This window comes from Halobacterium hubeiense, assembly GCF_001488575.1.
GTDB classification, from domain to species: Archaea; Halobacteriota; Halobacteria; order Halobacteriales; family Halobacteriaceae; genus Halobacterium; species Halobacterium hubeiense.
Map to the genome: position 1 here is coordinate 1,040,377 of NZ_LN831302.1, position 217,705 is coordinate 1,258,081.

240 protein-coding genes, 3 tRNA genes and 6 pseudogenes (2 of these 249 running past the window's edge) are annotated in these 217,705 nt (G+C 66.0%); 122 read left to right on the plus strand and 127 right to left on the minus strand.

The window, feature by feature from the left end; genetic code table 11:
• Nucleotides 1-437, minus strand: partial view of an NADH:flavin oxidoreductase/NADH oxidase gene (locus tag HHUB_RS05325; protein WP_059056553.1) — the beginning only. Its footprint begins 661 nt before the window's first position; 437 of the gene's 1,098 nt are visible here — the first part of the coding sequence; it begins with the start codon at nt 435-437; its stop codon lies beyond the left edge, outside the window.
• A 136-nt stretch (nt 438-573) separates the two neighbouring features.
• Here HHUB_RS05325 and HHUB_RS05330 point away from each other — a divergent pair, with 136 nt between their 5' ends.
• Nucleotides 574-1,251, plus strand: coding sequence for a DUF7504 family protein (locus HHUB_RS05330; RefSeq protein WP_059056554.1), 678 nt, complete (start codon nt 574-576; stop codon nt 1,249-1,251).
• Here HHUB_RS05330 and HHUB_RS05335 read toward each other — a convergent pair.
• Nucleotides 1,248-1,499, minus strand: a complete 252-nt coding sequence (locus HHUB_RS05335) for a hypothetical protein (RefSeq protein WP_059056555.1) — start codon at nt 1,497-1,499, stop codon at nt 1,248-1,250. The genes HHUB_RS05330 and HHUB_RS05335 overlap by 4 nt on opposite strands.
• 85 nt (nt 1,500-1,584) lie before the next feature.
• Entirely contained in the window at nt 1,585-2,226 is a 642-nt protein-coding gene (locus tag HHUB_RS05340) for a nitroreductase family protein (protein ID WP_059056556.1), read from the minus strand.
• 136 nt (nt 2,227-2,362) lie between these two features.
• Here HHUB_RS05340 and HHUB_RS05345 point away from each other — a divergent pair, with 136 nt between their 5' ends.
• The 3 genes from HHUB_RS05345 to HHUB_RS05355 all read left to right on the plus strand — a co-directional run bounded on the left by HHUB_RS05345 (nt 2,363) and on the right by HHUB_RS05355 (nt 4,680).
• Complete coding sequence (locus tag HHUB_RS05345) at nt 2,363-2,968, plus strand: TetR/AcrR family transcriptional regulator (RefSeq protein ID WP_059056557.1); 606 nt, start codon at nt 2,363-2,365, stop codon at nt 2,966-2,968.
• An 87-nt stretch (nt 2,969-3,055) separates the two neighbouring features.
• Nucleotides 3,056-3,739 carry a haloacid dehalogenase type II gene (locus HHUB_RS05350; RefSeq protein ID WP_059056558.1) on the plus strand — a complete coding sequence of 228 codons (684 nt, stop codon included), beginning with the start codon at nt 3,056-3,058 and terminating at the stop codon, nt 3,737-3,739.
• Between the two features lie 71 nt (nt 3,740-3,810).
• Nucleotides 3,811-4,680 (plus strand): transcription initiation factor IIB family protein, encoded by an 870-nt coding sequence (locus tag HHUB_RS05355; RefSeq protein WP_059056559.1) that lies wholly within the window; start codon nt 3,811-3,813, stop codon nt 4,678-4,680.
• A 4-nt stretch (nt 4,681-4,684) separates the two neighbouring features.
• Here HHUB_RS05355 and HHUB_RS05360 read toward each other — a convergent pair whose 3' ends face one another.
• A complete protein-coding gene (locus HHUB_RS05360; RefSeq protein ID WP_059056560.1) occupies nt 4,685-5,458 on the minus strand; it encodes a carbon-nitrogen hydrolase family protein in 774 nt (257 codons plus the stop codon).
• A 95-nt stretch (nt 5,459-5,553) separates the two neighbouring features.
• Between HHUB_RS05360 and HHUB_RS05365 the strand changes: the two genes are divergently transcribed.
• Complete coding sequence (locus HHUB_RS05365) at nt 5,554-6,999, plus strand: aldehyde dehydrogenase family protein (RefSeq protein ID WP_059056561.1); 1,446 nt, start codon at nt 5,554-5,556, stop codon at nt 6,997-6,999.
• On the opposite strand, the gene HHUB_RS05370 is transcribed toward HHUB_RS05365, so the two are convergent.
• Both HHUB_RS05370 and HHUB_RS05375 read right to left on the minus strand, forming a co-directional pair.
• Complete coding sequence (locus tag HHUB_RS05370; RefSeq protein WP_059056562.1) at nt 6,989-8,278, minus strand: MFS transporter; 1,290 nt, start codon at nt 8,276-8,278, stop codon at nt 6,989-6,991. The two genes, HHUB_RS05365 and HHUB_RS05370, sit on opposite strands and share 11 nt — an antisense overlap.
• 32 nt (nt 8,279-8,310) lie before the next feature.
• Nucleotides 8,311-9,108, minus strand: coding sequence for a ZIP family metal transporter (locus HHUB_RS05375; protein WP_059056563.1), 798 nt, complete (start codon nt 9,106-9,108; stop codon nt 8,311-8,313).
• Nucleotides 9,109-9,215: 107 nt separating this feature from the next.
• Between HHUB_RS05375 and HHUB_RS05380 the strand changes: the two genes are divergently transcribed.
• The 3 genes from HHUB_RS05380 to HHUB_RS05390 all read left to right on the plus strand — a co-directional run bounded on the left by HHUB_RS05380 (nt 9,216) and on the right by HHUB_RS05390 (nt 12,737).
• Nucleotides 9,216-9,518, plus strand: coding sequence for a MazG nucleotide pyrophosphohydrolase domain-containing protein (locus HHUB_RS05380; RefSeq protein ID WP_059056564.1), 303 nt, complete (start codon nt 9,216-9,218; stop codon nt 9,516-9,518).
• Between the two features lie 64 nt (nt 9,519-9,582).
• The gene (locus tag HHUB_RS05385; RefSeq protein WP_059056565.1) at nt 9,583-11,679 is read left to right on the plus strand and encodes an acetate--CoA ligase family protein; all 2,097 of its coding nucleotides are present in this window, start codon (nt 9,583-9,585) and stop codon (nt 11,677-11,679) included.
• Nucleotides 11,676-12,737, plus strand: a complete 1,062-nt coding sequence (locus HHUB_RS05390) for a phosphotransacetylase family protein (protein ID WP_059056566.1) — start codon at nt 11,676-11,678, stop codon at nt 12,735-12,737. Before HHUB_RS05385 ends, HHUB_RS05390 begins: the two co-directional genes overlap by 4 nt.
• On the opposite strand, the gene HHUB_RS05395 is transcribed toward HHUB_RS05390, so the two are convergent.
• On the minus strand, nt 12,729-13,124 hold the full coding sequence (locus tag HHUB_RS05395) for a chemotaxis protein CheW (protein WP_059056567.1): 396 nt from the start codon (nt 13,122-13,124) through the stop codon (nt 12,729-12,731). The two genes, HHUB_RS05390 and HHUB_RS05395, sit on opposite strands and share 9 nt — an antisense overlap.
• Nucleotides 13,125-13,281: 157 nt before the next feature.
• On the opposite strand from HHUB_RS05395, the gene HHUB_RS05400 reads away from it, so the two are divergent.
• Together HHUB_RS05400 and HHUB_RS05405 are read left to right on the plus strand one after the other, a co-directional pair.
• Nucleotides 13,282-13,623 (plus strand): ArsR/SmtB family transcription factor, encoded by a 342-nt coding sequence (locus tag HHUB_RS05400; RefSeq protein WP_059056568.1) that lies wholly within the window; start codon nt 13,282-13,284, stop codon nt 13,621-13,623.
• A 79-nt stretch (nt 13,624-13,702) separates the two neighbouring features.
• On the plus strand, nt 13,703-13,987 hold the full coding sequence (locus HHUB_RS05405; protein ID WP_059058210.1) for a DUF7521 family protein: 285 nt from the start codon (nt 13,703-13,705) through the stop codon (nt 13,985-13,987).
• A 6-nt stretch (nt 13,988-13,993) separates the two neighbouring features.
• Here HHUB_RS05405 and minD read toward each other — a convergent pair whose 3' ends face one another.
• From minD to HHUB_RS05455, 10 genes are all read right to left on the minus strand, one after another.
• A complete protein-coding gene (minD, locus tag HHUB_RS05410; protein ID WP_059056569.1) occupies nt 13,994-14,929 on the minus strand; it encodes a MinD/ParA family ATP-binding protein in 936 nt (311 codons plus the stop codon).
• 44 nt (nt 14,930-14,973) lie between these two features.
• Nucleotides 14,974-16,713 carry an archaellar assembly protein FlaJ gene (gene flaJ, locus HHUB_RS05415; RefSeq protein WP_059056570.1) on the minus strand — a complete coding sequence of 580 codons (1,740 nt, stop codon included), beginning with the start codon at nt 16,711-16,713 and terminating at the stop codon, nt 14,974-14,976.
• A gap of 1 nt (nt 16,714) precedes the next feature.
• Entirely contained in the window at nt 16,715-18,604 is a 1,890-nt protein-coding gene (locus tag HHUB_RS05420; protein ID WP_059056571.1) for a type II/IV secretion system ATPase subunit, read from the minus strand.
• 15 nt (nt 18,605-18,619) lie between these two features.
• Nucleotides 18,620-19,378 carry an ATPase domain-containing protein gene (locus HHUB_RS05425; RefSeq protein WP_059056572.1) on the minus strand — a complete coding sequence of 253 codons (759 nt, stop codon included), beginning with the start codon at nt 19,376-19,378 and terminating at the stop codon, nt 18,620-18,622.
• Nucleotides 19,375-19,833, minus strand: coding sequence for a flagellar protein G (locus HHUB_RS05430; RefSeq protein WP_059056573.1), 459 nt, complete (start codon nt 19,831-19,833; stop codon nt 19,375-19,377). The genes HHUB_RS05425 and HHUB_RS05430 overlap by 4 nt, the downstream gene beginning before the upstream one ends.
• Nucleotides 19,834-20,277: a fla cluster protein FlaF gene (locus HHUB_RS05435; protein ID WP_059056574.1), complete on the minus strand. Its 444-nt coding sequence runs from the start codon at nt 20,275-20,277 to the stop codon at nt 19,834-19,836. It lies immediately after the preceding gene.
• A complete protein-coding gene (locus HHUB_RS05440) occupies nt 20,261-21,691 on the minus strand; it encodes a FlaD/FlaE family flagellar protein (RefSeq protein WP_059056575.1) in 1,431 nt (476 codons plus the stop codon). The genes HHUB_RS05435 and HHUB_RS05440 overlap by 17 nt, the downstream gene beginning before the upstream one ends.
• Before the next feature lie 161 nt (nt 21,692-21,852).
• Nucleotides 21,853-22,323, minus strand: coding sequence for a FlaD/FlaE family flagellar protein (locus HHUB_RS05445; RefSeq protein WP_059056576.1), 471 nt, complete (start codon nt 22,321-22,323; stop codon nt 21,853-21,855).
• Entirely contained in the window at nt 22,320-24,218 is a 1,899-nt protein-coding gene (locus HHUB_RS05450) for a methyl-accepting chemotaxis protein (protein WP_059056577.1), read from the minus strand. Before HHUB_RS05450 ends, HHUB_RS05445 begins: the two co-directional genes overlap by 4 nt.
• A 72-nt stretch (nt 24,219-24,290) precedes the next feature.
• On the minus strand, nt 24,291-24,524 hold the full coding sequence (locus HHUB_RS05455; protein ID WP_059056578.1) for a DUF7385 family protein: 234 nt from the start codon (nt 24,522-24,524) through the stop codon (nt 24,291-24,293).
• Nucleotides 24,525-24,679: 155 nt separating this feature from the next.
• On the opposite strand from HHUB_RS05455, the gene HHUB_RS05460 reads away from it, so the two are divergent.
• The 3 genes from HHUB_RS05460 to HHUB_RS05470 are packed head-to-tail and all read left to right on the plus strand — an operon-like array spanning nt 24,680 to nt 27,112.
• A complete protein-coding gene (locus HHUB_RS05460; protein WP_059056579.1) occupies nt 24,680-25,453 on the plus strand; it encodes an archaellin/type IV pilin N-terminal domain-containing protein in 774 nt (257 codons plus the stop codon).
• A gap of 9 nt (nt 25,454-25,462) precedes the next feature.
• Nucleotides 25,463-26,293 carry an archaellin/type IV pilin N-terminal domain-containing protein gene (locus HHUB_RS05465; RefSeq protein ID WP_059056580.1) on the plus strand — a complete coding sequence of 277 codons (831 nt, stop codon included), beginning with the start codon at nt 25,463-25,465 and terminating at the stop codon, nt 26,291-26,293.
• 9 nt (nt 26,294-26,302) lie between these two features.
• A complete protein-coding gene (locus HHUB_RS05470; protein ID WP_059056581.1) occupies nt 26,303-27,112 on the plus strand; it encodes an archaellin/type IV pilin N-terminal domain-containing protein in 810 nt (269 codons plus the stop codon).
• 76 nt (nt 27,113-27,188) lie between these two features.
• Here the strand turns inward: HHUB_RS05470 and HHUB_RS05475 are convergent, their stop codons facing one another.
• Nucleotides 27,189-27,854 carry a hypothetical protein gene (locus HHUB_RS05475; RefSeq protein WP_059056582.1) on the minus strand — a complete coding sequence of 222 codons (666 nt, stop codon included), beginning with the start codon at nt 27,852-27,854 and terminating at the stop codon, nt 27,189-27,191.
• A 144-nt stretch (nt 27,855-27,998) separates the two neighbouring features.
• Between HHUB_RS05475 and HHUB_RS05480 the strand changes: the two genes are divergently transcribed.
• Together HHUB_RS05480 and cheF1 are read left to right on the plus strand one after the other, a co-directional pair.
• Nucleotides 27,999-29,219 carry a HEAT repeat domain-containing protein gene (locus HHUB_RS05480; RefSeq protein WP_059056583.1) on the plus strand — a complete coding sequence of 407 codons (1,221 nt, stop codon included), beginning with the start codon at nt 27,999-28,001 and terminating at the stop codon, nt 29,217-29,219.
• A 174-nt stretch (nt 29,220-29,393) separates the two neighbouring features.
• Nucleotides 29,394-30,263, plus strand: coding sequence for a chemotaxis protein CheF1 (cheF1, locus tag HHUB_RS05485; protein WP_059056584.1), 870 nt, complete (start codon nt 29,394-29,396; stop codon nt 30,261-30,263).
• 43 nt (nt 30,264-30,306) lie between these two features.
• Here the strand turns inward: cheF1 and HHUB_RS05490 are convergent, their stop codons facing one another.
• The 10 genes from HHUB_RS05490 to HHUB_RS05535 form a co-directional block, all read right to left on the minus strand.
• Entirely contained in the window at nt 30,307-31,170 is an 864-nt protein-coding gene (locus tag HHUB_RS05490) for a CheF family chemotaxis protein (protein ID WP_059056585.1), read from the minus strand.
• 63 nt (nt 31,171-31,233) lie between these two features.
• The gene (locus HHUB_RS05495; protein WP_059056586.1) at nt 31,234-32,037 is read right to left on the minus strand and encodes a CheR family methyltransferase; all 804 of its coding nucleotides are present in this window, start codon (nt 32,035-32,037) and stop codon (nt 31,234-31,236) included.
• The gene (locus tag HHUB_RS05500; protein ID WP_059056587.1) at nt 32,034-32,510 is read right to left on the minus strand and encodes a chemotaxis protein CheD; all 477 of its coding nucleotides are present in this window, start codon (nt 32,508-32,510) and stop codon (nt 32,034-32,036) included. Before HHUB_RS05500 ends, HHUB_RS05495 begins: the two co-directional genes overlap by 4 nt.
• Nucleotides 32,507-33,670 (minus strand): chemotaxis protein CheC, encoded by a 1,164-nt coding sequence (locus HHUB_RS05505; protein ID WP_059056588.1) that lies wholly within the window; start codon nt 33,668-33,670, stop codon nt 32,507-32,509. Before HHUB_RS05505 ends, HHUB_RS05500 begins: the two co-directional genes overlap by 4 nt.
• Nucleotides 33,670-34,257, minus strand: a complete 588-nt coding sequence (locus HHUB_RS05510) for a chemotaxis protein CheC (RefSeq protein WP_059056589.1) — start codon at nt 34,255-34,257, stop codon at nt 33,670-33,672. Before HHUB_RS05510 ends, HHUB_RS05505 begins: the two co-directional genes overlap by 1 nt.
• A gap of 2 nt (nt 34,258-34,259) precedes the next feature.
• Nucleotides 34,260-36,308, minus strand: coding sequence for a chemotaxis protein CheA (gene cheA, locus HHUB_RS05515; protein ID WP_059056590.1), 2,049 nt, complete (start codon nt 36,306-36,308; stop codon nt 34,260-34,262).
• Nucleotides 36,309-37,355 carry a chemotaxis protein CheB gene (cheB, locus tag HHUB_RS05520; RefSeq protein ID WP_059056591.1) on the minus strand — a complete coding sequence of 349 codons (1,047 nt, stop codon included), beginning with the start codon at nt 37,353-37,355 and terminating at the stop codon, nt 36,309-36,311. It abuts the gene before it with no gap.
• Nucleotides 37,352-37,714: a chemotaxis protein CheY gene (gene cheY / locus HHUB_RS05525; RefSeq protein WP_059056592.1), complete on the minus strand. Its 363-nt coding sequence runs from the start codon at nt 37,712-37,714 to the stop codon at nt 37,352-37,354. Before cheY ends, cheB begins: the two co-directional genes overlap by 4 nt.
• A gap of 47 nt (nt 37,715-37,761) precedes the next feature.
• Entirely contained in the window at nt 37,762-38,304 is a 543-nt protein-coding gene (locus tag HHUB_RS05530) for a chemotaxis protein CheW (protein WP_238324017.1), read from the minus strand.
• A gap of 67 nt (nt 38,305-38,371) precedes the next feature.
• The gene (locus tag HHUB_RS05535; protein WP_059056593.1) at nt 38,372-39,019 is read right to left on the minus strand and encodes a DUF7500 family protein; all 648 of its coding nucleotides are present in this window, start codon (nt 39,017-39,019) and stop codon (nt 38,372-38,374) included.
• A 160-nt stretch (nt 39,020-39,179) separates the two neighbouring features.
• On the opposite strand from HHUB_RS05535, the gene HHUB_RS17325 reads away from it, so the two are divergent.
• Entirely contained in the window at nt 39,180-39,389 is a 210-nt protein-coding gene (locus HHUB_RS17325; protein ID WP_059056594.1) for a S8 family serine peptidase, read from the plus strand.
• 58 nt (nt 39,390-39,447) lie between these two features.
• A pseudogene (locus tag HHUB_RS05545) lies at nt 39,448-40,349 on the plus strand (DUF7544 domain-containing protein).
• Nucleotides 40,350-40,378: 29 nt separating this feature from the next.
• Here HHUB_RS05545 and HHUB_RS17335 read toward each other — a convergent pair.
• From HHUB_RS17335 to HHUB_RS05555, 3 genes are all read right to left on the minus strand, one after another.
• Nucleotides 40,379-40,582 carry a type II toxin-antitoxin system RelE family toxin gene (locus HHUB_RS17335; protein ID WP_370683884.1) on the minus strand — a complete coding sequence of 68 codons (204 nt, stop codon included), beginning with the start codon at nt 40,580-40,582 and terminating at the stop codon, nt 40,379-40,381.
• A 77-nt stretch (nt 40,583-40,659) separates the two neighbouring features.
• A complete protein-coding gene (locus HHUB_RS05550; protein ID WP_059056595.1) occupies nt 40,660-40,929 on the minus strand; it encodes a ribbon-helix-helix domain-containing protein in 270 nt (89 codons plus the stop codon).
• A gap of 118 nt (nt 40,930-41,047) precedes the next feature.
• Nucleotides 41,048-43,342, minus strand: a complete 2,295-nt coding sequence (locus HHUB_RS05555; RefSeq protein WP_059056596.1) for a DEAD/DEAH box helicase — start codon at nt 43,340-43,342, stop codon at nt 41,048-41,050.
• A 109-nt stretch (nt 43,343-43,451) separates the two neighbouring features.
• On the opposite strand from HHUB_RS05555, the gene HHUB_RS05560 reads away from it, so the two are divergent.
• The 3 genes from HHUB_RS05560 (at nt 43,452) to HHUB_RS05570 (ending at nt 45,898) form a co-directional block, all read left to right on the plus strand.
• Nucleotides 43,452-44,549 carry a pyridoxal phosphate-dependent aminotransferase gene (locus tag HHUB_RS05560; protein ID WP_059056597.1) on the plus strand — a complete coding sequence of 366 codons (1,098 nt, stop codon included), beginning with the start codon at nt 43,452-43,454 and terminating at the stop codon, nt 44,547-44,549.
• Between the two features lie 66 nt (nt 44,550-44,615).
• On the plus strand, nt 44,616-44,906 hold the full coding sequence (locus tag HHUB_RS05565; RefSeq protein WP_059056598.1) for a PRC-barrel domain-containing protein: 291 nt from the start codon (nt 44,616-44,618) through the stop codon (nt 44,904-44,906).
• A gap of 83 nt (nt 44,907-44,989) precedes the next feature.
• Entirely contained in the window at nt 44,990-45,898 is a 909-nt protein-coding gene (locus HHUB_RS05570; protein WP_059056599.1) for an AEC family transporter, read from the plus strand.
• 11 nt (nt 45,899-45,909) lie between these two features.
• Here HHUB_RS05570 and HHUB_RS05575 read toward each other — a convergent pair whose 3' ends face one another.
• On the minus strand, nt 45,910-47,367 hold the full coding sequence (locus HHUB_RS05575) for a DHH family phosphoesterase (RefSeq protein WP_059056600.1): 1,458 nt from the start codon (nt 47,365-47,367) through the stop codon (nt 45,910-45,912).
• Nucleotides 47,368-47,586: 219 nt separating this feature from the next.
• On the opposite strand from HHUB_RS05575, the gene HHUB_RS05580 reads away from it, so the two are divergent.
• The 3 genes from HHUB_RS05580 to HHUB_RS16545 all read left to right on the plus strand — a co-directional run bounded on the left by HHUB_RS05580 (nt 47,587) and on the right by HHUB_RS16545 (nt 51,053).
• Nucleotides 47,587-47,660, plus strand: a tRNA-Lys gene (locus HHUB_RS05580).
• A 567-nt stretch (nt 47,661-48,227) separates the two neighbouring features.
• Nucleotides 48,228-49,874 carry a hypothetical protein gene (locus HHUB_RS05585; protein WP_197570635.1) on the plus strand — a complete coding sequence of 549 codons (1,647 nt, stop codon included), beginning with the start codon at nt 48,228-48,230 and terminating at the stop codon, nt 49,872-49,874.
• A 549-nt stretch (nt 49,875-50,423) separates the two neighbouring features.
• On the plus strand, nt 50,424-51,053 hold the full coding sequence (locus tag HHUB_RS16545; RefSeq protein ID WP_157533980.1) for a hypothetical protein: 630 nt from the start codon (nt 50,424-50,426) through the stop codon (nt 51,051-51,053).
• Nucleotides 51,054-51,208: 155 nt separating this feature from the next.
• On the opposite strand, the gene HHUB_RS16050 is transcribed toward HHUB_RS16545, so the two are convergent.
• The gene (locus HHUB_RS16050; RefSeq protein ID WP_082687179.1) at nt 51,209-51,460 is read right to left on the minus strand and encodes a hypothetical protein; all 252 of its coding nucleotides are present in this window, start codon (nt 51,458-51,460) and stop codon (nt 51,209-51,211) included.
• A 250-nt stretch (nt 51,461-51,710) separates the two neighbouring features.
• Here HHUB_RS16050 and HHUB_RS05590 point away from each other — a divergent pair, with 250 nt between their 5' ends.
• A complete protein-coding gene (locus HHUB_RS05590; protein WP_238324022.1) occupies nt 51,711-52,166 on the plus strand; it encodes an SWIM zinc finger family protein in 456 nt (151 codons plus the stop codon).
• Between the two features lie 173 nt (nt 52,167-52,339).
• Here the strand turns inward: HHUB_RS05590 and HHUB_RS05595 are convergent, their stop codons facing one another.
• Complete coding sequence (locus HHUB_RS05595; protein ID WP_059056602.1) at nt 52,340-52,756, minus strand: hypothetical protein; 417 nt, start codon at nt 52,754-52,756, stop codon at nt 52,340-52,342.
• A gap of 268 nt (nt 52,757-53,024) precedes the next feature.
• A complete protein-coding gene (locus HHUB_RS05600) occupies nt 53,025-54,047 on the minus strand; it encodes a tyrosine-type recombinase/integrase (protein WP_059056603.1) in 1,023 nt (340 codons plus the stop codon).
• Nucleotides 54,048-54,353: 306 nt separating this feature from the next.
• Here HHUB_RS05600 and HHUB_RS05605 point away from each other — a divergent pair, with 306 nt between their 5' ends.
• The 4 genes and pseudogenes from HHUB_RS05605 to HHUB_RS05620 all read left to right on the plus strand — a co-directional run bounded on the left by HHUB_RS05605 (nt 54,354) and on the right by HHUB_RS05620 (nt 58,345).
• Nucleotides 54,354-54,977, plus strand: coding sequence for a response regulator (locus HHUB_RS05605; RefSeq protein WP_059056604.1), 624 nt, complete (start codon nt 54,354-54,356; stop codon nt 54,975-54,977).
• Nucleotides 54,974-56,436: pseudogene (locus tag HHUB_RS17625) on the plus strand (ATPase domain-containing protein). The gene HHUB_RS05605 and the pseudogene HHUB_RS17625 overlap by 4 nt, the downstream one beginning before the upstream one ends.
• Nucleotides 56,437-56,442: 6 nt before the next feature.
• The gene (locus HHUB_RS05615) at nt 56,443-57,894 is read left to right on the plus strand and encodes a sensor histidine kinase (RefSeq protein ID WP_059056605.1); all 1,452 of its coding nucleotides are present in this window, start codon (nt 56,443-56,445) and stop codon (nt 57,892-57,894) included.
• A gap of 31 nt (nt 57,895-57,925) precedes the next feature.
• Nucleotides 57,926-58,345: a universal stress protein gene (locus HHUB_RS05620; protein WP_059056606.1), complete on the plus strand. Its 420-nt coding sequence runs from the start codon at nt 57,926-57,928 to the stop codon at nt 58,343-58,345.
• A 214-nt stretch (nt 58,346-58,559) separates the two neighbouring features.
• On the opposite strand, the gene guaB is transcribed toward HHUB_RS05620, so the two are convergent.
• On the minus strand, nt 58,560-60,059 hold the full coding sequence (gene guaB, locus HHUB_RS05625; RefSeq protein ID WP_059056607.1) for an IMP dehydrogenase: 1,500 nt from the start codon (nt 60,057-60,059) through the stop codon (nt 58,560-58,562).
• 514 nt (nt 60,060-60,573) lie between these two features.
• On the opposite strand from guaB, the gene HHUB_RS05630 reads away from it, so the two are divergent.
• Nucleotides 60,574-61,464, plus strand: coding sequence for a DUF5794 domain-containing protein (locus tag HHUB_RS05630; RefSeq protein WP_059056608.1), 891 nt, complete (start codon nt 60,574-60,576; stop codon nt 61,462-61,464).
• 45 nt (nt 61,465-61,509) lie between these two features.
• On the plus strand, nt 61,510-61,734 hold the full coding sequence (locus HHUB_RS05635; RefSeq protein WP_059056609.1) for a DUF5795 family protein: 225 nt from the start codon (nt 61,510-61,512) through the stop codon (nt 61,732-61,734).
• Here the strand turns inward: HHUB_RS05635 and HHUB_RS05640 are convergent.
• Together HHUB_RS05640 and HHUB_RS05645 are read right to left on the minus strand one after the other, a co-directional pair.
• Nucleotides 61,731-61,937, minus strand: coding sequence for a hypothetical protein (locus HHUB_RS05640; protein ID WP_059056610.1), 207 nt, complete (start codon nt 61,935-61,937; stop codon nt 61,731-61,733). The genes HHUB_RS05635 and HHUB_RS05640 overlap by 4 nt on opposite strands.
• A 37-nt stretch (nt 61,938-61,974) precedes the next feature.
• Entirely contained in the window at nt 61,975-62,277 is a 303-nt protein-coding gene (locus tag HHUB_RS05645; protein WP_059056611.1) for a hypothetical protein, read from the minus strand.
• Between the two features lie 94 nt (nt 62,278-62,371).
• Between HHUB_RS05645 and HHUB_RS16550 the strand changes: the two genes are divergently transcribed.
• The 6 genes from HHUB_RS16550 (at nt 62,372) to HHUB_RS05665 (ending at nt 65,934) form a co-directional block, all read left to right on the plus strand.
• Nucleotides 62,372-62,548 (plus strand) — tRNA-Trp (locus HHUB_RS16550).
• Between the two features lie 93 nt (nt 62,549-62,641).
• On the plus strand, nt 62,642-62,881 hold the full coding sequence (locus HHUB_RS05650) for a hypothetical protein (protein ID WP_157533981.1): 240 nt from the start codon (nt 62,642-62,644) through the stop codon (nt 62,879-62,881).
• Nucleotides 62,871-63,002: a hypothetical protein gene (locus tag HHUB_RS17500; RefSeq protein WP_272948282.1), complete on the plus strand. Its 132-nt coding sequence runs from the start codon at nt 62,871-62,873 to the stop codon at nt 63,000-63,002. Before HHUB_RS05650 ends, HHUB_RS17500 begins: the two co-directional genes overlap by 11 nt.
• Entirely contained in the window at nt 62,999-64,666 is a 1,668-nt protein-coding gene (locus HHUB_RS05655) for a DUF7845 domain-containing protein (protein ID WP_059056613.1), read from the plus strand. The genes HHUB_RS17500 and HHUB_RS05655 overlap by 4 nt, the downstream gene beginning before the upstream one ends.
• A 349-nt stretch (nt 64,667-65,015) precedes the next feature.
• Nucleotides 65,016-65,423, plus strand: coding sequence for a hypothetical protein (locus HHUB_RS05660; protein ID WP_059056614.1), 408 nt, complete (start codon nt 65,016-65,018; stop codon nt 65,421-65,423).
• Between the two features lie 265 nt (nt 65,424-65,688).
• Complete coding sequence (locus HHUB_RS05665; RefSeq protein WP_238324024.1) at nt 65,689-65,934, plus strand: DUF7692 domain-containing protein; 246 nt, start codon at nt 65,689-65,691, stop codon at nt 65,932-65,934.
• 43 nt (nt 65,935-65,977) lie between these two features.
• On the opposite strand, the gene HHUB_RS05670 is transcribed toward HHUB_RS05665, so the two are convergent.
• The 4 genes from HHUB_RS05670 to HHUB_RS05685 form a co-directional block, all read right to left on the minus strand.
• The gene (locus tag HHUB_RS05670) at nt 65,978-66,208 is read right to left on the minus strand and encodes a hypothetical protein (protein WP_059056615.1); all 231 of its coding nucleotides are present in this window, start codon (nt 66,206-66,208) and stop codon (nt 65,978-65,980) included.
• The gene (locus HHUB_RS05675) at nt 66,205-66,966 is read right to left on the minus strand and encodes a hypothetical protein (protein WP_059056616.1); all 762 of its coding nucleotides are present in this window, start codon (nt 66,964-66,966) and stop codon (nt 66,205-66,207) included. Before HHUB_RS05675 ends, HHUB_RS05670 begins: the two co-directional genes overlap by 4 nt.
• On the minus strand, nt 66,963-67,274 hold the full coding sequence (locus tag HHUB_RS05680) for a helix-turn-helix domain-containing protein (RefSeq protein WP_082687180.1): 312 nt from the start codon (nt 67,272-67,274) through the stop codon (nt 66,963-66,965). Before HHUB_RS05680 ends, HHUB_RS05675 begins: the two co-directional genes overlap by 4 nt.
• Before the next feature lie 74 nt (nt 67,275-67,348).
• Nucleotides 67,349-67,513, minus strand: a complete 165-nt coding sequence (locus tag HHUB_RS05685) for an AbrB/MazE/SpoVT family DNA-binding domain-containing protein (protein WP_169793393.1) — start codon at nt 67,511-67,513, stop codon at nt 67,349-67,351.
• 136 nt (nt 67,514-67,649) lie between these two features.
• Between HHUB_RS05685 and HHUB_RS17665 the strand changes: the two are divergent.
• The 3 genes and pseudogenes from HHUB_RS17665 to HHUB_RS05690 form a co-directional block, all read left to right on the plus strand.
• Nucleotides 67,650-67,763, plus strand: a pseudogene (locus HHUB_RS17665) (DUF7563 family protein); the annotation flags it as partial.
• A gap of 54 nt (nt 67,764-67,817) precedes the next feature.
• The gene (locus HHUB_RS16555) at nt 67,818-68,003 is read left to right on the plus strand and encodes a hypothetical protein (protein ID WP_157533982.1); all 186 of its coding nucleotides are present in this window, start codon (nt 67,818-67,820) and stop codon (nt 68,001-68,003) included.
• A 299-nt stretch (nt 68,004-68,302) separates the two neighbouring features.
• Nucleotides 68,303-68,989 carry a hypothetical protein gene (locus HHUB_RS05690; RefSeq protein ID WP_059056618.1) on the plus strand — a complete coding sequence of 229 codons (687 nt, stop codon included), beginning with the start codon at nt 68,303-68,305 and terminating at the stop codon, nt 68,987-68,989.
• A 57-nt stretch (nt 68,990-69,046) separates the two neighbouring features.
• Here the strand turns inward: HHUB_RS05690 and HHUB_RS05695 are convergent, their stop codons facing one another.
• Entirely contained in the window at nt 69,047-69,769 is a 723-nt protein-coding gene (locus HHUB_RS05695) for a hypothetical protein (protein ID WP_059056619.1), read from the minus strand.
• Between the two features lie 227 nt (nt 69,770-69,996).
• On the opposite strand from HHUB_RS05695, the gene HHUB_RS05700 reads away from it, so the two are divergent.
• Nucleotides 69,997-70,275, plus strand: a complete 279-nt coding sequence (locus tag HHUB_RS05700; RefSeq protein WP_059056620.1) for a hypothetical protein — start codon at nt 69,997-69,999, stop codon at nt 70,273-70,275.
• 189 nt (nt 70,276-70,464) lie between these two features.
• Here HHUB_RS05700 and HHUB_RS05705 read toward each other — a convergent pair whose 3' ends face one another.
• The 10 genes from HHUB_RS05705 to HHUB_RS05740 form a co-directional block, all read right to left on the minus strand.
• Nucleotides 70,465-70,992, minus strand: coding sequence for a hypothetical protein (locus HHUB_RS05705; RefSeq protein WP_059056621.1), 528 nt, complete (start codon nt 70,990-70,992; stop codon nt 70,465-70,467).
• Nucleotides 70,993-71,084: 92 nt separating this feature from the next.
• Entirely contained in the window at nt 71,085-72,440 is a 1,356-nt protein-coding gene (locus HHUB_RS05710; protein WP_059056622.1) for a hypothetical protein, read from the minus strand.
• Nucleotides 72,433-72,891, minus strand: coding sequence for a hypothetical protein (locus HHUB_RS05715; RefSeq protein ID WP_059058215.1), 459 nt, complete (start codon nt 72,889-72,891; stop codon nt 72,433-72,435). Before HHUB_RS05715 ends, HHUB_RS05710 begins: the two co-directional genes overlap by 8 nt.
• A complete protein-coding gene (locus tag HHUB_RS05720; protein ID WP_059056623.1) occupies nt 72,891-73,400 on the minus strand; it encodes a hypothetical protein in 510 nt (169 codons plus the stop codon). The genes HHUB_RS05715 and HHUB_RS05720 overlap by 1 nt, the downstream gene beginning before the upstream one ends.
• A gap of 68 nt (nt 73,401-73,468) precedes the next feature.
• On the minus strand, nt 73,469-74,713 hold the full coding sequence (locus HHUB_RS16560; protein ID WP_157533983.1) for a hypothetical protein: 1,245 nt from the start codon (nt 74,711-74,713) through the stop codon (nt 73,469-73,471).
• Nucleotides 74,703-75,494 carry a hypothetical protein gene (locus HHUB_RS16565; protein WP_157533984.1) on the minus strand — a complete coding sequence of 264 codons (792 nt, stop codon included), beginning with the start codon at nt 75,492-75,494 and terminating at the stop codon, nt 74,703-74,705. The genes HHUB_RS16560 and HHUB_RS16565 overlap by 11 nt, the downstream gene beginning before the upstream one ends.
• The gene (locus tag HHUB_RS05730) at nt 75,487-76,122 is read right to left on the minus strand and encodes a hypothetical protein (protein ID WP_157533985.1); all 636 of its coding nucleotides are present in this window, start codon (nt 76,120-76,122) and stop codon (nt 75,487-75,489) included. Before HHUB_RS05730 ends, HHUB_RS16565 begins: the two co-directional genes overlap by 8 nt.
• Nucleotides 76,123-76,162: 40 nt before the next feature.
• Nucleotides 76,163-76,516 (minus strand): hypothetical protein, encoded by a 354-nt coding sequence (locus HHUB_RS16570; protein WP_157533986.1) that lies wholly within the window; start codon nt 76,514-76,516, stop codon nt 76,163-76,165.
• A 109-nt stretch (nt 76,517-76,625) separates the two neighbouring features.
• Nucleotides 76,626-76,799, minus strand: a complete 174-nt coding sequence (locus HHUB_RS05735; protein WP_157533987.1) for a hypothetical protein — start codon at nt 76,797-76,799, stop codon at nt 76,626-76,628.
• 82 nt (nt 76,800-76,881) lie between these two features.
• Complete coding sequence (locus HHUB_RS05740) at nt 76,882-77,499, minus strand: hypothetical protein (RefSeq protein WP_157533988.1); 618 nt, start codon at nt 77,497-77,499, stop codon at nt 76,882-76,884.
• 156 nt (nt 77,500-77,655) lie between these two features.
• Here HHUB_RS05740 and HHUB_RS16575 point away from each other — a divergent pair, with 156 nt between their 5' ends.
• The 3 genes from HHUB_RS16575 to HHUB_RS05750 all read left to right on the plus strand — a co-directional run bounded on the left by HHUB_RS16575 (nt 77,656) and on the right by HHUB_RS05750 (nt 80,160).
• Nucleotides 77,656-77,799, plus strand: a complete 144-nt coding sequence (locus HHUB_RS16575) for a hypothetical protein (protein ID WP_157533989.1) — start codon at nt 77,656-77,658, stop codon at nt 77,797-77,799.
• A gap of 183 nt (nt 77,800-77,982) precedes the next feature.
• Nucleotides 77,983-79,083 carry a hypothetical protein gene (locus HHUB_RS05745; RefSeq protein WP_059056628.1) on the plus strand — a complete coding sequence of 367 codons (1,101 nt, stop codon included), beginning with the start codon at nt 77,983-77,985 and terminating at the stop codon, nt 79,081-79,083.
• Nucleotides 79,084-80,160, plus strand: coding sequence for a hypothetical protein (locus tag HHUB_RS05750; protein ID WP_059056629.1), 1,077 nt, complete (start codon nt 79,084-79,086; stop codon nt 80,158-80,160).
• A gap of 250 nt (nt 80,161-80,410) precedes the next feature.
• Here the strand turns inward: HHUB_RS05750 and HHUB_RS05755 are convergent, their stop codons facing one another.
• Nucleotides 80,411-81,301: a hypothetical protein gene (locus HHUB_RS05755; protein WP_059056630.1), complete on the minus strand. Its 891-nt coding sequence runs from the start codon at nt 81,299-81,301 to the stop codon at nt 80,411-80,413.
• A 151-nt stretch (nt 81,302-81,452) separates the two neighbouring features.
• Between HHUB_RS05755 and HHUB_RS05760 the strand changes: the two genes are divergently transcribed.
• Together HHUB_RS05760 and HHUB_RS16580 are read left to right on the plus strand one after the other, a co-directional pair.
• Nucleotides 81,453-82,127, plus strand: a complete 675-nt coding sequence (locus tag HHUB_RS05760) for a recombinase family protein (protein ID WP_238324026.1) — start codon at nt 81,453-81,455, stop codon at nt 82,125-82,127.
• 660 nt (nt 82,128-82,787) lie between these two features.
• Nucleotides 82,788-83,183 (plus strand): helix-turn-helix domain-containing protein, encoded by a 396-nt coding sequence (locus tag HHUB_RS16580; protein WP_157533990.1) that lies wholly within the window; start codon nt 82,788-82,790, stop codon nt 83,181-83,183.
• A gap of 906 nt (nt 83,184-84,089) precedes the next feature.
• Here the strand turns inward: HHUB_RS16580 and HHUB_RS05765 are convergent.
• A complete protein-coding gene (locus tag HHUB_RS05765) occupies nt 84,090-84,278 on the minus strand; it encodes a hypothetical protein (protein ID WP_059056631.1) in 189 nt (62 codons plus the stop codon).
• A 173-nt stretch (nt 84,279-84,451) separates the two neighbouring features.
• On the opposite strand from HHUB_RS05765, the gene HHUB_RS05770 reads away from it, so the two are divergent.
• Both HHUB_RS05770 and HHUB_RS05775 read left to right on the plus strand, forming a co-directional pair.
• The gene (locus HHUB_RS05770) at nt 84,452-85,915 is read left to right on the plus strand and encodes a lamin tail domain-containing protein (RefSeq protein ID WP_059056632.1); all 1,464 of its coding nucleotides are present in this window, start codon (nt 84,452-84,454) and stop codon (nt 85,913-85,915) included.
• On the plus strand, nt 85,915-86,205 hold the full coding sequence (locus tag HHUB_RS05775) for a DUF3006 domain-containing protein (protein WP_059056633.1): 291 nt from the start codon (nt 85,915-85,917) through the stop codon (nt 86,203-86,205). Before HHUB_RS05770 ends, HHUB_RS05775 begins: the two co-directional genes overlap by 1 nt.
• 6 nt (nt 86,206-86,211) lie before the next feature.
• Here the strand turns inward: HHUB_RS05775 and HHUB_RS05780 are convergent, their stop codons facing one another.
• From HHUB_RS05780 to HHUB_RS05800, 5 genes are all read right to left on the minus strand, one after another.
• Nucleotides 86,212-86,754, minus strand: a complete 543-nt coding sequence (locus HHUB_RS05780) for a SprT-like domain-containing protein (RefSeq protein WP_059056634.1) — start codon at nt 86,752-86,754, stop codon at nt 86,212-86,214.
• A gap of 55 nt (nt 86,755-86,809) precedes the next feature.
• Entirely contained in the window at nt 86,810-87,445 is a 636-nt protein-coding gene (locus tag HHUB_RS05785; RefSeq protein ID WP_059056635.1) for a hypothetical protein, read from the minus strand.
• Between the two features lie 92 nt (nt 87,446-87,537).
• On the minus strand, nt 87,538-88,467 hold the full coding sequence (locus tag HHUB_RS05790; protein ID WP_059056636.1) for an HNH endonuclease signature motif containing protein: 930 nt from the start codon (nt 88,465-88,467) through the stop codon (nt 87,538-87,540).
• A gap of 129 nt (nt 88,468-88,596) precedes the next feature.
• Complete coding sequence (locus HHUB_RS05795) at nt 88,597-88,974, minus strand: Hsp20/alpha crystallin family protein (protein WP_059056637.1); 378 nt, start codon at nt 88,972-88,974, stop codon at nt 88,597-88,599.
• Between the two features lie 144 nt (nt 88,975-89,118).
• Nucleotides 89,119-90,054: a hypothetical protein gene (locus HHUB_RS05800; protein WP_370683882.1), complete on the minus strand. Its 936-nt coding sequence runs from the start codon at nt 90,052-90,054 to the stop codon at nt 89,119-89,121.
• A 144-nt stretch (nt 90,055-90,198) separates the two neighbouring features.
• On the opposite strand from HHUB_RS05800, the gene HHUB_RS05805 reads away from it, so the two are divergent.
• From HHUB_RS05805 to HHUB_RS05820, 4 genes are all read left to right on the plus strand, one after another.
• The gene (locus tag HHUB_RS05805) at nt 90,199-90,966 is read left to right on the plus strand and encodes a GTP cyclohydrolase III (RefSeq protein ID WP_059056639.1); all 768 of its coding nucleotides are present in this window, start codon (nt 90,199-90,201) and stop codon (nt 90,964-90,966) included.
• A gap of 43 nt (nt 90,967-91,009) precedes the next feature.
• Nucleotides 91,010-92,251, plus strand: a complete 1,242-nt coding sequence (dinB, locus tag HHUB_RS05810; protein ID WP_059056640.1) for a DNA polymerase IV — start codon at nt 91,010-91,012, stop codon at nt 92,249-92,251.
• Nucleotides 92,252-92,368: 117 nt separating this feature from the next.
• Nucleotides 92,369-93,763, plus strand: a complete 1,395-nt coding sequence (locus tag HHUB_RS05815; protein ID WP_059056641.1) for a GntP family permease — start codon at nt 92,369-92,371, stop codon at nt 93,761-93,763.
• Nucleotides 93,764-93,818: 55 nt separating this feature from the next.
• The gene (locus HHUB_RS05820; RefSeq protein WP_059056642.1) at nt 93,819-94,265 is read left to right on the plus strand and encodes a universal stress protein; all 447 of its coding nucleotides are present in this window, start codon (nt 93,819-93,821) and stop codon (nt 94,263-94,265) included.
• A gap of 83 nt (nt 94,266-94,348) precedes the next feature.
• Here the strand turns inward: HHUB_RS05820 and tpiA are convergent, their stop codons facing one another.
• From tpiA to hisC, 5 genes are all read right to left on the minus strand, one after another.
• Nucleotides 94,349-94,996, minus strand: a complete 648-nt coding sequence (tpiA, locus tag HHUB_RS05825; protein WP_059056643.1) for a triose-phosphate isomerase — start codon at nt 94,994-94,996, stop codon at nt 94,349-94,351.
• Nucleotides 94,997-95,112: 116 nt separating this feature from the next.
• Nucleotides 95,113-95,649 carry a multiprotein bridging factor aMBF1 gene (locus HHUB_RS05830; protein ID WP_059056644.1) on the minus strand — a complete coding sequence of 179 codons (537 nt, stop codon included), beginning with the start codon at nt 95,647-95,649 and terminating at the stop codon, nt 95,113-95,115.
• Between the two features lie 48 nt (nt 95,650-95,697).
• Nucleotides 95,698-96,297, minus strand: coding sequence for a CDP-alcohol phosphatidyltransferase family protein (locus tag HHUB_RS05835; protein WP_059056645.1), 600 nt, complete (start codon nt 96,295-96,297; stop codon nt 95,698-95,700).
• On the minus strand, nt 96,294-96,800 hold the full coding sequence (locus HHUB_RS05840; protein WP_059056646.1) for an adenylate kinase family protein: 507 nt from the start codon (nt 96,798-96,800) through the stop codon (nt 96,294-96,296). The genes HHUB_RS05835 and HHUB_RS05840 overlap by 4 nt, the downstream gene beginning before the upstream one ends.
• On the minus strand, nt 96,797-97,870 hold the full coding sequence (hisC, locus tag HHUB_RS05845) for a histidinol-phosphate transaminase (protein ID WP_059056647.1): 1,074 nt from the start codon (nt 97,868-97,870) through the stop codon (nt 96,797-96,799). The genes HHUB_RS05840 and hisC overlap by 4 nt, the downstream gene beginning before the upstream one ends.
• Nucleotides 97,871-97,967: 97 nt before the next feature.
• On the opposite strand from hisC, the gene HHUB_RS05850 reads away from it, so the two are divergent.
• The gene (locus HHUB_RS05850; RefSeq protein WP_059056648.1) at nt 97,968-98,393 is read left to right on the plus strand and encodes a hypothetical protein; all 426 of its coding nucleotides are present in this window, start codon (nt 97,968-97,970) and stop codon (nt 98,391-98,393) included.
• Nucleotides 98,394-98,469: 76 nt separating this feature from the next.
• Nucleotides 98,470-98,889 carry a Rieske (2Fe-2S) protein gene (locus HHUB_RS05855; RefSeq protein ID WP_059056649.1) on the plus strand — a complete coding sequence of 140 codons (420 nt, stop codon included), beginning with the start codon at nt 98,470-98,472 and terminating at the stop codon, nt 98,887-98,889.
• Between the two features lie 14 nt (nt 98,890-98,903).
• On the opposite strand, the gene HHUB_RS05860 is transcribed toward HHUB_RS05855, so the two are convergent.
• Nucleotides 98,904-99,725 (minus strand): hypothetical protein, encoded by an 822-nt coding sequence (locus HHUB_RS05860; protein ID WP_143416418.1) that lies wholly within the window; start codon nt 99,723-99,725, stop codon nt 98,904-98,906.
• 173 nt (nt 99,726-99,898) lie between these two features.
• The gene (locus HHUB_RS05865; RefSeq protein ID WP_059056651.1) at nt 99,899-100,291 is read right to left on the minus strand and encodes a DoxX family protein; all 393 of its coding nucleotides are present in this window, start codon (nt 100,289-100,291) and stop codon (nt 99,899-99,901) included.
• Between the two features lie 102 nt (nt 100,292-100,393).
• Between HHUB_RS05865 and proC the strand changes: the two genes are divergently transcribed.
• The 5 genes from proC (at nt 100,394) to HHUB_RS05890 (ending at nt 104,120) form a co-directional block, all read left to right on the plus strand.
• Nucleotides 100,394-101,170 carry a pyrroline-5-carboxylate reductase gene (gene proC, locus HHUB_RS05870; protein WP_082687181.1) on the plus strand — a complete coding sequence of 259 codons (777 nt, stop codon included), beginning with the start codon at nt 100,394-100,396 and terminating at the stop codon, nt 101,168-101,170.
• The gene (proB, locus tag HHUB_RS05875; protein ID WP_059056652.1) at nt 101,163-102,011 is read left to right on the plus strand and encodes a glutamate 5-kinase; all 849 of its coding nucleotides are present in this window, start codon (nt 101,163-101,165) and stop codon (nt 102,009-102,011) included. The genes proC and proB overlap by 8 nt, the downstream gene beginning before the upstream one ends.
• Nucleotides 102,004-103,335, plus strand: a complete 1,332-nt coding sequence (locus HHUB_RS05880; protein ID WP_059056653.1) for a glutamate-5-semialdehyde dehydrogenase — start codon at nt 102,004-102,006, stop codon at nt 103,333-103,335. Before proB ends, HHUB_RS05880 begins: the two co-directional genes overlap by 8 nt.
• Nucleotides 103,336-103,561: 226 nt before the next feature.
• Entirely contained in the window at nt 103,562-103,843 is a 282-nt protein-coding gene (locus tag HHUB_RS05885; RefSeq protein WP_059056654.1) for a ribbon-helix-helix domain-containing protein, read from the plus strand.
• Nucleotides 103,836-104,120 carry a type II toxin-antitoxin system RelE family toxin gene (locus tag HHUB_RS05890; RefSeq protein WP_059056655.1) on the plus strand — a complete coding sequence of 95 codons (285 nt, stop codon included), beginning with the start codon at nt 103,836-103,838 and terminating at the stop codon, nt 104,118-104,120. The genes HHUB_RS05885 and HHUB_RS05890 overlap by 8 nt, the downstream gene beginning before the upstream one ends.
• Nucleotides 104,121-104,375: 255 nt before the next feature.
• On the opposite strand, the gene HHUB_RS05895 is transcribed toward HHUB_RS05890, so the two are convergent.
• The 6 genes from HHUB_RS05895 to HHUB_RS05920 are packed head-to-tail and all read right to left on the minus strand — an operon-like array spanning nt 104,376 to nt 109,446.
• A complete protein-coding gene (locus HHUB_RS05895; protein WP_059056656.1) occupies nt 104,376-105,971 on the minus strand; it encodes a GMC family oxidoreductase in 1,596 nt (531 codons plus the stop codon).
• Complete coding sequence (locus HHUB_RS05900) at nt 105,971-106,501, minus strand: gluconate 2-dehydrogenase subunit 3 family protein (protein WP_059056657.1); 531 nt, start codon at nt 106,499-106,501, stop codon at nt 105,971-105,973. Before HHUB_RS05900 ends, HHUB_RS05895 begins: the two co-directional genes overlap by 1 nt.
• A gap of 47 nt (nt 106,502-106,548) precedes the next feature.
• Nucleotides 106,549-107,277, minus strand: a complete 729-nt coding sequence (locus tag HHUB_RS05905; RefSeq protein ID WP_059056658.1) for a fumarylacetoacetate hydrolase family protein — start codon at nt 107,275-107,277, stop codon at nt 106,549-106,551.
• 56 nt (nt 107,278-107,333) lie between these two features.
• Nucleotides 107,334-108,164 carry a hypothetical protein gene (locus tag HHUB_RS05910; RefSeq protein ID WP_059056659.1) on the minus strand — a complete coding sequence of 277 codons (831 nt, stop codon included), beginning with the start codon at nt 108,162-108,164 and terminating at the stop codon, nt 107,334-107,336.
• 46 nt (nt 108,165-108,210) lie between these two features.
• Nucleotides 108,211-109,194 carry an aldo/keto reductase gene (locus tag HHUB_RS05915; protein ID WP_059056660.1) on the minus strand — a complete coding sequence of 328 codons (984 nt, stop codon included), beginning with the start codon at nt 109,192-109,194 and terminating at the stop codon, nt 108,211-108,213.
• Nucleotides 109,195-109,251: 57 nt separating this feature from the next.
• Nucleotides 109,252-109,446: a hypothetical protein gene (locus HHUB_RS05920; RefSeq protein WP_059056661.1), complete on the minus strand. Its 195-nt coding sequence runs from the start codon at nt 109,444-109,446 to the stop codon at nt 109,252-109,254.
• 81 nt (nt 109,447-109,527) lie between these two features.
• Between HHUB_RS05920 and HHUB_RS05925 the strand changes: the two genes are divergently transcribed.
• From HHUB_RS05925 to HHUB_RS05935, 3 genes are all read left to right on the plus strand, one after another.
• The gene (locus HHUB_RS05925; RefSeq protein WP_059056662.1) at nt 109,528-110,250 is read left to right on the plus strand and encodes a metal-dependent hydrolase; all 723 of its coding nucleotides are present in this window, start codon (nt 109,528-109,530) and stop codon (nt 110,248-110,250) included.
• Nucleotides 110,251-110,327: 77 nt separating this feature from the next.
• Complete coding sequence (locus HHUB_RS05930) at nt 110,328-110,726, plus strand: OsmC family protein (RefSeq protein WP_059056663.1); 399 nt, start codon at nt 110,328-110,330, stop codon at nt 110,724-110,726.
• 60 nt (nt 110,727-110,786) lie between these two features.
• The gene (locus tag HHUB_RS05935) at nt 110,787-111,236 is read left to right on the plus strand and encodes a DUF5799 family protein (RefSeq protein WP_059056664.1); all 450 of its coding nucleotides are present in this window, start codon (nt 110,787-110,789) and stop codon (nt 111,234-111,236) included.
• Here HHUB_RS05935 and HHUB_RS17045 read toward each other — a convergent pair.
• On the minus strand, nt 111,233-111,379 hold the full coding sequence (locus HHUB_RS17045) for a DUF7557 family protein (protein WP_169793394.1): 147 nt from the start codon (nt 111,377-111,379) through the stop codon (nt 111,233-111,235). The genes HHUB_RS05935 and HHUB_RS17045 overlap by 4 nt on opposite strands.
• Before the next feature lie 72 nt (nt 111,380-111,451).
• Here HHUB_RS17045 and HHUB_RS05940 point away from each other — a divergent pair, with 72 nt between their 5' ends.
• Nucleotides 111,452-111,745: a DUF5779 family protein gene (locus HHUB_RS05940; RefSeq protein WP_059056665.1), complete on the plus strand. Its 294-nt coding sequence runs from the start codon at nt 111,452-111,454 to the stop codon at nt 111,743-111,745.
• Between the two features lie 24 nt (nt 111,746-111,769).
• Here HHUB_RS05940 and aglM read toward each other — a convergent pair whose 3' ends face one another.
• Together aglM and HHUB_RS05950 are read right to left on the minus strand one after the other, a co-directional pair.
• Nucleotides 111,770-113,053: a UDP-glucose 6-dehydrogenase AglM gene (aglM, locus tag HHUB_RS05945; RefSeq protein WP_059058218.1), complete on the minus strand. Its 1,284-nt coding sequence runs from the start codon at nt 113,051-113,053 to the stop codon at nt 111,770-111,772.
• 72 nt (nt 113,054-113,125) lie between these two features.
• Nucleotides 113,126-113,476 carry a TRAM domain-containing protein gene (locus HHUB_RS05950; RefSeq protein ID WP_059056666.1) on the minus strand — a complete coding sequence of 117 codons (351 nt, stop codon included), beginning with the start codon at nt 113,474-113,476 and terminating at the stop codon, nt 113,126-113,128.
• Between the two features lie 136 nt (nt 113,477-113,612).
• On the opposite strand from HHUB_RS05950, the gene HHUB_RS05955 reads away from it, so the two are divergent.
• The 4 genes from HHUB_RS05955 (at nt 113,613) to HHUB_RS05970 (ending at nt 116,815) form a co-directional block, all read left to right on the plus strand.
• The gene (locus tag HHUB_RS05955) at nt 113,613-114,326 is read left to right on the plus strand and encodes a hypothetical protein (RefSeq protein WP_059056667.1); all 714 of its coding nucleotides are present in this window, start codon (nt 113,613-113,615) and stop codon (nt 114,324-114,326) included.
• Between the two features lie 296 nt (nt 114,327-114,622).
• Nucleotides 114,623-115,000 carry a MarR family transcriptional regulator gene (locus HHUB_RS05960; RefSeq protein ID WP_059056668.1) on the plus strand — a complete coding sequence of 126 codons (378 nt, stop codon included), beginning with the start codon at nt 114,623-114,625 and terminating at the stop codon, nt 114,998-115,000.
• 3 nt (nt 115,001-115,003) lie between these two features.
• Complete coding sequence (locus HHUB_RS05965) at nt 115,004-115,339, plus strand: type II toxin-antitoxin system PemK/MazF family toxin (protein ID WP_179204588.1); 336 nt, start codon at nt 115,004-115,006, stop codon at nt 115,337-115,339.
• An 840-nt stretch (nt 115,340-116,179) separates the two neighbouring features.
• Nucleotides 116,180-116,815: an SDR family oxidoreductase gene (locus HHUB_RS05970; RefSeq protein WP_059056670.1), complete on the plus strand. Its 636-nt coding sequence runs from the start codon at nt 116,180-116,182 to the stop codon at nt 116,813-116,815.
• 13 nt (nt 116,816-116,828) lie between these two features.
• Here the strand turns inward: HHUB_RS05970 and aglJ are convergent, their stop codons facing one another.
• Nucleotides 116,829-117,746 carry an S-layer glycoprotein N-glycosyltransferase AglJ gene (aglJ, locus tag HHUB_RS05975; protein WP_059056671.1) on the minus strand — a complete coding sequence of 306 codons (918 nt, stop codon included), beginning with the start codon at nt 117,744-117,746 and terminating at the stop codon, nt 116,829-116,831.
• 88 nt (nt 117,747-117,834) lie between these two features.
• Between aglJ and HHUB_RS05980 the strand changes: the two genes are divergently transcribed.
• Together HHUB_RS05980 and HHUB_RS05985 are read left to right on the plus strand one after the other, a co-directional pair.
• Nucleotides 117,835-118,977 carry a glycosyltransferase gene (locus HHUB_RS05980; RefSeq protein ID WP_059056672.1) on the plus strand — a complete coding sequence of 381 codons (1,143 nt, stop codon included), beginning with the start codon at nt 117,835-117,837 and terminating at the stop codon, nt 118,975-118,977.
• Between the two features lie 37 nt (nt 118,978-119,014).
• Nucleotides 119,015-120,139, plus strand: a complete 1,125-nt coding sequence (locus HHUB_RS05985; protein ID WP_059056673.1) for a glycosyltransferase — start codon at nt 119,015-119,017, stop codon at nt 120,137-120,139.
• Between the two features lie 13 nt (nt 120,140-120,152).
• Here the strand turns inward: HHUB_RS05985 and HHUB_RS05990 are convergent, their stop codons facing one another.
• From HHUB_RS05990 to HHUB_RS06000, 3 genes are read right to left on the minus strand one after another with little or no spacing between them, the layout of a single operon-like run.
• Nucleotides 120,153-121,598 carry a lipopolysaccharide biosynthesis protein gene (locus HHUB_RS05990; protein ID WP_059056674.1) on the minus strand — a complete coding sequence of 482 codons (1,446 nt, stop codon included), beginning with the start codon at nt 121,596-121,598 and terminating at the stop codon, nt 120,153-120,155.
• A gap of 27 nt (nt 121,599-121,625) precedes the next feature.
• On the minus strand, nt 121,626-122,528 hold the full coding sequence (locus HHUB_RS05995; protein WP_143416419.1) for a hypothetical protein: 903 nt from the start codon (nt 122,526-122,528) through the stop codon (nt 121,626-121,628).
• A complete protein-coding gene (locus HHUB_RS06000) occupies nt 122,525-123,655 on the minus strand; it encodes a sulfatase-like hydrolase/transferase (protein WP_059056676.1) in 1,131 nt (376 codons plus the stop codon). Before HHUB_RS06000 ends, HHUB_RS05995 begins: the two co-directional genes overlap by 4 nt.
• Nucleotides 123,656-123,899: 244 nt before the next feature.
• Here HHUB_RS06000 and HHUB_RS06005 point away from each other — a divergent pair, with 244 nt between their 5' ends.
• Nucleotides 123,900-124,496, plus strand: a complete 597-nt coding sequence (locus tag HHUB_RS06005; protein ID WP_169793395.1) for an FkbM family methyltransferase — start codon at nt 123,900-123,902, stop codon at nt 124,494-124,496.
• Between the two features lie 860 nt (nt 124,497-125,356).
• Here HHUB_RS06005 and HHUB_RS06010 read toward each other — a convergent pair.
• A complete protein-coding gene (locus HHUB_RS06010; protein WP_059056678.1) occupies nt 125,357-126,781 on the minus strand; it encodes a sulfatase-like hydrolase/transferase in 1,425 nt (474 codons plus the stop codon).
• Nucleotides 126,774-127,775 (minus strand): glycosyltransferase family 4 protein, encoded by a 1,002-nt coding sequence (locus HHUB_RS06015; protein ID WP_169793396.1) that lies wholly within the window; start codon nt 127,773-127,775, stop codon nt 126,774-126,776. The genes HHUB_RS06010 and HHUB_RS06015 overlap by 8 nt, the downstream gene beginning before the upstream one ends.
• Nucleotides 127,776-128,061: 286 nt before the next feature.
• On the opposite strand from HHUB_RS06015, the gene HHUB_RS06020 reads away from it, so the two are divergent.
• Nucleotides 128,062-129,270, plus strand: a complete 1,209-nt coding sequence (locus tag HHUB_RS06020; RefSeq protein ID WP_059056680.1) for a glycosyltransferase family 87 protein — start codon at nt 128,062-128,064, stop codon at nt 129,268-129,270.
• A gap of 12 nt (nt 129,271-129,282) precedes the next feature.
• Here HHUB_RS06020 and HHUB_RS06025 read toward each other — a convergent pair whose 3' ends face one another.
• On the minus strand, nt 129,283-130,593 hold the full coding sequence (locus HHUB_RS06025; protein WP_082687183.1) for a glycosyltransferase family 87 protein: 1,311 nt from the start codon (nt 130,591-130,593) through the stop codon (nt 129,283-129,285).
• Nucleotides 130,594-130,807: 214 nt separating this feature from the next.
• Here HHUB_RS06025 and HHUB_RS06030 point away from each other — a divergent pair, with 214 nt between their 5' ends.
• The 3 genes from HHUB_RS06030 to HHUB_RS06040 are packed head-to-tail and all read left to right on the plus strand — an operon-like array spanning nt 130,808 to nt 135,380.
• A complete protein-coding gene (locus tag HHUB_RS06030) occupies nt 130,808-134,023 on the plus strand; it encodes an oligosaccharyl transferase, archaeosortase A system-associated (protein ID WP_059056682.1) in 3,216 nt (1,071 codons plus the stop codon).
• A complete protein-coding gene (locus HHUB_RS06035; protein WP_059056683.1) occupies nt 134,023-134,958 on the plus strand; it encodes a DUF368 domain-containing protein in 936 nt (311 codons plus the stop codon). Before HHUB_RS06030 ends, HHUB_RS06035 begins: the two co-directional genes overlap by 1 nt.
• A 59-nt stretch (nt 134,959-135,017) precedes the next feature.
• Nucleotides 135,018-135,380, plus strand: coding sequence for a hypothetical protein (locus HHUB_RS06040; RefSeq protein WP_059056684.1), 363 nt, complete (start codon nt 135,018-135,020; stop codon nt 135,378-135,380).
• Nucleotides 135,381-135,490: 110 nt separating this feature from the next.
• Here the strand turns inward: HHUB_RS06040 and HHUB_RS06045 are convergent.
• The 7 genes and pseudogenes from HHUB_RS06045 to HHUB_RS06075 form a co-directional block, all read right to left on the minus strand.
• Nucleotides 135,491-135,844, minus strand: a pseudogene (locus HHUB_RS06045) (helix-turn-helix transcriptional regulator); the annotation flags it as partial.
• A 125-nt stretch (nt 135,845-135,969) separates the two neighbouring features.
• Complete coding sequence (locus HHUB_RS06050) at nt 135,970-136,659, minus strand: NRDE family protein (RefSeq protein ID WP_059056685.1); 690 nt, start codon at nt 136,657-136,659, stop codon at nt 135,970-135,972.
• A 58-nt stretch (nt 136,660-136,717) separates the two neighbouring features.
• Nucleotides 136,718-137,173, minus strand: coding sequence for a hypothetical protein (locus tag HHUB_RS06055; RefSeq protein ID WP_143416420.1), 456 nt, complete (start codon nt 137,171-137,173; stop codon nt 136,718-136,720).
• A gap of 6 nt (nt 137,174-137,179) precedes the next feature.
• On the minus strand, nt 137,180-137,677 hold the full coding sequence (locus tag HHUB_RS06060; RefSeq protein ID WP_197570636.1) for a DUF7342 family protein: 498 nt from the start codon (nt 137,675-137,677) through the stop codon (nt 137,180-137,182).
• 161 nt (nt 137,678-137,838) lie between these two features.
• Nucleotides 137,839-139,302, minus strand: a complete 1,464-nt coding sequence (menE, locus tag HHUB_RS06065; protein ID WP_059056688.1) for an o-succinylbenzoate--CoA ligase — start codon at nt 139,300-139,302, stop codon at nt 137,839-137,841.
• Entirely contained in the window at nt 139,295-140,296 is a 1,002-nt protein-coding gene (locus HHUB_RS06070; protein WP_059056689.1) for a mandelate racemase/muconate lactonizing enzyme family protein, read from the minus strand. The genes menE and HHUB_RS06070 overlap by 8 nt, the downstream gene beginning before the upstream one ends.
• A complete protein-coding gene (locus HHUB_RS06075; RefSeq protein ID WP_059056690.1) occupies nt 140,293-141,225 on the minus strand; it encodes a 1,4-dihydroxy-2-naphthoate polyprenyltransferase in 933 nt (310 codons plus the stop codon). The genes HHUB_RS06070 and HHUB_RS06075 overlap by 4 nt, the downstream gene beginning before the upstream one ends.
• A gap of 115 nt (nt 141,226-141,340) precedes the next feature.
• Here HHUB_RS06075 and HHUB_RS06080 point away from each other — a divergent pair, with 115 nt between their 5' ends.
• A complete protein-coding gene (locus HHUB_RS06080) occupies nt 141,341-142,999 on the plus strand; it encodes a histidine kinase N-terminal 7TM domain-containing protein (RefSeq protein WP_082687184.1) in 1,659 nt (552 codons plus the stop codon).
• Here HHUB_RS06080 and HHUB_RS06085 read toward each other — a convergent pair.
• Nucleotides 142,996-144,600: a BCCT family transporter gene (locus HHUB_RS06085; RefSeq protein ID WP_059056691.1), complete on the minus strand. Its 1,605-nt coding sequence runs from the start codon at nt 144,598-144,600 to the stop codon at nt 142,996-142,998. The genes HHUB_RS06080 and HHUB_RS06085 overlap by 4 nt on opposite strands.
• Before the next feature lie 860 nt (nt 144,601-145,460).
• Here HHUB_RS06085 and HHUB_RS17350 point away from each other — a divergent pair.
• Nucleotides 145,461-145,928 (plus strand): annotated as a pseudogene (locus HHUB_RS17350) (sensor histidine kinase); the annotation flags it as partial.
• A gap of 105 nt (nt 145,929-146,033) precedes the next feature.
• Here HHUB_RS17350 and HHUB_RS06090 read toward each other — a convergent pair.
• Genes HHUB_RS06090 through HHUB_RS06110 form a run of 5 tightly spaced genes read right to left on the minus strand, consistent with a single transcriptional unit; the run spans nt 146,034 to nt 151,133 of the window.
• Nucleotides 146,034-146,948 (minus strand): 1,4-dihydroxy-2-naphthoyl-CoA synthase, encoded by a 915-nt coding sequence (locus tag HHUB_RS06090; protein ID WP_059056692.1) that lies wholly within the window; start codon nt 146,946-146,948, stop codon nt 146,034-146,036.
• Between the two features lie 36 nt (nt 146,949-146,984).
• Nucleotides 146,985-147,371: a hypothetical protein gene (locus HHUB_RS06095; RefSeq protein ID WP_059056693.1), complete on the minus strand. Its 387-nt coding sequence runs from the start codon at nt 147,369-147,371 to the stop codon at nt 146,985-146,987.
• A gap of 26 nt (nt 147,372-147,397) precedes the next feature.
• Nucleotides 147,398-149,155, minus strand: a complete 1,758-nt coding sequence (gene menD, locus HHUB_RS06100) for a 2-succinyl-5-enolpyruvyl-6-hydroxy-3-cyclohexene-1-carboxylic-acid synthase (protein ID WP_059056694.1) — start codon at nt 149,153-149,155, stop codon at nt 147,398-147,400.
• Nucleotides 149,152-150,480: an isochorismate synthase gene (locus HHUB_RS06105; protein WP_059056695.1), complete on the minus strand. Its 1,329-nt coding sequence runs from the start codon at nt 150,478-150,480 to the stop codon at nt 149,152-149,154. The genes menD and HHUB_RS06105 overlap by 4 nt, the downstream gene beginning before the upstream one ends.
• Nucleotides 150,481-150,536: 56 nt before the next feature.
• On the minus strand, nt 150,537-151,133 hold the full coding sequence (locus HHUB_RS06110) for a sulfite oxidase-like oxidoreductase (RefSeq protein ID WP_059056696.1): 597 nt from the start codon (nt 151,131-151,133) through the stop codon (nt 150,537-150,539).
• Nucleotides 151,134-151,291: 158 nt separating this feature from the next.
• On the opposite strand from HHUB_RS06110, the gene HHUB_RS06115 reads away from it, so the two are divergent.
• The 3 genes from HHUB_RS06115 (at nt 151,292) to HHUB_RS06125 (ending at nt 154,037) form a co-directional block, all read left to right on the plus strand.
• Nucleotides 151,292-151,510 carry a DUF7120 family protein gene (locus HHUB_RS06115; RefSeq protein WP_059056697.1) on the plus strand — a complete coding sequence of 73 codons (219 nt, stop codon included), beginning with the start codon at nt 151,292-151,294 and terminating at the stop codon, nt 151,508-151,510.
• A gap of 107 nt (nt 151,511-151,617) precedes the next feature.
• Nucleotides 151,618-151,896 (plus strand): UPF0058 family protein, encoded by a 279-nt coding sequence (locus HHUB_RS06120; RefSeq protein ID WP_059056698.1) that lies wholly within the window; start codon nt 151,618-151,620, stop codon nt 151,894-151,896.
• Between the two features lie 92 nt (nt 151,897-151,988).
• Entirely contained in the window at nt 151,989-154,037 is a 2,049-nt protein-coding gene (locus tag HHUB_RS06125; RefSeq protein ID WP_059056699.1) for a DUF7527 domain-containing protein, read from the plus strand.
• A gap of 10 nt (nt 154,038-154,047) precedes the next feature.
• On the opposite strand, the gene HHUB_RS06130 is transcribed toward HHUB_RS06125, so the two are convergent.
• A complete protein-coding gene (locus tag HHUB_RS06130; protein WP_059056700.1) occupies nt 154,048-154,350 on the minus strand; it encodes a hypothetical protein in 303 nt (100 codons plus the stop codon).
• Between the two features lie 238 nt (nt 154,351-154,588).
• Between HHUB_RS06130 and HHUB_RS06135 the strand changes: the two genes are divergently transcribed.
• From HHUB_RS06135 to HHUB_RS06155, 5 genes are all read left to right on the plus strand, one after another.
• Nucleotides 154,589-155,914, plus strand: a complete 1,326-nt coding sequence (locus HHUB_RS06135; protein ID WP_059056701.1) for an adenylosuccinate synthase — start codon at nt 154,589-154,591, stop codon at nt 155,912-155,914.
• Between the two features lie 49 nt (nt 155,915-155,963).
• Nucleotides 155,964-156,158: a methytransferase partner Trm112 gene (locus tag HHUB_RS06140; RefSeq protein ID WP_059056702.1), complete on the plus strand. Its 195-nt coding sequence runs from the start codon at nt 155,964-155,966 to the stop codon at nt 156,156-156,158.
• A gap of 42 nt (nt 156,159-156,200) precedes the next feature.
• Nucleotides 156,201-156,761, plus strand: coding sequence for a DUF7524 family protein (locus tag HHUB_RS06145; RefSeq protein WP_059056703.1), 561 nt, complete (start codon nt 156,201-156,203; stop codon nt 156,759-156,761).
• Nucleotides 156,762-156,854: 93 nt separating this feature from the next.
• The gene (locus HHUB_RS06150) at nt 156,855-157,172 is read left to right on the plus strand and encodes a hypothetical protein (protein ID WP_059056704.1); all 318 of its coding nucleotides are present in this window, start codon (nt 156,855-156,857) and stop codon (nt 157,170-157,172) included.
• 35 nt (nt 157,173-157,207) lie between these two features.
• Nucleotides 157,208-157,885: a hypothetical protein gene (locus HHUB_RS06155; RefSeq protein WP_059056705.1), complete on the plus strand. Its 678-nt coding sequence runs from the start codon at nt 157,208-157,210 to the stop codon at nt 157,883-157,885.
• Between the two features lie 25 nt (nt 157,886-157,910).
• Here HHUB_RS06155 and HHUB_RS06160 read toward each other — a convergent pair whose 3' ends face one another.
• Together HHUB_RS06160 and HHUB_RS06165 are read right to left on the minus strand one after the other, a co-directional pair.
• Nucleotides 157,911-158,990, minus strand: coding sequence for a DR2241 family protein (locus HHUB_RS06160; RefSeq protein ID WP_059056706.1), 1,080 nt, complete (start codon nt 158,988-158,990; stop codon nt 157,911-157,913).
• 4 nt (nt 158,991-158,994) lie between these two features.
• Nucleotides 158,995-159,876 (minus strand): CbiX/SirB N-terminal domain-containing protein, encoded by an 882-nt coding sequence (locus tag HHUB_RS06165; protein WP_059056707.1) that lies wholly within the window; start codon nt 159,874-159,876, stop codon nt 158,995-158,997.
• 113 nt (nt 159,877-159,989) lie between these two features.
• Between HHUB_RS06165 and HHUB_RS06170 the strand changes: the two genes are divergently transcribed.
• Entirely contained in the window at nt 159,990-161,156 is a 1,167-nt protein-coding gene (locus HHUB_RS06170) for a LolA family protein (RefSeq protein ID WP_059056708.1), read from the plus strand.
• Here the strand turns inward: HHUB_RS06170 and HHUB_RS06175 are convergent, their stop codons facing one another.
• Entirely contained in the window at nt 161,157-161,459 is a 303-nt protein-coding gene (locus tag HHUB_RS06175) for a DUF7521 family protein (protein ID WP_059056709.1), read from the minus strand.
• Complete coding sequence (locus HHUB_RS06180; protein ID WP_059056710.1) at nt 161,459-161,803, minus strand: ArsR/SmtB family transcription factor; 345 nt, start codon at nt 161,801-161,803, stop codon at nt 161,459-161,461. Before HHUB_RS06180 ends, HHUB_RS06175 begins: the two co-directional genes overlap by 1 nt.
• Nucleotides 161,804-161,890: 87 nt before the next feature.
• Between HHUB_RS06180 and HHUB_RS06185 the strand changes: the two genes are divergently transcribed.
• The 6 genes from HHUB_RS06185 to HHUB_RS06205 all read left to right on the plus strand — a co-directional run bounded on the left by HHUB_RS06185 (nt 161,891) and on the right by HHUB_RS06205 (nt 166,973).
• Complete coding sequence (locus tag HHUB_RS06185; RefSeq protein ID WP_059056711.1) at nt 161,891-162,367, plus strand: DUF7523 family protein; 477 nt, start codon at nt 161,891-161,893, stop codon at nt 162,365-162,367.
• Between the two features lie 60 nt (nt 162,368-162,427).
• The gene (gene cysS / locus HHUB_RS06190; protein ID WP_059056712.1) at nt 162,428-163,909 is read left to right on the plus strand and encodes a cysteine--tRNA ligase; all 1,482 of its coding nucleotides are present in this window, start codon (nt 162,428-162,430) and stop codon (nt 163,907-163,909) included.
• A gap of 76 nt (nt 163,910-163,985) precedes the next feature.
• Nucleotides 163,986-164,618 (plus strand): DUF6517 family protein, encoded by a 633-nt coding sequence (locus HHUB_RS06195; RefSeq protein WP_059056713.1) that lies wholly within the window; start codon nt 163,986-163,988, stop codon nt 164,616-164,618.
• A 221-nt stretch (nt 164,619-164,839) separates the two neighbouring features.
• Nucleotides 164,840-164,986 (plus strand): rubrerythrin-like domain-containing protein, encoded by a 147-nt coding sequence (locus tag HHUB_RS16585; RefSeq protein ID WP_143416421.1) that lies wholly within the window; start codon nt 164,840-164,842, stop codon nt 164,984-164,986.
• A 79-nt stretch (nt 164,987-165,065) separates the two neighbouring features.
• Nucleotides 165,066-166,568, plus strand: coding sequence for an HVO_2922 family protein (locus HHUB_RS06200; protein WP_059056714.1), 1,503 nt, complete (start codon nt 165,066-165,068; stop codon nt 166,566-166,568).
• Nucleotides 166,569-166,646: 78 nt separating this feature from the next.
• Nucleotides 166,647-166,973, plus strand: a complete 327-nt coding sequence (locus HHUB_RS06205) for a cupin domain-containing protein (protein ID WP_059056715.1) — start codon at nt 166,647-166,649, stop codon at nt 166,971-166,973.
• Here the strand turns inward: HHUB_RS06205 and HHUB_RS06210 are convergent.
• From HHUB_RS06210 to HHUB_RS06235, 6 genes and pseudogenes are all read right to left on the minus strand, one after another.
• Nucleotides 166,965-168,190 (minus strand): annotated as a pseudogene (locus HHUB_RS06210) (tripartite tricarboxylate transporter permease). The gene HHUB_RS06205 and the pseudogene HHUB_RS06210 sit on opposite strands and share 9 nt — an antisense overlap.
• 113 nt (nt 168,191-168,303) lie before the next feature.
• On the minus strand, nt 168,304-168,642 hold the full coding sequence (rpl12p, locus tag HHUB_RS06215) for a 50S ribosomal protein P1 (RefSeq protein WP_059056716.1): 339 nt from the start codon (nt 168,640-168,642) through the stop codon (nt 168,304-168,306).
• Between the two features lie 2 nt (nt 168,643-168,644).
• The gene (locus HHUB_RS06220) at nt 168,645-169,688 is read right to left on the minus strand and encodes a 50S ribosomal protein L10 (protein WP_059056717.1); all 1,044 of its coding nucleotides are present in this window, start codon (nt 169,686-169,688) and stop codon (nt 168,645-168,647) included.
• On the minus strand, nt 169,689-170,327 hold the full coding sequence (locus HHUB_RS06225; protein WP_059056718.1) for a 50S ribosomal protein L1: 639 nt from the start codon (nt 170,325-170,327) through the stop codon (nt 169,689-169,691).
• A 270-nt stretch (nt 170,328-170,597) separates the two neighbouring features.
• The gene (locus HHUB_RS06230) at nt 170,598-171,089 is read right to left on the minus strand and encodes a 50S ribosomal protein L11 (protein WP_059056719.1); all 492 of its coding nucleotides are present in this window, start codon (nt 171,087-171,089) and stop codon (nt 170,598-170,600) included.
• A 71-nt stretch (nt 171,090-171,160) separates the two neighbouring features.
• Nucleotides 171,161-171,361 (minus strand): VNG_1110C family protein, encoded by a 201-nt coding sequence (locus HHUB_RS06235; protein WP_059056720.1) that lies wholly within the window; start codon nt 171,359-171,361, stop codon nt 171,161-171,163.
• Nucleotides 171,362-171,462: 101 nt separating this feature from the next.
• Here HHUB_RS06235 and HHUB_RS06240 point away from each other — a divergent pair, with 101 nt between their 5' ends.
• Genes HHUB_RS06240 through tsaA form a run of 4 tightly spaced genes read left to right on the plus strand, consistent with a single transcriptional unit; the run spans nt 171,463 to nt 174,310 of the window.
• Nucleotides 171,463-172,575, plus strand: a complete 1,113-nt coding sequence (locus tag HHUB_RS06240) for an OBG GTPase family GTP-binding protein (protein WP_059056721.1) — start codon at nt 171,463-171,465, stop codon at nt 172,573-172,575.
• A gap of 1 nt (nt 172,576) precedes the next feature.
• Complete coding sequence (locus HHUB_RS06245; protein WP_059056722.1) at nt 172,577-172,999, plus strand: hypothetical protein; 423 nt, start codon at nt 172,577-172,579, stop codon at nt 172,997-172,999.
• 60 nt (nt 173,000-173,059) lie between these two features.
• Nucleotides 173,060-173,845: a VOC family protein gene (locus HHUB_RS06250; protein WP_059056723.1), complete on the plus strand. Its 786-nt coding sequence runs from the start codon at nt 173,060-173,062 to the stop codon at nt 173,843-173,845.
• 60 nt (nt 173,846-173,905) lie between these two features.
• On the plus strand, nt 173,906-174,310 hold the full coding sequence (tsaA, locus tag HHUB_RS06255) for a tRNA (N6-threonylcarbamoyladenosine(37)-N6)-methyltransferase TrmO (RefSeq protein ID WP_059056724.1): 405 nt from the start codon (nt 173,906-173,908) through the stop codon (nt 174,308-174,310).
• Here the strand turns inward: tsaA and dph5 are convergent.
• Nucleotides 174,307-175,104, minus strand: a complete 798-nt coding sequence (dph5, locus tag HHUB_RS06260; RefSeq protein WP_059056725.1) for a diphthine synthase — start codon at nt 175,102-175,104, stop codon at nt 174,307-174,309. The two genes, tsaA and dph5, sit on opposite strands and share 4 nt — an antisense overlap.
• Nucleotides 175,105-175,186: 82 nt before the next feature.
• Here dph5 and HHUB_RS06265 point away from each other — a divergent pair, with 82 nt between their 5' ends.
• From HHUB_RS06265 to HHUB_RS06275, 3 genes are all read left to right on the plus strand, one after another.
• Entirely contained in the window at nt 175,187-176,284 is a 1,098-nt protein-coding gene (locus HHUB_RS06265) for a class I SAM-dependent methyltransferase (protein ID WP_059056726.1), read from the plus strand.
• Nucleotides 176,285-176,334: 50 nt separating this feature from the next.
• Nucleotides 176,335-176,408, plus strand: a tRNA-Thr gene (locus HHUB_RS06270).
• 193 nt (nt 176,409-176,601) lie between these two features.
• Entirely contained in the window at nt 176,602-177,006 is a 405-nt protein-coding gene (locus HHUB_RS06275; protein ID WP_059056727.1) for a hypothetical protein, read from the plus strand.
• A gap of 35 nt (nt 177,007-177,041) precedes the next feature.
• On the opposite strand, the gene HHUB_RS06280 is transcribed toward HHUB_RS06275, so the two are convergent.
• Nucleotides 177,042-177,809 carry an MOSC domain-containing protein gene (locus tag HHUB_RS06280; RefSeq protein WP_059056728.1) on the minus strand — a complete coding sequence of 256 codons (768 nt, stop codon included), beginning with the start codon at nt 177,807-177,809 and terminating at the stop codon, nt 177,042-177,044.
• 214 nt (nt 177,810-178,023) lie between these two features.
• Here HHUB_RS06280 and HHUB_RS06285 point away from each other — a divergent pair, with 214 nt between their 5' ends.
• Complete coding sequence (locus HHUB_RS06285; RefSeq protein WP_059056729.1) at nt 178,024-179,445, plus strand: short-chain fatty acid transporter; 1,422 nt, start codon at nt 178,024-178,026, stop codon at nt 179,443-179,445.
• Here HHUB_RS06285 and HHUB_RS06290 read toward each other — a convergent pair.
• The 3 genes from HHUB_RS06290 to HHUB_RS06300 all read right to left on the minus strand — a co-directional run bounded on the left by HHUB_RS06290 (nt 179,442) and on the right by HHUB_RS06300 (nt 182,681).
• Entirely contained in the window at nt 179,442-180,905 is a 1,464-nt protein-coding gene (locus tag HHUB_RS06290; RefSeq protein ID WP_059056730.1) for an HTTM domain-containing protein, read from the minus strand. The genes HHUB_RS06285 and HHUB_RS06290 overlap by 4 nt on opposite strands.
• A 36-nt stretch (nt 180,906-180,941) precedes the next feature.
• On the minus strand, nt 180,942-181,487 hold the full coding sequence (locus tag HHUB_RS06295) for a thermonuclease family protein (RefSeq protein ID WP_059056731.1): 546 nt from the start codon (nt 181,485-181,487) through the stop codon (nt 180,942-180,944).
• 63 nt (nt 181,488-181,550) lie between these two features.
• Complete coding sequence (locus HHUB_RS06300) at nt 181,551-182,681, minus strand: PGF-CTERM-anchored ABC transporter substrate-binding protein (RefSeq protein WP_082687186.1); 1,131 nt, start codon at nt 182,679-182,681, stop codon at nt 181,551-181,553.
• A 58-nt stretch (nt 182,682-182,739) separates the two neighbouring features.
• Between HHUB_RS06300 and btuC the strand changes: the two genes are divergently transcribed.
• The 6 genes from btuC (at nt 182,740) to HHUB_RS06330 (ending at nt 188,911) form a co-directional block, all read left to right on the plus strand.
• Nucleotides 182,740-183,843: a vitamin B12 ABC transporter permease BtuC gene (gene btuC / locus HHUB_RS06305; protein ID WP_059056733.1), complete on the plus strand. Its 1,104-nt coding sequence runs from the start codon at nt 182,740-182,742 to the stop codon at nt 183,841-183,843.
• Entirely contained in the window at nt 183,840-185,057 is a 1,218-nt protein-coding gene (locus HHUB_RS06310; protein ID WP_059056734.1) for an ATP-binding cassette domain-containing protein, read from the plus strand. The genes btuC and HHUB_RS06310 overlap by 4 nt, the downstream gene beginning before the upstream one ends.
• Nucleotides 185,058-185,103: 46 nt before the next feature.
• Nucleotides 185,104-187,104, plus strand: a complete 2,001-nt coding sequence (locus HHUB_RS06315; RefSeq protein ID WP_059056735.1) for a CARDB domain-containing protein — start codon at nt 185,104-185,106, stop codon at nt 187,102-187,104.
• 252 nt (nt 187,105-187,356) lie between these two features.
• Nucleotides 187,357-187,638 carry a signal recognition particle subunit SRP19 gene (gene srp19 / locus HHUB_RS06320; RefSeq protein WP_059056736.1) on the plus strand — a complete coding sequence of 94 codons (282 nt, stop codon included), beginning with the start codon at nt 187,357-187,359 and terminating at the stop codon, nt 187,636-187,638.
• Nucleotides 187,638-187,865: an H/ACA ribonucleoprotein complex subunit GAR1 gene (locus HHUB_RS06325; RefSeq protein ID WP_059056737.1), complete on the plus strand. Its 228-nt coding sequence runs from the start codon at nt 187,638-187,640 to the stop codon at nt 187,863-187,865. Before srp19 ends, HHUB_RS06325 begins: the two co-directional genes overlap by 1 nt.
• A 47-nt stretch (nt 187,866-187,912) precedes the next feature.
• Nucleotides 187,913-188,911: a presenilin family intramembrane aspartyl protease PSH gene (locus HHUB_RS06330; protein WP_059056738.1), complete on the plus strand. Its 999-nt coding sequence runs from the start codon at nt 187,913-187,915 to the stop codon at nt 188,909-188,911.
• A gap of 139 nt (nt 188,912-189,050) precedes the next feature.
• Here the strand turns inward: HHUB_RS06330 and HHUB_RS06335 are convergent, their stop codons facing one another.
• The gene (locus tag HHUB_RS06335) at nt 189,051-190,049 is read right to left on the minus strand and encodes an ornithine cyclodeaminase family protein (protein WP_059056739.1); all 999 of its coding nucleotides are present in this window, start codon (nt 190,047-190,049) and stop codon (nt 189,051-189,053) included.
• Between the two features lie 40 nt (nt 190,050-190,089).
• Entirely contained in the window at nt 190,090-190,293 is a 204-nt protein-coding gene (locus HHUB_RS06340) for a hypothetical protein (RefSeq protein WP_059056740.1), read from the minus strand.
• Nucleotides 190,294-190,428: 135 nt separating this feature from the next.
• Here HHUB_RS06340 and HHUB_RS06345 point away from each other — a divergent pair, with 135 nt between their 5' ends.
• Nucleotides 190,429-191,646, plus strand: coding sequence for an MFS transporter (locus tag HHUB_RS06345; RefSeq protein WP_059056741.1), 1,218 nt, complete (start codon nt 190,429-190,431; stop codon nt 191,644-191,646).
• 9 nt (nt 191,647-191,655) lie between these two features.
• Here HHUB_RS06345 and HHUB_RS06350 read toward each other — a convergent pair whose 3' ends face one another.
• Together HHUB_RS06350 and HHUB_RS06355 are read right to left on the minus strand one after the other, a co-directional pair.
• The gene (locus HHUB_RS06350; protein WP_059056742.1) at nt 191,656-192,054 is read right to left on the minus strand and encodes a DUF3054 domain-containing protein; all 399 of its coding nucleotides are present in this window, start codon (nt 192,052-192,054) and stop codon (nt 191,656-191,658) included.
• 23 nt (nt 192,055-192,077) lie between these two features.
• Nucleotides 192,078-192,671, minus strand: a complete 594-nt coding sequence (locus HHUB_RS06355) for a class I SAM-dependent methyltransferase (protein ID WP_059056743.1) — start codon at nt 192,669-192,671, stop codon at nt 192,078-192,080.
• Nucleotides 192,672-192,730: 59 nt separating this feature from the next.
• Between HHUB_RS06355 and HHUB_RS06360 the strand changes: the two genes are divergently transcribed.
• Genes HHUB_RS06360 through HHUB_RS06375 form a run of 4 tightly spaced genes read left to right on the plus strand, consistent with a single transcriptional unit; the run spans nt 192,731 to nt 194,864 of the window.
• The gene (locus HHUB_RS06360) at nt 192,731-193,309 is read left to right on the plus strand and encodes a GNAT family N-acetyltransferase (RefSeq protein WP_059056744.1); all 579 of its coding nucleotides are present in this window, start codon (nt 192,731-192,733) and stop codon (nt 193,307-193,309) included.
• Nucleotides 193,310-193,340: 31 nt separating this feature from the next.
• Nucleotides 193,341-193,538, plus strand: coding sequence for a hypothetical protein (locus HHUB_RS06365; RefSeq protein WP_059056745.1), 198 nt, complete (start codon nt 193,341-193,343; stop codon nt 193,536-193,538).
• A 38-nt stretch (nt 193,539-193,576) separates the two neighbouring features.
• Nucleotides 193,577-194,560 carry a flap endonuclease-1 gene (gene fen, locus HHUB_RS06370; protein WP_059056746.1) on the plus strand — a complete coding sequence of 328 codons (984 nt, stop codon included), beginning with the start codon at nt 193,577-193,579 and terminating at the stop codon, nt 194,558-194,560.
• A 46-nt stretch (nt 194,561-194,606) separates the two neighbouring features.
• Nucleotides 194,607-194,864 (plus strand): BolA/IbaG family iron-sulfur metabolism protein, encoded by a 258-nt coding sequence (locus HHUB_RS06375; protein ID WP_059056747.1) that lies wholly within the window; start codon nt 194,607-194,609, stop codon nt 194,862-194,864.
• A 40-nt stretch (nt 194,865-194,904) separates the two neighbouring features.
• Here the strand turns inward: HHUB_RS06375 and HHUB_RS06380 are convergent, their stop codons facing one another.
• From HHUB_RS06380 to HHUB_RS06395, 4 genes are read right to left on the minus strand one after another with little or no spacing between them, the layout of a single operon-like run.
• Complete coding sequence (locus tag HHUB_RS06380) at nt 194,905-196,044, minus strand: ABC transporter ATP-binding protein (RefSeq protein ID WP_059056748.1); 1,140 nt, start codon at nt 196,042-196,044, stop codon at nt 194,905-194,907.
• Between the two features lie 16 nt (nt 196,045-196,060).
• Complete coding sequence (locus HHUB_RS06385) at nt 196,061-196,921, minus strand: carbohydrate ABC transporter permease (RefSeq protein ID WP_059056749.1); 861 nt, start codon at nt 196,919-196,921, stop codon at nt 196,061-196,063.
• Nucleotides 196,918-197,943: a carbohydrate ABC transporter permease gene (locus HHUB_RS06390; RefSeq protein WP_059056750.1), complete on the minus strand. Its 1,026-nt coding sequence runs from the start codon at nt 197,941-197,943 to the stop codon at nt 196,918-196,920. The genes HHUB_RS06385 and HHUB_RS06390 overlap by 4 nt, the downstream gene beginning before the upstream one ends.
• Before the next feature lie 24 nt (nt 197,944-197,967).
• Nucleotides 197,968-199,254, minus strand: a complete 1,287-nt coding sequence (locus HHUB_RS06395; protein WP_059056751.1) for an ABC transporter substrate-binding protein — start codon at nt 199,252-199,254, stop codon at nt 197,968-197,970.
• A 306-nt stretch (nt 199,255-199,560) separates the two neighbouring features.
• Here HHUB_RS06395 and HHUB_RS06400 point away from each other — a divergent pair, with 306 nt between their 5' ends.
• The 4 genes from HHUB_RS06400 to gatE all read left to right on the plus strand — a co-directional run bounded on the left by HHUB_RS06400 (nt 199,561) and on the right by gatE (nt 204,903).
• Nucleotides 199,561-200,970, plus strand: a complete 1,410-nt coding sequence (locus HHUB_RS06400; protein WP_059056752.1) for a class II fumarate hydratase — start codon at nt 199,561-199,563, stop codon at nt 200,968-200,970.
• A 61-nt stretch (nt 200,971-201,031) separates the two neighbouring features.
• Nucleotides 201,032-201,517: a PH domain-containing protein gene (locus tag HHUB_RS06405; protein ID WP_059056753.1), complete on the plus strand. Its 486-nt coding sequence runs from the start codon at nt 201,032-201,034 to the stop codon at nt 201,515-201,517.
• Nucleotides 201,514-202,998, plus strand: coding sequence for a PH domain-containing protein (locus HHUB_RS06410; protein WP_059056754.1), 1,485 nt, complete (start codon nt 201,514-201,516; stop codon nt 202,996-202,998). The genes HHUB_RS06405 and HHUB_RS06410 overlap by 4 nt, the downstream gene beginning before the upstream one ends.
• A 36-nt stretch (nt 202,999-203,034) precedes the next feature.
• Nucleotides 203,035-204,903: a Glu-tRNA(Gln) amidotransferase subunit GatE gene (gene gatE / locus HHUB_RS06415; RefSeq protein ID WP_059056755.1), complete on the plus strand. Its 1,869-nt coding sequence runs from the start codon at nt 203,035-203,037 to the stop codon at nt 204,901-204,903.
• Here the strand turns inward: gatE and HHUB_RS06420 are convergent, their stop codons facing one another.
• Complete coding sequence (locus tag HHUB_RS06420) at nt 204,904-205,389, minus strand: Lrp/AsnC family transcriptional regulator (protein ID WP_059056756.1); 486 nt, start codon at nt 205,387-205,389, stop codon at nt 204,904-204,906.
• 169 nt (nt 205,390-205,558) lie between these two features.
• On the opposite strand from HHUB_RS06420, the gene HHUB_RS06425 reads away from it, so the two are divergent.
• From HHUB_RS06425 to HHUB_RS17230, 3 genes are all read left to right on the plus strand, one after another.
• Nucleotides 205,559-206,491 (plus strand): DMT family transporter, encoded by a 933-nt coding sequence (locus HHUB_RS06425; RefSeq protein WP_059056757.1) that lies wholly within the window; start codon nt 205,559-205,561, stop codon nt 206,489-206,491.
• A 49-nt stretch (nt 206,492-206,540) separates the two neighbouring features.
• A complete protein-coding gene (locus HHUB_RS06430) occupies nt 206,541-206,993 on the plus strand; it encodes a MaoC family dehydratase (RefSeq protein WP_059056758.1) in 453 nt (150 codons plus the stop codon).
• Nucleotides 206,994-207,195: 202 nt separating this feature from the next.
• Complete coding sequence (locus tag HHUB_RS17230) at nt 207,196-207,882, plus strand: hypothetical protein (RefSeq protein ID WP_238324029.1); 687 nt, start codon at nt 207,196-207,198, stop codon at nt 207,880-207,882.
• A gap of 6 nt (nt 207,883-207,888) precedes the next feature.
• Here HHUB_RS17230 and HHUB_RS06440 read toward each other — a convergent pair whose 3' ends face one another.
• A complete protein-coding gene (locus tag HHUB_RS06440) occupies nt 207,889-208,605 on the minus strand; it encodes an RNA methyltransferase (protein WP_059056760.1) in 717 nt (238 codons plus the stop codon).
• A complete protein-coding gene (locus HHUB_RS06445) occupies nt 208,598-209,155 on the minus strand; it encodes a hypothetical protein (RefSeq protein ID WP_059056761.1) in 558 nt (185 codons plus the stop codon). The genes HHUB_RS06440 and HHUB_RS06445 overlap by 8 nt, the downstream gene beginning before the upstream one ends.
• A 116-nt stretch (nt 209,156-209,271) precedes the next feature.
• Here HHUB_RS06445 and folP point away from each other — a divergent pair, with 116 nt between their 5' ends.
• Nucleotides 209,272-210,384, plus strand: a complete 1,113-nt coding sequence (gene folP, locus HHUB_RS06450; protein ID WP_059056762.1) for a dihydropteroate synthase — start codon at nt 209,272-209,274, stop codon at nt 210,382-210,384.
• A gap of 131 nt (nt 210,385-210,515) precedes the next feature.
• Nucleotides 210,516-211,193 carry a 6-hydroxymethylpterin diphosphokinase MptE-like protein gene (locus tag HHUB_RS06455; protein WP_059056763.1) on the plus strand — a complete coding sequence of 226 codons (678 nt, stop codon included), beginning with the start codon at nt 210,516-210,518 and terminating at the stop codon, nt 211,191-211,193.
• Here HHUB_RS06455 and HHUB_RS06460 read toward each other — a convergent pair whose 3' ends face one another.
• The 3 genes from HHUB_RS06460 to HHUB_RS06470 form a co-directional block, all read right to left on the minus strand.
• Nucleotides 211,194-211,559: a hypothetical protein gene (locus HHUB_RS06460; RefSeq protein WP_059056764.1), complete on the minus strand. Its 366-nt coding sequence runs from the start codon at nt 211,557-211,559 to the stop codon at nt 211,194-211,196.
• A 62-nt stretch (nt 211,560-211,621) separates the two neighbouring features.
• Entirely contained in the window at nt 211,622-212,623 is a 1,002-nt protein-coding gene (locus tag HHUB_RS06465; protein WP_059056765.1) for a TIGR04024 family LLM class F420-dependent oxidoreductase, read from the minus strand.
• Nucleotides 212,624-212,693: 70 nt separating this feature from the next.
• Nucleotides 212,694-214,250 (minus strand): long-chain-fatty-acid--CoA ligase, encoded by a 1,557-nt coding sequence (locus tag HHUB_RS06470; protein ID WP_059056766.1) that lies wholly within the window; start codon nt 214,248-214,250, stop codon nt 212,694-212,696.
• A gap of 99 nt (nt 214,251-214,349) precedes the next feature.
• On the opposite strand from HHUB_RS06470, the gene HHUB_RS06475 reads away from it, so the two are divergent.
• Nucleotides 214,350-214,793: a PaaI family thioesterase gene (locus HHUB_RS06475; RefSeq protein ID WP_059056767.1), complete on the plus strand. Its 444-nt coding sequence runs from the start codon at nt 214,350-214,352 to the stop codon at nt 214,791-214,793.
• Here HHUB_RS06475 and HHUB_RS06480 read toward each other — a convergent pair whose 3' ends face one another.
• Nucleotides 214,794-215,594: an SDR family NAD(P)-dependent oxidoreductase gene (locus HHUB_RS06480; protein WP_059056768.1), complete on the minus strand. Its 801-nt coding sequence runs from the start codon at nt 215,592-215,594 to the stop codon at nt 214,794-214,796. It lies immediately after the preceding gene.
• A 128-nt stretch (nt 215,595-215,722) separates the two neighbouring features.
• On the opposite strand from HHUB_RS06480, the gene HHUB_RS06485 reads away from it, so the two are divergent.
• The 3 genes from HHUB_RS06485 to HHUB_RS06495 all read left to right on the plus strand — a co-directional run.
• Nucleotides 215,723-217,123 (plus strand): cryptochrome/photolyase family protein, encoded by a 1,401-nt coding sequence (locus HHUB_RS06485; RefSeq protein WP_059056769.1) that lies wholly within the window; start codon nt 215,723-215,725, stop codon nt 217,121-217,123.
• A gap of 179 nt (nt 217,124-217,302) precedes the next feature.
• A complete protein-coding gene (locus HHUB_RS06490; protein WP_059056770.1) occupies nt 217,303-217,527 on the plus strand; it encodes an antitoxin VapB family protein in 225 nt (74 codons plus the stop codon).
• Nucleotides 217,528-217,705 carry the 5' end (the start) of a PIN domain-containing protein gene (locus tag HHUB_RS06495; RefSeq protein WP_059056771.1) on the plus strand. Its footprint extends 206 nt past the window's final position, so only the first 178 of its 384 coding nucleotides appear in the window; the start codon lies at nt 217,528-217,530; the stop codon falls past the right edge of the window.

A 217,705-nucleotide genomic window follows, 5' to 3' on the forward strand; every position in this document is an offset into this window, starting at 1 on the left:
GGCGGCTCCTCGTCGTAGGGCCACGGCTCGTCGGAGGGGCCGACGACCGTCCAGCCGCCGTCCTCAGGGTGGACGGGCTCGCTGCCCTCCCACGGTCGGGACTTGGAGGCTTTCCGGCCGGCGTGCGCGAGCTGGATGCCGGGCGTCGCGCCCTGCTGTTTCACGAAGTCGACGATGGGCTCGATGGCGTCGCGGTGCTCGTCGCTCCAGATGCCGAGGTCCTCGGGGGTGATGCGGCCGCGGGGCTCGACGGCGGTGGCTTCGGTCATCACGATGCCGGCGCCGCCGACGGCCCGCGACCCGAGGTGGACGCGGTGCCAGTCCGTGGCGAGGCCGTCGCGGTCCTCGACGGAGTACTGGCACATCGGGGACACGACGAACCGGTTCCGGGCGGTCACGTCTCGCAGTTCCAGCGGCGAGAACACGTCGTCTGTCATCGCGGGAACGTAGCGTCGCCGGGGGTTTATCCGCGGTGGACGAGGGGGTGCTTGCCGGCTTCGCGCTGCCGCGGATTTTATCGCCGGCAGAACACCCAAAATATTTATCGGTTCAGTCGGCGTCCGTACACGTACAATGTCAGACGGTTCCACGGCGCGTGGGTGGGTCGACGACCCGGCCACCTTCGCGGCGGCCCACGACGACCTCAAGTCCACGGGGTGTCTCCTCCTCGTCCTCGAAGCCGGCGGCAGCGACGCGGGCGGCGACGGCTGTCGGCGGCTCCTCGGCGACGACGGCGGGGAGCGAAAGCGCCTGCTCGTTCGCAGCGAGAACGAGACGCAGACGACCAGCTCCGCGCCGAGCCGCGACGACCCCGACGAGCGCACCGTCGTCTATCGGTCGCCCGCTCGCGACCCGGCCGCCGCGTCCCCGCCGGAGCCGTCGCTGCCCGCGACGACGACTGCCCCCGACGTGGACGCGCTCGGCGACGCCGTCGAGGAGCAAGCCGACGCGCTCGCGCCGCTGGGCGGCTACGAGCCCGGCCAGCTCCGGGTCTGCATGGACGCGCTCGGCACGCTCCTGGAGGACGACGACCTCCTCAGCGTGCTGGAGTTCACGAAGACGCTCGGCGACGTCGCCCGCGAGCGCGACGGCATCGCGCACGTCCACGTCGGCCAGCACGTCCCCGGCATCGCGGTCGAGGGGCTGCTCGGGCAGTTCGACGCCGTCGTCGAAGTCACCGGCGACGACGACCCGCGGCAGCGCTGGCACCTCCCCGACGAGTCGCTGTCCACGCGCTGGCTGGAACTCTAAGCCTCGTCGTCGCCGTCCAGCTCCATCCCCTCGGATTCCGGCGAGTAGTACTCGTCTTCGCCCTCCTCGGCTTCTCCGCCTTCTCCGGGCTCGCTCTCGCCGGCGACCTCGATTTCGGCTTCGACCTCGATGGAGACGCCCGGGGCGTCCAACTCGGCTTCGAACGCCTCCTCGTCGCCGGCCTCGACTTCCAGTTCGGTCGAATCGACCTCGACTTCGACTTCCGTGTCGACGTACGTATCAGACATACTCGGAACCACACCGCGACGACTGGTAAACGGTGCGGCCGGTCGCGCCGCTCGTGGTCGTGAAAATACGGCGGGAAAAGTGCCGTTAGAACGTCTCGTAGTGGAGGACTTCCTCGACGTCGCGGCGCGGCAGGCGCTCGGGCTCGTCGCCGCCGCTCGGGCCGACCGCGATGAGGACGACCGGAATCGCGTCGTCGGGGAGGTCCACGAACTCGGCGGCGGCCTCGAAGTCGAAGCCGGTCATCGGCGTCGCGGTGAGGCCGCGGGCGTGCGCGGACAGCAGGATGTTCTCCGCCGCGAGGGAGGCGTTGCGAATCGCGTAGTCGCGGCCCGCGCGGTCGGACTCGTAGCCGGCGACGGTCTGCTCTCGCATCGCGTCGCCGGTCTCGGCGTCGACGCGGCCGGCCTCGACCCACTCGTCGAAGACGCGGTCGGCGGTCTTCGGCGTGGTGTGGCCGGCGACGAGAATCGCGGTGCCGGCCTCCGCGATGTGCTCTTGCCCGTTGGCAATCTCGACGAGTTCGTCGAGGCGGTCGTCGTTGCGGACGGCGACGAACTCCCACGGCTGGAGGTTGAACGACGAGGGCGCGAGCGTCGCGTCCTCGACGATGGCTTCCAGCGTCTCCTCGTCGATGTCCTCACTGGCGTCGAAGTTGTGCCCCGAGCGGCGGCTTCGCAGAACTTCGATGGCGGCGTCCGTTCGCGACTGCTGGCTGGCTTCTGACATACAGTTACGGTACGTTACCCCCACGTAGGGGGTTGGCGGTCCCAGCGCGTTCCGCCGATTGGCGTGCGTGAGCGACCGGCACGCCGGCCGCGACCATCGACATCACTATCCCGCTCGGTTAACTATCCGTTCACCGATGGCGGACGCTCACCCGTTCAGCGGCGAGCCGGCGACCACGCGGGAGGCGATAATGCAGGCGACGTTCCACGCGCTCCGCGAGCACGGCTACGCGGGGCTGACGATTCAGCGCATCGGCGACCACTTCGAGAAGAGCAAGTCGCTCTTGTACCACCACTACGACAGCAAGGACGAGCTCCTGCTGGACTTCTTGGAGTTCATGCTCGCGGAGTTCGAGCAGGCCGCGCCCGACGACGACCTGCCGCCCCGCGAGCACCTCGACGCGGTTCTCGACCACGCGCTCGCCGCGAAACTCCCCGACGACCAGCGGGAGTTCACGGAGGCGATGGTGGAGCTGCGCGCGCAGGCGGCTCACGACGACCGCTACCGCGACCACTTCACGCGCAGCGACGAGACGTTCCGCGAGGAGGTCGCGAGCATCGTCCGCGACGGAGTCAACGCGGGCGTATTCCGCGACGTCGACCCCGACGACGTGGCATCGTTCCTGTTGACGCTCGTCAACGGCGCGATGAACCAACGCGTGACCGCCGAGGAGACGCAGACGGGGGACGTCCGCGAGGAAGTCGAGGCCTACGTCCAGTCGCGGCTGCTCGCCGACGAGTAGCGCGTTCGCAAGCGGCGCGCAGAACGGCACCCCGAGCGGCGCCGGTCGGCCCGAGAGTTTTCCGCGTCCCGGCTGAAGGTGACGGCGATGAGTTTCGACCCGGAGCGCGTCAGGACAGTCACGTTCGACTCGTACAGCACGCTCGTGGACGTGGACGCCGCCGAGCGCGCGCTCGCCGACCGCGTCGCCGACCCCGAACCAGTCTCCCGGCTGTGGCGCTCGCGGTCGCTCGCGTACACGTTCGTCGCCAACCAAGTCGACGCCTACCAGCCGTTCTACGAGATGAACCGCGACGCCCTCCAGTACGCCTTAGACGCGTACGGCGCCGACGTCACCACCGCGGAGCGCGACGAGATTCTCGCGGTCTACCACGAACTCGACGTCTTCGACGACGTGCGTAGCGGCCTCGAAGCGCTGACCGAGGCGAGCTACGACTGCTACGTCGTCTCGAACGGCAACCCCGAGATGCTGGATTCGATGGTCGAACACGCCGACATCGGCGACCTCATCGAGGACACGGTGAGCGCCGACGAGGTGGAGACGTTCAAGCCCGCCGCCGAACTGTACCGCCACGCCGCCGCCCGAACCGGGACGCCTATCGACGAAATCGTCCACGTCACGGCGGGCTGGTTCGACGTGCTCGGCGCGAGCCACGCGGGGATGCAGGCCGCGTGGGTGGACCGGAAGGGCTCGCCGTGGGAGCCGTTCGCGGGCGACCCCGACCTCACGATTTCGGACTTCCACGACCTCGTCGCGACGCTGTCGGACTGATTGGCCGGCGCGTGGTATCCGCCTCAACCCCGAGTTATTTGTCCCCACACGACACACTCCGGGACGATTAGATGACGACCGACGAGACGAGCGCCGAGCCGCAGGTGGTCGGCGACGCGCTCGACCGAATCCAGTCCGCCGCGACCGTCCTCGGCGTCCCCGCGGAGACGACCGAGACCGCGGTCGCGGTGTTCCGACGGCACCGCGACCAGCGCGCCGCCCACGCCCACAACGTCGCGACGACCGCTGCGGCGTGCCTCTACGTCGCGTGCAAGGTCGAGCGTGTCCCGCGCACCGTCGACGAGTTCGTGGACGCGACCGAGGCCGACCGCACGCAGCTCCTGCGGCGCGCGAAGGCGGTGACCAGCGAACTCAGCATCGACCTCTCGGGGTTTGCGGACGCCTCCCAGTACGTCGACCGGTACGCCGACGAACTCGCGCTCCCCGAGGGCGTCGCGGACCGCGCCCGCGAAATCGTCGACCACTGCGAGAACGCCGGCATCGCGGGCGGGAAGTCCCCGAGCGGGTGGGCGGCGGCCGCCATCTACAACGCCTGCGTCGAGGCCGACATGGACGTCCGACAGGACACGCTCACGGAGCTGGCGGACGTCACGCACGTCACCATCCGGAACCGCTACAAGGAACAGCGCGAGGTGCTGCGCGAGCGGAACCCGCCGCCCGCGACCGCGGCGGCCGCCATCGACTGGTACCGCGAGTACCTGCCCGCCTCGGAGTACGTCGCGGACACCGCCCGGGAGTTGCTCGCGACGGCGGCCGACTACCACCCGGTGGACGACGAGGCGGCCGCGTGGGCCGCCGCCTCGCTGCGCGTCGCCGGGGAACGCGCGGGCGCCCCCATCGGCATGAAGGCGCTGAAGACGCCCGCGGGCTGTTCTTCCTCGGACATCCACGAGCGCGCCAACGACCTCGAATCGCTGTAGCCGGCTACTCGTCGCCGAAGACGCCGACGAACTCGCGTTGCTCCGCCAGTATCTCCGGGTCGAGGTCCGCGACAAGCGTGCGCTCGTCGCGGTTGAGTGCGGCGCTGACGGCGCCGTCCGGCCGCACGACGGCGGACTTGCCGGCGTAGTCGACGCCGCGGGCGTCCGGGAGGTCGCGCCGTCCGGTGCGCCCACAGCCCACGACCCAGCGCACGCCGTCGAGAGCGCGGGCGCGCAGGAGGAGCCGCCAGTTCTCGCTGTGCGGACCCGGCCACGCGCCGACGACGAACAGCGCATCGACGCGCTCGCGGGCGAACTCGGCGCTGACGTCCACGAAGTTGAGGTCGTAGCAGGTGACGATGCCGGTCTTCCCGACGGGTGTCTCCACGGAGACCGCTTTGTCGCCGGCCGTGAGCACGTCGGCTTCGCCGCCCCAGAGGTTCCGTTTCCGGTAGAACGTGCGGTCGCCGTCGGGCGTGACGTAGGCGACGGTGTTGTAGTAGTCGTCGCCCGCGTCCTCGACGAAGCCCGCGAGCACGCGCACGTCGTAGTCCGCGGCGGAGGCGGCGAGGCGGTCGAGGGCGTCGCCGTCACGGGCGAGCGCGGCGTCGCGGATTCGCTCGTCGCCGACAAAGCCGGTGAGCGCGTACTCGGGGAACAGCGCGACGTCCACGCGGTCGTCGAGCGCGGCGAGGCGCTCCCCGACGGTGGCGAGGTTGGCGGGCGGGTCGAGGTCCGCGAGGTCGGTCTGACAGGCGGCGACGGTCGGTGTCGGCACGCCGCGGAGTCGGCGCGCAGCGGGCAAAAAGCCGACGGACACCGTTAATACGAATTTGAGTAAAGTCTTTACCCGGGGCGTGCCAACCTCGGTGTATGGAACGAGAGGCCATCCGTCGCCGGGAGCAGCTGTACGTGGGCGGCGAGTGGGTCACGGGGCCGGACACCTTCCCCGTCACCGACCTCGCCGACGGCGGCACGTTCGCCGAAGTCGCGGCGGCCGACGAGGGCGCCGCCGACGACGCGCTCGCCGCCGCCGAGGAAGCGAAGGCGACGCTCCGGGACACCACGATTCCGCAGCGCTGCGAGTGGCTGCAGGCCATCGCGGACGGCCTGCGCGACCGCAAGACCGAACTCGCGGAGGTCATCGTCCGCGAGGCCGGCAAGCCCATCTCCTCGGCGCGCGGCGAGGTCGACTCCGCCGCCGAGCGCTTCGAGCGCGCGAAAGAGGAGATTCGCCACCTCAAGGGCGAGTACCGCGAGGGCACCACGAGCGGCCACGAGGGCTGGGAGGCCATCGTGAAGCACGAGCCGGTCGGCGCGGTGCTGTGTATCACGCCGTACAACTACCCGCTGGCGACGACGGCGCTGCAGGTCGCGCCCGCGCTCGCCGCCGGGAACGCTGTCGTCGTCAAGCCCGCAAGCAAGACGCCGGTCAGCGCCGCCATCCTCGCGGAAATCGTGGACGAGGCCGACCTCCCCGACGGCGCGTTCAACTTCGTCCCCGGGAAGGCCAGCGCCATCGGCGACACGCTCGCCGGCGACGACCGCGTGAACGCCATCGCGATGACCGGCTCGTCGGGCGCCGGCAAGCACGTCGCCTACGAGTCCGGGATGGTGAACCTCCACATGGAACTCGGCGGGAACGCGCCCGCCGTCGTCTTCGAGGACGCTGACCTCGACGAGGCCGCCGCGGCGGCCGCGAAGGGGTCGCTGAAGTACGCCGGCCAGCGGTGTTCGGCCGTCTCGCGCGTGCTCGCTCACGAGTCCGTCCACGACGACCTCGTCGAGCGCATCGACGCCGGGATGGACGACTGGGTGCAGGGCGACCTCTTCGACGAGGACACCGACCTCGGCCCGCTCATCAGCGAGGAACAGGCCGACTGGGTGGAGGAACTGGTCGAGGACGCCGTCGAGCGCGGCGCGACCGTCGTCCGCGGCGGCGACCGCCACGAGCAGGCCGAGGGCGTCCACGTCTTCGAGCCGACGCTGCTCGCGGACGTCCCGCAGGACGCCCGCATCATCGACGAGGAGCAGTTCGGTCCGGTGTGCGCGGTGACGACGTTCGAGGACGACGACGAAGCCCTCGACGTCGCGAACCGCTCGGACCTCGCACTGGACGCGTGCGTGTTCACCAGCGACTACGACCGCGCGATGCGGATGGCCGAGTACATCGACGCGGGCGCGGTCCGCATCAACGGCGCGCCCTCGCACGGCCTCGGCGACATCCCGTTCGGCGGGAACGAGGACTCGGGCATCGGCCGCGAGGGCCTCGATTCGACCATCCACGAGTTCGTCCGCAAGAAGTCGATTATTCTGTAGTCCGGCGGGTCACCGCCGCGACCACCGCTCCCGCGAGCACGAGTCCGCCGGCGACGCCGAACGCGCCGACGTAACTGAGTTCTGTCGCGAGCAGACCGCCGACGACGCTGCCGACCGCAGTGCCGAGACCGCCCAGCGCCGTGTACGCGCCCAGCGCGTCCCCGCGGACCGCGGGCGGCGCGAGCCGCGCGACGATGGTCGTACCGGTGACGGCGACGACCGCCCACGTCAGACCGACCGCGACGAACAGCACGACCAGCCCCGGGAGCGCGAGCGCACCGAGTACGGCCGCGAACGCGACCGCGGGGAAGAGGAGGACGCGCGCGGCGAGCGCGGTTGTCTGGACGGCTTCGGCGCTGCGGACCGCGGCGAGCGCGCCGACGCGCTCGTAGGCGACCGCGGAGGCCGCGCTGGAGACGAGGAACAGCGCGAACACGCTCCCCGAGGAGAGCCCGAGGTCCGTGGCGAGATAGGAGGGGAGCGGGCCGAAGAACACCGCGAACCCCGTGAAGAACAGCGTCGCGGCCGCGAGGTAGCCCGAGAGCCCGGGCGTCAGCCGGGCGGCGAGCGCGCGCGGGTGGAGCCGGCGCAGCGCCCAGAACGACCGCACGCCGGAGAACGGCGCGAGGCGCGCGGCCCGACCCGCGCCGCGCTGGAGGCTCTCGATGGAGACGGTCGCCCGCCCGAAGCGGGCCGTCGAGACGTCCGGCCGGCCGGGGAGCCAGCGCCACGCGAGCGCGGTAGCGAGCGCACACGCGACCGCGGAGGCGTAGAAGAACCACCGCTGGGCGGTGACTGCGGCGACGTACCGGCCGGCGACGGCGGTCCACGCGGCGCCGGCGAGCAGGCCGGCGAGCCAGCCGTAGCCCTGCCACGCGTTCAGCACGCCGATGCGGCGGTCCCACTCCGGGTCGGGGTGGCCGGAGACGACCAGCAGCGCGAGCACGGGCGCGGCCGCGGCGACGGCGAACTGGAGCGCGGCGTTCGCGGCGACGACCGCGGGCAGCGACTCGGCGAGCGGGAGCGCGACGAACGAGACTGCCGAGAGCCCGAGGCTCACGAGGAGGAACGGCCGGTAGCGGCCGGTGCGGGTGGCGAGTCGGCCCCACGCGAGCGCGCCGGGGATGCCGGCGAACGCGGCGGTCGCGGCGACGACGGCGACGACGAACGCGTCCGCGCCGAGCGCGATGGCGTACAGCGGCACGAGCACGGACGACGCGCCGACGGCGGCGTAGCCGACGCTCCACGCGACCAGCCAGCGGTCCCCGATGTCGAACACGCCCGAACCGTCGCGGGGCGGGGACAAATCGCTTACGCGACCAGCAGCGGGAGCATCGCGACGACGCCGACGACCAGCCCGGCGAGCAGTTCGCGGCGGCCGCCGTTCGGGAGGCGGCGGCCGACCTCGCGGGCCTCGGGGAGGAACTCGGTGAGCACGAGGTAGACCATCGCGCCGCCCGCGAACCCGTAGCCGGCGGGCAGGAGGGTGCGCGCGAACTGGACGAACGCGAACGCTATCACCGCGCCGATGGGCTGGGGGATGCTCGTGAAGACGGCGACGCCGACGAGCTGCCAGCGGCGCGCGCCGTGCTCGTGGAGCGGAATCGACACCGCCAGCCCCTCCGGGACGTTGTGGATGGAGATGGCGATGGTCATGAACACCGCGAGCAGCGGCACCGAGAACCCCAAGATCGGGTAGCCGCCCTCCAGCCCCATGTCCGCGAAGGAGACGCCGACGGCGACGCCCTCGGGGAACGAGTGGACGGTGAGCACGCCCGCGATGAGCACCAGCTTCTCGAAGTCCGCTTGCGCGATGTCCCGGGGTTCGAACTCGTGGTCGTCGATGAGCCGGCGGGCGGCGACGACGAGCGCGACGCCGACGAGCGCGCCCGCGCCGACCTCCAGCGGCGTGCCGTAGTTGAGGCCCTCGCGGAACAGCCCGAAGCCGGACGCGGAGAGCATGATGCCGGAGGCCAGTCCCCAGAGGCCGACGCGCCAGCGGTCGTCGACGTCGTCCACGAAGAAGAACGGGAGCGCGCCCAGTCCCGTGGCGAGGTCCGTCAGCAGGCCCGCGAAGAAGACGAACGCGAGCGCACCCGTCAGTTCCATGTCCGAGGCTACGAACGTCCGCGGAATAGTCTTTACCGTTCCAGAAAGAAAATTTTGGGAAACCTAAAACCGTCCGAGTGAAGGGGATTCGGTTTCACCCACGGCGCATGGACGAGCAAGCCCGCGTTGCCGCGTTCCTCGACGACAACGACATGCGCGTCCCGCCCGCCAACCGCGTGCTCGACCTCGCCAGCGAGGTCGGCGAACTCGCGAAGAACGTCAACGAGTCCACCGACTACGGCGCCGGCGCGGGCGCCGACGTGGAACGCGACGAACTCGGCGACGCCCTGTTCTGCCTGCTCGCGCTCGCCGACGAACTCGACTACGACGCCGGCGCCGCCCTCGACGAGGCGCTGGCGAAGTACGAGGACCGGCTCGCCGAGTCGGGCTCTGCGGGCTCGGGCGAGTAGGGTTCTCGTCTGGCGGGAGCCGCGGACGCTTTTATCCCCCTGCCAGCCGTCGGTTCACACGAAGATGGAAGACGACGCAAGCGGGCTGTTCGCGCCCGACCGTGTCGCCGTCGTCGGTGCGACCGACAGGGAGGGAGCCGTCGGTCGCGCCATCGTGACGAACCTCGCTGACTTCGACGGGGACGTCGTCGCCGTCAATCCCGGCCGCGAGGAAGTGCTGGGCTACGACTGCTATCCGGACCTCCAGACCGCGCCCGACGCCGACCTCGCGGTCGTCGTCGTCCCGCCGTCGGTGGTGGTCGACGCCGTCCGCGACGCGGGCGAAGCGGGCGTCCGGAACGTCGTGGTCATCACCGCGGGGTTCAGCGAGACCGGCAGCGAGGGCGCCGACCGCGAGCGCGACCTCGCGGCGGTCGCCGACGACTACGACCTCAACCTCGTCGGCCCGAACAGCCTCGGCGTGCTCTCCACGCCGTCGGGACTGAACGCGACGTTCGGCCCCTCGAACGCGCTCCCCGGCTCGCTGTCGTTCATGAGTCAGTCGGGCGCGTTCATCACGGCCGTGCTGGACTGGGCGAACGACCAGGGAATCGGCTTCAAGGACGTCGTTAGCCTCGGGAACAAGGCCGTCATGGACGAGACGGACTTCCTCCGGCAGTGGCACGACGACGCCGAGACGAACGTCGTGCTCGGCTACCTCGAAGGCATCGAGGACGGCCGCGAGTTCATCGACACCGCCCGCGAGGTCACCGAGGACACGCCCGCGGTCGTCGTGAAGTCCGGCCGCACGGAGGCCGGCGCGCAGGCCGCGTCCTCGCACACGGGCACCATCGCGGGCAGCGAGGCCGCCTACGAGGCGGGCTTCGAGCAGGCGGGCGTCGTCCGCGCGGAGAACGTCCAGGAGTTGTTCGACTTCGCGCGCGCCCTCGACGGCCTCCCGCTGCCGGACTCGGAGGAGGTCGCGGTCGTCACGAACGCGGGCGGCCCGGGCGTGATGGCGACGGACGCTGTCGGCGACGCCCGGCTCTCGATGGCGTCGTTCGGCGACGACACCATCGACGCGCTCTCGGAGATGCTGCCCGCGGAGGGGAACGTCTACAATCCCGTGGACGTGCTCGGGGACGCGGGCGTCGAGCGATTCGCCGACGCGCTCGACACCGTCCTCGGCTCCGAGGACGTCGGCTGTGCGGTGGTCGTCGCCGCGCCCACCGCCGTCCTCGACTTCGCGGAGCTCGCGGAGGTGCTCGCGGAGCGGCAGGCCGAGCACGGCAAGCCCGTGGTCGCGTGCCTGATGGGCGGCGAGCGCACGGAACGCGCGGCGGACGCGCTCTCGGCGGCGGGCATCCCGAACTACTTCGACCCGGCGCGGGCGGTGGACAGCCTCGACGCGCTCGCCGTCCAGCGCGCCGTCGAGGCCCGCGAGTACGAGGAGCCCGCCGAGTTCGACGTGGACCGCGAGCGCGCCCGCGAGATTCTGACCGACGCCGCCGACCGGGGCTCCCGCCGGCTCGGCGTCGAAGCGATGGACCTGCTGGACGCCTACGGCATCCCCACGCCGGAGGGCGAAGTCGTGGACGACCCCGCGGACGCCGTCTGGGTCGCCAACGACATCGACGGCGACGTCGTGATGAAAATCGTCAGCCCGGACATCCTCCACAAGTCCGACATCGGCGGCGTCAAAGTCGGTGTCCCCGACGACGAGGTCCGGGACGCCTACGAGGACCTCGTGACGCGCGCGAAGAACTACCAGCCCGACGCCACCATCCTCGGCGTCCAGGTCCAGGAGATGGTGGACACCGACGCGGGCACGGAGACGATTCTCGGCGTGAACCGCGACCCCCAGTTCGGGCCGCTCGTGCTGTTCGGGCTGGGCGGCATCTTCGTGGAAGTGCTGGAGGACACGAGCGTCCGCGTCGCGCCCGTCTCCGGGCGCGAGGCCGACGAGATGATAGACGACCTCGACTCCGCGCCGCTTTTGCGCGGCGCGCGCGGCCGCGAGCCGGCCGACGAGGAAGCGATTACGGACGCCGTCCAGCGGCTCAGCCAGTTGGTCACGGACTTCCCCGCGATACTGGAGTTGGACGTGAACCCGCTGCTGGCGACCGCAGACGGCGTGCAGGCACTGGACGTGCGGCTCACCATCGACCCCGAACAGCTATGAACACGCTACTGGTCACATCGACGGAAGCAGGCACCGGCAAGACCGCGGTCGCGCTCGCGCTGGCGCGGCTGGCGACCGAACGCGGCGCGGACGTCGGCTACATGAAGCCCAAGGGCACCCGTCTGGAGAGCAACGTCGGGAAGACGCTGGACGCCGACCCGATGCTCGCCCGGGAGCTGCTCGGGCTCGACGCCGAGATGCACGAACTCGAACCGGTCGTCTACTCGCCGACGTTCGTCGAGGGCGCGATTCGCGGCCGCGAGGACCCCGCGGAACTCCGGTCGCGCGTGCAGGAGGCCTTCGACGGGCTCGCCGAGGACAAGGACCTGATGGTCGTAGAGGGCGCCGACGACCTCGCGACCGGCGGCATCGTCGACCTCACGGACCCCGAGGTCGCGGAGCTACTGGACGCAGAGGTCGTCGTGCTCTCGAAGTACGGCGAACCCAGCGACGTCGACGACGTCCTCGCGGCCGCCGACAACCTCGGCGACCGGTGTGCGGGCGTCGTCTTCAACGCCGTACAGGACGCCGTCTACGACGACGTGGAGACCGACGTCGCGCCATTCCTCGACGGCCGCGACGTGCCCGTGCTCGGCGTGCTCCCGCAAGACGCCGACCTCGCCGGCGTCACGGTTGCGGACCTCGCGACGGAACTCGGCGCGGACGTGCTCACCGAGGACGGCGCGGGGACCGGCGAGCGCGTCGAGCGGTTCCTCGTCGGCGCGATGAGCGGCGAGGCCGCGCTGAGTCACTTCCGGCGCACGAAAGACGCCGCGGTCATCACGGGCGGCGACCGCGCGGACGTCCAGACCGCCGCCCTCGACGCGCCCGGCGTGACGTGTCTCGTGCTCACCGGCGGCCACCGGCCCTCGGGCGCGGTACTCGGGAAAGCAGCCGAGAACGACGTCCCCGTCCTCTCGGTGCAGTCGGACACGCTGACGACCGTCGAGCGCGCCGAAGAACTAGTGCGGGGTGGGCGCGTCCGCGACGAGCGCACCGTCGACCGGATGCAGGAACTGCTCTACGACCACGCGGACGTCGACGCGCTCCTAGACTAGGGCGTCCGGGTCCACCCAGACGACGAAGCGGTCGTCGCGGCGGACGACGCCACGGGTCGTCTCGGAGGCAGCGGAGTCGTCGATTTCGTCGGGATCGACTGACTCGACCTCGTGGACGTCGTCGACCAGCAGCCCCGTGCTCTCGTGCTCGGAGAGGACGACAATGCGGCTGCCGTCCGGCGACCCCTTGATTCCAAGCCGGACGCGCGGGTCCACGACGGTCGTCGTCTCCCCGCGGAGGTCGACGACGCCGACCACGTTCGCGTCGGCGTTCGGAATCGGCGTGACGTCCTCGGTGGCGTCCACGATTTCGTCGACGTGCGCGATGTCGATGCAGTAGCGGTCCTCGCCGAGAGAGAACTCCAGCACGTCCGTCTCCGATGTCATAGCGGCGAATCTGGGGCCGACCGAATTAAGCGTTGGGTCTACGCCGCGATACCTATCAGATGGTTGTCCTCTCCGGCGTCCGTCCGGCGGATTCGGCCGCTGGACTGACGCGCCGACGACGACACTCTTTTTTCCCTCCGAACTCATCATCAGTTCGATGGACCCGGTGGACGTGTTGCGGGTACTCGGCAACAAGTACAACGCCGAGATTCTCGAAGCCACCCACTCCCCGAAGTCGGCCCAAGAGCTCAGCGAGGAGCTCGACATCCCGATTGCGACGAGCTACCGGCGCATCGAGGAGCTCAACGAACACGACCTCCTCAAGCTCGAGGGCAAAGAGCTCTCCGACGAGGGCCGCCGCACCAAGGTCTACCGCCGGCAAGTCGACGAGATATCCGTGAAGTTCGGCGTCGACGAGACCGAAATCGAGACCAAGGAGCGCACCGAAGCGAAGAACGCGCTCGTGGACGTGTGGAGCGACCTCCGCTCCGAGCAGTGACGGTGTGATTCTCCGAGATAATAATCGCGGGGACATCTTTATACGGAGTCTGGGGGACGTGCGTACGAGCCACGCGACCATGCGCCCCATCGAAGCAATCTACCTCGTCTTCAGCGCGACCCTCGCCGCCGCCGGCCTCAGCATGGTGGCGTTCGCGGTTCGCGCGTACCTCGACACCGGCCGACACTCCATGATGCACCTCTCGGCCGGCTTCGCGCTGGTCGTCACCGCCGCCATCGGCACGACCGTCGTGGCGTTCGTCACCGACTTCGAGCACACCCGGACGCTGCTGACGGCGAACTACGTGCTCACGACCGGGGGGTACCTCTTCGTCATGTACAGCATCGTCACGCCCCAGCAGTGACGGCGGCTACGAGAACTTCGACTTCACGCGGTCGTACAGTTTCACGCGGCGCTTCGACGTCTCCTCGTCGGCGTCCAGCCCGGCTTCCTCGATGAGGTCTTCGAGCGGAATCTCGTAGACCGGCCCGTCGTCGTCGGGCTCGGCGGCCTCCTCGGTCTCGCCCGTGTCGGGGTCCACCCACTCGAAGCCCGACGACTCCGGCTCCGTCGGTTCCATGCCGACGCTGTCCGCGAGCTTCGCGGCGAGGCGGTCGTACGCGCGCGCCGCCGGGCTCTCCGGCTTCAACGAGACGACCGGCGTGCCCTTCCGCACCGCGAGCTTCACTGCGTCGTCGTGGGGGACGCTGGCGGTCACCGCGTCGGTCGTCCCGAGCGCCGCCGCGATGCCCTCAACGTCGTCGAAGCCGCCGTCGCCCGTGCGCGTGAACACCGCGCCGACGACCGGCTTGTCGAGTTTCCCGACGAGCTTGCCGGTCTTCGTCGCGTCCGTCAGCGAGTTCAGCTCCGCGGTCGTCACGAGCAACACGCCGTCCGCGACGCTCATCGCCATCGCGATGTCGTAACTCAGCCCCGCGCCCGCGTCCAGCAACACGACGTCGTTGTCCTCGCGGAGGTACTCGACGACCCGGTGGAGGGACTTGGCGTCCGCTCGCGCGAACTGGTCTAAGTCCGTCGAACCGGGGATGAGCGTGAGGCCGTTCGTCTCGTAGGTGGCGTCGGCGGGCGACGCCTCACCGCCGAGCACGTCGTGCAGCGTCACGTCCGGGTCGACGCCGAGCAGGCCGGCGAGATTCGCCATCCCGAGGTCGACGTCCACGACGGCCACGTCGAAGCCGTCGTCGGCGAGCGCCACGCCGAGGTTCGCCGTGGTCGTCGACTTCCCGACGCCACCCTTCCCGCTGGCGACGGCGAACACGTACCCGTCGCCTCCGGCCTCGTTCATCGTGGGAGAGATAGCGGACTACGATACATAAGTGTGGCTCCCCGCTACACCGACAGCAGCGACTCGACGAGCCGAAGCGTCATCGAGCCGATGATTGAGGAGATCCACGTCAACACCACGAAGTGGATGTACGCGTTCACCTTGTGGCCGCCGTCGACGACGCGAATCATCAGCGACGACAACACCGCGTTCACCAGCACGGTCACGACCAGCAGGTACTCGATGAGCTGGATGTCGTACATCGCCGTGTTGATGAGGTCGTCGACCGGCACCGCGGAGTTCGAGAAGTCGAGTCCCAGCCCGGAGATGACGTCGACGATGCCGAGCCCGATGAAGAACGCGAACGTCGCCGCCGCCGTGATGCCGTACAGCACGCCGACCATCGTCGACGCCGCCTGATTGCGGCGCTGGCGGAGCTGCTGGACCTCGCCCATGTTCCCGGAGATGAGGTCGCCGAGGTGTTTGGGGTCGCCCCCCATCTGGCGGCCGATGAGGTACATCTCGCTGAACTTCTGAATCAGGTACGAGTGGGCGTCGGCGGTGAAGTACCGCCACGCCTTCTCCGCGTTCAGCCGGAGGTTCAGCCGCTTGTAGAGGTCGTCGATGAGCTCGGTGAGCGCGCCGAAGTTCTTGTTCCGCAGCGTCTCCAGCACGCGCGTGGTCGTCGTCTGCCGGGCCGTCTCGCTGGCGCCCAGCGCGCGGATGAAGTTCGTGAACGCGTCGTCGCGGTCCTTCACGCGCTTCTCCTCGGCGCGCGCGACCAGCCCCGGAATGATGAGCGGGGTCGTCGGCACCGCCGCGTACATCGGGAGCGGCACGCTGTGGGGGTCGATGCGCGTCCACCCGAGGAACACCGCCAGCGTCGCGCCGACCAACAGCACCGACAGCCCGACGCCGAACCCGGTCGCGATGCGGAGCCGCCACTCGGCCCACGTCGTCCGGTTCTCCGGGAAGTACCACAGCGGGTCGCTGGGCGCGACCGTGTAGATGGCGTACAGGAACCCGATCTGGATGAACGAGTACAGCACGACGACCGCCGACACCGTCATCGTCGGGTCCGTCCCCGAGAGGATGGGCAGGACGGTCGCGAACACGAGCGCGAACGTCACGGACAACACCATCGACAGGTAGAGGTCCTTCATCACCTGGAGGTTCTCCAGTTGGCCCTCGTAGACGGTCGCGTAGTTCCGGATGATGGCGTCCTGCTCGGAGGTCAGGTACGCCTCCAGGCTCTCCCCGGAGTTGATGGTGTACGCCAGCCGGTCGAGGAAGTCAGCCACGAGGTCGCTGGGGACGGCGTTCGCGCGCATCCGGCAGGCGTCGTCGAGGCTCTGGTTCCACGCGTCGATAAGCTGGACGATGCGCCGGGACTCCTCGGCGAGCGGCCCGTACTCGTACTCGTCGCCCATCCGCCGGAACACCTCCACGCGGTCGATGTTCGTCGTCGACAGGATGGTCATGTGCGTGACGAACAGGTGGAAGCGGTTCTCCATGCGTGTGCGGCGCTGGTCGCGCTTGATTTTCGGGTACAGCACCGCCGTCACGAGCCCGAGCGCGCCGAGCATCGGAATCGGGACGGCGACGAACATCGGCAGGTCCACGACGAAGATGGCCGCGATGGACGCCAGCAGGAACACCACCGACGGCACGATGACGACCAGCGCGTACGTGTACGCCGGCATCGACATCTGCCGGTAGGACTCGACGACGGAGTCGACGAGGTCGCCGAACTCGATGTCTTCGAGCGTGCCAGTCGGCTCGGCTTCGACGTCCTCCGCGGCCATACTAGAACCCGCGCGTGATGGTGAACGGTAGGCCCTCGATGCCGTCCCGCTGGAACGACTCGATGGTCTCGTTGAACTCGTGGTACCCCGTCAGGTCCTCCTGGATGATGCGCTCGATGATGTCCGCGCGGAAGTCCAGTTCGTCGTAGATTTCGCGGGTGTCGGCGTACCCCAGGAGGGTCGCAATCTGCTCTTCGAGGACGTAGGAGTTGTTCCGGCCCTGGAAGACGATCTCGTCCTCGACGGGGTCCCAGTAGAACGCCTGCCGGGTGACGACGCCACCCATCTCCTTGGAGTACCCCTCGATCTCCTGCACGGAGGTGACGCGGCGCAGGACGTCGTCGCCCTGCTTGACGCGGTTCTGGAACAGCGCCACGTCGGCGTTGTCCATGAACGTCTCCGGGACGTTGATGGGTTCGCCCGTGAAGCGCTGAATCATCGAGACGATGTCGCTGGCGTGGAACGTCAGCATCACGGGGTGGCCGGTCTGGGCGGCCTGGAACGCCATCCGACCCTCCTCGCCACGCACCTCACCGACGATGATGTAGTCGGGGCGGGAACGCAGCGCGGCCGCGACGAGGTCGAACATGTCCACGTCCGCGGAGTTCTCGCCCTGCCCCTCGCGGGTGAGCAGCTGCTGCCACGTGTCGTGGGGCGGCAGCACCTCGGCGGTGTCCTCTGCGGTGTAAATCTTGGAGTCCCGAGGGATGAACGACATGATGGCGTTCAGCGTCGTGGTCTTCCCGGACGCCGTCTCCCCGACCACGAAGACGGTCTGCTCGTTCTCCAAGCACAGCCAGAGGTACGCTGCAAGCTCCGGGGACAGCGTCCCCCAGTTCGTAATCTGGCCGACGGACAGCGGCACCTCGTCGCCCTGACGGATGGTCAGCGACGGCCCCTTCAGGGAGACGTCGTCGCTGTAGATGATGTTCACACGGGAGCCGTCCGGGAGCGTCGAGTCCACGATGGGGTCGGAGTCGGACACCGGGTCACCGATGCGCTCGCCCATGTTCCGCAGCCAGCCGTCGAACTCGTCGGGCGTCCCGAAGTCCACGGTCGTCTCCAGCATCCCGAACGTGCCGTGGTCGACGTAACAGTGGCTCGGGCCGATGACGTGAATGTCCTCGTTGTACGGGTCGCGCATCACCGGCTCCAGCGGCCCGAACCCGACGATGTCGCGGTTCAGCTGGTAGCGGATGTTCTCGTAGGTGGACTGCGTGACCGGAATCCGGCCGAACCCGAACGCCTCCTCGAGGGCGTCACGGACCAGCGGCGCCGCCGCGCGGAACTGCCGGGCGGCCTGCTTGGGGGCGGTCGCGACGCGGCGCGCGCCCGCTCTCACCTGCTTGCCGGAGAGGTCGCCGGTGTCCATCGACATCTGGCCGCGCTCGTCGCTGACCATCCGGTCGGCGACCGACGACGCGTCGAAGTTCCGCACCAGCGTCCCGAGGTTCTGCGGGAGCGTGCGCATCCGCTGGAAGACGCCGCCCTCGTCGTCGTCGTTGATGCGGACCGTCTCCTCTAAGAGCTCCTCGATACGGTCGTCGTACTCGGCTTCCTGCTCGGGCGCCGGCTTGTTCACGGACTTCTCCAGGATGCGCTCGCGCACCTGGTCGAAGACCGCCGCCTCCGGACCGGAGAGCTCCGGCTCGATGGTGTAGTACTTCGTGTCCTTCCCGAGGTCGCCGTAGACGTGGCAGTAAATCGGGCCGCCGACGGGGTAGAGGACGTTCGGCTTGTCCGCCTCCCACTCGTCTTCGGGCTCGTCGATGAACTCCGGGAACTCCCCCGTGAACTGCTTGAACCGCTGGAGGTACTCGCGCAGATGGGTGTTCCGACTCGCGGTCTCCCGCAGCTCGTGCCCGATCTGACGGCTCCCGTGGTCTGCCATGGTGGTGTGCTCGTGCTACGCTACGCTCCGACTCTCGATGACTATACCGGTTCCGGACCGCACGGAGTACCCGATGGTGTCACCGACCTGCTCGCCCATCCCGGCGAAGCGCCGCACCGCGATCGAACGGCGGACGTCATTGCCAACCTCCGCCATCTGTAGTTCGAAGTACACGTCCGCGATGGAGCGGAACGGACCGATCGCTTCCTCGTCTACAGTACTGGGGTCCACGGTCAAAACGATGACCTTTCCTTTCGAGACCAAGTCCCTGAAGAAGGAAATGATTTCCAGCGCGGCCTGACGCTCGTCGTTCTGACGGACCAGCGCCTCGAACTTCGGGTCGTTTCGGAGGATGGCGTCGAACGTGTCGATGATGACGACGTCGGCTTCCCACATCTTCTCGGCCTCCATCAGCCGCTTGAGCAGCTGCATCCGGTTGCTCTCGTCTGTGTCCCCCCGCAGCGTGCTGCCGCCGGAGTCGACGTCGGCCTGGAAGAACAGGAGGTTCTCGTTGAGGAGGTGCTCCTCGACGTCGTAGCTCAGCGAGTGCATCTGGTCGATGAACCCGCGTACGGTGAGTTCCGTCGACACCAGCGTCACGGCGTGATCCTCCTCGCAGAGCCCGTACGTGAGGCGCTGGCTCAGCGCGGACTTCCCCGCGCCGTAGTCGCCCTCCACGAGGACAATGCTGCCGCCCGGGATGCCGCCCCCGAGCTCGTTATTCAGTCGGTCGTGTTCGTCTAGTCCGAGCGAGTAGAGGTTTCGCGTGCTCATGATGTTCTGAACTCCAGCAGTTCCTCGTCGCCGTTGACCGTCACGACGATACGGTGGTCGTCCGCGGAGAGATCGCGTTCCAGCGTCACCCGTGCGACATCGCCCGTCTGCCACTGCCCGCCACCGATGACCGTGACGTTCACGTTCGACGGCGAGACGTACCGGCCGTTCACGAGGATGTCGAACGTCCCCGGCCTCGCTGGCAGCGTCTTTGACCCCGTATTCTTCACGAGTAACGTGATGGTGTCGTCGCTGCTGTCGTAGATGGACGACGGCGACCCCGGGTCGCTGATGAGTTCGACGTCCGTCCGAATCTGTTCGCTGACGTCTACGCTCCGGTCACCGAGCGCGCCGCTCAGTCGCTGGACGCCGTTGGTCATCGTTCCCGCGACCGACGCCGCCACGAGGATGCTCGCGATGAAGATGATGAGCGTCGACGAGGAGACGCTCGCCATTCAGGCCACCTCCGCTGTCACCGTGACGCCGCCCGCCGTCACGACCTTCACGCGGGACCCGTTCGTACCCGCGTCGACCGTGATGTTGTACGTCTCCCCGGGCAGCCACAGCGTCGTGTTCGTCTGTCCCTCCACGTCCCAGTCAATGTAGCTGTCCCGCGACTGGAACTCGCCGTCGACGAGGAGGTCGGTCTCCCCGATGGACAGCGACGTAGACCCTTCGTTGGTCACGTTCACGGTCACGTGCTCGCTGCCGGTGGCGTTGTACGTTGCGTTCGTGACGTTCACGGCGGTGTTGCGCTGTTCGAGCATCCGGTCGTCGTAACTGCCGTCGGCGTCCTGGACGCGCTCGTAGCCGTTGTACGCCGCCGAGTAGAGGATGCCGACGCTGACGAACGCGGCAATGAACAGGATTGCCGCGGACCCACTAACGCTGAATCCCATTCCTGTGGAGGTCGTCGAAGCGGTCGACGATGGCGCGCTCGATGTTCTCGCTCGCCAGCTCGTCGATGTAGTCGAGACTCTGTAAGTGGTCGTCCATCGTGAGGTCCGTCGTCCCGAACTCCTCGCGGTAGAGGTAGTCCGAATCAGTGAGCCCCTCGAGGTAGTCGAAGAGGTGTTCCCGGACCGGCTCGCCGATCCAGCCGATGCGCTCGTAGTAGTTCAGCGTGCGCACCGTGTTCTTCGGCCCGAACTCCGAGAGCAGGTAGTCGAGCCACTCCAGCGCGACGACGTCCGCGAGGTAGCCCGTCGGCGGCTCCGAGAGATGCGGCTCGTCGCCGTTCGACGCGAACCCGAGGCCGGGTGCGGCCGGCGCCGCGCCGGCGGCTTCGTCGACGCCCGACTCCTCGGGCTCATCCTCGAACTCGAAGCCGTCCTCCGGCTTGTCGTCCGTCGCGTCTGCTGGCTCGTCCGCGGGTTCGTCGTCGGCTTCGAGGTCGGAGTCGTCGAACCCGAGTTCCGAGTCCTCGGTCTCGACGGTCGCGGTCTCGTCTGCGTCCGCCTCCACGTCCGCCGGCGGCTCCTCGCCCTCCTCGGCCCAGTCGGCGTCGCCGGACTCGTACTCCTCTTTCAGCTCGGCGAAGGAAGTGCCGTCGCCGCCGACCTCTTCGTCGCCGTCGTCCTCGCCGAACTCGTCCATCCCGTCGTCTTCCTCCTTGAACTCCCCGAACTCGTCCATCTCGTCGTCGCCCTCGTCGTCGAACTCCTCGTCGAACCCGCCGACGTCGTCGTCGAGGTCCTCCATCTCGTCGTCCATTCCCTCATCCATCTCCTCGCCCTCCTCGAAGGCGTCGTCCTCGAAGAAGTCGTCGGCGTCGGCGTCCGTGATGTCCGCGTCGAGGTCGTCGTCTGCGGCGTCGTCGCCGCCGCCCTCGTCGTCGTCGAACAGGCCGAAGCTCTCGCCACCCCCACCGCCCATCGCGTCGGCGTTGACGTCGTCGACGAACGGGTTGACCCCGCGAGTCACCATCTCGTAGATCTCCAGGAGCTTGCGGACGTTCTCCTCGACGTCCTCGACGCTCTCGCTGATCTGTTCGTTCTCGCTGCGGACGGTGTTGGCCTTCGACGCGACGTTCGACACTTCGGTTTCGAGCTCCTCGATGCGGTGTTCGAGCTCGTTGACGGACGCGTCCTGGGCGCCCGCACCACCGCCCCCGCCGCCATCCATGTCGTCGAACGAACCGAACTCGTCATCGAAGTCGTCGTCGAACTCCTCGTCATCGCCGCCGAACTCGTCGCCGCCGCCGGAGTCCCCCGACCCCTCCTCGTCGTCGTCGAGCCAACTGGCCATCCCGACGGCCAGTGCCCCGAGCTGGACGAAGACGAGCGCAGCCGGGGTGAGGTGGATAAACTTCATTCGGAGTGATACAGGTGCTCCGGACGTAATTAATGTTCTCCCCCAGTTCTCAAAACGAACAATTGGTATCGCGGCGCCTGAGTCAGGCTACGACGGGGCGAGCGGAGTCGAGAGCGCGCGAGCGGACTGTACGAACGCTGAAAGGAGAGCCTACTGACCGACTACTCCATCGAGGAGAGCCGCGCGATGAACACGAGACTGAGCACGTGGTCGGTCATCTCGAAGTCCGAGTGCGCCTCCTCGTCGGCCGGCCCCGCGAACCCGCGGACGTGGTCGCGCAGCTCCTCCGCGGCGTTCTCACCGACCCACCCGATGGACTCGTAGTAGTCGATGGCGTCAAGCGAGCGCTTCACGCCGCCGCGCTCCAGCAGGAACTCCAGCCACTCGAACAGCGTGATTTCGGCGGCGTACTTCCCGGGCATCGTCTCCAGGTACGGCCGCTGGAGATTCTCCTCGCTCGCGCTCGAGTGCATGAACAACAGCTGCTTGAGCTGGCTCGACCGGATCGCCTCGTCGGCGGTCTGCTCGTGCTCGGTGAGCCGCTCTTTGAGCTCGCGGATGTTCTGGCCGTCGCTCTGTCGGGCCGCACTGCGCAACTCCTCGGGGTCGTACTCTCGTGGGTTCAGGGTCATCGTTGGGTCTCCTCGGTGAGCTGCTCGTCGCTCGACGTCAACTGGTCGACGGTGTCGTCGAGGTCGCGCACGGCCTCGGACTGCTCGTCGGTCGCCTCGACGATGCGTTGGGACGCGTCCGCAGCCTGTTCGGCCTGGCTTTGGACTTCCTCGATGGTAACAATGACGTCCTCGACGGTGTTAGCTTGTTCGTCGTTCGCGCGCGCGACCTCCGTAATTCCCGTGGCCGCCTCGTCGACCGCGTCCGCAATCTCTTCGAGCGCGGTCAGCGCGTCGTCGATTTCGTCGCCCGCGCGGTAAATCTGCTCGTGGGACTCCTCGACGGCTAGCACCGTCTCGTTGGCCTGCTGCTGGACGTCGTCGATGCTGCCCGCGATACGCTCGGTGTGCTCGCGAGTCTCGTTGGCAAGCTGCTTGACCTCGTCGGCGACGACCTCGAACCCGCTGCCGGCCTCGCCGGCGCGCGCGGCCTCGATGTTCGCGTTCAACGCCAGCAGGTTCGTCTGGTCGGCGACCTCCGCGATGACGTCGACGACGTCCTCGATCTCATCCATCTTCTCCTCGAGCTCGGAGACGCTGTCCACGAGGTCGTCGCTGATTTCGATGACCTCGTCGGTCGCCTGACTCGCGCCCTCGCTGGCGTCCAGCCCGTTCTCCGCGGCAGTCTGGGCCTGCTCGGCGGCCGCCGCCACCTGGTCGGAGCTGGCCGCGACCTCCTGCATGCTCGCGGAGAAGTTCTGCATCTCGCTGGCGGCGTCCGACAGCATCTCGTTTTGCTCGTCGACCGTCTCCGCGATCTCGTTGGCGTCCTCGGTCGCGCGTCGAATCGACGTCGCCAGCTCCTGCGTCCGCCCGTCGACCTGTCCGACGAGGCGTTCGAACTCGTCGGCCATCCCGTTCAGGTCGTCGACGACGCCGAGCAGGCGCTCGTCGATGACGCCGTCGCGCTCGAAGGACGCGCGCTGCTCTAGGTGGCCCGCTGACAGCGCGTCGATGGTCGAACTGAGTTCCGCAACGAGGTCCTCGACGGCTTCCGTGCGACGGACGTCCTCGGTGCGGTCTTCGACTGTCTCGACGACGGCAACCAGTTCACCGTCGTCGAATATCGGCGTCGCTGTGAACCGGATTTCGCGCTCCTTGCCGTCCGCGGTCACCATCGTACTGGAGTCCACGTAGCCGCCGTCGGTGGCGTCGGCGGGGTCGACGCCGAACTCGCGGTCCGCGGTCTCGGGCACTTCGATGACCTTGTCGGCGAGCGTCTGCACGCGACGCCCGTCAGGGTAGAACCCCTCGCTGGCGTTGCTCATGCCGATGGCCTCCTCGGCAGGACACTGCGTGAGCTCCGCGAGCGCGTCGTTCCACGCGACGACCTCCCCCTCGGCGTCCAGCATGAACACCGGCACGCCGACGCCGTCAAGCAGCTCGTCGTCCTCCACGTTCAGTTCGTCTCCGCTCTCGCCGCCGAACGCCTCGACGCCCGCCGCGGCGTCCTCCACGACGGCGTCCAGTCCCGTCCGCAACTCGGCTTCCGCGCGATCGAGGGACTGCTCGTCGAGTCCCTCATCGCGGAGCCGGTCGAACACCGAACGCACGACGCCGTCGACGGCGGCCTCGTGTGCGGCGACGAACTCCGCGGCGTCGACGCCCGCCGCCTCGTAGGCGGGGACGTACGTCGCGGCCTCCGGGCCGGTCTCGTCGAGCAGTCCCCCGAGGTGGTCGTGGGCTTCGTCGGGGAGCCTCGGGTCGAGGCGAGCCCCCTCGACCTCGTAGCCGTCCCGCACCGCCGCCGCGTGCCTGTCCTGATCGCCGAAGGAGAACTGGCCAGTGTCGGTGCCGCCGTCCGTCGCCGGCTGCTCCGACCCCCGGCCGAGTAGTTTTCGAAGCGTACCCAGCATTCGTGGCCGAAGACGTGCCAAGTAGCTATAAAAGGTTTCCCCCACGGTTACCAATTCGTATAATCGCGCCCGCTACGCGTGCGTGAGAACGACTGTACGATTCGACTCCCGAACGATGCAGACGTCCACCGACGGCCCCGCCGACAACTGACACGTCCGCCGCGTGGTCTCCATGGCTTCCGTGAACGCGTCTCCACAGACCGGACACGCCACGTCACCTCGGTTCTCGAAGATGCGTTCGTCGCCGGCGTCCCGCACCAGCTTCAGGCGGTGCCTGACCGCCTCGAAGTCGAGTCCTTCGCTCATGTGTGCGAACACGACCCCCGGCCGTTTAGCTGTTAGCGGACTGCTACTGCGTTTTTCACGGCTGATAACCGGGGGCGTACCTTTTAGTATAGGTCCGGGTTCGTTGAGGGTGAGCCCCATGTACCCGTCTCGGGAACGGGGCAGAGACAACAACAATGTTCGAATTCATCAACGACGAGGAAGCCCGCGGTCAGGTGGGGATCGGGACGCTCATCGTGTTCATCGCGATGGTCCTGGTCGCCGCCATTGCTGCTGGCGTCCTCATCAACACCGCTGGTGTTCTCCAAACGCAGGCCGAGGACACCGGCCAAGACAGTACCGACCAGGTCGCAAACAACATCAACGTCATCGGCGCAGTCGGTGAAGTGAACGACGCCGATGCCGATAACGTCGACGTTACCGAGACGAGTATCTACGAGATCCGCACGACGGTCCAGAAGTCGCCGGGTGCCGGTGACATTGACCTCTCGGGACTGAGCATCCAGTACGTCGGCCCGAACGGATTCGGGAACCTCGTCCACATCAGCGAGAAGAACGACACTGCTGAGAACGGAAACGTCTCCAACGTCTACTTCGTGCAGGCTATCACCGCTGAAACCGAGGAAGACACGGTGATGACCTCCGAGAGCGACCGCTACGAGATTGTCATCCCGACCGGAACCTACTGGAACAACAGCACTGACAGTGACGTGAGCGAGATTCAGGCTAGTTACAAGGGTGAAAAAGTCACCACAGCGACATATGGGACAGGCGCGGACATCGAGGAGAACCTTTCCAATATGGATGTCGACAACACGGACCTCGATCTCCTCCAAGAGAGTGACCGCGTCGAGCTGACCGTCACGACTGACTCGGGTTCGCAGCGCTACGTGAATCTCCGCGTCCCGTCCTCGCTCGTCGGTGACGAGGGTGGCACGGTCACGCTGTAATCCAGAATAATGTTTGAATTCATCAACGACGAGGAAGCCCGCGGTCAGGTGGGGATCGGGACGCTCATCGTGTTCATCGCGATGGTCCTGGTCGCCGCGATCGCCGCTGGCGTCCTCATCAACACCGCAGGTGTCCTCCAGACTCAAGCCGAGGACACCGGCCAAGACAGTACCGACCAAGTCGCAAACAACGTTAACATCATCGGCGCAGTCGGTGATGTTGCGAACGCGAGTGCAACTGATACTGCGATCGTCAACGCTAGCAACAATATCTCCGACTTCAACACAGAACTTAGTGACTCGGAGGTCCACACGCTCCGCTTGACGGTCCAGAAGTCGCCGGGCGCCGGTGACATCGATCTCTCCGGGCTGAGCATCCAGTACGTCGGCGGGGATTCCTTCGCGAACCTAATCCACCATACCCAGGCGAAAGCCCCTGCGATCAACGCATCCGATAGCTTAACTGATGGTCCGTGGGTGAAGGGTGAAGGTACGTCTGCGTACTTCGTGCAAGCGATCACGGCTGACACGGAGACGGACACCGTGATGACAAGCGAGAGCGATCGCTACGAAATCGTCATCCCGCTCCAGCAGGTCTACAACTCGAGTGCCACCACCAGTTCTGATCCTGAATCAGCGGGCCAGCCTATTGAAAGCGTCGAGCCGATTAGTGACTCGGACTCGAATTACCAGGGTTACGATAACAGTGACCTTGGCCTCCTTGAGGAGAGCGAAAACGTCGAACTCACGATTACAACGGAATCCGGTTCGCAGCGGTACGCGAACCTGCAGGTTCCTGACTCCCTCATCGGTGAGGGCGGCAGCTCGGTGCAACTCTAATCCAGAAGAATGTTTGAATTCATCAACGACGAGGAAGCACGCGGTCAGGTGGGGATCGGGACGCTCATCGTGTTCATCGCGATGGTCCTGGTCGCCGCGATCGCCGCTGGCGTCCTCATCAACACCGCAGGTGTCCTCCAAACGCAGGCCGAGGACACGGGACAGGACAGTACCGACCAGGTCGCAAACAACATCAACGTCATCGGCGCGGTCGGTGACATCGCCAATACGTCCGGAACAACGCAAATCGTCGCGAACACGACTGACCAGTCTGGCCTCCAGAACTTCACGGACTTCAACAACACGACAGACGTGCCGAAAGCTCATACCATTAAGCTCGCCGTCCAGAAGTCGCCGGGCGCCAGCGATATTGACCTCTCGGGACTGAGCATCCAGTACGTCGGCGGGGATTCCTTCGCGAACCTCGTTCACGCATCCGAAGCGGATGCACCAGAGGTGCAGACTACTGACGACGGTACGGACCAAATTGTTGCTGATGGGAACGGTGAACCCGGTTACTTCGTCGGGAAGATTACTGCGGAGAGCGACGACACGGTGATGACCAGCGAGAGCGACCGCTACGAAATTATCATCCCGCTCCAGCAGGCCTACAATAACTCTCACAACGATGGAGTGGGCCAGCCTGTCGACGCTGCCCTCAATGCCAGTGGGACGTACGACAACAGCCAGCTCGGCCTCCTCAGTGAGAGCGCAAACGTCGAACTCACGATTACGACGGAATCCGGTTCGCAGCGGTACGCGAACCTGCAGGTTCCTGACTCGCTCGTCGGTGACGAGGGCAGCACGGTTCAGCTGTAATCGGTTCCGCTCGACTTTCCGTTCCACTTTTTGCGCGCGTCAGTGACAGTCGAACAGCGACAGCAGAACGGAGAGGCTACTCGGAAGTGTTCGCCGGGGCGGCGGTCGTGGCGTTGTCCGCGGTCTCGTTCTCGAGCGCTTCGTCCGTGTACGAGCTGCCGAATACGGTGTTCAGCGTCTCGTTGCCGTCCCACTCGCCGCTGTTGTACTTCTCGACCCACTCGCGGCGCACGAGGTAGCCGTCGGGCTGTTCGGCGGGTTCGCTGGGGTTCTCGATGTGGGCGTGGACGACGTCGGCTTCGTCGCCGTCTTGCGCGACGTACTCGGCGTACATGCGAACCATCTGCCCGACTTCGCGGACGTGCTGGCGCTGTGGCGGGACGTCCTCGACTTCGTCCGCGCGGGTTCGGTACGAGATTCTAACTGAGGCGTCGTCGGGGAAGTAGACGAACTCCGTGACGTCGAGGCGTCCGCTCTCCGAGCCGCTGTTCTCGAGGATGTAGTGGAGTTCCGCCAGCGACGCCGTTCCGTCCTCGTTCGGTTGTTCGGGTTCGACGGTCCGCGTCTGCTGGTTGCCGTCGTTCGAGCCACCAAGCACGGCATAACCGACGCCGAGTACCGACCCGAGACCGATGCCGGCGGCACCGACAACGACCGTCCGCCGGGAGAAGCCGAGCGTCGAGTCGTCCCCGTCGTCGCTCCCTGGGGAGTCGTTCGGCACCGAACCGTCGTCTTCACTCATGCGCCCGGGTAGGCGACTGCGGGTATATGTTCCTTGGGACAGCACTCCGCCGACCGGTCGCCGGTGACCGCGTGAGCCAGCGCACCCGACCGCGCTGGCGCCCACCAACACCGACTTATACGTTCTCACCGTACCTGTGTGGTAGTGCCATCGCTGTACGGGCTCGAACGCTCCGGGGACGTCGAGAAGCTCGTCGAACTGCTGCGGGAGAGCGAGAAGGAGACGGTTCGGCGACGCGCAGCCGAGATTCTCGGGAACCTCGACGAGCCGGAGTCGGAGGGGTTGGACGCGCTCGTGGAGGCAATGAGCGACGAGGACCCGACGGTCCGTGCGGCGGCTATCGACGCGCTCACGCAACAAGAGGCCGTCGAGGCCCTGATGGAGGGGCTAGGCCAGTCCGTCCCGGAGTCGGGGGCGACGTGGGCGCAGGCGGAGGCGTTCGTGGAGAGCCTGGACGCCGACACCGTGGAGCTGCGGATGGCGTCGGCGAACGTGCTGGGGTTGCTCGGCGTCGAGGACGCAGCGAAGCCGCTCGCCCAGCGACTGCAGGCCGAACAGCATCCAGAGGTGCGTGCGCGGATTGCGCGCGCGCTCGGTCGTATCGAGGACCCATCTGTCGCGGGCGTCCTCGTGGAACATCTGGAGGGGCAGCCCCTCGGCGTGCGCCGGGAGGCCGCGGAGGCGCTCGGCCGGCTGAACGGGCCGGCCGCCCTCCAAGGACTGTTGTCGGTCGTCGACGACGACAGCGAGGAGATGCGGCGGACTGCGGTGAGCTCGCTGGGGCAGTTCGAGAACGCCAAGCCCGTGGACGCGCTGGTCGAACGGCTGGGCGACGAGAGCGACCTCGTGCGGCGGGCGGCAGTCTTCTCGCTCATCGAGATTCTGTCGAATGTGCCGCCGGACCGCAGCCACGAACTCCGCGAGACCATCGTCGACCGGATGGCCGCACGCAGCGACGCCTCCATCGTGGCGTCGCTCGTGGAGATCATCGAGGAGGGCACCCAGATTCACCAGCGCCGGAACGCGGTGTGGATGCTCGGCCGCGTCGCGGGCGACAAGTCCACGAAGATGGACGCCGTGGAGGCCCTGCGGGACGTGCTCGGCGAGGATGACGACCTCATCTCGCAGTTCGCGGCGACGGGGCTGGCGGAAATTGGCGGGCGGATGGTCGAGACCGCGCTGCTGGAGGTCATCGAGACCGACGAGTACGGCGCGGACGCAGTCGCGATGGCGGCCTTCGCGCTCGGGAAGGTCGGCGGCGAGCGCTCGCGCAAGCGACTGGAGAAACTCGTCGACGAAACCGAGAACGCGGAGGTGCGGCGGCGGGCGTTCTCCGCGATTTCGAAGCTCGGCGGCCACTCGTGACGAACGGGTGACGCGACTGGGGCGTTCCCGTGTCTCGATTTCAAATCCGAGAATCGCACGCAAAACGTTATATGCGCCAGCAGAATAAGTTCCGCAAGTAATGAGTACGGACGCGTCGGGCCGGCACGCAAACGACGGGGTTGGGACGCCCGCACGTCCGCATGGGGAGGCGGAATGAGCGAGTCCGAGCACAAGATTGCGGACGGCGCGGGGAAGTTCCTGCAGGCAGTCAAGGACGGCCGTCGGATGAAGGACGCGGAGTGGACGAACGGCCGCATCCTCCTGTCGAACAAGCGCGTCGTCCTCGCGGGCAACGACGGGAAGCGCAGCCTCCCGCTGTCGGAGGTGTCGGGGCTCAGCGGCCGCCACGACGTCAACCAGACGGTCGCGCAGGTCAGCAACTACGTGAGCATCCGGATGAGCTCCGAGAGCGTGGTGCTGGTCTCGATGGGGGAGAACACCGAGCAGTTCGAGACCAAGCTCTACGGCGCGCTGCTCGACCAGACGGAGCTGCTCGTGAAACACCCCGCGGTGAAAGGCGGGGTCGTGCAGGACGAGTCCTTCCAGCGCGCGCGCATCAAGGTCGACGAGGACCAGTTGAGCGTCGCGATGCAGAGCGGGTCGTTCGTTTCCGTGGACTTAGACGACGTCGGCTCCGCGGAAGCCGCCTCGCTGGACGTGCAGGGCGAGAAGAGCCCCGTGCTGAAAGTCGAGCACACCGTCGAGGACACGAGCGTGCAGACGTACTTCTCCAGCGACTCGCACACCTGCTCGATTCTGGAGTCGCTGCTGACGAAGGAAGCCGAGAAGAGCCAGGGTGCCGTCGACCTCTCGGAGACCGAGAAGCGCGTGCTGATGGCGCTGTACTCGGGGGTGTCGTCGTTCGAGATTCCAGACTTCCTCGGGATGGACGTCGACGAGGTCGAGTCCATCTTCGAGCGCCTCATCGAGGTGGACGTCCTCGAAGAGGTGCGCAAGCGCCGCGAGGTGACGATGAAGACCCGCGGCCGGAACATCGCCAGCGAAGCAATCAACGAGGAGTAGCGGTCAGTTCTGCGGCGGGTCGAGTGAGCGAGTCGGGCCGGCGCTACATGTTGACGTCTTCGATGTGTTCGCTGACGGCGGCGCGGCCCATCGACGTGAGGTGGACGCCGTCGTCGTCGCGGACGAGGTCCTTGTCGATGAGGTCGTTGAGGAACATCGTGAGCCGGCTGGCGTCGACGCCGAGGACGGTCGCGAGATTAGCGTTCGGGCCGCTGGAGTAGATGGCGACCAGCGCCTCGATTTCCTCGCTGGTGAGTTCGACGTCCGCCAGCTCCTGCTTGAGGTGCGTGTACCGCAGGCGGATGAACCGCCCGAGGAGGTTCATCTTCCGGCCGGAGTCCAGCGCGAGTTCGGTCGTCACGGCGCCGGTCGCCCCCATGTGGCGCACGGAGAGCAGCGGGCGCGTGGTCCCGCCGAGTTCGCGCTCGACGCGCTCGAAGTGCGTGACCGTGGAGACGTCGATTTCCGCGTCGGCGGCCCCGCGGAACTCGACGGTCCCGGGGGAGACGAACAGTTTCGCCGACTCGAAGGGCTGGTCGGTGACGCAGCCGCCGCGTCGCGCGGGGTGTTTGACGTGGACCTTCGAGCCGTTCAGCAGGCCCTTGAACACGAGGATGACGAACCGCTCGACAGTGTCACCGGCGCCCTCGATGACGGCGACGTGGCGGTCGCCGTCGCGCTCGTAGGCGACGGTGACGGTGTCGTCGAAGAACTCCGCGAGGTCGCCCGGGGCGGCTTCGTGCTGGACGTCGAAGACGCCTTCGAGGGGGATGGTGACGCGGTCGCTGTCCGTGGCGAGCACGATGCGACGCTTGCTCATCACGACGCGCCCGCGCACGGGTTCGGCGTGCGTGGCCGTGTCGGGGATGAACGATGTGACGAAGTCCGCGATGGCTGATTCCGACATGACCCCCTCGTGGTTACCAGTAGTTGGTCAGTCAGGTAGAATAAGCGTTACTCCTCGCCGGAGTCACGCCTCGGGGAGCCGCCGGTAGATGCGGATGCGGGGGTCGGCGGCCTCGAAGCGCTCCTTGACGCCGCTGGGGAGCGTCTCCGTTTGGCCGAGCACGAGGTGGCCACCCGGGCGCAGCGAGGCGCTGACGGTGTCGAGGATGGGGCGCTTGTACTGCTTGTCGATGTAGATGCAGACGTTCCGACAGCACACCAAGTCGAAGCCCGACTTGGGGTCGTCGGTGATGAGGTCGTGGCGCTCGAACGTCACGAGGTCCTTGACGTGGTCGGCGACGACGAACCCGCCGTCGCCGCGCTGCTCGACGTACGCCATTGGGTCGTCGAGGAAGCCCAACTGCTCGCGGATGTCCGCGGTGCGCGTGCTCTGGTAGAAGCCTTGCCGCGCGCGGTCGAGGGCGTCCTCGTCGATGTCGGTCGCGAGGATGTCCACGTCCCGCGGCGGGAGGCCGGCGTCGAGCGCGAGCATCGCCAGCGAGTACGGCTCGCGGCCGTCCGCGCACGCGGCCGACCAGATGGAGACCGACGACTGGTCGTCGGCGGTCTCCACGAGCACGTCTTCGAGCGCGGCCCACACTTTCCGGTCGCGGAAGAACTGCGTGACGTTGACGCTGAGCGTGTCCAGCAGTTCTGCGCGCTCGTCGGGGTCCTCGCGGAGCACGTCCAGGTACTCGGCGTAGGTGTCGGCGTCCCGGCGGCGCATCCGCGCGGAGACGCGGCGGTCGAGGTAGGCGTCGTCGTAGTAGCTGGTCGCGAACGTCGTCTCGCGCTCCACGAACGCTAGGAGGTCTTCGAAGTCTGTCAAATCACGTCCACCCCGTCCACGCGGTCTATCCGTACGTCACCGCTCGCCGGGGAAAAGGTCACCGACCGTCCCGTGCTGCCGCCGGTCTCGCTGGCGAGCAGCGGCACGTCCGCGGCCTCCAGCGCGCGCTCGGCGGCCTCGACGTTCCGGTCGCCGATGGCTTCCCCGACCGAGATGTCCAGCATCGCGGACCCGCCGACCAGTTTCGCGGCGACGTTCTCGGGGTCGGCGCCGCGGCGGTACATCGCCGCGAGCATCTCGTCGAGCCCGGAGTCGACGTACTTCGCGGGCGTCTCCGCGGGCGACGGCGCGGCGGGCAACATCGCGTGCAGCAGCCCGCCGACCGCGGCGTCGTCGTCGTAGACGGCGACCGCGACGCAGGAGCCGAGGCCGCTGGTGACGAGGGTGTCCTCGCCGTCGGTCACGCGCCAGTCGGCGACGCTCACGCGGGCCTTCCGCGGCTCGCTGCTCACGCCCCGTCACCCCCGTACTCGGGCGGGAAGTCGGGGTCGGTGTCGCCCGCGGAGAGCGTCCCCGCGATTTCGGCGACCGTGTCGGCGTCCTCCGGACTGGGGAACGCGCAGACGCGACACGTGAGGTCGTCGCTGAGCGCGACCGTGGCGTCCACGACGGCCACGGTGTCGGCGTGGCGGCCGTACGCCGCGGCGACCGTGTCCAGCACCGCGCGCCCGTCGTCGTGGACGTGCGACGGCGTGGAGATGTCGATGGTGGTGTCGAGGGCGTTCGCCCAGCCGTCGAGGACGCCGCTGGCCGTGACATTCCCGAGTTCGGCGATTGCGCTCTCCGCGAGGTCGGCGTCGGGGTCCCCGCCGGGGACGAGCGCGTCCGCGACGGCGCCGGCCTCACTCTCGTCGAACAGCACCGCAAGCACCGTGCTCACGGGGCCGTCGGTCTCGAAGACCGCGCCCTCGTAGGCGGCGTCGTCGAGCAGCGACGGCACGTCCTCGACGGGCACGAAGTCGAAGTGCGACTCCACGGCGTTGGGGTCGATTCCCGTCATCGCGCCGAGGTGGTCCGCGACCGCGTCCGCACTCTGCGCGGTCAACTGCGCGTACGATGCGAGCGCGTCCGGTGAGAGGGCATCGTTGTCCCCGAGGTAGTCGACGAACTCCTCGGGCGCGGGCAGCACCGCGAACCGGCAGACGCCATCGACGCCCGCGAGGCCGATGCGGCTTTCGAAGACGAACGCGGCGCCGTCGGCGACCGCCACGTCACCGACCAGCGACTCGTCGTCGGCGGGCTCGGGCGGCTGGATGTCGATGGTGTCGTCCGCTTCCTCCGCCCAGCCGTCCACGAACCCGCTGGTGAGGATGTTCGCGACCTCGGGGAGCGCGCCGCCGCCCATCCCGGTCTCCTCGGCGACCCGTGCGGCGAACGGCTCGTCGAAGGAGACGAGCGCGCGGCCCGCGAGCACGCCGTCGAACGGCACCGCGATGCGGGTCGACGCGTCCCCGAGGAACGCCGACAGGCCGTCGGCGTCCACGAGCGTCGTCCGCGAGAGCTCGCAGTGCGCGGGGACGCCGGTCAGCGTTTCGAGCGCGTCGGCGGCGCGCCGGCCGCCCTCCGCGCCCGTGTGGCTGAACGACGCCAGCGAGTCGAGGTCGACGCGCATCAGATGCTGTTTATCATCGAGACGAACTCCTCGATGTCCGGGAACGAGTAAATCTTGGCCTCGATGTCCGCGTCGGGCGCCGACAGCGTGGCGTCGAACACCATCGCAATCTCGTGCTCGCCGGGGTCCACGCAGTGCGCGACGATGTCGTCGCCGGAGGCCCGGAAGAGGTTCGGCGTGGAGATGTCGATGGTGCGCCCGAGCACGTTCGCCCAGCCGTCGATGAACCCGCTGGTCATGATGTTGCCGACTTCCTGAATCGCGGAGCGCTCCATGTCGCTGTACGCGCCGCCGTCGCTGTCGATGCCGCCCATCATCGTGGAAGCGACGCGGCGCGCGCTCGCGTCGTCGAACAGCACGAGCACGGAGCCGTAGGGCTTCTCGGTCAGCGGGACGTTGACGCCGACCTGCTTCTGGTTGCCGAGGTGGGCGCCGAGGTCCTCGACGTCGAGGACGTTGATCTTCGTGATCTCCATCTCCGTCTCGACGCCGGTGAGCTGGCTGAGGTTGTCCGCGACCGTCGAGGCGCCCTCGCGGGCGAGTTCGTTCACCGTCTGTAACCGCCGGATGTCTATCATCGTGCTCATGGTTAGAGAGTCGACACGTCGAGGATGGTCACCACGTCGCCCTCGCCGAGGACGGCCGCGCCCGACAGGCCCGGAATCCCCGAGAGGATGCCCTCGAAGGGCTTGACGACGACCTCCTCCTGGCCGCGGACGTCGTCGCAGTGGACCGCGACCTGCCGTTCCGTGTCGCGGATGCGGACGAGCATCCCGTCGTCGTCGCGGGTGTCGCCCGGGACGTTCAGCGCGTCGCCGAGCCGCACGAGCGGGTAGACGGTCTCGTCGTACGTGATGACTTCCTCGCCGTCGACGGTCTTCACCTGCTTCATCCGCGATATCTCGTCGACGGTCTTGATGGGGATGCCGTACTCCTCGCCGCCGCTCTCCACGAACAGCACCTTCACGATGGCGACCGTCACCGGCAGCGTCATCGTGAACGTCGTCCCCTCGCCGGGGACGCTGGAGACCGACACCGAACCGTCGAGCCGCGAGACCGTGTCTCGGACGACGTCCATCCCGACGCCGCGCCCGGAGACATCGGTCACCTCGTCGTTCGTGGAGAACCCGGGGTGGAAGACGAGGTCCTCGACCTCCGCGTCGGTGAGCTCGTCGGCCTCCTCGCGGCTCATGATGTCCTTCTCGACGGCCTTCTCGCGGACGCGCTCGCGGTCGATGCCGCCGCCGTCGTCGCGCACCTGGATGATGACCTGGTCGCGGTTGCGCTCCGCGGACAGCGTCACCGTCCCCTCGGGGTCTTTGCCGTTCGCCTCGCGCACCTCCGGCGGCTCGATGCCGTGGTCGACGGCGTTGCGCAGCAGGTGCATCAGCGGGTCGCTGATCTCAGTGAGGATGGTGCGGTCGAGTTCCACGTCGTCGCCCTCCACGACGAACTCGATGTCCTTGTCCTGCTCGCGGGCGAGGTCCCGGACCAGCCGCGGGAACTTCCCGACAATCTTCTTCATCGGGACCAGCCGCATGTCCATCACGGTGTCCTGGAGGCTCCCGGAGATCTTGTCCAGCTCGTCGAGCTCGTCGTCGACCTGCCGGTCGCTGCCCTCCATCCCGCGGCGGAGCTTGATGCGCGTGGTCACGAGCTGTTCGACGAGCCCATGGAGCTCGTCCAGCTGGTCGACGTCCACGCGCACGGACTGAATCTCGGTGTCTGTGGACGCCATCGCGGAGTCGCCGTCGTCGTCCGCTTCGTCCTCCGACTCGTCGTCGGCGTCGTCGGCGTCGTCGGCGCTGGCCGCGTCTGCGGCTTCCTCGTCGCTCTCCGCGGGTTCCGGCTCGACGCTGTCGTCGGCGTCGTCGCCCGCTTTCTCGTCCGCCTCAGCCGCGGCGTCGTCGGTGAGCTCCGTGACCGTGGCGTCGTTCAGTTTCGGGAACGAGTGGACGGTCGCGGCGACGTCCGCGACGTCGCTGGCGACGACGAGCTCGAAGCCGTCGTCGTAGTCGCCGTCGTTGATGGCGTCCGGGCTCGGGTCCGTGCCGAGGAGGTCAAACTCCTCTTGAGCAGCCTCCAGCACGAACATTCCGTCGACGCCCTTCATCTGGGAGTCGCTCATGTCCACGTGGACGTGGAAGACGCGCCGGTCAACGTTCGCGACCGTCTCGCGGTCCACGATTGCGAACGGGTCGGCGTCGGGGGTCGAGGCGGCGTCCTCGGCGGCGTCCTCGGTCGCTTCCGCGGGCTCGTCGCCCGCTTCGTCGAGCACCGCGCGGACGGACTCGACGGTGTCCGAGACGTCGCGCTCGACCTCGCCGTTGGCCTCGATTTCGTCCAGACACGCCTCGATTTCGTCGACGCCCTCGAAGATGCGGTCCATCCGGTTGCCGGTCACTTCGAGGTCGCCCTGTCGCATCGCGTCCAGCAGGTCCTCGACCGCGTGGGCGAGGTTGCTGGCTTCCTCGAAGCCCATCGCGCCGAAGTTCCCCTTCAGCGTGTGGGCGGTCCGGAAGATGGCGTCCATCGCCTCCTCGTTGCCGGGGTCGGACTCCAGTTCCAGCAGCGCGTTGTTCAGATTCGTTACGTGTTCTTCGCCCTCGCGCACGAAGGCTTCCAAGTAGTCGTCCATTCAGGTACTCCTCCGTATCGAGTCGGTGATTGCTTCGGTGAGTCGGTCCGCCGGCAGCACCTCGTCCACGCAGCCGGTCTCGATGGCGCGCTCGGGGATGCCGAACACCGCGCTAGTCGCCTCGTCCTGTGCGAACGTCGAGCCGCCGGCGTCCTTGACCGCACGGATGCCGTCGGCGCCGTCCGTGCCCATCCCCGTCAGCACGACGGCGACGAGCGGGTCCATGATGTGTTCGGCCGCGGACTCCATCGTCACGTCGATGGCGGGCCGCACGCTGTGGCGGCGCTCGCTCTGGTCGAGGCGCACCCGCAGGCGGCCGTTCGAGTATCCGGACACCTGCATGTGGTAGTCGCCGCGCGCGACCAGTCCCTCGCCGCCGCTGATGCGGTCGCCGTCAGCGGCCTCCTTGATGTCGTACTCGCTGGTCTGGTCGAGGCGGTTGGCGAACCGCGACGTGAACTGGTCGGGCATGTGCTGGACTATCAGCACCCGGAATTTCGCCTCCCCGGGGAGCGCGCTCAGAATCGACTCCACGACGTTCGGGCCGCCCGTGGACGCGCCGATGAGCAGCGTCGGGTTCTCAACGTAGTCGGCGTCGGCGGCCGGCGTACTGGTCGTCGGCGCCGACTGCTGGACGTCGTGGCCTGCGGTCGGGTCCGCGGCGGCGACGTCTTCGACGGCCGCGACCAGCTCCTCGCTGTGGCCCGAGAGCTCCGTGGAGATGGTGCCGCCGGGCTTCGCGAACGTGTCTACGGCGCCTTTCTCCATCGCTTCCAGCGTCGCGTCGGCGTCTTCGGTGGTCAGCGCGGACAGCATCAGAATCGGCGTCGGGTGGCGCTCCGTGATGGCTTCGACCGCCTCGATGCCGTTCATCTCCGGCATCTCGACGTCCATCGTCACCACGTCCGGGTCGAGCTCCTCGACCTTCTTGACGGCCTGCTTGCCGTTGGCCGCGGTGTCGATGACCTCGACGCCGCCGTTCTCCAAGATGTCGCTGATGACCGTCCGCATGAAGTGCGAGTCGTCGACCACCAGCGCCTTCGTCATGCCGCTAAGACGTCGGAGATGGCGTCCATGACGCTGGGCTTCTGGAACGGCTTCGTGATGTAGCCGTCGGCGCCGGCCTTGACGGCCTTCTTCATCTTCTCCTCCTGCCCGATGCTCGTGCACATGATGATGTGCGCGCTCGGGTCGTGGTTCTTGATTTCTGAGGTCGCCTCGATGCCGTCGCGAATCGGCATCACGATGTCCATCATCACGAGGTCGGGGTCGTACTCCTTGTACATCTCGACGGCCTCGACCCCGTTCTCGGCCTCGTCCGCGATTTCGAACTCCTCTTCGAGAATCTCGCGGAGCAAGTTCCGCATAAACTCCGAGTCGTCCACCAGTAGGACCTGCTTCGCCATGCTTCCCTCGTTTGGGGAAGGGGCTAATAAACCCTCCTCACCGATTATCAGCGCTGATTGTCGCCGTTTTCGGTGTCCGCGACCGCGTCGATGAGCTGGTCGATGTCCAGCCACAGCACGAGGTCGACGTCGGCGTCCTCGATATCGTCGTCCTCGTCCAGTTCCTCGGTGAGCTTCCGGATGACGCCCTTCACGAGGTCGCGCTCGACGGCCGCCGTCCCGATGCGGCTCACGTCGTCGCCCGTGTCGACCTGCAGCTCGGGGTAGTCCGAAACCTCCGTGACTTCCGCGACCCGTAGTCCGATCTTCTGCTTGTCGTCGGCGCGGTCGAGCACGAGGATGTTGTCGGAAGCGAGGTCGCCCTCGATGGCGAGGAACTCCCGCGGGTCCACGATGGCCGTGGTCTCCCCGCGAAGATCCATCACGCCCTCGACGGCGTCGGGGGCGCGCGGGACGCGCGTGACTTGCTTGGATTCGACGATGCTGTCGACGGCGTCGATGTCGATGGCACAGACCTCGTTGCCGAGTTCGAACTCGACGACGTGAGCGGCCGTGTCGGCCTGCCGCTCGCCACTCTCCAGATTCATCATGCCCGTGAGACGGACGACCACCGATAAAACCCTTTCGTGGCCGTTATCAGCGCGGAAAACCGGGCGACTACCGGCGCTTCGGGAAGACGAGGCCGTCGTGCTCTGAGACCGTCTCCACGAGGTCCGCGATGGAGTCGTCGGGGCCGAGGTCGTGGGCTTCGAGGTACGCGACCAGCCGCGAGGTCGGGTAGCGCGCCTGTACGCTGGACTCGGAGAGCAGGATGCCCAGCGCCTCGTCCACGGGCGTGCCGGCAGCGACCTGCTGGGCGTACCAGACGAGCAGGCCGTCGAACGCCGCGCCGATGTCGTCGGTCGCGAGCTGCTGGTGGTTGACGGAGTCGCCGGACTTGGCGGCGATGCGGTAGGCGTACTCGCTGTCGTGCTCGTCGAGTTCGTCGACGAGCCACCGCTTCACGTCCCTGCCGGTAATCTCTTCGACGGCGTCCGTGTCGTCGGAGGTCGCCGACTGTTCGGGCGTTTCGTCGGCGTCCTCGATGTCTGACTGGTCGGGTTCGGTGGCGGTGTCGTCGCCGTCGCTGGTCGCGTCGTCGGTGCTGTCCCCGTTGTCGTCGGTCTCTGGGGTGTCTGGTGGACCGTCGGGGCCGATGACGTACCGATCCTCCCCAATCGAGGCGACCTCCTCGCGGGCTTCGATGTCGAGCTCGTCCGGGGAGAGGACGGTTTCGTCGGCGTCCGGGTCGCCGGATGGGGCCATACCCCGAAGTTGGCCGCGGGCGGTCTAAAGTCTATCGCGGGTTCGCATCGGGAAGACGCGCGGTCGGCGGCAACGCCGACCAGGAGGAACTCGCCGCGGGCAACGACGCCGCCTACAACAACCTCGTCTACTCGACGGTGTACGAGACGACGGCGAGACCGTGCCCGCGTACGGCTGGAAGACCTGCACGTCGATGGCCGCCCCGCAGGTCGCGGGCGCGGTCGTGCTCGTGCGGTCGCAGCGCCCGGACGCCAGCGCCGAGGAGGTCGAGGCGCTCATCCAGGAGACGGCCAGCCAGCCCGAGGAGGGCGAACTGTACCACGGCGCCGGCCACCTCGACCTCGACGCGTTCGTGAAGGCCGCCGAGTAGCCGACATCGCGCCCGAGCGCCACCTAGCTTTTTCGCGGCCCGCGTCGAACAGCCGCGCATGTCGTGGGACGCGGCCGAGTCGCTAGACGAGGCGCTCGGCGAGACGAAGTCGCTGCTGGTGCCGTTCGACGCGGGCGTGTGGGCGCGCCTCGCGGTCGTCGCGATGTTCGCGGGATTGACGCCGCCCCAGACGCCGATGGTCTCCGTGGAGGTGCCGCCACAGACGGTCGTCGAGTACGGGGACGCCGTCACGCGACCCGCGTTCCTCGCGGCCGCGGTCTCCGTGCTCGCGATAGCGGTCGTCGTCGCGCTGGCGCTGGCCGTCGTCGGCTCCGTGATGGAGTTCGTGCTCGTGGACGCGCTCCGCTCCCGGAACGTCCGCGTCCTCGCGCCATTCCGCCGGCACCTCGGCGCGGGGCTGCGGCTGTTCGGCTTCCGGCTGCTCGTGCTCGCCGCTGTCGCGCTCGCGGTCGCCGGCGTCGTCGCGCCCGCGGCGCTGGCGGCGACCACGGGTGCGGTCCTCTGGCTGCTCGCGCTCGTCGTGACCGTCCCGCTGTTGCTCGTCGTCGGCGCGGGCGCGGCGCTCGTCTCGGAGTTCACGACCGCGTTCGTCGTGCCGCTGATGGCCGAACGCGGCGGCAGCGTCCTCGACGGGTGGCGGCACCTCTGGCCGACGCTGCGCGCGGAGTGGCGGAGTTCGGCGTGTACGTGCTCGTGAAAGCCGTCCTGCTGGTCGGCGCCGGCGTCGTGTTCAGTCTCGCGGGCGCGGTCGTCGCCGTGCCACTCGGCCTCGCCGTCTTCGGCGCCGCGCTCGCGCCGGTCGCGCTCGCCGCGGTCGCGGTCGCGGCGCTGGTCGGCTTCCTCCTGCTCGCCGCGGTCAGCGTCCCCGTCGTCACCGCGCTGCGCTACCACTCGCTGTCCATGCTGGCAGCGTCTGACGCCGAGTTCACGCTCCGGTGAACTTCTCGTCGGGACCGCGTCGACGCGCGCTAATCGTCGTCGCTGCGGTAGGCGTCGCCGACACGTTTGCGGATTCGGAGCACGTACAGCGTGTTCGAGTCTCGGTCGGCGCGACAGCCGAGGCGGAACGGACCGACGCGGAGCTTCTGGTGGGGTGCGCCTTGCAGTGGTTCGAGGTAGTCGAAGGGGTCACGCCACGGGTCCTCGACTACCTCGTCGAGCTTCGAAGCGATTCGCTCCTGTGCGTACGCTTCGAGGGATGCGAACTGTCAGTCGGTAGTCTCGGTGAGTTCCCAGTCCTAGTCGTCGCTCATCCGTCGTCGAGGTCGTACTCGTCCTTGATAGCGTCACTGCTACGGGTGCGGTCTTCCTGAATGTCAGTTTCGCCGGCGAGCATCGCCTTGAGGTCCGCGCGGTTGAAGTCGGGGTGTTTCACGGCGTCACGGAGAACGTCGCGGATGAACTCGCTGCGGCTGTTGTACCCTTCCTCTTGCCACGTCGCGTCGACGTCGTCGAGGAAGGTTTCGGTGATGCGGATGTTCACGGTTGTCTTCTCCGGGGGGTTCTCGGCTTCGGCCATTATGTGTTGAATTTGTGTACCAAAAGCACTTACAGCTATCGGTGGTCCTGGAGACAGTTCGAAGCACGAGCGACAGCAGACGCACCGAACAGCGTTCGTCGCGAGTGAGTAGGGTAACTTACGTAATCGCGTCGAGCAACTCGATTGCCAACTGCTTGTCGAGCGGGTCGTTGGCGTTCCCGCACTGCGGGGACTGCACGCACGCCGGGCAGCCGTCCGCGCAGTCGCAGGCTTCCAGCATCGCGAGCGTGCGCTCGGCCAGCTCTGCCACCGAGTCGAAGCCCGCGCGCGCCAGCCCGACGCCGCCCGGGTAGCCGTCGTAGATGAAGATAGTCGGGCGGCCGGTGTGCGGGTGGACGGGCGTGGAGAGCCCGCCGATGTCCCCGCGGTCGCAGAGCAACTCCGTGGGGAACATCGAAATCATCGCGTGCTCGGCGGCGTGAATCGCGCCCGGGAGGTCGCCCGCCGCACGCAACTCGGCCTCGACGTCCGACGGCACCGTGTAGTAGAGCGCACGCGTCTCTAGCGTCTGCTCGGGGAGGTCGAGGCTCACCGTCGCCTCCGACTCGCCGCGCTTGGCGTTCCGACGCTCGTAGCCAGTCACCTGCTCGGTGAGCGTGACGTCCGCGAACCGTACGGGCACGTCCTCGCGGGCGAACGGCGCGCGCTCCTCGCGGTCCTCGCGGACCTCCATGTCCTTGTCCGTGAGCACGCGCGTGTAGTGGTCGGCGTACGTCGGCTGGAGGTCCGCCACGTCGTTGGCGAGGTCGAGGTCCACGACCTCGTAGCGCTGGCCCTGGTGGTGGTAGATGGCGCCGGGGTGGGCGTCCCGGAGCGCGTCCGAGAACTCCATCGTCGCAATCGTGTCGCCCGAAGGGTCCAGCAGTCGCACCTCGCGGTCGTCGATGGAGCGCAGGCTCATCTCGTGCTGGGGGCTGCCGTCGCCGGCGTACGTCCAGCGCGTGCCGTGCTCCGTCTCGCGGCGTTCGATCACGCCCCGGCTTTCGAGTGTTCGCACGCGCTCGGCGAACCGCGGGAAGTACCGCTCGTCCTCGGGCGAGAGCCAGTTCTCGCGGGCCGCGGACGCGACGTGCGGGTCCAGCAGGTGTTCGTTCGCGGGGTCCACGATGGCGTCCTCGGGGTCCCCGTCGAACAGCTCCTCGGGGTGGTTCATCACGTACTGGTCGAGCTGGTCCTCGCCAGCGACGAGCGCGACGGCGGCGGGGTCGGTGCCCCGACCGGCGCGGCCCGCGCGCTGGAACGTGTTCATCTGCGTGCCCGGGTAGCCGTCGAGGAGGACGGCGTCGAGGCCGCCGACGTCTACGCCGAGTTCGAGCGCGCTCGTGCTCCAGACGCCGCGGAGGCTACCGTCATGGAGGCCGGCTTCGAGGCTTCGCCGGCGGTCGTCCGTGAGTGCGGCTTGGTAGGCCGCAATCTCGCCGGCGAGGTCGTGTTCGCCGCGGTCGCGGAGGTCGTCGGCAGTGCCGGTGGCGTTGCGCTCGGCCCCCTGCCGGGAGCGCGTGAACGCCAGCGTCTGGTGGCCGCGCATCACGAGGTCGGCCATCAGGTGCCGCGTCTCGACGTGCGAGGAGCGGCGCCGGCCCTCGCCGCCGGCTTCCTCGGGCGGATTCCACAAGAGCCAGTGCCGCGGGCCGCGCTCGCTCGTGTCCTCGTCGACGAGCGCGAACCCCGACTCGGGCTTGCCGGTCACGCGGGCCGCGTGCTCGACGGGGTTGCCGATGGTCGCCGAACAACAGACGAAGTCCGGGTCGGCGTCGAATCGCTCGCAGACCCGCCGGAGTCGGCGCAGGACGTGGGCGACGTGGCCGCCGAAGACGCCGCGGTACTCGTGGACCTCGTCGAGCACCACGGTTTCCAGCCCAGAGAAGAACCACTCCCAGAGCCGGTGGCCGTGGGGCAACAGCGCGTAGTGCAGCATCTCGGGGTTCGTCAGCAGGACCGTCGGCCGGCGGTCCCGCACGGCCTGTTTCTCCGAGCGGGAGAGTCGGCCCGTGTACGTGTCCACTTGCACGCGGCTCCCGAACCCGAGGTCGCTGGCGAGCTCGGAGAACGTCTCCTGCTGGTCGGCGACGAGCGCGTTCTGCGGCGCGACGTAGAGCGTGCGGCCGCCGTGGTCCATCGCGCGCTCGAACGCCGGCACCGTGTACGCGAGACTCTTCCCGCTCGCGGTCGGCGTCGCGACCACCACGTCGTCGCCATCCCTGACCGCGCTGATAGCGTCGGCTTGGTGCTCGTAGAGCGCGTCAATACCGCGCTCCGCGAGCGCCGATTCGAGGCGGGATTCGAGGTCGACGTCCCGCGTGCTCGCGTCGCGGCCGGGGAGCGTGCGCTCGTCGACGAGCTGGCCGTCGTAGTGCGGTCGGTCCCGGAGCCAGTCGGCGAGGTCGTCCACACCAGTAGGTCGGAACTTGGCGACTTAACGGCTTCCGGTCGTGGCACTCGCTTCGGCCGGCTGCGCCGGAGCGACAACTTCTTTCCCACCGCGGGACCGAGAACGGGACATGTTCCCGCGGCTGGAGTACCTCGAATGGATTTCCGGGCGGCCGGAGGTCGCGCTGTACGACCTCGCGTCCAGCGACCTGCGCGGTGACCGCGACCACGAGCCCGAGGCGGTCCCCGAGCCGCTGGATGGGCTCTCGGACCCGCCGAGGGGCGCGACCCTCGAAACCCAGATTGCCGGCGAGTACGGCGTCGAACCCGAGCAGGTGCTGGTGACGCCGGGCGCGACGATGGCGAACGTCGTCGCCGCCGCGACCGCGCTCGGCCTCGGCCCCGACGAGGAGCCCGAGGAGAAACAGCGCGTACTCGTCGAGAAGCCCAGCTACGAGCCGCTCGTGAAGACGCCGGCGGCGCTCGGCGCCGAAGTCGACCGGTTCCTGCGCGGCGAGGTCTACCGGCTGGACGTCGAGCGCGCGGAGAAGGCGCTCACCGACCACACGGAACTCGTCACGGTAACCAACCGCCACAACCCCAGCGGCTCGCTGGCCGAGCGCGACACGCTCGCGGACCTTGCGACCGTCGCCAGCGACGCTGGCGCGCGCCTGCTCGTCGACGAGGTGTACGCGCCGTACGTCACCGAGCCCCGCGACGGACCGTTCGGCGGGCCGACCGCAGCCGGGCTCGACGACACCGTGGTCACGAGTTCGCTGACGAAGTTCTTCGGGCTCGACGACCTCCGCATTGGGTGGCTGGTCGCGGACCGCGAGTTCGTCGAGCGCGCGCACTCGGTGTCGATGCACTTCCTCGGCGTCGCGGACACCAGCCGGGCGCTCGGCCGGCGCGCGCTCCACAACAAGGACCACCTCGCCGAGCGCGCGCGGACGTTGCTCGCGGAGAACACCGAGTTGTTCGAGGCGTTCCTCGCGGAGCGCGACGATGTCGAGGGGTTCCTCGCGGAGGGGTCGACGTTCGCGTTCCTCGACCCCGACAACGTCGACGGCAACGAGCTCGCGGCCGCCGCGTGGGACGAGGGCGTCCTCGTCGTCCCCGGCCGCTTCTTCGGGGCGGACGAGCGCATTCGCGTGAGTCTCGGACGCAACCCCAGCGAGGTCGCGCCCGCGCTCGACGCGCTCGGCGCGGTCCTCGACCGCTTCGAGTAGCCGCGTCGGACGCCTGTGGGACGCGAGCCTCGAACACTTATGGGGCACCGCGACAATCACCACGACATGGACTCCGAAGCAGACGAAATCACCTCGCTTGTCGGCCGCGAGGTGTACTCGAACAACGGCGTCTTCGTCGGGGAAGTCGAAGACGTCCGCCTGGACCTCGACGCGGAAGTGGTGAACGGCCTCGCGCTCAGCGAACTCAACGCCCAGCTGTTCGCGGACACCGAGACCGGGAAGAAAGGCGTCATCATCCCGTATCGGTGGGTGCGTGCAGTCGGCGACGTGGTCCTCATCAACGACGTTATCGAGCGCTACGAAAGCCCTGACGAAGATACCGAACTCGCCGTTTAGCCGTTCTAGCGACTGACTTCCGCCCGCTCGCAGAGGCGTCCTGAGGCGAACCGCGTAAGGCCCCGCATCCGTTCAGCGGAGATATGGAAGTCGTCGGCCGGTTGCTCGCGCTGCTCGTTTTGCTGCTCGTCGGGACAGGGCTGCGCGTCGCCGGCGTGCTCGACGCTACCCGCACCGAGTGGCTCAACGACGCCGCGTACTACGTCGCGCTGCCCGCGCTCGTGTTCGTGTCGACGTACGACCGCGACGTCGCCGAGCTCGTCTCTCCCGCCCTGTTCGGCGGCCTCCTGTTCGTGCTGTTCGCGACCGCCACGGTCGCGTGGGTCGTCCACCGGAATCAGGCCGAGCGCCGCCGCCGCAGCGTCGCGGTCACGCAGTCCTACCACTCGAATCTGGGCTACCTCGGGCTGCCGCTGGTCGCCGCGACGTTCAGCGACGACGTGACCGCGGTCGCGAGCGTCGTGCTCGGCGTCGTCTCGCTCGTGCAGGTGCCGCTGACGGTGTTCGTCCTCACGACCGTCAGCGACGCCGACGCCTCGCTCGCCGAGGAAGTCGCGAAACTCGGGCGCAACCCCGTGTTGCTCGCGCTGGTCGCGGGGCTGGTCGTCGGGTCTGCCGGCATCGGGCTCCCCGGCCCGGCGACTGCGGGGTTGGACCTGCTGGGGACGCTCGCGCTCCCCATTGCGTTGCTGTGCGTGGGGGCGTCGCTGGAGGTCGACCTGCCGAACGTCGACGTCGGTGCCACGGGCGCGGTCGTCGCGCTCAAAATCGTGTTGATGCCCGCGATAGCGTGGACGACGTTCTCGCTCCTGAGCGTGGACGCCGCGACGTTTACCGCCGCCGTCGTGATGCTCGGCACGCCGACCGCGGTGTCGACGTACGTGTTCGCGAACGAACTCGGCGGCGACGAAGCGTTCGCGTCCCTGAACGTCTTCGTCACGACGCTGGCGTCGATCGGGACGCTGTTCGTCCTCATCAGAGCCGTCGGCTGAACGCCACAGAACTAGTTGCCGTTCGACCCGCTGGAACTCTCGGACTCGACGCCCATCGCGTCGAAGAGCTTCTGCGTGACCGCCTCCTCGGTCAGCGACAGGAGGGTCTCGCGGTTCTCCTCGGTCGCCTCGATGCCCGTGAAGATGCCGAGCGGAATCTCCGCGGACGCCTGCGTGGAGTGGCCGGCGGCCTCGCCGATGTTCTCGAAGGCGTCGCTGAGCACGCGCCCGATGTTCAGGCGGATGTCCTTCGAGCGCGCCGCCAGATAGATGGTGTCCTCGACGATGCCGAAGACGGCAGTCGTCGTGATGCCCTCCAGATTCAACAGCTGGGAGGCGGCCTGCGCGAGCGCGTCCCGGTCGCTGATGAACCCCGCGTTCGAGACAAGGTGGCTGCCTTGGACCTCGCGGTTCGCGATGGCTTCCGCGAGCACGTCCAGCGTCTCCGGGCTCATGTTCGGCGACTCCACCTGTTCGAGGGTGTCGTGGTCCGCGAACGGGTAGAGGTACGCCGCCGCGGTGAGGTCCGCCGGCGTCGTATCCCGGCGGAAGTCCAGGGTTTCGGCGCGAATCCCGTACAACAGCGCTGTGGCGACCTCCTGGCTCACCGAGAGGTCGAACTCCTGAATGTACTTCGTGAGGATGGTGGAGGTCGCGGAGACGTTCGGGCGGATGTCCGCGAACTCCGCGTCGAACTCCTCGTCGACCTCGTAGTGGTCGAGGAAGATGTCGACCTCGCGGTCCAGCGACACCTCTCCGGCCTTCGCCGGGTCGACGAGCGCGACCGTGTCGTAGTCGTCGATGTCGACGTCCTCGTACGGCGTCAACTCGATGTCCAGCAGGTTCACGAACGCGCGGTTCTCCTGGTGGCCGATGTCCCCGAAGTAGAGGATGTCCGCCTCCACGCCGAGGTGGGCCGCGATGGCGTTCAGCGCGGCCGCCGCGGCGATGGAGTCCGGGTCGGGGTTGTCGTGCGTGACGATCGCCAGCCGGCCATCAGTGCCCTCGATGACATCCGCGAGCTGGCGGGCTTTGTACTCCAGTTCGCCGGACTCGAGCGCGCGCAACGCCGCGTCCGCGATGACCGACGACGGATTGATGACGACGTCCGCGCCCAGCTCTGTGAGTTCGTCGCTGGTCACGGGGTCGCTGGCGCGCACGACGACGAACTGCTCGTCGTTCCGCCCGCGGATGTTTGTCACCGCAGCTTCGTTCGCTTCGACGTCCGAGGCCATGATGAGGACGACGTCGCGGTCCGCGACCAGTCCTGCGACCTCCTCGTCGCGGATGTCCGCGACCTGCGCGTTCAAGTCCTGGTCGCGCAACGCCTCTACGCGGGCCTCGTCACGGTCCACAATGAGGACGTCTTTACCTCGTTCGACCAACTCCTCGGCGACGGCGTGGCCGACGCTCCCGCAGCCAAGGATGGCGTACGTGGACATCGAGGAGATGGTTGCCCGGCTGCTCATGATGTCTACGGTTACCGGCGGCCGTCACTTAACCTTCCCGACCTGCCGCCAGCCCACCGGGGATTCCGGCCGCGGAGTGGCTCACCGCCGTGTTTTCCGCGGTCGGTTTCGCGGCGCGACGCGGACCCCGGTCGACCGGTCGAATCCGGATGCAGTCGCGGGACTGTCGTCGCGAATCAGAACGTATTTGAGTCACAGCGTCGAACGATAGGATGCGTTGGGCCGGTAGCTCAGTTTGGCAGAGCGACGGACTCTTAATCCGTCGGTCGCGTGTTCAAATCGCGCCCGGCCCGCTTTCTCGAAGACGGATACTGAGTCAGACTGTTAGCGGCTGAACTGTTACTTCGTAGGGTTTCCGGCCATTAGAAGGTTCGGATACACCCACCGTTTCGACGTTAGTTCGTTTCGAGTCTGATGCGCGTGCGTGCCATCCAGCGTTTTTCCAATAGCCGAGAGTTGATTCAGTACATCTTGCCGTGTTCCACTCCATCGAGTCGTTGGTTCACGATGTTCGTGGGCTGAGGATGCGCCACTACGCTGGAAGTAGGCGAGAAGCGGGAACTTCGCCGCGAGGAGTTCGGGATGGCGTAGCGAACACGGTTTCGACCCATCCTTGGACGTGACTCCCCGGGTTTGACCGTCCAAAACCACCTTGAATCTCTTTAATTTCTCTCGCAGGTATCTCGACGCTTTCCACGGGTTTTCGGTATCTTTTTGGCGCTGGCTCCCCTTTGTTTGAGTGAAGGCTTTTCGCGGAAGACTACATCGAGCAGTCACGACTATCGCAGTCTGTTCCACGGTTCTCCGCATAGAGCGCGAGGATTGTCGTTCCGCTGAGAGTCTTCTCCATCCTTCGACCTATGAGTACAGATACATCTCCGCCGTCAACAGCGACCAGTACAGCGACAACATCCAGCAATAGTGACCTCCCGTGCGTACAGTACGGCTTTCCCGAGGGCGCGCATCGAGCGCCGAAACTCCAGACAATTTACGAGCCAATCCCCGATAACGCCGCGACCGCCAGCCCCATCTACAAAGTGCCGAGAGAACAGTACGAACGCCAAGCCGAGTTCGAGACAGGCTACGAAGTAAAGGGAGGTTCCTCAATAGCAACCGAGATTCAGGACGAGTGTGAGGACGATGACCGCGTCCTCTACCCCATCCACATCGAATCCGACGCATACCACGAGGAGGGGCCGGACACGCTTCTCTCGTGGTTCCGGGAGTTCGTAGAGGACTACCTCGGAGTCCCGTTCAGCACGTGTAGGTTGTACTTCTCAGGGCGACGTTCCATCCACGTTCACGTTCCTCGGTTCGTGTCCGGTGAAGCCGAACGAAAGCGGCTGAAGGAATTGGCTGAGTCGTACTGCGAGGAGGGCGGGGCAGACCTCGACTTGGGACTGTATTCGCGGAAACGCCTCTTTCGGCTTCCCGGCGTCGCACACGCGGATACCGGCATCCCGAAGGTCGAAATCGAACCAGAGTGGGACAGAACCCGCATCTTCCGTGAGGCGAACGGAGCGAACCCAAGCACGCCTGCAACGTACGCGGATGTACTGTGGGATGTGTTTGGACAGGAACGCCTGACAGTAGGGACAAGCGTCTTTGACGTGGACACCTCGCAGAGTCTGTTTCGGGTGCTTGACCCCGAGAAGACGCTCTTGGAGTTCACGCGCGACGAGGCGGAGGACGAAATCGAGACTCCCCTCATCGAGCAGGTGGCGTATCCCGACGACCCTGCTGATGTTCCAGAGTGGTCGATGTACAACACGCAGGAGTTCTCCCCGTATGCCCACGCATCCGGGAATCCTCGTAGTGTCGCGGCGCTTCGCGTGAAAGGCGGGGCGTTCGCCCGAGAGGGCAAGCGTGGTGGTGCGACGATGGTGCCAGCGTACTTCTACGGTGCGGTCGGGTGTAACGGCGAGTTCACGAAAGCAGACGTTCACGCGCCGCTCCAGTTGTCGAAGAAGGATTACCGGAAGTGGGACTACGCACCGGGGGAAAAGGTCGTCATCATCGGCGGGAAAAGCGGAAGTTCCCGAATCTTCAACGTCTCGTCGTGGGATGCCACCGTGGTCGGCCACGCGCTCAGAAGCGATAAGGGCCGGCGAGATACCGCGCTCAACCATCTCTCCGAGCGGGGATACGATGTTGGAGCGTCCGGTTCTACGGTGTCCGGCTCGGAGCGTACGACCGCATCGAGGGCGGCGACTTCCGACGATAAACCACGGACAATCTGGCCTGCTCGTAAGAATCCCCAATCGAAAGCGGAAGCACTCCAGCGGAAAGCCGAACAGGATGGTATTGGTACGCTGTCACATAACGAACGAATTCGTGTTGCGTGCCGCCATCTCAGGTACGGCTGGCAACCGACGTGGGAGTGGTTCAAGGAGCAGTACGGCTCCACGTTCAAGCCAGAGGTCACGTGGCAGTTCCTCAAGGGGATAGTCGAAGAACCCGATTTCGAGAAGTATGACGACGTAGATGTACCCCCGAAACCCACGTGACACCTCTGACGCTCGTGGACAACTGCATAGACGGCGTTCCCTATCCACGAGACAACCCCATCTATGAATGGTTGCACCTCTTGTTCTTTACTCCCCATACAACAACACAACACACCCACTAAGTTATGGTGCGAGAACGCTGTACGGCGAAGGGGTAACACTGACCATCGAGGACGCCACTTATAAATGGGGCTACAGGCTTTCCGCAACCAACTTCTCCACAGAGAATGACGCAGTCCATAAACGCCAACAACAGGCTGGTCACGCCGTCCAAACGCTCTGTGGTGATTCCCCGGTGGTACAGTATGGAAGACCGTGAGAGGAATGAGGAGCGCTACTACGACCGTCCATACTTCCCGTTTCGTTATTCCCAACTCCCCTGAATTTCGCCGTCTCACGCGAGTCGTTGACGGCGGCTAATAGATAGTCAAATGATGGGTATGGGGGAGCGTAGTATCAGTCAGTCTTGAAGTGAGTTTATTGTGTGTTTCGGCGTCCCACAAAACACTTTATTGCTGGTCGGGAACTAACAGTATGCGCCGTGAATTGATGGTCGTCCTTCTCGTTCTGCTGGCTGGCTGTAGTGGGCTGAACGGAGGCGCTCCCTCCACGCAACCAACAGAGACTACGTCCGTAGTCCCAACAACTACATCCAGCCCGTCAAATACGACGCCGACTGGTGCGACGCCGAGTAATACCGTTATCTACACCGCGCTCTCAGACACCGAGCAACAAGCGTTCGATGCCGCCAAGCAACGAGCAACTGGGTTCGCACCCGACTCTGTCCGTGAGTCACCGTACGTCAATCGAACGTACTTCCCCACTGACGCCAAGGCGGTTTTCCAGAACCACGAGTTCGTCCAGAAAAATGGGTCGTACTATCAACTCTCGTGGGACGCTGGGCCGACGTTAGCCACCTATGATATTCAGGTAACCGAACAACAGCCGTCGGAAAATGCGTCCGTCGTTGCTCTCGAAAATCTTTCGTCGGAGGTAAGAGAGCCAGTCCAGAAGGCAATCGAGAATGGCTCATACGATACGCCGTTCGGCAAGTGGGACTCACTCCCGGAGAGTTTGAGTAACGCTGATTTCGTCCGAGCGAACGGAACGCACTACAAACTCGATGTCATCGCGGGTGATTTCTGGGCCGATGAAATGCGCGCAGAACCGGTCGAATAGGCGGAGCGCTACTTGATAAAGACGCAGACCTACTGAACCGGCGTTTCACACCGAAATAGGTTGCCGAAAACTCTGACTCTCAGCCAGAAATTTCGCAGACGAGGTTACTTAAATACGCGCTCGCGTGCGCTCGTTGATGTTCTAACTGGTGGGGGTTACTGCATCGAGTCGCTTGTCCCTTCCCCCTCGCTCGATGTGCTGGTACTCTCTGGTTCACACACTACTTCGTGGAGTTCCGCGTAGAGGTCGGGGTGGTTCTCTCGGAGTACCTCCACGTCGGTCGTGAGTTCGTTCTCAATCTTACGTCGGACTCGGGAGATGGCTTGATAGCGGAGGTCTTCATCGACGCTGTCTCCGCCCTTGATGAGTTCGCGTTCTCGGTCGGTTAGCAGGGCGCGTCTCGCCATACGCCAACCTACGTGCGTGCGTCACTTAGTGGTGTCCGTATTAGGGAACGTTCCCGTATGTGGGAAGTATTAAGTTGGTGGCGGATAGACTACTGGGTACGAAGCGTGGTGATGCCATCGCAGAATGGCCGTGTGCTGGTACACACGACCGCGCTTCGCTGGACACGAAGCGATGAAATCTAACACCGCTACGGAAGAAAAGCGTACCGCTGTCGAACAGTTGAATTTCGGTGCGAAGACTGCGAAGCGTGTGGGATGGGAGTCCTACGAGTTCACGGTCGTCGGCCCGCATCAAGTCGAAGTCACGAACGCATCGTGGGGACACGAGAAAGCCGACCACTCCTACGTCGTCGGCATCGAGGAGCGCGACGGCGTCCCTGTCCCGACTGAATGTGGCTGTAAGGCCGACCAGTACCGCGAGGACTACGACTGCAAGCACAAGGTTGCACTCGCGTCAGTCGGCGGCCCCGTCGTTCTACAAGCCGCTGTTGAGTACGCGACCCCCACGGTGGACGCCGACGAAACCACCACGCAAACGCTGGAAGACAAACTCCGCGCTGACGGTGGTATGATTGCCGAGGAAAGACACGAGGATGGCGCGGGCGTCATCGAAGCGAAACCTGCCGAGTGTGACTGCGACGACCTCCGCGACGACTTCCCCTGCTGGCCGTGTGTGAGAACCGGACGGCGAGAACTACCCGAGTAGCGCCACGGAGTGAATTACTGCATCGAGTCCGGGTTATTCTTTCCCCGCTCGATGAACTGAGACCCTACGATAGGTACAGTATAGAAGTGTATCAACGGGAACTCGAAAATAGCGCTATTCTTCTCCGCCTTCCGGTGACGTTTGACGGCGATTGTTGATGTTGCGTGGTTCGCTTAGTTCGTGGAGAATCTTTCGTAGACGAGTGCGAGGCCGATAGAGAGAATAGTGATTGGAACGGCGAACAGCAGGGTTAACGGTACGGCTTCGACGACTGCTTCCCTGAGGGGGCTGGGTGCAATGTTCCCAAGTTCAACGAGTCGAATGAAAACTGCGTAGATGGGAGCGAAGACGATGAGGAAGGCGACCAGAACCCCTCGATTCTCGTGATAGTAGTATGCAGCGGCCAGTAGGAGCAACACTACAACTCCGCCTTGAGTAGTGTTCACGAGGAGGGGGACAATATCTGTGTCATATAGGGACGAAATGTAAACTACTGAGAATACTGCTACTGAGAGGAGGACTGCTATCGCAGTTCTATCGACCTCTTGACCGAAGCAGTATTCCACAATATTTGTCTTCGACACTTTCATTGACGGTAGAATGGCCGAGTAGTAGAAAACTCTTTTCCGGTAGGTCTGGTGTCCGAAACGCAATTCACACACCTACCTAACGGGTGTTCCATAAACGAGGATGTGAAACGAACCTATCTATAGACTCCCTTGATGACTTCTACTACACACACACACACCAACACTAAGTTATGGTGTGAGAATCACGGTAAGGCGGAGTGGTAGTAACACCATCAGCGAAATCGACTATTTAAAAAGATTAGCCGGGTATCCCTTCCAGCACTTCGACTTAGATGTTATCGAAGTATCCTCGCCGGTTCTTCATCTCCTGTTTCTTCGTACGTTTGTCGTAGTGTTTCTTCAGCACATCCGCGCTTACATCCATCCGCTCGGATACGGCTTCAATCGGGACTTCACTCCGCCGGGCGTGCGTGATTGCTCCTTTTCGCAGAGAGTGGGACGCGTGTGAGGATGGACACTTTGAGGCCGCGTGATAGGAGTTTGCCGCGTCGCAGTCCTCGGGGTCGCGGTCGTGGGGGCAGTCAAGTCCGTACTCACAGGGACGGGTAGCGCGGTAGCAGTTACTTCGGATAGAGGTCTTCGAGATACGGCCCTGTCGCGTCGTCATTAGTGGTTTTCGACCGGTGTCGTCGGTTTTGGTAAACCGATGATGGTCGATGTAGTCCTGTACGATTTGGTTGACCTTCGGTTTCAGGGAGACGACGCGCTGGCCTTCTTTTCCGTTCTTTAGCGGAGTTCCATCGTCCGGTCGGTGATGGACTTCAAGCGTGCGTTCGTTGTTGTCGTAGTCATCGAGGTCGATAGCACGGAGTGCACCGTTTCGCATTCCCGTGTGCCACAGTAACTCGAAGATGACGTGTTCGCGCTGAGAGTAGTTGAAGTTCCGCTGATACTCGATGATGGCCTGCGCGGTATCAGCATCCACGAAGTCGTCGTTCACGTCCTCCTTGTTCTTCATCGTCGGCGGGTCGATGTAGTCCGACAGACCGGGCTGGACGGCGTCGATGCTCTCGCAGAAGTCGATGAAGACTTTGAGCGTACTCAATTGGGTAGCCATCGTGACCTTGTTGCAGTCGCCTTTCTCCCGCCGCCACTTCTTGTACTGATGGAAGTGCCGCCCGCTGAGGTCGTTCATATTGGTCACGCCGCCCTCGGTATCGCACCATTCAACGAACGGGGAGAGTCGATACTTGTGCGCTCGATAGGTAGCGTCGGCCAGTTCGCCGCGTCGGTTTTCGAGATACCATTCCTTCGCTTCCTGCGGGTCGATTGGCTTGAGGTCGGGTGTCATTAGTGGGCCTCGCGCTCAGCACACAAACAGCGACACCCCGGTATCCGTCGATTGCCGAACGCCCGCGTGCGGTGCGTAGAGGGCGTGAGGCGTTCAAATCGCGCCCGGCCCGCTTTCTCGAAGACGGATACTGAGTTAGGTTGTTAGCGGGTGAACTGTTATTTTACACCACACGATTTCCACCTGTTCGTTACCTCCGTCCCTCGAAATAGATAGAAATCTGAAATAGTTGTTGTTTGGCTGAGCACTTGTCGAAACGACTTAAGGTAACCCGGTCCTCTAAAGAATCAGATTACGGTGCCGCAAATGGACCGAGAAACCTCCCCGGTGGTCCTCGTCGTCGACGACGAGCGAGACCTCGCCGACCTGTTCACCGCGTGGCTGTCCGACGATTACACCGTCAGGACCGCGTACAGCGGGCAGGAGGCACTGGACTCGCTGGACGACGCAATCGACGTCGTGCTGTTGGACCGCCGGATGCCGGACCTCTCCGGAGACGCCGTACTCTCGGAGGTCCGGGAGCGCGACCTCGACTGCCGGGTGGCGATGGTGACCGCCGTCGACCCCGACTTCGACATCGTGGAGATGGGGTTCGACGCGTACCTCACTAAGCCCGTGACCAACGACGACCTCCACGACGTCGTGGAGACGCTGCTGACGCGCAAGCACCACGACACGGCGGTCCAGCAGTACTTCCAGCTCGTGACGAAGCGCGCCGCGCTGGACGCCCAGTACGGCGACGATGCTGCTGACGACCCGCAGTACGAGGCGCTGCAGGCAGAAATCGACTCACTGGAACGCGAAGTCGAGACACTCGCCAGCGAGTTCGACGAGGACGACTTCGAGGTCGAACTCCATCGCATCGAGCAGGACGGCGTTGACGCCGGCCGCGAGGCCGACGCTGACGTCGACGGGGGAACGGACAGATGACGGGCATCGAGGGGCGCGTCTCGACTGGCATCGACGGCCTGGACGCGGTGCTGAACGGTGGGTTCGTTCCGGGGCGGGCGTACCTCGCGCGCGGCGAACCCGGCACGGGGAAGACCATCTTCGGCTACCACTACCTCTCGGCAGGCGTGGAGAACGACGAGACGGTGCTGTACGTCAACCTCGAGGAGTCCGTCGAGGACTGAAGGCGAACGCGGCTGCGGTTGGGTTCGACCTCGACAGCGTGGAGTTCCTGAGTCTCACGCCCGACAGCGAGGTGTTCACGGAGAGCCAGTCGTACAGCGTCTTCGCCGCCGACGAAGTCGAGGCGGACGCGTTCAACGAGGCCATCGTCGAGCGCATCCAACAGCTGGACCCGGACCGCATCTTCATCGACCCCATCACGCAGCTGCGGTACCTTTCCGGGGACGACTATCAGTTCCGCAAGCAGGTGCTGGCGCTCCAGCAGTTCCTCGGCGAGCAGGACGCGACCGTCCTGTTCACCTCGCAGGCGACCCCGAGCAACCCGGACGACGACATTCAGTTCATCGCGGACGGGACGCTGGACCTCGAACGGACACACGAGACGCGCACGGTCTCCGTGCCGAAGTTCCGCGGGTCCGCGACCCAGAGCGGCGAGCACACGTTCCGCATCACCGACGACGGCGTTCGGGTGTTCCCCGAACTCCAGCCCGGCGAATTCGAGCAGGCGTTCGTCGCCGAGTCCATCTCCGCAGGCGTCCCGGAACTGGATGACCTGCTCCACGGCGGGCTCGAACGCGGCACGGTCAGCGTCCTCAGCGGGCCAAGCGGCGCTGGCAAGACCACTACCGGCACGCAGTTCATGAAGGAAGCCGCGGAGCGCGGCGAGCGCTCGGTCATTTACCTCTTCGAGGAGAGCCGGGCGACGTTCCTGAAGCGCTCGGAAGCCGTCAACATCCCCGTCGAGGAGATGGTTGAGCGCGGCACGCTCGCCATCGAGGAGATGGACCCGCTGGACTTGACGCCACAGGAGTTCGCGAGCATGGTGCGCGAGGAGGTCGAGCAGCGCGACACCGAGATCGTGATGATAGATGGCATCAAGGGGTACAAGCTCGCGCTCGCGGGCGACGACGACACGCTCGTGCGCCGGCTGCACGCGCTCGGCCGCTACCTCAAGAACATGGGCGTCACCGTCGTCTTCGTCGACGAGGTCGGCCACGTCACGGGCGACTTCCAGCCGACCGAGGTCGGCATCAGCTACCTCGCGGACAACATCGTCTTCCTGCGCCACATCGAGGTCGGCGGGGAGCTTCAGAAGGTCATCGGCGTGCTCAAGAAGCGCACCAGCGACTTCGAGCGGACGCTGCGGCGCCTCCAGATCACCGAACACGGCATCGAGGTCGGCGAACCGCTCACGAACCTCCGCGGCCTACTGACGGGAACACCGGAGTTCGTCGACGACGGGGCGTCAAACCGGTAAGCACCGATGTCCGAGTACGGTGACGAACGGCAGCCGGAGACGGTCTCTGCCGGCGACGAGCGGCTGTGCGTCGGCGTGGTGCTAGGACACGACCAGAACCGCGCGCTCCTCACGGAATGGCTCGACGATACCTACGACGTGCTCACGCCCGGGGCCGACGGCGTCACGCTGGCGGAGTTGGCGGAGCGCGCGGACCTCCTGTTGCTGGACGAGCGCGCCTACGAACGCCACGATGAGTGGGTTGCCGACTACCGCGAGCGCGGGGCGTCGCTGTTCTCGCCCGTGTTGTTGCTCGCGTCCAGCGACGAACTACGGGCCGCCGCAGACGTCTGGTCGAACGTCGACGACGTCGTCGCCGTCCCCGTCCAGAAGGCGGTGCTGCACGCTCGCATCGACGGGCTGTTGTCGCGACGCAGCCTCTCCCGGAAGCTCGCCGCCAGCGAGGACCGCTTCCGCACGCTGTTCGAGACGAGTCCCGACCCCGCGATAGTCGTCGACGGCGACGGACTGGTCGTGGACAGCAACGTCGCGTTCCGCGACCTCGTCGGCGTCACCGAGTCGTGTCATGGGCGGTCGCTGGACGCCTTCGACGCGTTCACGCCCGAGGCCGTCGAGGCGATGTGTGCGACCGCCGACGACGACGGGGACGCGCGGTCGAGTTCGGCTGTCGTTTCCGTGCAGACGGTGACCGAGCGCCGGCACGTAGAGTGCAACGCCGACGACCTCGCGACCGCTCCCGGGCACCGCATCCTCATCCTGCGGGACGTCACCGAGCGCGTCCACCACGAGCAGGAACTCCAGCGGCAGGTTGACCGCCTCGACGAGTTCGCGGGCGTGCTCGCCCACGAGATTCGGAACCCGCTGGGCATCGCCAGCGGGTGGCTCGACCAGGCCAAGCGCACGGGTGACCCGGAGGCGTTCGCCCGCGTCGAGGCCGCCCACGAGCGTATGGGCGACCTCATCGGCGACCTGCTCGAACTCGCTCGACAGGGCAGCGTCATCGGGGAGCGAACGTCGGTCCCGCTGGCTGACTTGGTCACGGACTCGTGGGCGAGCGTGACGACGAAGAACGCGACCCTCGACGTGGCTCCGGAGCTGGCCGGTCGGACGGCGACTGGCGACCCCGACCGCATCCACGAGGTGTTCGCGAACCTGTTCCGGAACGCCATCGAGCACGGCGGGCCGGACGTCACCGTCGAAGTCGGCGTGACCGAGGACGGCCGCGGCGTCTACGTGGCCGACGACGGGGCCGGATTCGGCGGCACGGACCCCGACCAACTGTTCGAGTCCGGGTACACGACCGCCAAGAACGGCACCGGGTTCGGGCTCGCCATCGTCGAGCAGATTGCGGACGCCCACGGCTGGACGGTCACCGCGACCGACGCCGAGGGCGGCGGCGCGCGCTTCGAACCCGGGGGCGTGCTGGACGGCGACGACCCGACCGCCGAACGCGCGTAGTTTTAAGCCCCTGTCGGGCGTCGTGGTGACCATGTACCGCGTGCTGGTACCGGTCGACGACGATGTAGACCGAGCGCTCGCGCAGGCCCGCTACGTGGCGAACCTGCCCGACGCCGCCGAAAACGTCGAAGCTATCGTACTGTTCGTGTTCACCGGCGACGCCGAGGACCTCCCGGAGGACGTCCAGCAGTTCAAGTCCGCGAGCCGCATCCAGTCGGTGCGGCGCGCACAGGAGTTCCTGGAGAACGCGGGCGTCGACGTCCAAGTCCGGGACGACTCCGGGGACACGGTCGACGACATCATCGCGGACGCCGACGAGTACGACGTCGACGCCATCGTGCTCGGCGGGCGCAAGCGCTCGCCCGCGGGGAAGGCCATCTTCGGCAGCGTCACGCAGTCGGTCATCCTGAACGCCGACCGCCCGGTCGTCGTCACCGGCGAAGACGCCTGAAACCACCCGACTGCGCGGACCCACGCGTACCGTAACAAATTTTTCCGACGCGTCGCATCCCCCGCACATGGCGTTCGAAACGTACGAATGCCAGGCGTGTGGCGACGAGTTCAAAGCGTTCGAGGACTCCGAAGCCGCGGCGAACGGCTACTGTAGTCCGCGCTGCGAAGTCGACGGCAAAGGACTCTGAGCGGCCAGCGCCGCGCTGGCTACGCTACTCGTTCTGCGGGCTGTAGTTGGGCGCTTCGTCCGTAATCATCACGTCGTGAGGGTGGCCTTCGGTCTGGCCCGCGGCGGAGACGCGGACGAACTCCGCGTCTTCTTTGAACTCGGGGATGGTCTCGGCGCCGACGTAGCCCATGCCGGACTGGATGCCGCCGACGAGCTGGTGGAGCTCCTGGGCGAGCGGGCCCTTGTACGGCGTGGCGGCCTCGACGCCCTCGGGGACGAACTCCTCGTCCTCGTCTTCCTCCTTGAGGTAGCGGTCGCCGCCGCCCGACTGCATCGCGCCGACCGACCCCATGCCGCGGTACTGCTTGTACTTCTTGCCGTTCATCGTGATGACCCGGCCGGGGGCCTCGTCGGTGCCGGCGAAGTACGAGCCCAGCATGACGGCGTCGGCGCCCGCGGCGATGGCCTTCGCGGCGTCGCCGGAGTACCGGATGCCGCCGTCCGCGATGACGGGAACGTCCTCGGGGTGGGCGACGTCGGCGACCTGCGAGACGGCCGTAATCTGGGGCATGCCCGCGCCCGTGACGACGCGCGTCGTGCAGATGGAGCCCGGGCCGATACCGACCTTGATGCCGTCCGCGAAGTCCACGACGGCCTCGGCGGCCTCGCGGGTACCGACGTTCCCGACGACGACGTCCGCGTCCACGGACGCCTTGATGTCGCGGGCGGAGTCGATGACGTTCAGGTTGTGGGCGTGCGCGCAGTCGATGAAGATGACGTCGGCGCCGGCGTCGTCGACGGCGGTCGCGCGCTCGGTCTCGAACGGGCCGACGGCGACGCCGACGCGGAGGCGGCCGTCGTCGTCGCGGGCGGCGTCGCCGTGTTCGCGGCGCGCGAGGATACCCTGCATCGTGACGAGGCCGACGAGGTGGTCGTCGCCGTCCACGATGGGGACGCGCTCGATCTTGTGCTCGTACATGAGCTCGAGCGCGTCGCGGGCGTCGACGTCCTCGTCGGCGGTGATGACCTCGTCGGTCATCGCCTCGCGGACCGTGTCGGACTCGCCGACTTCGAGGTAGGGGCGGATGTCGGTGCCGGAGATGATGCCGAGGACGGTGTCGTCGTCGTCGACGACGGGCGCGCCGGAGACGCCCTCAGAGTTCATCATCGCGTCGACCTCCTCGACCGTCTGGTCGGGGTTGGCGGTGACAACGTTCTCGCGGTCGATGACGAGCTCGTCGGCGCGCTTGACGCGCTCAACCTCGGTGACGACAGTCTCTGTGTCCATGTTCTGGTGGAGGACGCCGAGGCCGCCCTCGTGGGCCATCGCGATGGCGAGGTCGGATTCGGTGACGGTGTCCATCGCCGCGGAGAGAATCGGGGTATTGAGTTCGACGTTCTTCGAGACGCGTGTGGAGACGTCGGCGTCGTCGGGTTCGACGCGGCTCTCGGCGGGCCGCAGGAGCACGTCGTCGAAGGTCAGCGCTTCTGGTACGCGGAGTTTCTCGGAGAATCGGCCGTCAGTCGAAGGGTCGTGCGCCATGTAAACCGTCGCGTCGCCGGTGGCAAAAACGTTCCGAGATTGGGCGAACGTGCGCTAACCACTCCCGTAGACGGCTCGCTGTCGACACGTCCGTGCAACGGCTCCCTGCGGTGGACCCAACAAACGGCCATCAGCTGCCGGATCCATCGACGAACGATAGAATTTCCGCTCGCCGACCGGCGATTTCTCGACTATCGTCCACGCACCCCGACGGACAGTAGCTCGGTACTTAAAGACAGGTTTTGGTCCCCCATCACGTGGTGGCGTCTCTCACGCAATCTTTATGCGTGCGACCCTAATGGTTGTGCATATGGACTCCATCAGTCCCGAGGCAGTGCGTACCGCCGGCAACCACACCGTTGACTCCGCCGCACGCACATTTTTCGGTAAACTGATGGACACATTCTGGCTCGGAACGCCGGCGCTTGCGCGACACACCGCCGAACGTTCGGCGTCGCGCACGTCACCGTATCACCGGGCCGACCAACGTCCGTCTAGGGTAGCCCCGTAGTTCATGAGTAGTTCACGCCACCCCGTCGCCCTTCGCCTAGAGCAGCGTGTGGGCGGCGACACCCGGCTACTCGCGACGGTCATGCTGCTCCCGCTCGTGGACGGCATCTTCGCCGCCCTCGTGCTCGCGGGCGAACTCAATACGTACATCGGCATCGCCCAGATCGGGCTGCTGGTCTTCGGTGGGAGCGCGACGCTCGCGGTGATCCTCGCAGAGATGGACGAGGACCCCCGCTCGCAGGCTGTTACCGTCCTCGTCGTTGGGACGCCGCTGATACTCATCGCCGCCGCCGAAGCCGCGCTGGCGCCCACCATCGCGACCGTCGTCGACATCCCGACGTTCGAACGCTTCGCCGCCATCGTCATCCTCGCCATCGCCGCGAAGACCGCCAGCTCCACCATCGGCGACTACCTCCCCTCCCCCGGTATCATCATCGGACTTGGATTCGTCGCAAGCGTCCAGCCCGCGGGCGCCCAACTCAAGTTCGCGGCCGACCCCGGGCTAATGTTGCGCGCCGCGGCTGCCGGCGGCGTCGCCGTCGGCTTCGCACTCGCGGTCGTCGCGCTCCAGCCGTACCTCCGGCAGGTCGTCGACATCGACCGCTTCCGGTTCGGGAGTGCCGTCGCGCTCGGCACGCTCGCGCTCTCCGTGTTCGGGCTCGTCCCCTCGCAGGCGCCGCTGGTCGTGTTCGCGGTCGCCGGCCTGCTCGCGTTCGACCCCGAGGAAGCCGACGTCGACACCCCGGACGTGCCCCCGGCCGTCGACGACGGCCCTGACGGCGCCGCGGCGCCGGCCGCAACGCCTGACGGCGGCAGCGACCCCGACGAGGACGACGAAGCCGCCTACGGCTACCCCGGCGAAGACGGCGCCGAAGAACGCGCCCCCTGGCTGTGAGTTAGCGAGGAGAAGTCTTTAGCCGCCCGCGGCCGTCCCGCCGGTATGTCCGACAACCGCGTCGTCGAAGGCCGCATGGTCACCCCGAAGAAGCTCGCGGAGCTCGTGGAAGGCGAGTCTGTGATGGACGCCGAACCCATCGAGGACGCCGACCGCGACTGCCCCGAGTGCGGCGGCGACGTCATCTCCGTCGGCTACATGCCCTCCGTAACGGAGTTCGTCACCGGCTACAAGTGCCAGGACTGCGAGTGGAGCGCCCGCGAAGACTAACGGCTCCAGCGCACGTCCTCTATTTCGTCGCCGCTCGCGATTACGTACCCGACCACTTCGCCGTCCCCGCAGTCCTGCACGTCCACGCGGTCGTAGGCGTCCGCGACGACCTCGCGGAGGTCCGCATCGAGTGCCTCTGCTTCCTCGACGCCGAGTCGCATCTTCCCGCCGATTTCCCGGACTACGATGGGGTACTCGGTCATGTCTCGGCGTTCGCTCTCGGCCCGGAAAGGCCAATCGCTACGAGCGAACCTCGTAGTGTGCGACCGTCTCCTCGTAGCGCGCGAGTAGTTCCTCCGCGCGGTCGGGCACGTGGGCGGTCTCGTGGTCCTCGCCTGCGAACGCCTCCACGCCGTCCCACGACGCGAACCGCGCGATCGTCACGAACTCCACCTCGCCGCCCGCATCGCGGCGCAACACCTCGAAACTCTCCAGGTCCGCTATCTCGTGTTTCGCGTCCGGGAACACCGTCTCGGTCACGAACGCCTCGTACTCGTCGGCGTCGGCGGGCTCGGTCCACCCGCGCCACACGCGCGCTATCATGGTTTCAGGTACGGGCGGGTGGCCCTTGTCGGTGGTGAACTGAGACGCAGAATCGAAACGCACTTAGGACAAATCACCGTACGGAGGAACGCGAGGGGCTGTGGCCAAGCCAGGCATGGCGACTGACTCCAGAGGCCACGCGCCCGGGACGAAATTCCAGACTGGTATACCGAGCGGCCGACTGATCATCGGTCCGCGACGACGACCCTCTGGAGTTCCGAGGCGCACCGGAGATATCAGTCGATCGGGGGTTCAAATCCCTCCGGCCCCATACTGCAAAAAAGTACTTCGGAAGCTCTTGCCGGCTTCCACTTACCTCACGTAAACTCGACCAGCCCTCGGTCCGTTCTTCGAGGTGGTCGCCTTGACTGGCAGCCGCGAGTTCGTTCCTGCATCCCAACTACGGACTGACGGCGGCCCGCAGGTCCGCCGGCACGACTACTGGGAGACTGTCGCCGACGACGCGCCCGAAGCCGACGAGTGCCGCGTCTGCGGCGCCGACGGCCCTGACTGCCGGCGCGTCCGCCTTCCCGACCGCGACCGCGAGAAAACCGCTCTCTGCGCCGCCTGCCGCTCCCTATGGGGTGAGTCCGATGCCGAGTGACGGTGAGCACGACCTCTCTGGACCCGACTGCTCCAACTGCGGCTCCCCACACGCCGGCGCGATCGTCGACGGGAAAGTCCTCTGCGGGAACTGTGCTCGCGAACTGGAGGGGGCGCAGTGAGGACGCTCGACCTCGCTCCCCACGAGTTCGACGCGAACCTCCACTTCGCCGAGAACGGTCTTGATCCGTGGTTCGGCGCCGACGTCCTCGTGAAGGACGCGGGTGGCAGCCGTAGCGCGGAGTTCACGCACGCGGGCGAGCAGTGGGTCGCGCGGCTGTCGTACCGTGACGAGGGCGGGCTGCTCCCGCCAACCGGCAGCGTCACCGACGGCGGCACGCACGTCGAGCACGACACGATTCGCGAATTCCAGTTCAAGATTGCCCGCCACCCCGACGAGGACCCCGTCGGCAAACAGGACTTCATCGTACACATGAGCCCGCGCTGGGGCGGCCTCCACGCCGAGAAGGACTCCGGCGAGGTCGTTGAGATTCCCGTCCCGCCAACTCTCAAGAACGACGGCCTGAACCTCCGCATCCAGGGGAGTAATATCGCGTTCACGCGGTATCTCGACCTCTTCCAGACCGCTGCTCGTGTCCTCGGGTTCAACGCGAACTACTTCCAGACGCCCGCGGCGACGAGCAACATTCAGGACGCCGAGAAGTACGCCCGCGTGCATCGAGACGCCAGCGGCCCCGTCCACGGTCGCGACGGCCCGATAGCCTCGATGGCGCACCTCCTGGAAGACGACCGCTCCGGGTACCGCAAACTCGTCCAGAACGACGACGACGAGAAAGGCGAGAACCTGCCGGGCTACTACCACACGGTGACGTTGGACACGCAGCGGCTCGCTGAAGCGTTCCCCGGCCACCGCTACCCGAAGGAGGTCAAACACTACTACGCTCGCGAAGCCGCTCGCCTCGACACGTCGGAAGCGCTCGCGCATCCGAAGGTCGGCGCGAGTCTTCAGCACTCGCTGCTCGACCGTGGCGAGACGATGTACTATGACGACCTCGTAGAACTGGAACGCGAGCTCGACCAGACCGTGCTGTCTGTGCTCGCCGACGCCGGCCTCGACGTCGCCCCGGAGAATATCGGCCGGAGCCCGTACGTTGAGAATGATGCGTACTGGGAGCCGTCGACGAGTGAGCGCGGCCCCGACCCCATTCAGTTGGACCTCACCCGCATCCGGCAGGAACAGGAAAGCGTCGTTGTCCGCCACCTCACGGACGGCCTCAGTCCCGTCCAGTGGGAAGCACTGGATACGCTCGTCACGGACGGTGGGGAAGTTTCCCCACAGGACATCGCAGAGGCGAACGAGCGCCACGTCGGGAGCGTGCGGCGGGCGCTGCGCTCGATGGAAGAACTCGTCTCTAGGAAGTACGGCGAGGTTGGTCTGCGCTCGGACTACGTCGCCGAAATGATTCACGACGCCGTTCAAGACGCGCGCGACGCGACACGCACCGCCATCGAGACCTCCGCGAAAGCCATCGAAGCCGCCGAGCGCGGCGTGTCGGACGCGATGGCCGAGTGGGTCGCGTGGTGCAACCGCTACGGCATCGATATCCGCAACCGCGCTGACGCTCTCGAGGTCGACATGGGCGAGTTCGACGCGGTCAACTACAACCACAAGGGTGTCCCGAAGATTATCTCCTCCCGCATCCGGTCCGCCTTCGAGGTGTGGACGGCGGCTGGACAAGATCCCGAGCGGTTCCGGCAGGCAATCGTGAAGTTCAGAGTCGACGGCATCGACCACAAGCGCCGCGCGTGGAAGGCCCTCCGATAGCGCTGCTACGAGTAGTGGCAACACCGTCTCGAAGCCGCTCTCTTGCAACCAAATTTGCCGTGAACCAGCTCGATAGTGAAATCTCAGTTGCCGTGGATACTCTTGACGCGAGCAGCCGGCGCCGTCGCCCCGACGCACCCACGCGGAGAACCTCACGGGGGCCGTTCGGTTCTCCGTTAGGGGTGTGGCTAAGGCCACCAATCCAAAACACTCCCCACCCCTCAGCACAGCGCAGCAAAGAAGACGTTACTCAACTCCTTGAACACCGAATCTCTGTTTTGAACACCGACCCCACACCGGAGATAGTGGAATAACAAAGAGTTTCACATAACCGTCTGAAGTGTGCGGCATGCCTCAGCCACTCACGAAAGACGAAGTGAAAATTTTCGAAGAAAAAGAGGAGAAGAACGAGTATTGGACTGAGTGCGAGAGCGAAGAAAAACCGTTTATTGCGGTTGTTCCAGTCGATCAAGGGTATATGGCGAAGTACGATATGTACACTATCGGTTCGGATTTATCAAATGTTGCAGCTGACGAGGCGAGAAATCTAATTGAAGAGTGGGTGGAGATATACGTCGAAGAGATTACTGACGACCAATTTAAGCGCGAAGAGATAACCCGACATGCTGGAACAACAAGTGGCGCGATTTGGCCTCTCGACAAACCAGAGGCTCGGGAAGTTGCTGCAGACCTTTCTGAGATTGTCTATGACGAATCCAACTGGGAGAGTATTGACCCCAGAGATGCTTGGGAGTAAGTAAGAAAGACGATATATTCGTCTGTTGTTCACCACAGTATCAGACTCGGTCATCACCTCCCCCGTGGGGTTACGCGTCCAGAGAATCGATTTCCCGAATATGCACACGAGCTCGCGAACCTCGTGTGCATATCTCCCCGCCAATCCTCTGACCGAACACTCCTGAGCGTACGGACCTCCTCGAATTTCGCGAAAACCCGGTGAAATCACCCCTCCAGTCACTCCAGAATAATAGGTTAAGCAGGGTCGTGTGTACGAGCCCACTATGCGAATCCGTACCGACGGCGACTACGCCCACCGCCTCGACGCCATCGAATCAGCTATGGACGCGCTCGGCGAGAATACGAAAACCGCCGCGGTCATCGCCGCCTGCGAACACGCCCGACAAGACCGGAACGCGAAGCAGAAAGCGCTCGCTCATCCCGACATGACACCCGAGCTCGCCGAGGTCCTCAGCACTCCCGCGATGGGACTGCGCTACGAAATCGAGACTTCCCTCGACGTCGACTAACTGAATTCGTCTCCCCCCGTCTCAAAACAAGAGCACGCTCAACTTAGACAGCGGATTCTTCAGGGGAGTCCGGGACGTCGCCCCAGAGCCCGCCACCAGCATCGTCCGGAATTGTGCCGAGCGGTGTCAGCCCGGCATCTTCCGGGGTGTGGTCGTCGAAGAAGTGCTCCCACCGCGGCTCACGCGGCGAAAACTTATACCCGCACAGCGGGCACTCGACGATTCGGTTCTGAACTCGCCCGCATTCCTCGTACTCGTAGTACTCCAGGGTCACGCCACACCACCCTCCGGCCCGCCGTCACTGTCTGAGGACACCGTAGGGAGATCGACCAACCCCGTAAACGAGCAGTCTGACTCGGGGCACTCCACACGGAGGCCGGTAACTCCCTGCACACGTGGGCCCTGAAACAGCCCGGAGGCGATGTTTCGCTCGCAGTCCGGACAGGCGACCGTCTCCAGCTCCCGGGGGCGCTGGCGACGCGCGCAGTCCCGGCATATCTGGGGACCCGGCGTAATCACTGTCCGGGAAACAAGTCGGTACTCCTCGGGGTCGACGTCACCCGGCCGGCCACCGCATGCCGGTAGAGCATCGCCGCGAGCTGCCGGGACCGGCGCCGGCAAGTGGAACGCATCCGTGGTGCCCGCGCGTTGGACGACCACCCAGGTCGGCTCCGGGTCCAGAATCTCGACGTGATCGACCGCGTAGACGCTATCTTCTTCCAGGCGGTTCGCGGCGTCCAGGACGTGGACGGCGGCCTCCTTGTGGCCGGGATACGAGACGAGAACGAGTGCCACCGTCGCGGCATCGGGTTCTGTCCCGCGGTGGCTCTGCATCCGCACCGCGCGTTTCTCCCGGCGGTCGGTATCGTCATCAGCGACGGAGACCTCGGCAACGTCGGTGACCAGCCACGTCCGCCCGTCGCGGTTGATTACGACGACGTCGCCCTCCCCGATTTCGCGGACTGTCTTCGCGACGTCCGCGCTGACCTGTTTCGTCGACGCGTTGTTGAGGCGGCGGGTCGGCGACATCATGCTGATTCACCCGGGACAGCGTCCGCGTCCAGCTCCCAGAGGAGGCGAGCCGGTCCCGTCGACGGTGGCTGTTGCAGTTCGATGTCGTGGGTGGCGGCCGCCCGGTAGATCGACCGACGCGAAACACCGTGCGCAGTCGCGAGGTCCGCAGGTGTGAAGCCAGCTGCCAGCGCATCGCGCAAGTAGTCTGGGTTACGGTACCCCTCCAGAGGGAACACGTCGAGGGCGAGCGTGTCAGTAATCGCAGTCTGGAGTTCCTGAGCGGTGACCTCCTCACCGGCCGGTGACTGTGAATCTGGTTGCAACATCGGACAACCAAAGACAGGAACGCCCCTAGGAAACCCATTCCTACCATACACCTACCAGCGCCGCCATTGAGCGTTCACGCGGGAGTTGAGGGAGTCGGGCGAACAATGACTTTCTTTGTGTCGCGGTCGTACTCCATCTCGACGCTATCCCCGCCGTCGACGTCCATCGCCTCGAGGACGTCCGGCGGGATGGTGACCATCTTCGAGTTGCCACTCTCGATGACCGTGCGAGACCCCACGAGAACGCGTGTCGGCCGATTGCCCATGCGTAGAGGGGCTTGCCGACTCCTGTAAAGGGTAAGCCCGTATTGACGGTGTTTATACTCGCGTCGACCCGCCCCACCCTCGTTGATAGTGTCCGCCAATAGTTGTCATATGCCCGTGCATGTCGAGTGCGGTGCGTGTGGAACCGTCGTCAGTACAGCGTTCGGCCGTGTTTTCGGCGATGCCAGTGACACACCCCACGCCTGCCTGTCCTGTAGTACGTCATCGGCAATTCAGCACGGTGCTGCCAGCTCCCCCAGCCACGACGGCACGCCGTTAGTGCATCGCCCCGGCTACGACGACCCCCAGCCGGTCGTCACCGATAGCCCGCCGGAAGCAGCTGGCGACCCCGACCCCATCTATCTCGAAGAGGTTCGCAATCGCGAGCACGCCCGCACGAACGACACCTCCGAGGATGGATTCACGCACAGCGACGACGACTTCCAGGCACTCGTTGCCGAATAAGAGCTGTTCCTCGACGCTATTTCTGGGGGAGAAGTTGGTCGCCCGGAGTGAGGAGACGAGGCTAGCTTGCGGCGAGGTTTAGCGCAGTCGTCTCGATATCCCGAACTCACTGTTTTACCCACCTACGGCCCGGGTAGTCGGCGAATCAGCGAGTTCGTCGAAAACTGCGCCCCATACACGCGCGCGTTGATTTGCGATTCAGCCCCACCCCAGCCACCGACCACTTCATGCGACGAGAATATGCCGCCAAACTCTCCCTCCGATAGACACTTTGCGCGACACCGAGCAGGTTTTACGAGATGGACGAGGACTCCGTGACGAAACGCGAGGTCTGGGACGACTGGGTCTCGAAGTACGTCGACATTAGTGACCCAGTTCCACTGTTCGAGACGGACGACGAGGGCGTCGTCCAGGTGAAGGCCCACGGGCAGGACGACCGGCCGATTCTCGAGCGCAGTCAGGAGATGGAGGAGTTGCTCGCGACGGAAGGGCGGAAGGTCGTCGAGGACTGGCAGCACGACGACGACACCTACGAGGGCGTCATCTACCTCATGTACACGCTCGACGGCGAGACCGTTGTCCCGCGGTACGTGGGGAAAGCGGGCAAGTACGGGCGCGACGACGAGCGGCTGAGCGCGAACCTGAAGAACGTCCGGACGAACCGGTCGAAGTTCGCGCGCTGGGGCGACGGCTACGCCTACCACCTCGGCGAACTGAGCGCCGCTCTCCTCGACCACCACGATGACCCCAGTGTCAACCGCGACGACGACCCGCGTGGGAAGTACCAGGCGTGGGCGAACGCGCTCTTCGAGGACGACTCGCGGAGGCTACGAGAACCCGTGTACTTCTGGGCGCGAGCGTGGCGAGAAGACGACACCGGCCCGTTCTACGGTTTCGAGACCTCGCTGGACGCGCTCGAATACTACCTCATCGACCTCGCCTCCGACCTCCACCCCGAGCACGTGCTGAATACTGAGGGCGTGTGAGTCGCGGTTCCTATGCCGCGTAAACTGCTTCTACTCGCCTGATTCCTCGACTCGGGTTTAGGAGCCTGTTCTATTCTGATCTGGTACGTCCAACTCGATATGGAGATCGTTGAAGAATGCCTGTGACTTCTTGTCTGTGAACTTCACGTGCTGTCGTAGGAGAAGGAGATTCAAGAGGAGCAAGACAGCGACAATCGCGAAGACGGCAACAGAACCAACCTGAACTGAATAATACGCGGGAACGACGAAAAGAGATAGAACAGAAACGAGCCACAAACTTCGGTAAAACGTAGTCAGCATCTCGTACTTCCGATACAGCGTGTTCCGTCCGTACAGGAAGGCTTCTCCGAAGCGACGGAGGGGCTCGATATCATCTGGTTTTCCCTCGGTCTGGGTTCCACTCATGCGCTTCTCTAACTTCGCTACGACCTCAATCACAACCTCATCGTCTACGCTACCAGCTCGCTCAAGCCCACTATCGTCGTTATTCCCCTCGAACGCGGCTTTGATACGAGATCTGACGAATCGTACCTTACCCTTCCCGTCAACGTCGTCGCCATAGATGACGGCCAGCACGGCGGCAATCAGTTTTGCAGGCCTCAAAAGCGAACCTATAGCGTGGAGAATCCGCCCAGCGACGTAGCCAGCGACAAGTAAGAACAGACCACTAATCGTGGTCAAATTGCCCGGGCCGAATAGAAGGACTCCTATCCCGACTGCGAACGTCCCGGGTATGAGGTCCACCAGAACATCATACAGATTCAGGTTGCTGACTGGCACGTCGGACGATTGTGTAGGCGGGAAATCAACTTTGGCATCGGTTCGAAGATCCGCCGAAGGTCTGCCGGAGAAACTATCTAGAGCAACGAAGCGAAGAGGGCGTACAGGAATCACCGGCCCAACGGGACACCTATGCCGAGATTGGGTTTCTCACACGACGGCGCGTATGTCGTACTGCGAATTGACCTGGAGGTAGCTATAAACGGGTAGGTTTTTTGACTGCAACTATGGGAAGTCACCGCCAAGCCTTCGAACGGAGTGGCGCGGTCAAAGAGTTCGTCGACGACGAAGGACGGCACTACTACGTCGTCCAGTTCGGCGACGGAAGCGGGCAAATTCTACAGAAGAAGCAGAGCGAAGAAGACAACTCAGTTGCCGAGTACGTCCCTCGCGACGAATCTACCAAGGAGTCGATGCGGATGATCGCAGCGTCTTCCGACTTCGAGGTTCGGGAAGACAGGAATACGCAGCAGAACCTCCAGAACCTCCTCGACGGCGGCTGGTAGTCAGAACGGAGTGGCGACGACGAAGTCAGTCTGTCACTCCTTGACTCGCGAGACGATTCTCGGCGTGAAGATGACCCCGTCCCCTTCTACGACTTCGAGACCTTACTCCAAGCGCTCGAATACTACCTCATCGACCTCGCCTCCGACCTCTACCCCGAGCACGTGCTGAATACTGAGGGCGTGTGACGGCTACAAAAGCAGACGCCAGAACGAACCCTGAAATTGAGGACCGAATACGAGCAGGAGAGCCCCGATTAGATGCGGCCACTCGTTCACCAATTTCCAATTATCGACCAACGCGTGGACGTAGTACAACAGGAGAGCGATGTCCAGTCCAAGGACTTGTACGCCCGGATAGCTCAAGCGCGACACGAATTCGGGAATAACGATGTCTACTGCACTCCCGACGATCAGCATCGCTCCAACAACGATAATCATCGCCCGTTCCTTGGTCTGCATCGAGCTGGCAATCTGGAAGGAGGTCGAGGTCACATTATAGAGGAAGTGTGTCACCATCGCAGCCACCAACCCTTGCAGCGATAGTGACGAAATCGTATCTACGAACGGGAGATTCACGACGTAGATCAGTAAGTCGATTAGCGGTCGAACGTCGAGGACGAACGTCACGAAAACCACGAATCCAGGAGCGAGCGTCAAGAGGTGTTCCTCGTCGATGTAACGGCTCCGTCTTGCTCTCCGGCGAATATCTGAAATCATTCTATCCCTACGATGTGATGACCGACTTCAGCAGTTGCTTAAATCACTGACGACATAAATAGAAGCGATTGGTAAGATGAATCTCAGCCAGATTAGAGTCCAGTCCTAAAGTCATCCAGAGTATCGTAGGCGAGCTGGTCCATCTCCTTAGCAGCGTGAACCCACCGCATCATATAGTCTAAATCGCGATCGTCGTTGATTTGGAAGGACTGGCTGAACGGTGTGACCGTGCTTTGGTGGTCGTCTTTCAACTCGGCGATGAGGTCGTCAAAAGATTCGGACTGGACAGTCAAGGTGTGATCCCACCGTTTCGCGAGGTAATGCTTCTGTAAGACCGTTTTGAGGTTCTCTACCGAGGAGTTATCCTCAACTTTTTCGAACGACTGAGGTTCGTCGTCATCGATGTCGTCCTCGTCTTCCTCCTCCTGAACCTTCTCTGCCATATCCTGCCAGCTATCGAATTTTCGACTGCAAACGGGGCAGTCACACAAATCGAAGTCCGTGTTGAGCCCAAGGTCGGCTGCGGAGGCAGGGTTGACGAAGTCCTTGATTGGGTCGAAGTAGTAGCGATTGGGGAAATTTCCCCCGTCCGTGGCCTTCAGTTCCTCAGTGTGCTCTTCAGCGTAGAGCGTTCCGTACGTCGTTCCTCCGAGACCGAAATACGCCAGAAGGTGAGAGAAGAAGTCTCCGTACAGGAAGTGGGGAACGATACCTCTGTCACGGATATCGTAGACGAACTTGATCACGTTTTCATAGACGGATTGGCCAGTCTCACGCTTGTCTAGACCCTCTATGATGAGGAAACACTCCGAGACATCCAACTCGTCGACGAGGTCGATGAGATTGCTCCGCGTCCCAGCGTCGCTTATCATACTCTTCGTCGTGTAGACGCAGGGCTTGAGCGGAATCGTAGCGGCGTCTTGGGACGCATTCAGAATTGTTTTCGCGGTGGATATCTTCGATTCGTCGTCGATCTTGTTGTACCAGGGTATGATCTTCTTCGGCTCAGCAGGCGGAGAACCGATGTCGGCGAAGTTACTGAGGTCTACGTTCACAGCGTCGGTAGCGAACGTCTCCTGAAATCGGACGACAGATGCGGCGATTTCGGAGATGTCCTGCTCTGTCATCTTCTCGGGATTCGCATTCCCACGCTCCTCGAGAATCGACGAGAGGGGGTCGCCAAGATGGCGGAGATACGCCCTCGTCCAGTCGGTGATGTCCCCGTTCTCTTTCCGGAAGTTCCGACCGCGCTCGAATTCGGCTAGTCCGGGGTCGATGTAGTAATCGATGCCCTCGCTCCCCGTGATGTCGTAGATTTTCTCCTTGGTCGCGTCGCTGTTGAACGCTACCAGGTGAGGCTCGAAGAGAATCGAGTCGTAGAATTCCGGCTGAGTCTCGACAGGATGCTTGTTGTTATTGTTGTTGTAGCGAACAGTCGTCTCAAACATCACCTTTCACTAGCTCGATAACCTTCCCGCGCCGACATAACTGTTGGGCGGTTTTGTCCGGTGAAGAGACGATTTCTACGTCCGCGCCCACCGCGAGAAGGCCAATCGGCAGGTCCGATACACGCTCAAGGAGCCGGTCAGTCACGTCCTTCTCCCACACCGCGAGGAAGGAGAAGTCGACGTAGTCGGAGTTCCGAAGGGCCTGCTGGATGCCTTTCCCGACGTTTCGAGACTTCAGTTCGATGGCAATCGTCTCGTCGCCGTTCGCGCACAGCACGTCGATTGGGTAGGAGAAGATCGACTGCTCGGTCGCGTGGTCGATCCCGAGAGTTTCCAGGAAGTCGACGACGATTCCGAGCTGGTACTTCTCGGGAACGTACTGTTCCTCGGTTTCGTCCTGATCCGCGGTCCACCGTTCGTTGTAGTGTTTGACAATCTCAGTCTGTGACATCACTTCGCCTCCGAGAACACGTCATCTCGAATCTCTGACTCGACTGCGAAATCTGGATACGTAGAGTACACGTATTGCAGCAACTCCGTCAGGGACATCGAATTGTACTCTGTAACCAGATTCTCTAGTTCATCCCTGTACTCGGGCTCAAGTTGTCCCACGAGTTCGCTCGCGATCTTCTCGCCTTTCGGCGTGATGCTGAACTTCTTGTTCCCCAGGTCCGACTGGCTCTCGTCACCGAGGTGTGGCGAGTCGAGGGGCTCAGACTCGATGGCGGATAGCTGCAGTAAGAACTCAAGTTCCGAGTACACCGCCTCCGAGAACGGCCCCATCTTGTACGGCGCGAATTCGAACGCAACGTCGTCCTCGTACTCCTCGAAGAACTCCGTCTCCTGCTCGATGAGGAAGAGCAGCTTCTGGAGTTTCGTCACTCCGCGGACCTGCTCCGCGAAGTAGAACAGGATGAAGACGACATCCGTTCGTCTATCGATTTCGTCGATTCGCGCCATTCACGAACTTCCTCTCTGGCCCGGTATATGAAACTACGGTGGAAGTAGGTTGTTGTTTAAATCACCCGTCAATCGGTACTCCTAATCGAGAGGTTTGATACCCTGCTTCGAATATCATTTAGAAGACCGGATCGAGTAGAGGGATTAATCTCCCAGTTGTACTCTCTTATCCTCCTTGCTGGATAGATGACCAGGAAAAAGATTGAGAGAAATGCTATAATCGCGAATGCGAACAGACCAATCAAAATGTACAATTGTTTCTGCTTACCGAGCCCTAATTGAACCACGTTTATAAACTGGATAAATGGAATACTAGCGATTAGCGTGACCAGAACACCTATTGATTTCGCAGACGGCTGCAAAGTATCACTACCAGAATAAAGTTGGTTAAAATCAGAGACCTTGTCGCGCATCTCCTCTCTAGCGGTTGTAGCAACCTCGGACTGATTCACATCTACTAACCCGTCTTCACTATATCTGTGAAAGTGTAGGCCCCCATCACCAAACTCACAAGAACAGACGAGCACCGCTGAACCGTCACTAGGGTGTTCCCCGACTACTTTCACAGAACTGATTTCTAAATATTCATCGACTTGAGGGAGAGAATAGCTGGGTTGTTCTGAAACAGAGTACCCATTTTTGTCGAGATAGTTCCGAATAGAATCAACGATAGCCTCTCTGTTCGTCTCGGCAGCTGGTGACGATTCCCTACAGATTGGTAGTGAGATTGGTTTCTGCAGTCTTATCAGCTCATCCCGTGTATTTCCCCAGAATGAAGGGTCTAACAAATCCGACCACGAGAAAATATACTCCTGTGGATTTGCATGGCTAGTGTTTACAAAACCAACAGGGAAGCGTAGCTTAGTTGTATCTGGCTCATAGCTTTCAAATCTCTTACCGTCAAAGAACACTCTAAACGTGACTTCACCCAAGCTATCCGAGTCTGCAAGCAATTTCCAATGCAGGTCGCGAACTTTTTCTACGGTGACCGAGGCAAACCAATCGCGTTCGGAGATGTTCTTAGACCACTCTTCAATAATGGTCTCTGGGTTAAGTTTGTAGCAGATATCAACCACGTTTTGATTAGGACAAGAGCATTCATCTTCAGATGACTTACAATTTGAACACAAACGATTTCTATACGAGATGAAAAAGTCCTTCCAATCTTGTCCGATATCGTCTGGGTCAATCCCCGCCTCGACAATGAATGAATCTATCTCTGGTTTGGTGAATTCATAATTAACAATCTCTCCATGGTCCGGAATTTGGTATAAGCAACGAGCTAAGAAGCTAATATCGTCGTCAGAGAGCATATTCTCTCTCTGCAGTTTCAATTATCTCAATTGGTGAATCGTAGTCTCCACTCATTAGATAGACTAAGTGGTTCCAAAGGATATCAAAGTCAACCGAGGTCATCTCGTCGTCCCATTTTGCGTATTTTTCAAAGAACATCTTGACGCGTCCTTCAGGAGTGGGGCGACTCTGGTCCGCAGGCGGGTCTGGATACTGGCTGGAATCCAGATCCAGTTGGGAGAGTTTAATACCTATATTTGATATGAGTGACTCGAAGATTTTAATTTCCTCATCCTGATAGTCTTCCTCATCGAAGTAATTAGAAACCATATTTTCAAATGAATCCTCTATTCGTTCTGCTACGGAGCGAGGATCCTCCATCGATCTCCCCCCGAACTCTTTGAAAACCCAATCACGGAGAAGTAGTTCAAGAGAATCCAGATATTCTCGATTGTCTAATACAGTCGTTACTGTTTCTTCAACCCAATCTAGAAGATCTGTTCCAGTAGGGACTTCGGAAGTCGAAATGTGGCCGTCTTCGTACGCCCTAATTTGCACCCGTTTATCCTTTACATCACCTGTATAAGAAACGTGGAATCGAATCTGGATGACCCTTCCACCATCCTGTGCAGGATTTAATACTTCAGATTGGTACAGGTGTTCGCCCCGATTACCTCGATACCTCGCCGTGTTTATTCGTACATCATCGAAACCCCCATAGTCAATCCCAGTATTTTGGCCATCCATCAAATTCTGGAGGAGGAGCAATTCCGAACTGCGGAAAGTTATTTCATCACTCATCGTCCTTCCCCCATCTCTTTATTGCTGCCAGAACATCGTCCTCTACGCTTGACTTCATTTCTGAATTGGACATTGTAACAATCTCATCACCGGCGTAAACTCTTACTTCCACTCGGAGCTTGTTCTCTGTAACAATGGCCTCCATCCCTTCAACGCCTAAATCCTCGACATCGATGTAATCCCCAGATTCGTCCCTAATTTTCGTCGCATCTTCAACATCCATGTTCTCAGGATGGCCAACGACCTCAAACCGTAGATCGAGAACTTCTTCGGAATCTTTCGCCCGGACATCTTTAAGAGAAGTGGGAAGACTAAATTGGTTCTCTTCGGTTTCTTCTAGTGCTCCGTGTGCTTCATTCGCATTTTGCTTGAGGTCGCCATAGTTAATCCCATCAATTTGATAGAACTGTAGGTTGAACGAGTCTCCCTTCTCACCATATTCCTCAAATAATTCATGGATATATTCTCCGTATTGTTCATCACCCAGATCTACTCGGAGTGTTTCACAGAACGATTCCGGCTTGTTGTCGACTAAAAAGTGGAAGTCCCTCCCCGCCTCTTCAAGCATGTCTTGAATAGTCTCGTCATCCTCTGTTCGATATGATGCAGCGGGGATTCTACTAGCCATTTGATCAACCGAAAGCTGATCTTGAAAGATGTACCTGTTCCTACTCATCGATATCAACCTCAAGTTCATCAGCGAAAAGCGGCGCTTCTTCGGATATCTCTCTCAGCTTTCTATAGGTTTCTTCTGTTTCATCAACAGCCCGTTTTAATTGATAGCTGGGCTCCAACAATCGTTTAAATCCGGAATCAATGTCCGTAGGTTGGACGCGAGCAGATCCCCTTTCAGCAGCGGATTGTGCAGAAAGATACCAGGCGACTTCAATCATCTTCTCCATTCGGGCTTTGAAATAGTCATCTGTACCGTCCCCCACATTTTGCTCGTGCATATCCCTCATTAAACCCCTAAGCGGGGTAACTTTGATTGGGTCGTGTTCATCAAAAGGGTCCTCAGACATATATCCCCATCTGAAACTTCATTGTATAAAATCTTCTCATTAGATAGAATATCAACTGGAGCGATTAGAGAAGCCCTGGATATAGTATAGAGGCACGCCGATGAGCGTTCTATTTGACTCGACTTGGTCTTGGTCGCGGCTGATTCTGCGCGTCAACTTCGCCTCGAAGGTACAGCCGCCCCCACGTCGTGATCTCGTAGATGTCCTCGTGCTGCCGGTCCACGAGACCAGCATCAGCGAGCATCTGACACCGCGCCCGAATCTGTCCGCGCGAAATGTTCATCTCTTCGAAGCGGGGATGCTGGACATACAGCTCGTATTCTGAAACCAGACTGCCGCTCATAGAGAATAGAAGCGATCTCGTCTTACTGCGCGGCCTGACGTTTGTAGTCCCGCAGTCGCTTTTGCACGTCTTCCATGCAGTCCTCTGGCTTGCGGTCGGAAGGCCAGCTACGGCCGTGGCCGTCCGCGAGGTTTACCCAGAACTGCCGCTCGTCGCTGTCGTAGTTCACTGACGCGATAGAGTCGAAGTAGAACTCTTCCGTCGAATCACCAATCTCTTCGTTCAGCGAGGGCATCTCGAGTTCTGCGTCGTCGTGGATGATGAGGGAGTGGTCGGTGACGACGAGCGTGTGCGTTTCGTACACCTTCGACGGCTTCCGGAGGATTTTGCTCCCGCGTTCGTAGTGCGTCCGATACGTTTCCGCGTTGTCCTCCGGACGAGTCGAGAGTGCTTCCTCGACGACGCGGTCGACTCGCTCGTGGAACCGGTTGAGGACACTCTCGTAGTTGTTGTTGACGTGACGGACCCCACCAAAGTACCAGATGAACGGCGACGCGAAGAACGCGAGTGCCCCCAACAGGAATGGCATATCCATCCCCTGACCGATGACACCGCCAACAACGGTGATCGCTGCGATACTGACCTTTCCATTCCACCCCATAACCCACTGCGGTTTGTTGATTTGGTCCCCTACGGACATGGCCCACGCTGGAAATTACAGGAACTTAATGCTATCTGCTTGATTATAGACGCCGATAATTCGGTACAAGTACACGGACGAAACTACGCGTCTAATTCCCCGACGTCGGGGTCTCCAGCCAGTTGTCGCTCTTGCAGTCGATGATTCCCCATCAGGATGTGGGCGGTCTACCCGTGGTACTGGCGCGGCGTCGCGCTCGTGGGCGGCCTCGTTGCCCTCGACGACGCCGTTAGCCACGCCTTCGGCATCTGGACGCCCCTCGACGCCGGCTGGGGGCAGGTCTGGCACCTCGTCCCCTGAGCGCTGTCAACGAATACCGGATTATTCGACGATTTTACTGCTCAAAATGTCCGGTAAGCAGGAGTGCAAACTCCTCATTAGCAACCTCAACCGGCACTAGCCCCAAGAGAACCTTTATCCATCAGCCAACCACAAGGAAGGATAATAGTCGACCGTGACGCATCACAAGAGAGGGATACGGATATGCAGATAGAGCAGGGTAATTACACGCTTGAGCAGCTCTGTCAAGAGGTCATAGACCACACTGAAAGCGCGTTTGAGCAGTACCACGTCAAGCATCTCAAGTTCTACTTCTACATCGCAGACGAGGACTGGAATCCGAACTTCCCAGACAGGTACGAAACACAGGATTACGGGGAGATGACGAAGGTTTCTGCCGGATATACGAATCGGTTCGGAGCGGAAGATCGCGCGGACTTCTTCATCGGTCCATACGGCGACGAGAGCGAAATCATCACAATCCTGACTGCAGAGACGCAGGAGGCTATTGATCAAGCTCTTCTCCCCATGCTAGGCCGGAGGGACGACATCTCCCTTATGCCAATCATGCTGGAAGACTTCCAGCGGATGAACGAACTTGTTCTAGAGCACAACGACATCCGAATTACCGAATTCAAGTCCGAGCGAGTCCCCGACCTGGCAGAGGCCGATATCCGACCTAGCGTACAGCGTTCTATTGAGTACAAAGGTCGGGACGGGAAGGAAGCAATCGAGGAACTCCGAAGCGGGTACGGTGTCGTACCCGTCCGAATCCAGTACGAGCATCAGAACCTCTCCCTGAAAATCGACTCCCGCGGGAAGTTTACGCTGAAGAAGATGAACTCGGAGAACTTCGATCTCCTCTTCGAGCTTGTTGAGGAAGTCATCGAGAACGTTCTGGAGCTGAAGGACATCACTCAAGAGATCCGATTTACCGAGGAGGAGGTAGAATCGGGAAATTTGTCGATTACGGTGCCCAAAGTTGAAGCGGGTGAAATTACCTTCGACCGTGAATTCACTCGCGTACTAGCGGAGGATTTTGTCGAGGGCACCAGAAACCGCGACCGGGTCGACTTCAGTTTCACAGATGTAACGATGCAGGCCGGTTCACTCGACTTCTCCGCTCAGGTAGTCGACGAGAATCGGAACTCGTTCTTCAACATCAGCGCCACTGCGGACGAGATGCGGATTGTTCCCGAGACGAACTGCTCGTTTCCCTCCCTGATCGAGTTCTACTTCTGTGTGTTGCAACTTGTCGACGGGAGCGCCGAGCTGGACCTGCACAATTCTCAGACTGCTTCATAGATGGTCAATATCGAACCTCCCTCCGACCTACCTGACCATCACACGAGCGAATTCAGAAGTGCATATCGAGAGTGCATAATACCCAAGAACAGGGATTTCGATCGCGAAGGCTACAAGGATGACCTTGAGAACTTCATTGACCAAGAGCGAGAGCACCGGAGACTGGTCAATTTCTGTGTCTTCCCGTTCGTCCAGTCTGATTCGGAGGGATACCAGTTCGTCCGTGCGGATCCGCTAGAGGAATGTGGAGTCAAGAATTTCGACTTTCTACTTCACGACTTAGAGGGGAAGGTCATCTTTGGAGAAGCAAAGGCCACCCTCCCAACGAACGTTGACAGCGAGATTAACGATCTCCTTGAGCAGCGAGAGACGGTCGAGGAGTGGCAAGACTATATCGAGGAGCACTACCTCGGAAAAGAGATGGTGTTCGCAGAGTATGTGCTAGCGACGTACGATAACTACGCCACTACCGCATCTCGGAAAATGTTGGCGAGAGGCGAGGATGTGAAGGTCTGGGGAGTGAACAGAACGGAGAAGGAACTCAATCTCAAGAAGAGTCTGCCGGACGAAACCCCCGATAATCTCCCGGGTGACGACCCCATCGCCGAACTCTCTAAGCTAGCCAAACACTCGATTGGTCCACTCAACTCAGTACTAGAGAATTGTAGGACTGCGACGGGAGCAGTTAGCGTTCTACCCGAATCGGCAGATATTGACCAGCTCCGGGTAATCACTCGCGCCTATTCCTCAAGAGGGAGAGACACATTCATCAATCGCTCAGACATCAGGCGTGAGATCAAGGCGGGTGCGCGGAACTACGGATCTGAGCGGATTGATGAGATCACCGACGAATTGATCGAACTGGGACAGGAAATCGGATTACTCAGGAGTTGGGAAGACGGTCCTGCAGATTACCGAGTTGTCTCTCAGTACACTTCTAGAAAGGGGATTGAGAAGACGCTGAAGAAGAAGTGGAAAGACCACAAGGTCAAAGAGAAGTACAGCAAGATGCAGGAGGCATGCCGCGAGTACGCCCGAGAAGAGGTGGGTAAGCAGACGCAGCTGAGTGAGTTCTGAGACTTTACAACTACTTCACACTCCTGCTCTCCTTCGCTTATGCCTTCACAAACAAATCGCCGCGGTAGTGGTTTAGGAACGTGTCGACTCTTTGGTCATCGTCGACTCGCTTGATCACGGAGCAGTAAGCTCGGGATTTGTACTACCCTATTCCGATGTCGGAGAAGACTGGAATCTGCGACAAACACCCGTCGTAGTACTCCTTGCTTCCACGACACCACAGATTCAGGCTACTTGATGGGGTGAATAGTCAACTTTGGAGTTGAATACTACCCGCAATATCTGCTTCATCTAATTCACGCTGAGATATTCCGTATTCACGACGGAGACTGACTTTTCGGTCCCTCAGTGCTTCAAGTAGATCTTTAGAACGATTAACTAGATTCTCTTCGCCTCGTTCAATCTTTTCAAGTTCAATCCCGGCTTCTTCGCGAGCAGTTTGGCAGAACTCGTCCCCATAAGATTCCCAGACCTCGTACAGCTCGCTGTTTTCACCGAACTCGTTGGAACGCTTTACTGCCCCATAGACGAGAGTGTCAATATCAGGGTATTCGCCACGGGGATCCTTGATTTCCTCCTCCTCAACGAACTCCTTAATTCGTGGCCGAATCTTCTCGGCAGCTTCGTCCCCAAGATCGGCTAAGTTCTCGATGAGTTCCTCGTACTCCACTAGCTCATTCCAGAGGTTTTCATCTGCGTTTTTGAGCCTGTATAGTGCGGCTGAGTCGGGTGATTGGTTGATTACTCCAGACACTCTCCCAGCTGTGTAATGGTTTTGCGGACCGTCAATTAACACCCAGTTCCACTGCAAGTCTTCTTTTTCATATGCCCTTATGTTGTCCTCACATCCCTCAATAGCATAGTCTAAGACCTGAACAATCTCGTCGATGACCAGTGGCTTCTCGCGCTCGCGCTGAATTTTCTCGACGGTAGCTGTTTGCTGGCGAATAGAAATTAATGTCGCGCCGGCCAAAATCAGCGTTCCCGTGGCCCCTAGGCTACTGGCAACCAACATCGCCCTACTCTGATTTGGCAATCTACCCCAAAACCACCAGACCGTCAGAGAAATCCCAAAGCCCAGTACTATGATGGCAATCCCTGCCGCGTAATATTCCCGGTCCTGAACTTTCATCTGTGTCATTTTGGGGAACCGATTGCTTCCTCCCTAAAAGCCGGGGACTACACTGACAATCTGGATACTGCGACAATTCTGTGGTTTTGTTGGTGGTGTATGCAAACGGTCGTTCTCGTACAGGCTGTACGTTTCTCCCGCTTTTATTAGGTAAGTCCCCGTGTACGGGAACATAGGCGACGACCAGGTAGCTTGCTACTGTCGAGTCAGTACCGACGACCAGAGCCTCGACCGCCAGCTCACCGCGACCCAAGAGTACGCCGAGCGCGAGTTCGGTGCGGACCTCGCGGACCTCTCGATCTACCGCGACAAGTCCACGGGGACGAACACCGAGCGCTCCGGCTACCAAGAGATGATGGCCGACGCCGAGGACGACGAACTTCGCGCTGTCGTCGTCCACAGCATTTCCCGGATTTGTCGGTCCATCTCTGACTTGGAGCGGACTACCTTGCGGCTCGAAGACGCCGGCACGGAGCTACACATCGTCTCCGAGGGACTGACGCTGCGGCCCGACGAGGAAGACCCCTACCAGACGGCGCTGTTCCAGCTACTGGGCGTGTTCGCCGAACTGGAAGCGAATATGGCCCAGCAGCGCACGAAGGAAGGCATCGCGGCGCGACAGGCCAACGAGGACTACCATCACGGCCCCGCGCCGCTGGGCTTCGAGAAGGACGACGGGCGGCTCGTCGAGGCCGACGACTACCACGACGTCGTCTCCGTGCTCGACATGGTCCAGAAAGACGAACTCTCGAAGCGCAAGGCAGCCGAGCGGTTGGACAGTTCGCGGCCGACGATTAATCGAGCGCTGGAGCGAGCAGAGCTATACGGGCTCTAGGTCGTAGAATTCGTGCCACCTCGATCCTCTGAGAGCATGAGAGTTAGTGCAGACTTGTGATGAACTACGGCGGCTTGGAAGTCTGGGACACCTTCCGCGAACACTACCTCGGGCAGTACAGGGTGACAGCACAACAGCGGGCAAGAGAGAAAGTTCCGTGGTTATAGCTTCTTGGTCGTCAGAAAGACAACCTGTTACCGACTTTTACGCTTACAGCGTTTGTAAGTGGTACTGGCAAAGGTTTATGCACTCTGCCCATTCAATCCTACATGGGGACGTGCAGGTGTCCGGGTTAGTTGACCCGGGCCAGCACGTTGTTCTAGACCAATAGAGAGTGTCCTAGAGCCCCGGTTATCACCAGAATCAACAGCACGACGCGTAGTGATAACCGAAGCACTTCGAGACAGTCTCTAATGCGGTCAAGTAGGTCTATTTTGTCCTCGTCCTGTTTGTGTTCTAGGTCGGACGACATGCGTTGCTATCGGGCCATAGAAGCCGTGACACCCGGAACGTGGGGACGTGCAGGTGTCCGGCCGGCCCGCATAGACAAACATACGGACGGACATAAAAAGCTCCGCGGTCACTATACAAATTGTATACTGGCTCGGCTGGGGGTACTCCAACGGTAGGATGATTACATTCGTTGCCTAAAGTCCAAACGTGGCTATCGAACGAGTAGAGGGCTCCCTCGAGTTAGGGGAAGAGAAACTGATAAAGAAAGAGGAGGGAGTCGTCAAAATGCTTGACGACGAAGACGACCCTGCTGAGATATACTGGGTCGTAGATTTGAGAGACCGGACTGATAGGGAAGCGTACTGTGCTCGGGGGTGGCTCGCACCGGACCTCTGTTATGAACTGATTAGCCGAGGTGGTTCTGTAAAGGAAGGCGAAGATGGTTTCATCCCGACAGCAACGGCTGTATTAGGGAAACCAGCGATTACAGCTTACCTCCGGATTGTCAAGATGAAACCACGTAGAGAGATAGCCGCCAAATTAGATGTGTCTCGGTCTACCATAGACCAATATCTTTCAGACTTTGCTAAAGGCGACCGATAGGAGAAGTGTCCACATCTACAAATCGACCTTGCTGTCGTCGACTAGTCGAACACGTAGCCGGGGCGCTGCGGGCTCGGCTCGGGCACGATTTGATCGGCGCGCGCCTCACGACGCCCTCTAAGTATTTGAACTCCGCAAGAACGACCACAGTTATCGTTCGATTGGAGGCGAGGTTGAGGGCATTAGCAAGGACAAAGCGCCCCTCACCTGAAATCGTCGGGAAGAGTACAAAGCGGCAGTACAGAGCCGGAAAGTGTGAGACTCCACCGCGGAGGTTCGTAGGCAGGTAGATTTATAGACCACCGTCACGGATTTGCTATCGCAACGCTAGGGTGTTGTAGGCCGCTCGGCTATTCAGCCGAACGGTCCTTGCGGTTCTGCAGAATATACTTGAGCAATAGCCCCAGCACTACTAGTCCGGTTAGGCGAGGGTCCATTTCGGGAGTCGGGAGTAGAAAATATACACGATGCCGACTCAGTAACTCCTCGATGTTTGTAAGGAGAGCCGAAAGGGTCGCCAGCCGGTCCAGTAGCGGTTCGTCGTCGGCATCGTCTTGGGGCGGTTGCTCTGATGACATAGATGAATCTACGGGAGTGTGAGACGAGGAGAACCGGTGCTAGGGTGCGTAGGCCGCTCGTCTCGAGGCTTTCACGTCTTCGCCGGGGCGCGTCCACTTCGGGGTTGGTCTCGAACCGTATTTAAATTGTCGTAACCACGGTGAAAATGGAACCTAATGGGGGTGTAGAGGGCCTGTACATGCGGATAGCATGGTATAAGATATTATCGATCTATAACATACCATTTTTCACACCCACTTCGCCCTTATCAACAATTCCGTTTATCTGGGGAGCGATTGTGCTAATTGCATTTCTCCGACTGGAAGTCGAATACGATTCACTACCTGATTAATCCAGCACGTAGCCGGGCCGCTGCGGGCTCGGCTCAGGCACGATTTGGTCGGCGCGTGCCTCCCCGTCGAGGTAGAGGCACCCCCAGATGGTGAGCGAGAAGAGTTCGTAGTTGTCAGTCCACGGCTCGACGTAACCAGCCTGTGCAAGCACGCGAAGCCGCTCACGAATCTTCTGCGTGCTCATGGGCCGCCGACGAAACCGCGCGATAGTACGGGGCGTCGCGGCGGCGTCCGTGTCGAGGTACTCTAGATATCCGGTCGTCAAGCGAACACATCCACCCGGCCGGGCTTGCGCATCGTCATGACTCTCTTAGTGGATCCACTAAGACCATCTGATTGCGCCCCGTCGACCACGCTATGACTCGGCGGCGCACACTCGGTGTTCTGGCGGTCGCAGTCCTCGTCCTTCTGGCCGGGTGTAGCGGCGCCGTCAGCGACGGGCCGACAGCGACGGACCAACAGACATCCGCGACGACTGAAGCGACCAATACGACGACCACCACTACGGAAACTCCGAACGGCACGCTCTCGGTCCACTTCATCAACGTCGGGCAGGGCTCCAGCATCCTCGTCGTCGGCCCAGAGAACGAGACGATACTAATTGACACGGGCGACTGGACGGACGACGGCGAAATCGTCCTCAACTACCTCCAGCGACAGGGCGTCGAGCGACTGGACTACCTCGTGACGTCGCACGCTGACGCCGACCACATTGGCGGCCACGAGGCGGTCATCAACTACTTCGAGACGCAGGGTGAGGGCGTCGGCGCGGCCTACGATCCCGGGATCGCGTCGAGCTCGCAGACGTACCAGGAGTACCTCGACGCCGTGGATGGCCACGATGTTCCGCTGTTCCAGACGCGCGCCAGCGACGAGATTCCGCTGGCGAACGCGAGTGTGGACGTGCTGGCGCCGCCGCAGGACCGCCTCGCGGACGGCGACCGCAACGAGAACAGCGTCGTCCTGCGCATGGCGTTCGGGCAGTCGACGTTCCTGCTGCCGGGGGACGGCGAGGCGGCGAGCGAGCGCTACCTCACCGAGGCGTACGGCGCGGGGCTGAACGCCACGGTGTTGAGTGCGGGCCACCACGGTAGCCAGTCCAGTTCGAGCGCACAGTTCCTCGACGTCACGGATCCGAGGGTCGCCGTGATTTCGAGCGCGTACGACTCCCAGTACGGTCACCCGCACGAGGACGTCCTCCAGCGGTTCGCCGATCGGTCGATTCGGACGTACTGGACGGCGACCCACGGGAACGTTGTACTGACGAGCAACGGCTCCGCGGTGACGGTGGCGACCCAGCGCGATGCACCGACGGCACCACTGGAGCTCCGTGACGGCGATTCACTTAATCCGGGAACTAGCGACGACGTCGAAGTCCGCACGGTCGTCCCGGCCAGCGGAACCGGATTGCCGCCGGACGGTGGAACGACGACCGAACCCACCACGAGCACGACGACTGCGGAGTCGACGACCACGAAAACCGGAGACGCCGGCAGCCTCGCCGTCGTCGGCGTTCATGCGGACGCGACGGGCAGCGACCGAGAGAACTTGAACGACGAGTACGTCGTCTTCGAGAACACCGGCAGCGAGACCCTCGACCTCGAGGGCTGGACGGTCAGCGACGCGGCCGACCATGCGTACGTGTTCCCGAGCGACGTCACGCTCGACCCGGGCGAGCAGGTCACGCTGCACACGGGCAGCGGCGATGATTCGGCGTCCGACCTCTACTGGGGGTCGGGGAGCCCGGTCTGGAACAACGCCGGAGACACTATCATCGTCGAGACAAACACCGGAACCGTGGTCGTGGAGGAAACCTACTGATGACGAACGACGGCACCTACACAGCGGTCGTGGACCGCTTCGAGGGCGATCTCGCGGTCCTCCTGCTCGAAGCGGACGGGGAGACGGTCGGTGAGCGCGTGCTCGACCGGCAGCGACTCCCGGAAGCGGGACGGCACGTCGACGCGGTGTTCACCGTCGAACTGGCTGACGGTGACGTCACGACCCTCGACTACGAGCCAGCGGTCACCGAGTCGCGCGCCGAGGACGCCCAGCGCCGCTTCGACGACCTCTCGCAGCGGCCGCCGTCGCGGGACGACGAGTCGAAGTGACGCGTTTCAGTCGCCGCTCCCGGTGGCTTCCCGCGAGTAGAGCGTCCCGCCGCAGCCGGCGCACCGGTACGACTCGGGGTTCTTCACGAGCTTCGACTCCCGGTAACGCGGCAGTTCGCTCCCGCAGTCCTTGCAGACAACCCACCAGTTCGGGTCGGCGAACCGCTCGCACGTGACCGACGTCTGGAGTTCGCCCGCCCACTCGCGGAACGCGTCCCCGTGGCTGCCATCCCCGGCCTCGTTCAGGAGGTGGACGTGAATCAGTTCGTGACGCACCACTTCCGCGGTCGCGCCCCAGCCGTGCTCCTGGAAGTACTCCCACGTCAGCGAGACGGTTTCCGGACTGTCGTCCCGGTACTTGACGGCGCCCGCGCGCCGCTTCGCGCGCTTGCTCACCTCCCAGTCGAGCGCGCTCACGTCCACCGTGAGGTCGTAGCTGTCGACGACGTCCCGGGCGTACACCTTCGCGACCGCGAGGAACTCCGCGGTGGAGACGTCCGCGTCGACCGCGTAGAACTCCGTGTCCAGGCCCGAGGGCTCACCTGTCATTGGTTCCGCGTGGTCGGCCGGGTTTGGTTCGTCGCCATAGCTCGTTTCACCGGTCTCAGAAGTACTGGTCGGGCTGGTCCGCGAGCTCCCACGCGAGTATCGCGCCGCGGCAGAGGACGTCGTGTTGGAGGCCCGAGAACGGCGCGACCGTGTCCACGACGATCTCGTGGTTTGTCCACTTCTCGACAGCGTCAACGAACTCCGCTGCAATCTCCTGGCCAGTTATCTCGCTGCCCGGGCCGTCGACCGGCCGGTAGTAGGGCGCGAGGAACGTCTTCATTGCCCGCACGTCCGCGTCCGCGAGCTTCGATACGTCGTGGACGAACGACCGCGGGTTCCGGTCCTGGTAGGGGCTGAAGACCTTGCTGAACCCTTGCGAAGAGGGCTGACTGTTGGCCTTCTGGAAGCGGAACAGCTTCGCCTCGCAGAACTCCCTGTCGCCGCCGGCCTCGATGACGATGTCCGCGGATTGGCCGCCCGGGTACCGCACATCGCTGGCGTCAGACTTCGCGGTGTAGATGCTCCCGTCGAAGACGCCCTGTTCCTCGACTTCGCTGACGAGCGCGTCGATCTGGTTGTCCTCGTCGTGCGGGCCGATTCCCTCACCGTACGTCCGGTTCTCGCCGATAGTCTCGTCGACGCTGCCGATGACGTCCGCGAACCGCTCGGCGAGCACCCCCGTTCGCGTCATTTCACTTCCCTCCGGACTGCGGGGGTAAATAGCTGGTCGAAGACGGCCCGAGGGTTCGTGTCGTTACCCGATTGGGCCTCCACGAAAATCGGTCACTCCGATTCAGCCCACCGCCGTTTCGCGGCGAGTCCAGCGGCGCCGGCCAGGACCGCGCCGACGAACGCGAGCCAGTAGAGGCCGGGGCGCTCGTGGATTGGCTTCCGGACGGTGAGCGTGAGGCTGCCGCGGTCGTAGACCGCCGAGTCGACGTCGGTGACCGCGTACGGGTCCGTGGAGACGTAGGCTTCGACCCAGTAGTCGGCGCTCGCGGGGTAGCCGGCGGCGTACGCCGCGACATCCCCGCTGGCGACGGTGAGTTCCTCGGTGTGGGTCTCCCCGGGGGCGAGCGAGAACTGCACCTGCTCGATGACGCGCCGGCTGTCGGTCGTCCAGCCGGTGACTTGCGTGACGTCGACGGCGCCCGAGAGGCGGCGGTCGCTGGGGTTGCGGACTGTGACTCGCAGGGTCGTCCTGTCGCCCGGCGAGATGACGGTGTTCTCCAGCGTGTACGCGACTTCCAGGGGTGGCCCGACGTTGTACTCGTAGTCGCGGCCGTAGCCGTCGGGGTCCTCGACGACGCGGGCGTAGTCGACGACGTGTTCCTTGGTCTCCGTCTGGCCGGCGGGCAGCACCTGCTGGGCGGCGCTGTACGTGACGAACCCGAAGACGGCGAGGCCGACGAGAAGGAGTGCGATGCCGAACGCGACCGGGTCGATGTCCTGCGTGCTGGACCCGCCCGTCCCGCCGGACTGGCGGCCGCCGATTGGGTGGCCGTGGATGTCCTCGTGGCAGGACTTGCAGACGGTCGTGAGGTTGTGGAGTTCGTGGGAGCCACCGCGGGATTTCGGCGTCTTGTGGTGGGCGTGGAGTTCCGCGTTCCCGCGCGGCCCGCCCGAGCGGCCGCATCGCTGACAGTGGTAGTTGTCTCGCCGGTAGACGCGCCGCCGCCGGCTGTCCCAGTCGGACGGGTAGCCGTCGCCCATCGTCGCGACCCGATGGTATCCGGCGATTAGAACGTGGTGGTTCGCGGCCGGTCGCGACGCCACTGGCGCGGCTACGCAACGCTACCGACGCGGCGACTCGAAAAACGGGGGCGAGCGGCGGTGCGGCCGTCAGCCCTCGATGGGGATGGTGTGGCCGCGCGTGTCGGCGCCCTCGCTGATGGGGAGACGGATTTCGAGGACGCCGTTGTTGTACGAGGCGGTGATCTCGTCCTCCCGGACTTCCTTCGGGAACCGGAAGCGTCGGTGGTAGGTCTTCTTCCGGTTCCGGCGTTCGTCGACGTGCTCGGCGGAGACGTTGAGGACGCCGTCGTCCCAGGCGACCTCAATGTCGTCGGTGTCGAAGCCGGGCACATCGATGGAGAGGACGAACTCCTCGTCCTCCTCGTACAGTTCGTAGTCGCTGCCACCGAAGCCGCCCTCGCCGAACAGCCGGGAGGGCAGGTCCAGGCGCTGCATCCACGAGCTGCCGGTCGCAGGCAGTGCCATGGCTTCTCACCTCGGTTCCAGCCGGTTATGTGGGCGTGATTCGTAAAGAACCCAACGAAAACAACAGAATTATTATTCGTTTTTATGTATGTGTTCGATATTGGGGAATACTATAGGACCAGTGCGGGCGGCGTCGACGAGCGGCTACCGAAGCTCCTTTTGAAGTTCGACGACGCCCACGACGGCCGTGCATGCGACGAATGCGGTCGTGCCAAGTTTGCCGCCGGCGCCGCCGAACACGGGCGACGTAAGCAGAAAGACGACGGCCGCGAGTGCGCCCGCGAGCGCGACGACGCGATTGCTGTGGAGGCGTCGCGGCGCCGACATCCCGACGAACGACGCGCAGAACGCGACTGCGGCGAGTGGCGCGTCGGTCACATGCGAGAGTGCGGGGCGGAGCGCGACAGCGAGTACGCCGACGAGGGCAGACGCGACGACCGTGCTGTGGCCGCGTTCGGCGTGGAGGTGGAACGCCACGACGGCCGCCACGGCGGCGACAGGCACGGCAACGAGAAGCGTGCTTGTGGGAAGTGCGGTCCCCGAGGGGAAGGAGGCGGGCGTTGCGACGGCGGCAGCGAGACAGCCCGCGAACGCGAGTGTCCCGAGTTTCCCACCGACGCCGTCGAAGACGCCGTCGGCGGCGACGAGGCCGACACCCGCAGCGAGCCCCGCTGTCGCGACGCCGACGGGCGTCGGGAAGAGCGCGGGCGACGCCATGCCGACGAAGGACCCGCAGTAGACGGCGACGGCGATAGCCGGCACGACGAGCCCGGCAACGAGCCCGACGCCTGCGGAGGCGAGCACGGGGCCGAGGTCGGCGTGCACGCTGAGCGCGTACGTCGCGACGCTACCGAGCACAGTGGCGGCGACGGTGACGCCGGCATCGCGGACGTGGAGCGTGTCGGCGAGCGGGATGGCGTCGAGGACATCGCGTTCCGCGACGACGGCAGTGCCAGCTGCGAGCACGATGGCGGTCCGCGCTGCCGTCGTGGTGCCGGTGTCGGGCTGCGCCGTGGCCGCGCCCGCGAGAAGGACGGCGGGTGCGAGCGCGAGCGCAGCGAACCCGGTGCGGCGGAGCATTCCGAGCACGCCGCCGTCTATCCACAGTCGGTGGTTGGGGGTTTCGATTCGGGAATCGACGGCAGGCGCCGCCGCCATCTGGCCGTCATTTTTGGAACGCAATCCACAACCGATATACCGCCGTGGGGCCGAGTGTCGGTAACCGTGACGAACACGCAGGTCACTCTCGTGCAGTTGGACAACTACGGGCCGTGGACCGTGACGCCGTCGCCGCGGCGCGAAGTCGACCTCCAGACGATGCAGTCCCGGCTGTACGCCGACCTCTCGCAGGCGTTCGGGATGCGGGACGGCTACGTCTTCTTCACGCGCTTCGACAACATGATCGCGGTGAGCAACGGGCTCGACCTCGAAGACCACGCCCGCGTCCAGGAGTCGATTCGGAACCGCTACCCCGTCACCGTCAGCCTCTCCATCGGCACCGGCGCCTCACCCGCGGACGCGCTCGTCGAGGCGACCGCCGCCCTCCAAGCACAGGGCAGCGCGCAGGACGCCGACCGCCGCGAGGCCCTGCTGGGCCAGCCCATCGACGAGGAGACACGCACGGACGACGACGTCCAAATCGCGCACTTCGACGTCGTGGACGCCACCGGCACGTATACCGACGAGCTCGACGCGTACTCGTCGTTCGTCCACATCGAGCAGGGGTACGCCGCACTCATGCAGCACATGCACGACGCCCACGACTCCCTCTCCTTCTTCGTGGGTGGCGACAACATCATCGCGGTCTGCCCGGACCTCACGCCCGCCGACTACGAGGAGGCAATCGAGCACGTCCGCGACACCGCGGGCGTCGATATCCGCGTCGGCGTCGGGCACGGCGTCTCCCCGCACGACGCCGGCATGGGCGCCAAGCACGCGCTCGAAGACGCCCGCGAACACGAGACCGAGGTCGAAGTCGTCCCCGAGCCCTGACCGGACCGGCCGTTTTTTGCTCGCCGCGCCCGAACTGCGCGTGATGGTCGACGGCGAGCGACTCCCCGGCGCGCCCGCCCGCGAGGAGCGCATCGTCCTGCACGTCGACATGGACTGCTTTTATGCTAGCTGCGAGCGCCGCCGTGAACCCGAGCTGCGCGGCGAACCCGTCGTCGTCGGCATGGGCTACGAACCCGGCGAGACCGTCGGCGCGGTTGCGACTGCCAGCTACGAGGCCCGCGAGTACGGCGTCGAGAGCGCGCAAGCCATCGGCGCCGCCCTGGAGAAGCTCCCGCGGAAGGCCGACGAGCCCGACAACCCGGACGCGGGCTACTACCGGCCCGTGGACCTCGACTTCTACCAGGACGTGGGCGGCTCGGTCAAGGAGATTCTGCACGAACTCGGGGACACAGTACGGGAGGTGAGTATCGACGAGGCGTACCTCGATGTCACCGACCGGACTGCGTGGGGCGTCGCCGAGGGGTTCGCGCGCCACGTCAAACAGCGCATCGCCCGTGAGGTCGGCGTGCCCGCGAGCGTCGGCGTCGCGCCCGACATGAGTACCGCGAAGCTCGCCAGCGACTACGACAAGCCCGACGGCCTCGTCGTCGTCGAACCCGACGAGGTACGGGAGTTCCTCGCGCCCATCGACGTCGCGGACGTCCACGGCATCGGGCCGGTTCGCGCCCGCGAACTCCACGAGATGGGCATCGAGACCGCGGGCGACCTCGCGAGCGCGGACCCTTACGAGCTCACCGACAAGTTCGGCGACCGCGGCCGCGACCTCTACCGGCGCGCTCGCGGCGAGGACAACCGGCCCGTCGAACCCCGTGGAAAGCCCAAGAGCCTCTCCCGGGAGTCCGCGTTCGACGGCGCGACCGACGACTTCGAGCGCGTGCGCGAGCAGGTCGCGACGCTCGCCGAAGCCGTCGCGGACCGCGCCACCCGCAAGGACGCCTTCTACCGCACCATCGGCGTGAAGGTCGTGACGCCGCCCTACGACGTTCACACGCGCGCCGAGTCCCTGCCCGGGCCAGTCGACGACCCGGTGCTCGTGGACGACGTCACGCAGGACCTCCTCGGGGAGTTCGCGGGCGAGTCCGTGCGGAAGGTCGGCGTGCGCGTCTCCAACCTCGACTTCTCGGAGCGCGAGCAGGCGAGCCTCGACGGCTTCGAGGCCGATGACGCCGGCAATGCGACGCCCTCGACCTCCCTGCGGGAGCGTCGGCGCGATGACCCCGACGGCGGCCGCGACGGTCAGATTTCGCTGGACGAGTTCGAGTGAAACGCTTTCCAAATTCACCTGCCGTATTCGACGGTGGACTACAACGGTGTAATAATTAATTGTAATCTCAATAAAAACTTTTTTGAGGTGGTGAAATCGCCTGATAAATTGCAACATATGGCAATCGAGTTCGCACACAGTCCACTGCTCACGTTCGCGGCCGGGCTGGCCGTGGTCGTGTTGCTGTTGGTCGTACTAGACCTCCCCGCGTTCGTCGGGCTCACGATTGCGGCGTTCACTGTCGGCCTCGTCAACGCCGTCTTCGTCCCCGACTTCGCGATGGCAGACGCGGCATCGCGGACGGCGACAGCCTTCGGGGACAACATGGCCGGCATCGGTATCCCCATCCTGATGGCCGCTATCATCGGGAAGTCGATGCTGGAGAGCGGCTCCGCCCAGCGCATCGTCCGCGGCTTCCAGTCGCTGGTCGGCAAAGGCAACTCCGACCTCGCGCTGTGGGGGAGCAGTTCCGTCCTCGCCATTCCCGTGTTCTTCGACAGCGTGTTCTACCTGATGGCGCCGCTGGCGCGCTCGATGCGCGCCCGCGTCGGGAAGAACTACGCGCTGTACCTCGTCGTGGTCGGCGCCGGCGCGGCGACGACCCACGTCTTCGTCCCGCCGACGCCCGGTCCGCTGGCGGTCGCGAACGAAATCGACGTCGACCTCGGCATCACTATTCTCGTCGGCGTCGCCACCGCAATCCCCGCGGCAATCGTCGGCGGGCTCGTCTACGGTCGCTGGATCAACGCCCGCCTCGACATCCCGCTGCGGGACGCGATGGGCACCACCACCGAGGAGTTGGAGGAGCGCGCGGAGCGCGAGACCTCGAACCTCCCCGGCGTCCTCGAATCCATCATGCCCATCGTCCTCGCAATCGGGCTCGTCGGCTCCGCGACTGCCGTCGATGCCTTCGACGAGTGGTACCCCGTTCTGGAGACCGTCCAGCCGGTCGTCGCCTTCCTCGGTGACAAGAACGTCGCGCTCACCATCGCCGCGATGGCCGCCGCGGTCACGTACCTCCGCTGGACGGGCCTCTCGCGGTCCGTCTGGGAGGACGAACTCACGGAAGCGCTGAAGTCCGGCGGCAACATCGCCGCCATCACCGCGATGGGTGGGGCGTTCGGTGCACTGCTGCGAGCCTCCAGCATCGGCACGTACATCGCCGACGGCCTCCAGGAGTTCGGCATCGGCCTGCTGGTGACCGCGTGGCTCATCGCCGCCATCGTCCGCATTGCACAGGGTTCCGCGACTGCCGCGATGCTCACCGCCGCCGGCATCATGGCGCCGCTGGCCGGCCAGCTCGACGTCAGCGCCGCGTACCTCGTGATGGTCATCGGCGCGGGCGGGAACATCTGCTCGTGGTACAACGACTCGGGCTTCTGGCTCGTGAAGGAAATCGGCGGTCTCACGCAGGCGGAGACGCTGAAAACGTGGACCGCACTGACGACGGTCATCTCCGTCACCGGACTGGTGACGGTGCTGCTTCTGTCGTCGGTGCTGCCGCTGGCCTGACCTCGTCTCGCATCGCTGCCAGAACACTCACCACACACGACTCGAACCAAACACTATGGATCGCGCACTCGCAGTCATCGACCCGACCGACGCAGCGAAAGACCTCCTCCACGAAGCCGGCACGCTCGCCGCCGGCGTCGGCGCCGACCTCGTGGTGATTCACGTCACTACCGAGGATGAGTACGGCGGCCGCCGCGAGGCGATGGAGGCGATACCGAACGGTTCGGCGAGCTACACGCCCGACGACGCCGAGGCGGGCGCCGCGCAGTTCGCCGCCGACCTCGCCGACGAGATTCTCGGCGACCTCGACGTCGAGTACGAGACCGCCGGCTACCTCGGCAAGAAAGCCGGCAAGACCCTCGACGCGGCCGCCGAGTACGGCTGCGACCACATCTTCCTCGCGGGCCGCAAGCGCTCGCCGACGGGGAAAGCCATCTTCGGCGACGCAACACAGAAAGTCATCCTCGACTCCGACGACCCGGTCACCGTCGTGACCGCGTGACCGGCCGCGCTCTTTTCCGGTCAGTCGCCGCTGGAGGCAGCATATAGAACACCGCGATGCCGACGCGTCGCTGGCGTCCGGCGTTATACGAGCGGCTCCACGAGGTCTTCGAGCGCCGCTCGCGGGTCGTCGGCCTTGGCGACGCCGCTGGCGAGCAGCACGCCGCTGGCGCCCAGTTCGCGGGCGGCTTCGAGGTCGTCGCCCGTGCTGATGCCGGCGCCGCAGTAGACGTCGACGCTCGGGTCCACGGCCTCCGCGGCCGCGACCGCGTCCTCGACGATGCCCGGGTCGGCCTGCGAGACCGGCGTCCCGGTGCCGATGAGCTCCGGCGGTTCGACGGCGACGGCGTCCGGGCCGAGCGCTGCAGCCGCGGCGATCTGCTCGGGGTTGTTCGCGCAGACCACGGTGTCGAGGCCGACGCGGTCGGCGGCGTCGAGGCTGCCGTCGATGTCCGCGAGCTTGCGGCGGTGCTCGGAGTGATTCAGGAGCGTGCCGACCGCGCCGTTCGCCTCGACGGACTCGGCGAGCACGCTGCCCGTGTGGCTGCCGTGTTCGACGGGGCTGACGTGCTGGGCGTACGTCGTCGCGCCCGTCTCCGCGACCCGCGCGAGGTCCGCGGACTGCGGGGCGACGGCGATGGTCGCGTCTGTCTGTTCGGCGACGTCGGCGGCGGCCTCCGCGACCGCGACCGGGTCGCAGGGGTACGCCTTCAGATTGACGAGTACGAACACGTCTCCAACGCCGTCCTCGGAGGCGAAAAAGCTGTAGGTTCAGCAGGAATTGCCGTCGGCAGCGGTCGAAGCGGCGACAGTGCGCGTCGGCACGGTCGCAGTGGTGCTATCGGGAGCTAGCCGTCGTCGCCCTTGCGGCGAACCTTGTCGCCGAGCGTCAGCCCCGCGCTGTCGCTGGACGACGACCAGTCCTCGTCAGTGTCGCCGCCGGACTCGGTCAGCGAGATGCCGAGCTTGGTCTCGAGCTTCTCGCGGACGTCGTCGCTGGGGAGGCTGTCGCCGCGTTCGAGCTTCCGGATGACGCTGGCCTTCTCGTTGAGGTCGTCGGCCAGCTCCTCCTGGCTGAGCCCCTCGCTCTCGCGGGCCGTCCGGATGCGGTCGTCGTAGTCGCCGGCGAGCTCCTCCATCTCGTCGAACATGTCGCGGCGGCGGCGCCCGCCCGAGGAGCCACCACTGGACGAGGATGACGAGGAGCCGCCCGAGGACGAACTAGACGAGGACGTCGAGTACTTCGTGCTGGTGGTGCTGGAGGACTCCGTCTGGACTTCCGTGCCGAAGTCGGCGCAGTCGTCGCAGACGTCGATCTCCGCCCCCTCGATTTTGACGGTCTTCGGGGACGAGACCTCCTTGCCACACATCTCGCACTGGGCCATACGAACGGGTAGCCGGGGCCGACGCTTAAATGGCACGCCGCCGGCGCTTCAGGACAGTTGGCGCCACGCGGAGACGAACCGCTGAATCGCGGTGAGGTGGCCGACGACGGCGAACAGCGCGAGCAGCCACGCGGCCAGCGAGAACCCACCGACAGCCGGGATGAACACGGAGAGCCCGCCGGTGATGCCGACGAGCGCGAGCCGGTCCGCGCGCCCGAGCAGGCCGCCGTAGACGCGGTCGAGGCCGACCGCCTGCGCTTGCGTCCCCAGATAGGAGGTGAGCAGGACGCCAGTAACAGCAGCAAGGCCGAGGTCGTAGCGGCCGATGCCGGCGGCGAGGCCGGCGACGATGACCACGTCCGCATACCGGTCGAGCACGTGATCGAGGAGGTCGCCGGCCACCGAGTCCGTGCCGAGTTCGCGTGCGACCGCGCCGTCCAGGAGGTCCAGCCAGCCATTCACGACGACGCAGAGCGCGCCCACCGCGTACAGGAGGGGCGTTGCGCCGTAGAACGCGGCGGCGGCGCCGACCGCGAACACGAACGCAACGACGCTGATGACGTCGGGCGTGGCGCCGACGGCGACGGCTGCGCGCACCCACGGCCGCAGCAGCCGGTTCGCGAGGTCACGGTACGTGTCGAGGGTCATAGATACTCAGTGAAGTCCACCTCGCCCGCGGAGGGGTCGCGGTCGCCCGCGAGCACGGCTTCGATGTCGTCGGCGACCGCCGCCGGGTCGCGGTCGGTGGTGTCGATTTCGTAGACGTTCGGCTTCCCGTGGTCGCGGACGGTCTCCGAGAGGATGACGTCCAGCGCCTCGCTCTCGGCGTTCTCCTCGGCCTTCTCGCTGGGTTCGCCGCGCTCGATGAGCCGGCGCTCCAGCTCGCCGGGCGCACAGCGCAACACGACCACGCGGTCGGCGTCCAATAGGTGCGATAGGTGCGACTCCACGAGCACGTCCTCGCGGCCGTCCAGCCAGTCGCGGACAGCGTCGAGGTCCGCGACCTTGCTGTCCCGCGCCTCGTCGACCTCCGTGTAGAGGTCCTCTTCCTGGATGACGTCGTTGAGGTGGACGATGTCGAGGTCGGTGTCGAGGTGCTCGGTGGCGGTCGTCTTCCCCGTGCCCGGCGTCCCGGTGACAGCGACTCTCACTCTGCAAGCACCTCGTTGAGCACCGCGACGGCGCGCTCGGTCTCCTCGCGGGTGCCGCAGGTGATGCGGACGTGCTCGGGGAGCCCGAAGCTCGAACAGTCCCGAATCAGGACGCCCTTGCGCTTGGCTGCCTCCGCGACTTCGGTGGCGTCGCCGACGTCCGCGAGCACGAAGTTCCCGTGGCTCTCGTACGTCCGGGCGTCGAGTTCGTCGTGCATGTACTGTCGCGCCCACTTGACGCTCTCGACGGTCTGCTCGACGTGCTCGTCGTCGTCCAGTGCGGCGGTGCCCGCGCGGCACGCGATGGCGCTGGCGGCGAACGGCGTCTGCACGCGAGCGTACGCGTCCGCCCACGCCGGGGGCGTGAGCGCATACCCGAGGCGGATGCCCGCCAGTCCGTACGCCTTCGAAAACGTCCTGAGAACTGCAATATCGTCCCGTTCGTCGAGCAGCGAGACGGCCGAAGGCGCGTCGGTGAACTCGCCGTACGCCTCGTCGACGACGACCAGCGTGTCCTCGTCGGCCCGGTCGGCGACCTCCTCCACGGCGTCCAGCGTGAACCGGTGGCCCGTGGGGTTGTGGGGGCTCGTCAGGTAGACGACGCGCTCGCCGTCGTACGCGTCCAGCACGCGCTCCGCGGTGAGCGCGAACCCGTCGTCGGTCCGCACGTCGTACTCGGCAACCTCTCCGTGGTGGAAGCGCGCACTCATCCCGTAGTACGTGAATCCGGGCGTGGGGACGAGCACGCGGTCCCCGGGTGCGAGCGTCGCCCGAGCGAGGTAATCGAGCGCGCCGTCGCCGCCGTTCGCCAGCCACACCTGCTTGTCGCTGACGTCCCACTGGTCGGCGAGCGCGGCGGTGAGGTCGGCGTGGACGGCTTTCGGGTAGCGGTGGACCTCCGAGGCGGTCTCGCGGATGGCGGCTTCGGCCTTCGGACTCGGGCCGTGGGGGTTCTCGTTCGAGGAGAGCTTCACGAACTCCGCGGGGTCGCGTCCCAGCTCCCGTGCGACCTCCTCGATGCCCCGACCGGCCCGGTACTCCACGTGGTCGGAGAGGTCCCGTAGTTCCATGCCCGAGTCGAGTGGCGCGCGGGCCTTAAGACTGCCTTCACGGAGCCGTCCGCCGATACCCCGGCGTTTTACGACGCACCAGTCACTACTGGCTGACATGGCAGTCACCGAGACAGTCGTGTACGCCTTGCACCTGTTGTTCGCCGGGCTGTGGACCGGGAGCGTGCTGTTCGCCACCGCGACGCTCCCCGGCATCGCCAGCAGCCTCCCCGCCAGCGCCCGCGATTCGTTCGTCGGCACGCTCCGCAACATCTCCCGCGGTAGCTCCGCCGTCCTCCTCCTCTCGGGCGGCTACATGCTCACGCTCGCCGGTTACACGGACGGCGGCACGCTCACGGGCACGGGCCGCGGCCACCTCGTGTTGACGATGCTCGTGCTGTGGCTCGCGCTTGCCGGCCTCACCGAGGTCGCCGCCAGCAAACTCGAAGACGGCGAGGACGCCTCCTCCATCCTCTACGGCGCCTCCGTCGTCGCCGTCCTCCTGCTGCTGGACGCCGGCGCGCTCGCTACCGGCGCCTTCTGACAGCGGCCGACGCTACTTCTCCGCGCTAGCCGCCGCGACCGTGAGTACTAACGGGGTCGCCGCCACGGGTTACCGTATGAGCCGCTATCGCGTGACGAGCGTCGCGGACGTCCATGAGGAGGGCGGCACGGTGTTTACGGTGCGGGACGAACACGGCGGCGACGAGGAAGTCCTGCTGGTGCCCTGCGAGGACGGCGTGGAGGCGTGGGTGAACCGCTGTACGCACGAGCCACAGCGCCTCTACCGGGAGGGCGTGGGTGCGACTGTGCGGAACGGCGAGGTCGTCTGCCCGCGACACGGGTCGATGTTCGACACCTGTAGCGGCCACTGCGACAACGGCGAGGCCGCGGACACGACCCTCGTCGACGTCGAAATCACCGTCGAGGACGGCCAAGTCTACCTCACGGACGACGACGTGCAGTACCTCCACGACGGCCTCAAGCAGGACGACGAGGACGACGAAACCCCGAGTTCGACCTCGCACATCCAGTTCTGAACGTGAGACGGCGATTAGTGCTCGTACTCACGCACGGACGCTTCCAAGTCCGCGTAAAAGCTCGCCCAACCGAACCGATTGACGTCGTCCCAGGCCTCCAACAGGTCCTGTGAGTCGAATATCCAGCCGGTCGCCTTCCCCACGAGCGGGACGCGGTTGACCGCGAGGCGAGCCGCGCTCAGGTAGATGCGGTTCGGGTCCGATACCGAGTTGACCGCCTCGTGTCGCATCTCCGCGGCGGCCTCCTCGATTCGCTGTCGCTCTCGTTCCACAGCCACAGGGTCATCAATAAGATCCTCAACCTCCGACCGGAATCGGCTGAGGTGGTGATGATGCCGGAAGTCGTCAATGAGTTCCAGCGGTGGCCCATCCGGAGAGATGTAGTTCGGAATACCAGAACACACCGCGCGGTCGACGATTTGGGCGTCCGTTTGCGTCGCTTCCACGGCAGTCATTACGTCCGACAGATACTCCGTCAGTGGTGTGTTGGCGACGTACTCCGCGTTGATGTGCTCACTGACGAAGAAGTCGAACTTCGAGTTCGAGATGCTCGGCCGAGGCGTCGCGCCGATTTCTACATCCCCACCCTGGCCGTGATCATCGTGGGTCGCGAACGGTGCGGCCGTCGTCACAATGTCCTCCCAGTCGCTGTACGGGAACTGATGGTGTCCGGGTCGGTCTGCCACGAGCGATTGGGCACCTCGCTCGTCTCGCTCGTACAGCGCGGCCAATTCGGCTTCATCGTACTGGTCGGTGACGAACTTGACGAAGTCGAGTTCTCTCATGTTCTCGGGGCAAACCACTGGGTCGTAGAACCACAGTTCGTCGTAGAGCACCGACAGTCCGATCGGCGCCTCCAGTAGTGGGTTCGGCGATCCGTTCGGTGTCGTTGTCCGCTCCCAATCATACCCGATTGGGGAACTGAGACCGACATACGCTCGCTTACCGGCCATACGGTGTTGAGTTCGTGGCAGTGCTAATAGGCTCTAGGGTGACGGAGCAAGAATAGTTACTCCTCACTCCGGTACGCCTCCAGGAGGAAGACGAGCACGCCGCCGAGCATCGCGAGGTTCCCGAAGAACGCGAGGCGCTCGCCGCTCGCGTCGTCCTCGTCGGCGTTCCAGAAGTCGTGCATCGTCGCCGTGACGACGGTGAGGAACGTCGCCGCCGCGCCCGTCGCGAGCTTCGGGAGCCGCCAGACGGCGATGCCGAGGCCGGCGGCGACCATCGTCCCGGACGCGAGCGGCGCCAGCACGTCGGGCATCGGGACGCCCGCGGACTCGGCGTACTCGACGGCGTCCTCCATGTCGCGGAAGTCCTCGCTGGCCTGCGCGGCGAGCCCGAGGCCGAGCGCGACGCGCCCGAGCGTCGACAGCGACCGGTCGTCGGTTTGGTCTGTCATCGTACTATTGTTTTCGTGCCGAGGACAAAAGCTTGCTTGCGGGTCGAGGCGGCTGTCGGAAGCGCAGACGGTATGACCCCCAGTCCCTTCTGTAGGGGTAAGATGAAACACGTCAGCGTCATCGGCTGCGGGAACATGGGCGGGGCGTTCGTCCGTGGGCTCGCGAAGGCCGGCGGGTACAGAGTGACGGCAATCGACCTCGACCCCGACGCACTGGAGGGCGTCGCGGACGCCGCCGACGAGACGACCACGGACAGCGCGGCGGCACGGGACGCGGACGTCGTCGTCCTCGCGGTGAAACCCAGCGTCGCCGCGGCCGTGCTGGACGACCTTGACCTGCGCGCCGACCAGACTCTCATCACGCTCGCGGCGGGCGTCCCCCGCGAGTTCGTCGCCGCGCAGACCGACGCCAACGTCGTCCGCATCATGCCGAACCTCGCCGCCGAGACCCGCGACATGGCCGCGGCGGCGACGCAGGAGGGCATCACCGATGAGGTGCGCGCCATCCTCGACGACCTCGGGGAGTTCGTCGTCGTCGACGAGTCCAAGATGGACACCGCGACCGCGGTCAACGGCAGCGGCCCGGCGTTCGCGTTCTACCTCATCGAGGCGATGAAAGACGCCGGCGTGGACGCCGGCCTGGACGCCGAGCAGGCGGAGACGCTGGCCGCGCAGACGTTCAAGGGTGCCGCGGAGACGGTACTCCAGGACGAGCGCAGCGTCGACGAACTCATCGACGCGGTCTGCTCGCCGAAGGGGACGACCATCGAGGGCATGGACGTGCTGTGGGACAGCGACGCTGACGAGGCCGTGCGCGCGGCTGTGAAGGCCGCCGAGCGGCGCTCCCGGGAGCTCGCGGAGGAGTTCGAGAATGAGTGAGCAGATTCAGACGAACGCCGTCGACACCGACGCCGTCGAGCGCGCCCGCCAGCGCGCCGCGGACGCCCAGCGCGTCGTCGTGAAGGCGGGGACGAACTCGCTGACCGACGACCAGTCGCAACTCGACCGCGACAAACTCGACAAGCTCGTCGACGACATCATGGACCTCCGCGAGCGCGGGAAGGACGTGCTGCTGGTGTCCTCGGGCGCGGTCGGCGCCGGGAAGGGCCGCGTCGACGAGGACGTCGAGACCGTCGAGGAGAGTCAGGCGCTGGCGACGGTCGGGCAGAGCCACCTGATGCGCCACTACACGGAGAGCTTCGACCGCTACGACCAGAAGATCGCCCAGCTGTTGCTGACCGAGCACGACCTCTCGAACCCCGAGCGGTTCACGAACACCCGCAACACCGTCGAGACGCTGCTGGACTGGGGCATCGTCCCCATCATCAACGAAAACGACGCGGTCGCCACCGAGGAGATTCGCATCGGCGACAACGACATGCTGTCGTCGTCGGTCGCCATCGGCGTGGACGTCGACCTGCTGGTGACGCTGACCGACGTGGGTGGCGTCTACACCGCGAACCCGAAACACGACGACACCGCCGAGCGCATCGAGTCCGTCGCCGAGAACTACAGCGAGGTCCAGCAGCTGGTCAGCGAGAGCACGCCCGAGCAGTTCGGTGGCATCCAGACGAAAGTCGAGCGGGCGCGCGCGGCCGCCGAGCACGACATCCCCGCGGTCATCGCGAAGTCCACGGAGCCCGGCGTGCTCGGGAAAATCGCTACTGCCAAGCCCGTCGGCACGCTATTCGTTCCCACGAACGGTGACACCGATGAGTGAACGCGACACCGACGCCCAGGTGACCGAAGCGGAGCGCGCGGCACTTGACCTCGCGAACGTCGACGAGGCGGCGCGAAACGACGCGCTGCAGTCGATGGCGGACGCGATTCGCGCCCACGAGGACGAGATTCTCGCCGCCAACGAGGAAGACGTCGAGGCGGCCGAGGAGATGCTGGAACGCGGCGAGTACACGCAGGCGCTCGTGGACCGTCTCGAACTCGACGCCGCGAAGCTGGACGACATCGCGGCGATGGTCGAGTCAGTCGCCGAGCAGGACGACCCGCTCGGGGAGACGCTGGCGGCCCGCGAACTCGACGAGGACCTCGAACTGTACAAGGTCGCGGTGCCCATCGGCGTGGTCGCGACCGTCTTCGAGTCGCGGCCGGACGCGCTCGTCCAGATTGCGGCGCTCGCGCTGAAGTCCGGGAACGCGGTCATTCTGAAGGGCGGCAGCGAGGCCAGCGAGTCCAACCGCGTGCTCTACGACGTCATCCGCGAGGCGACGGAGGACCTGCCGACGGGCTGGGCGCAGCTCATCGAGGCCCGCGAGGACGTCGACCGGCTGCTGGAGATGGACGACAAAGTGGACCTCGTGATGCCGCGTGGGTCCTCGGCGTTCGTCAGCTACATCCAGGACAACACCCAGATTCCCGTGCTCGGCCACACGGAGGGCGTCTGCCACGTCTACGTGGACGAGGACGCAGACCTCGAAATGGCTGAGGATGTCGCCTTCGACGCGAAAGTCCAGTACCCCGCGGTGTGCAACGCCGTGGAGACGCTGCTCGTCAGCGAGGCCGTCGCCGACGAGTTCCTCCCGGGAATGGTCGAGCGCTACGAGGACGCGGGCGTGGAACTGCGCGGCGACGAGGCGACCCGCGACATCGTGGACATCGACCCCGCCACGGAGGACGACTGGGATACCGAGTACGGCGACCTCGAACTCGCCATCAAAGTGGTCGAGGACGTCTACGACGCCGTCGACCACGTCAACGCCCACGGCTCGAAGCACACCGAGTCCATCCTCACGGAGGACGAGGACGCCGCCGCCGTGTTCATGCGGGGCATCGACGCCGCGAGCGTCTTCCACAACGCCTCCACGCGGTTCGCGGACGGCTACCGCTACGGGCTCGGCGCCGAGGTCGGCATCTCCACGGGCAAGATTCACGCCCGCGGTCCCGTCGGCCTCGAAGGCCTGACGACGTACAAGTACTACCTGGAGGGCGACGGCCAGCTCGTCGCGACCTACAGCGGCGAGGACGCCGCGCCGTTCACCCACGAGGACTTCGACGCGGAGTGGCAGCCCGGCCGGCTCAGCGGCGAGTAGTTCTAACTGCGGTTTCTTCATTCAGAGCGATTTTGAAACGGCGGAATGAGGCCATTAGATACGCTAATACTGGCTATACCGGCACCAGTGTGGCGTAGATAGAATCGTTCGACACGGGCAGGTGTTCGTCTGCCACGACCGCTCGGTAGGCGTGCGACCGCATCGGTGAGTTCGGAACGCCGAATCGGCGAAACGATTAATAGTATTACTAACGTATTACGTCTGTATGTCCGAAGCAGCCACGGAAGGGGACGAGGAGGACGAAATCGTCACGGTGAATTTCAAAGCCACGCAGTCGTTCCTCGACGAAATCGACGAAGCGTGGCAGGGCCGCGGGTTCAACAGCCGGAGCGAGTTCATCCGGTACACGCTCCGTGACGCCGTCGAGAACCCGACGTTCGACCGCGACGAGCTAATCGCACTGCTCGCTGCTGAGGCAGACGCCCGTGAGGGAACGACGATGGACGCCGAGCAAGCGCGGGAGTCGTTCGGCACGAGCGATGAGTGACGAGGAGTGGACGTGGGAGCTCTCCGCGACGGCGCAAAGCGACCTCGACTCGCTATCGCTCGAGGAACAGGACCGAATTCTCGACAAACTCGACGAAATCGTCAATTCCCCGTGGCGCGACCCGCCGGACTACGGTGAACCGCTGCAAAACAGCCCGCACAGGAAAATCCGAGTCGGCGAGTTCCGTCTCGCCGCGACGTTCCGACAGGACGAACAGCGACTCGTCGTCGCCCGAATCAAGCGCCGTGGCGGTGCATACACGGCTGACGACGATTGATGTGGGCGTCGTTGTTCGTTCCCCGCACTGAACGGTAGCCTTCCGCGCTGGACGCCGAGGACGACGACCGCGGTGGCGGCGACCGCGACGGTGACGACCAGCGCAGCGGCCGCGACAGTCGTTCGGAGGCTGTGCGCGCCGGCCGGAACGTGAGAAGGCTCTGGTCTCAGCAGGGGCGAGCGAACGACGCCGCGCTCGTAGGGGTCTGAACGACGCTTCTGTAAGCTGGTTTGCCGAAATTCGCTTCTGGCCGCGCTACAGGCGCTCGGCGACGTGGTCGGCGGCCTTCAGCGCGAGCGCCGCGATAGTCAGCGTGGGGTTCATCGCGCCGCCCGTCGGGAAGACGCTGGAGGACGGAATCGTCAGATTCCGGAGGTCGTGGGTCCGTAGCTGGGGGTTCACGACGCTCGTCTCGGGGTCGGCGCCCATCCGCGTCGTGCCCATGTGGTGGAACGCCGGCCCCGTCGATTCCGGGCCGACCGTCCACTGGACGTCGGCGCCGAGTTCCGCCAGCACCTCGCGTTGAATCTCGTTGGCGCGCTCGATGGTCCGTCGAGTGTACTCGTCCAGCGACCACACCACGTCCGGCACGGGGTTGCCGTGGTCGTCAGTGCGCTCGGGGTGGAGCCGGATTCGGTTCTCCTTTTGCGGGCGCTGCTCGACGAGCGCGCCCATCGCGACGTGCGTGCCGTAGCCGTCCCGGATGCGGTCGAGCATCTCGTCCCCCCAGTCGTCGCCGGTCAGCGCCATCTCCACGGGCGACGGGCCCGCGTAGTTCAAGAATTCGAGCTTGATGGCGCCCCGCGAGTCGTCCTCGCGGTCGTAGAACTGGTGGCTCTCCGTGGTGTTGAACCCGACGTGGTTCTGCCGCGTGGGCTCGTCGAGCGTGCCGCCCACCCCCGCGAACAGGTGGTCCATGAAGTACCGGCCCACCAGCCCCGAGGAGTTCGCGAGGCCGTCGGGGTACTGCTCGGATTCGGAGAGCAACAGCAAGCGGGGGTTCTCGACGCCGCCCGCCGCGAGCACGAACTCGCGGGCCTCCTGCCGGTGCTCGCTGCCGTCGGGCGTCGCGTACACCGCGGCCGTCACGCGCTCGCCGGCGTCGTCGTGTTCGAGGCGCTGGACGGGCGCGCGGTCCACGACGCGGGCGCCCTGCTGTTCGGCGCGCGCGACGTGAATGGTCGCGTCGTACTTCGCGCCCGACGGGCAGACGGGCTGGCAGGTGCCGTATCCGACGCAGGCGCTCCGGTCGTCGCGGGATTCGGAGAGGCGGGCGTTCGGCACTGAGTGCGTCGTAATTCCGAGTGCCTCGCAGGCGTCGGCGAACAGCGAGTCCGAGTAGCTCGGCGGGAACGCCGGCAGCGGGTGGGGCCGCTCGCGCGGCGGCGCGAACGGGTTGTCGCTGGCGCCCGCGACGCCCAGCGCCTGCTCGGCGTCGGCGTAGTACGGCCGCAGGTCGTCGTAGCTCACCGGCCAGTCCGCGCCGACGCCCGTCTCGCTGTCGAGCCGGAAGTCCTGCTCGTGCAGGCGCATCACCATCCCCTGCCAGTGGAGGGTGGACCCGCCGACGCCCTTCACGCGCGCCGCGTTCAGCGGGTAGTGGCGCTCGCCCGTGGACGCGTACGCGTCCCGCGGGCCGCCCATCTCCCACACCGAGTCGGGGCCGTGCGCGGGCCGAATCGAGCGCTCCATGCGCTGTTCGCGGTCCGCCTCGTCGAAGCGCGGGCCGGCTTCCAGCACGACCACGTCGTAGCCCTCGCTGGCCAGTTTGTCCGCGACGATGCCGCCCGCGGGGCCGGCGCCCACGATGCAGACGTCCGCGCGCTCGGACGGCTGGCGGTTCGCCGCCATCACTGCGGCCCCCGCTGGTAGCTCGCCGTGCCACCGGGGTGGCCCTGCGGGTTCTCGATGCCCGCGAGCTTCCCGCCGGTGGGTGTGGAGAACAGCGCGTACAGCAGTTCGTTCACGAGGTAGTAGCGGACGCGCTCGCGCTCCTCGCCGTCAGGCACGGGGTCGGCAGTGTCGGCATTCATCCCGGCGAGTAGCTGTTCGCGCTCGTTGGCGTCGAGCACGGCGAAGTCCGCGTCGTGCCAGTGCTGGGTGTAGTCGTCCAGCACGGCCACGGCGCCCGCGACGCCCGCCGCGTACTCCGGCCGGTCCCGGAAGCGGCCGACGCTGTACTCGCGGACGAACGATTCGACGCCCTCGACCTCGCTGGGGTAGACGACGTCCGCGACCGCGACCAGCGTCGCTACCTCGTGGTCGCCGACTGGATTGTCGTCGCTGTCCCGCTGCGAGAGTTCGAGCGCGCCCGCGCCAACTGCGCCCGCGGCACCCGCGGCGCCGAGCGCGGCGAGCACGTCCCGTCGCGTCAGCTCCATTCGCCCGACTCTTAGGTCGGCCTAATCTTCAGCGTTGTCCTTCCCGCCTACCGGCGTTCGACGTCGTGGGTGAGCGTGCCGACGCCCTCGACTTCGACCTCTACCTCGTCGCCGTCCTCCAGTTCGTCGACGCCCGCCGGCGTCCCCGTGATGATGATGTCGCCCGGTTCGAGGGTTAGGTACTCCGTAATCTCGGCGACGAGCTCCGGCACGGAGAAGATGAAGTGCTCGATCGAGGAGGACTGGCGGGTCTCCCCGTTCACGCGCAGTTCCACGTCCGCGTCCGCGGGCACCTCGTCGGGCGTCGCCAGCACGGGCCCGAGTGGGCACGCGCCGTCGAAGGCCTTCCCGCGCACCCAGTTCTGCTCCTCGGACTGGTCCGTGCGGTTCGAGACATCGTCGGCGGCCGTGTAGCCCGCAACCACGTCCATGGCGTCGGCCTCGTCGACGTTTCGGGCCTGCTCGCCGATGACGACCCCGACCTCCGCCTCGTGCTCGACGTAGTTGTCCCCGGGGAGCGTCACGGTGTCGCCGTCGCCGGCGACGGCGTTCGGCGGCTTCAGGAACAGGAGGGGGCGGTCCGGGACTTCCTCGCCGCGCTCCTCGGCGTGCTTCGCGTAGTTCCGGCCGACGCAGACGATTTTCGACGGCTCCGCCGGCGCCAGCACCTCGACGTCCTCGACGTCGTACGTGCGGTCGCCGAACGAGACCGTGCCGTCCTCGTACTCGCCGCGTCGTACTGCCCCTGCCGGGTCGCGGAAGCGCATCCAGTGCATGTCCGCGGGTTCCCGGGGTGACCGCGTAAGCGTTCCGGGTGCGGCAAGCCGCGGGCTCAGTTGACGCGGTAACCGCTGGGCGTTGCGCCCGCCAGCGTCTCCCCGCAGTTCGTGCACTGCCACGTGTCCGACCCGAGCTTCCGGTAGCCTGCCCCCAGCCCCCGGCCGTGCCACGTCGTCCAGTCGAACGAGCACGCCGGACACGACTCCGGGAGCCCCCGCGCCGCGGGGTCCGGGGGCGTTCGCCCGTCCGCGACGAGCGCTTCGAGACGGTCCCCGCGGTTCTTCAGCGCTGCCAGACTCTCCGCGTCGAGGTACGCACGGAACTGCCGGAGGTAGCGCCGCGAGCGGTCACGGACCGCGCGCAGGCGGTCGAGTTCCGCGTCGTCGACGGCGGCCTCGTCCGTGCGCAGTTCGAGGTTCCGAATCGTGACCGAGACGCGGTAGTAGCGGTCCAGCGTCGCGGCGTAGTGCGCGCGGACGTAGAGGCGCTTGACCCGCTCGGCGAACGCCTCCCGGTCCACGGGCGCGACGAACTCCACGTCTCGAGGCACGTCGGCGTCCCGCGTCTCGTCGGTCGCCAGCAGCCCCACGTGGGCGTGCGGCGAGGCTGCCACGGTCCGGCGGACGGTCGCCTGCAGGCGGTTGGTGGACTCCGCGCAGGACAGCAACGCGACCGCGACGTTCGCGGTGAGGGCGACGTCAAAGGAGTCGGCGTCGGTGAACGTCCGGACCGTAATCTCGTCGGGCACCACGGTCCGAATCTTCGAACACCAGTTGGGGCCGGCGAGCACGTGGACGTTCGCGCGCAGCGGCGGCCGCTGGCGGTCCGCCGAAACGCTCGCGCCGTCGTCCCCCTCCGGCGGCGACGGCAGGTCGTCTCTCATGCGTGCGAACGGTTCGCACGGGAGGGGCTTAGTCGTTCGCGCCGCGCTACCAGCGGTGGTGGACGTGCTCCTCGACGTACTTCTCGTAGACGTCGCGGGTCGCGCCGTGGGCCTCGTGAGTGAGCGGACGGGCGTTCGACGCCGCGACGTTGCTCCGGATGTGTTCGGGCGTCGTCGACCCCGGAATCACGGTGGAGACGGCGTCGAAGTCCAGAATCCAGCGGAGCGCGAACTGCGGGAGCGTGAGCTTCTCGGGGACGTGCTCGCGGAGTTCGTCGACGGCGGCGACGCCCGCGTCGAGGGGGACGCCCGCGAACGTCTCGCCGACGTCGAAGGCGTCGCCCTCGCGGTTGAAGTTCCGGTGGTCGTTCTCCGGGAACGCCGTGTCCTCGTCGATGGCGCCCGTGAGCAGTCCCGACGCGAGCGGCACGCGCACGATGACGCCGACGTTCTCGCGGGCGGCGGCGTCGAGGAAGCGCTCGGCGGGCCGCTGGCGGAGCGGATTGAAGATAATCTGGACGGTCTCCACGCCCGGGTACTCGATGGCCTTCATCCCCTCCTCGACCTTCTCGACGCTAACGCCGTAGTGGTCGATTTTCCCCGCGTGCTGGAGGTCCGCGAGCGCGTCGAACGTCTCCGGCTGGTAATACGTCTCCGTGGGCGGACAGTGCAGTTGGAGGAGGTCCAGCGACTCCACGCCGAGGTTCTCCCGGGAACGGTCGACGAACCGTTCGAGGTTCTCGTGGTCGTAGCGCGCTGCCTCGTGGGGGTCGAGGCGGCGGCCAGCCTTCGTCGCGACCACGGGGTCCTCGTCGCGCTCGTCGAGGACCTCGCGGATGAGGCGCTCGCTGCGGCCGTCGCCGTAGACGTCGGCGGTGTCGAGGAAGTTCACGCCCGCGTCCAGCGCGGCGCGCACGGCGTCTTTGCCTTCCTCCTCGCCGACGTCGCCCCAGTCGGCGCCGATTTCCCACGTGCCGAGGCTGACTTCGCTGACGTCGAATCCGGTCGAACCGAGTCGTCGCTGCTTCATACCGGACGACGGACCCGAACGCACCTAACGGTGTGGGATAGCCGCGAGGCTGTCCGGTTAGTCCATGGGCGGCGCGAGGAGTCCGAGGCCGACAACGAACGCGGGGAGGCCGACGACCAGCAGGGATGCGACACCGAGCGGATTCAGTCCGTTGACGACGGCCGTCAGCAACGTTAGCTGGGCGAGGACCAGCGCGAGCAGGCCATCACGCCTGTCGGCGGTTCTGGTGCGGGACTCGGGGGCGGCGTCCATAGACGGGGTCGCGTCGGCCTCGCGGAAGTATCCACCGGGCCGTCACCTTTTATGTGTGCTTCGGGAGTAGTTGGGGATGCTATGGAACTCACTTGGTTCGGCCACTCGACGTGGCGCGTGGAAGTCGGCGAGACGACGCTGCTCATCGACCCGTTCTTCGACAACCCCAAGACCGACACCGACCCCGAGGAAGTCGACCCGGACCACGTGCTGCTCACGCACGGCCACGCCGACCACATCGCGGACGTGGACCGCTACCGCGGCACGCACTTCGTCGCGACGCCCGAGCTCGCGGGCTACCTCGGCGACCAGTACGACATCGACGACGCCACCGGGATGAACCTCGGCGGCACCGTCGAACTCGGCGACGCCTACGTGACGATGGTGCGCGCGGACCACTCCAACGGCATCGACACCGGCTACGGCACCTCGGCCGGGATGCCCGCGGGCTACGTGATTTCGGACACGAAGCCCACGCAGGTCGCCGACGAGGAATCCGAGACGTTCTACCACGCCGGCGACACCAGCCTCCACACCGAGATGCGGGACGTCATCGCGCCGTTCCTCGAACCCGACGCCGTCGCCGTGCCTGTCGGCGACCACTTCACGATGGGGCCGTGGCAGGCCGCCGTCGCCGTCGACTGGCTGGACGCCGACGTCGCGTTCCCGATGCACTACGACACGTTCCCGCCCATCGAAATCGACACCGACGACTTCGTGCGCGAGGTCGAAGCCACCGGCAGCCCCGCCGACGTCGAGGTGCTCGACGGCGACGAGACGTTCCACCTCTCCGAGGGGTATTGACGCCGCGCCGGCGTGCCGTCGCGTCGCCCGCTGAAAGAACAACGCTTACGGCTCTGGCGGGCGACCGAACGGACGCAATGACTACCATCGAAGTCACGAGCACGTCCGAGGAAGGCTACGTCACGCGGTCCCGCGTCGGGGACTTCGAACTGACCATCGACGCCACCGACGAGGAGGGCCCGAACCCGAACGCGACGCTCCTCGCGGACTACGCGTCCTGTTTCGTCCCGGCGTTCCGCGTCGGCGGTCAGAAGGAGGGCTTCGACGACCTCGGTCGAATCGACGTCGACGTCGAGGGCGACGTCGATGACGACGACGACCTCGAGGCGATTCGCTTCCACCTCCTCGTCGAGGAGGACCTCGACGACGACGAGTTCGACGCCATCGTCGAGCGCGCCGAGGACATCTGCCACGTCCACAGCGCGCTCCGCGAGGGCCTCCACGCCGAGATCACCGGCGAGACCGGCGGGTTCTAGACGCTCCCGCACCGTTTTTTCGTCGTAGCTTACAAGCACGCCGACCGCGTAGCTGCGTCCATGTCCAACGACTGGCAGGATTTGGTGGTCGGCGCGCGCATGGCCGTCGACCAGGAGTTCACCGAGCGCGTGCGAGGGTCGTCGCTGTCGAACTCCCAGTGGGGGCTGGTGATGACCGCCGTCGAGTTCGACATCGAAGACGCCGCCGACCCGGAGAATGCGCGCATCGTCGCCGACACGTCCAAACTCGAACACGTCCTCCCGGAGATGCAGAACGTCGACGACCAGATGGCGATGGGCGGCGGCGGCGCTCGCGGACAGTCGAATGATAGCGGCAGCGTCGTCGGCGGCATCAAGGACGCCCTCGGGCTCGGCAGCGACGACGACGGCGACGAGGAACTGGAAGCGGAAGCGACGCAGCTCGCCGACGAGTACGCCGACGCGCTCCAGTCCCACCTCGAAGACGAGGGGAAGTGGGAGTCGGTGCGGCGCGCCGCGGCCGACGACTAGCCGTCTCCGGAGTGGAAAAGCGTCAGTTCCTCGGCTTCGTAGATGTTGAGGAGTTCCTCGACGAGTTCGTCGTAGGACTCGTCGTCTTCGCGGAGCGCGTCCAGTCGCTCGGTGGTTTCCTCGCTGAGGTGGACGTCCGGCATACGCAAAGCCACGGCCGCCGCCAGCATAACTTGTCGGGAAGGTTTTTGCCCCGTCGCACCCACGCTACGACCATGTCTGACGGCTTCAACCTCGACCTGCGGAACGCCGAGGAGGAGATCGACGTCCCCGAGTCCTTCGACGGGAGCGTCGTCCTCGGCGTCCTCGACGGCACGACGCCGGACGGCGACTGGCTCGACGAAGTCCACGACGGCAACGTCCTCCTGCTCGCCGTCGACGGCGACCTCAACGACCTCGCCGCCGGGTTCGCCGGCAACGTCAAGGACGCCGGCGGCACGCTCATGCACTTCCGGGAGTTCCTCGTCGTCGCGCCGCCCGGCGTCGGCGTGGACGCCGACCGGCTCTAAGGCAGAGAATACAGTACGGCGCGGCTACCAGGTCAGTCCGTCGTACGTGATGCCGTCGCGGCGTTCGACGATGCGCCGGCCGTCGACGACCACGGGTTCAGCCATCGCATCGAATTCCTCGTCGAGTGCGGCGAACTCGTCCCAGTCCGTGACGAACACGGCGCCGGATGCGCCGTCGAGTGCTGCTCGCGCGCTGTCCGTATACTCGACGTCGGGGCGTTTCTCGGCCATTTTCTCGGTCGCGACCGGGTCGTACGCGACGACGTCGGCGCCACGGTCGTGGAGGCCGTCGATGACCGGAATCGCGCGCGTCCCACGGATGTCGTCGGTGCCAGGCTTGAACGAAAGGCCGAGCACGGCGACGCGCTCGCCGTCGACGTCGACGTGGTCGTCGAGCAGCGAGAGGAGGCGTTCGGGCTGGCGGTCGTTGACCTCGACGGCGGCTTCGAGGACCGCGGGGTCGTAGCCTTCGTCCTTGGCCGCAGAGATAATTGCAGCCGTATCTTTGGGAAAACAACTTCCGCCCCACCCCACTCCAGAACGGAGGAACTGGCCGCTGATGCGGTCGTCGTGTGCGATGGCGTCAGCGACCTTGTAGGCGTCGACGCCGAACTCCTTGCAGATGTTCCCGATGTCGTTGATGAGGCTGACTTTCGCCGCGAGGAAGCCGTTGTTCGCGTACTTGATCATCTCGGCCTCGCGCAGCCCCGTCTCGACGACCGCTGGATCGCCGTCGGCAGCATCGACGAGCGGCTCGTAGACGTCGTGGAGCACGTCGTAGGCCGCCTCGTCGGTCGCGCCGTAAACGACCTTATCCGGATGCAGGAAGTCCTCGACGGCCGTCCCCATGCGGAGGAATTCGGGATTCATCGCGAGCGTCGCGCCGTCGAACCCGCCGCGTTCGAGCGCCGGCGCGACGACGTCCTCAGTCGTGCCGGGGACAACCGTGCTCTTCACGACGACGACGTGGTCGTCCTTGCCCGCGAGCGCTTCGCCAAGTGACTCGGCGCCCGCCTGCATAATCGAGGTGTCGATGCGGCCATCCTCTTCAGAGGGCGTCGGCAACGCGAGAAACGTCACGTCCGTCTCGCGCACCGCATCGTAGTCCGTCGTCGCTCGTAGTTGGTCGCCCGCGTGCTCGGCGATGCGTTCCTCGAGCCCGGGCTCGTGAATCGGCGCGCGCCCGTCGTTGATGGTGTCGACGATGTCCTCGTCGACGTCCACGTTCACGACGGAGTGCCCGAGGTCCGCGAAACACGCCGCGACAGTCGTGCCGACGTAGCCGCTGCCGACGATGCTGACGTTCACGTTGAGTCCACCTTGCCAGCCCATACGCGAGGGTCGTATTAATGCCGTTCGTCCCGGACAGCAGCGGCTCGTTTACGCCGTCCCCTCGAACATCGCGTCCGCGGACGTCTTCTCGCGGTTGAACGACGTCACCGTCGCGCGAATCACGTCCCCCTCCGAGACTGCGTCGGGGACGTCCTCGGTGAACAGCACGAACCCCTCGACTTTGCCGACGGCAACGCGTTCGCCGGAGTGATGGTCGGTGAACTCCGTGATTCCAAACTCGTAGGTCTCCCCAAGTTCGACCGGCGGGTCGCGTTCCTGCGCAGCCTCGTGGGCGCGCTTTGACTCGCTGCTGCCCGAGGACAGCCGTCGCCAGAGCAGCAGTGTAGCGAGTACGACGATAGCTGCGCCGACGCCGGCGGCGACCAGCACATAGTCCATGCCGTACGCCTCGCAGTCGAGGGCCTACAATCCGTCGAATATGGGCGTGCCAGCCATTGGTTCGTACGGCGTAGGTGTTCCGGCGGGAACCGTGGCCGGACCCTGTTTTTTGTGAGTGGTCGCCGTACGTGGGTGTATGCCGATGAAAGCCACCGGGACTGCGACCGGGTACGCGGAGATCGACCGCTTCGACGACGGCGTCGGGTGGATCGCCCACCCTAATGAGGAGATGCGACGGGCGAGTCATGCGTTGCGTGTGCCCGCGGGTGAGCCGGGCACCGACGACGCGAGCGGCGGAGCCGGGAGCACCGACGACGGCGATGTCTGGATAATTGATCCCGTGGGCGCCGACGGCGTTGACGACCTGTTCGCGGAGTTCGGCGACGTCCGCGGCGTGGTCGTGCTGATGGACCGCCACGGCCGGGACGCCGCAGCGGTCGCACAGCGCCACGACGTGCCGATTTTCGTGCCGTCGTTCGTGGACCCCGGCATCGACGCCCGCACTCAGCCCGTGACCGACCGCCTGCCGGGCACCGACTTCGAGGTCGTGCGGACCGTCGACTGGCCGGGCTGGGACGAGGCCGCGCTCTTCGACGGCGAGACGCTCGTCGTCGGCGACGCCGTCGGCACGGCCACATACTTCACGACCGGCGACGAGCGCGTCGGCGTCCACCCGATGCTGCGCGTGAAGCCGCCGCGCGCGCTCGAAGGGCTCCGGCCGGAGCGCATCCTCGTCGGCCACGGGGAGGGCGTGATGCGCGACGCAACGAGTGCGCTGGAGTACGCGCTCGACGGCGCGCGGCGCCGCGCGCCGAAGGCGTGGCTGGACGCCGTGCGGTCGATGGTGTAGGGTCACGCTGTTACTCAGGTTCGGGGCGATTGGGTGGGTCGCGTCGAGCTTAACCAACACTCGCCCGCTATCGCCCGCCACTGTTGGTTAAGGCCGAGACTGGGGGACGTGTCGAACCCTCGCTTGAGAGCGCCCCAGTGCTCGAACGTTTTGGAGGACGCGCTGGCGTTCGCTCGTGGCGTGACGCTACAGGCTACCAACCGATGACGTAGTCGTGGTGACTGTCTACGAGGGCGTTCGCCGTAATCCGAGTGCCGATACACCTATTCATTTGCAGTTACAATATAGTTACAACGATGGCTGTCCGCTTCGACGACTACGACCCAGACGACGGTCGAATCGACGTCTCGGACGGGACGAACGCCCACACCATCCTCTCGTTTCTCGCCGAGAATCCTGACCTCGGGTTCACGCCCAAGGAAATCCACGAGCAGACTGGTGTGCCCCGCGGGAGCGTCGGGAGCACGCTCGCTCGCCTCGAGGAGCATGGCCTCGTCCGACACAAAGGTGATTACTGGGCAGTCGCCGAAGACGACCGCCTCGGCTCGATCGTCGCGATGAACCACTCGTTCGACGCGTTCGCAGCGTACACCGACCGATACGCGGACAACGACGACTGGGCTGCGGACCTCCCCGACCTCGACGAGAACCACGACGTGGACACGGAGGCCTAGCTTGTGGCGTACGCACAGGGCGCAATCGTTGTCGGGGCCGACCCTTTCGGCGGGAGTCAACAGCGCCCGTATCTCGTGCTCTCGAACACGACGCATCCGTTCCACGGCACCGAGTATCTCGCTGCGCTCGTGACGACCACCGAGCGAGCGCAGGCAGTTCCGCTGGCTGGCGCGTACGCCGAAGGCCAACTCCCCTACGAGTCCTACGTCAACCCCGGGAATATTCTCACACTGAAGGAGACTGCCATCGAGAAGCGCGTCGCCCAAGCCACCGTAGACGTTGTCGCATCAACCATCGACGAACTCACTGCGTACGTCGCGCCCGAATCGACACTGTAGTCGTTCAAGGTGCGACATCGGGACTGTGCCTGCAGAGATTCGACGGTGACCGTGCACTGAAGCCACGCACATCCCGACAGATCGCTGCGCCGGATTCGACCAAGGACACCTACAGAGGCTCTCAGTCCGCAACAACCCCATCCGAAGCGTCTGTAGCACAGGCGCAGCCAGACGCTGGAGAAGTACTCTCGAAGCACGACTGGCACACGGATTTAGGCGCGTGAGCCAGAGCTAGCACTCGCTGGGACCCGACACACCGAGCGATCGTGGCGGTTCGTGGTACAGACCCGTGCTGTCACGTGGTTTTCGCAACCGGGATCGGCGAATCGTCCTCACCCGTGCGTCAGTGGGTGATTGTACTAGGTGGCCGCCGTCTGGTGGTTCGCAGCGACTGCAGTGGTCGTCGTCCGTTCGACAGCCGGAATTCGTTGTAAATATTTCCAACACTAGCGTCGTCTATGCTCGCTTTTGCCGATGTACACACTGCTTCACTCTGGCGAATCGGCGAGTCGGCGAAACATTCCACGATAGCTAATATGTTCTCAGACGGAGATTCCTAATCGTACGTTGCAGCGGCTGTCACCCAGGATTAGTGTGGTCGTGCTGACTGCCCGTCCTCGTTGGCGGCCTTGCGTATCGCGTCGCTCGCTACGAACAGTGACAACCCCGGTTCTTGCGGACGATTCGTTCTCTGTAGTTCGGTGTCGGTCTGGACGCGAAGCGTCGACCTGCAACGCCCGTCCGTTCTCGCCAACCGAGCGCGACTGCTCGTCGCGGAGGCGGTCGATGGTGTGCAGTCGCGGTCGCCACCTATTCGACGCGTGAGGACCAAACGTGGCTATGGACGTACTCGTTGCTGGTTCGCACGGCCAGGTTGGACAGCATCTCACGGAACGGCTCGCGGATGGCGAGCACCGCGTCTACGGGATGGTCCGGGACGAAGCCCAGACCGACGACATCGCGGCGCTCGGTGCCGAGCCAGTCGTCGCAGACCTAACGGAGTCAGTCGCGCACGCCGTCGATGGCTGCGACGCCGTCGTGTTCGCCGCCGGGTCGGGCGGTGAAGCGGTCGAAGCCGTTGACCGCGACGGCGCGATTCGGCTCGTCGACGCCGCCGCGGACGCGGGTGTCGAGCGCTTCGTGATGTTGAGTTCGATGTTCGCCGACCAGCCTGCGGCCGCGCCGGAGCCGCTGCGCGACTACCTGCGCGCGAAGGGCGCAGCCGACCGATACCTCCGCGAGAGCGACCTGACGTACACCGTGGTCCGCCCCGGCGAACTCACGACCGAGCCGGCGACGGGCCGGATTCGCACGGCCGCCGACCTCTCGCAGACAGACGGCGACGTGCCCCGCGAAGACGTCGCGCACACCCTCGCAGCGACGCTCACCACCGAGGCGACGTACGGCGAAACCTTCGAGGTGCTGTCCGGGGACGAACCGGTCGAAGCGGCGCTGACCGACCCGTTACGCGAGTGACGACGGTGCCCGCTCAGTCCTCGCGCAGCCGGTCGATGCGCTGGCGCTGCTCGCGGTGCAGCGAGACCATAATATCGGAGACCACGCCGAACATCACCAGCTGGACGCCCAGCAGGAGGAGGACGCCGGCGACCATCGTGAGCGCTTCGTGGGAGATGTTCTTCACGAACCAGTCGTAGCCGACGTAGCCCGCGAGCGCGACGCCGGCGGTGCCGAAGACGGCGCCGACGCTCCCGAAGTAGAACAGGGGGTTGGAGGTCTTCGCAAGGCTGTACAGCGTGAAAATGATTCTGCCGCCGTCCGAGATCGGGTGGAGGTTCGTCTCCGAGCCCTCGGGTCGAGCGCGGTACGTCGTCGGCACCACCTCGACGGGAATGTTGTGGCGCGCGCATTCGACGGCCATCTCCGTCTCGATGCCGAACCCCTCCGCGGAGAGGAACATCTGCTCGAACGACTCGCGGGTGAATGCACGGTACCCCGAGAGGATGTCCCCATACTCTTCGCCGTGAATGCGGTGGAACGCCCGGTTGATGAGACGGTTGCCAAACTGGTTGAGTTTCGTCATCGCGCCCGGCTGCATGTCCGCCGTGCGGTCGCCGACGACGTGGTCGGCGCGTCCCTCGACGAGCGGGTCGAGGAGGCGCGGCGCTTGCTCTGGTGGGTTCGTGGCGTCGCCGTCGAGCAAGAGGACGTACGTCTCGTCGATGTGTTCGACGCCCTCACGGACTGCTTGTCCTTTGCCGGAGCCGGTTTGTTCGATGACGTCCGCGTCGTGCTCGCGTGCGATCCTTTGGGTATCGTCCTCGGAGTGGCCGTCGACGACGAGAACGTGGCCGATGCCGACGTCGTAGAGCCCGTCCACGACGCTGCCGATGGTCGTCGCCTCGTTCCGCGTCGGAACGAGCGCGCACACGTCCTCGTAGTCGGTCATTACCGGGAGTGGTTGGTCGGAGCGCAAAAACGTATTCCTTTCAAATATTGGCGGAGGGGTTTTACCCCGACGTATGCTACTCCAACATATGAACACACTCGCAGTGGCCGCGCTCGCGCTTCTCGCGGTGACGGCCGCACCCTACGTCGGCTATCTCGCGCTCTACGCGTGGGTTCGGCCGTCAGGGTCGCCGGCGGACAAGCGGGAGTCCGAACCCTCGGTCAGCATTGTCCTCCCGACGTACAACGAGGAGAAAATCGTCGAGACGAAACTCAACGACATCCTCGAACTCGACTATCCAATGGAGAAAGTGGAGTTGGTGGTCGTCGACTCCTCGACGGACGACACGCAAGACATCATCCGCGAGTACTTCGCGGAGTTGGACGCCCCGGAGCTCGTGTTGCTCGAAGAGGACGAGCGCCGCGGGCTCGCCCCCGCACTCAACGACGCCTACGCGGCGGCGTCGAATGAGATGGTCGTGAAGACGGACTGCGACTCAAAACTCCCGCCAAATGTTCTCAGGGAGGCTGCTGCGAATCTCGCCGACGATGATATTGCGGCGGTGACTGGTCGGAACGTCGAAGTCCTGGGTGGCAGCGAGGTGGAGTCGGGCTATCGCGGCGTGCAGTCACATATCCAGCAGTTGGAGTCGCACCTCGACTCGACGCTCATCTTCCACGGGCCGTTCTCCGCGTTCGAGAACGACGCCATCCTCCCTATCGACCCGAATTCGCTGGCCGATGACACGGAGCTTGCGTTGAAGATTCGCCGGCAAGGTGGCCGCGTCATCTTCGACCCCGCCGTGCAATACATGGAAGCCAGCTTCTCGGACTTCGTGAAGCGCCGCAAACAGAAAGACCGCCGTGGGATGGGCTTGATTCGGTTGTTAGTGCAGCACCGGGACGCGCTCGGGAAGTACGGGAAGTACGGCAAGGTCGTGTTGCCGTTCAACTGGTGGTTCATGATCGTCTCCCCGTGGCTGCTGGCCGCAACGCTCGTCGTCGGGACTGGTGCAGCCTTCTCGCTGTTCGGTGTGGGTGGGCTGGTGTTGCCCGCCGCCATCGCGGCGTTCGCGTACCTCGGGCAGAAAGACGTACTCGGGCCGGCGCAGGCGCTGTACTCGATTTTCGACACGCAGGTGTCGCTGGTGCGGGCAAGCGTGGAGTTGCTGCGCGGGAGGGGTGACGGCACGTGGGAAGTTGACGCGGAACTGCGCGAGGCGTTCGAATGAAAAACGATAATCACGCAGGGCGGAGGACGGGACGATAATGGCTGACGACGTCGAGGAGCCGGACGTCTCTGTCGCGATTCTCCATGACCGATTCCCCGGAATCGGTGGTGGGGAGAAGTTCGCTATCGAGGCGGCACGCGTACTTGACGCCCCGATATACACGATGTACGTCTATCCGGAAACGGACATCCCGGATGATATTGAAGTTATCCCGATACGCCAGGACAAGTACACTGGGTTCCTCTCCCGGCGGATTCTCGGATGGAAAAACGAGGGCTCGAATCCACTCGAAACGTTGAGCGTCGCGATGGACATGACGGACGCACACTCAGACCTCGTCGATTATGACGTGATTCTTTCGAGTGCGCCGCTCAGCAAGAACTACGTCCCAACGACGGACCAGCGCGTCGTGCACTATCCACACAGTCCACCTCGCTGGCTGTACGACCTCTTTCGGGACCGGATGGAGTCGTTCGATTATCCTGGGATTCGGTTCGTGTTGAAGGCGTACGCGAAGTGGTGGCGTGCTCTCGACAAGGAGGCCAACGACTACGTCGACACGTTCGTCGCTAACAGCGAGCTGATTCGGGACCGAATTCGTCGATTCTACGACGAGGATGCGGAGGTCGTGTATCCCCCGATTACGGGCGATTGGCGGAACGAAGGCGACAACGGATACTTCATCACGTGGTCGCGGCTCGCACCCGAGAAGCGTATCGACTTGATCGTCGAGGCGTTTACCGAGTTAGACGAACGGCTTATTGTGGCCGGCGACGGAGAGCAACGCGAGAAGCTAGAAGAGATGGCGCGAGGTCACGACAACATCGAGATTCGAGGATACGTCGACGACATCGAGTCCCTCGTAGCGAGCGCGACGGCGGTCATCTACGCCCCGAAGCAGGAGGACTTCGGGATGGTTGGTGCGGAGGCGATGATGGCCGGGAAACCGTTGCTCGGGGTTGATGAGGGGTTCACGGCCTATCAGGTTGAAGAAAACGTGACAGGTTTGCTGTTTGAGCCCACTGTGGGATCGATTCGTGAGACTGTTCGGTCGTTCGAAGCTACAGAATACGATGCAGGTAAGATTCAGGACGAAGGTAATCGATACCAGTACAGTGAGTTTGAGGCGGGGATTCGTCACGCTGTCCGCTGTGGGGACTGACCTCTGTCCCCGGTCAATTATTGGCGCTCTCTACGATTGGCTGTAAGATCGAGCGAACCGTATGCCGGAACTGAGAGCTGATAGCCGTCAAGGAGATGAAGTAGGTGACGACACCTAGACTCACAACCACGAGGAGTGCAACGACGCTTCGTGAGGCAACGACGTGTTCCGCACCCGTCACAACAGCGAACATGGTCAATGCAGCGATGACTTGATGTAGGAGCGGCCTTGGATAAAGCTCCACGCCTTGGGTCGAGTCCCGAACGACGGACGCACTCATCGCGAAACGGAGAGATTCGGCGGCGATCGTTGCGATGACCGCCCCGAGCGTTCCAATTTCTACCACCAAGAGGAATCCGAGGAGCAGGTTCAGACTCAGTGTCACTGCATCGATTCGAAACACCTTGTCTGGGCGGTCCATACCGAATAGAGTCTGCCGATAGATCGAGCTCTGTGACCGGACAACTTGATACAGGGCTAACCCAACGAGCAAGGTTGCCGCCGACCGGAAAGCCGGTTCGTATACGGTGATGATGAGCCATTCAGGGATTGCCAGCGCGCCGAAAAAGATCGGAAGGGATAGTAAACTCCCGAACGAGAGTGTGTTCGTTAGCTCTCTGCTGAAGGACTCGGAACGACTGTGTAGATTACTTATCTCGCTCATGAGTCCGGAGCTTGCGACTTGTGAGAGGAATATCGCTGGAACCGTTAGTTTCAGTGCCGCCTGATAGTAGCCGACTGCGTTCTGCGTGACGAGGAACCCGATTAGAATCATGTCGTACTCGCTGTAGACCTTCCCGATAAACGATGTAGGGACCATGTACTTTGTGTACTCCCAGAGTGACTGAATCGTCTCCCTTGATGGGATCGACGGCTTGACGCGGAGCGCGTGCTGCGTCAGCGGCAAGCACAGTAGTGTCGCTCCGACAGTACCGTAGATGACGCCTGATGCTCCGAACCCAAGCAGAATTAGGGAGAGCTGTAAGCCGAGTGTAAGAACTGATCGAACCGTATCAATCCATATTTGTCGGCTAAGAAGCCCACGAGCCGCCAGTAATGTCTGGTATGGAGAAAACAGCACCAGCGCAGACATCAGTCCAATCAGGAGCCACGCTGCGTTTTCGAGGCCAGTGTAGGTGACGAGGTGACGTTCGACCGCGAGCGCCGCAATCGCAGTCGTCGCGATGACGGCGATATTGAACAGTCCGACAGCGCCCACAATTTCCCGGTTGTCGATGTCTGCTTCCGCGAACCGGCGTTTGGCCGCCCCCTCATATCCAGTTATTTGTTTCAACACCCCTACTACCGAGATAAGGAGGTAGACCCCGCCGAAGTCAGTCGGGCCGAGTACCCGCGCGAAGACAATAATTCCGACGAACCCCAGTATCGCCTGAATAAACTTGGCGGTGGCAGCCTTAGTGACCTCGAACCCAAAATTCTCGTATAATTTCTCTGCCATCGTTAGGTAATGTGGGCGTTCACCGCCTCATGCCCGATATCCCAACGCTTCGAGGTTTTCATCGACTGAGGATCCCTCCGGATGGTCTGTCGCTGTGACACCCGCGTCGACAATCGATTTCCGTTCGTTGCCTTCAATTACAGCCCATGGGACATCCACCAGCGATGGTATACGGACCCCCCCGGGGTGCCCATACACGCGCATCGGGAGGACTGGTGCTCGCTCACCGAGGGCATTTCCATGGTCACTGGTAACAACCGTCCGCCCTGGGATGTGTTTGAGGAGTGTTTCCAGTTCTTCGAGTACGAGACGCAGATTGTCCGCGTACAGTGACCATATTTCCTCGCGTGTAGCCTCACCTCGTGCGAGCGCCTTCCATGGGTTCCGTTTGGTCGCCGCGTCGAAGGGGCTGTCCGCTCCGAGAAATGGCCGGTGTGGTTGCAGGTAGTGAACGAGTAGTCGTTTGTCAGGATGTCGTTCCGCCGCGTCGAGGGCTCGCGACGTCATCTCTTCGGGGGTCACAACGTTGTCGACTTCATCCCAGACTTCCACCATCTCGTGGAACGTGTCGTCCACCACCTGTGAAACCCACCCGTTCGACGAGAGATACACCGTGTCGCCTAGTTCGCGGCCGGCGAAGTTTTCGCGTGCCCACTCCGGAGTTTTACTTCCCAGACTCGTGACACGGTTGTATTCGTCGAACCGATTCAAGTCCGCAACCTCCTCGAATAGGTCGGCGCGGCACCCATCAAGGACGATTAGGTTGTCCCAGTCCTCCTCCATCAGCCGAATTGACCCCCGCTTTGTCGGATACAGATTCGTGTGAAACGGGCCTAGGACGTGGTTCGCGAGGCGGTGTCGCCACCAGAAGCTGTCGTCATAGTTCTCCCGGATCTCGTCGTATGCGTACGAAAGTTTCTCGATCATCACTTGTATCCAAGGTCCTGCAAGTCCTCTTTGAGGGCGTCAGTTCGGTACACTGTATCGGGGTCGAAACGATTCCATCGTCTAGTGAGTTCTCCCCGGGCCGAAACGTTGTTAGCGTCGATGCAGTCTCCGTTGAGCGTACGGAAATCTGTGCCATTATAGAGATACTCCTCGTCCATGACAGCCTTCTCTTCACCGTATGTCGCGTAGGCGTGCGTCCGGTTGAACTCCCCCTTCCCGAACGGTTCGCCCAGCATTATGGACCCGATGTCGATGTGCGAGACGACCGTCCCGCTGTCCCAGTTCACGTTCCGCGTTCCGAACGGGACCCTGAGTAATTCTGGTGCCATCACCCCCGGATGACCCCACGACGGCTCATAGTCCTCGCCCAGCAACTCACCGTGGTCAGCGGTGAAAACGACCTCCGTGTCCGACGACAGGCTGTCCCACAGGTCCGAGAGTGTGGCGTCGAGTTCTCGAATCTCTTGTTCGTACGCCCTCCCGACGAGTGTCTCATCCTCTTTTGACCCATTTCCGTTTAGCACCCGTCGGCTAGCGTTCTGAGCTTCGACCCGCCCCATCTCCCCGTCATCAGGCTCATAAGGATGATGTGGTTCCATGAGGTGAATCCATCCCAGCCACTCGTCACGTCCCTCAATTTGTGTCAGCAGCGTTTCGATGACGTCCTCGGCGGGGCGGAATGTCCGCCCGACATCTTTGAACTGGTTTCGAACGCTCTGGAGCGCGTTCCAGCCGGTCGAGAGCAGTCGATGGTGGATCGTCCCCGGCGTGACAGCCTTCTCGACTCGCTGCTTGAGGCCCATGTCGCCCGGGTTCGGGGCTTCGAAGTAGTCGAAGGCGTGACCATATCCGTACCGCTCCGAGAGCAGGTGGTTCGTGGAGATGCCGACAGTGTAGCCATCGAACTCGGCGGCGAATTCGGCCATCTCGTCAATACCGCCCGGAGTGGGGTACTGTCCTGTGAGAATCCCGGGGAAGCTTCCCGGAGTCGCGGTGCTGACCGCGAACGCCGTCTCGTGAGAAGCATCGAGATAATCCTGTGTCGCTGGCATCAGGTGGTACTTATCGTACCGGAGGGAGTCCACCGTTACCAGCAGCTTCCCAGACATGGCGACAACTTCCTCTTCGAGGATTATAAGTGCGGCTTTTCAGGTGGGAACCGGGCCAGTGATCCGATGACATAATAATCGCAGATTCACATTCCATTCGTCCAGTGGAGCGAAACTAGTTATATTGAGGGACACCTCCTCAAAGGTACCATCTAAACATTAAAGGGGATGCCTCGCCTATTATTTTCTAATTTCAGTGATGTTTAGGAATCTTTTCCAGCCAGTATACGACCAATTTCGGACAGTGTTACCGCGGAAGCAGAGCACCTGTAATGGCGTCAAGACTCGACGCGCCTACTTATTCGACCGGACAACGAAGTGGCCGGACTACGAGGAGGAACTTCTCGCGACGCTGCGAACGCACGTTACCCCAGATGACTCCGTTGTTATCGTCGGTGGAGGCTGGGGCGTTTCAGCAGTTACCGCCGCAGAACGAGGCGCCACGGTGACGGTTTATGAACCGAGCAATGAGCAGGTAGAGCGGGTCAAGGAAACAGCGGACCTCAACGACGTGGTTGAGTCGGTCACGGTTCAGCACGCAAAAGTCGGTGAAACCGGCGAGGTGTGGGGAAAAAGCTCGGCGTCCGTCGTATCACCAAGCGACCTACCGGAATGTGACCTTCTCGAACTCGACTGTGAGGGGGCGGAGTTGGAAATACTCCGTGCGATAACGGTTACGCCGGATGTCATCGCCGTCGAGTGTCATCCAAGCCACGGTGTGTCTGAGGACGATGTACGAGCCGTGATGACTGACCTCGGCTACGAAATCACGAATAGGGCTCACGAGAGCCAGTCGGACAGCGTTGTCATACTCACTGGGGAGTTGCATTCGGGCTCCTAGATGGGATCCCAAGTCTCGTCAATCGACCATCGCAGTCTCAGATATGTTCTGTGTGAAAATTGTCTCTAAGAAGATAGAGGTATTTGTTACGATGACTTGAGACGATTAACGATACGAACTTCGCATTTCGTCACGGCTCCCCTTCAGAACACGCGACTCGAAGATACCTACTATTATTTTCGGTTTCAGATTGCTGAAGACGAGCTGGTCTCTATCCCAGTTCCGAACGTCGCGTCGATCTGACGGCCCCGTCAAATCCCAATCCTACACCTGAATACGGCGTGGTGACGAGTATGAACCGAATCTCGTCTCGAAATTGGAAACTGGTTTGAGTGAAATTAACGATTTTATGAGATTGAGGATCGATTCGGATTTTTATCAAATACTCGGATCTGGTTGGCGCTCAGCCAGAGTATATCCGCTCATGCGAGGTGAACTAATGTCGCTACTATCTGTTACAGGAGAACCTTAGTCACGGGGGCAAGTCGTCCATTCCTGTGTAGATTCGTCGACCGGTGGTGATTAGCGAGTGTCAACAGATATACGGACCGTCACAAGTCACCCCACAGTCGTTAAAATCAATGCCAAGGGCGCAGAGAATGACGTTCTTTAGGGGTTGATAACGATAAGAGAATTCCCCGAAACTTTACGTCGAAATCCATCCGCAACTACTGGCTCAGTTCGGACGTACCGATGAAACTCTCCTACAGCTATTAGAGCGCCACGAATATGGGTATTCAAATCCAGAAGCATCGCGAGTCGGGAGACCAGTGAGGTCACGCGATAGGCGAGCAACCGGCAGAGAGAACCTATCTTCTCCGCGCCGAACGGAAAGACCGTATAAGACCGAACGAAATCGGTCAGATATAGCCCAAGTCTTCGAGCCGTCCTTTCGTCGCGTCGTCAACGTCGACAGACTGTTCGGTCGCCTCGGCCTGCCGCTTGTAATCCGCCAACGGAACGTCGAACAACTCCGTGGCCCATTCAGGCACGTCCTCCAACGAGCCGACTTCCTCCTGCCATGACGATTTCGAGCGGTTGATCCGGTACTCTGTTTGGTTGCCCCTCGAGTCCCACTCAACCTTCGTTTCGTCGCGGTACACGCAGCGAATCATCCGGTCCCAGAACTCGTACTCCTCGTCGTCGGGGTCGGGACCGCCGACGCCCATACCGACCACCTCGGCGGGCACCCGGTCCCGAAACGTCGGGTCCGGATTGCCTTCGACCATGCCGACAATGAGGTCACCAAGGTCGAGGTGGGAAAACAGGTCAGTGTAGGTATCCTGCATCCCGTCCGGCGCATTAACTATGTAGAGCGGAACGTGAAGGAGTCCCTCGGTGAGACTGCTCGTGTGGCCGATCCATCGATTGTCCGCCGGGTAGACCAGATTCTCGCCGTGGTCTGCGGTGATGAGGAAAATTGTCTCCTCGTCAGTCTGCTCCTGCACGTCGTCGATGAACTCCGACACCTTCCGGTCGAGGTAATCGATAGCAGTAGCGTACAGTTCGCGGTGGTACTCGATATCCTCCTCGTACGCCTTCCAGTTCCCGCCGTTGATGTCCTGATCATCGAAGTTGAACGAAGTCCAATCATTCGGGGCCGAGTGCATGCTCCGGTCGTATCCTCGGACGTGATGTACCGGCCCGTGAGCGTCCATAAAGTTCGTGAAGAGGAAGAACGGTTCGTCGCCTTTCACCGCTTTCGAGCGGGCGCTCCGTGCGACGACACTTGCTCCGTCGTCGAGTAATTTCGGGACCGGAGCTCGTCGCAGGAGGTCGTTCAGTTTGAACAGCCCGCCGTTTGCGAGACTCTGAAGAGGATGCTCGTGCGCGGCGCTCTGGCGGAGGAACTCGACGTACCGCGCAAGTCCTGTTTCCTCGCGTTCCTGAATGAACTTCTCCATGTCCATTCCGTCAGGAAACCGCCGATGGGGGGCAATATCGGAGTAATCGTCAAAAATTGCATCAAAGCCGAACGTGGAGCTAGCGTATACGTTTGCGCTCGCACCGTACGCGCTGTGGCTCGGGAGGTTACCGAGGAACGTATCGTCTCGGCTGATACCGGTGAAGACACGATTATGCGTGTGGACGCCGTGCTGGTGGGGGAGTAATCCCGTCATGAAACTCGGATGGCTCGGGACGCTCCACGAACTCGCTGCTCGGCACTGGTCGAAGGACACGTTCGCGCGAGATTGAATTCGTGTCGCGTGTTCGTCGAAGAAGTCCTTTCGTACCGAGTCGAGAACAATCAGGACGACGTTTGGTGTGGGTTGTGAATCAGTCATGATGGAATGAAGTTATCGCGTCTCTGAACTCCGCTGCCTGAGTATCTTCCGTTATGTTAATAACCTTCTTTCGCTGCCCTTTGCCGAGTTCCACTCGCTCCGCTCCGGGCCGTTCGAGCGTCTTTCGAAGCGTCTCAGTGAGGGATTCGGCTGTGAGTTCGGCGACGACGGAGTCGTTAACAAGTTCTCTTGCCCCGACGCCGGTCGTGACGACAGTTGGCGTCCCCGACAGCATGCCCTCCGCTGCCGCGACCGAAAATGCATCTCCGGAAGAGGGTTGCACGTACAGTGTCGCCCGGTCGAAGAAGTCGACGAACGTCTCGATATCGACGTATCCGGGTGTCTCTATCTCTGGCCGTGTGCTGTACGGCTCATCAGGGTGGTCAGGACCGAGAATCGTGAGCGAAATGTCGTCGCGCCACCGGTCCCGGAGAACCGAGACGGCATCACAAAGCATCGGGTAGTTATTCGCGGGCTTCGCAGTGCCGACGGTCAAGAGGTGGATACCCTCCGATGTCCGCGAGGAGGGCGTCAGTGCGCGGAGCTGTTCGTGTTTGGCGTCGACGATGGGCGGATACACTTTCTGCGACGGGACGCCGTCGATGTAGCGGCGAACCGACGCATCGACGTCGTCGCTAATCGGGATGACGCCGTCGAGCAGTCGACTCGCCACGGGCCCGAGTGCGCGCCACAAATAGCGGGTCGGACGGCCGTCGAGTTCATAGAACGTTTCGTCGGCCGCGAGGAACACGAGCGTCGCATCCGGGTTTATGAGACCATACGCGAGGAGAGTCTGAAGCGGTGCGGAGCCCTCCGCGATGACTACATCGTAGGACCGTGAGAGCGATAGTCCGGTCCTCAGTCGGTCGAATTCGGAGTGGGTGTTTCCCCGACACTCCCCTCGTTCGTCGCCTGTCTCGAAATGAACGAAGTCGGCGTCGACCGCAGTTCCGAAGGTGACGTGTGCCGGGTGAGGGTCATCACCCTGATACAAGAGGCACACTTGCTGAGACGAGAGTAAATCGGACGACGGGGGCATTAGTTGTAACTAGTTCGCGGGGCCATATTTCCCTGTTGGTCGTTGGAGACGTGAGGCATAAAACCGTTGCTGAACTGCCAATCGACACAGTGAGCCGCGATTGGAGGGGTACCGGGGTTCGTCAAACTAAAGTGGCGCCTCCGTATTCTCTGGTGTACTGATGAAACCGCCACGTTCGAGGTTTTTTTCCCGCTATTTGTCGCAAATACAGTCTCAGACTACACGGTCTGAACAGCCCCTCGTGTTTGCCGCCGCTGCGCTCTTTCTCGTGTATCCGGCCATCGTGGCGGTTGCAACCCTTCTCGGGGCATCCTTTGAGCTGAACTTCATGGATTTCGGCGCTTACTACAGCGCTGCCGGGCGCTTTTTGGAGGGGGGATCACTGTACTATACACCCTCTCGACCCGCGGCGCCGTCCCACCCTGGTGGAGTGTTCCCCTACCTCTATCCACCGGTCGTTATTGTACCGTTCATCCCGCTCGCGCTTCTGCCGTTCTGGGTGGCCGCTGGTATTTGGGTTACCGTGTCTCTCGCGGTCGCGGTTTTCGGTGCTAAGACACTCCTCAACGCGTATGATATCCGTCTATCGCGAGCGAAGATGCTCCTGCTCGCCTACGGTATTTTTGCGTTCGCGCCGACACTAATTTGGTTCAAGCTCGGACAAGTTACGGGGATGTTCGTTGGGAGCCTCTGTTTCGCAGCCGCGTCTCTCGAACGCAATCCCGACGGCAGATTCGGGTGGTTAGGTCTTGCACTGTTGCCGGCGGTCGTGAAACCCCCTTACGCAGTCACGATGGCTCCAGCTTTGAATGACTACCAGCGCGTACTCCGAGTAGTCATCCTCGGAATTGCCGTCATCGCGGTGAGCGTATTACTGTTCGGCATTGAAGCGCACGAAGCGTACCTCGGGGTCCTCCGTGAAGGGAAAGGTTGGCACCTCGATGCACTCCCGATTTCGAAGTTCAGCTTCTTCGTCTTTCGTCCATTTCACGTCCTCGGGTCGGCCCGAATCGTCCTTCGCGGTGTCCTCCTTGTCGCGTTAGTAGGTTACGTGCTGGAGCGTAGATCTCGTCGGCCCCGCGTCGAACGCGCGCTGTTTGCGCTCGGCTGCGCTGCCGTCCCCGTGCTCCATCCGACGGTGAACACTCTAACGCTCAACGCTCTCATCCCGGCCTACCTAATCGTGTTCGTGTCGGAGTTCCGCCGGTCAGATGGGGCGCTCACTATACCACTGCTGTCGCTCGTGCTCGTTCAAATTCATCCCTACGCCACATCTGTTTTATCGTGGATCGGAATAGGGGCACTATCTCCGCTTGACCCCCTCACCCCACTCGTTCCAGTCCTTCAGCCGGGACTCTGGGGAATCGTATCTCTCGTCGCATTCATCGTTTATCGTATCGAACGCGACGAGGGTGGTTTCCCGCTTCCTGAGGATGGTAGCGTTCGCTGACCGACGCTATCGCTACGGCGTACCCGATACAGCACGTCGCGCCCACCAGAGCGCCAGCGCGTAGAATGCGAGAACGCCGTAAACGCCGGGCTGGAGGAGCGTGAGCGCTGGGTGTGCATTCAACAGGCCCACAAGGTTCGCGTGACCTGATCCAACGACGACTTCCATCACATAGGTGTGTACGTGCGTGAGAACGAATGCTCCACCGAGAATCGCAAACGACCAGCCGCCGGCCCGGAATGCGTGAACACCGAACACGACGAACGCCGCCAACACCAGTCCGAGGTCAATAAGCGTCGTGCTTCCGAGGACGGTGAACAACAGGAGAATCGAGAGCGCGTACAGCGCGATGTCCGCCTCGTTTCGTCGGACGTAATGTACGAACACCCAGACTACGGGGACGATAGTGAGGAGGCGAGCGAATACCGCGTACTCCCCGAGGAACCAGAAGACGTTGAGCGCCTCCACACCCCATGTTGTGACTGGTCCGATGCTCTTGGACGACCCAAGTAGTGTGTCTACGATGATGCCATAATACTCAGCAGTGGTGTCGAATCCGAACGTCGCCACGGATAGCGCGTTCGCCGCCATGATAGTGAAACCGAACCCGAGGATGCCACGCCACCGATTGTTATCGAGAGACGCGAAGACCATGGTAGGTGCGGCCCAGTAGGGCTTCACGAGTGTCGCCAGCGCGATGGCTGTACCTCCTCCGGCGTATAACGAGCGTCTATACGACCACCACGCAACAGCGGCACACAGATACGCGAAAGGAGTTATTTGGCCAACTTTGAAGTTTGCGACCATTGGGGTGAACCCGAGCGAAGCAACGGAGATACCGGTTAACGTCCTCTTTGACGGGTGGAAATCAACGTATGCGGCCTCGGTATCGAGAAAGAGGTACGTCCCGAGTCCGGTAGCGAGAAGCGACAGGCCAAGCAGAAGAAATTTGTAGGCGACGTAGCCGAATTGGGAAACTGCCGCAAAAAAGTAGTAAGTAACTGGGAAGTAGTGAAACTCTTGAATATTGTCTGGTTGCCACGTGTTATAGAGTGGTCCACCGCTCCACACACGAATAACCATGTTGTAGAATGCGTCGGTATCAGTGGGACGCTCAATAGCGTAACGGTAGTCAGCCTCTGGTGGAACAGTAATATCGCCTTCGGGACTTATCTGGGTTGTCGTGTACTGAATGTCTCCTGTTTCCGTCGTCTTGAGCGTACCAGTTCCAGCTAGTACGCCGACTAGAAGTATATTTAGGATACATAAGGAGAGGCATATCAAAAGAATAGTTCTTCTAGATGGGGATTGAAGGATCGACATTTGTCGGCCTATGGAAGATGCATATTAATATAGGTTGGTTTTGAGGGGGCATATATTGTTCTTCTCTATGGACTTGCACTATCGCTTATACTAGTTTGAATTTATATTAAAGAATTCTAAGCAACTCTAAACGCAGTCTCTCGGTCGTACTTTACGATTTCTACCTTCTCCAACTTCACAAGGCTTATTCGCGCGCTGTCAGTCCCTACCACCAATGAGCGAGAAGAACGAGAAGTCGAGAGCATCCTCCACTTCGACCGATTCAGCTCTCGACGCTCTCGAAAATTGGTACCACGTACCCGTGCTGGGCGCTGTCCTCGCGTTCATGTTCTGGGTGCGCGTGCAGGCGTGGGAGAACTTCACGCAGAACGGCGAAGTGTACTTCTCCGGAAACGACGCATACTACCACTTCCGGGAAGTGATGTACACGGTCCAGAACTGGCCGTCGACGATGCCGTTCGACATCTGGACGAACTTCCCGAACGGAACCGCAACCGGCCAATTCGGGACGCTGTTCGACCAAATCATCGCCACCGCAGCGCTCATCGTCGGACTCGGTAGCCCCTCTCAGGAAACGATTTCGATGACGCTGCTGTTTGCGCCAGCGGTCTTCGGCGCGCTGCTCGTCATCCCGACGTACTTTATCGGGAAGCGGCTGGGTGGCCGTCTCGGTGGTGTATTCGCCGCAGTCGTTCTCGGTCTCCTGCCGGGCTACTTCCTCTCGCGGAGCCTCGTCGGTGCGGCTGACCACAACGGCGCGGAGCCGCTGTTCCAGTCATTGGCAGTACTCGCGACGATGATTGCGCTCACCGTCGCACAGCGAGAGAAACCCGTCTACGAGCAGTTCCTCGACCGCGACGTCGCCGGCCTCCGCCGCGTCGTCGGCTGGAGTGTCGTCGCTGGCGCTGCCACCGCAGCCTACATGTGGGTGTGGCCGCCGGGCATCCTGCTGGTCGGCATTTTCGGTGTGTTCTACCTCGTGAAGCTGACGAGCGACTACTACAGCGGCACGAGCCCGGATCACGTCGCCGTCGTCGCTGGCGTGAGTTCGGTGACGACCGGCCTGCTGATGTTGGTGCCGCTGTCGACGCTTTCCTTCTCGCCAACGAACTTCTCCATCCTCCAGCCGCTGTTCTCGATTGCGGTCGGTGTCGGCGCGGTGTTCCTCGCCTGGCTCGCCCGCGAGTGGGACAACCGTGAACTTGACGCCACTTCGTATCCGTTGGCCGTCTTCGGCATCCTTGTCGTCGCGCTCGGTGCGACGACCGTCGTGCTCCCCGAGTTCTGGGGCATGCTCCAATCGAACCTTCTGCGCTTCGTCGGCTTCAGCGCCGGCGCAGCCACCCGCACTATCGGCGAGGCGCAGCCGTTCCTCTCGCAGACGAGCCGCTACGGCCTCGGGATGTTCGGCGTCATCTTCCTCGAGTACGGACTCGCGTTCCTCACTGCATTCCTCGGCGCAGCGTGGATTCTGCTCCGGCCGCACTTCCGGAGTGGCAACCCACGGCGGATGGGTGGCGCAGCGGCCGCAGCCTTCGTGGTTGGGCTCGTGTTCGTGGCACCGGGCATCGGTGACGCGGTCGGCACGCTCCTCGGCGTCGACGGTCAGCTCGGCTCGCTGGCCATTGTCGCCATAACGCTGCTTGCGGTCACGGTGACTGGCGACTACGACGCGGAGAAACTGCTTGTCGTCGTCTGGGGCGCGTTCATCACCTCGGCGGCGTTCACGCAGGTGCGGTTCAACTACTACCTCGTCGTGCCGGTCGTGGTGCTGAACGCGTACGTGCTGAAAGTCGTACTCGGTCTCGTGAGCCTCGACAAGCCGGCCGCACAGATCGAGGATGTCGATTGGTACCAGGTCGGGACGGTCGTCGCCGTCGTGCTGGTCGTGCTCGTCCCCATCGCGGCCCCCGTTGCCGCGTCCGCGACCGGTGACGGTGCTAGCCCGATTCGGCTGACGAACAATCAGGGCCAGCAGGTGCCGCTGCAGTCCGCGACGACCGTCGGCGCATCGCACGGCCCGGGTGCGGTGACGGTGTGGGACGACGCGATGGAGTGGATGCAGAACAACACGCCCGAGCAGGGGAACTTCGGTGACGCGAACAACGCCGATCAGCTGGACTACTACGGGACGTACAGCCAGACCGACGACTACGACTACCCCGAGGGCGCGTACGGCGTGATGTCGTGGTGGGACTACGGTCACTGGATGACCGTCGAGGGCGAGACGATTCCGGTCGCGAACCCGTTCCAGCAGAACGCGGACAACGCGGCGAACTTCCTGCTCTCGCAGAACGAGACGGAGGCCGCGAACGCGCTCGACGTCGTCAACGAAGACGACGCGCAGACGCGGTACGTCGCGGTAGACTCCCAGATGGTCTCCCCCCAGCAGAAGTTCGGCGCGCCCATCCAGTTCTACGACGGTCCGCGGAACGTCAGCACGGGGACGTTCTACACGCAGAACATCCTCTCGCAGTACGGTGAGGACGGCCAAGTCACGAACTACGGGGCGTTCCAGCAGCTCCCGACGCTGAACCATCAAGCGTACTACGAGTCGATGATGGTGCGGCTCTACCAGAACCACGGGAGCGCACAGCAGCCCCAGCCGGTCGTCGTCGACTGGCAGGACACCTTCCAGACGGCGACTGGCGCGGACCTGTACAGCTTCGACCAGTCGGCGTCCCCAATTCAGCAGTTCAACAGCATGAGCGCGGCCGAGCAGTACGTCGCCAACGACACTACCGCCCAGATCGGCGGCTTCGGGAGTAACCCGCCGGAGTACGTCGAGGCGCTGGAGCACTACCGGCTCGTCGGCACGAGCGACGACCAGGGCGTGAAGCTCTTCGAGCGCGTCGAGGGGGCGACCGTCGAGGGCACCGGCCCCGCGAACACGACGGTCACCGCGTCGGCCACGCTGAACATGACCCACCTCTCGCAGGGCAACCAGACGCCGCAGTTCGAGTACACGCAGCGTGCCGACACTGGGCCGGACGGCGAGTTCACGATGACGCTCCCGTATGCTACAACTGATTACGAGGCATATGGGCCAGCAAACGGGTACACGAACACGTCGGTTCGGGCAACAGGCCCCTACGAGATCACGAGCTCCTCCACAATCACTGAAGACCGCGAGATTGTGACGTGGAACACGACCGCTCAGATCACCGAAGGCCAAGTTATTGGCGAGAACGAGACCGCCTCAACAGTCGAGCTAGACCGTCACGTCAGCGGGACGCTCGGCGATACGAACAACACGACGCAGAATAATACAACGCAGACGAATGTTGCATCGTCCGAAATCACAGCAGACTCGGTCAAATCCACAGAGACGACGCAAGCTGACCGATTAGACACCCAATCCCCGTTCGGTGCGGCCGCCGCGTTCGTCGCGCCCGCCGTCGTCGGCGCGCTCGGTCGGCGGTACGCATAATGGCCGGGCACGACTGGCTGGCGGTCTACCTGAAGGGTGCCGCGATGGGCGCCGCGGACGCCGTCCCCGGCGTTTCGGGCGGGACGATCGCGCTCATCACGGGCATCTACGAGCGCCTCGTCGGCGCCATCGCGGCGCTGGACCCCGTGGAAGCGCTGGGCTTGCTCGCGCTCGTCCCACAGCTCGGGAGCGCCGACGCTCGCGGGGAGTTCGAGGAGACGCTCGTCCGGATGGACGTGCCGTTCCTCGCACTACTAGGCATCGGCGTCGTTACCGCCGTCGTCACCGTCGCGAACGTCGTCCACGTCGCTATCAACGACTTCCCGGGCGTAACGTTCGCGTTCTTCTTCGGACTCATCGCGGCCTCCGTCGTCGTGTTGCTTAGCGAAGTCACGCTCGACACACCAGGCAGGGTCGGGGCGGCCGTCGTCGGGTTCGCGCTCGCGTTCGTCCTGAGCGCGCAAGCGCAGACCGGCGCGCTCCCCGACGTGCTGCCCATCGTCTTCCTCGCGGGCGCCATCGCCATCTGCGCAATGGTGCTGCCCGGCGTCTCGGGGTCGCTTCTGTTGTTGACGCTGGGGTTGTACGACACGATGACGTCGGCGGTCAGCGACGCGACGGACGCCGCGCTCGGCGGCGACCTCGGCGCGACCGTCGAACCGGTGACGACGCTCGTGGTGTTCACGGCGGGTGCCGTCGTGGGCGTGCTGTCGTTCGCGCGCGTCGTCGAGTGGGCGCTGGACCACTACCGGGCGGCGACGCTGACGTTCCTCGTCGCACTGATGGCGGGCGCGCTGCGGGCGCCGGCCATCCAGATTAGCGACGCGAACCCCGAGTGGACGGCGGCGAGCGCGGGCGGCGTCCTCGTCGCGGGCGTGCTCGGCGCGGCGGTCGTGCTCGTGCTGGACGCGACGACCGACGACCTCGACTACTGACGCCGACAGTTCCCGCCGCTGGAGGTGGGGTTTTCCTCGCCGCGCTCGAACGCACAGCCATGCTTCCCTTCGACGACGAGACGGTCACGCAGGTCGCCGCCGACGCCGGCGTCACCGAGTCGGCGCTCCGCGAGGCCGCCAAATCCGTGCAGGCGACGCTGGCCGACTTCCCGGGGCTGACCGTGGACGGCCTCGTCTACGAGTGGCGGCAGGCGTTCCGCGAGGACCCGCTCGTGGAGCGGCGGCCCGACGCGTGGATTCTGCGCGTCCCCGAGCGCGTCTGGGCGGACGTCCGCGAGCGGGCGGTCATTCCGAATGACATCGAAGACGCGCTAATGGCGCTGTACGCGACGGAAACCGACGAAGATGGAGGCGGCGTTGCGCTCGTGATTGCGCGCAACTCGGCGACCGAATTGCGGTGAGAACGGTGTCGCGGCCGACCGGCTTACAGGTCGCGCTCGGGTTCCGGTTCGTGCTCGGGATCCAGCTCGGGTTCGGGCTCTGGCTCGGGTTTGGATTCCGTGTCGATCTGGTCCTCGTACGCGAGGTTCATGATCCACTGCGAGAAGGCGTCGCTCTGGGCGTCGACTTCCTCTTCACCGACGAACGGCGACAGCATTTCGCCGGCCATCAAAAGCGAGAAGTCGAGGTCGCGTTCGTTGATGACAGGCGTGATGAGGTAGGTGGTGTTGCCCTCGTGGACCGTCTCCTCGCGCTCGACGAACCCCCTCTCCTCGAGCTTGGAGGCGATGCGGCTGCCCTTCCGCGAGGAGACGTCCAACTCCTTCCAGAACTCGCTCTGGTGGACGCCCCGCGTCTCTCGAACGAGTTCCAGCCCGCGTCGCTCGTCCTCCGAGAGGTCCGACTCGGTGGCTTCGGCGCTCATGTACGACACAGGGTGTGCGCGCGGTTTAACCTTTGCGAGGAAAGCTCCCTCCTCAAGCAGCAACACAGGGAGCGAAGCGACCGAGTAACGCAGTGGAGCGAGAATACAGCCACCCCTTGATTAGGCTATAGTTGGTTGTCCACGCGCCTGAAGTCGGTCTCGCAGGGCGGGCCGTCCGCGAACTCGTAATCGACCCCGCCGTCGGCGCGAACCGTCACGAGCGACGACGACCGCGTGCCGTAGCCGTCGCGGTGGACGCACGCACCAGTCTCGTGATCGCGGAGCGCGTTCCGGGCTGCCTCGCGCCACGCGTCCGGGCTGTCGTGACCACGAAGTGCATCGCGGACCACGCTGGACTTCTCAGTGCCGTCGTCGAAGCCGGCGTTCACGACGACGTGGGTCCCGGGGTTGAAGGCGTGCGTCCGCAGCACGCCGTCCCACTCCAGGAGCACGCACTCGTGTTCGTCCGCGATGACGAGGTTGAACCCCGCGTACTCGCGGTCGGCGACCTCACGCTCCACAGTTTCAATCGCGTCGTCGGCGGACCCGGCCGCGAGCGCGTCAGTGACGAGGCGGCCACGGGAGCGCTCGCCCTCGATGTCCGTATCTCGATTCGTCACGCCGACGAACACGCGGTGCTCGTTCACGCCCAGCCACGTGCCGCCGGCTTCCTCGTCTCTGGGCATCAGCACCTCGGGATTCGCGCCGCGGACGGCGGGCGGCGAGGACGGCCGGCCGACTGCTTCGTCGCGGTTCGCCCCGACCACGAGCGGCGCGTCGTCGTAACCCTGCCACGCGAATGCCAGCGTACACACGCCCCGGGCTACGACCCGCGCGCACTTAGTTCTCGTCGGCGTTGGTCGGGGCAGGTGGTCACCGGTTCCACGTAATCTCCGAGAGTTGGTCTGGAATGCTGGTCAGGCGACGTTCAAACGTGTGATACGGATGCTCGTCTTCGATGTGGTCGGCAGACCGTCGCTCGGTCGTTCCATCCGCGTACTCGACCTGAAGATGAACAGGACCATACGCCGGGTCTGTCTCGTCAGCGTGCCACCCAAACCCACGACCGGACTCCAGATTCCACCACTGAATCCAGTAGTGCGGGCGCTCCCCCTTGAGGTCGAATTTGACCCGGAGACGAACGTTCGAAGCCGAGTATTCTCGTTCGAGAAACGCGACGGGGTCGATTTCTGCGACGACTTCGTTGGCGTCCCGTTGGGACGGCTCGTACCAGACAGTTACACAGCCACCGGTCCGTGAGAGCCGGTCGTGAACACGGCGGAAGAGCTTTGTCTCGACGGGTCGCCCCACGCCGAAAATCGGGGCCACGACGAGTCACCCCGCGCCTTCGCGCCGGGTGTTCGCAGGGACGTCGTCAGTGAGTGACTGGATGTCGTCGTAGAGCTGGAGCGCAGTTTGAATGGTATCGCGCGACCGGAGGCTGTTCTCCCAGCGACGGAGCGTCTGTCGCCGTTCTCGAATCTCGTCAGCAGACCGGTCGTCTCCGAGCGTCGCTTCGAGGTCCTCGGGAGAGTCCACCTTGTACGTCGTTTTCCAGTCCTCGATTCGGTCTGCGATGGCTTCGAGTTCCCCCCGGAGTTCCGCTCGGTCGTTGGTCAGGATGAGTTCTCGAAGGTGGTCGAAGTAGGCCCGGGTCGGATCCGGAACGTACGTGTCGTCCTCAGTCACGAGGAGGACGCCCGACTCGGCGAGGTTGTCGAGGTGCTTCTTCGCGGTATCCCACTTGACGTCTGCCTGGTCCGCGATCCAGTTGGCAGTCCGTGGCTCCGAGAGCGTCGTCGCAATCGTCTCGACGCGCTCTCGGGCCGTCATTGACTCGGTCCACGATTCGACCATGATAGCGGATACGCAGCAGAAGCCCATATACTCTGGGGGCGAACCCAATATATTGGGAATACTGTTGTGAGCGGGAACTCGGCTCGACGTGGCAACCACCCCGGGCGAGGTGCTCGCGCACTGCTATCCAGTCTCGCCTACTCGGTCCCGAGGTCGCGCCGCACCGCCTCGCGATCCACGGTCCCCGAGGCAGTCCGCGGCACTTCTTCGGCGAACGCAATCGTTCGGGGATGCTTGTAGCCAGCGATCCGGTCCTCGCAGAACGCTCGGAGGTCGTCGGTGGTTACCGTTTCCTCGTCGGGGACGACGAGCGCGGCGACGCGCTCGCCCCACTCCTCGTCGGTGACGCCGACGACGGCGGCGTCACCGACGGCGGGGTGGTCGCGGAGCACGGCCGCGACTTCCTCGGGGTGGACGTTCTCGCCACCCGTGACGATTTGGTCGGTCTGGCGGCCGCCGACGTGGAGGAACCCCCCAGAGTCCACGAACCCGAAGTCGCCCGTACAGAGACCGTGCTGGCAGAACCGCTCGTCGTTCGCGTCAGCGGAGAGGTAGCCGGGCGTGACCGTCGGCCCGGAAACGACGAGTTCGCCCGTCTCGCCAGCCGGTAGGGCGTCGCCGTCCTCGCCGACGACGGTCACCTCGGTGCCGAGAAGCGGCCGCCCCGAGCTGTCCGGGCGGTCGCGGGCCTCCGTCGCGTGCAGCGTCGCGACCTGCGAGGTGGTCTCGGTCATCCCGAACGTCGGACAGACCGGAACGCCCGAGTCGAGCGCGCGCTCGACGAGTTCGGGCGGCGTGGGCGCACCGCCGACGAGCGCGAACCGCAGGGTGTCCGGGACGCCGCCCGCGTCGAGCAGCCGCGAGAGCATCGTCGGGACCAGCGAGACGCCCGTGCAGTGGTGCGTGGCGAGCGCGTCGCGCACGTCCTCGGCGTCGAAGCCGCGCGTGAGCACCGCCGTCGTCCCGTACAGCGCCGAGCGCAGGACGACCGAGAGCCCGCCCATGTGGTACAGCGACAGCGGACAGAGCCAGCTGTCCTCGGGGAGCACGCCGAGCCGGAACGCCGAGGCGACAGCGCTCGCGGCGAAGTTCGCGTACGTCAGCCGGACCGCCTTCGGGTCGCCGGTCGTCCCCGACGTGAACATGACGGCGCGCGTGTCCGTCCACGAGAGATCCGCGGGCTCGACGGCGTCCGGCGACCGCGCGCCGAAGTGCTCGACGTCGCCCCCGGCGTCCACGCTCACGGCTGGTACGGGAAGCTCGCGGGCGGCGTCCGCGGTGTCGTCCTCGCAGACGACGAGGACGGGGCCGACGCGTTCGGCCTGCGCGCGGAGTTCGGGCGTCGCGAGCCGCGCGTTCAGCGGCACGAGCACCGCGCCGAGTCGAGCGCACGCGAACACCAGCCGGACGAACGCGGGGCGGTTCTCCATCAGCACCGCGACTCTATCGCCGTGCTGGACGCCACACGCGGCGAGCCGGCCCGCGGTCTCCTCGACCTCGGCGTCCAACTCGCGGAACGTCCACGACGAGTCGGTCGCGGCGTCCACGAGCGCGGTCGCGTCGGGGTTGCTTCGCGTCTGGAGTGCAATCGCGTCACGCATCCGCGTTCACCTCCGGCAGATTGACGCCGTGACCCGGTTCCTCGGGCACGCGAATTCGGCCGTCTTCGACGGGCGCGGGGTCGGCCGCGAGGTCGTCGGCGAGCCGGTCGGCGGTCGCGAGCCCGCACGCGGGCACGCCGGGAATCGCGGCGGCGAGGTGGACAGCGGCGGTGCGCGCGACGACGGCGTCCACGGTCGTCGTCACGACGGGTTCGACGCCCGCGTCGCGAGCCTCGCGAGCGGCGTCGAGCGCGCGGTCCACGCCCCCGAGCGCCATCGGCTTCAGCACCACGCAGTCCGCGGCGTCGAAGATGTCGGCGAGCGCGTGTTCGGTCAGCGACTCGTCGAGCGCGACGCCGACCGGGCCGCCGCGGAGGTCGGCGTGCCCCGCGAGGTCGTCGGCTGGAAGCGGCTGTTCGACGTACTCGACACCGAGGTCGGCGAACGCGTCGAACGCCTCACGGGCCTGCTTGCGCGTCCACGCCCCGTTCGCGTCCGCGCGCAACGCCGCGTCAGTTTCGTCGGCGACCGCGCGGAGCCGTTCGGCGTCCGCTTCGACGGAGCGCGCCCCGACCTTCACTTTCACCGTCTCGAACCCCCGCTCGGCGGCGGCTCGCGCTTCCGCTACCGTCGCTTCAACGGAGCCGTCGCCGACGGTGGCGTTCACCGGGACTGACTCTGCGGGGTCGTCGGCGAGCGAGTGAGCGAGCGAGACGTTCTCGTTGCGGGCTTCTGCGTCGAGCTTTGCCAGCGAAACGGCGTTGCGTGCAGCAGGAGACCCCTGGCAGGCGGCGAGCGCGTCGTCCCAACTGTCGGCGTCGTCGGCGGCTTCGAGAGCGGTCTCGCAGGCGTCCAGCGGTTCGGTCCAGCCCGCCAGCGGCGTGGCTTCGCCGACACCACTGTTGCGAGCGAAAATGAACCCGCGGCGCTCGTCGATGGTGCCGCGAGCAGTCTCCAGTGGGCGCGCCAGCGGAAGCGAGAAGGAACGAATCATAGCGCGAGGGCAATCCCGAACAGCAGCGCGTACAGCGCGAGCAGCTGTCCGGTGCGCGTGAGCGCGGGGTTGAGCGCCTCGCCGTCCGTCCGCGTGAAAATCGTCTTCGTGACGCGGGCGGCGAGCGGGAGCGAGAGGTACGGGAGGAACACCGCGGGCTCGCCTGTCCGCGCGAAGAACCACGCCGGGACGGCGTACGCGAGCGCGAGCATCGCGACGAACTGGACGCGGGAGAACGTGTAGCCGAAGCGCACCGCGAGCGTGCGCTTGCCGGTCGTCTCGTCCTCCTCCTTGTCGCGGACGTTGTTCACGACGAGGACGTTCGTCGCGATAGCCGCGATAGGCAGGCTGGCGACGACCGACGACAACGTCACCGCGCCCTTGGGGATGCCCACCGGGATGCCCACGACGAAGCTCGCGGCCTGTACGTAGTACGCGCCGGTGACGGCGACGACGCCGAAGAAGACGAACACGAAGAGGTCGCCGAGGCCATGGTAGCCCAGCGGGTACGGGCCGCCCGTGTACGCGATGCCGGACGCGACGCTCACGAGGCCGACGACGAGGATAGGGACGCCGCCCACCCAGACGAGATAGGTGCCGACGAGGATGGCGGCGGCGAACGTGAGGTACATCGCGCGCTTGACCTCGTCGGGCTCGATGAGGCCGCCCGCGGTAACGCGCGTGAACCCCTCGCGCTCCTCGGTGTCCGCGCCCTGCACGGCGTCGTAGTAGTCGTTCGCGAAGTTCGTGCCGACCTGGATGAGCGCGGCGCCGACGAACGCGGCGAGCGCGGGTAGCGGCGCGAACACGCCGTCGCGGACCGCCAGCCCGACCGCGACCAGGATGGGGGCGGCCGCGACCGGGAGCGTGTGCGGGCGCGCGGCGATGAGCCACGCCTCCCGCCGGGAGACGTCAGCCGTATCGGTCATGCCCCGCGATTGGGCGAGCGCGCCCATAGCGGTGGCGGTCCCGGCGCTGTGGCGGTGGCGTCGTGGCCCGCCGCAAGCCGCACGTATAAGTCGCTGAAGCGACGTTTTCGAGGGGATGGGGTTATCTCTCGTCTTTCTGGCGTATGTCGCCGCGTTCGGCGCCGCCGTCGTCGGGTGTGCGGTCGGCCTCCGACGCGCGCTCCGTGTCGCGGATGCTGGTACGCGCCGTGGGCTCGCCGGCGTGGTCGCGGGGAGCGGCGGCTGGGCGCTGTTCGAGCTCGCGTTCCTGGTCGCCCCCTCTGCGTTCCTGCAGTACGTCGCGTACGACCTCAGCCTCGTCGTCGGCCTCTCGACGGTGGGCGCGTGGCTGTACTTCTGCTCGGCGTACACGGGGCGGTCGTTCCACCACAACACCACCTACCGGCGGGCCGCAGTCGCCACGTACGTCAGCATCGTCGCGGTGAAGCTCACCAACCACGTTCACGGCCTCTACTTCACGACGAGGGCCGTCGACTCCCCGTTTCCCCACCTCGCCATCCAGCACGGCACCATCCACTGGCTCGTCGCGGGGCTGTCGTACGCGCTGGTCGCCGTTGGCTTCTTCATGCTGTTCGAGCTGTTCCTCGAAGCCGACTACGACACGCGGCCGCTGGGCGCGCTCGTCGGGGTTACTGCCCTCCCCGTCGCGCTGGATGTCGTCGGGTTCGCGTCGCCGCTGCTCGTGGACATCAACTACGAGCCGCTGGGCGTCGCGGCGTTCGCGCTCGGCGTGCTCTACGTCTACGAGGAGGAGTTCCTCGCGGTCCAACTCACGGATGGCGTCGACGACGCGGTCGTCTACCTCGACGGCGCCGACCGCATCCGGGAGTCCAACGGCCGCGCCCGCGACCTGTTCGCCGCGCTCGGCGGCGCGACCGGCGAGCGCTTCGACGACGTGCTCCCCGACATCGCCGAGACGCTGGGGGACGACCACCCGGTCGTGGCGCGCGCCGACGACGGCGAGACGCGCTACTACCTCGTGACGGACACGTCGTTCTCGCTGGGGCAGTCCGACATCGGCCGCATGGTCGTGTTCAGCGACGTCACGCGCACCGAGCGCAAGCGCCGCGAACTTGAACGGCACAACGAACAGCTCGAGGGATTCGCGGCGGCCATTCGCCACGAGCTGTTGAACACGCTCCAGATTATCGGCGGGCGGGTCACCGTCGCCGGGAACGCCCTCGACAGCGGGGACGTCGAGGCCGCCCGCGAGTCGCTGCGCACCGCCTCGGAAACGACCGACCGGATGTCCGGCATCGTCGAGGACCTCTCGGTGCTGGCGCGCCACGGCAAGACCCTCGAAGACACCGAGCGCGTGGACTTCCGGGCGGCTGTCGCGGACGCGTGGGCGGACGCCGACGTCGGCGACCTGTCGCTGTCCGTGGAGGGCGACGCGGACGTGGTCGCGGACCCGACGCGGGTTCGCGAACTCCTCGCAAGCGCGTTCGCGTTCGCCGCGCACAACGGCGCCAGCGAGGTGACCGTCGAGCGCGGCGACGACTGGTTCGCAGTCGCGGGCGACGGCCGGCCGCCCGGCGACGCTGACCCCGAAGCGTTCTTCGAGTACGGGAGCGCCGTGCCGGACTCGGAAGCCGGTATCCTCCTGCCGAACGTGCGGATGCTGGCGGCCGTCCACGGCTGGTCGGCGAGCCTCGACACCGACTACGAGGACGGCGTGCGTGTGGTCGTCTCCGGGACGGGCAGCGTCAGCCGACCGGGAGACGACGCGGCTTAGTCGTCGTCGGCAGGCGGGACGTCGCTGGCGCGGTCCTGCTCGGAGAGCAGCGACCCGGGGTCGACGTCTACGCCGCTGTGGCTGTCGGCGTAGTCGCGGGCGGCGACGTAGCTGGCGTAGACGACCGCAACGAGGAACACCGTGAACGGGAGCGCGAGAATCGGGGAGAGCGCCTCGATGGCCTCGAAGCTCTCCAGCTCCAGCGCCATCATCCCGAAGCCCGCCAGCAGCGCGCCCCACCACGCACGGTTCCGGGCGTTGGGGTCCTCGTCGCCGAGCGTGATGGCGGAGATCATGAACACCGCCGAGTCCAGCGACGTGATGATGTAGCCCGCGATGACGAACACGAACAGCACCGCCAGCACTGTGCCGTACGGCGTGATGTTCAGCGCGGTGGCGATGGCGGCGGGGATGCCGTTGGCCGCCCACGCCTCGCTGACGGGGGCGACGTACTCGGGGGAGAGCACCCAGCCGCCGATGATGAGGTGTTGGAGCCATGAGAGGAACGCCGGCGCGATGACGAGCACCACGAACATCTCGCGGATGGTGCGGCCCTTCGAGACGCGCGCGACGAAGCTCCCGACGAAGATGCTCCACGCCGCCCACCACGCCCACCAGAACCCGGTCCAGTTGGCGGCCCAGTTGCCGGCGGACATCGGGTCGGTGTAGAGCATTAGCCGCGTCATGTTGCCGAGCCAGACGCCCGTGGCGTCCAGCCCGAGTTCGAAGATGAACAGCGTCGGCCCGACGACTACCAACAGCGCCATCGCGGCGACGATGAACAGCATCGTCGCGCGCGCGGCGTTACGAATGCCCTTGCGGAGGCCGAGCCAGACGTCGGTGAGGAACACCGCGCCGATGAGCGCGAAGATGCCGTACGTGAGGAAGTTCGCCTCCATCCCGAAGACGCCGCTGAGGATGGCGGCCATCGTCTGTGAGCTGAACCCCAGCGTGGTGGCGATGCCGCCGATGCTGGCGACGATGGCGGCGAGGTCGACCGCCCAGTGGAAGCCCGGATACGAATCGGCGTCGACGATGCCCGACAGCATCGAGGACACCTTGTACTCGCCGACGCCCTGCGTGTAGACGATGATGCCGAACGCGAGCGCGACCGGGAGGTACCACATCGCCAGCCCGGGGAACGCCTCGTGGACGAACATGAACGCCAGCGCCAGCGACTCGATGGACGCGCCCTCCACGGGATAGGGCTGGGGCGGCGGGTTCTGGACGATGGAGATGGGTTCGCCGACCCCCCAGATGAGGATGGACGCGCCGAACCCGACGGTGAACACCATCGAGAGCCACGAGAGCGTGTCGAACTCCGGTTCGGCGTCCGGGCCGCCGATGCGGAGGCGGCCGTACCGGGAGAACGTCACCCCGAACACGAGCAACAGCAACACGAACCCGAGCAGGATGAACCACCAGCCGAAGTACGTGAGCACCCAATCGAAGGCGCCGTTCAGCGCGGTGCTGAGCGCGCTCGGGCGCGCGAACCCGAACGCCGCGAGCGCGACCATCGCGGTCATCGTCACGCCGAACAGCGCGCGCTCGGGCCACGTCGCCCCGTCGAGGCCGAGGACGTACCAGAACCGACTGGTCATCGGTGTGCTGTGCCGGTCGCGGGTTCGGCTTCGCGGCTATCATGTGCGCGACGGCGAGCGCTGTCGCTCGGTCGCCGTAGCACTGTTCCGTACATCTTGCCCAATCTGAGCGCGGTTTCACGCAAAAGGGCGTCGTCTCGGCGTTTACCGGCGAGTGTGGCCGTCATCCGAACGGACGGGCCGCGCGGAACCGTGAGCTTACGAGCGCGTTACCGTAGAGGATGACTGGGCTGCCGTCCCGTCCCGGAGGTTCGGTGCCGCGGCGGTTCTACGCGCTGGCCGTCGCGCTCGCGCTCCTCGTCGCCGTGGAAGTGGTGGTGGGGCTGTGGACCGGCGAACTGGGGAACGCGACCGTGCTGCCGTTCGCCAACGAGTTCACCGTCGGGGTGTTGACGATGGTGCCGTTCGTCGCGGGCATCGCGTACGCCGGGTACTGGCTCTCGGGGGACGCCGTCGAGCCGGCGCGCCACCGCCGCGTCTGGCTGTGGACGGTCGCCGGCGTCGCGGCCTCGCTGGTCGTGAACGTCGCGCTGATAGCGGCGCTCCCCGCGGAGTCGCTGCTGGTGACGGTGGCGTGGCTGCGGTGGGCGTGCGCCGTCGGCGCTGGCGTCGGGGTCGCCATCGGCGTGACGGAGGCGCAGGCGATTCAGCGAGCGATGGATGCCGAACGCAGCGCCGTCCGCGCCGAACACCTCGAAACCCAGCGGGACCTCCTGGACTACCTCAACAGCCTGCTGCGCCACGAGGTGTTGAACGCGACGAACGTCATTTCGGGGTACGCCGAACTCCTGGCGGACGAACACGACCCCGGGTCGTCCGGCCGGGAGTACAGCCGGGCGATACGCGCGAAAAGCGAGGAGATGACTGAGGTCGTCAACGATGTGCGCGTGCTCCTCGAAGCGACGAAAGAATGCACCGACTTCGAGCGCGTCGACGTCGCCGAAGTCGTCCGCGAGGAAGCCGCGAAGCTCTCGGACCTCGACGGCGACGTGGTCGTCGAAACTGACCTGCCGGCGTCAGCGCACGTCTACGCGGACGCGCTGCTGCCGCGCGTGTTCGGGAACGTGCTCGCGAACGCCGTCGAGCACAACGACAGCGACCCGCCACACGTCTGGGTCCGCGGGAGCGTCGACGACGGCGCCGTCACCATCGACGTCGAGGACGACGGCCACGGCGTGCCCGAGCAGGATGTCGAGACGCTGTTCGAGCGGCCGTCGCGGCGCGCCGCCGACCACGGCCTCGGCCTGTATCTGGTCGCGCGACTCGTCGAACACTACTGCGGGACCGCCGAACTCGTTGAGACCGGGCCGGAGGGCTCGACGTTCCGCGTCACGCTCTCCCCGAGAGCAGGCCGAGGAAGCCACCGCGTCACCGTTCGTCAGCCCGTCCGCCGAGCAGTCCCGCACTACCGACCTTGCCGCCGACGGCGCCGGTCAGTAGTACCAGGGATAGTCCGAAAAGTCAGGGTCGCGGCCCTCCATGAACGCCTCGCGTCCCTCTTCTGCTTCCTCGGTCATGTAGCCGAGGCGGGTGGCTTCGCCGGCGAACACCTGCTGGTCGACGAGGCCGTCGTCAGCCATGTTGAACGCGTACTTCAGCATCCGCATCGCGGTGGGGGACTTCGAGGCCATCTCGTCGGCCCACTCCAGGGCGACATCCTCTAAGTCCTCGTGGGGGACGACTTCGTTGACCATCCCCATGTCCTCGGCTTCCTCCGCGGAGTACGTCTTCCCGCGGAAGAAGACCTCGCGGGCCTTCTTCTGGCCGACCTGCTTGGCGAGGTACGCCGACCCGAACCCGGCGTCGAAGGACGCGACGTCGGGGTCCGTCTGGAGGAACTTCGCGTGCTCGTCGCTGGCGAGGGTCATGTCGCAGACGACGTGCAGGGAGTGCCCGCCGCCGACCGCCCACCCGGGAACGACCGCGACCACGGGCTTGGGCATGAACCGAATCGCGCGCTGGACTTCCAGAATGTGGAGTCGTCCCGCCTTCGCCTTCTGGACCGTCTCGTCCTCCTCGGTGGCGGCTTCGTCCTCGCCGCGGTACTCGTAGCCGGACTCGCCCCGCACGGACTGGTCGCCGCCCGAGCAGAACGCCCAGCCGCCGTCCTTCGGGCTCGGGCCGTTCCCCGTGAGGAGCACACAGCCGATGTCAGTCTGGCGTTTCGCGTGGTCGAGCGCCTCGTGGAGCTCGTCCACGGTGCCCGGCCGGAACGCGTTCCGGACCTCGGGGCGGTCGAACGCGATGCGGACCGCGTCGACGTCCACGCCGCGGTGGTAGGTGATGTCCTCGAAGTCGCAGTCCGCGACTTCCTCCCAGCGGTCGGGGTCGAAGATGTCCGAGACCATGCCCGAGAACGGGCGCGGGCGGCGCAAAAAGGTTCCCTACTCGGCGGCCTCGTTGGGTTCGGTGGGATGGTCAGATTCGACGGGGTCGTCGACCACGCCTTCGGGGATGACCGACGGCGGGGACGCGTCGAAGGGGCCGTCCTCGTCGGTCACCCACAGCGTGAGGTAGACGACGCAGGCCGCGACGACTGCGGTCGGGAACTGGAGCGTGAACACGCCGTAGACGACGGTCGCGCCCATCGTCACGGCGGCGACAGTCTCGCGGTTCGTGCCGCCCGCGTACAGGAGGACGGCGACGACGGCGAAGCCGAGCGCGACGGCGAGGCCGACGACGATTTCGTTGGCGATAGCGCCGACGTACAGCAGCCCCAGCACGCCCGCGAGGGCGGCCAGAATCGCGAGCTGCGTCGTGGTGGAGGGCATCGAACCGACGTGCCGGGGCGAGTCCCTTAGTCGTTGAGGTATCGCCCGACGGCGGTCGCGAGGCGCTCGCGCTCGCGGTGGCTGGCCTCGCTGTCCGTCCGTACTTCGACGACCTGCGTGCCCTCGCTCTCGACGGACTCCCGGTAGGCGTCCCGGAAGCCGTCCAGCGTCTCCACGCGCGCGAACTCGAAGCCGTAGACGTCGCCCGTGGGCTCGAAGTCCAGACCGTGGGGCGTCTTGAACTGGCTCGTGAACGGCGGGTCGAACTCCTCGATGGGGAGCATGTGGAAGATGCCGCCGCCGTCGTTGTTCACGACGACGATAGTCGCGTCCACGTCACAGCGGTCGAGCGCGAGCAGGCCGTTGCCGTCGTGGTAGTACGCGAGGTCGCCCGTGAGCACGACCAGCGGGTCGTCGGTCGCGCTCCCCGCGCCCAGTCCCGTGGAGGTGATTCCGTCGATGCCCGACGCGCCGCGATTCCCGAGCACGGTCAACTCGGCGCTACGCGGCCGCGCGAACCGGTCGAGGTCGCGGACCGGCATGCTGTTCGACACCATCACGGTCGCGGGGTCGGGGGCGTCGTCGGCGGCCGCGGCGACCACGTCGCCCTCCAGCAGCGCGTCGCGGTCGAAGGCGTCCACGCCCTCCCAGTAGTCGGCTTCCAGCTCCGCGACGCGGTCGGCCCAGTCGCCCGCTGGCCGGTCCACGCGGTCAGCGAGCGCGCGCGCCGTCTCCGTGGGGTCCGCGACCACGAGATCCGACGCCGTGAACGTGGCCTCGCGCCACCCGCCCGCGGGGTCGACGAGGAACTGGCGGGCGTCGCCGTCCCGGAGGTAGTTCCGCAGGGGCTTCGAGGTCGGCGACGCGCCGAACCGCACGACGACGTCCGGCTCCGGGAGCGGGGCGTCGTCCGCGGCGAGGAAGCCGTCGTAGCCGCCGACGACGCGGGAGTCGGTGACGTGCTGGCCGAACCGAATCCCCGAGAGCGGGTCCGCGAACACCGGGAAGCCGGTCGCGTCCGCCAGCGCCGCGGCGGCCTCTGCTGTCAGGCCGTGGGCGTCGTCCGGCCCGGCGACGACGAGCCCGCGGTCGGCCGATTCGACGGCATCTGCGAGCGCGTCCAGCGTCGCGTCGTCGGGCGCCGCGGGGTTCTGGTGGACGGAGACGAAGGGACCGTCCCGGCCCTCGGCTGCGAGCGAGTGGTCGTCTGCGAAGTCGTCAGGTACGTCGCCCGGCACCTCCACGGGCTCCAGCGGCTTCTTGAAGGGGACGTTGAGGTGGATGGGGCCGGGGTTCGCGCCGGTCGTCTCCCCGATTGCGCGGCCGACCGCGGTCCGCAGCGAGCGGAGCTTTCGGGCGTCGGCCTCGGGCTCGGGGAGTTCGCGGAAGTAGCGGACGGCGTCCCCGTAGAGTTTCGTCTGGTCGACGGTCTGGTTCGCCCCGGAGTCGCGGAGCTCCGGTGGCCGGTCAGCGGTGAGGACGAGCAGCGGGACGCGCGCCTGATTGGCCTCCATCACCGCGGGGTGGAAGTTCGCGGTCGCGGTGCCGGAGGTGGAGACGACGGGCGTCGGCTTCCCGGTACGCTTCGCGCGGCCGAGCGCGAAGAACGCCGCCGAGCGCTCGTCGAGGTGCGAGAACACGCGGACGTCGTCGTGTTCGGCGAGCGCGACGGTCAGCGGCGTCGAGCGGCTCCCCGGACAGACGCAGGCGGTGTCCACGCCCGCGCGGACGAGCTCCTCGACGACGGCGCGCGCCCACAGCGTGTTCCGGTTCGGCGCGCTCATCGGCGGAGTTCGTCCAGAATCGGCTGGAACTTCAGCTGGACCTCGGCCCACTCCTCGTTGGGGTCGCTGTCCGCGACGATGCCGTTGCCCGCGAACATCGTCACCGTTCGGTCGCGGGCGACCGCCGACCGCAGGCCGACCGCGAACGTGCCGTCGCCGTCCCCGTCGAACCAGCCGACCGGCGCCGCGTACCAGCCGCGGTCGAACGTCTCGGTCTCCCGAATCACGTCCAAGGCCGCGTCCGGGGGTAGCCCCCCGACAGCCGGTGTCGGATGCAGGGCCTCGGCGACATCGAGAACGTGCGTGTCCTTGCTCACGTCGGTGGTAATCGGCGTGTTCAGGTGCTGGATGTTCGAGAGCTTGCGGACGCTGCGCTCGCCCACCGAGACGTCGCCGAACGCGCCGAGCTGGGCGGCGATGGTGTCGGTGACGAGCCGCTGCTCGTGGCGAATCTTCTCGCTGTCGCGGAGCTGCGCCGCGAGTTCGGCGTCCTCCTCGGGCGTGTCGCCGCGCCCGACCGACCCGGCGAGCGCGACCGTCTGCACGCTGTCGTCATCGAGCGTCACGAGGCGCTCGGGGGTCGCGCCGAGGAACGCGGCGTCGCCGGTCGGCTCCACGAGGAACCGGAAACACGACGGGTACGACTGCCGGAGACGCTCCAGCAGGTCGCGGGGGTCGAGGTCGTCCGCGAGGTCCGCGCGCAGCGCGGTCGCAAGCACGACCTTCCGCAGGTCGCCGGCCTCGATGCGCTCGACGGCGCGCTCGACCTGCTCGCGCCACGCGGCCTCGTCGCTGGTGGTCGTCGTCGATTCGACGCCCGGCCGCGGGCCGCTGGGCTGCATCGCCGGCAGCGCCTCGATTTCCTCACGGGCGTCGGCGAGCGTGGCCTCGACGGCCTTTGGGTCGACGTCCTCGCCTGCTCGCGTGACCGTCAGCCACGTCTCGTCGCCCGCGCTCGCCAACTGGACTGCCGGCAGCACGAACTGCGCGGCCGGGAACCCCGACCACGTCCCTTCGGGGGCATGGTCGTCGCGGAACGCGAACCCGCCGAGTAGTCGGGGTCGTGCGACCTCGGGGCCGTCGTGGTCCGTGTCGTCGAACAGCGCCGTCGCCCACTCGCGGACCGCCTCGAAGCGGTCGGCGCCCGAGGCCGTCACCGTCGCCGCGTCGCCGACCCCGGACAGTTCGAGGCCGTCCGGGTCCGCCCAGTGGATGCGGGGCGCGTCCCGGGCCGCCAGAAACGCCCGATAGGAGACGTCGGCTACCCGGCAGCTCCTGCTCACGACCGCCCCGCGGGCGGCCGCTTCGCCGGACAGAGAACTCATTGTCGGAGGTTCAGGACGCTGCGACTAATAGCCTGTTCCTTCGGCGCCGACGGCCGCTAGCTGTACCGGTCTTCCGCCCACGGGTCGGCGGTGTTCGAGTAGCCGCGCTTCTCCCAGTAGCCGCGCTCGGGCTCGGTGAGGAACTCCACGCCGTCGACCCACTTCGCGCCCTTGTACGCGTACTTGTGCGGGGTGACGACGCGTAGCGGGCCGCCGTGCTCGCGGGGGAGGTCGTCGCCGTCGAACTCCCACGTGAACAGGACCTCCTCGCGCATGCAATCCTCCAGTGGGAGGTTCGTCGTGTAGCCGTCCAGCGCGTGGAACATCACCGTCGTCACGTCGTCGTGGACGCCCGCCAGCTCCGTGAGGTGCGGGAACGTGACGCCCGTGAACTCGCAGTCGAGCTTCGACCAGCCGGTGACGCAGTGGAAGTCCTGTCGCTGCGTGACGCTCTCCAAGTCCCGGAACTCCTCGTAGGAGAAGGATAGCTCGTCGTCGACGGCGCCCGAGACAGTGAACGTCCAGTCGTCGCGGTCCCACTTCGGCGTCCCGCCCTTCGACAGCACGGGGAACTTCGACGTCTCGCGCTGGCCGGGCGGCAGCCGGTCGTCGCCGAACTCCTCGTAGAGGTCCGTGACGTCCATGACACTCATGGACCGCAGTAGGGGCCGCGCCCACGTATTCCTACCGACTCGGGGTCGCGTCGCCGGTTTCGAGAATCGAAGGCGTCGCGGGCTCAGCCCGGAAAACCCTCCCGAATCCGCCCCCCGTCAGGCTTAAGAACGGTGGCGGCGAAGCCCCGCCCAGAACGATGCCCCAGATCGAAGTCAACATCCCGGACCAGATAGAGATGCAGATTGCACAGCTCGTCGAACAGGGGGAGTTCGTCAGCCGCGAGGAGGCCGTCGAGCAGCTGCTGTCGTCGGGCATCCGCGCGTACAAGACCAGCGGCCCCTCCGAAGAAGAGGAGGGCGCCGGCCTCGAGAGCGAGGGCGGCATGATGGGCCACGAGGACGAGTACGTCTTCTGAACGGACCGCGGGCGGCCGGCGCGCCCGCTCTCCACCGTCGCCGCGAGCGGCGTGGTACGGTATCGCAGACAACGCTTAAACGCCCGAATTTCCTACTGTAACCAAGCATGCACAAGGACGAGCTCCTCGACCTCCACGAACAGATGGTGCAGATCAAAGACCAGTTCCTCGAGTTCGACAACGTCGACGACGACACCTTCCGGGCGTACGAGGAGCTAGAAGTCGAGCCCTCCCACGTCCACAAGTCCAAGAGCGAGCACAAGCACGCCGTCTTCCTGCTCGGGAACGCGCTCGCCGCGGCGATGAGCGAGGACGAGTTCTCGAACGCCGGCCGACTCAGCAAGCGGATGCAGGAGCTGGCCGACGACGCGTCGAGCAAACTGTAACTGCTGTTCTCGCGGAGTCGTCGCCGTCAGACGCGTGCAGGCCGCTCGTCCGCCCGGAAAGTCTTATACGCGCTCCTTGCCTTCCAGTGGGTATGCAGGCACACACGGTCGAGCGGGTGGAGTCCTGGGACTCCCGGCCGTTCTCGGGTGGGTTCCGCGAGCTACACGAGCTCGCGGACCGGGAGTTCTCGGGAGCGGTCGTCGCCGACGACACGTGGTTGTTCATGTTGAACGGCCGCGTCATCGGCGTCTTCGAGGGCGACGTTGAGGACTTCGGGGACGCCTCCGGGACGGTGTACGAGGCCCCACACCCCAGCGTCGCGCTGCTGTTCTCGATGCAGGAGCGCGGCGGCGAGACGCAGGCGAAGTACTACACGAACGACACGCCGCTGTCGGAGGCCGCCGACACCCTGAAGAACGCGAACTTCACGGGCTACATCGAGCTCTCCGAGAACGTCCTCTCCGGGGACTACTACGTCGTCTACTACGGCGGCCGGTCGATGAGCGCGGCGTTCGTCGGCGCCAGCGAAGAGCTCGTCACCGGGGACGAGGCCTTCGACCTCGCGGACGACGAGGTCGGCGTCTACGAGGTCAAGGAGTCCCCCGTGAACGTCACCGAACTCCCCGAGCCGGAGGGCGAGCCGGCCGGCGCGGCGGGCGGCGCGCCGAGCGGCGACGACTCGGAGCCGGAACCGGAGGAGTCGGCGACCGACGACGAGCGACCCCGAACCCAGTCGAGTGACGCGGAAAGCGAGACTGTCGGCGAGTCCGCGGCAGACCCGACCGCGGCTCGGAGTACCGAGTCACCGCCAGCCGACGACGGCGACGACGCCGGTGCGACGCCAGCGGCGCGCGCGGACGAGACTGAGCCGGAGCCGACGGGAACGTCCGAGGACGCCAGCGCGGCGTCCGAGGAGCAGGCACGAGTGCGGTCGGCGGAGCCGGACGCGGGCGGCGACGAGCCGACCGACGCCGAGGTCGCGGCTGCGCGCGCCGGCAGCGAGCAGGGCGTCTTCGACCAGGAGGAGGCGTGGCGCAACGCCCGCTCGGTGCCCACTATCGACCCCGAGAAGAGCGAGTCCACCGACGGCGGCGCGACGCGTTCGAAGTCCGCGGAGAGCGCGAGCGCGGAGCGCGCCAAGCAGTCGCAGTCGTCTGCGAAGTCCGCGTCGAGCGGCGCCTCGAAGAGCACGGGCGGGAAGCGTTCGACGGTCGAGAAGCTCAAGCGCGCGGTCAAGCAGCGCGACGCGAAACTCGAGGAGGCCGCCGAGCGCATCGACAGCCTCGAATCCGAGCGCTCGGAGCTCCGCGAGCGCGTGGAGACGCTGGAGGCCGAGCGCGACGACTTGCAGGCGCGCGCTGACGACCTCGAAGCCCGACTGGAGGAGGCCGCCGCAGCCGGCGGCGAAGAAGCAGCGTCGGCGACCGACCTCGCGCCCGCGGCGGCGCTGTCGGACACGAACCTCTTCGTGCGGTACGACTCGAAGGGCAAGCCGACGCTGGACGACCTCGGCCCCGACACCGACCTCGACGCCGTGAACCAGAACCTCCGCATCGACCACCACACGCAGTTCGAGGCGGCGGAGGCGACCGTCGACGGCGAGGACTACGAGTCGTTCCTCGAAGCGTCGGCGGCCTACCGGTTCGTCTCGTGGGCGATCCGGGAGCTTCCCTTCGAGATTCGAGACGCCGGCCACACGGACGGGCTCGCGGACATCTACGAGGCGCTGCCCGAGGTCGACCGCGCGGAACTGGACGGCACGGTCGCCGTCGATACCGAGGACGGCGCGACCTCGCGGACGTTCGACGTGGTGCTGCGCGACCGGATGGGCGACCCGCTGGTCGTCGCGGAGCTGAACGCCGAGCGCGAGCCCGTCACTGGCGAGGAGATGGGCGCGCTCGTCGAAGACGCGACCGCGGTCCGCGAGGGCGCCGACGGACTCAGCGCGGCGATGTACGTCACCGCGTCGTTCTTCGAGCCCGCCGCACTCGAGACGGCGAGCGAGGAGACGGGCGGCGGCGGCTTCCTCAGCCGCAACGACAAGAAGAGCTTCGTGAAGCTGGGGCGGAAATCCGGCTACCACCTCTGTCTAATCGAGGACCGCAACGACGCGTTCCACTTGACCGTCCCAGAGCTGTAGACGGGACGAGTTACTCGGCTTCGGCGGCGGCGTCGATTTTCATCGCTTCCATCTTGTCGACGAGGTCGTCGACTTTGCCGTCGAGATCGTCGACGAACTCGCTGGTGCGTTCGGTCGTGATCGCTCCCTGCGAGGACGGCTCGATGAGGTTCTCCTCCTCGAGGACGCGCAGCGAGTACCGGACCTTGTGGTGGGGGTAGCCGGTCTCGTTGGACATCTTCACGATACCGATGGGTTCGTTCTCGATGACCATGCGGAGGACCTGCAGATGGCGCTCCAGCATATCGACTTCCTTCTCAAGCCGGTCTATCATGGCATTTGTTAACTTGTCTTGGCGGGGGTTTAAAGGTTGTCGTAGGGCGCGGGCGAGAAAGCGACAGTATTTGTTTGCGATTGACAACAGTTAACGCTTGCGTCCGGCACTGTTAGCGCCCCGACAATGGTCGTACGTCCAACATTCCCGCAATTAGTTCGTTCTAGTATGCGCGCTCGTGCACACATCGGGCGGCGAGACCGTAACCGGTTTGACGACGCTGGTGGAAGCCACGGGTATGACCGTCACCATCGTCGGGTCGCAACTCGGCGACGAAGGCAAAGGCGGCGTCGTCGACTTGTTCGGCGACGCGGCTGACGTCGTCGTCCGGTACCAGGGCGGAGACAACGCCGGCCACACCGTCGTCGTCGGCGGCGACGAGTACAAGCTCTCCTTGGTCCCCTCGGGGGCCGTCCGCGGGAAGACCGGCGTCCTCGGGAACGGCTGCGTCGTCAACCCCGAGACGCTGTTCGAGGAGATCGACGCGCTCCGCGAGCGCGGCCTCGACCCTGACGTCCGGGTCGCCCGCCGCGCCCACGTCATCCTCCCGTACCACCGCGTCCTCGACGGCATCGAGGAGGAAGTCAAGTCCGACTCCGACCTCGACGCCGGCACGACGGGCCGCGGCATCGGCCCCACGTACGAGGACAAGGCCGGCCGCCGCGGCGTCCGCATCGGCGACCTGCTGGACCCCGACGTGCTCCGCGAGCGACTGGAGTACGCCGTCCCACAGAAGCGCGCGCTCTACGAGGACGTCTACGGCGGCGACGCCGGCGAGGAGTTCGACGTCGACGCGCTGTTTGAGCAGTACCGCGCGTTCGGCGAGCGGATCGCCGAGGAGGGCATGGACGTCAACGCCGGCGACTACCTCGCCGACCGCATCAGCGACGGCGACAGCGTGATGCTGGAGGGCGCGCAGGGCACCAGCCTCGACATCGACCACGGCGTCTACCCCTACGTCACGTCCTCGAACCCGACCGCGGGCTACGCCGCCACCGGCACCGGTCTCGGCCCCACGACAGTCGGGCAGGGCGAGGTCGTCGGCGTCGTGAAGGCGTACCTCTCCCGCGTCGGCACCGGCCCGCTCCCGACCGAACTCACGGGCGACGACGAGGACCTCGCGGAGTACATCCGCGAGGAGGGTGGCGAGTACGGCACCGTCACCGGGCGGCCGCGCCGCGTCGGCTGGCTCGACCTCCCGATGCTGCGCCACGCCGCGCGCGCCAACGGCTTCACCGGCCTCGCCATCAACCACCTCGACGTGCTCGCTGGCCTCGACGAAGTGAAGGTCGGTCACGCTTACGAGCTAGACGGCGAGACCATCTACTCGATGCCCGCGACGACCGAGCGCTGGGGCGACTGCGAGCCCGTCTTCGAGACGTTCGACGGTTGGCCGGAGTTCGACCCCGCGGAAGTCGCCGCCGAAGGCTACGACGCGCTCCCCGCCGAAGCCCGCGAGTACGTCGAGTACGTCGAGGACGAACTCGACACCGCCGCCTACGCGCTCGGCGTCGGTCCCGGCCGCGAGGAGACCGTCGTCCAGCAGAACCCCTTCGAGCAGTAAGCGCCCGCCAACCCGCACGCTTTTTGTCCGCGCCCCCGTCGGTCCAGCCATGAAAGAAGACCTCGTGGACATCACCTGCTGCCCGCTGGACAAACACGACCTCGACCTCGACATCGAGGAGCGCGAGGGCGACGAGATTCTCTCCGGGACGCTGACCTGCACGGAGTGCGGGGAGACGTACCCCATCGAGGACGGCATCCCGAACCTCCTGCCGCCGGACATGCGCGAAGAAGCTCCGGCATAACGCTCGCGAAGCTTTTTCTTCCCCCGCGACAATCCATCTGTCGTGCCCGAACGGCTGTCCGTCCACCTCAACCGCGACAACCCACGCGACCTCCAGCCGGAAGCAGCATCGCTGGAGACGGACCGGTCGTTCGTCCTCGTCTTCGAGAACCACGGCGGCCCCATCCACGTCCACCTGCGCCTCGACGACGCGCTCGCGGCGGTCTCGGAGCCCGCGGCGACGCAAGTGTACGTCGACGAAGGGCAGACGCGCGGCGTCGAAGTCGCGATTCCGTCCGACCACCCGCCGACGAAGGGCTACGTCGAACTCTCGACGGGCTACGGCGCCGAGCAGGCGCGCGTGAACGTCACCGTCACCGCCGAGCGCAAGGACGGCGGCCCGGACGTCGCCGTCGACGACTCCCTCGCCGAGAAGTCCGGGCCCGACGACGACGGGGAGTCGGTCGCGCTCGCGGACGTCGCGCTCCCGACCGCCGCGGCGGCCGCCGTCGTCGTGGTCGCCGCCGCGCTGACCGTCTCGATTTCTGACTCGATCGCGATGCTGGTCGGCGTGCTCGCGCTCCTCGGCGGCGTCGGGGTCGCTGGCTACATGTTACGGGCGTAGCCGTCGTCGCTCCGCGGTCCCCGGGACGCGACGTGTGAGCACCTACGTCTGCTCCCAGTATGCTTTTGCCAGCCGGCGGCGAGTCGGTCACGTATGCGGTCTCCGCGAAAACTAGCGGCCACCGCCTGCGTCGCCCTCCTCCTCGTCACCGCCGGGTGCAGTGGCGTGACGAATCCCAGCACCACGGCCAGTCCCACAGACACGTCACCGAACGACGGCGTCGTGCAGTACCCGCCGGGCGTCGCCGACAACGGCACGCTCACGGACGCCGACGCGCTCATGAACGCGCACCTCGAAGCGACCGCCAACCAGTCGCTGGTGTTCACCGACGAGCGCGACTACCCGGACAAAGAGACCACCCGAACCTTCGCTCGCGGGTCGAGCGCGCGCGGAACGGCAGCCACACCCTGACCGAATCATATCAGCTGAGCGACCGCGATTTTCTGGTGTCCCACGGCTTCCTCCGTCACGAGAGCGACGACGGGACGTCGTTCTTCGTCGAACAGAACGCGAGCGCCGTCGACCCGTGGCTGACCGACGGACCGTACGCCGTGGAGAACGACCTCGTGTCCCTGTTCGTCTTCGGGAACTACAGCGTCGACGGTACCGTCGAGCGGGACGGCCGGACGCTCGTCGAACTCACCGCCGAATCGGCTGCCTCGAACGAGGACACCGCCCCCGCCTACGAGAGTCGCGTCCTCGTCACGTCCGAGGGCGTCGTCTACGAGGCGGAGTCGTCGTTCAGCCGAGAGGTGGGCGACGGGCGGGAGTACCGGAACGTCTCGCTCTCGCTCGACACGGACGCGGAGTGGACGATGCCGCCGTCGTGGGTCGGGGACCTCTCTCATCTCTCGGCGTCGGTAGTCGAGGACGGGCGCGCGCTCGAACTCCGGAACACCGGCGGGGCGACGTTGCCCGCGAACGCGACGTTCACCGTCTCTGCCGCGGATTCGTCCCGCGAAACGCCGGCTGACCTCGACGAGTCGAGCGCCGACGCAAACGCGTCGTCGTTTACGCTCCGCGACGAGTCCGCCCGGGGGGAGTACGCGTTCGTCGCCGCGAAACTCACCGGCGAGAGCGAGAACACCACGTACACGCTGGTGGCGGAACTCGGAGAAGACTGAGAACGGGGGAATCGGGTCGCGGGCGCTACTCGTGGTCCTCGGGGTACGTGGGAGTCCCCGAGAGCCCGTGTTCGTCCATGCGCTTCGCGCGCAGGAACCGGGCGCGGTAGCGGTTCGCGCCCTCGTAGACGTCCGCCTCCCGAATCTCGTCCGTGCGGCCGTCCGCGACGGCGTCGATGATGTCCTCGACCTGTTCTTTCTCCGCGGGGGTCAGCTCGAAGGTGTACTCCCGGGACTCCTCGCGTTCGAGCGTCGTGAACTTCCGCGCGGCGGCGATGAACAGCGAGCACGGCTCCCGACACGGGAACTCGCCGTCGCCGCGCGGCACGTCCAGTTCCTCCTCGTCGCTGGCATCCCACTCGCGGCGCTTCAGGCACTGCGAGTCCACGCAGCAGGCTTCGGTGGCCCACTCCAGCGCCTCGTCGTCGAGCTGTTCGACGATTTCGTAGATGCCGGACTGCCGGTCGGCGACCTCGTCCCAGTGGTCGACGTCGAGGTCGCCCTCGCGCTCGCGGTGCCAGTTCGACACCGTCGCCGGGTAGACGTAGTCGACGGTCTGCACGAGGTCCGAGCCGTCGAGGTCGACGAACGCCCAGCCGTGGGGCAGCGACGGCGCCGTCGAGAGCGGTCGGTAGCGCCCCTCGTCGTCGTGCTTGACGAGGTGGCGGGCCTCCAGCGGGTCCGTGTAGGCATCGACATCGTCGCCGACGTCGTCCTCGTGGCGGACCTCGTATCGCCGGCTGCCGCCCTCGCTGAGGACTGTGGTGATGGCGAGTTCGCCCCACGAGCGCGTGTGGCCGCCGCGGAGTTCGTCGTAGCGCTCGGGGACGGAGAGGTCGTCTGCGCCCTCCAGCCACCGCAGGAACGCGCGCCGGGGCGTGTCGCGGCCCTCGACGACGTGCTCCCAGTAGTACCAGTTCGTGGCGTAGGGGTCGTCGGCGCGCTCCCGAAGGGCGTCCTCGCCGGCCGTCACCTGCTCGTCGGGCGTCTCCCAGCGGTAGCCGCCGTCCGCGGGCTCGACAACGAGGCCGTCGAAGTCGATGCCGTCGTCGGCGTGCTCGACGAGCGCCGCTTCGACGTCGTCGAGCGTGTCGGCTGCGCTCATCGGTTCAGTCTCCCGCGCTCGCGGCGCCGTCGTTCTCGGTTCGCTGGCGGACGCGCTCGATTGCGTCCGCGAGGTCGGCGCCCGCGTCGTCGGCGCGCTCGAGGATGACGTCCGCGACCAGCGGCTCGGTGCCGACGGCGCCCGAGTACCAGATGCGGTGACCGTCGACCTCGCTGGGCACGTCGTAGCCCTTCCGGTAGTCGTCGGTCAGCCCCATGTCCTCGGGGATGTCCTCCTGCGTGTGGAAGCCGTCGGCGACGAACAGCGGGACGACGACGATATCCTCGGCCTCGAAGAAGTCGGTGACGTCGTCCACCTCGGGGTCCTCGTCCATGAAGACCGCCTTCACCTCCTCGAAGCGGTTGGTGTCGCGGATGCGGTCGGCGTGGTAGTGGATGGCCTTCGCGGAGTTCTCGTTGCGCTCGGTGCCGTGCCCGACGACCGCGAGCCCGAAGCCCTCGCCGACGTCGGGGTCGTCGGTGATGGTCTTCGCGCGCTCGACGATGACGTCGCTCATCGAGTCGTGGGTGCCCACGGGGCCGCAGTAGTGGACGGTCTTGTCGACGTCCTCGGCCTGCACGGTGACGTGGTCGGCGTCCGTGCCGTCCGAGTCCCAGTCCTCGGGGTCCCAGGCTGAGAGGCGGAGTTCGCGGGGGATGACCTGCTCGGTGAAGTAGCCCTCGGAGATGAACAGCGGGACGACGAATACCTCCTCGGATTCCAGCGTCCGCAGCACTTCCCGGAACGACGGTTCCTCCTTCCAGAACGCCTCCCGGACCTCGTCGAAGGCGCCCGTCGCGCGGATGGTGTCCGCGTGCGAGAACGCCGGGTCCGACGAACCCGGATTGAGGTGCGAACCGTGACCGACGATGACCAGCGCTTGCATGCCCGAACGTAGGGAATATCCCTCCTTAGTGGCTTCGCAAGCGGCGGCCCAGACGCACAGTAGCGGACAAATTCGCCCCTTTTATCGTGTAGCAGGAGAATCACGTCGTATCCATGGGGCGACAGGCGTCGCTGGCGGTCGTCGTCACTGTCCTCCTCGCCACGAGCGGCTGCATCGGCCTCGGCGTCCTCGCGGACGACGCGGAGTCGCCGCCGAGCGTCGACGTCGCCCAGCGGTACGACTCCCTCGACGCCCTCGAAGCGACGCGCGTGACCACCGTCGACTCCGGGAACGCGACCAACGTGACGCGCTCGCTCGTCCGCGTTGACCTCTCGGGCGACCGGCACAGACGCTACGAGCGCGTCCTCTCGCCCGCGTCACGCGCCGGCGACGTGGCGGTCCTCGACGCGTCCGGAATGGTCCTGTACGACGCCGACGAGAACACGGTGACGCACGCCCCGCGAACCGCCGGATTCGGCGGGAACTGGTCGGCGTACCTCCAGCGCGTGGTCTCGGCGGCACGCGACGGCGGCGACGTGGCGGAGCCGTCTGACGGCGTCTCGCCGCTCCCCGTCGTCCCGACGACCGGGAGCGGGCCGTCGATTCCCGAGGACGCCATCGAGGGCTTCGAGGTGGAGTACCTCGGGACGCGAACGGTGGACGGCCGGACCGCCCACGGCTTCGAGCTAACCGCGGTCTCGGAAGCGACGCTGACAATCGACCAGACGCTGTGGCTGGACAGCCAGTACTACTACCCCCTGCAGACCAGCCACCGCTTCGACTACGGGAACCGGACTATCGAGACGCGGACCCGCCTGGAGAACGTCACGTTCGACCCCGACCTCCCCAGCGGCGCCTTCGACTTCGACGTCCCCGAGAACGCGACCGTGACGGAGACGAACGCCTCCACGCAGTCGTTCAACTCCGCCAACGCGCTCGCGGAGCGCGTCAACTTCACCGTCCCCGAGCCCGAGGCGCCCGCGGGATACGAGTTCGAGGAGGCGCGCTACGTCGGCGGGAACGTGACGCAGGCCAGTCTCCAGTACGTCACGGCGGACGGCGAGCAACTCACCGTCACCAAGACGACCGCCGGGCCGGACGCACGCGGGTTCGCGTCCGGGGAGAACGTCACCGTCGCGGGGCGGACCGGGCAGTACGTCACGACGCCGCGAGCGGCGTTCGTCTCGTGGTCCTGCGGAGACACCCACTACGCCGTCGTCGCGACCGACCTCGACAAGGAGACGCTGCTGGCGGTCGCCGACTCCGCGGGCTGCGAGTAGCTACGACGGGCGCCGGTACAGCGAGTACGCGATACACAGCAAGCCCGCCAGCTGGAGCATCCGGACGACCAGCCTGAACGGCGCTTCGAGGCTCGCGTCGAGGACACCGTACCGGAGCATCGCGGAGCCGACGAACGTCGCGGTGTACGTCACGGCGGTCAACAGGACGAGGCCCGCCGAGAGGTACTGCATCGCCGTGCTCTGGTGGCGCCGGAACCCCCGGTAGGCGTGGTAGCCGATGAACAGGCCGACGGCGGTCGCGGCGAACGACGCGGCGACGTTGACGACGTAGAGTGCGTTCATTACAGTCCCTCCCACATTCTCGTGAAGCGGTCGGCGACGTCCTCGGACTCGCACTCGACCTCGGTGGTGAACTCGCCGTCCTCGAGTTCGAGCGCGAACCGGCGGAACGTCGCCCGGTAGACCCGGTGGTGGTTGCCGTCCGACCGGACGTTGATAGATTCTTCGAGCAGGTCGTGGTCGGTCAGGTCGTCGATTCGCCGATACACTGTCGCGGTCGACGCGTCACAGGCCTCGCTCAGTTGGCTCGCGGACATGGGTTCCGTACTCGCCGCTGCGAGGATGGCGCGGGCGTGCTCGTCGTCGAGTAACGAGAGCACCGACGTCGGGTCGCTGTCCTCGCTCACGGCGCGTCGTACTCGCCACGGTGGTTTAAAATGGTGGAGTGCTCGCAGGCGTTGAGACTTATGCCCCCGCAGCGTCGAAGTCGGGGCATGACTCAGGCGGCGGCGACGCGCGAGGCGGTCGACGACCACCCGTTCCTGCGGCGGGCGCTGCGCGCGGGCGTGGTGAACCACGCGGCGGCCGCGCGCTTCCTCGACGTCGACGGCGACGAGGACGCGGTCGCGGCGGCGATTCGGCGGTATAGCGAGGACCTCCCGGCGTTCGACGCCGCGTCGCGGGACGCGAGCGTCTCGATGCGGTCCGGGCTCGGCCGCAGCGACGACGGCCTGCTGGTCGTCGCGGGCTCTGGGTTCGAACCCGGCGAGGGGAACTTGACCGCGCTGCTCGCGAGCGGCGACGTGGACACGCGGGCGCTGGCGGCGGCGTTGGAACGCCTCCACGCCGCAGGCGTCGAGCCGGTCGCCGCGGGCGTCGCGGAGGACGCGCTCGCGGTGGTCGTCGAGCGGCGGGACGGCGCGGACGCCGTCCGCGTCGTCGAGGACGCACTCGACGAGGTGCCCGCCTGACTGCGACAGTCGCCGTCGGTTCCGACGCTTTGAAACGCTGGCGCGCGTACTTCCCGGCACATGACTCTCTACGTGTCGAACACCCTCTCCGGCGAGCGAGAGGTCTTCGAGCCACACGACCCCGAGGAAGTCCTCGTCTACACGTGTGGGCTCACGGTCTCCGACAACTCCCACCTCGGGCACGCTCGCCTCTGGGTGCAGTCGGACGTGATGGCGCGGTGGCTCGCCCACGTCGGCTACGACGTCCGCCACGTCCAGAACTTCACGGACGTCAACGAGAAAATCGTCGCGCGCACCGGCGAGGACGACCTCGGCGACACCGAGCAGGCGGTCGCGCGCCACTACATCGACTCCGTCATCGAGGACATGCGCGACCTCAACCTCCAGCGCGCGGCGGTGTACCCGCGGGTCTCCGAGCACGTCCCCGAAATTATCGACCTCGTGGAGACGCTCATCGAGGAGGGCCACGCCTACGAGGCCAACGGGTCGGTCTACTTCGACGTGACGTCCTTTGAGGACTACGGGAAGCTCTCGGGCCAGCAGGTCGAGGAGATGGAAGCTCAGGGACCGGAGTCCGAGCAGTCCGAGAAGCGCAACCCCGCGGACTTCGCGCTCTGGAAGGCGGGCGCTGTCGCCCCCGAGGACGCCAACGAGCACCGCAGCGACGACCTCCCGCCGCTAGAGGAGCCGACGGGACAGACGTGGGAGTCGCCGTGGAGCGAGGGCCGCCCGGGCTGGCACATCGAGTGCTCGGCGATGAGCACGGCCCACCTCGACGACCACATCGACGTCCACGTCGGCGGGCAGGACCTCGTCTTTCCCCACCACGAGAACGAGGTCGCGCAGAGCGAGGCCGCAGCGGGCGAGCCGTTCACGAAGTACTGGCTGCACGTCCGCCTGCTGGAAACGGAGGGCGAGAAGATGAGTTCGAGTCTGGGGAACTTCTTCACGACGAAGAACGCAATCGAGGAGTTCGGGCCGAACGTCGTCCGGATGTTCCTCGTCTCGACGTCGTACACGCAACGACAGACGTACTCTGAGGAGACCATCCAGGAGGCCCAGCAGCGCTGGGAGCGCCTCCAGCGGGCGTACGAGCGCGCCAGCGACGCCGCCGACAGCCCGGACGCGTACGCGAAAGTCGAGTCCGAGGAGCTCCGGGGCGCAGTCGCGGAAGCCCGCGAGGCGTTCGCGGCAGCGATGAACGACGACTTCAACACGCGGGCGGCAGTGAGCGCGCTGCTGGAACTCGCCTCGGCTGTCCACCGCTACGCCGACGACACCGAGCGCTACGACTACCGCGCGCTCGTAGACGCCGTCGAGACGTTCGAGGAACTGGGCGGCGACGTGCTCGGCTTCCAGTTCGAGACCGTCGACGGCGGCGAGGTCGAGCTCGCCGGCGACCTCGTCGAACTCGTCTTGGACATCCGAGAGGACGCCCGCGACGAGGGCGACTACGAGCGCGCCGACGAACTCCGCGACCGCCTCGAATCCCTCGGCGTCACCGTCGAGGACACCGACGAGGGAGCGACGTACCGGCTCTGACACGCCGCTAACGTGGCGTTGCGTTCCTGACACGAGAGCCATCAAGCTTATTCCCACCGACCGGGTTCTGTCCGCCATGCATCGACGAACCGCGGTCGCCGTAGCGCTGGCCGCACTTATCGCGACCAGCGGCTGTCTCGGCATCCTCGGCGGGGATGGCCTGTCGTTCTCCGCGTCACAGGCCACCGTCTCCGAGGACGCCCTCCAGGAGACGGGCTACGAGGAAGTCAGCGTGAACGAGTCCGAAATCACTCGCGAGTTCTCCGCGGGCGGCCAGTCCCGGAACGTCACCGTCACCAACTGGGTGGCGATGTACGAGCGCACCGTGAGCGTGCCCGTTCTCGGCGAGCAGCGCGCCGCCGTCTTCGGCGCGTTCGCCAGCCCCGAAGTGAGCGTCGTCGGCCAGTCGTTCAACCCCATCGACGACTACTCCGAGCGCGACCTCGCGCAGCTCGCCCAACAGCAGTACGACGGCCTCTCCGTCGGGCAGACCGCGAGCACCCGCGAGGCGACGGTGCTGAACAAGTCCACGACGGTCACGAAGTTCGAGGGGACCGCCGACATCAGCGGCCAGTCCATCGACGTCTACGTCCACGTCACGAAGGTCAAACACGACGGTGATTACGTCGTCGCGGTCGCCATCTACCCGCAGGACCTCGACGGCGAACAGGAGCGCGTCGACGCGCTGCTCGACGGCCTCGACCACTAGCTGCCACTCTCCCTCGTTTTCCCGCTCGCGCGGTCGAAGTGTGACGTGCGTTCAGCTATGCCGCCAGTGTTCGCTGACAGATGTACCGAGTGGAATTTCTAAAGAAGATAATTGCCTATCCGTTTCTTTTTCTCTCGTCTGCAGCGACGTACTAGCAATATAGTCTCCCTAAACCAGTATTATGGTCACTCTTACAAGTGATAGGGGTGTTACCGATACACATGGTTCGATCTGATTCGTACACGCCCCCCGCGACCAGCCGCTACGAGTGCACCGGCTGCCTGAGCCGCTTCGAGAGCGACTCGCACCTCGTCGACTGCCCGGAGTGCGGCGAGCCGGTACGGAACGTCGCAGTCCCACGAGAGTGACTGCGAAGGCGCGCGGTTCTCTCCTGTATGGTTTTAACTAGCAAGGACATTTTTATAGTTCGTCTGTGTGCTGTCGTACATGTCAGCCACAGACAGCGGTGACGGCGTAACGGGCTTCTACGAGCGACAGATCGGGCGAGCCCAGACCGCCGACGAGGTGTACGGCTACCTCGTGTTCGTCGCCGGGCTCGTGTTGGGCATCGTCGGCATCCTGTTGTTCCTGCCCAGCGAGTCCGCCGGCTCGCTACGGGAGTACAGCGTCGCGCTCGGCGCGGCCGGGTTCGCGCTGCTCATCGCCGGGCCCGTCATCCGACTCCCGCTCCGACGAGCCGCCACGATAGCCGTCTACCTCGGCGTCCTGCTGTGCGCGGCCGCCATCGCGTGGTTCCTCGTCGTCTTCCCCAGTCAGTGGCAGGTCGCGACCGGCCACCAGGGCGTCATCTCGCTGTACGTCGTCGGCATCGCAATCGTCGGCGCCGGCGGCGTCCTCGTGCCGCTGCTCACGTCTACGCGCACGACCGAGGAAGCCGCGGCCGCACGAGAACGAAGCGAGGAGAGCCAGCGCCGCGTCGAGGAAGTCGAAAGCGAACTCGAAGCCGCCGAGCGCGCCCGCGACGAACTCGAACGCGAAGTCGAGTCCATCCGCACCAGTCAGGCCCAGTTCGAGCTGTTCGAGGACAAGGCCGGGGAGTTCCGCTGGCGGCTCCGCCACCGCAACGGCAACGTCATCGCGGACAGCGGCGAGGGCTACACGGCCAAGCACAACGCCCAGAAGGGGATGCAGAGCGTGCGCCGGAACGCGCTCGGCGCGGCGTCGATTCACGCCGACGACCCCGCCGTCGAGGACGAGTCGGACCTCGATGACCTCCCGATGCTGCCCGACGAGGCCGAGCAGAGCCAAGCGACCTTCGAGGTCTTCGAGGACGAGGCCGGCGAGTACCGCTGGCGGCTCGTCCACGACAACGGGAATATCCTCGCGGACAGCGGCGAGGGCTACACGCGCCGCCGCGACGCCGAGCGCGCCATCGACGGCGTCCGGAACAACGCCGGGCCCGCGGAGTACCTCACGTTCGACCCGACGTCGTTCGAAATCTACCGCGACGTCGCCGGCGAGTGGCGCTGGCGGCTCGTCCACAAGAACGGGAACATCCTCGCTGACGGCGGCGAAGGATACAGCCGTCGCCGCGACGCCCGCCGTGCCGTCGACCGCTTGCAGGACCGCGTCGGCGACGCCGACTTCGACGTCTACGAGGACGACGCCGGCGAGTACCGCTGGCGGCTCCGCGCGGAGAACGGCAACGTCGTCGCAGACAGCGGCGAGGGCTACACCCGCCGCGGCGAGGCCGAGGACGCCACCGAGCGCGTCAGCGAGTACGCGCCGGACGCTGACGCGCTCGACGTCGGTTTCGCGGCGTTCGAGGTGTACGAGGACGCGGGCGGTGAGTGGCGCTGGCGGCTCCGCCACCGCAACGGCAACATCATCGGTGACGGCGGCGAGGGCTACAGTTCGCGGACCAAGGCCCACGACGCCATCGAGAGCGTGAAGCGCGACGCGCCCGGCGCGGCCGTCGAAACCGAGTAACGTCCCGCTCTCCCCTCTGTCCGTTTTGCGAACGTGTTCGGCCCAGTTCTCAAGGAGTCGCCAGCGCGAGCTACACGCGTGTCCAACGAACCTACGGCCGACGACGTCGAAGTCACAGACGTCGACGCGCTCGCGGAGACGCCCCACGCCGAGGTCTTCGAGACGCGCGACCCGCGGACGGTCCGGCTCGGCCTCGACGCCGGCGAGTCGGTCCCCGCCCACCAGCACCCCGACTCGATGGTCGTCATCTACGTGCTGTCGGGCGCGCTCGAACTCGGACTCGGCGACGAGACCTACGACCTCGACGCCGGGGACGCCGTGCGTTTCGACGGCGCGCAGGACGTCTCGCCGCGCGCCGTCGAGGACGCCGAGGCGCTCGTCGTGTTCGCGCCGAAGCTACGGTAGCGCCAGCGGCACGAGCAGCACCGCCATCAGGTGGACGCGGCGCGCGCCGAAGTACGGCGGAATCAGGCCGATTAGCGTCGCCGCCCCGAGGAGCGCGACCCCGAGCCAGCCGGCGAACACCCACGCGAGCACGACCAGCAGCGCGCAGACGCCCGCGATGAGCCGGCGGTGGTTCAGCCGGCGGACCACTCGGAAGTAGCGGTCGCCGAGCACGGGGACGAGCACCGCACCCACGCAGGCCGCGAGCGCGACGCTCGCGAGCAACAGCGGGAGCGGCTTCGGGAGCGCCGCGCGCTCGAACGTGACGAGCACGCCGGTGTGGGCGTCGCCGAGAGCGAACAGCGCGTACAGCGCGAAGACCGTATTTGCGGTGTTAACGCCGGAGAGCGCGGCGACGAACGCGCGGTCGCCGTCCGCGCGCGTCGCCTCGACGGCGAAGACGGCCGCGATGGCGCCGGACATCCCCGGAACGTACGCGACCGCCGCGCCCGCGAGACTCCCGGCGAAGCCCGGTCCAGCGACGTCGCGCGGGCGGTCGGCGACCGCCGCGTCGTCCTGCTCGGGAACGCCGACGCCGCGGTAGGCTTCGAGGAGCACGGGCGCGCCGAACAGGCCGGCGAACAGCGGCGCGAGCACGTCGCCGACGGGCATCACGCCGTCGGGCCGCATCGGGAGCGCGACGGACTCCCAGACCGCCGCTCGCAGCGACCGACAGACAGCCGCCGATGCGGGCGCGTCGCGTCGGCTCGCGGACGAGGAGGAGAGCGACGAGGGCGACGACCACGAGCGGGAGGTGCTCGTAGACGAGCAGCGCGACGACGGTCGCGGCCGCCGTCACCGGAATCCCGAGGACGAACGCGACGGCGACGGCGACGCCGCTGCCGAGCGCGGAGATGCGGAGTGCCTCCCGGCCGCGGCCGCCCATCACGAGCCGGTGGCCCGGGAGCGCGCTCACCGCCATCGCGGGGTCGGGGACGCCGAGCGCCAGCGTCGGCACGATGTCCAGAAACGAATGTGTCACCCCGGCGGCGAGCATGGCGGCGCCGACGAGCTGCGGCGGCCCCGGAATCGAGGACGCGACGGCCGCCAGCAGCAGGGACAGCGAGTTGACGTGCAAGCCCGGGACGAGCCCCGAGCAGGACGCCCGCGCTGATTGCGGCCAGCGCCGCCGCTGACGCGCTCGGGGCGACGAGTATCCACACGCCGGCGACGTCCATCGCACCGAGTTGGTCCCGCTCCGGTACTTCAAGCTACGGACGCGTTACGTGCGCGACGAGCCGTTGGCTGTCCGCGTTACGCGCGAAAGAAAACGGGTGGTCGTGGAACCGGTTTAGCCGAAGAGGTCGCCGAGGCCTTCGCCGCTGGCCTCCTCGTCCTCGTCGTCGCCGGCTTCCTCGGCTTCTTCCTCGGCCTCGGCTTCTTCCTCGGCCTCGTCCTCGGACTCCTCGGACTCGTCACCGCCTGCGGCGCCCGCGGCGGGCGCAGCGGGAGCGGCAGCCGCCTCGGCGACGGCTTCCTCGATGTCGACGTCTTCGAGGGCCGCGACGAGCGCCTTGACGCGGGATTCCTCGACGTCGACGCCGGCGGCCTCGAGGACGCCGGTGATGTTGTCTTCGTTGATCTCTTCGCCAGATTCGTTCAGGATGAGTGCTGCGTAAACGTACTCCATTGTTAGCCAAACATCTCCCCGAGGCCTTCGGCGCCGTCGCCTCCGTCTTCGTCGTCGTCGGAGTCGTCGGCGTCTGCCTCGGATTCAGGTTCTTGGTCGTCGCTCTGTTCGTCCTCGCTCTCCGCTTCCGGCTCCGCCTCGGCGGCGGGGGCCTCGACGTCCTGGAGCTCCTCGGGGAGCGCCTCCTCGTCGTCGATCTGCGCGGCGAGCGCGCGAACCTGCGCGTCCGCCTTGCTGACGAGGTCGTCCGCGAGGTCCGGGCTCTCGATGGACGCCTGCAGGCCGAGGCTCTTGGCCTCGCCCTGGGCCTTCCGGATGAGCGTCGGCGCGGTCTGCGCCGTCGGGTACTCCGCGTTCACGGAGAGGTTCCGTGCGGACGCGGCCGCGGACTGGATGTCCGCGCGGTACTCCTCGACGTCGATTTCGAGTTCGTCCGGCGTGAACAGGACGCCCTCGGAGTAGACGCCGCGGAGGTCCAGGCCGACTTCCTTCGGCTCGATGCCGAGCTCGGTCAGGACGTTCGCGACGTCCGTGGAGACCGTCTCGCCTTCCTCGACGACGACGGAGTCCTCCATGACCTGGATGGAGCCTTCCTGGATGCGCGCGTTCGCGCCAATCTGCTGGAGCTCACCGACGAACGGACCCGGGTCGATGCCGGTGTCGCCCTCGGGAACGACGATGTCGTTGGGCGCGACCTCGCCGGCGTTGATGGGCGCGGGCGTCTTCGACTCCTCGAGCTGCTGGAACAGCCCGAACGGGTTGTCGTTGGTGGCGACGAGACCGACCTCACCCGAGATGTACTCGGTGAGGTCTTCGAGGCCGTCGTCGACCTCTTCGAGCGCGCGAACGAGGAGCGTGTTCCGGCTCATGCGGAGCGCGGCGCTGCCGTGCAGGCCGCGGCGCATGTCCTGGAGCTGCTTGCTCGGGATACCGGTGACACTCACGACGCCGACGCTGTCGTAGGTCTCGAGCAGGTCGACGAGTTCGCCGACTTCCTCGCGCTTCCACTCGGGAATGGTGTCGGTCGTGCGTTCTTCTGCGGACATCTAAGCCACCTCCACGGCGGGCCCCATCGTCGTCTTCACGTAGACTGCGTCGATGTTGAGCGGGCCCTTTTCGAGGTCCGCGTGCAGGCGGCGCAGGATGACGTCGATGTTGTCCGCGATGTCTTCGGCGGACATGTCCTCCGCGCCGACGCGCGTGTGGAACGTGCGACGGTCGCGGCTGCGAAGCTGCACGGTGTTTTTCATTCGGTTGACTGTCTCGACGACGTCGTCGTCGGGCTGGAGCGGCGTCGGCATCTTGCCGCGCGGACCGAGGACTTGACCGAGCGCACCCGCGATGTCCTGCATCATGGATGCTTCGGCCACGAAGAAGTCCGTCGCGTCAGCGAGGTCCTTCGCGGCGTCGTTGTCGTCGGCGAGGTCGGCGACTTCGTCGCCACCGTAGACCTCGTCCGCGACTTCCTCGGCTCGAACTGCGGTTTCGCCCTCTGCGAAAACCACAATCTGTGTCTCCTGTCCGGTGCCCGACGGCAGCACGACGCCCTCGTCGACACGATTCGACGGGTCGTTGAGGTCGAGGTCGCGCAGGTTGATCGCGAGGTCCACCGTCTCACGGAAATTCCGCTCTGGGGCCTCCTCGAGTGCGCGAGCTACGGCCTCTTCAATATCGTTGTCTGCCATCTTTCACCTCCGTAGTGCGTTGACCCTGTGAAGGTCGGATCTCCTACGGGTCAGTGAAACAGGCGAAGCCTGTCTCGCTTCGAGAGAGGGGCAACGCGTCCTTAAAACCGTCGAACCGCGCCTCACGCGAGAAACGGCAAGCGACGCCCTCACGGCTACAGCGTCGGAAAATACGGCCGTACGAGAGAGTGGGAAAGCGCCGAGTTACGCCGCGGCTTCTTCTTCGCCGAGGACGCCGCAAATCAGAGATTTGCGTACTCTTGGCGCTGCTTACGCTGCCGCTTCCTCAGCGCCAAGAACCTCGTCATACTCGCCGGAGGCGACGCGCTCGTTGAACGTCCGCGCGTCCTCGCCCTCGATGGTGACACCCATGGAGGCGCAGGTGCCCGCGACTTCCTTCGCGGCGTTGCGGGTGTCGTACGCCAGCAGGTCGGGCTTCTTCTGCTCGGCGATGGTCTTCAGCTGCTCGATGGAGAGGTCCGCGACGAACTCCTCGTTGGGCTCGCCGGAGCCGGTCTCGAAGCCGGCCTCGTCCTTGATGAGGGCGGCCGTCGGCGGGACGCCGACCTCGATGCTGAACGACCCATCTTCCTCGTACTCGATGGTGACCGGAACCTCCGTACCGTCGAAGGCAGCGGTCTGGTCGTTGATTTCCTGTACGACAGCCTGCACGTCGACGGGCGTCGGTCCGAGCTCGGGACCGAGCGGCGGGCCGGGGTCGGCCTGGCCGCCTGCCACGAGCACTTCGATCGTCTCAGCCATACCCGAACGAACCGTCGCCGCGGCTTTAACCCTTTCTTTCTTCGGAGCACCGGCGGCGTCGCCGCGAGCGGCTACGGGACGCTCACGCCCTGCCGAGCGAGGTACTCGCTGACGTGCTTGATGACGACGGGGCTGCCGATGATGCGGACCGTCTCGTCCTGTTCGAGAAAACTCACCGTGAACTCCTCGTCGATGTCCTCGCGGTACCCCTCCAGCGTTGAGGCGGGAAGCACGATCTGCGTGCTGTCGCGCAGGTTGGAGGGGTCCGGCATCACCCGCCACTCTCTTGAGACGGAGTATGAACGTGTCGAAAACAATCCCCCTCGGACGGGAGGGAAAGCGCTTTTCGGCGGCAGCAGCCTACTCCAGGGTAATGGGTCTGGAGGAGGAAATCGAACAGCTCGAAGAAGAAATCTCGGAGACGCCCTACAACAAGTCCACCGAGGCCCACATCGGCCGTCTGAAGGCGAAGCTCGCCGAGAAGAAAGAGAAACTGGAGAAACAGCAGTCCGGCGGCAGCGGCGGTGGCGGCTACGCCGTCGAACAGCACGGCGACGCCACGGTCGCGCTCGTGGGCTTCCCCTCGGTCGGCAAGTCCTCGCTCATCAACGCGATGACGAACGCCGACAGCGAGGTCGGCTCCTACGAGTTCACGACGCTGGACGTCAACCCCGGGATGCTGGAGTACCGCGGCGCGAACATCCAACTGCTGGACGTGCCGGGGCTCATCGAGGGCGCCGCGGGCGGCCGCGGCGGCGGCAAGGAGATTCTGTCGGTGATTCGCGCGGCGGACCTCGTCATCTTCATGCTGTCCGCGTTCGAAATCGAGCAGTACGAGCGCCTCTACGAGGAACTCTACAACGTCAACATCCGCGTCGACGAGGAGCCGCCCTCCATCACCGTCCGCCGGAAGGGCAAGGACGGCATCGACGTCAACACCTCCGGCGACCTCGAACTCGACGAGGGGACGGTCAAGGACGTGCTCCGCGCGCACGGGTTCGTGAACGCGGACGTCACCATCCGCGGCAACCCCGACATCGACGAACTCGTGGACGGCGTGATGGACAACCGCGTCTACATGCCGTCGCTGGTCGCGGTGAACAAGGTCGACCTCATCGAGCCCTCCTACGCGGAGACGATGAAGTCCAAGCTCCGCGAGCACGACATCGACCCCGAGGAAGCCGTCTTCATCTCAGCGGAGGAGGAGAAGGGCCTGGACGCCCTCAAGGAGAAGATGTGGGAGGAACTGGGCCTCATCCGCGTCTACATGGACAAGCCGGGTCGCGGCGTCGACTACGAGGAGCCGCTGGTCATCCGACGCGGCGACACCGTCGACGACGCCCTCCAGAAGCTCGGCGGCACGCTCGACGAGCGCTTCCGGTTCGCGCGCGTGTCCGGGCCGTCCGCACAGCACGACGACCAGCAGGTCGGCCGCGACCACGTGCTCGAAGACGAGGACGTCATGCGCGTGGTCGCGCGGCGGTAGCGTGGCGAGCACCCGCTGGCGGCTCGCGGCGGTCGTGCTCGCGGGCGCGCTCCCGTGGGTGGCTGTCACGTTCGACGGCGGCTGGTACCCGATGTTCTCCGTCGGCTTCCTCCACTTCGACCCGTTCTCGTTCACGTCGCTCCCGGCGTACCTCGCTCGCGTCGAGAGCGTCCCGCCGCGGCTGACCGCGTGGCCGACGGCGACGCTGCTGTACGGGGCCGCGCTCGCAACAGCAGTCCTCGACCACGTCGTCGGCTTCGATGCGCGGATACCCGCGGGCTTGCTCTTCCTCACGGGCGTGGACGTCGGCCTACTGGGGCTCTCGCTGTCCCGCGAGCCGACGATTCTCGCGCTCCCGGTGGGCGCGCTGTGGCTGTGGGCGGCCGTCTGGGTGGGGTACGGGGACGCGCTGCTCGGCGAGTGACCGGGAGCGGACGCTTCCGCGTTCGGTACGCTTTTCGACGCGCCCCTGCATCCCTCGCACATGAGCGAGTTCGTACTCGACCACGTGATGATGCGCGTCGGCGACCTCGACGCGAGCCTCGACTGGTACAAGACCCACCTCGACTACGTCGAATACGGCCGCTGGGAGGCCGACACGTTCGACATCGTCTACCTCGGTCCCGAGGACGTCCACGAGGAGGGCGCGCTGCTGGAACTGACGTACAACCACGACACCGACGAGTACGACCTCGGCGACGCGTGGGGCCACATCGCCGTACGCGTCGAGGACGTCTACGACGCCTACGAGGAACTGATGGACGAGGGCGTCGAGGACTACCGCGACCCCGACTCCTGCGGCGGGTCGTACGCGTTCGTGAAAGACCCCGACGGCCACGAGGTCGAAATCGTCGAGCGCGACCACGGCGCGAAGTGGAGCCTCGACCACACGATGATTCGCGTCGAGGACGCCGACGAACAGCTCGGGTTCTGGACGCGGAAGTTCGAGTACGAGCACACGGGCCGCTGGGAGGCGGACACGTTCGCGAACTACTTCATGAAGCCCGAGGGTGCCGCCGACGAGGCGATGGCGGTCGAACTCACGTACAACTACGACGGCCGCACGTACGAGTTCGGTGACTCGTGGGGCCACCTCGCCGTGCGCACGGACGACCTCGTCGACGACTGGGAGACGCTCGTCGAGCGCGAGGCCGAGGACTACCGCGACCCCGAGTCCTGTGACTACGACTATGCGTTCACGAAGGACCCTGACGGCCACGAAATCGAGGTCCTGAACCCCGCGGAGTCGCCGGTCGACCGCGAGGACTGATGTTCCCACATCGCGGGTCCGTGCCCGCCCGTTTTTCTCCGGCCGCACGGTAGCGCCGGTATGGACTGCGAGCGAATCGGCCGCGTGGAGACGCCGTACGCGTCCCGCGAGGACGCGCCCCGGCAGGGATTCCTCGGTGACGCGACTGGGACCGTCCACGTCGCCGAGCAGTACCGCGCGGCGCTGACGGGCCTCGACACCGGTCACACGATAGACGTAGTGTGGTGGGCCGACGACGCCGACCGCTCCGTGCTGCGCGTCCGCGGCGGCAACCGTGGCGTGTTCACGACGCGGTCGCCGGCCCGCCCGAACCCGGTCTGTGTGACGACCTGCGACGTGCTCGCCGTCGATAGCGAGGCCGGCACGCTGGACGTCGCCGGCGTGGACATGGTCGACGGCAGTCCCGTCGTGGACCTGAAGTACGCGCTCGTCGGTGACGACGAGCACACGCCCTCGGACCGTTAGTCGCGGTACTCGTCGAGCGCGTCCGCGGGCGCGTCGGCGAGCCCCGCGAGCGCGTCCGTCTCGACGTGGTGGAGGTCGCCCGGAATCACGAGCAGGTGCAGCGGCTCCCCGAAGTCCATCTCCGCGAGCGCGCCGAGGCGGTCCGCGCGGACGGTCGCGTCGGGCGCTCCCGCACGCGCGACGACCACGCCGAGCGCGTCCGCGTCCCAGTGCTCGGCGAGCAGGCCGGCGGCGTGGCTCGCGGTCATGTACTCGTCACCGTCCACGCGCGGGTGGTCGACCTTGATGTCCAGATAACAGAGCGTGTGCAGACCGCGCTGGCGGTTGTCCTCGACGGTCTCGACGACCGAACTCGGCACGCCGTCCGCGCCGTGCGCCCACTCGAAGGGGAGCGTCGTCGCCTTCCCGAAGCGGTAGTTCTGGAGGCCCGTGAGACTGGACGCCGCGGATTCAGCGGTGGGGGCGTGAATCACGCGCGTGTCGATGCCGCGCTCCTCGGCGCGCAGCCGCAAATCGACGTGCGTCGTCGAAATCATCGTGTCCCCCGCAGTGAGGAAGACGCAGTCGCCGGACTCGGCGGCCGCGAGAATCGGCTCGGGGTCCTGTTCGACGCCCGCGCGGTCCCGCACCTCGACGTCGGTGTCGTGGTAGGCTTCGAGGTCGGCGACGTCCGCGCCGACGAGTTTGCTGGTGTAGAACTCCGCGAACGCGCGGTCGGCGGCCGCGATGGCGTCGGCGCCAGCGACCGTGACCGAGCGCTCGTCGTAGAGACCGAGCCCGACGAACGTGAGCATACCCGCGATAGCGCGCGCGCCGTCGTAGGGGTTTCGGGACGCAAGCGACACGGGTAAGGCCGCGCCCGCCCGACTCCCGGGCATGTCAGTGCCGTGTGTCCGCGTCCCCACCGAGGACGGCGAAGCCACGCGCCGGAGGCTCGCCGAAGCGGACCTCCTCGTCGACGAGTACGCCATCACGGCCAGCGACGGCGACCTCTACGTCCCCGTCAGCGACCCGGACGCGGTGCCCGAGGACCTCGCGGTCGTGGAGTTCGACGCGCCCGAGCGCGAGACGCCGACGACGCCCGCCGAGATTCTGGGGTTCGAACCGACCTACGAGCGCCTCGGCGACGTCGTCATCCTCGACGAGGACTCCCCGGAGCGCGCCCGCAAAATCGCCGACGCGGTGATGGCCTCGGACGTCCGCGCGAAGACGGTCGTCAACCGCGCCTCGAAGGTGAAAGGCACCGAGCGCGTCCGCGACTGGGACGTCGTCGCCGGGGACGGCACCGAGACGGTCCACACGGAGTACGGCTGCGAGTTCGAACTCGACCTCGCGACGGTGTACTTCTCGCCGCGGCTCGCGACCGAGCGTCACCGCGTCGTCGAGCAAGTCCAGGAGCGCGCGGCCGAACGCAGTGAGACCGCGGACGGGGAGAGTGGCGAGGGACAGGGTCCCTCAGACCATTCGAGCGGGCAGCGCCCGCGAGAAAACGGGGATGGAGGACCCGTGAGCCGCGAACACGCCTTCGATATGTTCGCGGGCGTCGGCCCATACGCCGTCCCGATGGCGAAAGTGGGCGCGGAGGTCGTCGCGACGGACATCAACGAGGACGCAATCGAGTACCTTCGGCGGAACGCAGAGCGAAACGGCGTGAGCGAGGACGTGACCGCCATCGCCGGAGACGTGAGGGAGACCGCCGACGAGTACGAGGACTGGGCGGACCGCATCGTGATGAACCTCCCCCACACCGCCGACGAGTTCCTCGACACCGCCGTCGCGCTCGCCGGCGAGGACTGCGTGATTCACTTCTACGACTTCCAGCACGAGGACGACCTGTACGATCCCTGTGAAGCCGCCATCCGGGAGGCCGCCGAGCCCGAGTACGACGTCACAATTGAGAACGAGCGCACCGTGCGGTCGTACGCGCCCCACGAGTTCAACGTCGTCGTGGACGCCCGGCTGACGCGCCGGTGATTCGCAAGGCTTATTTCTCGAATCCGGCTACGAGGAAGTACGCGAAGTGCGCCGGTATAGCTCAGACTGGTAGAGCGATTCCTTCGTAAGGAATAGGCCAAGGGTTCAAATCCCTTTACCGGCTCTACGACGCGGGCTCGAAGCCTGCATCCCGTTCTCTGATTTCTACGCGCCGAGCGTGAGCGCCGTCTAACCGGGGCGCTCGTCGGACCGGAACCGGGATAGCGGCCGCGCGACTATCGGGGAGTCGTGTATGCGAACCGCTTGATAAACGACGCTCGGGACTCACTGTTCGGCGACGCCCGGGGAGGCCACCAGTGAACAACAAGCGCCACCACGACGAGTACGACGGCCGCAAGGACCTGCAGGACGCCGGCTGGCAGGTCAGCAAGCGGGACGCCGTGGCGTTCAACTCCGGGAGCGAGACGGACCGACACCTCGTCGCGAAGACGCTGGTCGCGAAGGTGCTCCGCGATAGGGGGTACCGCGTCGACACCGAGGTCGTGAAGGACGGCGTCGGCGAAATCGACGTCGTCGCGTACGGACTCGACGAGCCGCCGTTCGCGGTCGAAGTCGAGACGAATCCGACGAAGGCGGTCGTCTCGGACAAGCTCAGTCGCTACTACCGCGGCGAGCCGTTCTGCGAGTGTTACGTGCTGGACCCGACGGAGATGCCTGACAGCCTCGAAGCGGCCCGCGAGTGGGTCGAAGCGAAGCTCTGACCGGGCCGGGCGCGCTCACGAACAGTTCTCGGCGGTCAGTCTTCCCGCACGTCGTCCCCGACTGTCAGCGTCTGCCCGCGGCTCTCCTCCGGCACCCGAGAGATGAGCATCAGCGTGTAGAAGTGGTCGAAGGCGTCCTCGTCGGCGAACTCGGGGAACGTCTCCTGTCGTCGCTGGACGAACGTCTCGCGGAACTCCGGCGTGGGGTCGCCGGTGTCGGGGTCGCGGCTGGGGACGACGCAGCGCCCGCAGGGCGTGACGCCCTCGAAGCGCACGCCGCCGGCCTCGAAGCCCGGGGCGTCGTCGCCGACGAAGCGGTCCTCCCAGAACGCGGGGACGCCGGCGACTTCGACGTTCGCGCGGAGGCGCCGGCGCACGCCGTCGACGGTGAGGTCGTCGAACCACGACGCGACCTCGCGGAGGGTGGCGGTGCTGACGACGGACGGCCCCATCTCGCGGCGGTCGACGTAGCCGAGTTCGTCGTCGCGTTCGAGCGCGAGGTCGAGGTCGAAGAACTCCGAGAACCACGCCTCGGCGCGGCCGGGGTCGTCGTCGAGGTCGAATCGTTCGACCGTTCCGTCGGGCGTTTCGACGGTGAACTCGTGGGTGTCGCGGTCGAAGTCGGTGTCGAGGTCGTGGACGCGCGCGGTTCGCTTGCCGTTGACGACGTCCCCCTCTGCGTCGAACAGCGCGTACGTGCGGTCGTCGGCGAGCGTCCCACCTGGCAGCACGTCGGCTGCCTCGACTTCGACGCCGTCCAGCCCCTTCACGGGGTAGACGCGCAGTCGGTCGACTCGTGGCATCGTCCGGACGGAGGGCGGGACGGCTCTTAGGTGTTCGTCCGAACGCCGCGCGTCGCCCGCGCCGACGTCGTGGTTCGCGTATGTTTGGTCGGGTCGCTTTCGCCGGGACGGCCGGCAGAGCGTGTCAAGGCCGACACCAGTGGCGGTCGAGCGGGTGTGACCCGCCCTTATATCCCTTACATTTATTATACTCGTGTTAGTGGTTGCTTTCGGTATGTCATCACGAGACACGGGGCAGTCGGGCGGCAACGCCTTCGAGCGGCTGGGCCACCGGCTCGCCGGCGTCGTCGAGCGCTGGATGCCGAGCCCGTTCCTGTTCGCCATCCTGTTGAGCTACGTCGTCTTCGCCGCGGGCATCGCCGTCGAAGGCGCCGGCCCCGCCGAGATGGTGGGGTTCTGGTTCGACGGCTTCTGGGCGTTCCTGAGCTTCGCGATGCAGATGACGCTCATCCTCATGACGGGGTTCGTCATCGCGTACCACCCGCGCGTGAACGCGCTCCTCCAGAAGCTCACCGAACTGCCGCGCTCGCCCGGGCAGGCGGCCGCGCTCGTCGGCGTGTTCTCGATGGGCATCGCGTGGGTCCACTGGGGGTTCAGCCTCATCCTCGGCGCCATCTTCGCCCGCGAGATGGGCAAGACCGCCCACGAGAAGGGCATCGACGTCCACTACCCGCTGCTGGCGGTCGCCGGCTACATGGGGCTCGGGCTGACGTGGCACTGGGGGCTGTCCGGGTCGGCGCCGCTCGCGCTCGCGACGCCCGGCAACGACTTCATCGAGGCCGGCGTCATCGACGGCGTCGTCCCGACCACGCAGACCATCTTCAGCTCGTACGCGCTCGCGCTGACCGCCCTCTCCATCCTGTTCGCGGCGGGGATGCTCTACCTCCTCTCGCCGTCGCCGAAGCGCGCGAGTCCCATCACGGACTACGTGGACGAGAGCGAGCTCGCGGACTCCACGACGGACGGCGGCGAGTCGCCGGAACCGACTCCGGACGGCGGGACGGCCAGCCCCGCCGAGCGCATCGACAACAGCCGCGTGCTCGGCGGCGTCATCGCGCTGACGGGCGTCGCGTACGTCGCGTACCTGTTCGCGACCGACGGCCTCGACGCGCTCACGCTGAACGTCGTGAACTTCGGGTTCCTGTTCGCCGGGCTCGCCATCTACCAGCGGCCGTCGCTGTACCGCGAGCGGTTCGGCGAGGCCGCCGAGTCGGCGGCCGGTATCATCCTACTGTTCCCGTTCTTCGCGGGGATTCAGGGGATGATGAACGCCTCTGGGCTCTCGGAGACGTTCGCGCAGACGCTGCTGGACGTCTCCACGCAGGCGACGTTCCCGGTCGTCGCGTGGCTCGTCGGCTCCGCCGTCAACCTCTTCGTGCCCTCGGGCGGCGGCGAGTGGATCGTCCTCGGGCCGTCGATTATCGCCGCGGCCCAAGACCTCGGCGTGCCCGTCGGGAAGGCGACTATCGCGTACGCGGTCGGCGACGCGCACACGAACCTCCTGAACCCGTTCTGGGCGCTCCCGCTGCTCGCCATCACCGGCGTCAAGGCCCGCGAGATGTTCGGGTACGCGGTCGCGATGCTGCTGCTGTTGATTCCGTTCCTCGCCGCCGCGCTGTACGCCGTCCCCTACTAGGCCGAGCAGTTTTTCGCCGCGAGTTCGACGCGCTCCGTCGGGTCAGGGCCGTCTAGATTCACCGGCTGTTCGACCACGAACACCTCGACGGACGTGAGGTCGGTGTCGTGGCTGTCGTTCCACCGCGTGCAGAGGTAGTCCGCGAACGCGTTGCTGACCGCCAGGTCGTCCAGCCGGCGGACGTTCGCGGTGTACTTCCGCCAGCGCGAACTCGGGTAGCTCCCCGCGACGTCGGGCGGCTCGTCCCACGTCACGGGACCGCCGTGGAAGGCGTCCACGCTGCTCCCGTCGTCGAGGGTCGCTGGCGCGACCACCCAGAGGTCGGTGGCCAGCGGCGTCGGCGCGAACATCGACCACCGGGGCTCGGGCTGGTCGTCGACCGGCCCGACCTCGGGCACGTCGGCGGGCGCGACCGTCGCGACGTTCCAGACGAGCAGGACGGCGAGGCCGACCGCGAGCAGTGCCGGGACGGCGCGGTCCTTCAGGTGGACGACGCGCGGCGGCAGCGACGGCAATGCGAGCGCGGGGAGCGCGCGCTCGATGCTACGCGCGTACTCGTTCAGCGGGAGGTCACGTACTCCGGGGACCGCCCGCCAGCCGGGCGCACGGTCCCAGACCGCCCGCGGGAGGAACGGCAGGAGCGCCGCGATGGAGACCAGCGGGAACACCGCCAGCTGCATCGAAACGAACATCCCGGCGTGCATCGCGGCGAACAGCGCGGCAAAGCCCGCGCGCGGCCAGCCCGTGAGGACGACGAGGAGCACGGACCCGGCCAGCGCGGCGAGCCAGAGGTGGTCGAACGCGACGACGAGCGCGGGGAACTCGGCGAGCGCGTCGCCCAGCAGGACCGTGAACATGTCCAGTTCGAGGACCTGCCGGACCGCCTCGCCGGACAGCCAGACGTCGCCGCGGAGCTTCAGCACGGCGTTCACGCTGTAGACGACGACCACCTGCGCGAGCAGTCCGGTGGTCGCGACGCCGAGGACGCGCCCTCGGGGAGGGCTCTCGGCCCGGAGCGCGTCTACGGACCAGCGCTCGCCGAGCGGCGCGAAGACCGCCCAGAACAACAGCATCCGGAGGAGCGTGTCGCCGCTGTTCAACACGAGCGGGTTCCGGAGGTGCAGCGACCCGACGAGCAGCCCGGTCACGAGCGTCGCCAGCGTCGTCCGGTAGCCCGCGAGCATCGCCAGCGCGGCGACGGCGGTCGCGAGGAAGAGCGCGGCCTGCAGCCACGGACCGCCGGAGAGCGCGTGTACGGAGAGGCGCGCGAGCGCGCCGTACTGCTCGAAGAGCAGCGACCGCGGGTAGATGCCGGCATCCGTGTAGAACGCGCGGAGGAACCGCGTGCGCAGCGCGAGGTCCGCGAGCACGATGGCCGCCAGCGCCACGCGAAAGGCGGCCAGCGCGCGCGTGTCCACGCCGAGCCGGCGCGCGACGGCGTCGCGGAGTCGTCCCGTCACGTCCGGAACTGCCGGCGCGTGCAGAATAAGCCTTGTCTAGCTCGCGCACGCCCAGAGCCCGGTGGCGTTCGCGCGCGCCCGCTGCTCGACGGCGGCGTAGTCGTCGCGCTGCGTGAACTCGCTGTCGTAGAGCCGGGCGTACCCCTCCGAGAGGAGCGCGCGGTTGAACGACTGATTCTCGACGACCACGTACGCGAGCAGTCTGTCGTAGCCGCCGCGGCGGTCGCTCTCCGCGTCGAACTCGATGGTCACGGACTCGCCGGCGAGCCGGTCGGTGGCGTACTCGCTGGCGCGCTCGCCCCACGACCGCAGGCACGAGCGCCCGGCCTCGGTGTCCGGGACGCCCTCGAACTCGCCGGGCGAGACCTCGGTGTGGACTTCGGGCGTGTCCACGCCGAGCAGGCGAACCGTGTCTTCGGTGCCGTCCGCGAACCGCACGTCCACGGTGTCGCCGTCCACGACGTCGACGACCGTCGCCGACCGGCTGTCCGCGGGCTGCTGGTCGCCGGTGAGCGGGCCGACGCAGCCGGCGCTGGCGGCGAGCGCGACGACGGCGAGCACGGCGAGGACGCGTCGAGTCACACGCGGTGTTCTCGGTCGAGCGTGATAATCAGTGCGCTCGCCGGCGCGAAAACGGCGGTCGCGTTACTGGCGGCGGGTGGCGAGCAGCGCGGCGCCGAGCGCGGCGACGACGGCGGCGGGGATGCCGAAGCCGGGGATGGTTGTGCCCGTCGTCTGGGTCGTCGTCTCGGTGGCGGTCTCAGTCGCGGTCGGTTCCTGCGTGGTCGCGGTCGTCGTCGCGTTCGCTGCCGCGTACGCGTCGGGGTGGAACGCCTGCGCCATCTGCGTCATCGGCTCGACGACGCGGGGCGCGGGCTGGCTGACGTGGTTGCTGTCCACGACGACGATGTTGCCCTCCTCGAAGGCGGTCGTGTTCCGCAGCACCGACCCCTCGGCGATGTACGACCGGCTGTCGTTGCCGAGCTGTTCGGGGAGCGCGCTCACGACGAGGAACTCGGGGTCCTGCTTGACGATGAACTCCGCGGAGAGCTGTGGGTACGACCGAGTGGTGTTGGCGTCGGCCGCGATGTTGTGGCCGCCCGCGCGGTCGATGACCTGCCCGATGAACGTGTTCGGGCCGGGCGTGAACCGGGCGCCCATGTCGTAGAAGACGCTGGGCTCGTCCTCGCCCTCGACGGCCGCTTCGACGGTCTGGACGCGGTCGCGCATCTCGGAGACTGTCTCTGCGGCGCCCTCGCACTCGCCGGTGAGCTGGCCGGTGAGCTCGGTCTTCTCGTAGATGCTCTCGATGGAGTCGGCGGCCGCGAACCGGTAGACGGTGAGGTTGGCGTCCCGGAGCTGGGCGACCGTCTCGTTGCCGATGGTGTTGGGTGCGAGCACGAGGTCGGGGTCGAGGCTGACGACCTGCTCGACGTTCACGGCCGACGGCGACCCGGAGGTCACGACCTCCCGCTCGTCGGCACCGTCGAGGAAGTCGGCGAACTGGGAGACCCCGACGACCTTCTCGCTGGCTCCGATCTCCCACATCGTCTGGGCGGCGCTGGGGTTGAGCGTGACGACGCGCTCGGGCTCCTCGGAGACGGTGACATCGTGGCCGCTGGCGTCCGTTTCGGTGACCGGGAACGAGCAGTCGAAGTCCTGCGCGCCGGCGTTCGCGACGGCGTCGCCGGCGGGCGCGGCCGCGGCGCCGGCGGCCGGCGCGACGGCGGCCAACAGCAGTAGTACAACTCCAAAGACGGGGGCAGCCTGTCGCATGTGGGGAGGACGGAGCCAACGCAATAAGTATTTGCCTAAAGAAACTACGGTTGTGCAGATGCGCGTCTACACTCGGGCGAGCGCGTGGACCGCCGGCACGTTCCTCGCGCTCGTCGCCGTCATGCTCACCAGCGCCGCCATCGGCCCGGTCAGGATTCCGCTCCACCGGGTCGCGCTCGCGGCGCTGGACGCCCTCGCCGTCCCCACTGCAGCCACCTTCTCCGTCACCTCCGTCGTCGTCCCCGCGGTCGGCGACGTGCCGTGGCTCGCCGTCGACCTCGCGTACACCTCGCCGCTGGAGTTCGCCGTCCCCGCCCAGCAGCAGCTCATCGTCGGCGAAATCCGGCTCCCTCGCATCGTCCTCGGCGCCGTCGTCGGCGCCGCGCTCGCCGTCGCCGGCACCGTGATGCAGGGGTTCTTCCGGAATCCGATGGCCGACCCCTCCATCATCGGCGTCTCCTCGGGGGCCGCCGTCGGCGCCGTCACCGCCATCGCGTTCCCCCTCCTGCTCCCGTTCGGGATGCAGGTGTCGGCGTTCGCGGGCGCGCTCGTCGCCGCGTTCGGCGTCTACCTGCTCGCCACCGAGGGCGGCCGCACCCCCGTCGCGACCCTGCTGCTCGCCGGGGTCGCCGTGCAGACGTTCCTCGGCGCCATCACGTCGTACGTCATCGTCCACTCCGGGGACAGCATCCGCGAGGCGATGTACTGGCTGATGGGGCACCTCCACCTCGCCAACTGGGCGGACGTCGAGCTCACGCTCCCCATCGTCGTCCTCGGGAGCGTCGTGTTGCTGGCGTACGCCCGCGACCTGAACGTCCTGCTCGCCGGCGAGGAGGACGCGCACACGCTCGGCGTCGAAGTCGAGCGCACGAAGCGCGTGCTGCTGGCGGTGTCCAGCGTCGTCACCGCCGCCGCCGTCTCCGTCGCGGGCGTCATCGGGTTCGTCGGGCTCATCGTCCCGCACGTGATGCGGTTGCTCGTCGGACCCGACCACCGCGTCCTCCTCCCCACGTCGGCGTTCGCCGGGGGTGCGTTCCTCGTCGCCGCGGACACGTTCGCGCGCGCCGGCCCCGCCGAACTCCCCGTCGGCATCGTCACGGCGTTCGTCGGCGCGCCGTTCTTCCTCTACCTGCTCCGGAACCGGGAGGTGCACGCGCTGTGACCCTCGACGTCCGCGACGTGGACGTGGAGCTCGGTGGCACGCAGATTCTCGAGGCCGTGAGCGCTGACGTCGGCGACGGCCGCCTCGTCGGCGTCGTCGGGCCGAACGGCGCGGGGAAGTCCACGCTGCTGCGCGCGATGAACGGCGTCGTCGAACCCGTCTCCGGCACCGTGCTCGTGGACGAGGAAGCCGTCCACGAACTCCCGTCGAAGGCCGCGAGCCGCCGCATCGCCAGCGTCCCGCAGGACACGAGCCTCGGGTTCGACTTCACCGTCCGGGAGACCGTCGAGATGGGGCGCCACGCCCACGTGCCGCGGTTCGGCACCGACCCCGACCCAGAGGCCGTCGAGCGCGCGATGGAGCGCGCGGAGGTCGCGCAGTTCGCCGACCGCGAGGTCACGTCGCTGTCCGGCGGGGAGAAACAGCGCGTCCTGCTGGCGCGCGCGCTCGCCCAGCAAGCCCCGGTCCTCCTGCTGGACGAGCCGACCGCGAGCCTCGACGTCAACCACCAGGTACGCACGCTCGAACTCGTGCGCGGGCTCGCCGACGACGCCGACCGCGCGGTCGTCGCCGCCATCCACGACCTCGACCTCGCGGCGCGCTACTGCGACGAACTCGTGCTCGTCGCCGACGGCCGCGTGCTCGACTCAGGGCTGCCGGCGGACGTGCTGACGCCCGCGCAGGTCCGCAAGGCGTTCGACGCCCGCGTCGCGGTCGGCACCGACCCCGCGACCGGCGACCCGACCGTCACGCCGCTCCCGGACGCCGACGGCGACCTCGACGAGCGCGTCCACGTGCTCGGCGGCGGCGACGCCGCGGCGCCAGTCCTCCGCGTGCTCGCCGACGCGGGCGCGACCGTGACTGTCGGCCCGGTCAGCGAGGGCTCGCTCGACCACGAGACCGCGACCCGGTTCGGGTTCGACGCAGTGACTGTTCCGCCGTTTTCGTCGCCCGACGACGCGGCGGTCGCCCGCGCCAGCGACCTCGTCGCCGCCGCGGACGCGGTCGTCGTCCCGAGTGACGCCGCCTCGTGGGGCGCGAACGACGCGCTCCGCGACATCGCGACCGCGGCGGTCGTCGTCGGTGACGGCGACCGGCGGACTGGTGGCGGCGCGCGCGTCGAACTCGGCGGGCTCGTGGACGCGCTCGCCGCACTCGACGCCGAACCCGAGCCGTTCGCGGTGACCGACGGCGGCGACGCGACAGCGGAGTAGGGGAATGGCCGGGCCGCCTTTGTGTATCGGCGCCACAGATGTAACTATGAGACGCGTGGTCGTCGCGCTCGTCGTCGCCCTCCTCGCGACCCAGGTCGCCGGCGCCGCCGCCGTGCAGGAATCGGTCGGCGCGAACGCCGACGCGGGGTCGAACGAACACGTCGCCAGTGAGTCCGCCAGCGAGTCGGCAGACGCCGCGAACGCTCAGAGTTCGACGATTCGGAAGGCCATCGAACTCCACCGCACGCCCGCGGAGCCCGGCTCCATCGACGTCGTCGCCACGTACGAGGTGCCCGATTCGGTCACTGCGCTGCGCGTGACGCTCCCGTCGGGCGCCGAGAACGTCGAGTCCGGCTCGTTCACGCACGCCCCCGACGGCTACGAGTGGGACGGGACGACCGACCCCGCGACGCTGCGGTTCACGCTGCCCGCGAACCAGACCGCCAGCGGCTCGCGCGGCCCGTCCGTGCAGGCCAGCGGCGACTACTCGTTCGTCGACGTCGGCGAGTGGGCGCTCGTCACCGTCCCCCAACTCCGCACAGGGTGGAGCTACCGCGGGCAGGAGGGGTCGGTGAGCATCGTGGAGGACGTCTCGGTCGCCGGCGAGGGCTCGACGGGCGGCGAAATCGCGTACCTCGGCCCCGTCAAGGAGCACACGCGCACGGCGAACGGCCAGCAGTTCACGCTCGCCGTCCCCGAGCACGCGTCGATGGTGGAGTCCCCCGGCGAGGTGCTGGACGCGCTCGGTGCCGCGTCGAACCGGCTCCACGTCGGCGCCCGTGACGACGACGTCTGGTTCGTCGCCGCGCCGACGAGCGCCGACTGGGGCGTCCGCGGCGTCGAGTACGGCGGCGACGACGCGTGGGTGCTCGCGAACTCCAACCTCGACGAGGCCGGCAACGTCTGGTTCCACGAGTACGTCCACACGAGACAGGCGTTCAGCACGGCGGAGAGCGGACGGTGGACGATGGAGGGCGGCGCCGAGTACTACGCCGGCCTGCTGGCGCTGCGCACCGGCTACGTCTCCTTCGGCGCGTTCGAAGCCCAGCTCTCGCGGGGCGAGCGCGACCCGTGGCGGAACGCCATCCTCTCGCAGCCGTCGACGTGGGCGTCCAGCGCCAACTACCTCAAGGGCAGCCTCGTCTGGGGTGAAATCGACCGACGCGTGCGCCTCGCGACCAACAGCACGGCGACGATGGCCGACGTCCTCTACGAGTTGAATCAGCGCTCGGAGCCAGTGACGAACGCGGCCGTGCTGGCGGCGGTGCTGGACGCGTCGACGCCGGCGGTCGAGGAGCGCGCGAACCGCTACACGGGCACCCGGGAGGTGCCGGAGATGTGGACGCGCAGCCGGCACGCCGCCGCGTTCGGCACGGAGCCCGCACGCGTGGAGTTCGACGTGCGCGAGTACCGCGTCAGCGGCCCGTTCCGCAACGAGACGTTCACCCGGCCGCCGACCCTCTACGTCGGCGAAACCGTCACCGTCGTCGGGTCCGTGACCAACGACGGCGGCCGGTCAGGCGAGTACGTCGCCACCGTCGCGTTCGAGGGCGACGTGCTCGTGGAAGCACGCGGCAACCTCGCGGCCGGCGAAACCACCGACATCGCGCTCGACGAACAGGTCGGCGCCGCCGGCACCTACAACGTGACTGGCGGACGGACCACGGTCGCGCTCGACGTCAGGGACCCCGGGACCGTCTCCGTGAGCGACCTCTCCGTCGAGCAGTCCCGCGTCCAGCCCGGCGAGAACGTGACCGCGACCGTGACGCTCGCGAACCCCGGCGACGCGCCCGCGACCGGCCCGGTCCCCGTGACCCTCGACGGCGAGGAAGTCGCCACCGTCGACGCGGCGCTCGCGCCGGGCGCGACCGCGTCACGAACGGTGAACGTCACCCTCCCGGACGCTGGCCAGTACACGCTGGCGGCCGGCGACGCGTCGACGGCGGTGTCCGCCGGCGGCATCGGCGCGACCGTCCCCGGCTTCGGCGTCCCCGCCACCGTCTTCGCGCTGTTCGTCGCCGCGCTCTTCGCGCGGCGCTTCGAGTAGCGCCACGCGGCTGCTCGGGCCTGGGCCGCGCGGCTCACGGCTCGCTATCGCTCGCCGCTCTTCTCCCGTGTCTCACTTCGTTCGAGCACGCGGCTCACGCATCGCTTCGCTCCGCGTTCGTCGTGACGTACTCTTCCCACGGTCGAGCACGCGGCTCACGGCTCACTCCGTTCGCCGTTCGCCTCAGCGTGGCCTCCCTGCGGTCGGGCACGCGTCCGATACCGTTTAACGGCGCGACCCGCTAGCCGGCGTATGGTCGAGAACGTCATCTGGCCCGCGTACTTCGACGCGACGCTGTCGCGTCGCGAGGGCCGCCGCGTCCCCGAGTCCCTCTCCGTCGAGGAGCCGACGGTCGACGAGGTCGCGACCGCTATCCAGCAGGTCGGCTACGACGCGGTCGTCGAACGCGACGTCGCGTACCCGCGCCAGCACTGGGAGGACTCCGGGCGCGTCCTCGTGAAGGACGCCGACGACGCCGGGAAGTCCGACCTCCTGCAGGCCGTCGCGGCGTACGTGGCGGCGCTGCGCGAATAATGGAGCGCGCCGGCGACGTCGTCCGCACCGCGCAGAACGTCGCGGTCGTGCGCTGCGAGAGCGACGCCCACCCCGACATCGGGGCCGCCGTCGTCGACCAGAACCTCGACGAGGTCGGGCGCGTCGTCGACGTCTTCGGGCCGGTCGAGCGACCGTACCTCTCGGTCACGCCCGACGCGGGCGTCCACCTGCCGGCGCTGGTCGGGCAGACGCTGTACGTCCGGTAGGTCGGCGAGTCGCAAAGCCAAAGCACGGGCGGGCCGACTGCCCGGGCATGAAGGACTCGCTGCGCGGCGTCCCGGTGCTCGTGGGCGTCGTCGCGCTGTTTCTCGTCGTGCAGTTCGGCTCGCTCGCGCTACTGGAGCCGTTCCAGAGCGCCGGCCTGCAGTCCACCGAGAACCCGCAGAACCCCCTGAACAGCGTCTTCTACGTCGCGTTCCTGCTGGTCGCGACGGCGGGCATCCTGCTGGTCATCAAGTACGACCAGCAGTGGATTCTGCGCGCGTTCATCCTGTTCACGAGCGGGTTCATCGCGACGTACGTCTTCGGGGTCGTGCTCCCCGCCGTTGAGGTCGCGGGCGTGAACGCGGCCGCCTACGTGCCCGCCGCGGCGCTGGTCGTCGCGCTGTACGTCTACCCGGAGTGGTGGGTCATCGACAGCGCGGGCGCCATCCTCGGGATGGGCGCGGCGGCGCTGTTCGGCATCAGCTTCGGCATCCTCCCGGCGCTCGTGTTGCTGACGGCGCTGGCCGTCTACGACGCCATCAGCGTCTACGGCACCGAGCACATGCTCACGCTCGCGGAGGGCGTGATGGAACTCCGGCTACCCATCGTGTTGGTGGTGCCGGCGACGCGCGGCTACTCGTTCCTCGACGAAGGCGGCGACGGTGAAGCCGACGAAGCAACCGAGGATCCAGCGGAAGCCGGGGAAACTGACGAGGACAACGAGGAGCGCCAGCTTGAGAGCGTCGACGAGGAAGACCGCGGCGCGTACTTCATCGGGCTCGGGGACGCCGTGATGCCGACGATTCTCGTCGCGAGCGCGTCGCACTTCCTCGACACGCCCGTCGTGTTCGGCGTGGAGATGGCGGCGCTGACCGCGATGGTCGGGACGCTCGTGGGACTGCTCGTGTTGATGCGGATGGTGTTCGCGGGGCGCGCGCACGCCGGCCTCCCGCTGTTGAACGGCGGCGCCATCGTCGGCTACCTGCTGGGCGCGGTCGCGGCGGGCATCCCGCTGGTGGAGGCGCTCGGGCTCGCGCCGTACGTCTAAGCGCTCTCGCGGCTATTCGGGGCGAACAGGTGGCGAAACGGAGTCGCGGAGCGGGCCGCCACGCTCCCACAGAACCGCTCCGCGCGACTCGTCAGGTCACGGCCCCCGCTGGTCCCGCTTCCGTACTTCAACCTTCGTCTTACTCGCCGGTGAGCGCGTCGCTCGCCGCGGCGAACTCGATTTCCGTGCCGAGGCCGCGCTCGCTGGCGCGCTCGTAGAGCATGTACGCGGCGGCGGCCGTCTCGATGCCCGTGCCGCCGCTGTCGAAGACGGTCACGTCGTCCTCGGAGACGCGGCCGGGCGCGTTCCCGGCGACCACGTCCCCGAGTTCCGCGTGCACGTGGTCTTCGGTGACGACGCCCTCCTCCAGCGCGTGGAGGAACGACCCGGCGTCCTGCGTGACGCGGTCGCGGAGGTCCGGGACGTACACCGCGCGCTCGATGGTTTCGGCGTCGAGTTCGTGCTTCTCGGGGTTGTACTGACCCATCGCGGTGACGTGCGCGCCGTCCGCGAGGTCCGCGCTGTCGAAGACGGGTTCGCTGGCGTTCGTCGCCGTGACCACGACGTCCGCGCCCTCGACGGCCGCGGTGCTGGAGGGGACGGCTTCGACGTCGGCGTCGAGCCAGTCGTCGGCGTCCGCGGCGAACGACTCGCGGTTGGCCTCGGTGGGCGAGAACACGCGCACCTCGTCGAAGTCGCGGACCGTGGCGGTCGCGCGGAGCTGGCCGCGGGCTTGCGCGCCGCTGCCGATTACTGCGAGCGTGCTAGCGTCCTCGCGGGCGAGCGCGTCCACGCCGACGGCGCCCGCCGCGCCGGTCTTGAACGGGTTCATGCGCGCGCCGTCGATGAGCGCGAGCGGTTCGCCGGTGTCGGCGTCGAACAGCGGCGTGACGAACCACGCGTCGGCGTCCGCGAACCCCGCGCTGTACATGTACCCGCCCATCGCACCCGTCTCGGGGAGGACGGCCGCGTACGCGGTGAACATCCCGGGCGGCGACTCGTTGAGCAGTTTCGTGCGCGGTTCGGCCGGCGCGCCCTCGCCGCGCTGTCGGTACGCGTCGCGGACGGCGTCGACGTAGTCGGCCGGGTCGGCCAGTCCCGCGACGTCGCTGTCGGAGAGGAACAGGGTCTCGGTCACGCGCGTCAGTTGGGGCGACGCGCGGAAAAGACTCCGGGAGTCAGTCCGCGGACTCGTAGCCGGCGCGGCGGTCGGCCGACGTTGGGTCGTTGACGAACAGGGCGTGGGCGGTCAGCGCGGTCGCCGCGACGCCGCCGACCGTAAGCGCCACCGTCGGATCGACGCCGGCGACGGAGAGGCCGCCGGCGAGCCCGACCAGCGAGAGCGGGAGCGCCGCCAGCAGGGCGTCGTAGTAGCCGGCCATGGTCAGCCGACGGTTCCGATTGCAGCCACATAATAGTTTGGTGCGGGTTTTCCGTATTATCTGGATAAGTTATAGAGCGGGCTGCCGGAGGCCACACGTCTTTAACGGTGACGAGCAATTCTGCGACCGCACACTGTGAACCGCAACGACCGCTCTATCGTCGGGCTCGTGGCGCTCGCGCACGCCATGGTCCACACGTACGAACTCTCCATCCCGATTCTCATCCCGCTGTGGCTAGAGACGTTCCCGGTCGGACAGGGCACCGTCGGGCTCGTCGTCGCGGCCGGCTACGCGCTGTTCGGCCTCGGCGCGCTCCCCGGCGGCATCCTCTCGGACACCGTCGGGTCGCGGAAGCTCATCGCGGGCTGCCTGTTCGGCATGGCGGCGTCGTTCGCCCTGCTGTCGGTCGCGCCGTCCATCGTCGTCGTCGCGCTTGCGCTCGTCTGCTGGGGGGTCGCCGCCAGCGTCTACCACCCCTCGGGGCTGTCGCTCATCTCCACGGGCGTCGAACAGCGCGGCGACGCGTTCGCCTACCACGGCATCGCCGGTAACATCGGCACCGCGGCCGGGCCGCTGGCGGTGACGCTGCTGTTGCTCGTCGCGGACTGGCGGGTCGTCACCGCGCTGCTCGCGGTGCCCGCCGTCGTCGCGGGTCTCGTCGCGCTCCGCGTGCGCTTCGACGAGCGCGCCGCCGTCACCGCCACCGACGGCGGTGACTCGAAGGCCAGCGTCGGCATCTCCTCGGTCGGCGAGTTCCTCTCGGAGTCGAAGCTCCTGTTCGTCGGCCCGTTCGTCGCCGTCTTCGCCATCGTGATGCTGAGCGGGCTCTACTACCGCGGCGTCCTCACGTTCCTCCCCGACCTGCTCTCCCAGATGCCCGCGTTCGCGCCCGTCGAGTTCGCCGGCCGCGAGCTCGAACCGTACCGCTACGCGTACGCCGGCCTGCTGACAGTCGGCGTCGCCGGACAGTACGCCGGCGGGAAACTCACCGAGCGCATCCCGACCGAGCGCGGCATCGGCCTCACGTTCGCCGCGCTCGCGGTGCTGGCGGTCGTCTTCCTGCCGGCCGCGAACGCCGGGCTCGTGCCGCTGCTGGTAGTCGGCGCGTTCCTCGGGTTCGCGTTGTTCGTCATCCAGCCGATGTACCAGGCGACGGTCGCCCAGTACACGCCCTCGGGGACGCGCGGGCTCTCCTACGGCTACACCTACCTCGGCGTGTTCGGCGTCGGCTCCGCCGGCTCCGCCATCGCCGGCGCCGTCCTCCAGTACGCCGACGCGACCGCGCTGTTCGGCGTGCTGGCGGCGTTCGCGGTCGCGGGCGCCGCAATCGCCGCCGTCCTCGCCGCGCGGTAGCCCCTCGGGCTACCCGCGGTAGTCCACGACCACTAGTGTGAGGAATCGCGCGACAGTGAGCGCTATCGTGCCGAACACGAGCGCGACGACGAAGAACTGTGGGTCGGCGCTCCCTCGGAAGAACGGCGTCCCGCGCAGCAACTGCGCGAGGAAGTCCGCGCCGAGCCACGACGCCGCGCCGTACAGCAGCGCGGCCCTCGAGGACTCGCGGACGCCCGTGTCGTAGGCGCCCGCGAACGGCGCGACGACGACCCAGCCGACGGCAAACGGGACGAGGACGTTGACGTACCGCTGCGGCGTCAGCGTCCCGTGCGAGAGCGTCCCGACGAGCACGAACGCGGCGATGGCCAGCAGGTCGCCCGGCAGGAATCGAACGACTGCGCGCGGGTCGGCGTCGTAGAGGTCCATGTCTGGGCGTTCGGCGCGGGGGCCTATGTCGCTCCCGGTTCGACGCCGGCGACCGTGAACGCGAACCCGCGGTCGAGCACGCGAGCGTTTAGTCCCGTGCGCTCCATCCTCGCCGCGAGGTCGTCCGGCGCGTCGAACGCCGAGCGGAACGCGACGGCGTGCTCGGCGGCGACCAGCAGCCGCCCGCGAAGCGTCTCCGGGTCGAAGTCGCGGACGACGAGGACGCCGCCCGGTCGGAGAACGCGCTTCGCCTCCGCGAGCGCGCCGTCCCGGTCAGGGAAGTGATGCAGCGCGTCCACGACGACGACTGCATCGACGCTGTCGTCGCGGAACGGGAGTTCGGCGGCGTCGCCGCGAACCGCCGACAGCCCGGCCCCGCGGGCTTCCGCGAGCATCCGCGCGCTCGCGTCGACGACAGTCACGTCCCGGCCCGGCACTTCCTCGGTGTCCCGAGCGAGCGCGCGAGCGGCGCGCCCCGTGCCGCCGCCGACGTCCAGCACGCGCTCGACCGGGCGCTCGGCCGCCGCCAGCCCCGCCGCGAGGTCGCCGCGGTCCGCGGCCGGCATCGCGAGGTCGTACACCGGCGCGAACCGCTCGAAGTACCGGACGTCGTGCATACCCCTGCCTTCGGCCCGCAGGCACGCAACTCTTTGCCCTCGGCGTCCAACCGACGCGCGTGCAGTACGCGGTCCTCGGCGGCCCCGACGACGGCCCGACGCTCCGACTGGACTGGCGGGCGTTCAGCTACGCCGGGAAGTTCGTGATGTCGAACACCGGGAAGGCGATAGCGTTCGAGGGCGCGCCGCTGGCCGAGCGCGGTGCGTGGCCGCCGGCGGCCCGCGAGACCGACGAAACCCTCTCGGACGTCGTGGGCGCGGTCTCGTTCAACGACGACCGCACCGACTCGGAGACAGCGTGGCTGCGGTACGTCACGGTGCGCGAGGACCGCCGCGGTGACGGCGTCGGCGCGCAACTCTGTGCGTTCGCCGCCGCCCACCTGCTCGCCGACCGCGAGCGCGTCAAGATTGCAGTGAACAACCCGTTCGCGTACGAGGCGCTCCACAAGGCCGGCTTCGGGTTCACGGGCGAGGAGACCGGCATCGCGGAGTTGGTGCTGGAGCGGCCCTGCGCGGACCGCGCGGCGCGCTATCAGGACGGCTTCGACGTCTACCGCGAGCGCGACCTCTCCGACGAGGAAGCGGCGTTCCTCGACCGGAAAGCCGGTTGTGGGCCGCCCGCGGTCCTGAGCGCGTAGCTTTTCCGGGTCACGAACGGACGAGAGAACGATGACGCTGCAGTCGACGGTCCACCTGACGGTCGGCGCGGGCCTCGTCGCCGTCGGCACGGCGACCGCGGTCGCGCCGGCGCGCGCCCGAGCCGTCTCCCGGTCCCTGTTCCCCACCGCGAGAGACGACCTCCGGGAGTGGCGCGCTGTCGGCGTCCTCACCGCGAGCGTCGGGCTCGCGCTGCTGGCGAGCGCGTGACTGAACGGTTAAATCCGGGGGCCGCCTAGTGGGGCGTAATGGGTAACGCGGACCTCCGACAGCTCGCGGTCATCGAGGAGGTCCCCTTCGACGAGCTGGAGGGGGACGTGGTGGCCGTGGACGCGCACAACTGGCTGTACAAGTACCTCACGACGACCGTCCAGTGGACCAGCGACGACGTGTACACGACCGGCGACGGCATCGAGGTCGCGAACCTCGTCGGCATCGTGCAGGGCCTCCCGAAGTTCTTCGAGCACGACCTCACGCCGGTGTTCGTCTGGGACGGCGGCGTCACCGAACTCAAGGACGACGAGGTGGAGGCGCGCCGCGAGCAGCGCGAGCGCTACGAGGAACAGTTGGAAGAAGCACGCGAAGCGGGCGAGGCCATCGAGGCGGCGCGCCTCGAAGCGCGCACGCAGCGGCTCACGGAGACCATCCACGAGACCTCCCGCGAACTCCTGAACCTGCTGGACGTGCCGCAGGTCGAGGCGCCCGCGGAGGGCGAGGCGCAGGCCGCGCACATGGCGCGCGTGGACGACGACGTGGACTACGCGGGCAGCGACGACTACGACTGCCTCCTGCTCGGGTCGCCGGTGACGCTGCGCCAGCTCACGAGCAAGGGCGACCCCGAGCGCATGGACTTCCAAGCCACGCTGGAGAAACACGACCTGACGTGGGAGCAGCTCGTGGACGTCGGCATCCTCTGCGGCACGGACTTCAACGAGGGCATCACGGGCTTCGGCCCGAAGACCGCGCTGAAGGCCATCCGTGAACACGGCGACCTCTGGGGCGTCCTCGACGCGGAGGGCGAGCACGTCGAGTACGCCGACCGCATCCGCGAGCTGTTCCTGAACCCCGACGTCACCGACGACTACGACCTCGACCTCGACTCGTCCCCGGACATCGACGCCGCCCGCGAGTACGTAATCGAGGAGTGGGAGGTCGCCGCCGACGAACTCGAACGCGGGTTCGCCCGCATCGAGGACAGTGTCGTCCAGACCGGCCTCGACCAGTGGACGTGACGCCGGGACCCACGGGCTTTTCTCGCCGGCTCGCCCAACGGTGGGTATGGACCTGACGTTCGCGGACATCGAAGCCATCATCGAAGAGGAGATTCCGGACGCCGAGGCGACAATCTCGCGGATGCGCGGCGAGACCGACGACGACCACCTCGCCGCCACCGTCGTCTCGCCCGCCTTCGAGGGGAAGCGCCTCGTCCAGCAACACCAGCTCGTCTACGACGCGCTCGACGAGCACATGACCGAGGAGATTCACGCGCTGGAACTGTCCACGTACACGCCCGAGGAGTACGACGAGCACGCCTAGCGGCGAGAGCGGTCGAACCGAACGAAGAACGAGAAACTGCTTACTGACCGAGAAGGACGCCGTTCGCCTCGGCGTCGCGGTTGTGCAGCGCGTCGCCGGAGTCCGCGTCGAAGACGTGGACGGTCTCCTCGGGGATGCGCGCGGTGACCGACTCGCCGGCGGACAGCGGCGTGGTCGCGTCCACGACCGCCGTGAACGTGGTGTCGGTGTCGTCGGCGTCGAACTGGAGGTAGACGTTGTTCTCGTTGCCCAGCGGCTCGACGACATCGACGGTCGCCGCGAAGTCGTGGTCGCCGGTCGCCTCGGGGACGATTTCGATGTCCTCGGGGCGGACGCCCAGCGTCACGTCGGTCTCGCCGTCGAGGTCCGCGAGCGTCGCCTCCGAGAGCGGGTAGTCGAACTGGTCGGTGACGAGCGCGCCGTCCTCGACGGTCGCGTCGAAGAAGTTCATCGACGGGTCGCCGATGAAGCCCGCGACGAACTCGTTTGCGGGCTCGTGGTAGGCTTCCAGCGGCGTCGCGACCTGCTGGAGGCGGCCGTCGTTGAGGATGGCGATGCGGTCGCCCATCGTCATCGCCTCGGTCTGGTCGTGGGTGACGTACACCGTCGTCACGCCGAGTTCCTCCTGGATGCGCTGGAGCTCCGTGCGCATCGACGACCGGAGCTTCGCGTCGAGGTTGCTCAGCGGCTCGTCCATGAGGAACACTTCGGGGTCGCGGACGATGGCGCGGCCCAGCGCGACGCGCTGCTGCTGGCCACCGGAGAGTTCGCTGGGCTTGCGGTCCAGCAGTTCCGGGATGTCCATCGTGTCCGCGGCGTCCTCGACGCGCTGGCCGATTTCGCTGTCGCCCATGCTCGTGGACTCCTCGAGCCCGAAGCTCATGTTCTGCCGGACGCTCATGTGGGGGTACAGCGCGTACGACTGGAACACCATCGCGATGTTCCGGTCGGCGGGCGCGCGGTCGTTGATGACCGTGCCGTCCAGGCGGATTTCGCCCTCGCTGACCGTCTCCAGCCCCGCAATCATGCGCAGCGTGGTGGACTTCCCACAGCCCGAGGGGCCGACGAGGACGAGGAACTCTCCGTCCTCGATGTCGATGCTCGCGTCGTCGACCGCGACGATGCGGTCGCCGTCGTCGTCGAAGTACTTCGTTACGCCGTCGAGTACGAGTTCAGCCATTAGTATTCCTCCGTAGTCATGTTGCGACACCCTTGGCGAACTGGTCGCCGAAGATGACGTAAACGATTATGGTCGGTAGCGCCGCGATGAACGCCCCCGCCATCTTCACCGCGAACCCGACGTCGGTCAGGCTCGACCCGAGGTTCGTCAGGCCGACGGTGACGGGCGCCCCTTCGCCGGGGCCCATGATGACGAGCGCGAACAGCAGATCGTTCCACACCTGCGTGAACTGGTAGATGAGCGTGACCGCGAACATCGGCACCGACAGCGGCAGGATGATGCGCCTGTAGATGGTGTACGCGGTCGCGCCGTCGAGGCGCGCGGCCTCCACCATCTCCGTGGAGATGTCCCGGTAGTACGTGCGGAACAGCAGCGTACAGATGGGGACGCCGTAGGCGGCGTGGGAGATGATGAGCGCCAGCAGGTCGCCGTGGTGCGAGCCGAGGTACGGCAGCTGCCACAGCGGCCACAGAATCTCGTCCAGCGGCAGGTACACCGACCAGAACTTCGACAGCGGGATGAGCACTGCCTGGTACGGGATGAAGATGCCCGCGAGGAACAGCGCGAAGATGCCGACCTGTCCCCGCCAGTCGAGGGTCGTCAGGCCGTAGGCGGCCATGCTCCCGAGCAGCGCCGAGAGGACGGTCGCCGGCACCGCCAGCAGGACGCTGTTGACGAGGCCGTCCTTGAGAGCGCTGAACGCCGTCGCCCACTCGCCGAGGGTGAACCCCTCGGGGGTCGGCGGCAGGAACGGCGCGGACGCCAGCGCGTCGGACTTCAGCGACGTCACTAGCCCGATTTCCAGCGGCATGAGGTAGAACGCCACGAGCGCGACGAGCACGGCGTAGAGGCCGACGCGTCGGGGGTCGCGGCTCATAGTTCACCCCGCCGGTACTGGTAGGTCAGGTACGGTGCGATGACCGCGAGTGCGAGCAGGAACAACATGATGGCGATAGCCGCAGCGTACGAGCGCTGGCCCGCGGAGAACGCCTGCCGGACCATCAGCGTCGCGAGAATGTCCGTCCCCTTCGGCGGGTAGTAGCCGCCCGTCAGCGAGTACAGGAAGTCGAAGGCCTTCAGCGCGAACACCACCAGCACGACGGAGGCGCTGATGGTCGCGCCCTTCAACTGCGGGACGATGACCCGCCAGTACATCTTCAGCGTGCTCGCGCCGTCCACGCGCGCGGCCTCGTAGTGCTCGTCGGGGATGGCTCGCAGCCCCGCGAGGTAGACGACCATCGCGTACCCGGAGAACTGCCAGATGAGCGCGAACACGACCGCGCCGAGCGCGAGCTGGGGGTTCGACAGCCAGTCGTAGGTGCCGAGCCCGAGCGTGCCCGTCACGAGGTTCACCATCCCGTTGTCGACGTTGTACATCCACAGCCAGAACTGGGCCGTGACGACGAACGAGAGGCTGAACGGCAGCAGGTATATCGTCCGGAACGTGTTCTCGTAGCGGACCTTCCGGTCGACGAGAATCGCGACCAGCAGGCCGACGACCAGACAGGCGACGGTGAACGCCACCAGCAACACGAACGTGTTCTGGGTCGCCTGAATGAACGTCGGGTCGCCGAACGCCCGGGCGTACTGTTCGAAGTCGAGTTGACCGTAGTTCGGTTGGTTGAAGCTCTGGACGTTGACCAGCGACAGCGCGAAGTTCCAGCCGATGGCGCCGTAGACGAAAAAGCCCATCAGGAGGAACGGCGGCAGCCAGAACGGCAGCGACCCGAGGAAGTCCCGGCTCGCCGGCAGCGAGAAGCCGCCGCTGTCGTCGGCGCCGTCGGCCTCCGCGGCCGTGGCTGTACCGCCGTCAGTGCGGAGGGCGTCGCCGGTGCTGGCGGTGCTGTCGGTGTCGCCACCGCCGAGTGACCGTAGTGCTTTGCGGGTTCGTTCGAGCATTCGAATAATGGGGTTGGAAGGCGCTTAGAACGCGTCGATGTAGGCCTGGGCCGTCTCCTCGGCCGCGCTCTGGGACGGCGTGCTGAAGTTGCTCTGCGTCGCCTGCTTGAGGTTGTTGAGGACTTCGGGGGTCGTCGCGAGGCCGTGGGCGATGGACGGCGGCTGCGCCTCCGAGTCCTGGAAGTCGCCGATCTGGTCGGTCTGGAACGGGCCGAACTCCTCGGTGGAGACGTCGCTGCGCGGGGGAATCGAGCCCTTGTTCGTGTTGAAGCGAACCTGGGCGTCCTTCGTCCCGCAGTAGGTCAGCCACTTCTTGGTGTCCTCGGGGTTCGGGCCGTCGGCCGGGAAGACCCAGCTGTCCATGTTCAGCGAGTAGTAGTCCTCGGTGCCGGGGAACGCGATGTGGTCCCAGTCGGTGCCGTACTCGAAGTCCTCCTGCGAGATGTACATCTGTGCCGCCCAGTCGCCGTTGTCGAAGAACGCGGCTTCGCCGTCGATGACGTACTGGTTGGCCTCCTGGAAGCCGACGGTGCCGGCGTCGGAATTGAAGTACTCGCTGAGCTCGGCGACCGTCTCAAGGGAGGACTGCACCTTGTCGACGTCGCCTTCGCCGTTGATGAACGCGTCGTAGGCTTCCGTCCCGTGCTCGCCGAGGAAGACGCACGCCCACAGCTGGAGGGTCGTCCACGGGTTCGACATCGCGTGGGCGAACCCGATGGCGTCGGTCTCCTCCTCGACGGTGGCCGCCGCCTCGACGAGGTCGGCGGGCGTCTCGAGAGAGCCGGCGTCGATGCCGGCGTCCTCGAGGACGCTCACGTTGTAGAAGACGTTGTTGAGCCGGTGGATGTTCGTCGGCACGCAGACGTACGACCCGCCGACCTGTGCGGCCTCCTGGGGGCCTTCGAGGTACGCCTCCTTCATGTTGTTCTGCGACCAGACGTCCTCCTCGATGTCCCCGAGGAGGTCCTCGGACGTGAACTGCGTGAGGTTCTGGCCGGGCCACTCGGCCCACGAGCTCGGCGGGTTGTTGTTGCCGAGGCGCGTGTTGATGCGGGCGTCGAGGGTCGTGTTGCCGCTGCCACCGATGGCGTTGGCGTTGACGTCGACGTCAGGGTACTCCTCTTCGAAGCCCGCGAGGAGCGCGTCGAAGGCGGCCTGCCCGTCGCCGCCGCTCCAGCCGTGGAGCAGTTCGACTTCTTCGCTGCCGCCGCCTCCGCCGCCGCCGAGGCAGCCGGCCATCGTGAGCGCGGCGCCGGCCGCGCCAGCACCTTGCAAGTAGCGTCGTCGCGTGAGGTTGGTATCGGAAGTCATGGTAACCGTGTGTGAAACCTACACGAGCCATTCGTGGCGCTCCACTTAATTGTTGCTAATATTTAATCCAAAACCGAGTAAGGTTTGTCAACAACCCTGACACGTACGCCCCAGATAGCGTTTACTCCCCGAAATCGCGCGTTTCGAGTATGTAACGAACGTTATTTTGGGTCGGGCGCTCGCGGAGGAATCGCCAGTGACGCCGCGAATGTCGCCCCCGCCGGTGCGGGCACACTGCCGACCGCGGGCTCCGCGGGCGGGAGCGATTCGGTGGGTTTTACGCGCCGTCACTTCGTCCCCCCGCGTATGGGTGACGACTACCGAACCGAACGCGACAGTCTCGGCGAAATCGAGGTCCCCGCGGACGCCTACTGGGGCGCACAGACCCAGCGCGCGGTCGAGAACTTCCCCATCTCGGACGCGACGTTCGGGCGGCGCTTCGTGCGCGCGCTCGGCGTCGTGAAGAAGGCCGCCGCGCAGGCGAACAACGACCTCGGCCTCCTCGACGACGAGCAGGCCGACGCCATCGTCGAGGCCGCCGACGAGGTCATCGCCGGCGAGCACGACGACCAGTTCCCGGTGGACGTCTTCCAGACGGGCAGCGGCACGTCCTCGAACATGAACGCCAACGAGGTCATCGCCAACCGCGCCGCCGAGATTCTCGGCGAGGAGGTCGGCGCGCGCGTCGTCCACCCCAACGACCACGTCAACTACGGGCAGTCCAGCAACGACGTCATCCCGACCGCGATGCACGTCGCCGCCTTGGAGGCCGTCGAGAAGGACGTCGAGCCCGCGCTCGAACTGCTCGCGGACGCCCTCGACGAGAAGGCCGAGGAGTTCGACGGCGTCGTCAAGACCGGCCGCACGCACCTCCAGGACGCGACGCCCGTCCGCCTCGGGCAGGAGTTCGGCGGCTACCGCACGCAGGTCGAGAAGGGCATCGAGCGCGTGCGCGACGTGAAGAGCCACCTCTCGGAGCTCGCGCTCGGCGGTACCGCGGTCGGTACCGGGCTCAACACCCATCCCGAGTTCCCCGAGAAGGCGGCGTCGTACATCTCCGAGGAGACCGGCGTCTCCTTCCGCGAGGCCGACGACCACTTCGAGGCGCAGGCCGCCCACGACGCGATGAACGAGGCCCACGGCGCGCTCCGCACGGTCGCGGGCTCGCTGAACAAAATCGCCAACGACCTCCGCCTGCTCGCGTCCGGGCCGCGCAACGGCCTCGGCGAAATCGAGCAGCCCGAGAACCAGCCCGGCTCCTCCATCATGCCCGGGAAAATCAACCCCGTCGTCGCCGAAGCCGTCAATCAGGTCCACAAGCAGGTCGTCGGCAACGACGCCGCCGTGAACGCCGGCGCCGTCGAGGGCCAGCTTGACCTCAACCTCTACAAGCCCGTCATCGCGCACAACTTCCTCGAATCCGCGAACGTCATCGCGAACGCCAGCGTCGCGTTCGCCGAGAAGTTCGTCGCGAAACTGGAAGCCAACGAAGAATACTGCGAGGAACAGGTCGAGCGCTCGATGGCGCTGGCGACCGCGCTCAACCCCGCCATCGGCTACGACAAGGCCAGCGAGGTCGCGAAGGCCGCGCTCAAGGAGGGCAAGTCCGTCAAGGAGGTCGTCGTCGAGAAGGGCTACCTCTCCGAGAGCGACGCCGAGGACGTCCTCGACCCCGAGAAGATGACCCACCGCGGCATCCTCTCCGGCGACGACTGAACCCGGCGCCCGCGGCGACGCCCCGCCTACCTTCTTGTACCCGCGTTTCGATGGCCGACGCATGGAACGACTCGACTCTCGCGTCCGCTTCATCTGGCTCTTCCGCGTGTTCGTCGGCTCCGTGGTCGCCGGCGTCGTCGCCGCCGTCGCAGCGGGCGTCGTCGAGCGCGTGACCGTCTCGCCCGTCCTCGTCGGGGGCGGCGTGTTCGGTGCCATCCTCGTGCTCGGCGCCGTCCACGCCGTCCTCCGGTACCGGGCGTGGCGCTTCGAGGTCCGCGAGGACACGCTCTACATCGAGCGCGGCGTGCTCGTGAACGTCCGCACGGTCGTCCCGTACGTGCGCGTCCAGCACGTCGACGCGCGCCGCGGGCCCATCGAGCGCGCGCTCGGCCTGAGCAGCGTCGTCGTCTACACCGCGGGGTCGCGGGGCGCTGACGTCTCGATTCCCGGGCTGGTCGCCGAGCGCGCCGACGACGTCCAGGAGACGCTGCGGCGCCTCGCAATCGAGAGCGAGCCCGAGACCGGCGACGCCGGGGATGCGGTGTGAAACTCCACCCGCTGTCGATTCCCGTCCGCGCGGTGTCGCGGGCCGTCGGCGTCGCGTGGGCGTTCATCTTCGCGGGGTTCGCGTTCGCGGGCGGCGACCCGGTGTTGCTCAGCGGCGTCGTCGTGCTCGTGGTCCTCGTGCTGGCCGCCCTCGCGGGCTACGAGGTGGCGTACTACCGGCGCTTCGACTACGAGCTCACCGACGACAGCCTCGACATCGCCTCGGGGGTGTTCTCGCGGCGCGAGCGCGAGATTCCGCTGCGCCGCGTGCAGAACGTCGACGTCACGCGGTCGTTCGTCGCGCGCCTGCTCGGCATCGCGGTGGTCGACGTGGAGACGGCGGGCGGCGGCGGCACGGAGGCGAACCTGCGGTTCGTCGGCGGCGAGGAGGCCGACCGGCTGCAGGAGGCGATTCGGGAGAAGCGCGCGGCGCTCCAGCGAGAGGAGAGCGCAGAGGCCGCAAGCGAGGAAGCGGAAGCCGCAGAACCGACCGCGGGCGGCGAGACGCTGTTCGAGCTCTCGGACCGCGACCTCCTGTTGTACGGCGCGCTCTCCTTCGACCCGCGCTTGGCCTCGGGCGTGGTCGCGCTCGCGACGTTCCTCGCGCCGACGTTCGGTGACCGCGTCTCGCTGTCCGGGCTCGGCGTCGCCGCCGTCGTCGGCCTCGCAGTCGTGGCGGCGCTCGGGCTGTGGGCGGCGTCGGCGGTCGCGCGCATCGTCCAGTTCTACGGCTTCCGGCTGCGCCGCGTCGGCGACGACCTGCGCTACGAGCGCGGGCTGCTGTCGCGGCGGGACGGCACAATCCCGCTGTCGAAGCTCCAGACCGTCGCCGTCGAGGAGAACGTCCTGATGCGCCGGTGGGGATTCGCGTCGCTGGCCGTCGAGACCGCGGGCTACGCGCCCGGCAGCCAGCCCAGCGGCGGCTCTGAGGCGGCCATCCCCATCGCGCCCCGCGAGGACGTGCTGTCGCTGGCTCGCACGCTGGAGCCGTTCCACGACTTCGAGGTCGAACGGCCGCCCGAGCGCGCCCGCAAACGCTACGTCCGCCGGTACCTGCTCGCGGGCCTCGCGGTGGTCGCGGCGGGGTTCGCCGTCGACCAATTCCTCGCGAGCGTGCCGTGGTACGCGGCCGGCGTGTTGCTCCTGCTGGCGTGGCCCGCCGCGCGGCTCTCGCATCGCCACCGCGGCTACGAACTCGGCCCGGACCACGTCGTCACGCAGGGCGGGTTCTGGAACCGCAGCACGCGCATCGTCCCCTACCGCCGCATCCAGACGGTCATCCGACGGCAGACCGTCTTCCAGCGGCGCTGGCGGCTCGCGACGGTCATCTTCGACACCGCCGGCTCGCGCTCGATATCGGCGGGCGACGCCGCGGCTTTGGACCGCGACGAGGACGACGCCGACGACGTCGCGGTGACCGTCCGCGACCGCGTGCTCGACGTCGTCTACGAGCGCGAGCACGACGACGGGACGACAGACTGAACGGTTTTTTATCGTTCGCCCGCACACGACCACGTAATGACCGAGTTCGACTACGACGAGCTGGGGCTCGTCGCCGGGCTGGAAATCCACCAGCAATTGGACACGGCGACGAAGCTGTTCTGCGAGTGCCCGACGGAGCTCCGCGAGCCCGAGGAGGCCGAGCGGACGTTCACGCGCTACCTCCACCCGACGCGCTCCGAATTGGGCGAAATCGACGAGGCCGCCCTCGAGGAGAGCAAGGTCGAACGGGAGTTCGAATACCTCGCGTACGACACGACGTGTCTCGTCGAGGAGGACGACGAGCCGCCCCACCGCCTCGACGAGGAAGCCCTCGCGACGGCGCTGGAAATCACGCAGCTGCTGGACATGGACCCGGTCGACCGCGCGCACGTGATGCGGAAGGTCGTCATCGACGGGTCGAACACGTCGGGGTTCCAGCGCTCGACGCTGATGGCTCACGACGGCGAAATCGAGACCAGCGAGGGGAGCGTCGGCATCGAGGATCTGATGCTCGAAGAGGAGTCCGCCCAGCGCGTCGAGGAACGGGAGGGCGGCGTGCAGTTCTCGCTGGACCGGCTGGGCATCCCGCTCGTGGAAATCGGCACGAAGCCGGACATCTCGACGCCCGAGCAGGCGCGGGAGGCCGCCGAGCGCATCGGAATGTTGCTGCGCTCGACGGGGAAAGTCAAGCGCGGGCTCGGGACGATTCGCCAAGACGTGAACGTCTCCATCGAGGAGGGCGCGCGCGTGGAGATGAAGGGCGTCCAGAGCCTCGACGACATCGACGACCTCGTGCGCGAGGAGGTCCGGCGGCAGGTCGAACTCGTGGACATCGCCGACGAACTCCAGTCTCGGGACGCCAGCGTCGGCGACACGCAGGACGTCACGGACGTCTTCGCCGATACCGACTCGGGCGTGATTCGCGGCGCACTAGACGCCGACGGCGTCGTCCACGCGGTGCCGCTGTACGGCTTCGACGGGCTAGTCGGCCGCGAACTGCAGGACGACCGCCGGCTCGGCACGGAGTTCTCCGACCACGCGAAGCGCCACGGCGCGGGCGGCATCTTCCACACGGACGAACTGCCGGCGTACGGCGTCACCGAGGCGGAGGTCGAGGCGCTCCGCGAGGCAGTCGGCGCGGGCGAGGACGACGCGGTCGCCATCGTCGCGGACGAGCCCGACGTGGCGACGGGCGCCATCGACGCGGTCGCGGAGCGAGCGCGCACCGCAATCGAGGGCGTCCCGGAGGAGACCCGGGGCGCGAACGACGACGGTACCTCGGAGTACCTGCGCCCGCTGCCGGGCGCGGCGCGGATGTACCCCGAGACAGACGTGCCGCCCGTCGACCCCGACCCTTCGGAGGTTGAGACCCCCGAACTCCTGACGGAGAAAGTCCAGCGGTATCAGGATGACTACGGCCTCGACGCGGGGCTCGCCGAGCAGGTGGCGTACGGCCGCCGGTGGCCGCTGTTCGAGGAGCGCGTCGAGGCGGGCGTGGACGCGACGCTCGCCGCGCAGACGCTCGAATCAACCGTGACGGAGCTGCGCCGCGACGACGTGCCCGTCGAGAACCTCGGCGACGACCACTTCCGCGGCGTGCTCGACCTCGTGGCGGAGGGCGAACTCGCACAGGAGGGCGTGCCGGAACTGCTGGCGGCGCTGGCCGAACAGCCCGACCGGGAAGCCGCCGAGCTTGCCGAGGAACTGGGGCTCGGCTCCGCGGGCGAGGACGAGGTCCGCGAGGCGGTCGTGGAGGTCGTCGAGCGCAACAGCGAGCAGGTCGAGGAAGAGGGGATGGGCGCGTTCTCCGGGCTGATGGGCGAGTGCATGGGCGCGCTCCGCGGGAAGGCGGACGGCGACCTCGTCAGTGAGGTGCTGCGCGAGGAGATTCAGCAGCGCGCGTAACTACTCGTCGGCCAGTTCTTCGAGCAGCGTCTCCAGTTCGTAGCTCTGGAGCGGGCGGGCGGTGTCTTTCTGCCGGGCGATGACGAACGTGGAGTTCGTGCGGTCGACCTCCGGAATCGCCTCGAAGTCGGAGATGAGCCGCTCGACGTCGTCGGAGTGCGGGAGCCGCGCCAGCACCATGAAGTCGGTCTCGCCCATCGTGAAGAACGTCTGCGTGACGCCCTCGACGCCGCTGATCTTCTCGCCGACGTCCTCGTAGCTGCCCTCGTAGGAGGTGAGGACTTCGAGGACGACGGTGACGCCCAGTCCGAGTTCGTCGAGGTCGAGGTCGTAGAGGTCGTTCTCGACGACGCCCTCCTCGCGGAGGTTGTTCAGCCGGTAGTGAATCGTGGAAACGGGGATGTCGGTGGCCTCGTGGAGTTCCTCGGGGCTGCTGGTGCCGAGGTCGGAGATGGCTTTCAGGAGCCGTACGTCGCGTTCGTCCATGCCTGTCGGCATCGACAGGCGCGAGGATAAGGCTGTGGGAGTCGGCTACAACCACTCCGGGCGTCGGTTGGCACAGACGACAATGAACGACCGTTATATTGGGTTGTGAGCCACCGACCCAGTCTTCTTTGAAGAAAACTCTAATATATCCGTAGCTGTTTGTAGAAATATGAGCTACCAACGCCCCGGGTTGGGCGTCTCCCCCGCCGCGCTGATGTTCCTCGCGCTCGGCGCCATCTGGGGGACGTCGTTCCCGGCCATCGAAATCGGGCTGCACGTCGTGCCGGCCCTCTCGTTCGCAGCCATCAGGTACAGCCTCGCCGGCCTCATCATCCTCGGCTACGCCGCCTACGCCACCGACCGCTGGCGGCCCCGCGGCACCGAGGAGTGGCTCGCGGTCAGCGTCGCCGGCCTCCTCGTCATCGCCGTCTACCACGGCCTCCTCTACCTCGGGGAGCTCCGCGTCTCCGGCGCCGTCGCCGCCATCGTCGTCAGCCTCTCGCCCGTACTCACCGCCGGCCTCGCCGCTGTCCTCCTCGACGCAGACGTGGACCTCGTGGAGGGACTGGGCCTGCTCGCCGGCTTCGCGGGCGTCGTCATCGTCGCCTCCCCGGGCGGCGGGGGCACCGACTTGCTCGGCGTCGCGCTCGTGTTCGGCGGCGCCGTCGCGTTCGCGCTCGGCGCCGTGCTCGCGCGCCCGCTCTCCACGGACCTCCCCGTCGAGACGATGGAAGCGTGGGCGATGCTGCTCGGCTCGGGCGTCCTCTGGGTCGGCGCGGGCGCCCGCGGCGAATCCCTCGCCGGCGTCGAGTGGACGCTCCCCGCGCTCGCCAGCCTCGCGTACCTCACGCTGGTCGCGGGCTGCGTCGGCTTCCTGCTGTACTTCGAGCTACTCGACCGCATCGGCGCCACGGAACTGCACCTCGTCGGCTACCTCGAACCCGTCGTCGCCGCGCTGATGGCGTGGGCGCTGCTCGGGCAGGTCGTCGATTCGCAGGCGCTGGCGGGCTTCGCGGCCATCTTCCTCGGTTTCGCGCTGCTCGAACGCGACGTCATCTTCGAGGCCGTCGTCACCACCGCCGACGCCGTCCGCTCCCACTAGCCGGCCGCGTCCCCAACAGCTAACGCGGTCCATTTCGAACTCCCCCGACGTGACCGTCTACTTCGAAGACCTCGACGAGGGCGACGTCCTGGAGTTCGGCTCCTACGACGTCACCGAGGCCGAAATCGTGGAGTTCGCCGAGCGCTACGACCCCCAGTGGTTCCACACGCAGCCCGAGCGCGCCCGCGAGGAGTCGCACTTCGGCGACCTCGCGGCCTCCGGCTGGCACACCGCGTCGATGGCGATGCGGCTCGTCGTCGACGGCCACTTCAGCGAGGCCGCCGCGCTCGGCGCGCTCGGCATCGAAAAGCTCCGCTGGCCGAACCCGACCGTGCCCGGCGACTCGCTGTCCGTCCGCGTGGAGGTGCTGGAGACGCGGCGCTCGGAGAGCGACCCCAGCCGCGGCCTCGTCACGCTGAACCACACCGTCACCAACCAGGACGGCGAGGTCAAACTGGAGATGCGACCGACCGTGATGTACGAGTGCCGGAACAGCGAGTGATGGCGCGAACAGCGGGGAATAGCCACAATAGGTGAGATAGTCGGAGGCTGGAATCGTCGTACGTCGTCGTCCGGTGAGGCTAGCCTCCGCGTTCGGCTGTACAGAATCGCCCACCGGGAAAGGACGTCCCAACTCGCACAAGCTTTTTTCCCAGCGGACCAGACTCTCAACTATGACCGGCCGCGCTTCGTGGTCCCTCCCAGTGGCACTGGCTTCCCTCCTCGTGCTCGCCGGCTGTGCCGGGCTCGCACCCGCGGGCCAGCAGGCGTCGACGCCCGAGACGACCGTCAAGAACTTCTCGTACCCGCCGGGGTGGTCGCAGGACGGCATCACGGATATCGGGCTCCCCCAGCAGACCCACTCCGACACCGTGGAGAACGTCTCGCGGAGAACTCGGTTCGTCACCTCCGACGACGACGCAACGCGGACGATAGTCAGGACCGTCGACGTGGAGGCGGGCACCGTCTCGGTGCGGTCGGAGGCCACGCTGTTCGGGACCACGTACGCGTACTACAGTCCGAACGGCGTCTTCGAGTACGACCCCGAGACCGAGGAGGTGACTCTCCGACCGGACGAGAACTGGACGACAGCCGGCGTCGCGGACGTCGAGCGACTGGACCGGCCGCTCCTCGACCTCGGACTCGCAGCCACCGAAATCGTCACCGTCGAAGGAGTGCCGGCGGTCCGGTACAACGTGACCGGCATCGCCAACCGTGACTTCGCGCCCGCGACCGGCGCGAGCGGCTACGTCACTGTCAGCGAGACGGGCTACATCGCGGCGTACAACGTCACGCGAGGCAACGACGGCTTCACGCGACGGACCACGTACGACCTCTCCGAGTTCGGGAACGCGACCGTCGAGCGGCCGTCGTGGCTGCCCGAGGAGTGACGACCGCTACTCCATCTGGTTCTCGGCGCGGCGCAACAGCCCGAGCACGGTGTTGATTTCCCGACCCGTCGGGTGGGTGCGGCCGACCATCCGGCGGAGCATCCGCATCGCCTTGTCGCGTTTCTCCTCGGGGTAGTCTATCTCCGCGAGGAACGCCTCGGCGTGGTCGTAGAAGCGCTCGATTGACTCCTCCTCGGCGCGGTGGCGCTCGACGTCGGGCAGCTGGGTCTCGTTCATCGCGAGGTCGCGGAGCTCGTACAGCGCGACGGTGGCGGCCTGCCCGAGGTTCATCACGGGGTAGTCGTGGGAGGCGGGAATCGACGCCACCTCGTCGATTCGCGCGAGCTCGTCGTTCGTCAGGCCGACGCGCTCCCGGCCGAACACCAGCGCGGTGTCCGCCTCCACGTCCGCGAGGCTCGCCGATAGCTCGGCGGGCGTGCGGAACGGGAAGCGCACGTGCTTGGTGGCGTCCTCGTTCGTGATGGCGGTGAACCCGACCGTGTGGAACTCCGAGACGAGGTCGTCGAAGGAGAGCTCGCGGGCGTTGGGGAGCACGTCCTCGCGGGCCTGCCCCGCGAACCCGTAGGCTTCCGAGTCCCGGCCGAGGTACGGCGGGTCCACGAGCAGCAGCTCCTCGAAGCCGAAGTTCTTCATCGCTCGCGCGATGGTGCCGACGTTCCCCGAGGTCTTGGCGTCCACGACGGCGACGGCTGGCTTACTCATCGCTCGTGGGGTAGTCGGCGTCCAGGTCCAAGTCGAGGTCGTCGGCGCCCTCCATCTCCGGCCGGAGGTCGATGCCGGCCTGCTCGTCCTCGGGCAACTCGACGTTGTGAATCTCGGGGTCCGGGATGTCCGGGTTCGGCGTCTCCTCGGGGTCGGTGGCGACGTGCTCGGGGCCGTCGTACCAGTCGGGCGCGCGCCCGCCGTCAGCGAACCACTCCCGGAACGCCTCCTGTAACTGTTCGGTGCCGCGGTACTGCTCACCGCCGTCCTCGAGGAACCAGTAGTAGAAGTCGACCTCGTGTTCGGCGCACAAAAGCACTTCCGCGCGGGGCTCGCCGTAGACGGCGGCGGGCGTGTTCCGTGAGGTGTCGTCGTCGCCGTGGAGCAGATAGCAGGCGTCGCAGGGTCGGTCCATCAGCGCCGGCAGTCGGCGCAGGCGCGCGCTGGCGTCGTCGGGCATCTCGTCGAAGTCCCGGTAGTCGCCGCGCTCGTCGAAGACGTCGTCCTCCTCGAAGCGCCACCCCCGGAAGCCGATGCTCACCTTGCTCATTGGCGGCGCGTACGCGGCCGACGTACAAAAGTCGCGTGAAGGCTCCCGTCCCGCGGGAGGCGGCCGGCGTCCCCGGAACCGATTCGCCTTTGAGGGGCCAGCGCCGCCTTCGAGGCATGCAGACGGTCGACGCCGCCGGCCTCCCGATCGGAGACGACCACCCGCCCCGCATCATGGGCGTGTTGAACGTCTCGAAGGAATCGCCGTACGACCCCAGCGTCTTCGACGACCCCGACGAGGCGGCCGCGTACGTCGACGAGGCGCTCGTCGGCGAGGGCGCGGACATCGTCGACGTCGGCCTCGAGTCCGCGAACAAGAAGTTCGACGTGCTCTCCGCCGAGCAGGAACTGGACCGCCTCGAAACCGCCGTCGAGACCATCGAGCGCGTGGAGGGGGACGCGGTGTTCTCCATCGAGACGCGGTACGCGGAGGTCGCCGACGAGGCGCTCTCGCGGGGCTTCGACATGGTCAACGACATCTGCGGGTTCGCCGACCCCGAGATGCCCGCGGTCTGTGAGGCCCACGACGTCGCCGTCGCGAAGATGGCGAGCCCGCCGGACCTCGAACGCCCCGGGGCCGTCGAAGACGTGGACGACATCTACGACGCGCTCGAACTGAACGGCTTCACGGACAAGACCATCGTGGACCCGGCGTTCGGCGGGTGGAGCGAGGCCAAGACCCTCGAAGACGACCGCGAGACCTTCGACCGCCTCCGGGAGTTCCGCGGGCACGGCTATCCCATCCTCGTCTCCATCAACCGCAAGAACTTCCTCCGGGAGGTCGCCGGCCGCTCCACGGAGGAGGCGCTGCCCGTCTCGCTGGCGGCGACGTCGATGGCCGTCGAGCGCGGCGCGCACGTGATTCGGACCCACGACGTCGCGGAGACGCGGGACGCCGCCCTCATCGGGTACGAGTTCCGCCGCGACCGCCACGACGACGGCCGCGTGGAGGAACTGGACGTGACGACCGTGCGGGAGGCCGAGCGCCACGTCGCGCGCCTCGACGGCGACCTCGACGGCGCCGGCGACGCGGCCGCTCGCGCGTACGAGGTCCACGGGCTCGGCGACGACGAGCGCGCGGCGCTGGCGGCCGAGGGCGTCACCGTCACGGGCGGTGACCCGGCGTTCGTCGCGGCCCCCGTCAGTGTGCTCCGCGCAGCAGCCCGGTCGTTGGAATCCCGGGACGGCGTCCTCGCGGAGCTCGCCGCGGCGTGGGCGACCCGCACGTAACGGGAAAGCTTATACCGGCGGGGCCAAAATCCGGGATTGGAAGCCGGACCCCCGCTGGGTAGGGGTACTTCGCGGGGCGTCCCGGCTCGAACCAGGAATCCTTTCATTTATTCAGCCGCGTAGCGACGCCCATGGAGTTCGCCGACTGGGCGCCGGTCTACGAGCGGATTCTCGCCGACTTCGGCTTCGAGCGGCGCGCCGACGAGCGGGCGCGGGACGTACTCGCTGAGTACGCCGAGCCGTTCGACCTGACGCGGCTCGACTGCGCGGGCCAGCGGGTCGCCATCGCCGGTGGCGCGCCGTCGCTGGCCGACGAGACCGCGATCGCGGCCGACGCGGACGTGGTGTTCGCGGCGTCGACGGCCGTTGACGTGCTCGCCGACGCGGGCATCGACACCGACCTGATGGTGACCGACCTCGACAAGAACCCCGAGACGGCGCGCCGGCTCACGGAAGCGGGGACGCCGGTCGCGGCGCACGCCCACGGCGACAACGTGCCCGCCGTCCGCGAGTACGTCCCCGAGTTCGACCTCGCGCACGTCCTCGCGACGACGCAGGCCGAGCCCGCGGACGCGGTGTACGACTTCGGCGGGTTCACGGACGGCGACCGCGCGGCGTTCCTCGCGGACCACCTCGGCGCCGCCGAACTCGTCTTCCCCGGCTGGGACTTCGACGACCCCGCGGTCGGCGAGCAGAAAGCGAAGAAACTGGCGTGGGCGGAACGCCTCCTCTACTGGCTCGAACGCCGGCGCGGCGAGCGCTTCGACGTGCTTGACGGCCGCCGCGACGGCATCGACGCGCTCCCCTGACTACCCGCCGACCGTGACCGTGGCGTCGTTGCCGACGCCGACGGAGACAGTGTCGTCGTCGCCGGTGAACTCGTAGGACTGCTCGGTCGTCTCCCCATCGACCGTGACGGCGACGGTGTACGTGCCGCTGCCCTCGAACGCCGGCAGCTCCGCGTCGGTCTCGGCGCCGACCGTCGCGTTCTCGCTGTAGACCGCGGCGCCGTCGTTCAGCACCTTGACGGTCACGTCGTGGCTCGTCTCGTCGTCGTTGACGACGAGGAGCGTCGTCGTCGCCGAACTCCCGAACCCGAGCGCGCTACAGCCCGCGGTCGCCGCGAGCGCGGCGACGGCGGCGGCCAACAGGACTCGCTTGCCTCGACTGTCCATACGCCACCCTGACGGAGTGGACGTAAAGAACGCCTGATAGCTCAAAGAACGGTCGAAGTCTCTCACTCGGGGGCGACGACCGCCAGCGTCTCGTCGATGACCGCGCGGTCGGCGGCTCGCGGGAACGAGACGGCGATGGCGTCGATGCCCTCGACGGCCGCGAAGTCGGCGACGCGCTCCCGGACCTGCTCGGGCGTGCCGGCGGCCGCCAGCGCGTCCAGCAAGTCGTCGGAGACGGCGGCGACCGCGCGCTCCTGGTCGCCGTCCTGCCACGCGCCGTGGATGGTCTCGGCGGCGTCCTCGTAGCCCTGCCGGGCGAGCGCGTCCCGGTAGAACGTCCCCATGCCGCCGACGTAGAACGCGAGGTGCTGGCGGGCGAGGTCGCGGGCGCGCTCGCCGTCGTCGAGCGCACAGCACGGCAGCACGAACGTCGTCTGGACGTCCTCGACGTCGCGGTCGCCGAGGTCCGCGCCGCGCTGGAGGTCCGCGTAGCGCTCCTCGAAGCCCGCCTGCGTGAACATCAGCGCGTGCCAGCCGTCCGCGAACCGGCCCGCGAGCTCGACCGCCTTCGGCCCCATGCCCGTCACGTCGATTTCGGGCGCGGGCTCGGGCGCTCCCTGTCGCAGCCGGAAGCCCCGCGTCTGGACGACGTCGCCGTCGTAATCGACCTGGTCGCCCGAGAGCACCTGCCGGACCACCTCGACGTACTCGCGGGTGCGCTTCAGGGGGTTCCCGAAGTCCTCGCCGTGCCAGCCCTCGATGACCGCGGGACCGCTCGGCCCGAGGCCGAGGCGGAACCGGCCGCCGGAGTGCTCTTGGAGCGTGGCGGCGGTCTGCCCGAGGAGCGCGGCGCTCCGCGAGTAGGTGTTCACGATGCTCGTCCCGACGCCGATGGTGTCGGTGCGGTCGGCGAGGGCGGCGAGCGTGGTGACGGCGTCCCGCCCCCACGTCTCCGGGAACCACACGCGGTCGTAGCCCAGTCGTTCGGCGCGCTCCCCGATGCCGACGACGTCGTCGAGGGAGTCCTGTGCGGCGACCGGCAGGTGGACAGTGCGGCGAGTCACGCTCGCGGGTTCGGCACAGCACCGCATAAAACTCCGTCAACTCCCGACAACCCGCGGCGGGTTGGCCGGCCTACTCCTCGACGAGTTCGAACTTCTGGACCTTCCCGGTGGTCGTGCGCGGGAGCTCCTCGACGAACTCGATTTCGCGGGGGTGCTTGTACTCGGCGAGGCGCTCCAGGGAGTACTGCTTGATTTCGTCGGCGGTCACGTCGGCGTCCGGCGCCTTCACGACGAACGCCTTCACCGTCTCGCCGCGGCGCTCGTCCGGGATGCCGACGACCGCGGCGTCCGCAATCGCGTCGTGCTCGAACAGCAGCTCCTCGATTTCGCGGGGGTAGACGTTGTAGCCCGCGGTGTTGATCATGTGCTTCTTGCGGTCCGCGACGTAGAAGTAGCCGTCCTCGTCGTGGTAGCCGAGGTCACCCGTGTGGAACCACCGCTTCCCGTCGGCCTCGGTGAACGCCTCCTCGTTGGCCTCCGGCAGGCCCGAGTACCCCTTCATCACGTTCGGGCCGGAGACGACCAGTTCGCCCGTGATGTCGTCCATGTCGGCGTCGTCCTCGTCGACCGGCCCGCGGTCTATCGGCGGCACCGTCTCGAACTCCTCGGTGACGATGCGGGCGTCAATTCCTTCGAGGGGTTTCCCGATGGAGCCGACGCGGCGCCCCCACTTCGGCGTATTGAAGTGCGTCACCGGGCTGGTCTCCGTGAGCCCGTACCCCTCGTAGATTTTCACGGGGAATACCTCCTCGAAGCGCCGCAGCACCTCTACCGGGAGTCCGGACCCCCCGGCCGTGCACTGGCGCAGGCTGGAGAGGTCGAACTCCTCGGCGTTGGGCTGGTTCACGATGTCGTTGTACATCGCGGGGACGCCGTCGAACAGCGTGAGTTCCGCGTCCTCGACGAGCGACAGCGCCTCCTGGGCGTCCCACGCGGGCAGCGGGTAGAACGACGCCCCGGAGAACAGCGCGGCGTTCATCGCGACCGTCATCCCGTAGATGTGGAACAGCGGTAGCACGCCGATCTTGCTGTCGGAGGGCTGGACGCCGCCCTCGACGATGTCCTGGGACTGCTTGGCGTTGGACGCGAGGTTATGGTGGGTGAGCTGGACGCCCTTCGGTTTCCCGGTGGTGCCGGAGGTGTACGGCTGGACAGCGAGGTCGTCGTCCGCGCGCTCGGCGACGCTGTCGTCGCCGTCCGTCAGGAACGCTCGGAACGGCGTGCCAGTGTCGGCGTCTCCGCCGACGGTGACGACGCGCTCGACATCCGTGTCGTCGCGTACCTGCTCGACGAACGGCACGACGTCGGCGAGCGCGACGACCGTCTCCGCGCCGGAGTCAGAGAGCAGGTGGCGGATTTCGCGGCTCTTGTACTGGGGATTCATCGGCACGACCGCACACCCCGCGCGCAGCGCGCCGTGGAAGGCGACGACGAACTGCGGGAGGTTCGGGAGGTAGATGCCGACGACGTCGCCGGCCTCGACGCCGCTCTCGCGGAGCGCGGCGGCGAACTGCCCGGTCTGCGCCCAGAACTCCCCGTAGGACAGCTCGGTGTCCTCGTAGACGACCGCGGGTCGCTCCGGCTGCTCGTCGACGACGTCCTCGATGTGTCGAACTAGATTCGTCACGGCTACTGCGGCAAACGACGTCCATCATCAATAATTCTGGTGTTGGCGAAGTCGCGGCGACTCGGTGGCCTTTTGACGGGTGGCCGCACATCCGAACGCATGACAGCCTTCGACGCCGATGACGTGCAGGCGTTCATCCAGTCGTACGTTGACGACCACGGCTTCCTCTCGTTTCTGGACCTCTCCGTGGAGCGCGTTGCGGACGGCGAGATGGCCCTGCGCATCCCCTACGACGAGAAGCTCACCAACCACGGTGCAGGCGAGGGGAACGTCCACGGCGGCATCGCCGCCACCATCATCGACACCGCCGGCGGGCTCGCCGTCCGCACGACCCTCGACGAACCGGTCACCGCGGGCGTCGCCACCATCGACCTGAACGTCTCGTACCTCCGGCCCGCACGCGGCGACCTCGTCGCGGAAGCGGACGTCATCCGCGTCGGTTCCACGGTCGGCGTTGCTGAGGTGACGGTCACCTGCGAGGACGACGAAGGAGAGCGTGTGGAAGTCGCAGTCGGCCGCGGGTCGTTCCGCGTCTTCGAGTAGCTACTGTGGGGCCGTGTAGAGGTTCGGCGGACCGGTCGGCGCGACAGTCTGGCCAGTGACGAACGACGCGGCGTCGCTGGCGAGGAAGCGGACGACGTCGGCGACTTCCTCGGTCGTTCCGACCTCGCGGTCGACGGTCTCGCGGTCCGGAATCCCCTCGATGCCGAGCCACTCGCGGACGCCCTCAGTCGCGATGAACCCGGGGTTGACGGCGTTCACGCGGACGTCGTCGGCCGCCCACTCGCTGGCGAGCGTGCGCGTCAGCGAGACGACGCCGGCCTTCGCGGCGCTGTACGGTCCCATCCCCGCGACGCCGTACCGGCCGGCCATACTCGCCGTGTTGACGACCGCGCCGCCGTCCTCGCGGAGAGGGTCGGCAAACGCGTGCGTGACGTTGTAAGTGCCGGTGAGGTTCACGTCGACGACGCGCTCCCACTCCGCCGGCGACACCTCGTGGAGCGGCCCGCCTTCGCCGGCCCCGCCGGCGTTGTTCACGAGCACGTCGACGCCGCCGAACTCCTCGACGGTAGCGGTCGCGAGCGCGTCGACGTCGTCGCGGTCGGTGACGTCGCACTCGACGGGCAGCACCGACCCCGGCAGGTCCGCGTCGTTCAGTTCCTCGGCGACGGCGTCCACGTCGGCCTGCGTGCGCGAGCAGACGACGACGTCAGCGCCGTCGGCGACGAACGCCGCCGCGATGGCGCGCCCGATACCGCTGGACCCGCCGGTCACGACGGCCGTCTTCCCCGCGACACTGCTCCGATTCCGGACGTCCTCGGTGGTTCGGATCTCGGCAGACATCTACCCGGCTGTAGCGCCGGCGTCGGGAAACACCCGACGGCCGCAGCGAGTCCCGCGCCGTCCGAAACCCGCGATTCGACGCTGGGGTCTCCGGTACTTTTTCGCAGTCCCCGGCCGACGAGTCGGGCATGCAGCTGTTCTGGCACCGCCGCGACCTCCGCACGGCCGACAACCGCGGGCTCGCCGCGGCCGCCGAGTCGGGCGAGGTCGTTCCCGTGTTCTGCTTCGACGACGTCGTCCTCGATCACGCGAGCCCGCCCCGTGTGGCGTTCATGCTGGACGCGCTCGCCGACCTCCGGGCGCGCTACCGCGACCTCAGTAGCGACCTGCTCGTGCGTCGCGGCGACCCGTCGGCGGTGCTATCCGACCTCGCCGAGGAGTACAGCGCCGACCGCGTCGTCTGGAACCACGACTACTCGGGGCTCGCCCGCGAGCGCGACGAAGCCGTCCGCGCCGCGCTCGGGGACGCGGACGTCGGTCACGAACAATACCACGACGCCGTCTTCCACGAGCCGGGCGCGATTCGCACGAACGCCGGCGACCCCTACTCCGTGTACACGTACTTCTGGAAGAAGTGGCGCGACCGCGAGAAACCCGACCCCGTCCCCGAGCCGTCGGCTGGCGACTTCGCGGACGTCTCCGGCGAAGAGTTGCCGACATTAGCGGACCTCGGATTCGCGGAGCCCGACGCAGCACTGCCGGACGCGGGCACCGAAGCGGCCCGCGAGCGCTTGGAAGACTTCTGCGAGGACGCCGTCTTCCGCTACGAGGAGGCCCGCGACTACCCCGCGGAAGCGGCGACGTCTCGCCTCTCCCAGGACCTCAAGTTCGGAACCATCGGCGTCCGCGAACTGTACGAGCGAACGGAGGACGCGATGGCCGAGGCGGACAACGACGAGGAGCGCGCGAGCGTTGAGGAGTACCAGGGGCAACTCGCGTGGCGGGAGTTCTACGCGCAAGTACTGTACTTCAACCCCGGCGTCGTCTCACAGAACTACAAGGAGTACGAGCAGCCAATCGAGTGGCGCGAGGACGACGCCGAACTGGCGGCGTGGAAGCGCGGGGAGACCGGCTACCCAATCGTCGACGCGGGGATGCGGCAACTCCGCGAGGAGGCGTATATGCACAACCGCGTGCGGATGATCGTCGCGTCGTTCCTCACGAAGGACTTGCTGCAGGACTGGCGCGAGGGCTACGACCACTTCCGCGAGCACCTCGTCGACCACGACACCGCCAACGACAACGGCGGCTGGCAGTGGGCGGCCTCCACGGGCACGGACGCCCAGCCGTACTTCCGCATCTTCAACCCCACGACGCAGGGCGAGCGCTACGACCCGGACGCCGAGTACATCACCGAGTACGTCCCCGAGCTACGCGACGTGCCCGCAGAGAAGATTCACGCGTGGCCGGAGTTAGACGCCGACGAGCGCGCGGCGCTGGCGCCCGACTACCCGGACCCGATTGTGGACCACGGCGAGCGCCGCGAGCAGGCGATTTCGATGTTCGAGCGGGCGCGCGGCGACGACTGAGCGTCGTCGGTAGTACGGGTTCTCTGTTCGGTGAAAGCGGTGAAACGCCAAGTCAGTACAGGGACAGGCCTTAGCTTGCTGTTGGTTGCGAACGCTCGTCGTACCCGTCCGGGGTGTCGTCCGTTCGGCAGTGTCGGTCGCCAAACCGACTAAGTACGTGTGCGTGTAGACGTACACGTATGGGGACGAAGAGCCTCACAATCACCGAAGAGGCCTACGAGCGCCTGAAAGAACACAAGCGGGACGACGAGAGCTTCACCGATACCATTCTTCGGCTCGCGGGCGGCGACCGCGACCTCATGTCGGGCTTCGGGTCGATGCAGGACGTCGACGGGTTCCGCGACGCCGTCGAAGACACACGGGGCGAGCTGGACGCCGACCTGCGAGCGCGAGGCGAGCGGTAGATGCTCGTCTTCGACACGACGTTCCTGCTCGACTACCTCGATGGCGTTGACGCGACGGCGGACTACCTCGCAGCGAACGAGGCGAAGCCGTTCCACGCGGTGTCGCTGTCGCTGTTCGAGGTGTACCGTGGCGCCGCGCAGGCAGGCGGCAGCGACCAACTGGAGACGGCGGCGGACG

Bases quoted from the DNA above. Each gene is read 5' to 3' on its own strand.
- btuC (WP_059056733.1), top strand. From the start codon at position 182,740: ATGCGCGTCTACACTCGGGCGAGCGCGTGGACCGCCGGCACGTTCCTC.
- HHUB_RS06225 (WP_059056718.1), bottom strand. From the start codon at position 170,327: ATGGCAGACAACGATATTGAAGAGGCCGTAGCTCGCGCACTCGAGGAG.
- HHUB_RS05920 (WP_059056661.1), bottom strand. From the start codon at position 109,446: ATGGACGCCGCCCCCGAGTCCCGCACCAGAACCGCCGACAGGCGTGAT.
- dinB (WP_059056640.1), top strand. From the start codon at position 91,010: ATGGTCGACGGCGAGCGACTCCCCGGCGCGCCCGCCCGCGAGGAGCGC.
- HHUB_RS05640 (WP_059056610.1), bottom strand. From the start codon at position 61,937: ATGACCGAGTACCCCATCGTAGTCCGGGAAATCGGCGGGAAGATGCGA.
- HHUB_RS06220 (WP_059056717.1), bottom strand. From the start codon at position 169,688: ATGTCCGCAGAAGAACGCACGACCGACACCATTCCCGAGTGGAAGCGC.
- HHUB_RS05970 (WP_059056670.1), top strand. From the start codon at position 116,180: ATGGACGTACTCGTTGCTGGTTCGCACGGCCAGGTTGGACAGCATCTC.
- HHUB_RS05530 (WP_238324017.1), bottom strand. From the start codon at position 38,304: ATGATGAATCTGGAGAGTGGCGAGCGGCAGGCCGACACGGCCGCTCAC.
- rpl12p (WP_059056716.1), bottom strand. From the start codon at position 168,642: ATGGAGTACGTTTACGCAGCACTCATCCTGAACGAATCTGGCGAAGAG.
- HHUB_RS06405 (WP_059056753.1), top strand. From the start codon at position 201,032: ATGGAACGACTCGACTCTCGCGTCCGCTTCATCTGGCTCTTCCGCGTG.
- HHUB_RS05615 (WP_059056605.1), top strand. From the start codon at position 56,443: ATGTCCGAGTACGGTGACGAACGGCAGCCGGAGACGGTCTCTGCCGGC.
- HHUB_RS05835 (WP_059056645.1), bottom strand. From the start codon at position 96,297: ATGACCCTCGACACGTACCGTGACCTCGCGAACCGGCTGCTGCGGCCG.
- HHUB_RS06120 (WP_059056698.1), top strand. From the start codon at position 151,618: ATGCACAAGGACGAGCTCCTCGACCTCCACGAACAGATGGTGCAGATC.
- HHUB_RS06385 (WP_059056749.1), bottom strand. From the start codon at position 196,921: ATGAGCCGCGACCCCCGACGCGTCGGCCTCTACGCCGTGCTCGTCGCG.
- HHUB_RS06315 (WP_059056735.1), top strand. From the start codon at position 185,104: ATGAGACGCGTGGTCGTCGCGCTCGTCGTCGCCCTCCTCGCGACCCAG.
- HHUB_RS06490 (WP_059056770.1), top strand. From the start codon at position 217,303: ATGGGGACGAAGAGCCTCACAATCACCGAAGAGGCCTACGAGCGCCTG.
- folP (WP_059056762.1), top strand. From the start codon at position 209,272: ATGCAGACGGTCGACGCCGCCGGCCTCCCGATCGGAGACGACCACCCG.
- HHUB_RS05925 (WP_059056662.1), top strand. From the start codon at position 109,528: ATGGAACTCACTTGGTTCGGCCACTCGACGTGGCGCGTGGAAGTCGGC.
- HHUB_RS05645 (WP_059056611.1), bottom strand. From the start codon at position 62,277: ATGATAGCGCGCGTGTGGCGCGGGTGGACCGAGCCCGCCGACGCCGAC.
- HHUB_RS05450 (WP_059056577.1), bottom strand. From the start codon at position 24,218: ATGCTGGGTACGCTTCGAAAACTACTCGGCCGGGGGTCGGAGCAGCCG.
- HHUB_RS06485 (WP_059056769.1), top strand. From the start codon at position 215,723: ATGCAGCTGTTCTGGCACCGCCGCGACCTCCGCACGGCCGACAACCGC.
- aglJ (WP_059056671.1), bottom strand. From the start codon at position 117,746: ATGACCGACTACGAGGACGTGTGCGCGCTCGTTCCGACGCGGAACGAG.
- HHUB_RS05660 (WP_059056614.1), top strand. From the start codon at position 65,016: ATGCCTCAGCCACTCACGAAAGACGAAGTGAAAATTTTCGAAGAAAAA.
- HHUB_RS05980 (WP_059056672.1), top strand. From the start codon at position 117,835: ATGAACACACTCGCAGTGGCCGCGCTCGCGCTTCTCGCGGTGACGGCC.
- cysS (WP_059056712.1), top strand. From the start codon at position 162,428: ATGACTCTCTACGTGTCGAACACCCTCTCCGGCGAGCGAGAGGTCTTC.
- HHUB_RS16575 (WP_157533989.1), top strand. From the start codon at position 77,656: ATGTGGGCGGTCTACCCGTGGTACTGGCGCGGCGTCGCGCTCGTGGGC.
- HHUB_RS06085 (WP_059056691.1), bottom strand. From the start codon at position 144,600: ATGACCAGTCGGTTCTGGTACGTCCTCGGCCTCGACGGGGCGACGTGG.
- HHUB_RS05420 (WP_059056571.1), bottom strand. From the start codon at position 18,604: ATGGCAGACCACGGGAGCCGTCAGATCGGGCACGAGCTGCGGGAGACC.
- HHUB_RS05895 (WP_059056656.1), bottom strand. From the start codon at position 105,971: ATGGCGGCGAACCGCCAGCCGTCCGAGCGCGCGGACGTCTGCATCGTG.
- HHUB_RS06160 (WP_059056706.1), bottom strand. From the start codon at position 158,990: ATGAGCGCAGCCGACACGCTCGACGACGTCGAAGCGGCGCTCGTCGAG.
- HHUB_RS06230 (WP_059056719.1), bottom strand. From the start codon at position 171,089: ATGGCTGAGACGATCGAAGTGCTCGTGGCAGGCGGCCAGGCCGACCCC.
- HHUB_RS05855 (WP_059056649.1), top strand. From the start codon at position 98,470: ATGAGCCGCTATCGCGTGACGAGCGTCGCGGACGTCCATGAGGAGGGC.
- HHUB_RS05470 (WP_059056581.1), top strand. From the start codon at position 26,303: ATGTTTGAATTCATCAACGACGAGGAAGCACGCGGTCAGGTGGGGATC.
- HHUB_RS05475 (WP_059056582.1), bottom strand. From the start codon at position 27,854: ATGAGTGAAGACGACGGTTCGGTGCCGAACGACTCCCCAGGGAGCGAC.
- HHUB_RS05800 (WP_370683882.1), bottom strand. From the start codon at position 90,054: ATGCTCCGCCGCACCGGGTTCGCTGCGCTCGCGCTCGCACCCGCCGTC.
- HHUB_RS05935 (WP_059056664.1), top strand. From the start codon at position 110,787: ATGTCCAACGACTGGCAGGATTTGGTGGTCGGCGCGCGCATGGCCGTC.
- HHUB_RS05600 (WP_059056603.1), bottom strand. From the start codon at position 54,047: ATGACACCCGACCTCAAGCCAATCGACCCGCAGGAAGCGAAGGAATGG.
- HHUB_RS05535 (WP_059056593.1), bottom strand. From the start codon at position 39,019: ATGGCCCCATCCGGCGACCCGGACGCCGACGAAACCGTCCTCTCCCCG.
- HHUB_RS05905 (WP_059056658.1), bottom strand. From the start codon at position 107,277: ATGCACTGGATGCGCTTCCGCGACCCGGCAGGGGCAGTACGACGCGGC.
- HHUB_RS05850 (WP_059056648.1), top strand. From the start codon at position 97,968: ATGGCAGTCACCGAGACAGTCGTGTACGCCTTGCACCTGTTGTTCGCC.
- HHUB_RS05395 (WP_059056567.1), bottom strand. From the start codon at position 13,124: ATGACATCGGAGACGGACGTGCTGGAGTTCTCTCTCGGCGAGGACCGC.
- HHUB_RS05400 (WP_059056568.1), top strand. From the start codon at position 13,282: ATGGACCCGGTGGACGTGTTGCGGGTACTCGGCAACAAGTACAACGCC.
- HHUB_RS06460 (WP_059056764.1), bottom strand. From the start codon at position 211,559: ATGGACAGTCGAGGCAAGCGAGTCCTGTTGGCCGCCGCCGTCGCCGCG.
- proC (WP_082687181.1), top strand. From the start codon at position 100,394: ATGAAACACGTCAGCGTCATCGGCTGCGGGAACATGGGCGGGGCGTTC.
- HHUB_RS05745 (WP_059056628.1), top strand. From the start codon at position 77,983: ATGCAGATAGAGCAGGGTAATTACACGCTTGAGCAGCTCTGTCAAGAG.
- HHUB_RS05790 (WP_059056636.1), bottom strand. From the start codon at position 88,467: ATGGGCGACGGCTACCCGTCCGACTGGGACAGCCGGCGGCGGCGCGTC.
- HHUB_RS05915 (WP_059056660.1), bottom strand. From the start codon at position 109,194: ATGAAGCAGCGACGACTCGGTTCGACCGGATTCGACGTCAGCGAAGTC.
- HHUB_RS05565 (WP_059056598.1), top strand. From the start codon at position 44,616: ATGGACTCCGAAGCAGACGAAATCACCTCGCTTGTCGGCCGCGAGGTG.
- dph5 (WP_059056725.1), bottom strand. From the start codon at position 175,104: ATGCTCACGTTCGTCGGGCTCGGTCTCTACGACGAGCGCTCGGTCACG.
- HHUB_RS06390 (WP_059056750.1), bottom strand. From the start codon at position 197,943: ATGCTCGAACGAACCCGCAAAGCACTACGGTCACTCGGCGGTGGCGAC.
- HHUB_RS05820 (WP_059056642.1), top strand. From the start codon at position 93,819: ATGGATCGCGCACTCGCAGTCATCGACCCGACCGACGCAGCGAAAGAC.
- HHUB_RS06325 (WP_059056737.1), top strand. From the start codon at position 187,638: ATGGAGCGCGCCGGCGACGTCGTCCGCACCGCGCAGAACGTCGCGGTC.
- cheY (WP_059056592.1), bottom strand. From the start codon at position 37,714: ATGGCGAAGCAGGTCCTACTGGTGGACGACTCGGAGTTTATGCGGAAC.
- HHUB_RS06475 (WP_059056767.1), top strand. From the start codon at position 214,350: ATGACAGCCTTCGACGCCGATGACGTGCAGGCGTTCATCCAGTCGTAC.
- HHUB_RS05465 (WP_059056580.1), top strand. From the start codon at position 25,463: ATGTTTGAATTCATCAACGACGAGGAAGCCCGCGGTCAGGTGGGGATC.
- HHUB_RS06355 (WP_059056743.1), bottom strand. From the start codon at position 192,671: ATGCACGACGTCCGGTACTTCGAGCGGTTCGCGCCGGTGTACGACCTC.
- HHUB_RS05765 (WP_059056631.1), bottom strand. From the start codon at position 84,278: ATGAGCACGCAGAAGATTCGTGAGCGGCTTCGCGTGCTTGCACAGGCT.
- HHUB_RS05720 (WP_059056623.1), bottom strand. From the start codon at position 73,400: ATGGCGCGAATCGACGAAATCGATAGACGAACGGATGTCGTCTTCATC.
- HHUB_RS06105 (WP_059056695.1), bottom strand. From the start codon at position 150,480: ATGAGTTCTCTGTCCGGCGAAGCGGCCGCCCGCGGGGCGGTCGTGAGC.
- HHUB_RS05940 (WP_059056665.1), top strand. From the start codon at position 111,452: ATGTCTGACGGCTTCAACCTCGACCTGCGGAACGCCGAGGAGGAGATC.
- HHUB_RS16570 (WP_157533986.1), bottom strand. From the start codon at position 76,516: ATGTCTGAGGACCCTTTTGATGAACACGACCCAATCAAAGTTACCCCG.
- HHUB_RS06300 (WP_082687186.1), bottom strand. From the start codon at position 182,681: ATGCGACAGGCTGCCCCCGTCTTTGGAGTTGTACTACTGCTGTTGGCC.
- HHUB_RS05550 (WP_059056595.1), bottom strand. From the start codon at position 40,929: ATGGCCGAAGCCGAGAACCCCCCGGAGAAGACAACCGTGAACATCCGC.
- HHUB_RS05880 (WP_059056653.1), top strand. From the start codon at position 102,004: ATGAGTGAACGCGACACCGACGCCCAGGTGACCGAAGCGGAGCGCGCG.
- HHUB_RS06150 (WP_059056704.1), top strand. From the start codon at position 156,855: ATGCGGTCTCCGCGAAAACTAGCGGCCACCGCCTGCGTCGCCCTCCTC.
- HHUB_RS06350 (WP_059056742.1), bottom strand. From the start codon at position 192,054: ATGGACCTCTACGACGCCGACCCGCGCGCAGTCGTTCGATTCCTGCCG.
- HHUB_RS05990 (WP_059056674.1), bottom strand. From the start codon at position 121,598: ATGGCAGAGAAATTATACGAGAATTTTGGGTTCGAGGTCACTAAGGCT.
- HHUB_RS06060 (WP_197570636.1), bottom strand. From the start codon at position 137,677: ATGACGGCCCGAGAGCGCGTCGAGACGATTGCGACGACGCTCTCGGAG.
- menE (WP_059056688.1), bottom strand. From the start codon at position 139,302: ATGCGTGACGCGATTGCACTCCAGACGCGAAGCAACCCCGACGCGACC.
- HHUB_RS06110 (WP_059056696.1), bottom strand. From the start codon at position 151,133: ATGAGTGTCATGGACGTCACGGACCTCTACGAGGAGTTCGGCGACGAC.
- HHUB_RS06025 (WP_082687183.1), bottom strand. From the start codon at position 130,593: ATGTCGATCCTTCAATCCCCATCTAGAAGAACTATTCTTTTGATATGC.
- HHUB_RS05750 (WP_059056629.1), top strand. From the start codon at position 79,084: ATGGTCAATATCGAACCTCCCTCCGACCTACCTGACCATCACACGAGC.
- HHUB_RS05930 (WP_059056663.1), top strand. From the start codon at position 110,328: ATGACTACCATCGAAGTCACGAGCACGTCCGAGGAAGGCTACGTCACG.
- HHUB_RS05405 (WP_059058210.1), top strand. From the start codon at position 13,703: ATGCGCCCCATCGAAGCAATCTACCTCGTCTTCAGCGCGACCCTCGCC.
- HHUB_RS05785 (WP_059056635.1), bottom strand. From the start codon at position 87,445: ATGACGCGAACGGGGGTGCTCGCCGAGCGGTTCGCGGACGTCATCGGC.
- proB (WP_059056652.1), top strand. From the start codon at position 101,163: ATGAGTGAGCAGATTCAGACGAACGCCGTCGACACCGACGCCGTCGAG.
- HHUB_RS06400 (WP_059056752.1), top strand. From the start codon at position 199,561: ATGGGTGACGACTACCGAACCGAACGCGACAGTCTCGGCGAAATCGAG.
- HHUB_RS06250 (WP_059056723.1), top strand. From the start codon at position 173,060: ATGAGCGAGTTCGTACTCGACCACGTGATGATGCGCGTCGGCGACCTC.
- HHUB_RS05620 (WP_059056606.1), top strand. From the start codon at position 57,926: ATGTACCGCGTGCTGGTACCGGTCGACGACGATGTAGACCGAGCGCTC.
- HHUB_RS06480 (WP_059056768.1), bottom strand. From the start codon at position 215,594: ATGTCTGCCGAGATCCGAACCACCGAGGACGTCCGGAATCGGAGCAGT.
- HHUB_RS16545 (WP_157533980.1), top strand. From the start codon at position 50,424: ATGGTCGTCCTTCTCGTTCTGCTGGCTGGCTGTAGTGGGCTGAACGGA.
- HHUB_RS05340 (WP_059056556.1), bottom strand. From the start codon at position 2,226: ATGTCAGAAGCCAGCCAGCAGTCGCGAACGGACGCCGCCATCGAAGTT.
- HHUB_RS05900 (WP_059056657.1), bottom strand. From the start codon at position 106,501: ATGGAGCTGACGCGACGGGACGTGCTCGCCGCGCTCGGCGCCGCGGGT.
- HHUB_RS05425 (WP_059056572.1), bottom strand. From the start codon at position 19,378: ATGAGCACGCGAAACCTCTACTCGCTCGGACTAGACGAACACGACCGA.
- HHUB_RS06340 (WP_059056740.1), bottom strand. From the start codon at position 190,293: ATGGCCGGCTACTACGACGCCCTGCTGGCGGCGCTCCCGCTCTCGCTG.
- HHUB_RS05665 (WP_238324024.1), top strand. From the start codon at position 65,689: ATGCGAATCCGTACCGACGGCGACTACGCCCACCGCCTCGACGCCATC.
- HHUB_RS05955 (WP_059056667.1), top strand. From the start codon at position 113,613: ATGCCGATGAAAGCCACCGGGACTGCGACCGGGTACGCGGAGATCGAC.
- HHUB_RS06285 (WP_059056729.1), top strand. From the start codon at position 178,024: ATGTCATCACGAGACACGGGGCAGTCGGGCGGCAACGCCTTCGAGCGG.
- HHUB_RS06000 (WP_059056676.1), bottom strand. From the start codon at position 123,655: ATGTCTGGGAAGCTGCTGGTAACGGTGGACTCCCTCCGGTACGATAAG.
- HHUB_RS05865 (WP_059056651.1), bottom strand. From the start codon at position 100,291: ATGACAGACCAAACCGACGACCGGTCGCTGTCGACGCTCGGGCGCGTC.
- menD (WP_059056694.1), bottom strand. From the start codon at position 149,155: ATGAGCGCGCCGAACCGGAACACGCTGTGGGCGCGCGCCGTCGTCGAG.
- HHUB_RS06200 (WP_059056714.1), top strand. From the start codon at position 165,066: ATGTCAGCCACAGACAGCGGTGACGGCGTAACGGGCTTCTACGAGCGA.
- HHUB_RS16565 (WP_157533984.1), bottom strand. From the start codon at position 75,494: ATGAGTGATGAAATAACTTTCCGCAGTTCGGAATTGCTCCTCCTCCAG.
- HHUB_RS06380 (WP_059056748.1), bottom strand. From the start codon at position 196,044: ATGGCTGAACTCGTACTCGACGGCGTAACGAAGTACTTCGACGACGAC.
- HHUB_RS05680 (WP_082687180.1), bottom strand. From the start codon at position 67,274: ATGTTGCAACCAGATTCACAGTCACCGGCCGGTGAGGAGGTCACCGCT.
- HHUB_RS06115 (WP_059056697.1), top strand. From the start codon at position 151,292: ATGCCCCAGATCGAAGTCAACATCCCGGACCAGATAGAGATGCAGATT.
- HHUB_RS05460 (WP_059056579.1), top strand. From the start codon at position 24,680: ATGTTCGAATTCATCAACGACGAGGAAGCCCGCGGTCAGGTGGGGATC.
- HHUB_RS05560 (WP_059056597.1), top strand. From the start codon at position 43,452: ATGTTCCCGCGGCTGGAGTACCTCGAATGGATTTCCGGGCGGCCGGAG.
- cheF1 (WP_059056584.1), top strand. From the start codon at position 29,394: ATGAGCGAGTCCGAGCACAAGATTGCGGACGGCGCGGGGAAGTTCCTG.
- HHUB_RS05455 (WP_059056578.1), bottom strand. From the start codon at position 24,524: ATGAGCGAAGGACTCGACTTCGAGGCGGTCAGGCACCGCCTGAAGCTG.
- HHUB_RS05330 (WP_059056554.1), top strand. From the start codon at position 574: ATGTCAGACGGTTCCACGGCGCGTGGGTGGGTCGACGACCCGGCCACC.
- cheA (WP_059056590.1), bottom strand. From the start codon at position 36,308: ATGGACGACTACTTGGAAGCCTTCGTGCGCGAGGGCGAAGAACACGTA.
- HHUB_RS06365 (WP_059056745.1), top strand. From the start codon at position 193,341: ATGACGCTGCAGTCGACGGTCCACCTGACGGTCGGCGCGGGCCTCGTC.
- HHUB_RS06165 (WP_059056707.1), bottom strand. From the start codon at position 159,876: ATGCAAGCGCTGGTCATCGTCGGTCACGGTTCGCACCTCAATCCGGGT.
- HHUB_RS06175 (WP_059056709.1), bottom strand. From the start codon at position 161,459: ATGAACGCACTCTACGTCGTCAACGTCGCCGCGTCGTTCGCCGCGACC.
- HHUB_RS06135 (WP_059056701.1), top strand. From the start codon at position 154,589: ATGACCGTCACCATCGTCGGGTCGCAACTCGGCGACGAAGGCAAAGGC.
- HHUB_RS05430 (WP_059056573.1), bottom strand. From the start codon at position 19,833: ATGGCGAGCGTCTCCTCGTCGACGCTCATCATCTTCATCGCGAGCATC.
- HHUB_RS06330 (WP_059056738.1), top strand. From the start codon at position 187,913: ATGAAGGACTCGCTGCGCGGCGTCCCGGTGCTCGTGGGCGTCGTCGCG.
- HHUB_RS17500 (WP_272948282.1), top strand. From the start codon at position 62,871: ATGCCGAGTGACGGTGAGCACGACCTCTCTGGACCCGACTGCTCCAAC.
- HHUB_RS06140 (WP_059056702.1), top strand. From the start codon at position 155,964: ATGAAAGAAGACCTCGTGGACATCACCTGCTGCCCGCTGGACAAACAC.
- HHUB_RS05510 (WP_059056589.1), bottom strand. From the start codon at position 34,257: ATGAGCACGATGATAGACATCCGGCGGTTACAGACGGTGAACGAACTC.
- HHUB_RS17045 (WP_169793394.1), bottom strand. From the start codon at position 111,379: ATGCCGGACGTCCACCTCAGCGAGGAAACCACCGAGCGACTGGACGCG.
- HHUB_RS06195 (WP_059056713.1), top strand. From the start codon at position 163,986: ATGCATCGACGAACCGCGGTCGCCGTAGCGCTGGCCGCACTTATCGCG.
- HHUB_RS05780 (WP_059056634.1), bottom strand. From the start codon at position 86,754: ATGACAGGTGAGCCCTCGGGCCTGGACACGGAGTTCTACGCGGTCGAC.
- HHUB_RS05705 (WP_059056621.1), bottom strand. From the start codon at position 70,992: ATGATTTCAGATATTCGCCGGAGAGCAAGACGGAGCCGTTACATCGAC.
- HHUB_RS05950 (WP_059056666.1), bottom strand. From the start codon at position 113,476: ATGGACTATGTGCTGGTCGCCGCCGGCGTCGGCGCAGCTATCGTCGTA.
- HHUB_RS05890 (WP_059056655.1), top strand. From the start codon at position 103,836: ATGAGTGACGAGGAGTGGACGTGGGAGCTCTCCGCGACGGCGCAAAGC.
- HHUB_RS05740 (WP_157533988.1), bottom strand. From the start codon at position 77,499: ATGTCCGTAGGGGACCAAATCAACAAACCGCAGTGGGTTATGGGGTGG.
- HHUB_RS05435 (WP_059056574.1), bottom strand. From the start codon at position 20,277: ATGGGATTCAGCGTTAGTGGGTCCGCGGCAATCCTGTTCATTGCCGCG.
- HHUB_RS05755 (WP_059056630.1), bottom strand. From the start codon at position 81,301: ATGACACAGATGAAAGTTCAGGACCGGGAATATTACGCGGCAGGGATT.
- HHUB_RS05735 (WP_157533987.1), bottom strand. From the start codon at position 76,799: ATGAACATTTCGCGCGGACAGATTCGGGCGCGGTGTCAGATGCTCGCT.
- fen (WP_059056746.1), top strand. From the start codon at position 193,577: ATGGGTAACGCGGACCTCCGACAGCTCGCGGTCATCGAGGAGGTCCCC.
- HHUB_RS06170 (WP_059056708.1), top strand. From the start codon at position 159,990: ATGGGGCGACAGGCGTCGCTGGCGGTCGTCGTCACTGTCCTCCTCGCC.
- HHUB_RS05440 (WP_059056575.1), bottom strand. From the start codon at position 21,691: ATGAAGTTTATCCACCTCACCCCGGCTGCGCTCGTCTTCGTCCAGCTC.
- HHUB_RS05960 (WP_059056668.1), top strand. From the start codon at position 114,623: ATGGCTGTCCGCTTCGACGACTACGACCCAGACGACGGTCGAATCGAC.
- HHUB_RS05635 (WP_059056609.1), top strand. From the start codon at position 61,510: ATGTCCGACAACCGCGTCGTCGAAGGCCGCATGGTCACCCCGAAGAAG.
- HHUB_RS06235 (WP_059056720.1), bottom strand. From the start codon at position 171,361: ATGCCGGACCCCTCCAACCTGCGCGACAGCACGCAGATCGTGCTTCCC.
- HHUB_RS06185 (WP_059056711.1), top strand. From the start codon at position 161,891: ATGACTCAGGCGGCGGCGACGCGCGAGGCGGTCGACGACCACCCGTTC.
- HHUB_RS05630 (WP_059056608.1), top strand. From the start codon at position 60,574: ATGAGTAGTTCACGCCACCCCGTCGCCCTTCGCCTAGAGCAGCGTGTG.
- tsaA (WP_059056724.1), top strand. From the start codon at position 173,906: ATGGACTGCGAGCGAATCGGCCGCGTGGAGACGCCGTACGCGTCCCGC.
- HHUB_RS05605 (WP_059056604.1), top strand. From the start codon at position 54,354: ATGGACCGAGAAACCTCCCCGGTGGTCCTCGTCGTCGACGACGAGCGA.
- HHUB_RS05575 (WP_059056600.1), bottom strand. From the start codon at position 47,367: ATGAGCAGCCGGGCAACCATCTCCTCGATGTCCACGTACGCCATCCTT.
- HHUB_RS06455 (WP_059056763.1), top strand. From the start codon at position 210,516: ATGGAGTTCGCCGACTGGGCGCCGGTCTACGAGCGGATTCTCGCCGAC.
- hisC (WP_059056647.1), bottom strand. From the start codon at position 97,870: ATGGAACTACGGGACCTCTCCGACCACGTGGAGTACCGGGCCGGTCGG.
- HHUB_RS05390 (WP_059056566.1), top strand. From the start codon at position 11,676: ATGAACACGCTACTGGTCACATCGACGGAAGCAGGCACCGGCAAGACC.
- HHUB_RS06240 (WP_059056721.1), top strand. From the start codon at position 171,463: ATGGGTCTGGAGGAGGAAATCGAACAGCTCGAAGAAGAAATCTCGGAG.
- HHUB_RS05700 (WP_059056620.1), top strand. From the start codon at position 69,997: ATGGGAAGTCACCGCCAAGCCTTCGAACGGAGTGGCGCGGTCAAAGAG.
- HHUB_RS06440 (WP_059056760.1), bottom strand. From the start codon at position 208,605: ATGAGTAAGCCAGCCGTCGCCGTCGTGGACGCCAAGACCTCGGGGAAC.
- HHUB_RS05385 (WP_059056565.1), top strand. From the start codon at position 9,583: ATGGAAGACGACGCAAGCGGGCTGTTCGCGCCCGACCGTGTCGCCGTC.
- HHUB_RS05770 (WP_059056632.1), top strand. From the start codon at position 84,452: ATGACTCGGCGGCGCACACTCGGTGTTCTGGCGGTCGCAGTCCTCGTC.
- flaJ (WP_059056570.1), bottom strand. From the start codon at position 16,713: ATGGCCGCGGAGGACGTCGAAGCCGAGCCGACTGGCACGCTCGAAGAC.
- HHUB_RS05570 (WP_059056599.1), top strand. From the start codon at position 44,990: ATGGAAGTCGTCGGCCGGTTGCTCGCGCTGCTCGTTTTGCTGCTCGTC.
- HHUB_RS06075 (WP_059056690.1), bottom strand. From the start codon at position 141,225: ATGACCGATACGGCTGACGTCTCCCGGCGGGAGGCGTGGCTCATCGCC.
- HHUB_RS06070 (WP_059056689.1), bottom strand. From the start codon at position 140,296: ATGATTCGTTCCTTCTCGCTTCCGCTGGCGCGCCCACTGGAGACTGCT.
- HHUB_RS05350 (WP_059056558.1), top strand. From the start codon at position 3,056: ATGAGTTTCGACCCGGAGCGCGTCAGGACAGTCACGTTCGACTCGTAC.
- HHUB_RS06095 (WP_059056693.1), bottom strand. From the start codon at position 147,371: ATGCCCTCCACCACGACGCAGCTCGCGATTCTGGCCGCCCTCGCGGGC.
- guaB (WP_059056607.1), bottom strand. From the start codon at position 60,059: ATGGCGCACGACCCTTCGACTGACGGCCGATTCTCCGAGAAACTCCGC.
- srp19 (WP_059056736.1), top strand. From the start codon at position 187,357: ATGGTCGAGAACGTCATCTGGCCCGCGTACTTCGACGCGACGCTGTCG.
- gatE (WP_059056755.1), top strand. From the start codon at position 203,035: ATGACCGAGTTCGACTACGACGAGCTGGGGCTCGTCGCCGGGCTGGAA.
- HHUB_RS05445 (WP_059056576.1), bottom strand. From the start codon at position 22,323: ATGACCCTGAACCCACGAGAGTACGACCCCGAGGAGTTGCGCAGTGCG.
- HHUB_RS05690 (WP_059056618.1), top strand. From the start codon at position 68,303: ATGGACGAGGACTCCGTGACGAAACGCGAGGTCTGGGACGACTGGGTC.
- HHUB_RS06040 (WP_059056684.1), top strand. From the start codon at position 135,018: ATGCTTCCCTTCGACGACGAGACGGTCACGCAGGTCGCCGCCGACGCC.
- HHUB_RS05365 (WP_059056561.1), top strand. From the start codon at position 5,554: ATGGAACGAGAGGCCATCCGTCGCCGGGAGCAGCTGTACGTGGGCGGC.
- HHUB_RS06030 (WP_059056682.1), top strand. From the start codon at position 130,808: ATGAGCGAGAAGAACGAGAAGTCGAGAGCATCCTCCACTTCGACCGAT.
- HHUB_RS06035 (WP_059056683.1), top strand. From the start codon at position 134,023: ATGGCCGGGCACGACTGGCTGGCGGTCTACCTGAAGGGTGCCGCGATG.
- minD (WP_059056569.1), bottom strand. From the start codon at position 14,929: ATGAACGAGGCCGGAGGCGACGGGTACGTGTTCGCCGTCGCCAGCGGG.
- HHUB_RS06395 (WP_059056751.1), bottom strand. From the start codon at position 199,254: ATGACTTCCGATACCAACCTCACGCGACGACGCTACTTGCAAGGTGCT.
- HHUB_RS05585 (WP_197570635.1), top strand. From the start codon at position 48,228: ATGAGTACAGATACATCTCCGCCGTCAACAGCGACCAGTACAGCGACA.
- HHUB_RS05730 (WP_157533985.1), bottom strand. From the start codon at position 76,122: ATGGCTAGTAGAATCCCCGCTGCATCATATCGAACAGAGGATGACGAG.
- HHUB_RS06425 (WP_059056757.1), top strand. From the start codon at position 205,559: ATGAGCTACCAACGCCCCGGGTTGGGCGTCTCCCCCGCCGCGCTGATG.
- HHUB_RS05595 (WP_059056602.1), bottom strand. From the start codon at position 52,756: ATGAAAGTGTCGAAGACAAATATTGTGGAATACTGCTTCGGTCAAGAG.
- HHUB_RS05710 (WP_059056622.1), bottom strand. From the start codon at position 72,440: ATGTTTGAGACGACTGTTCGCTACAACAACAATAACAACAAGCATCCT.
- HHUB_RS05380 (WP_059056564.1), top strand. From the start codon at position 9,216: ATGGACGAGCAAGCCCGCGTTGCCGCGTTCCTCGACGACAACGACATG.
- HHUB_RS06010 (WP_059056678.1), bottom strand. From the start codon at position 126,781: ATGACTGATTCACAACCCACACCAAACGTCGTCCTGATTGTTCTCGAC.
- HHUB_RS06375 (WP_059056747.1), top strand. From the start codon at position 194,607: ATGGACCTGACGTTCGCGGACATCGAAGCCATCATCGAAGAGGAGATT.
- HHUB_RS06090 (WP_059056692.1), bottom strand. From the start codon at position 146,948: ATGGTCTCGGACATCTTCGACCCCGACCGCTGGGAGGAAGTCGCGGAC.
- HHUB_RS05375 (WP_059056563.1), bottom strand. From the start codon at position 9,108: ATGGAACTGACGGGTGCGCTCGCGTTCGTCTTCTTCGCGGGCCTGCTG.
- HHUB_RS06130 (WP_059056700.1), bottom strand. From the start codon at position 154,350: ATGATAGACCGGCTTGAGAAGGAAGTCGATATGCTGGAGCGCCATCTG.
- HHUB_RS05885 (WP_059056654.1), top strand. From the start codon at position 103,562: ATGTCCGAAGCAGCCACGGAAGGGGACGAGGAGGACGAAATCGTCACG.
- HHUB_RS05830 (WP_059056644.1), bottom strand. From the start codon at position 95,649: ATGGCCCAGTGCGAGATGTGTGGCAAGGAGGTCTCGTCCCCGAAGACC.
- HHUB_RS16585 (WP_143416421.1), top strand. From the start codon at position 164,840: ATGGTTCGATCTGATTCGTACACGCCCCCCGCGACCAGCCGCTACGAG.
- HHUB_RS16560 (WP_157533983.1), bottom strand. From the start codon at position 74,713: ATGCTCTCTGACGACGATATTAGCTTCTTAGCTCGTTGCTTATACCAA.
- HHUB_RS05715 (WP_059058215.1), bottom strand. From the start codon at position 72,891: ATGTCACAGACTGAGATTGTCAAACACTACAACGAACGGTGGACCGCG.
- HHUB_RS05985 (WP_059056673.1), top strand. From the start codon at position 119,015: ATGGCTGACGACGTCGAGGAGCCGGACGTCTCTGTCGCGATTCTCCAT.
- cheB (WP_059056591.1), bottom strand. From the start codon at position 37,355: ATGACGAAGGCGCTGGTGGTCGACGACTCGCACTTCATGCGGACGGTC.
- HHUB_RS06420 (WP_059056756.1), bottom strand. From the start codon at position 205,389: ATGGACGAACGCGACGTACGGCTCCTGAAAGCCATCTCCGACCTCGGC.
- HHUB_RS06265 (WP_059056726.1), top strand. From the start codon at position 175,187: ATGTCAGTGCCGTGTGTCCGCGTCCCCACCGAGGACGGCGAAGCCACG.
- HHUB_RS16050 (WP_082687179.1), bottom strand. From the start codon at position 51,460: ATGGCGAGACGCGCCCTGCTAACCGACCGAGAACGCGAACTCATCAAG.
- HHUB_RS05775 (WP_059056633.1), top strand. From the start codon at position 85,915: ATGACGAACGACGGCACCTACACAGCGGTCGTGGACCGCTTCGAGGGC.
- HHUB_RS05675 (WP_059056616.1), bottom strand. From the start codon at position 66,966: ATGATGTCGCCGACCCGCCGCCTCAACAACGCGTCGACGAAACAGGTC.
- HHUB_RS06280 (WP_059056728.1), bottom strand. From the start codon at position 177,809: ATGCCACGAGTCGACCGACTGCGCGTCTACCCCGTGAAGGGGCTGGAC.
- HHUB_RS05335 (WP_059056555.1), bottom strand. From the start codon at position 1,499: ATGTCTGATACGTACGTCGACACGGAAGTCGAAGTCGAGGTCGATTCG.
- HHUB_RS05345 (WP_059056557.1), top strand. From the start codon at position 2,363: ATGGCGGACGCTCACCCGTTCAGCGGCGAGCCGGCGACCACGCGGGAG.
- HHUB_RS05815 (WP_059056641.1), top strand. From the start codon at position 92,369: ATGGCAATCGAGTTCGCACACAGTCCACTGCTCACGTTCGCGGCCGGG.
- HHUB_RS06080 (WP_082687184.1), top strand. From the start codon at position 141,341: ATGGGGTTATCTCTCGTCTTTCTGGCGTATGTCGCCGCGTTCGGCGCC.
- HHUB_RS05490 (WP_059056585.1), bottom strand. From the start codon at position 31,170: ATGTCGGAATCAGCCATCGCGGACTTCGTCACATCGTTCATCCCCGAC.
- HHUB_RS06445 (WP_059056761.1), bottom strand. From the start codon at position 209,155: ATGAGCAAGGTGAGCATCGGCTTCCGGGGGTGGCGCTTCGAGGAGGAC.
- HHUB_RS05355 (WP_059056559.1), top strand. From the start codon at position 3,811: ATGACGACCGACGAGACGAGCGCCGAGCCGCAGGTGGTCGGCGACGCG.
- HHUB_RS05795 (WP_059056637.1), bottom strand. From the start codon at position 88,974: ATGGCACTGCCTGCGACCGGCAGCTCGTGGATGCAGCGCCTGGACCTG.
- HHUB_RS05505 (WP_059056588.1), bottom strand. From the start codon at position 33,670: ATGCGCGTCGACCTCGACTCGCTGGCGTCGTTCAGCCACACGGGCGCG.
- HHUB_RS06125 (WP_059056699.1), top strand. From the start codon at position 151,989: ATGCAGGCACACACGGTCGAGCGGGTGGAGTCCTGGGACTCCCGGCCG.
- HHUB_RS05910 (WP_059056659.1), bottom strand. From the start codon at position 108,164: ATGAGAGACGACCTGCCGTCGCCGCCGGAGGGGGACGACGGCGCGAGC.